Source organism: Rudaea sp., from assembly GCF_047601565.1.
Lineage (GTDB): Bacteria > Pseudomonadota > Gammaproteobacteria > Xanthomonadales > Rhodanobacteraceae > Rudaea.
In genome coordinates this window covers 1,261,913-1,492,598 of sequence record NZ_JASGIY010000001.1, presented here as the reverse complement: position 1 = coordinate 1,492,598, position 230,686 = coordinate 1,261,913, and the positions used below count along the sequence as shown (strand labels likewise).

Genomic DNA, 230,686 nt, shown 5'->3' with positions numbered 1-230,686 from the left:
CCGTGCATTCGTACAAGGACATGCCGATGGAGCTCGACGCCGGTTTCGCCGTCGGCGCCGTGCTTGAGCGTGCGGACGCGGCCGACGCCTTCGTCAGCGTCGACTTCGCACGCCTCGACGAACTGCCGCGCGCCGCGCGCGTCGGTACCTCGTCGCTGCGCAGGCAGGCGCAGCTGCGCGCGCTGCGCCCCGACCTCGAACTGCTCGACCTGCGCGGCAACGTCAACACGCGCCTGGCCAAGCTCGACGCGGGCGACTACGACGCGATCGTGCTCGCCTGCGCCGGCCTCGAACGGCTCGGCCTCGGCACGCGCATCCGCAGCCGCCTCGCTGCGCCCGACTGGTTGCCGGCCGCAGCGCAGGGCGCGATCGCGGTCGAACTGCGCACCGGCGACGAGCGCAGCGCCGCACTGCTCGCGCCGCTGCACGATGCGGCGACCGCGCGCTGCGCCGGCGCCGAACGCGCGCTGACGCGGCGCCTGCAAGGCAGCTGCGAAGTGCCGATCGCGGCGTACTGCATCGAGGTCGAACACGGCCTGCACCTGCACGGCCTCGTCGGCGACGCGGCGAGCGGAAAACTGATCCGCGCCGCGTCCACCGCCGCGTTCGACACGGAACCCGAGGCCCTGGGCCGTGCGGTCGCGGAGGAATTGCTCGCGCGCGGCGCGGGAGATTTGCTGAAACGCTGACCCGGCGCCAACCCGGCTTTTCTTCTCCCGCCCGAAGAAGGCAAGCGTTACGGCAATCGGATCCGCGCCACGACCGGCAGATGGTCCGACGGGAAGCGCGCTTCGACGCTGTCGGTCAGCGTCGCGTACTTGAGCACGTCAACGCCGCGGCTGACGAAGATGTAGTCGATGCGCTCGGGCAGCTTCGAGTCGAGCTTGAAGTCCTCGAAGGTGCCCTCGGGACCGTAGGGCGGTTCCGCACTCGCCTCGCGCGCATCGCGCAAGGCCGTCTTCATCGTGCGGATCTGCTCGGTATCCGGCGTGGAATTGAAATCGCCCGTGCAGATCACCGTGTCGCCGCCCGCGATCTCGCGGATCTTGCGCAGCATCAGTTTCGCCGATTCGCGCCGCGCCACGTCGCCCTCGTGGTCGAAATGCACGTTGAAGACGAAGAAATGCTTGCCGCTGACGCGGTCGCGCAGCTTCGCCCAGCTTGCGATGCGGTTGCAGCACTTCGCGTCCCATCCTTTCGAGGGCCGGTCCGGCGTTTCGCTGAGCCAGTAGTCGCCATGCTTTTCGAGATCGAAGCGTGTCGTGCGGTAATGGATCGCCGAGTGTTCGCCCGCATCCTTGCCGTCGTCGCGTCCGGCGCCGACGTGCGCGAAACCCGGCATCGCGTCGAGATCGGCGATCTGCCCGGGCAGGCCTTCCTGCGTGCCGACGATGTCGAATTCGTGGTAGCGAATCAGCGCCTTGACCGCCTCGACGCGGTGCGGCCACGAATTCGGCCCGTCCGAGGCCACGTTCAACCGCAGGTTGTACGTCGCCACGTTGAACTCGGCCGTCGGCGCCGCCGCGCCCGCGAACGAGGCGGCGCACAGGCCGAGCGCACCGAGCAGCACGCGCAACGTACGGTGCGCGGAACCCGGTTGACGCGGATTTTTTTCGCGGCAGGATAGATACCCGGACATCGCTTTCTCCTCTCCCGACATGACCGCGATCATAGCGCTGTGCGCCTGCCCTGACGAAGCCACTGCCGAGCGCATCGCCGCCGCGCTCGTCGAGGAACGTCTCGCCGCCTGCGTCAACCGCATCGCCAACGTGGTCTCGACCTACCGCTGGCAGGGCAGGCTCTGCCGCGCCGAGGAGCAGTTGCTGATCGTCAAGGCCACGCGCGAACGCTTCGACGCGCTGTGCGAGCGCATCGTCGCCCTGCATCCCTACGAATTGCCGGAAGTGGTCGCGCTCGACGTCACGGCGGCGCACGCGCCATATCTCGCCTGGATCGAGAACCCGGCCTGACGCCGGCGCAGCCGACGGGCCTTGCTGCTGCAGCGCGATGGAGCATCTGCTCTAGCCTCGACCATTAGCCTCGTGCGCATCGGCCGCGCGCGCGGCGCCAGGGATTTCGCATGAAGTACGACTGCATCATCATTGGCGCCGGATCGGCCGGCTGCGTGCTGGCCAACCGCCTGAGCGAAAATCCGAACCGGCGCGTGCTGCTGCTCGAAGCGGGCCCATCCGACTGGCATCCGTTCATCCACATGCCCGCCGGCATCGCCAAGCTGGTGAGCAACAAGCACATCAACTGGAATTACACCACCGAGCCCGAAGCACAACTCGGCCAGCGCCGCCTGTGGTGGCCGCGCGGGCGCGTGCTCGGCGGATCGAGTTCGATCAATGCGATGTGCTACGTGCGCGGCGCCGCAAGCGACTACGACGGCTGGGCGCGCGCGAGCGGTGACGAGCGCTGGGCCTGGCGCAACGTGCTGCCGGTGTTCAAGCGCTCGGAGGACAACGTGCGCGGTGCGGGCGAATGGCACGGCGTCGGCGGCCCGCTCGGCGTGTCGGACCTGTTCCACCACAACGAACTCTCGCAGGCGTTCATCGATGCGGCCATCGCCGCGGGCCATGCGCACAATGCCGATTTCAACGCCGGCGAACAGGCCGGCTTCGGCTACTACCAGGTGACGCAGAAGAACGGTGCGCGCGCCTCGACCGCACAGGCGTTCCTCAAGCCCGCGCGCGGACGCGCGAACCTGACCGTGTTGACGCACGCGGCGACCGAACGCATGCTGCTCTCGGGCACGCGCGCGGTCGGCGTCGACTACCGCCATCGCGGCCGACTCACGCGCGCGGAAGGCGGCGAAGTCATCCTCTGCGGCGGCGCGATCAACTCGCCGCAATTGCTGATGCTTTCGGGTATCGGGCCGGCCAATCACTTGCGCGCGCTCGGCATCGCGGTCGCGCACGATCTCCCCGGCGTCGGTGCCAACTTGCAGGACCATCTCGACGTCTGTACCCTGCAGCACAGCACGCGGCCGGTCACCTACGACCAGCTCAACGACGCGGCGGTGGCCTGGCAGTACCTGACGAAGCGCCGCGGTCCCGGCACTTCGAACGTCGCCGAAGCCGGCGGCTTCGTGCGCTCGCGCTTCGCGCCCGACGCGAACTGCGACGTGCAGTTCCACTTCGTGCCGGCGATGCTCGACGACCACGGCCGCCATCGCCTGCCCGGCCACGGCTACACCGTGCACGCCTGCTTCCTGCGCCCGCGCAGCCGCGGCGAAATCCGCCTGCGTTCGGCCGATCCGTCGAGGACGCCGCGGATCCATGCGAACTATCTTTCCGATGCCGAAGGCTTCGACCTGAAGATGATGATCGAAGCGACGAAACTGTCGCGCGAGATCTTCGCCCAGGCGCCGTTCGACAAATACCGTGGTGGCGAAATCTTTCCGGGCGCCGAGGCGAAAAGCGACGTCGACCTCGAAGCCTTCGTGCGGCGCAAGGCCGAGACGATCTACCACCCGGTCGGCACCTGCCGCATGGGCGCGGACGACGGCGCCGTGGTCGATGCCGAGCTGCATGTGCGCGGCATCGAGGCGCTGCGCGTGGTCGATGCCTCGATCATGCCGGCGCTGGTCGCCGGCAATACCAACGCGCCGACGATCATGATCGCCGAGCGCGCGGCGGAGCTGATCCAGGCCGCGTAGAGCGCGATCCGCCCCGACACTCCGCCCTTTCTCGCGCCAGCGGAAGAGGTGAAACGGCTCCGCGTTTGCCCGCCGTGCCGACTTCGGCCAGAATCCCTGCTCATCTCGCGCGCACGCCGCGCCTCTTCGGGGATTGGCATGGAACAACACAAGGCGATTCGCCGCGACGTGGGTGCGTTCGCGCTGATGCTGACCGGCCTCGGCTCGATCATCGGTTCGGGCTGGCTGTTCGGCGCCTGGCGCGCGGCGGGGCTTGCCGGGCCCGGCGCGGTCTGGGCCTGGGTGATCGGCGCGGTCGTGATCACGACGATCGCGCTGACCTACGCCGAACTCGGCGCGATGTTCCCCGAATCGGGCGGCATGGTGCGCATGAGCCAGTACTCGCACGGCTCTCTGGTCGGCTTCATCGGCGCTTGGGCGAACTGGATAGCCATCGTCTCGGTGATCCCGGTCGAGGCCGAAGCCTCGGTGCAGTACATGGCCTCGTGGCCGTGGCAGTGGGCGCAGGACCTGTACATGCATCTGCCCGACGGCCACGGCGAGCTGACGCCGCCCGGTATCGCGATCGCCGCCGTCCTCGTCATCGTCTACTTCCTGCTGAACTACTGGAGCGTGAAACTGTTCGCGCGCTCGAACAGCGCGATCACCGTCTTCAAGCTGGTCGTGCCGGCGCTGACCGGCATCGCCCTGATCGCGAGCGGCTTCCATGCGGAGAACTTCCACGTCGGCATCGACGGCAGCGGGCACACGATGGATTTCGCCGCGGTGCTGACCGCGGTCGCCACCGCCGGCATCGTGTTCAGCTTCAACGGCTTCCAGAGCCCGATCAACCTCGCCGGCGAGGCGCGCAATCCCGAGCGCAGCATTCCGCTCGCGATCTTCGGCGCGATAGCGCTGGCGACGGTGGTCTACCTGATCCTGCAGGTCGCCTACCTCGGTTCGGTGCCGCCGGACCTGCTCGCCAAGGCCGGCTGGAAAGGCGTCGATTTCCGCTCGCCGTTCGCCGAACTCGCGCTGCTCGTCAACCTCAACTGGCTGGCGATGCTGCTCTACGCCGACGCTTTCATCAGCCCGAGCGGCACCGGCATCACCTACACCGCGACGACCGCGCGCATGCTCTTCGGCATGCAGAGGAACGGCACGATGCCGGACGCGTTCGGCAAGGTGCATCCGGTCTGGGGCGTGCCGCGCGCGGCGATGTGGTTCAACCTCGGCGTGTCGTACCTGTTCCTGTTCTTCTTCCGCGGCTGGGGCACGCTCGCGGCGGTGATCTCGGTGGCGACGATCATCTCCTACCTGACCGGCCCGGTCAGCGCGATGACCCTGCGTCGCACCGCGTCGGAGCTGCGCCGGCCGCTGCATCTGCCGGCGCTGCCGGTGTTCGCCCTGCTCGCTTTCGTGTTCTCGACCGAGTTGCTCTACTGGGCGAAGTGGCCGCTGACCGGCGAGATCATCCTGTTGATCGTGGTCGCCTTGCCCTGGTATTTCTACTATCAGGTGAAAAACGGCTGGCACGATTTCCGCCGCCAACTGGCCGGAGCATGGTGGCTGATCTGCTACCTGCCCGTGATCGCGCTGGTCTCGTGGGGCGGCAGCACGCGCTTCGGCGGCCGTGGCTATCTGGCCTATGGCTGGGACCTCGTCGTCGTCGCGCTCGTCGGCGTCGCGTTCTACTTCTGGGGCGTCAAGTGCGGCTGGCGCACGCCCGACGTCGAACGGAACAGCGTCGAAGCGGCGCGTGACTGACTTCAATCGAAGGCGAGCGGGAATTTATTCCCGCCCCCATGACGCTACGGCCTGGCTGCGAACAGCAGATTTTCGCCGGGCCGCAGCGTGGCCAGCCTGCAGATGTCGAAATCGCGACGCACGACGCGATGCCCGTCGGCGAAGCCAATACGTAGGTCGCGGATGCAATCGCCCTCGGCCCGGCGTATCGAAACGGTGACGGTATCGCCGGCCCCCAAGATACTGATCGGCACCGAATGGAAACGATCGCTGCCTCGCGCGGCGACCTCGAATGAAATGATCCGGGCGCCGGTGCGAGCGAGGTCGACGTGATAGAGGACATCGGCGAACGCCGCGTTCGACAACACGGCCAGCAACATTGCCACAACGATTTTGCGCATGGGTTTTCTCCGAAGGATTGACTCGGGAATTTCGGCAAGCCGACACCCTCGGCATCCTGCGATGCCGTTTTTCACCGACGGGTGACTTCCGCAAGATCAGATGCAACGAACGTGAATTTGGTCGCCTGCGCGCTTTCGATTTTGGCGCTTGCAAAAGCGTCTTCTTCAATCGCTTGCCTCGTCCTACGAGGAGGCAAAAAACGACACTGTTCCCGCTACGCAAGGGAAGCGAAAAAAAGCACTGCGATGTGCGGACTCTTCCCCTGCGCGCGGCGCGGAGGAAGGTGCTCGAAGAGCAGAAGGGGACGCTCTTCGCATCCGGACTTGAAACGAAAAGCTCCCACTGGGTTTCAATGCAACGTTCGCGAGGGCGGTTCCTGCCGTATCCGGAACGGATACAGCGGAGGCAACGGCGACTCCGCTTCCGTCACCGTGCTTGCGTTGAATGCGGGACCGCCGCGAAATGCCGCAGCGATGCGCGCCCCGTCGAACGCACTCGCATCCGCGGCGTAGAGATGGCGCTCGAGATCGCGCAACGCGCTGCGCTGTGCATCTTCGCCCAGCGACGAGGAAAGTTCCCCGAGCGTGCGCGCCGTGCCGCCCTTGCTGCGCGCCCATGCCAGCAGAGCGCGCGCGATGGCCGAGGCATCGTTGCGCTTGCAGGCATCGACGAACACCTTGCGCGCCGCGCTCGCGTTTGCGTCGACCGGCCTCGCCGAGGCGGGAGCCGAAGATGCCGTATCCCTCTTGCGTCGCTGCGCCAGCATCCAGACGATCCATGCGATCGCGGTCAACAGCCACAGCGCGACGGCGGCGAATGCAATCGCGCGCCACGGCGTCGTCGCTCCGGCGTCGGATCCCGATTCGGACAAAGGCGACGGAGCGGTTGCCGGTGCGACATCCTGTGCGCCTGCGGCAGCGGTCGCATTCGCGGCGGTGGCAAGAGCAGTCGAACCGCCCGTTCCTGCGGCCACGTCAAGCTTCACGGCCGGGAGATCGGCGCTCGCGGCACGGTCGTTCTGCGTGTCCCACCAGCTCAGCGCCAGAGGTGGGATCGTCAGCGTACCGGTACGGTTCGGCACGATCGCGAACTTGCGCGTGCGCTCGCCGTACTGCCAGGCGCCGTCGTCGCGATTGACCTGCGCTTCCTTGTCGGGATAGACGTCGGCGCCGTCGATCCTGGGCAGCTTCAGTTCGGGCAACTGCTCGAACGCGAGGCCTTGCGCCTTCAGATGCAGCGTCAGCGTCAATGGCTCGCCGACCCGGGCCCGCGTGCTCGCGTCGACGCCGTCGGCGGTCAGGGTCAGCGATTGCGCGGGCAGCCACGCGTCGGTGCCCGAGCTTGCCGGGCGCGGACGCACGTCGAGCGTCGTGCCGGGCGCCTGCGCGCTCACGCTGCGCCCGCGCGTGAAGAAGCTGTTGATGTCGTTCGGATTGACCGCGTGGCCGCGGAACACGATCGGCGCGAGCGTCGCCGCGCCGCTTTTCTCGGCGGTGAGCGCGTAATGACGCTCGAGCACGCGATAGCGGCGCCCTTCCACCTCCGCCGTGTACTGCGCGTCCTGGCCGAGCTTGCGCGCGGCCAGACCGTCGCCGTGCGGGTCCTCGAGATTGCCGTCGGTCAGGTTGAGCGCATAGTAGAGCTTCACCGTGACGTGCACCTGCTGCTGCACGTAGGGCGACCGCGGCTCGACATCGAGGTCGAGAAAGATATCGTCGCCGGCCTTGCCCGACGCCGTGCCTGCGGGCGCGACGGTCAGCGTCAACGGCTGCGTCTGCATGCCGGCGACGGTGAGCGCGGGAATCGTCAGCGTGCCGGCGCGCTTAGGCTCGAGCCCGACCGCCCAGAGCAGCTTCGACGTCGCCGAGCCGTTGACGATGTTCATCGACGACGAACTCTGCGTGCCGAGCAGGTCGAAGTCCTGCCGCAGCACGTTGAAGTCGGGCTGCGCTGCGCGAGCGTCGTCGCTCACCTCGACGTTGAGCGTCACCGTTTCGCCGAGCTGCATGTCGTTGCGGTCGAGCCACGCGCGCACTTCGGCGGCGTGCGCATTGATGCAGGCGGACAGTGCGACCAGCACCACAGCGACTCGTGACGGAAAACCGTTCATTGCGAATCCTCCTGCGCCGCGCCCTGCCGGCGGCGCTGATGCTCCAGCAAAAACTTGCGCCGCAACAGGCCGCCTGGATCGTCCGGCACGCGTTGCAGCCATTGTTCGACGGCCTGGTCCTTTTCGCTGCGCGCCTCGCCCTCGCGCGCGCCGAGGCGCACGGGCTGCGGCTTCTTGCCGTCTGCGGTTTTCCCATCCAGCGCCTTGTCGATGCCCTGACGGAATTTTTCCTGCGATTCCTTGCCCGCCTCGCCGCCCTGCCCCGGCGGCTGTGCGGCGTTCTTCTCCGCGCCCGGCTTGTCCTGACTCCTGGCAGACTCGTTCTGCTTCTGCGAATCCTGCGGCTTGCCGTCCTGATCGCTGCCGCCGCTTTCGTCCTTGCCGCGGTCTTTCGATTCCTTTTTCTCGCCACCGCTGTCGCCTTGCTGGTCGCCCTTGCCGTCCTTCGAGTCCCGTGAATCCTGCGGCTGATCGTTGCCGGGCTGTTGCTGTTTGTTGCCCTGATGATCCTGCTGATCCTTCGGCTGCCGATCCTGCTGTTGTTTCTTCTTGAGGAAATCCTCGACGGCCTTTTTGTTCGCAATGGCATCGGCCATGCCGGGCGCGCGCCTGAGCGCGTCGTCGTAGGCCGCGATCGCCTCCTCGAACTTGCCTTGCTTCGCGAGCGCGTTGCCGCGGTTGTATTGCGCATCGGCCGACTCTTTTTGCGCAGCGGCCGCGGCGGCGAAGTCGTTCATCGCCGCGGCATAGTCGCCCGCGCGGTACGCCGCGGTGCCGCGCAACTCGGGATTCTTCGCCAGCGCCTGCGCCTCTTTCGGCTTGCCCGCATCGAGTTGGGCCTGCGCCTGCTGGTCGGCGCGTTGCCACAGGTCGGTCCACACGCTCGCCTCGGCGCGATGCGGCGAAGCGAGCAGCGCGAACGGCAGCAGCAACAGCCAACCGCGACGGAAGCCGAGCGCGGCGAGCGGCAGCAGCGCGAGCAGCAGCCACGGGCCGCGGTCGAGAAAACGCTCGCTCTGCACTTCGTTGCCGCTCGCGTCCTTCGCCGCCTCGCCGCCTTGCGCAAGTCTGTCGAGGATGGCCTCAAGATCGCCCGCGTCGCCGCGGTACTCCGCGTAACGCCCGCCACCCGCCTGCGCGAGCGCGGCCAATGCCGCACCGTCGAGCTTCGGCAACACGATGTTGCCGGACTTGTCCTTGAGGAAGCCGCCTTCGCCCAGCGCATCGCCTCCGACTGGAACAGGCGCACCCCGCGCGCTGCCGATGCCGAGCACCGACACGCGCACGCCCGCGCTGCGCGCGCGCGCAACGGCGGCATCCGCGTCCGCGCCGGCGCCGTCGGCGAGCAGGACGATCTCGCCCTCGCGCACGCCGGCCTGGCGGATCAGTTTCACGCCGAGGTCGATCGCCTTGCCGGTGTCGTTGCCCGGCGCGGGCATCACCGACGGATCGAGCGAATCGACCAAGCTGGCGACCGTGTTCGCATCGTCGGTCAACGGCGCGACGACGAAGGCGTCGCCCGCATAGGCGATCAGCGCGACCTGCGCATCGCCCGAGCGCTCGAGGATGTCGGCGATCTTGTAGCGCGCGCGCGCGTAGCGGCTCGGCTTCACGTCCTGCGCGAGCATCGTGTTCGACAGCTCCAGCGCGATCACGCGCGCGGCCTGATTCTTGTAGAGCGGCTGCGGCAGGCGCTCCCAGGCCGGCCCGGCCAGCGCCAGGCTCGCGAGCGCCAGCGCCGCCACGGCGAGCCATACCGGGCTGCGCGCCGGCGCCGCGGCATCGTTGCGCACGATCAGATGTTCGAGCAGGTGCGCATCGACCGCGCCGCGCCAGGCTTGCGCGTCGTTGCCGGCGGTCTTCAGCGCGCGCCAGAGCAGCGGCAGCGTAAGCAGCAGCAGGAGCCACGCCGGACGCAGGAAATTGAAGTTGGAGAAAAGTATACTCATGGAAAGCGCTCGCTTCCCTTCTCCGGCCGGGAGAAGGTGGCGCGAAGCGCCGGATGAGGGAAGAGCATTTCAACCAATGGATGGCGTCTCGTGATCTTCGACGCCGTTCCCTCATCCGCCCCGTCGGGGCACCTTCTCCCGGCGGGAGAAGGAAAAAATGGTGCAGCCGCACCGAAAAGCGCCAGAAGCACCGCCGCGGCGAGCGGCCAGAAGAACAGCTCGTCGACGGGGCGGAACTGCCGACCCTTGTCGACGCCCGGTTCGAGCCGGTCGATCTCGTGGTAGATCTGCGCCAGTTCCGCCGTGTCGCGCGCGCGGAAATAGCGTCCGCCGGTTTTCTGCGCCATCTCGGCGAGCATCTTCTCGTCGATGTCGGCCGACGGGTTGACGACGCGGCTGCCGAAGAAGCCGTCGCTGACGCGCATCGCCTCGGCGCCGATGCCGATGGTATAGATTTTTACTTTTTCCGCCACGGCGAGCTCGATCGCCTTGGCCGGATCGAGTTCGCCGGCATCGTTGACGCCGTCGGTCAACAGGATCGCAACGCGCTGGTCCTGCGGACGCACGCGCAGGCGCTTGACCGCGAGCCCGACCGCATCGCCGATCGCCGTCTCGCGGCCCGGCAGGCCGACCACCGATTCGCCGAGCTGCTTGCCGACCGTGTCGCGGTCGAAAGTCAGTGGCGTCAGCAGATAGGCCTGGCTGCCGAACACGATCAGGCCGAGGCGGTCGCCGACGCGACGGCGGATGAAGTCGCCCGCTATGGCCTTCACCGCGCCGTAGCGCGTGACCTCCTGGCCGCCGATGCGCATGTCGGGCGTATCCATGCTGCCCGAGGCGTCGACGAGCAGCATCAGGTCGCGGCCGCTGCGGGCGAGATCGATCGGTTCTCCGATCCATTGCGGTCGTGCCGCGGCGGCGACAAGGAGCGCCCATGCAAGCCACGCCAACCACCGTTTCCAGCGCTCGACCGGATTCGCGCCGCCGGCGAGATCGAAACCGCTCAATGCGATCGGCAGGCGCAGCGCGGCATTCGCTTGCGTTGCCGCGGGCTTGAGCGAGCGCGCGACCAACCACGGCAATGGCAACAGCACGAACAGCCAGGGCCAGGCGAATTCAAACATCCCGAGCCTCCTCGAAGCCCTCTCCCCCAACGAAGAAGCCGTTGGGGGAGAGGGCTTCGTCGGCCAGCTTGTGCACGGCACGCCGCGCCAACGCGATCAGCGCCGGCGCGTCGAATTCGGCCTGTGCGCGATACGGCGCTTCGACCAGCGCACGGCCCACGCCTCGGCAAAACTCCTCGCCGCCGAGCCGCGCATCGAGATGGCCGAGCCATGCCTCGCCCGACAGCGTGGACGCGGTGGGCGAGGCGCGCATCGCCAGGCGGCGCAGGAACGACGACAGGGCCGCGGCGAGCGCCGGCCCGTCGCCGCGTGCCGCGGCGACCGTGCGCTCGAACTCGGCGAGCAACGCGCGCCGGCGGCTCCGGATCCGCCATTTTTTATACAAATACAGAAAGAGAAAAAGGGAAAATGCGAGCGACAGCGCCGCGAGCAGCCACCAGCCCGGCGCGGGCGGCCACCACGACGGCGGCGGCGGCAGGTGGATGTCGCGCAGTTCGGGGCCTTGCGCAGCGGCGGCCTGGAGCATGTCAGCCCGCCTTCTTCGCACGACGCGAATCGAAACCAAGCAGCGCGCGCAGCGCGGCTTCGGGTTCGGCCGAGGTATCGAGCACGATGGAAGCGAGCGCGCGGCGCTTGAGCATCGCGAGGAGCGCGCCGCGCTGTTCCTCGAACCACGCCGGCCAGCGCGCGCGCGTGCGCGGCGCGGCGAAGTCGAGCAGCACGGAGCCGCCCTCGCCCTGCAGTGCGTAGCGCGCCGGCGGCGGCGCCGCGTGTTCGAGCGGATCGCCCAGGATCACGGCGGCGACGTCGCAGTGTCCCGCGAGCATCGTCAGTGCCGGTTCGGCGGCTTCGTCGCAGTCGAAACCGTCGGTGAGGAGGATGACCTGCGTGCCGGGCCGCGCCAGCCGCCGCGCGCGCTGCAAGGCCTGCGAAAGCGGGACGGACTCCTTCGAGCCGCGCGTGACTACGTCCCATTCGACGAACGCGCGCAGACAGCGCAGCGCGCCGCGCACCCCGCCGCCGGGTTTCACTTCGGCATTGAGGCCGGGGCCATAGCCGATCGCGCCGATACGGTCGCCCGACAGCGCGGTCGCCCACGCGAGCAGCGCCGCCGTGCGCGCGGCCTGCACCGACTTGAAGCGCACGCGCGTGCCGAAGCGCATCGAAGGGTTGCAGTCGAGCACGGCGAGCACGCTGCGCTCGCGCTCCTCGGTGAACAGTTTGGTGTGCGGCCGGCCGGTGCGCGCGGTGACGCGCCAATCCATCTGGCGAATGTCGTCGCCGGGCTGATAAGCGCGCGACTCGGCGTAATCGACGCCGCGGCCGCGGAAGCGCGAGGCATGCACGGCCGCATGGCTGCCCGCGACGCGCTGCGCGAGTTGCGCGAGCCGCGCCGCGCGCAGGCGCATGGCGAGCAGGTCGTCGAGTTGGACATGAATGGCGTTCATAGGCTTTTGCTTCCCTTCTCCCGCCGGGAGAAGGGAAAATCAGGGCAAGGGAACTCTGTCGAGCAGCGCCGAGATCACACGTTCGGGCGTCACGCCTTCGGCCTCGGCTTCGTAGCTCAGCAGCACGCGATGGCGCAGCACGTCGGTCGCGACCGCGTGCACGTCCTCGGGCGACACGAAATCGCGGCCGGCGAGCCACGCATGCGCGCGCGCGCAGCGGTCCAGCGCGATCGTGCCGCGCGGGCTGGCGCCGTAGGCGATCCAGCGCGCGAGATCGCTGCCGTAGGCCTTCGGCGTGCGCGTGCCGAGCACGAGTTGCACGAGGTATTCCTCGAGTGCCGGGGCGAGATGCAGGTTCAATACCTCGGCGCGCGCATCGAATATCTGCGCTTGCGTGAGCAGGCGGCGCGGCACGAGCGTTTCGCGCAGCGTCGCTCGCGCACGATCGCGCGCGAGCGTGAGGATCGCCGCTTCGGAGGCGCCGTCGGGATAGTCGATGCGTACGTGCATGAGGAAGCGATCGAGCTGCGCCTCCGGCAGCGGATACGTGCCCTCCTGCTCGATCGGGTTCTGCGTCGCCATGACCAGGAACAGCGGCGGCAGCGGATACGTCGTGCGGCCGACCGTGACCTGGCGCTCGCCCATCGCCTCGAGGAGTGCCGACTGCACCTTGGCCGGCGCGCGGTTGACTTCGTCGGCGAGCAATAGGTTATGGAAGATCGGCCCTTTCTGGAATTCGAAGCTCGCCGTCTGCGGACGATAGATCTCGGTGCCGGTCAGGTCGGCCGGCAGCAGGTCGGGCGTGAACTGGATGCGGTGGAAATCGCCCTCGATGCGCGCGGCGAGTTCCTTCACGGCGAGCGTCTTGGCGAGGCCGGGCGCGCCTTCGACGAGCAGATGGCCGTCGGCGAGCAGCGCGATCAGCAGGCGGTCGACGAGCGCGCTCTGGCCGATGATTTGGTGCGAGAGTTCGTCGCGCAGGGCGTGGAAGGCCGCGGTCAGGGCCGGGGCCGGGGAATGGTCGGGCATGTCCATGTCGGAATCGTGGGGAGCGGGAAATATATCGCGTCCTCGGACAGCGCGAGCATGCCAAAGGTTTCCGCGATCGTGCCGGCGATGTTCAGGCGGTCGGACGCCATCAACGAAAAGGGCCGCATCGCTGCGGCCCTTTTGCATGAATCCGCGACGGGATCAGGGTGAGGTGGTGATGAACGTGGCGGTACAGGTGATGGCGCCCGATATCGGAATCGTCGTCGTGGAAGCGTACACGCCGGCGGAGCTGCTGCAGTCGGTCTGCCATTGCGAGAACGTGTTACCGGTTCCGGCCGTGGCATGCAGGGCGACACTGGTGACGGTGGTGGGAACGGTCACTACGCAAGTGTTGGTCAAACCTGCGGTCACGGAACAGGTGGCGGTGCTGCTGTTGCTCGGAGAGAACAGGGCGCTACTGCCCAAGCTTGCGGTCACGAAATCGGTGATGCTGCTGTCGATGGTAGCTGCAGTGGCGTCTACGACGAGCGTCAACGCATTGCCGGTCGTGCTTCCGGAGCTGCTCGTGGTGCACAGGCTGTTGGTCGGGTCGCTCACGCACTGGTCCGCGCCCTTGAGGTTCACCGTCGCGGTCGGCGAACCCGATGCCGTCGTGAAGGTGCAGGTGCCCGAGCCCGCAGTACCGTAGCCGTTGAGGCTGGCACTGATCGTCGCGCTGGTCTGACCGCTCGTGCTCGTGGTGCCGGGGCCGGAATCCAGGCTCACCGTGTCGCCGGTGCAGGTGCCGGTCAACTGCACGCCGGGCACGGCGGTGCCGTTGCTCGTGAGCAGGGTCAGGTTGACCGTGCCGCCCGTGCCACCGAGCGCCGACGGCGAGGCGAGCAGGACGAGGTCGCCGCCCGCGGTGATCGGAATCGCGACGGACGCGCTGCTGCCCGCGGCGTAGCCCGGCGCGGTGAAGGTGAGCGTCGGCGTGCCGGACGAACTGCTACTCGAGCTGGCGATGCCGTTGGTGTAGACCGTGGCGTCGGCACAGCCGCTGCTGTCGGTCGGGGTTCCGGTCCAGCCGCTGGTGCTGGTGCCGTCGACCGTGCCCGAACCCGCGCCGAGGTTGCTGAAGGCGAAGTTGAACCGCAGGCCGGGAATCGGAATCTGCAGCGCGTCGGTCACGCAAACGGTGGCGGTTATCGTCACGTTGCCCGGAATCGGATTCGGGCTGGCACTGACTATGAGGTCCGCAACGCCGGGGTACGTGGTGACGATCGCATCGGTAACCAGGCGCGTGGTCGGGTTGCCGCTGGCGTCCTTGTACGCCGTGTCGGGCCCAGTGCCCTGCGCCCAGATGACGACGCTGCGGTTGAGCTTGGACACCGGATAGTTGAGCGTGGTCGTCGCCGTGCCGGTCGCGATCGCGTTGCCGGTGCTGTCGGTGGTCACCGGCGAGTTGATCGTGCCGATCGTCGCGCGGCCGATCACGTAGGGCAGCGCGCCGGGCAGCACCGAGGTGCCGGTGGTGTCGTTGCGGTTGAACGGATACAACGTGAACAGTTGCGTGTTGCTCACGATGCTGGTGATCGACAGCGCGCTTTCGAGGTCGTCGTTGCCGGCCGGCGCGCCGTGCCACTGCTTGCCGAAGACGACGAGCGTATCGCCCGGACCGGCGCCGCCGCCCGCAGTCTTGAACTTGCCGTCGGGCGCGCTGAAGTACACGGCGCCGGGCTGCGGACTGCCCTGCGTTCCGCAGATCTGGAATGCGCCGAGGCCGCTGCACGTGGCGGCGAAGTCGGCATCCTGCGGCCCGTCGATCAGGCCGAACTTGATCTCGGTGCCGGGCAGCACCGGATTGCCTTCGCGGTCGGTCGCGATCGCGCTGACGGTCAGGCTATAAGTGCCGTCGGGATACTGCGGAATGGTGACGCCGCCGTCCGTCGTGGTGCTGGTGCCGCTGCTCGCGGTGATGCCGTTGACCGCGATCGCGTTGACCACGGGCGAGGTGATCGTGAGGCTGTACAACTGGCCGTCGGAAACGGCCACGGTGGTCGTCGCCGTGATCGGGGTGGCGATGCCGTTGTCGACGTTGCCGTCGGCGGCGTCGACGGTCGCGCGGATCTGCACGAGGCCCTGCACGCTTCCGGCCAGGAGGTAGACGTACGCGCCGCCGGAACCGGCGGTCTTCACCGAGGAGCCGATCTGCGGAACGCCGGTGGCGCTGACGGCATACAGTTTCGCGTCGATGCCGCTCGGCCCGACGATATCGAACTGGATGTTGTCGATGCCCGTGTCGGCGATGACCGGCGCGTCATAGATATTGGTCACGGTTGCATAAACGAGCTTGCTTTGTGCCCCGTTCGAATTGTTGACGTAGAGGCCCCCGCTGGCCTGCGAAAGCGTGACCGCGGTGGGCAGGTCGGAGCCCGGCGGCACGGCGACGGTGATGGTCAATTGCGAGCTGATCGTCTTGTTCGTATCGGGGTCGGTGGCCGTCACCGTGAGCGTGGCGGTACCGGCCACGTTGCCGGCATGCACATAGATCGTACCGACGCCGGCGGTGACGTCGACCGTGCCGCTGCCCATCAGGGTCAGGAATTCGTTGCCGTCCACCGTCACCGGGCTCGCGGTTTCGCCGCTCCAGTCCGTAGTGGGATCGTCGAGCGTGGAATACGCGGCCACCGTGGTCGGCGCAATGGCGACGTTGACCGTGCCGTTCTCGAGTGCGCCGGTGATGAGCCCGCGCCACTGCACGGTGACCTCGGCGATGTACGGCGAGCCGAGGTAGTTGGTCGGGAAGCCGGAACTGCCGTCCTCCTGCGCACCGAGGCTGTAGGGATTGAGCGGCAGGGTCGGCGTGGCCGTGGTCAACTGCAGGCTGGGATTGATACCGTCGCCCTGGACGACGGTGATCTGCGTGCTCGCCGTGACCGTGGTCGGATGGCCGTTGACCGGCGGCAACGAGAACGTCACCGTCGCCGTGCCGAGCGTGCTGTTGGCGACGAAGACGAACGAAGCGACGCCGCCGACGAGCGAACTGGTGCTGCCGCTCGTGGTGCTGGTGCTGGTGCTGACGCCGGCGACCGTGCCGATCGTCGCCGGCGTGACCGTCGCGCTGAGGACCGTGCCGTCCGTTTCCGCCGAGCCGTTGGGTCGCGTGACGGTCACCGTCAATGTCGCCGTCGTGTTCGTGCCGATCGAATTGGACGAGACGGCGATCTTCACGGTGTCGGCCGCCGGTGCGCAGAACGCGCAGGCGAACGCGCGGCCGTGGCCGGCGACGAGGAGCAGCGAGCCGAACAGCATCGCGAGGAATCGAATCGGGGTTTTCATGGTGGACTCCGGTACAACTGATTTTGCAGGGTTGAAATGCAACGCAATGGCAAGCAGCAGGCAGGGTTGACGATGCAGCGGATCATTTCAGGTTTTCGTCGAGGATCTTGGGGGTGACGAAGATCAGCAGTTCCGCCTTCTGGTTCGACTTCTGGACGTTGCGGAAGAACGCGCCGATGCCAGGTAGATCGCCGAGGAACGGTACCTTGGTCACGCTGTCGTTCTTGTCGAATTCGTAGACGCCGCCGAGCACGACGGTCTGGCCGTTGTCGACCAGCACCGAAGTGGTCATCTCGCGCTTGTCGATGATCGGATACGAGCCGGTCGCGTTCGTGTAGTAGCTGTTGAGCGCGTCCTTCTTCACGTCGAGGTTGAGGAACACGCGGCCGTCGGCGGTGATCGTCGGCGTGACCTTGAGGCCGAGCACGGCATCCTTGAACGCCACGGTCGGCAACGCGTTGCCGCCGGTCGAGGTGATCGTCGAATACGGGATTTCCTGGCCCTGGGTGATGTTTGCTTCCTGCTGGTTTGCGGTGACGATGCGCGGGCTCGAGATCAATTCGCTGCGGCCTTCGGTCTGACCCGCGGACAGCTCGAGGTCGAGCAGGACATTGGCGCCGAGCACGGACAGGCCGATGCTGCCGGCGCTCGTCGTCGACGTGGGCAGGCTGACGTTGAGGCGATCGCCGAGGGCCGTGGTTCCCGACGTGCTGCTGCCGGTCACGCCGGGCGGCAATATCGTCGAACCCCCGCTCAGACGATTGGCGAGCACCTGGTCCACCATGTACTCCGAACCGGCGATGTTGCCGGCCGTGGTCACCGTGCTGTTGCCGACGTTGGCCACGCCGCTGATGCCGAACTTGGCGCCGAGCTCGCGTGAGAAGTTGTCGGTCGCGACGACGATGCGCGCTTCGATCAGCACCTGCTGCACGGGCTTGTCGAGCCGGGCGACGAGCTCGCGGAGGCTGCGCACTTTTTCGGGCGTGTCGACCACGAGCAGGGTGTTGGTGCGCTCGTCCGCGGACACGCGGCCGCGCTCGGAAAGAAAGCCGCTCGCGACCGCCGCCGTGGTGCCGCCACCGCCGCCCTGGTTGCCCTGCTTGGACTTCTGCGTGAGCAGGTCGGCGATGTCCTTGGCCTTGCCGTAGCTGATCGGGATGTATTCGGTGACCGTCTCGCTGACCTGTTCGAGCTTGAGCTTGGCGTCGGCGATCGCCTGTTCGCGGTCGGCGATCTCTTTCTGCGGCGCGACCCAGATGACGTTGCCGTTCCTGCGTTTGTCGAGGCCCTTGGCCTGCAACACGATGTCGAGCGCCTGGTCCCAGGGCACGTTGTTGAGGCGCAGGGTGACGTTGCCGGTGACGCTGTCGGCGACGACGATGTTGAGTTCGGACATCTGCGCGATCAGTTGCAGCACGGCGCGCGTGGGGATGTCCTGGAAGTCGAAGGTGACGCGGCTGCCCGAGTAGACCGGCGGCGCATTCGGGTCTTTCTTCTCTTTTTCCTTCGCCGGCGCGACTTCGACCACGTACTGGTTGCCGGTCTGGTAGGCGAGTTGCTCGAACGGCGGCTTGGCCGTGATTTCCATGTGCGCGCCGGAACCGTGGCTGCGCGTTTCGACGAACTGCACGGGCGTGGCGAAATCGAGCACGTCGAGGCGTTGCGCGAGCTGCGTCGGCAGGCGCGCGTTGGAGATGTCGAGCAGGATCCTGTCGCCTTGGCGCTTCAAGTCGGCGCTCGAGCCTTCGCCCGAGAAGCTGATGAGGACGCGGCCTTCGCCGTTCTTGCCGCGGTGGAAATCGATGTTCGAGATTTCCTGCGTCGTCGCGCCCACGCTCTTGGTCGGGTCGCCGGCCGCGATCGCTGCGGTGGTGGCGGCCGCGTTGCCGTTGTTGACGACGAGGATGAAATTGTTGCCGTCGGCGCGCGTCTCGTAGCTCGACGCGCGGTAGAGGTCGACGACCACACGCGTGCGCCCGGCCGCTTCGGCGATGTTGATGGCGCTGGTCGCGCCGCTGCCGACTTCGATGTGGCGGTCCTTCACCGCGGAACGCGTGTCGGGAATGTCGAGCGCGATGCGCGGCGGCGTTTCGGTCGTGAACGCCCGCGCGCCCGGTACCGGGGCCGCGAACTTGAGCGTGACCTGCACGCGGCCGCCGGCCAGCGGTGCGTAGCCCACGTCCTGCAGCACGTTTTCGGCATGCGCTGCCTGCGCGGTGACGAACGAGGCAAGCAGCACGCCGAGCGCCACGCCGAATCGTTGCGCGGCAGTTCGCCGGATTGCGCCCGCTATGGTCCACTTCATGGTCTTCCCCGATCCGATGTTCGTTTCGCCAAACACTCGCCGCGCTTGATCAGCCGGCGTCTTCATTTCGCACCGATTTCGATCGCGGCGGGCCGCTCCAGCCAGCCACCGTTGCCGTTGGTGACCAATTCGACCAGATCGATCCTGTCCTCGCTGATCGCCTTGATCTTGCCGTTGTTCTGGCCGAGATGGTCGCCGGGCTTGACGCGCGAGACCGTTCCTTCCGGATCGCGGATCAACCCGAGCATGCCCGGTCCGGCGCCGATCGTGCCGACCATCTTCAGGCTGTCGAGCGCGAACTCCTCGAGCTTTTCCTTCGGATGCGGATCGGGCAAAGCGGTCTGCTCCGCCTCCTCGGCCTTCTGCTCGGCCAGACTGGGCGCGAACGGATCGCGCTGGCCCTGGGCCTGGTATACGAATGTCTCGAACGTCTTCAGCACGGGCAGCGGCGGCAGCGGCCCGCCCGGCAGGCTTTTTTCGTCGGCCACCCACTTGCGCAGGTCGGCATCGCCTTTCATGCAGCCGCCGAGCAGGAGCAGGGCGACGACGAGAGCGCAACGCAGCGACACGGAATTCATGGTTTGCCCGCCTTTGCCGCGGGCGCGCCCGGCTTTTTCGGCGCGGCCGCTTCGGCTTCGTCCTCGTCGACGTAGCGGTAGGTCTTGACCGTGCCCTCGAGCGTGAGTTGCCCCGGCGCCGCGGCCGCGCCCTTGCCGGCGGCCTGTTGCGTGGTCGGCTTCAGCGACACGTCGTGCATGGTCAGGATCACCACGCGCGGCAGCGAGGCGACGTTGCTGATGAACGTGCCGAACTGGTGGTAGCTGCCGAGCATGCGCAACGCGATGGGTTTTTCCGCATAGAACCCTTCCTTGATCGTCTCCTGACCCGGTTCGAACAATTGCGTTTCCAGCCCCGCCGACAGCGCCGCCTGCGAGACGTCCACGAGCAGTTCCGGCATCTCCGTCTTGCCCGGCAACTGGCGCAGCAACTGGCGCAGGATCTCGCGCATGTCGTCGAGCTGGGCCTTGAGCTTCTCGAGGTTGACGACCTTGAGCTGCTTGTCGTGGAAATCCTTCTTGAGGTCGATTTCCTGTTTCTGCTTCTGTTGCAGCGTGCCCGACTGGTCGCTGATCGACCACCACCAGCCGACGAACAGCAGCAGTGCGAACAGCAGGCCGCAGGCCGTGTACTTGACGCCGTCGGGCCACGCGCCGGGATTGTTGCGGTCGAGGTTGCGCAAGTCCGAAAAATTCATGGCGCTTTCCCTGCGGCGGTGGCCGGCTTGGGCGCGGACGGCGGCGCGGCGGGTTTCGCCGGCGCGTTGCCTGGCGCAGCGTCGCCTTCGGGCTGGTCGGGCGAACGCAGCTTGACGGTGAGGGCGAATTCGTAGCGATTGCGCTTGTCGGTGCCCTTGATCTCGGTTTTCTGCAGGTCGGAGCGCTGCATCCACTTGGATGCGTCGAGGTTGCGCATGTAGCTCGCCACGTCGCCGTTGGCCTGCGCCACGCCCTGCAACGCGAGCTGGTTGCCGGTCTGCTTGACGGCATTCAGGCGCACGCCGTCGGGAACGGTCCGGACCAGTTCGTCGAACAGGTGCACCATCTGCGAACGGCTGGCCTGCAGCTGCTCGATGATCTGCTTGCGCGCGAGCAGCTTGGCCTTGGTGGTTTCCAGATCCTTGATCTCGGTGAGCTTGCCTTCGAGCTGCTTGATCTCGCCGCGCAGATAGGTGTTGCGGCTTTCCTGGTCGTTGATGCGCGCATCCATCCACCATCCCCAGGCGAGCCAGGCGAGCACGGCGGACACCGCCGCGGCCCCGAGCATCGCGTAGAAGTCCCGTTCACGCTGGCGCCGTCGCTCGGCGCGCCACGGCAGAAGGTTGATCGTGGCCATCAGTCGAAACTCCGCAGGGCCAGCCCGGCGGCGATCATCAGCGTCGGCGCATCCTGCCGCAACGCGCCGGCCTGCGCCTGCACGCGCGCCGACAGCGCCATGTTCGCAAGCGGATTGGCGATGATGCACGGTATGCCGAGCTGGTGCAGGATCTTCGCGCCGATGTCCGGCACCAGCGCGCAACCGCCGGCAAGCACGATCTGGTCGACGCGGCTGTAATCGCTGCCGGCATAGAAGAATTGCAGCAGGCGGCTGATCTGCTGCACGATCGCCTCCTTGAACGGCTCCAGCACTTCGACTTCGTACGACTCGGGCAGGCCGCCCTGGCGTTTGGCGATGCCGGCTTCGTCGTACGACAGACCGTAGCGGCGCATGATTTCCTCGGTGAGCTGCTTGCCGCCGAACACCTGTTCGCGCGAATAGATCGTGCGCTGGTTCTTCAGCACGATCAGCGTGGTCATCGTTGCGCCGATGTCGACGATGGCGACGATCGCATCGACCGGCACGGTGAACTGATCGGCGATCAGCCTGCACGCGTTCTCCATCGCGAAGGCCTCGACGTCGACGACCTTCGCGGTGAGTCCGGCGACTTCGAGCGCGGAGACGCGCAAGTCGACGTTTTCGGTGCGCGATGCGGCGATCAGCACGTTGACGTTGTCGGGCGCGTCCTTGGCCGGCCCGAGCACTTCGAAATCGAGGCTGACTTCCTCGATCGGATACGGAATGTATTGGTTCGCCTCGATCTGGATCTGTTCTTCGAGCGCATCTTCGCCGAGACCGGCCGGCATCGAGATGACCTTGGTGATGACCGAGGAACCGGCGACCGCGGAAGCGGCAAGCTTGGTCTTGGTTCCGGAACGCGCAAGCGCGCGTCGCAGCGCCTCGCCGACCGGTTCGACCGCGACGATGTTCTTCTCGACGACGGAGTTCGGCGGCAGCGGTTCGACTGCGTAGTGTTCGATGCGGTAACGCCCGCCGGACCGGCTCAGCTGCAGCAGTTTCACCGCAGACGAACTGATGTCCACACCGAGCAGCGCAGTCGACTTGGTTTGAAAAAAGTTCAACCCATACCCCCCAACGCAAAATCGTTTTGGAAACAATGCGTCCGCAGCGACCATTAAACCCGACTGTTAAATTTTTGGCAATGGGAGAATTTGCGGAACGAACAGACAGTTTTGGAAAATTTTTAGCGACCCGTTTGGCGTTTTTGCCCGAAAGCCGCCACGAACGGGACCCGAGCCTGCCGCGGCGCAGCCAGACTTTGCGCTATCGACCGCCCGGGTGCCCGCATATAATGGGTCTCGCTTCCGCCTGCGGGGCCACCCGGCAACCCATTCATGCGTTTTTTCCGTCGTCTGCTCCGCTACGCCCTGATCTTCGGCGTCGTCTGCATCGTGCTCGCGGGCATCGGCATCGGCGTGGTCTACTGGCTCGTCGTGCCGCGCCTGCCATCGGTCGAATCGTTGCGCGACGTGTCCTTGCAAGTGCCGCTGCGCATCTACAGCGCGGACAACAAGCTCATCGCCACCTATGGCGAAACGCGCCGCATCCCGATCAAAATCGAGCAGGTGCCCGCGCAAGTGAAGAACGCCTTCCTCGCCGCGGAGGACGCGAATTTCTACAACCATTCCGGCATCGACTGGCAAGGCACGATGCGCGCGATCGGGCTCGTGATCTCCCGCCGCAGCCTGCACGTGCCCGGCGGCAGCACGATCACGCAGCAGGTCGCGCGCGACTTTTTCCTTTCCTCCGACGTCAACCTCTCGCGCAAGGCGACCGAGATCCTGCTTTCGTTCAAGATCGAGAACACGCTGACCAAGGACCAGATCTTCGAGCTGTACCTCAACAAGATCTTCCTCGGCAACCGCGCCTACGGCGTCGCCGCGGCGGCCGAATTCTACTACGGCAAGACGCTGGACCAGCTCGACCTCGCCGAGTGCGGGATGCTCGCCTCGCTGCCGAAGTTTCCCTCGACCGGCAATCCGCTCAACAACCGCGCGCGCGCACTCGAACGCCGCCGCTACGTGCTCCAGCGCATGCTCGAGAACGGCTTCATCGACGAAGCCCAGCTCAAGCAGGCCGATGCCGAACCCGAGCGCGCCTTCGCCCACGAGCCGCCGATCGAAATCGAGGCGCCCTGGGTCGCCGAACTCGTGCGCCAGGAGGCGATCCAGCGCCTCGGCAACAACGCGCTGACCGATGCCTACACGATCCGCACGACGATCGACTCGCGCGAGCAGACCGCGGCCAACGAGGCCGTGCGCGCCGGCCTGATCGCCTACGACCATCGCCACGGCTGGCGCGGTCCCGAAGCGCACGTGGAACTCTCGAGCGATGCGAGCGACGCCGACCTGGACAAGAAGCTCGACGTGTTCCACACGACGTTCGGCCTCGTCCCCGCGATCGTCACGCAGAGTTCGGAGAAAGAAGCGCGCCTGCATCTCAACGACGGCCGGGCCGTCGTGCTCGGCCTCGACGACATCGCCTGGGCGCGCCGCTACCAGGACGAAACCAGCCGCGGTCCGACGCCGAAGCGCGTCGACGCGGCGCTGAAACCCGGCGACATCGTGCGCGTCGCGCAATATACCGATCCGAAGAAGGCCGGCCGCTGGCAACTCGCGCAGATTCCCGCCGTGCAGGGCGCGTTCGTCGCGCTCGATCCCGAGGATGGCGCCGTGCGCGCCGAGGTCGGCGGTTTCTCGTTCGCACGATCGAAGTTCAATCGCGCCGTGCAGTCCGCGCGCAATCCGGGCTCGAGCTTCAAGCCGCTGTTCTACGCGGCGGCGTTCGAGCACGGCTTCACGCCGGCCTCGATCGTCAACGACGCACCGGTCGTGTTCCCCGATCCGTCCAAGCCGAACGGCCAGTGGACGCCGAAGAACGACGACGACTCGTTCGCAGGCCCCATGCGTCTGCGCGAAGCGATGGCGCAGTCGAAGAACCTCGTCTCGGTGCGCCTGCTCGACGCGATCGGCGTGCGCTACGCGCGCGAGTTCGTCACCCGCTTCGGACTCACGCTGGAACAGGTGCCGCCGAACCTGTCGATGGCGCTGGGCACCGCTTCGGTGTCGCCGATGAACATGGCGCGCGCCTATGCGGTGATCGCCAACGGCGGCTATCTCGTCGATCCGTATTTCATCGACGCGATCTACGACCGCGACGGCAAGGAAGTCTTCAAGGCGCAGCCCGCGCAGGTCTGCGCGCAATGCCCCGGGCGCGCGCAGGACGACGGCGTGCGCAGCGCCGCGGCACCGGCCACGCGCACCGTGGTCGACAACAACGGCGTGACGACCGTGCCGCTTTCGCCGATAGACAATGCGCAGGCCGCAACGGAAACCGCCAACAAACTCGCCCCGCGCGTGCTCGACGCACGCACCGCTTACCTGATCGGCTCACTGCTGCGCGACGTGATCCGGCGCGGCACCGGCAGCGGCGCGATGGTGCTCAAGCGCAACGACCTGTTCGGCAAGACCGGCTCGACCAACGACCATCGCGACGGCTGGTTCATCGGCTACAACGCCGACCTCGTCGCCGCGGCCTGGATGGGCTTCGACGATTTCAGTTCGATGGGCCACATCGAATTCGGCGCGCAGACCGCACTGCCGATCTGGATCGACTTCATGCGCGCCGCACTCGACGGCGTGCCGGAGAAACCGTTCGACATGCCGCCCGGCATCAGTACCGCGCAAATCGATCCCGAATCGGGGCTGCTGGCGGCGCCCGGCGCGGAGCGCACGATCTCCGAGGTGTTCCGCACCGAGGACTTGACGCGCATCGCCAACAGCCCGAACCAGCCGACCGAAGCCGAGAAGAAGGTGCAGCAGGAAGCCTACGGGATTTTCTGATGGGCGCGCGCCGTACCGATCCGCTGCGCGCACGCATCGCGTTCGAGGCCGCGCGCCTGATCAGCGAGTCCGGCATGCGCGACTACGCGCAAGCCAAGCGCAAGGCCGCAGCGCAACTCGGCGTTGCCACGCAATCCGTACTGCCGGACAACGCCGAAATCGAAGACGCGCTGCGCGAATACCAGCGCCTGTTCCACGCCGGGGACCAGCCGCGGCGGCTGCGCGCGCTGCGCGAGGCCGCGTTCGAGGCGATGCGTTTCTTCGCCGCATTCGAACCGCGTCTGGTCGGCGCCGTACTCGACGGCACCGCCGACGCGCATTCGGCGGTCTGCCTGCACCTGTTCAGCGACGATCCCGACGCGCCCGCGCGCCATCTCGACGAACACGGCATCGACTACGAAAGCGCATCGCGACGCCTGCGTTTCGACAAGGACGCCGAGGCGGATTTTCCGGTGCTGCGATTCGCCGCGGACGATGTCGCGATCGACGCGACGGTCTTTCCCTACGATGGGTTGCGCCAGGCTCCGCTCGACCGCATCGACGGCAGGCCGATGCAGCGTGCCGCGGCAGCCGCGCTCGAGAAACTCTGCGGGGAAAGCCCGCTCACGTAAGGGCGCGGCGAGCCGCACCCCGCGTTCATCGGCAGCCTGCGGCTGCGCGAACGCCGAATCCCGCTCTCAACGCTTGTCGACGGGCACGAAATCGCGCGTCGTCGCACCGGTGTAGATTCTGGCGCGGACGGCCGATCTTGGTGTCCTTGTCGGTGTGCTGCTCGAGCCAGTGCGCGACCCAGCCCGCGGTGCGCGCGATCGCGAACATCACAGTGAACATCTCGGTCGGGATCTTCAGCGCCTTGTAGATGATGCCCGAGTAGAAATCGACGTTCGGATAGAGCTTGCGCTCGACGAAGTACGGATCCTTGAGCGCGACCTCCTCGAGCTTCATCGCCACGTCGAGCAGCGGATCGTCGACGCCGAGGTCGGCCAGCACCTTGTAGCACATCTCGCGGATGATCGTCGCGCGCGGGTCGAAGTTCTTGTAGACGCGGTGGCCGAAGCCCATCAAGCGGAAGCCGGAGTTCTTGTCCTTGGCCTTCTCGACCGCCTTCGAGACGTTGTCCGCAGTGCCGATCTCGCCGAGCATCTTGAGCACGGCCTCGTTCGCGCCGCCATGGGCCGGGCCCCACAGCGCGGCGATGCCGGCGGCGACGCAGGCGTACGGATTCGCGCCGGTCGAGCCGACCAGGCGCACGGTCGAGGTCGACGCGTTCTGCTCGTGGTCGGCGTGCAGGATGAACAGCAGGTCGAGCGCCTTGGCCGCGACCGGCGAGAGCTGCAGCGGCTCGCTCGGCACCTCGAACATCATGTGCAGGAAGCGGGTCACGTATTCGAGGTTGTTGCGCGGATAGCGCAGCGGCCAGTCGATCGAGAAGCGGTACGCGGCCGCGGCCAGCGTCGGCATCTTCGCGATCAGGCGGATCGCGGCGAGGCGGCGCTGCTCGGGATCGTTGATGTCGAGCGTGTCGTGGTAGAACGCCGACAGCGTCGCGACCGAGCCGCACAGCATCGCCATCGGATGCGCGTCGTAGCGGAAGCCGCTCAGGTAGTGGCGCAGCGACTCGTGCATCATCGTGTGATGCGTCACCTCGTCGTCGAACTCGACGAACTGCGCCGACGTCGGCAGTTCGCCGTTGATCAGGAGATACGCGACTTCGAGGAAGTTCGACTGCTTGGCGAGCTGCTCGATCGGATAGCCTCGGTACAGAAGTATCCCCTTGTCGCCGTCGATGAAGGTGATCGCGCTGCGCGTGGAGGCGGTCGAGACGAAGCCCGGGTCGAAAGTGAAATAGCCCGTGTCCTTGTTGAGCTTGGCGATGTCCAGCGCCGGATCGCCCAGAGTACCGGTGACGACCGGCAAGCTTGCGGTTTTGCTGGTTGCGGAATCGGTCAACTGCACGATGTGATCGGCCACGGAAAGGCTCCTGTCTTCGAATTGGAAGGCGGCCCGCACGGATCGCCGGGACGGGCATGCGTTGCGGGAGCGGGCCCGCCGTGCTGCACCGCACGATGAACAGAGAATATCACACGGGCGTTCGAATCCGGGCGACAAAAGACCCTGCCTGACGCGACCGCACGCATCGGACACGGGGATTGCGCCGACCGGCGCCGCGCATACGCAAAAAGCCGGCGCGAGGCCGGCTTCGTTCGAATCTGCGAGGTGGCGGGTTGCCCGGCGGGGCGGGTACCGCGCCGGAATCAGGCCTTCGCTGCGCCGTAGCGCTTGCGGAACTTGTCCACGCGGCCGCCGGAATCGACGATCTTGTGCTTGCCCGTATAGAACGGATGCGAGGCGCTGGAGATTTCGATCTTGACGACCGGGTATTCCTGGCCGTCTTCCCACTTGATCTTGTCCTTGCTCGTCATCGTCGACCGCGTGAGGATCGCGAAATTGGACGAGACATCCTGGAAGACCACGGGTTTGTATTCGGGATGGATGTCAGCTTTCATGATTCTGGCTCTGCGCAGATGGGGCCGCGACTGGAAAAGAGAGGAATTGTAGCCCGCATTCCGGTTGCGGTGCAATACCGGGTCGCTGCGGCCGTTCCGGTCCCGGCCGCGTCCGGGAACCGGCGATCGATGCGGAAGTCCCACCCACAGACGGCATAATGGCTCGTTACCGCCGCTGCCCCTGCGCCGTTCACCGCCTTCGACCGCCCTGCCCGATGCCTTGCCCATTCCGATCCCTCTTTTGTCGATTCGCCGCACTGCTCGTCGTTGCGCTCGTTCTACCGTTGCCTGCGGCGGCTGCGAACCCGAATTCCCGCAACGCGCCGGCCGCCGAATTGCCGCCCACGCTCGACGGCGCGATCGAAAAGGCGCTCGCCGCACTGCCGCGCTCGCGCGACCTCGATGCCGACCAGCGCAAGCGCGCCGAGGAACTGTTGCACGACGCGCAGGGTGACGACCAGGCGGCGAGCGATGCCGTCGCGCAGCGCCAGCGATTTCTCGACGAGGCGGCGAAAGCGACCCCCGCCGATACCGCGCCGCAGCTACCGGGCGGCGACGCCGGGCAAAGCTTCGCCGACTGGCGCGCGAAGCTGCCGAACGACGAGGATGGCGCCCAGCTCTCCAACCTGCTCGAAATCGAGCGCAGCCAGCTCGGCGCGGCGCAGGCGTCGTTGCGCGAACTCGAAGGCGTCCTCGAGAAGCAGACCCAGCGTCCCGACGCGCTGCGCGACGAACTCGCCGCCGCGCGCGCGGAGCCGCCGCCGAATCCACCCGCGGCCGACGCGCCGCGCACGCTCGCGGCGGCGATGCGCCTGCGCGCGCAGGCGGCCGACCGGCTGCAGCGCTGCCGTGTCGCGGCGCTCGAAACCGAGCAGCGCACGTATGAGGCGCGCGTGCGCAACCTGTTCGCGCAACGCAGCGCCGCGCGCCGCGACATCGACGAGCACGGCCAGCGCGTGCAATGGCTGGAGAACATGGTGCTCGACCGCTACACGAGCAAGGTCAGCGATCTCGTCACCCGGCTCGCAGCCGAACGCGACCGGTTCGCGGCCGAACCGTCGGCACCGGTGTTGCGCGAAGCGGCCGCCGGCAATCTCGCGCTCGGCCAGGATCTGGTCGCCACGATCAAACGCAATGCGAGCCTGCACGACCTGCAGCGCGCCTGGGCGAGCGAGCGCAACGACACCGAACAGGCGGCGAAGAACACCAAGGCGCGCCTGGATCTCGGCGGCGTCAGCGAGGAGGTGGCGGCACTGCTGCTTGCCGAACGGCGCCGGCTCAGGCCGGCGAGCGCGCTCGACCGCGACCTCAAGGACATCCGCAATGAACTCGTGCAGGGCAAGCTCGCGCTGATCGACCTGCGCGAACGCCAGGACGTTCTGGAAAACATGGACGGGGCGATCGCCGCGGAACTCGCGCACGCCGGCCAGCCGCCGGCCATCAGCGGCCCGCTGCACGACGGACTCGAACGCCTGCTCGCGACGCGCAGCGACCTGTACACGCGCCTCGCCGCGGCAAAAACTCGGCAGGTCTCGGTCGCCGAAGACGCCGAGCAGCAGCTCGGCGGCCTGATCGCGAGCACGAATGCGCTCAACGACATGCTCGATTCCAACCTGATCGCGATCCCGAGCGACACGCCGATCGACGCGGCCTGGTTCGGCGAACTGGCGCAGGCGCTGCGCGGCCTCGTCCATCCCAAACAGGCGGCGCAAATCGCCGGCGTCGCCGCGACCCTGCGCGCGAACCGCGCGCTGTCGGCGACCGCGCTGCTGATGCTCGCCGCCGCCGCCTACGCACGCCGGCGCGTGCCCGCGGAGTTCGAACGCATCGCCGCGCCGCTGCGGCGCATCCACACCGACCGCTTCCGCTATACGACCTGGGCACTCGCGCTGACCGCACTCGCCGCGGCGCCGGTCGCGCTGTTCTGGGCGATCCTCGCGCGCCTGTTCCTGCACGTCACCCACGGCGATCCGCTCGAAGGCTCGCTCGGCCTCGCCACGGGCAGCATCGCGCTGCCGTGGTTCGTGCTCGCCTTCCTGCACTGGCTCAACCGCGAGGATGGCCTCGCCCACGCGCATTTCCGCTGGCTGCGCGCGCGCCGCGTGTCGCTGCGCCGCGCGGTGCCGTGGATCGCGCTGGCCGTGCTCGTGCCGACCTTCATCCACAACGGGCTGCGCGAGATCAGCGGCGACGAGATCGACGCCACGATCGGCCGCGCGCTGTTCATCCTCGGCACGCTGGGACTGGCCGCGATCGCCTGGCGCCTGCTCGGCCCGGGACGCATCTGGAGCCAGCGCGCCGCCAAGCTCGACGACGAACCCGTGCGCCTGCGCCAGTTCGCGCGTTTCGGCTTCACGGCGGCCTTCGTCGCGCTCGCCGCACTCGCGGCGGCCGGCTACTTCTTCACCGCGCTGCTGCTCGCCGAGCACTTGCTGCTGTCGCTGATCGCGATTCTCGCCGTCGGCGTGATCCACGGCCTCGCCGTGCGCTGGCTCACGCTCGGCGAGCGCCGTCTCGCGCTCAAGCGCGCCGAGGACCGCCAGCGCGCGGAGCTCGACTCGGTCGGTCCGCCCGTGGAAGGCGAAGCCCTGCCCGACGTCGAAGCCGAGGAAATGGCGCTGACCGATCTCGGCGCGCAGACACGCACGGTGCTGCGCCTGGCCACGCTGCTGCTGCTCGCCGCAAGCCTGCTCGTGATCTGGTCGGACATCGCGCCGGCACTGAGCTTCCTCGACCGCATCACGGTGTGGAAATCCGGCGCGCTCGACGCCGCCGGCAAGCCGGTCGCCCTCAACGTCACCTTGCGCCACGTGCTCGAATCGGCACTGCTGCTCGCGACCACCTTCGTCGCCACGCGCAACCTGCCCGGCCTGCTCGAGATCGGCGTGCTGCGCCGGATCAACCTCGACGCGCCGACGCGCTACGCGATCGTCAGCATCGTGCGTTATCTCATCGTCATCGTCGGCGTGCTCGTCGGCCTGGGCCTGCTCGGCCTGCAATGGTCGAACCTGCAATGGCTCGCGGCCGGCCTCACCGTCGGCCTCGGCTTCGGCCTGCAGGAAATCTTCGCCAACTTCATCTCCGGCCTCATCGTGCTGTTCGAGCGGCCGGCGCGCATCGGCGACATCATCTCGATCGACGGCATCGAAGGCACCGTCATGCGCATCCGCACGCGCGCGACGACGATCCTCGACTGGGACAACAAGGAAGTCATCGTGCCGAACAAGGCCTTCATCACCGAGCGCCTGGTCAACTGGACCCTGAGCGACACGACCACGCGCATCGTCATCAAGGTCGGCGTCGCCTACCGCAACGATCCGCGCCTCGCGCAGAAGCTGCTGTTGCAGGTCGCGGGCGAACATGCGCTCGTGCTCAAGGACCCGGCGCCGTCCGCATGGATGACCGGCTTCGGCGATTCCACCCAGGATTTCGAGCTGCGCTTCTGCGTCGCCGAGATCGGCCAGCGCAACCTCGTGCGCAACGAATTGCAGATGCGCATCGCCGAGGCGTTCCGCGAACACGACGTCGAAATCGCCTACCCGACGCGCGATGTCTGGTTTCGCAATGCGCTCGAGACGAATGCCGCAGGTCAGGCCGCGCCGACGGCCGCGGCGAGCAGCGACTCGAAGCGCGACTGATCGACGTCGAGCACGATGTCGGCGTTGGCCGGCCGGCCAAGGCGATCCTGCCAGTCGACGACGGTGGCGCCGCGTGTGAGCGCGCCGCCGAGTTCGACGCCGACGTGATGCGCCTCGGCGCGCAGGACGATGTCGGGCTCGAGCGCGACCGCCATCGCCAGCGCGTCGGCGATCAACAGCTTCGGCCGGCCGCGTTCGCGCGACCAGGCGCGCGTCTTCGCGGTGATCGAATCGTAGAACTTCGCGCGCGCGTCGCCCTTCGCGAGCATCGCCTCGAAGCGGGCGAAATCGAGGCCGTGGCGCATCGTCGCTTCCCAGTCGACCAGGGTGAAGCGCGGCCAATGCGAGAACACGACGTGCGCGGCCTCGGGATCGAAGCCGACATTGAACTCCGCCGGCACCGTGCCGTAATTGCCGCGACCGTTCACCGCGCCGCCCATGACGACGAGCCGCGCCACGCGCAGCGGCAGGTCCGGATCGAGCTTGAGCGCCAGCGCGAGATTGGTCAGCGGCGCGAGCGCGACGAGGACGAGGCTGCCCGCGTGCGCGTGCGAGGCGCGCAGGATCGCGAGCGCCGCGTGCTCGTTCTCCGCCTCGCGCGCGCTCGGCGCGTAGCCGGTGTCGCCGAAGCCGTCGCTGCCGTGCACTTCGGCCGCGTCTTCGGCCGCATGCAGGAACGGCGTCGCGCAACCGGCGTACACCGGCGTCTGCGCGCCGATCACCTCGACGAGCTTGAGCGCATTGGCGACCGTGCGTTCCAGGCCGACATTGCCCGCCGCCACCGACAGCCCGACCACCTCGGCGCGGTCGTGCGCCATCAGGATCGCCATCGCGTCGTCGACGCCGGGGTCGGTGTCGATCAGCATCGTATACTTATCCATCTTAATACTTCCTCGACGATTGCCGCTCGGATGCGAATGAGACGGCTCATACCCATGATTACGCCAACTCGCGAGACCCGATTCTACTGGGTCTGCCGGCCTGTCGACGTACAGCGGTCAAACGGGGCAAAACCGAGCTCATGCACGACGCGCAGACGCTCCAAGGCCGCCTCCGCGCCGTCGTAATGCATGTGCTGAAGCAGAGACCGATCGAGGTTCGGCCAGGTCGCGCACAGAGTCGCAGCGTCGGCGCGCGCCTCGCCGGCCAGACGTTCGGCTCGCTTCGTCATCGACGCCGCATTGACCGATGCAAACAAGGCGATCGTCCCGAGTGCAAACCGCAGCGGCAACTTGCTTGTCGTATCCCGCGTCGTCGCGGCAAGAAGACCGACCCAACCCAACCAGAACGTCGAGGAGAAACTCACATAGCGGCTGACGAACGCCTGCGATGCGCCTTCATCCGTACGCCCGAGTGCCGTCAGCACGGCACTGAACAGGCCGAACAGCATCAAGCCGACCCACGGCCAAGTCGCACGCCGATGCCCCGCCGCGACGGCCATCACGACGCCGGCAACGATCGCAAGCATTGCCAGCCATGGCGCCCAACCGGTAGCAAAACGGGCGATGCCGGAGCCGAGATAATTGAGCGCGTAGTGCGCGATGTTCCATGCTTGCGCAAGCATGCCCACCGCGTCTGCGCTGCGATGGGCGAGCAAGCCGGCATCGCCGCGCGGCGCGCAGACCGCGGCCACCGTAGCCGCGCACCAGGGGATGACGAAACCAATGCGGGCGGTCACGCCCAATTCGCTGCGCACCGCGATCGCCAGCAACGCGATCGGGGTCAGTGCCAGGGCCGTGCTGAAGCTCAGCAGCGCAAGCGTTGCGCCCACGAGTGCAACGAGGTTGTCCTTCCACGTCAACGTCGCACGGGTAAGGCTGTAGATGACCACCGCCGCACCGGACAGACACAGGAACACCGCCACCTGCCAACCCCATTGCAGATTGGTAAGATGGCCGGGATACAGGGCGAGAAAAACGATCAGCACGGCCGCCGCGCGCGTTTGGCCGTCGTCGCCGTGCAGTGTATCGCGCAACATGGCGAACACGAGCAGCGCATACAGACACAACAGCATCCAGCTCGCCAGACAGTCGAGCCAGGTCTGTCCGTGCGAAACCCACGTCGTCACGAACAGGAGCGTATAGGCGGCGGTGTGAAGGTGGCCGCCGTGGATACGGAAGAATGCCGTTCGTGCGAGGGCGCCGCTCTGCCAGCCGGCGTAGAGCGGTGCGAAATCGAGGTGATCCCAGAGCATGAACGGAATGCGCCAGACAAGCGTCGCTACGAGCAAACCCGCCGCAAGTGCCACGCCGAACAGGCGCAGGGATGAAGAAGTTCCGACCGTCATGGCGGCGATTCTACGCACCCGCAAAGCGTGCGGCGTGGCCGATCCAGCGCGCGATCAGGCGCTCGGCGAGGTCGAGATGGTCGCGCAGCAGGACTTCGCCGACGCGCTGCACGGCCGGCAGCAAGTGCGCGTCGCGCGCCAGATCGGCGATGCGGAAGGCGGCCTCGCCGGTCTGGCGCGTGCCGAGCACTTCGCCGGGGCCGCGCAGTTCGAGATCCTTCTCGGCGATGCGGAAGCCGTCGTTGGTCTCGCGCATCACGTCGAGGCGCGCCCGCGCCATGCCGGACAACGGCGCCTGGTACAGAAGTACACAACTGGATTTTTCGCTGCCGCGGCCGACGCGGCCGCGCAACTGGTGCAGCTGGGCAAGGCCGAGGCGCTCGGCGTTCTCGATGACCATGAGGCTCGCGTTCGGCACGTCGACGCCGACCTCGATCACGGTGGTCGCCACGAGCAGCGAGAGATCGCCGGCCTTGAATGCCTCCATCGCCGCCTGCTTTTCCGCCGGTTTCATGCGGCCGTGGACGAGACCAACGCGCATGCCGGGCAACGCGGCGGTCAGTTCGGCATGCGCCACTTCGGCCGCCTGCGCTTCGAGGACTTCGGATTCCTCGATCACCGTGCAGACCCAATACGCCTGCCGCCCTTCCGCGCAGGCGGCGCGGATGCGCTCGACGACTTCGCTGCGCCGCGTGCCGTTGAGCACGACGGTCGCGACCAGCGTGCGGCCCGGCGGCAGTTCGTCGATGATCGAGACATCGAGGTCGGCATAGGCGGTCATCGCCAGCGTGCGCGGGATCGGCGTCGCGGTCAGCACGAGTTGATGCGGAATTTCGTCTCCCGACCGGCCTTTCTCGCGCAGCGAAAGGCGCTGGTCCACGCCGAAGCGGTGCTGCTCGTCGATGATGACGAGGCCGAGCCGGTCGAACTCGACGCCTTCCTGCATCAGCGCATGCGTGCCGATCGCGATCTGCGCAGAGCCGCGCAAGCTGTTTAGCGCGGCGGCGCGCGCCTTACCTTTGAGCTTGCCGGCAAGCCAGACGACTTCGACGCCGAGTGGAGAAATCCATTTGTGGAAATTGGCGAAATGCTGCTCGGCGAGCAGTTCGGTCGGCGCCATCAGCGCGACCTGCTTTCCGGCCTCGACCGCGGCGAGCGCGGCGAGCGCGGCGACGACGGTCTTGCCCGAGCCGACGTCGCCCTGGACGAGGCGCAGCATCGGCACGGCCTCGCCGAGATCGCGCGCGACCTCGGCGGCGACGCGCGTCTGCGCCTTCGTCGGCGCGAACGGCAACGCGGCAAGAAAGCACTTGCGCAATTCGCCGCCGCCGCGCAGCGCGGGCGCCGAGTGCGCACGCAGCCGGTTGCGCAGGCGCTTGAGCGAAAGATGCTGGGCCAGCAACTCCTCGAAAGCGAGGCGCTGCTGCGCCGGATGCGTGCCGAGGCCGAGCCGGGTCAGATTCGCATCGGGCGGCGGCCGGTGCACGTAGAGCAGCGCGTCGCGCAACGATGTCAGCCGGTTCGCTTCGCGCAGCGGCGGCGGCAGCAACTCGAGCGCCTCGTCCTGCGGCAATTGCGCCAGTGCACGCTGTATGAGGCCGCCGAGCCGCTTCTGGCCCAGACCTTCCGTCGTCGGATAGATCGGCGTCAGCCGCTCCTCGACCTCGCTGGCCGCATCCTCGGCCAGGCGCCGGTATTGCGGGTGCACCATCTCAAGACTGTGCTGGCCGCGGCGCACCTCGCCGTAGCAGCGCAGGCGCGTGCCGACGGCAAGCTGGTCGACCTGCGCATTGTTGAAATGAAAGAAGCGCAGCAGCAAGATCGATTGCGAATCGTCGGCAATCGCGATCTTCAGCTGCGGACGGAAACGAAACCCCTTTTCGATCGCCTCGATGCGCCCTTCGACCTGCGCCGTGTCGCCGATGCGCAGATCGCGGATCGCGCTGATCCGGGTCTTGTCCTCGTAGCGCAACGGCAGATGGAACCAGAGATCCTGCAGCGTGAGCAGACCGAGCCTCGCCAACGACGCGCGCAGCGCCGGGCCAACGCCGGGAAGCGACGTCAACGAAGCGGCAGGAGACGGCATGGCGAAGCTTATCTTCTCCCACCGGGAGAAGGTGGCGCGAAGCGCCGGATGAGGGAGATGCCTCTCACCTCCAAACGGCGCAACAGTCTGCACCGCTTTTCCCTCATCCGCCCCTGCGGGGCACCTTCTCCCGATGGGAGAAGGGAAGAAGAATCAATCCGCCACCGCGATCATGTCGACTTCGACCTGAGCGCCCCTCGGCAGGCCCTTGACCTCGATCGTCGAGCGCGCCGGATAGGGCTGCTGAAAATATTCGGCCATCACCGCGTTGACCGCGGCGAAATTGCCGAGATCGGTGAGATAGATGCCGACGCGCACGACTTTGTCGAAGCCGATGCCCGCCGCCGTCGCCACGGCCGTGAGGTTCTCGAACACGCGCCGCGCCTGCACGCCGATGTCGCCCTCGACGAGCGCGCCGGTGGCCGGATCGAGCGGCGTCTGTCCGGAGAAATAGATCGTGTCGCCGACGCGTACGGCCTGCGAATACGGGCCGATGGCCTTGGGGGCATGGTCGCTGTGAATGATGGTGCGGGGCATCGAGATCTCCTTCGGGATTTGGGACAAGCTTACACAGTGCCCGTCATTCCCGCGAAAGCGGGAATGACGGGCACAAGGCGTCAGACGGGATAGCGATAAACCCCGTGCACGACGTGCGCGCGGCGCACGCGGTTCATCACCTCGTCGAGATGGTGCAGGTCGCGCACTTCGATCGTGAACATCAGCGCGGAGGTGTTGAGGTCGCGGTCCTGGTATTCGACGTTCTCGATGTTGGAGTCGGCGCCGGCGATCGCGGCGGCGATGGTCGCGAGCACGCCGGGCTTGTTCTCGACGACGATGCGCAGGCGCACGCGGTAGTCGCCGGCGACGTCGCGGTCCCAGCCCATCGCGATCATGCGCTCGGGCGTCTTGCGGTATTCGGCCACGTTCGGGCAGTCGATGCGGTGGACGACGATGCCCTTGCCCTGCGAGAGATAGCCGAAGATCTCGTCGCCCGGCACCGGGTGGCAGCACTGACCGAAGCTGAGCACGCCGCGTTCGCTGCCGGTGATGAGCACTTTTTCCTGCGCGCGCCGTGCGGCCCGGGTCTTGCGCGCCGCGCCTTCGGCGAGCGCCGTCGCCACCTGGTCGGGCATGCGGTTGCCGAGCGCGATGTCGGCGAGCAGTTCTTCGAGGCGCTTGAGCTTGGCGTCGGCGAGATAGCGGTCCAGCGTCTTCAGCGGAATCGCATCGAGGGCCACGCCCTGCGCTTCGAGCGCGCGGTCGAGCATGCGGTGGCCGAGTTCGACCGCGTCCTCGTGCTGCAGATGCTTCAGGTTGTTGCGGATCGCGACGCGCGCGCGCGCGGAGACGACCCATTCGAGCCACTGCGGATTCGGCTGAGCCGACGGCGCGGTGATGACTTCGACCGTCTCGCCCGAGTTCAGCCGCGTGCGCAGCGGCACGAGCTTCTTGTCCACGCGCGCGGCGACGGCGTGGTTGCCGACGTCGGTGTGGACGAAGTAGGCGTAGTCGAGCGCGGTCGCGTTGCGCGGCAGCGAGAAGATCTTGCCCTTCGGCGAGAACAGGTAGACCTCGTCGGGGAACAGATCCACCTTGACGTTTTCGAGGAACTCGGCCGACGAGGTTTCGCGGGCCTGGGTGTCGATGATGCGCTCGACCCAGTCGCGCGCGCGCGACTGCGCGGAGTTCGCGGGCTCCGAGGTGGTCTTGTAGACCCAGTGCGCGGCAACGCCGCGTTCGGCGGCCTGGTCCATTTCCGCGGTGCGTATCTGGATCTCGATCGGTGCGCCGAACGGCCCGAACAACACGGTGTGCAGCGACTGGTAGCCGTTCGCCTTCGGGATCGCGATGAAGTCGCGGAAGCGGCCGTCGAGCGGTTTGAACAACGAATGGATCGCGCCGAGCGCGTGGTAGCACTGCATCGTGCTTTCGACGATGACGCGGAAGCCGTACACGTCCATGACCTGGGCGAAGGTCTTGTGCTCGGCGTGCATCTTCGAATAGGTCGAGTACGGCGTCTTGATCCGGCTCATGACCCGGCTCGGGACGTGTTCGGCGACGAGCTTGGCGGCCAGCGCGGCCTCGATCTTGCCCATCGCCTCGCGGCGGTTGCCGATCACGCCCTTGATGCGCTCGGAGATGATGCGGTAGCGGTCGGGATAGAGTGCGCGGAAGCCGAGGTCCTGCAGTTCCGAACGGAAGCGGTTCATGCCGAGACGCTGCGCGATCGGCGCGTAGATGTCGAGCGTCTCGCGCGCGATGCGCCGGCGCGAGGCGGGCGCCATGCTGCCGAGCGTGCGCATGTTGTGCAGGCGGTCGGCGAGCTTGATGAGGATGACGCGCAGGTCGCGCGCCATCGCCAGGAGCATCTTGCGGAAGCTCTCGGCCGCGGCGTCCTGCAGGCTGCGGAACTTGACTTTGTCAAGCTTGGTGACGCCGTCGACCAGCTCGGCTACGGTGGAACCGAACTTCGATTCGATCTCCGCGCGCGGCAATGGGGTGTCCTCGAGCGTGTCGTGCAGGATCGCGGCGATGATCGTTTCCGCGTCCATGCCGAGTTCGGCGAGGATGGTCGCGACCGCGACCGGATGCGTGATGTACGGTTCGCCGCTCTTGCGCGTCTGCCCGGCGTGCGCGTGCGCGCCGACCACGTAGGCCTCGCGCACGCGCGCGACCTGCTCGGCGGGAAGATAGGCGGAAAGGCGCTGTTCGAGCGCCAGCACGTCGGCAGGGACGGTTTCCTGCGCCGCCGTGCTCATGACCGCGGTCCTAGCGCGCTGCGCGGAGCGACGGAACGGCGGCGGCGCGCGGACGCCGTGTGGGCAACGCGCGCGCGAGCGGAAGGCGGCGGCTTACGCCATCGCTCACAGATCGTCGCCCTTGAGGTCGTCCTCGACTTCGGCGGCGGCCCATTCGAGCGCCTCGCGCTCGGCTTTCTCGCGCGCGGCCTTGTCGACCTCGTCGATCAGGTTCTGGTCGATCCTGCGGCCGGCGATCTCGCGCAGCGCGAGCACGGTCGGCTTGTCGTTGGCGGTATCGATCGTCGCCTCGGCGCCGTTGGCGAGCTGGCGCGCGCGCTTGGTCGCCATCAGCACGAGTTCGAAGCGGTTGTCGACCACTTCCAGGCAGTCTTCTACGGTAATGCGGGCCATAAATACCTCGGGGAAACAAACTGCGAAACCCAAGCCTCGCGCGACGCGACGAACCGGCGCGGAATTCTCGACTCGTCTCGAAGGCGCCGCTTCGGCGGCGCGGGCACGTGGCGGCAAGCTGACGTGCGACACCACGATCGATCGCACGAAACGCACGCGGACTCGGAAATGTATGATTCGTATTGTAGCTGCTGGCGCGCGCGACGCGCAAACCGGATCGGGGCGAACTGAACTGCACCTGTACTCGCGAGTCTTGAAAGTGGGCGGCAACGCCGCAATTGCGTACCCTTGCGCGTCAGACAGGGAAACGCGTCCCGCGCGTTGCGGAAAACCCACGGACAGCTCACCGATGCCGAAGATCTCGACACCTTTCTCACGTTTTGCCTCGATCGCCGCCGGCATGGCCGTCCTCGCCGGCTGCGCGACGATCCAGCCGCCGCGGCGGGACGATCCGTACGAGAAGTTCAACCGAAAGATGTACGCGTTCAACGATTTCGCCGACCGCGTCGCGATCCGGCCGGCCGCGGTCGGCTATCGCAAAGTCACCAATGAAACCTCGCGCCGTCTGATCAGCAACTTCTTCGCCAACATCGAATCGCCGATCACGATCGTCAACGACATTCTCCAGGGCAAGGTGAAGTACGCCTTCACCGCGACCGGCCGGCTGGCGATCAACTCGACGGTCGGCGTTCTCGGCCTGTTCGATCCGGCCAGCGAAATGGGCATTGACGCGCACACCACGGATTTCGGCGTGACGATGGCCAAATGGGGCGTGCCCGAAGGCCCGTATCTCGTACTGCCGCTGATCGGCTCGTCGAGCGGTCGCGACATGGTCGCGTTCCCGGTCGACTCGTATGCGCTCGATCCGCTGTCGTGGTACGCGCGCAACCACAGCTTCGATTGGAATGCGCAATACCTGCCGATCGTGGCGTATCTGGTGACGCTGCGGTCGAGCGCGATGGATGCGGAAGGCCTGCTCGAAGGCGTCTACGACCCCTACATTTTCTACCGCGACGCCTACCGCCAGCGCCGACTGTACAAGATCTACGACGGCAATCCGCCGATGGAGGCGATCCAGGCGCTGCAGGGCAACGACAACATCGACGTCGACAAGTTGCTCGAAGAACAGCAGCAATACGAGAAAAAGCAGAAGCAGCCGTAGCGCGCCCGGGCGCTTTCAGACCAGCACCACCTCGACGCCCGCATCCTGCAGCGCCTGCACGTATTCCGCGGGCGCCGCGCCGTCGCTGACGACCTTGTGCAGACCCGACAGCGGCGCGATCACCGACAGGCTGCGCTGGCCGAACTTGCTCGCATCGAACACGCCGATCACCTCGCGCGAAACGCGGATCATCAGCGCGTTGAGCGTCGCCTCCTGCGGGTCGGGCGTGGTCACGCCGACTTCCGGATCGATGCCGTCGACGCCGAGGAACAGGCGGTCGGCGGAAAGCTGCGCGAGCATCTGCTCCGCGCCCGGGCCGACCAGCGAATGCGAACTCGCGCGCAGCAAGCCGCCCAGCATCATCACGCGGATCGCCGGGATCGCGCCGAGTTCGAGCGCGATGTGCAGGCCGTTGGTGATCACGGTCAGTTCGCCCCACTTGCGCGCCCGCAGCGCGCGCGCGACCTCGATCGTGGTCGAACCCGAGTCGAGGATGATCGTATCGCCGTCCTCGACGAGCCTGGCCGCGGCCTGGCCGATGCGCCGTTTCTGCGCATGGCGGCGCGTTTCCTTGATGCTGAGCGGCGTGTCGATCTCGTGCGCCGGCGCGGGCAGCGCGCCGCCGTGCGAGCGCACGATCGCGGCGTTGCGCGCGAGCGCTTCGAGGTCGGCGCGGATCGTCACCGGCGAGACGCCGAAGCGCGCGGCGAGTTGCTCGACCGTCGCGCGACCGTCGCGCTCGACCTGCTCGACGATGAGGCGGCGGCGCTCTTCGACGAGCAGCCGCGAAGGCGGAGGCGGGCGGGTCATGCGGTCGGCGGCAATCCGAGGAGACGAGCGGCGTTGTCGTGGTAGATCTTGCGCAGTATCGCATCGGGCAGGCCGATGCCGTAAATCGACCAGCGGCCCTGCGGCGGAATCGCGGCCGGGGCATAGTCGAAATATTCGTCCTCGGTTTCGAGGAAACGATAGTAGATTTCGTAGAGCGCATCGCCGAGCAACTGCTGCGGCACCTCGTCGCCCCACGGCGGCGGCACCGCGTCGGTGCCGAACAGGATGCGGTCCTGCCAACGCTCGAAGAATTGCCGGCTCGCGCGCGGCTGACGGCCGAGTTCGCCGACCCGCGCGCTGATGTCGACATGCACGTTGGCGTGGCGATCCATGCACGCGGAAATCGCGGCGAGGTCCTCGGCCTGCGAACCGACATGCATCAAGACGAACGTCGTCTGCGGATGGCGCGCGATCACGCGGTCGCGCGCGGCGATCAGTTCGTCGTAGCCCGGGAATTCCGCGCCGTAGAACGACCAGTCCGGATGGTTGGCCAGTTCCTCGTAGCGTTCGTTGTGCGCGTCGGTCGGCAGGAAGAACGCGGCGGGGTCGGCGCTGTGGATGAACACGGGCAGGCCGACGTCCGCGCAGGTCGCCCACATCGAATCGAAGCGGCGATCGTCGATCGCGAGGCGCGCGCCTTCGTCGACGCGTTCGCGCAGGTAAAGCCCCAGCGTCTTGAGCAGCTTGAGGCCGCAGGCGCCGGCGCGCTTGGCGTGCGCGAGCGCATCGGCCTGGCGCTGCGGATAGTCGGGTTCGGCGATGTGCTCGAACGACGGCTCGGTCATGGTCAGGAAGCGGCGCGGCGCGGCGCGGTCGAAACGCTCGATCGCGGCTTCGAGTCCCCTGCCGACGCCTCCGGTCAAGTTGACCATCGCGCGGATGCCCTTGCGTTCCATCAGTGGAAGAATTCCTTCCGGCGAGGCGAACCAGGTCATCTCCTCGCCGACCGACACGCCGTTGCGCGTCGAACTCATCCACGACAAGTGCGTGTGCACGTCGATCACCGGGAAGCGCGGACGCTCGATGCGCGTCTCGCGCACGCGCAGCATGCTGCGCGGCTGGAAATCGCCGAGCCGCAGTCCGGCCTTTCCGGCGTCGCGCGCAGTCTGCAGCGGATTCTTGCCGACGCCGCCGCGCACGATAGACAGCGGCGGCGAGCAGCAGAAACAGCGCGCCCGTGGCGGCGGCGCAACGGCGACTCTGCGCTGTGGCGAGTTTTTCATCATTCCTCCCGAGCTTTCGTTTTACGCGATACGGAATTGACTTGAATCTTTCGTTTTCTTTCGTTTATACTAGAGATCATTCATCGAATACTTTCATTTTATATCTTTTTCCGATGCCAGTCTCCTCCGACACGCTTTCGCCTTCGACCGAGCTTGGCCGGCTTCTCTCCGCCACCGCGGAACAGCAAGGGCGGGCCGGTTATGCGGACACCCTGCGCGAGATCCTGCAGCAACCGCAGACCTGGCGCGATACCGCCGGCCTGCTCGCCGGATCGACCGTCGCCGCGCTGCTCTCGCAGGCGCTGATTCCGCGCCCCGAGCATATCGTGCTGACCGGCTCGGGCAGTTCGGTGCATGCGGGCGAGTGCCTCGCCGCGGTGCTGCAGGCCGCCCTGCGCATCCCCTGCCGCGCGATACCGGCCGGCGATTTGCTCACCCACGCGCGGGGTACGCTCGCCCCGGGCCGCGGCCTGATCGTGTCGATCGCGCGCTCGGGCGATTCCCCGGAGAGCGCCGCCGTGGTCGATTCGATCCTCGCTGCGGCGCCGGCGTGCACACACCTCGTCGTCACCTGCAATGCGAAGGGGCGGCTCGCGACGCGCTATCGCGACGAGCCGCGCGTACGCGTGCTGCTGCTCGACGCGCGCACGAACGACCGCAGCCTGGTGATGACGAGCAGTTTCACCAACCTGCTGCTTGCCGGAGGCGCGCTCGCGCCAGACGAAACGTACGCGACGCATTCCGCAGCGGCGGCCGATATCGCGCAGCGCGTGTTCGATCGCCATGCCGACGCGCTCGCGATGATCGCGCGCAGGGACTTCGCGGCCGCGGTGTATCTCGGCAGCGGTCCGGCGCTCGGCGCCGTACGCGAATCCGCGCTGAAGATGCTTGAGATGTCCGGCGGTGCGGTGACGACGATGGCCGAGACATTTCTCGGCCTGCGCCACGGTCCGATGTCGGCGCTCAATCGTCCGAGCCTCGTCGTCGCCTTCCTCTCGGCGCAGGCGAGCGTGCGCGACTACGAATACGATCTGTTGCGCGAGCTGGATCGCAAGCAGCTCGGCCTCGCGCGCGTCATCGTCGGCGAGAACATTCCGGCCGGCGTCGTCGCCGCCGGCGATCTGGCGATCGATCTGCCGGGTCTCGACGCGCTCGGCGAGACGCAGCGCCACATGATCGACATCGTCGTCGGCCAACTGCTCGCGTTCTTCCGCTGCCTGCATCTGGGCCAGAAGCCCGACGCGCCTTCCGCCGGCGTGCTGACGCGCGTGGTCGAGGAATTCGCCATCCACCCGGCCGGCGAGGCGCGATGAAGCGAGGGATCGTCATTGCAGGTGAAATCAACGTCGACCTGATCTTCGCGGGCGTGCCTGCGTTGCCGCAGTTCGGCCGCGAAACGCTCGCGGAAACCTATGCACAGTGCCCGGGTTCGTCGTCGATGATCCTCGCGATGGGCTTGGCGCGGCTCGGCGATCCGGTCCGCTTCGTCGGCCGCTGCGGCGACGATCCCTTCGGCCGGTTCTGCCTCGAAGCGCTGCGTGGGCGCGGCGTCGACACCGCGTCGATCGCGATCGGGGGCGGCGTGCGCACCGGCGTGACCGTGGCGATCTCCTCGCAAGCCGACCGCGCCCTGCTTACCTGGCCCGGCGCGATCGCCGCGCTCGGCGCGGACGACGTAAGCGATGCCGTGCTCGCCGGCGCGCGGCATCTGCACGTGTCGTCGTACTACCTGCAAACGACGCTGCGCCCCCGGCTCGGCGAATTGTTCGCGCGCGCGCGCGCGGCCGGGCTCTCGACCTCTCTCGATCCCGGTTCCGATCCCGAGCAACGCTGGGGACGCGAGCTGATCGAGGTGCTGCGCCACGTCGACGTGTTCCTGCCGAACCAGAGCGAGGCCTGCGCGATCAGCGGCGGCGACACGCCCGAGGAAGCGCTGCGCGTGCTCGACAACGGCGCCACGCGCACCGTCGTCAAGGCCGGCAGCCGCGGTGCGATGACGCTCGATGCGGGCAAGGTGCTTTCCGCATCCGCCTGCGCGACGAATGCCGTCGACACGACCGGTGCGGGCGATTCGTTCAACGCCGGTTTCCTGCACGCGTGGCTGCGCGACCTGCCGCTGCTCGACTGCCTGCGCTGGGGCAATGCCTGCGGCGCATTGTCGACGCGCGGGATCGGCGGCACCGCAACCCAGGCCACGGCCGACGAAGCGCTTGCGCTGGTCGGGTCGCGATGACGGACAACGGATCGGGACGAACGCCATGAAAGCACTGCTCGACATCGTCGCACGCCATCGTTCCGGCCAGCCGGTCGGCATCGCGTCGATCTGTTCGGCGCACCCCGTCGTGCTCGACGCTGCGCTGATCCACGCCCACGAGAACGGTCGCCCCGTGCTCATCGAGGCGACCTCGAACCAGGTCAACCAGTTCGGCGGCTACACCGGCATGCGGCCGGCGGATTTCCACGCGTTCGTGATGGACCGGGCGGATCGCGCGGGACTCGCGCGCGAACAGGTGCTGCTCGGCGGCGATCATCTCGGCCCGAACGCGTGGCAGGACGAAGCGGCGGCAGCGGCGATGGCGAAAGCCGACACGCTGATCGACGACTACGTCGCCGCGGGTTTCCGCAAGATCCATCTCGACTGCTCGATGGCGTGCGCGGACGATGCGCCGGTGCTGCGCGATACCGAAGTGGCGGCGCGCGCGGCACGCCTCGCCGCCGTCGCCGAGCGCGCATGGCGGCGCAGCGGCGGCGCGGCGCCGGTCTATATCGTCGGCACCGAAGTGCCCGTGCCGGGCGGTGCGAAAGAAGAGTTGGACGAGTTGCAGGTCACGCATCCCGAAGCGATGGCGGCGACGGTGGAGGCGCATCGCAGGGCGTTCGCGGCGCAGGGTCTCGACGAGGCATGGCAGCGCGTGATCGGCATCGTCGTCCAGCCCGGCGTCGAGTTCGACCATCACGACGTCGTCGATTTCAAGCCGGAAAAAGCGCGCGCGCTCAGCGCCGCGATCGAGCAATTTCCCGGTCTCGTCTACGAAGCGCATTCCACCGACTACCAGACGCCCGACGCGCTCGCCGCCCTGGTGCGCGGCCACTTCGCGATCCTCAAGGTCGGCCCCGGCGTCACCTACGCCTTGCGCGAAACCTTGTGGGCGTTGTCCGCCATCGAGGACGAAATGCTGCCGGCGTCGAAACGCTCCGGCCTGCGCGACGTCGTGCTCGGTGTCATGCGCGCGGAGCCGAAGTACTGGAACAAGTATTACACCGACGGGAGCCGCCTGACCCTCGACCTGCAGTACAGCCTGAGCGACCGCGTGCGCTACTACTGGGCGCATCCGCAGATCCAGGAAGCGTGCGCGGCGTTGCTGCGCAACCTCGACGCGATCTCGCCAACCGGCGCGCTGCCGCTGGCCTTGCTCGGCCAGTACCTGCCACGGCAGTACGAGGACGTCCGCGCCGGACGGTTGACCAACTCCGCGGCCAATCTTCTGCGCGCGGGCGTGACCCATGTCCTGCGCCAGTATGCGCAAGCCTGCGCGCAGACGCTTTGAGCGGGCGGCTTCGGCAACGAAAATGACGCGCCTGCCCTGCATGACGACTTCCAGCAACAGGAACAAATCCATGTCCTCATCCTCGAACTTTGTTTTCCCGCACCGCGCTTCGCGCCGCAAGGCCGCGCTTTGCGCCATCGCCTGCACACTGGCCGGCGCAACGGCGACCGTCGTCCACGCCGCGAGCGGCGATGACGTCCGCACCGAAAGGACGACGGCGACGGTCGACAAGGACGGTGCGCGCCTCGGCACCGCGACCATCGCGGCGACGTGGAAGTTGAGCGACGGCCACTTCGCCGACTTCCGCATCGGCGGCAGCGACGGCGCGCCCGCGATCAAGGTGGTCGAGCCGTTCGCGCTGGCATTCGCCGACGGCACGCGGATCAACGCCTCCGACCTGCACGCAACGGGCGCGGCGAGAACGGAAAAGCTCGCGGCCGCGGCAAAAGCCTCGCGCCTCGCCGAGCGAATTCCCGGCCGGGCGATCGCCATCGACTTCACCGACAAGGACGACCGCTTCCGTTTCGCCTGGCAGCTGCAGCAGCGCGAAGGGTCGGCCTATCTGCGCGAGCTGCTCACGATCACCGCACTCAAGCAGGACGAGGCGATCGCCGAAGTCGAGCTGCTCAAGCTCGACGACGTGATGGGCGCGCGCGTCGCCGGCGACGTCAACGGCTCGCCGATCGTGTTCGGCAACTACTACGTCGGTTTCGAGAATCCATTGTCGGAAAGCCAGGCGCGCTGGACGCACGCGCGCACCTGGATCAAGCGCAGCCTGCCGCTGCGCCGCGGCCAATCGATCGGCTATTCGGCCGTCGTCGGCGTCGCGCGCGACGGCCAGTTGCGCCGCGACTTCGCCGCCTACCTCGAACGCGAGCGCGCGCATCCGTACCGCCCGTTCCTGCACTACAACTCGTGGTACGACATCGGCTACTTCACGCCGTACACGCAGGAGCAGGCGCTCGATCGCATCCATGCGTTCGGCGAGGAGTTGAGCGTGAAGCGCCACGTCAAGCTCGACTCGTTCCTGTTCGACGACGGCTGGGACGACCGCAGCGGCAGTTGGCATTTCAGCAAGGATTTCCCGCAGGGATTCGTGCCGCTCAAGGACGCGGCGGCGAAATACGGCGCCGCGCCGGGCGTGTGGCTGTCGCCGTGGGGAGGCTACAGCAAGCCGAAGGAGGAGCGCGTCAGGAACGGCCGCGCCGCCGGCTACGAAATCATCGATAACGGCCTCGCGTTGTCCGGGCCGAAGTACTACCAGCGCTTCCACGACGCGGTGCTGGAACTGCTGACGAAGAACGGCATCAACCAGTTCAAGTTCGACGGCACCGGCAACGCCGACAAGGTGTTCCCCGGCAGCCGTTTCGACAGCGACTTCGCCGCCGCGATCGCGTTGATCGACGACATCCGCGCGGCCAAGCCGGACACCTTCGTCAACCTGACGACGGGCACGTATCCGTCGCCGTTCTGGCTGCGCTACGCCGATTCGATCTGGCGCGGCGGCGAGGACGACGATTTCGCCGGCGTCGGCACCCACCGCGAACGCTGGATCACCTACCGGGACGCCGACACCTACCGCAACATCGTCGAGAAAGGGCCGCTGTATCCGCTCAATTCGCTGATGCTCCACGGCATCATCTATGCGCAGATGCACAAGGCGCTCAATACCGATCCCGGACACGACTTCGCCAACGAAGTGCACTCGTACTTCGCCAGCGGCACGCAGTTGCAGGAGCTGTACATCACGCCCAAGCTGCTCTCGGATTCGGACTGGGATACGCTCGCCGAAGCCGCACGCTGGTCGCGCGACAACGCCATGGTGCTGCGCGACACGCACTGGATCGGCGGCGACCCGGGCCGTCTCGACGTCTACGGCTGGGCGGCGTGGACGCCGCAAAAGGCGTTTGTCACGCTGCGCAATCCCGATGCGAAGGCGCAGCTCGCCGTGATCGACTTGCAGCGCCAGCTCGAACTGCCGCCGGGCAGCGCGCGGCGCTACGCCGCGAAGCCGGTCTGGGGCGACGGCGAGGCGACGACGTTCGACGCCGACCACGCGGCGACATTGACGTTGGCGCCGTTCCAGGTGGTCACGTTCGAGCTGACCGCCGAATCTACGCGCTGAGAAGCGAAAAAGTATACGAACCGCGAAGGCGACCGGAACAAGGCCGCCGCCCGGCTCGGCGATCGCGCCCGCCGCAATCCGTCGGCAAAGGTGCGGTACCCTCCGGCTCGGGGACGCCCGCTCCGCGGCGGCGGTACGGGCGCCGCGATTGCCCCGGTTCCACCCCCGATTTAACAGCATTTTTCCTTGCTTCGCCCGGAGGCGCTTACTACACTGTCGCGCTTTTCCGCCAAGACGCGGCACCATGGCAAGCGGCAGCAGGTTGCATTAATGTTCAAGGGTTTACGCGGGCTTTTCTCCAACGATCTGTCGATCGATCTCGGCACGGCGAACACGCTGATCTACGTGCGCGGCCAGGGCATCGTGCTGAACGAGCCTTCGGTGGTCGCGATCCGCCAGGACCGAGGCCCCGGCGGCCCGCGTTCGGTCGCCGCGGTCGGCGCCGACGCCAAGCGCATGCTCGGGCGCACGCCGGGCAACATCGTCACGATCCGGCCGATGAAGGACGGCGTCATCGCCGACTTCACGATGACCGAGGAGATGCTCAAGCAGTTCATCAAGAAGGTGCACAAGGCGCGCATGTTCCGGCCGAGCCCGCGTGTGCTGGTCTGCGTGCCGTGCGGCTCGACCCAGGTCGAGCGCCGCGCGATCAAGGAGTCGGCCGAGTCGGCCGGCGCGCGCGACGTGTACCTGATCGAGGAGCCGATGGCCGCGGCGATCGGCGCCGGCATCCCGGTGCACGAGGCGCGCGGCTCGATGGTGCTCGACATCGGCGGCGGCACCTCCGAGGTCGCGGTCATTTCGCTCAACGGCATCGTCTATTCGCAGTCGGTTCGCATCGGCGGCGACCGTTTCGACGAGGCGATCATCAACTACGTGCGCCGCAACCACGGCACGCTGATCGGCGAATCGACCGCCGAGAAGATCAAGGTCGAGATCGGCTGCGCATTCAAGCAGGACGAGGCGCGCGAGATCGAAGTCTCGGGCCGCAACCTCGCCGAAGGCGTGCCGCGCATGATCCGCATCAGCTCCAACGAGGTGCTCGAAGCGCTGCACGAACCGCTGATGGGCATCGTCGCCGCGGTGCGCGTCGCGCTCGAACAGACGCCGCCCGAACTGTGTTCCGACGTCGCCGAGCGCGGCATCGTGCTGACCGGCGGCGGCGCGTTGCTCAAGGACCTCGATCGCCTGATCTCCGAGGAAACCGGCCTGCACGTGCACGTCGCCGACGATCCGCTGACCTGCGTCGCGCGCGGCGGCGGCCGCGCGCTCGAACTCGTCGACCAGCACGGCAGCGATTTCTTCGCCTCGGAGTAACGAAGGCCGTGATTCGTGATTTGTGATTCGTGATTCGTGGCGCCGGCTTTTGATTTCGCGAATCACCAATCACGAATCACCAATCACCTCACATGGCCATCCCCGCCAACAACACGGCCCCGCTGTTCGGCGAAGGCGCATCGGGCACGTTGCGCCTGGTGGCTTATCTCGTCGCCGCGATCGCGCTGATGATCGCCGACCGGCGCGGAGACTGGCTCGAACGCCTGCGCGCCGGCGCCAGCGTCGTCACCGAACCGGCCTGGCGGCTCGCCGCGGCGCCGTCGGAACTCGCGCGCGACGCGCGCGTCGCCCTCGCCGACCGGAGCGCACTGACCGAGCAGAACGCCGAACTGAGCCGCCAGCTGCTGCTCGCGCAGACGCGCCTGCGCCGCGTCGAGGCCGTGCAGGAGCAGAACCAGCGCCTGCAGGAACTGCTCTCGGTGCAGAAGACGCTCGGCCTTTCCGTGCAGCTCGCGAAGGTGATCGACGTCGACTTCGGCCCGTACCGGCGGCACACGATCCTGCTCGACCTCGGCAGCGACAACGGCATCCAGGTCGGCCAGCCGGTGATCGACGCGCGCGGCCTCGTCGGCCAGATCGTCGAAGTGCGCCCGCGCAGTTGCACGGTGCTGCTCATCAGCGACAAGTCGCACGCGGTGCCGGTGCGCATCGAACGCACCGGCCTGCGCACGATTGCGCGCGGCAGCGGCACGCTCGACACGCTGGAACTGCCGAACATCCCGACCAGCGCCGACGTGAAGCCGGGCGACAAGCTCGTCACGTCGGGTTTGGGCGGGCGTTTCCCCGCGGATTTTCCGGTCGGCGTGATCCGCTCGATCGGCAACGACGCCAGCGGCATGTTCGCCGCCGCGCAGGCCACGCCCGACGCGGCGCTCGACCGCAGCGCCGAGGTGCTGGTTTTGCACGAATTGGCCAATCCGGTCGGGCCGCCCGCGCCGGCCGAAGAAATCGGCCCGCCGGTGTCGCTCAAGGGCGGCGACGAACCCGCGCCGCCGTCCGTCGTCGTGCCCGCGCCCGATGCGGCGAAGCCGGGGGAAAACTGATGCGCCTGCGCGGCTTGAACTGGCTGTTCTGGGGCGGCATCGCCACGGCGTTCCTGTTCCAGCTCGCGCCGCTGCCGGCACCGCTGCTGCCGTTCAAGCCGTACTGGCTCGCGCTCGTGCTGATCTACTGGATGATCGAGCTGCCCGAGCGCGTGCCGCTCGGCCTGTGTTTCGCCCTCGGTCTCGTCGCCGATCTGCTCGGCGGCGAGATGCTCGGCGAGCAATCGATGCGGCTTTGTATACTTTGTTTCATCGTGCTGCGCTTCCGTTCGCGCCTGCGCTTCTTCCCGGTGTGGCAGCAGACGCTCGCGGTGTTCGCGCTGCTGCTCAACGATCGCGTCGTCTACCTGATGGTGCACGCGATCGCCGGCGATCCGCCGCCGCCGCTCGACTTCTGGTTCGCGCCGGCGGCCGGCATGCTCGCGTGGCCGTGGCTGTTCCTGCTGTTCGACGATCTGAGGGCGCGCCTGCGCGCAAGCGATTCATGAATCCGCCCGGCGCGCGCATGCAGGTGCGCAACGCCCGCGCCGACGCGGAAACGTTCCGCGCGCGCGCGATCGTCGGCTTCCTGCTCATCGCGGCCTGTTTGGGCATGCTGGCGTCGCGCTACCTGTTCCTGCAGGTCTACCGCGGCGCCGAGTTCGGCGAGACCTCGGACAAGCAACGCATCTCGGTGCGCAGCGTGGCGCCGAGCCGCGGCCTCATCTACGACCGTAACGGCGAGCTGCTCGCCGACAACGTCGCCGCGTTCCGGCTCGAGGTGGTGCCCGAAGCGGTCGAGGGCGGCCGCAAGGGCATGGACAGGATGCTCGCCGAGCTTGGCGACGTGATCGCGATCAGCGACGACGACATAGAGCGCTTCAAGAGCGCGCGAGTGAAGAAGAAGGCGTTCGAAAGCGTGCCGCTGCGGCTCAAGCTCAGCGAGGACGAGATCGCGCGCTTCTCGATCAACCGCTGGCGCTTTCCGGGCGTCGAGGTGGTGCCTTACCTGACGCGCGCCTATCCGCTCGGGCCGTTGTTCACGCACGTGGTCGGCTACGTCGGCCGCATCGACGCGAAGGAACTCGAACGCCTCGACGCGAACGACTACGCCGGCACCACGCACATCGGCAAGACCGGCGTCGAGCGCTGGTACGAGGACGAACTGCACGGCGCGCCGGGCAGCGAGACGGTCGAGGTCGACGTCGACGGCCGCGTGCGTCGGAAACTCGACAGCGTCGCGCCGACGCCGGGCAAGAACCTGTACCTGTCGATCGACGCGCGCCTGCAGCGCGCGGCCGAGGAGGCGCTCGGCCCGCGCCTCGGCGCCGCGGTCGCGATCGATCCGCGCAACGGCGAAGTGCTCGCGCTGGTCAGCGAGCCCGACTTCGACGGCAACCTGTTCGTCAACGGCATCGGCCAGGCCGACTACACGCAACTGATGCAGGATCCGCGCAAACCGCTGCTCAACCGCGCGATCGCCGGCGGCTTCATTCCCGGCTCGACGATCAAGCCCTACGCCGCCGCCGCTGGACTGGAACTGGGCCTGCGCACGCCCACGGACACGGTGGTCTCGACCGGCGAATACCACATTCCGGGGCAGGCGCGCGGCTACCGCGACGATTTCCCGGCCGGTCGCGTCGATCTCAAGCTCGCGCTGGCCTGGTCGGTCAACACCTATTTCTACTCGCTCGCCTACGACCTCGGCATCGACCGCTTCAGCGGCTTTCTGGCCAAGTTCGGCTTCGGCGCGAAGACCGGCATCGACGTCGCCGGCGAAGCGCCCGGCGTGCTGCCTTCCGCCGAATGGCTGCGCGCGACGCGCGGCCAGCCCTGGTATGCGGGCTACACCGTCAACGTCGGCTTCGGCCAGGGTTTCTGGGTGGTCACGCCGATCCAGCTCGCGCATGCGCTCACGATCGTCGCGGCCCAGGGCGCGAACCGGCCGCCGCACGTGCTGCGCGCAACGCAATCCGGCGTCGGCGCGCCGGTGCAGAACGCGCCGCTGCCGCTGCCGGGCCCGAACGTGGGCACGCATGCGAGCACATGGAAGGCGATCGAGGAAGGCATGTGGCTCGCGGTCAACGGCCCGCCGCCGAGCACGGTGAGCGGACTCGGCAAGGATTTCCCCTACGCGATCGCCGGCAAAACCGGCACCGCCGAGCGCTTTTCGCGCTACGACGAAACCTGGACGACGATCGCGACCTCCTCGGCCGACCGCCACCAGGTGCTGTTCGAATGCTTCGCGCCGGCCGAGGAGCCGCGCATCGCCGTCGTCGTCGCGCTCGAGTCGGGGCACAGCGGCGCGACCGACGCCGCGCCCGTCGCGCGCCAGATCCTCGACGCCTGGCTGAAGTACGACGACGACGCGCGATAATCGAAAACCCGGGTGCGAGACTGGGGCTTTTTGTTTGCGGTTATTTCTTCTGATCCATTTGCACCGGTGGGCCAATAGTCACATCGGGCCGTAAATCTTTTTGATATTGCGTGTCGACCCAGCTCCAATATTCTTTAGGATCCCAGTAGTGCGGAGAATAATATTCGGCAGAATCGACTGAGTACTCAGTAATATCGGTTGTCGGGCCCTTCAGATGTATCCTGACGGAGTTGCCTGCTCCGGCGGCCGCCCCCTTTAGACGGGTTCCAGTCGCAGGCATGACTTTCTTAAGTTCAGATTCCAATCTTGGTTTTGCTACAGTATCTCCGTAATTCTCGAATACTTCTTTACTCACTTGCAAGGCGGTATTACGTTCCTTTTCGTTCAAATTTTGCCAATAATATTTCTGCAGCACCACGAATTGGCGATATCCGCGTTCCGCCGCCAAGTCCATCCACGCATATGCTTCCGTACGATTTTGCCTTACGCCAATACCATCCCACAGCATCATGGCAATCGATGCCTGGGATAGTTTATCCGCATAACGCGCGGCTTTATGGAAATCCTCGAAAGCTTCAGCGAAATTCCTGGCTTTGTATCGCTTCAATCCGGAAATGCGATATCGCGAATCGGGGTGCGAGGACAAATAATCAATGCTATTGATAATAATGTTCTCCGAAGCATTTACCGTGCCGTGGAGAATCAAGATAAGAAATAAAAAAATATACTTCCTGGGCAAGGACTTCATCTTTGTGATATTGCAAAATGTAAAAGTGAATTTCCTCTCACTTATGAAAAAGTTATGGGGTGATACATACCGTAACATTCTCAAGAGTTGAGAAACAAACTTGGCCAAGGGGTCCGTAATCTACGACGGAGGGATACTCTGCATTATTATGATAAGGACGTGTAGGTGCAGGTTGCTGCGTCCCGGGGATAGGAGTCACTTCCGACGTATCAACATAGGCGCATTCAGAAGTAAAATCATCATATATAACGTCAAAATATGACCAAACTGGCAATGAGGATGTAGTATGGTAATATCGATATTTTGCAGCCATGGCGGTTAACGCAGTTATTCTGCTTTCAAGACTTGAACCAATCCACGCAAGATGCACTTCAGGGATTTGTGAGTATACGTAATCATATGTACTAATCATATGTACTAATCGTTGCGGCGGAGGCGGACCCTGTTGGACAGGTACCCCATGCCGCGACATTTATGAGAAGTAAAGAAAATAATGTTGCAATTCTCATACGCATAAGATCATCTCCAATTGATATAGTCCCCAATACCTCACGCCACGTTCAATTTCTCGGGAGTCAGAAATGATCTTATGCCCATGCATAGATGATTATGTGATACAAATCTCGCATTAACTATTTATTACATAAATTTTAATATCGAAATATTTGTTCTGCCCATATAGAAGAGTAGGCGAGATTGTTGTTTCTCCTCTTATGGAAGATTGTTGGTGATCGGCACCTGAAATTTATCGAATCCCAAGATGAATCTGCTGCTGGAAAATTTCGGTCAGCGTTGGCGCGCGTTCGCGCGCCGCTGGCTGCGCGCGCCGCAACTCGACTGGCCGCTGGCTTGCGCGCTGCTGCTGCTCGCCGGCGTCGGCCTCGTCAATCTCTACAGCGCGGGCGGCCCCGATGCGAAGTTCGCCTTCAACCAGGGCGCGCGCTTCGCGCTCGGCGCGGTGCTGATGGTGCTGCTGTCGCGCGTCTCGCCGCAGACCTTGCGCAAATGGACGCCGTGGCTCTACGCCGGCAGCGTGCTGCTGCTGCTCGTCGTCGCCGCGCTCGGCGAGGGTCGCGGCGCGAACCGCTGGCTGGATCTGAAAGTGTTCCGCTTCCAGCCGTCGGAATTGTCGAAACTGACGATGCCGATGATGGCGGCCTGGGTATTGAGCCGGCGCGAGCTGCCGCCGAAGTTCGTCTCGCTCGCGATCGTCGGCGTGTTGATCGCGATTCCGGCCGCGCTGATCGCCAAACAGCCCGACCTCGGCACCGCGCTGCTCGTCGTCGCCAGCGGCATGTTCGCGATCTTTCTCGCCGGCATGGCGTGGTGGCGCATCGGCCTCGTGCTCGCGGCCGCGGCCGCGGCGGCGCCGCTCGCCTGGCACTTCATGCACGACTACCAGAAGAAACGCCTGTTCACCTTCCTCGACCCGGCCGCCGACCGCCTCGGCGACGGCTGGCACATCATGCAGAGCGAGATCGCGGTCGGCTCGGGCGGCCTGTGGGGCAAGGGCTGGCAGCACGGCACGCAGTCGGCGCTCGAGTTCCTGCCCGAGCACACCACCGACTTCGCCTTCGCGGTGTTTTCCGAGGAATGGGGCTTCGTCGGCGTCGCCGTCGTGATCGCGCTCTACGTCTTCATCGTCGGCCGCGGCCTGATGATCGCGGCGAACGCGCGCGACACCTACTCGCGCCTGCTCGCCGGCTCGATCAGCATGTCGTTCTTCGTCTACGTCATGGTCAACGGCGGCATGATCGCCGGCGTCCTGCCCGTGGTCGGCGTGCCGATGCCGCTGATCAGCTACGGCGGCACTTCGATCGTCGCCCTGCTCGCGGGATTCGGCATGCTGATGGCCATCCACAACCACCGGCGCGCGCCGCGTTGAACCGGCGCGCGCATGGATTTAGGCTAGCGGCATGAGCAGAACGAACGTGAGTGCCGACGCCAAGCAGTGGATCCTCAACCGCATGCTCGCCGGCGCGGGCAGCGATCAAGTGGTCGCCGAACTGATGGCGGCCGGCTGGCAGCGCAAGGCCGCGACCGACGCGCTCGCCGTGGTGGTCGCCGAAAACCCGCGCGCGCGCGTGGCCGTGGCCGCCAACGACACGCCGGCCGAAGGCATGCCCGAGCCCGGCATCGCGCAGATGCCTCTGTCGCTCGATGCGGGCGACCGCGAGGTGCAGGTGCTCATCGAGATGAAGTCGCCGCGCGTGGTCGTGTTCGGCAACCTGCTCGGCGCCGACGAATGCGCTGCGCTGATCGAGGCGGCCAAGCCGCGCATGGCGCGCTCGGAGACGGTGAACCGGCAGACCGGCGAGTACCAGATCGACGTCGCGCGCACCAGCCGGGGCATGTTCTTCCAGCGCGGCGAGAGCGAGCTGCACCTGCGCATCGAAAACCGCATCGCAAAACTGCTGAACTGGCCCGCGGAAAACGGCGAAGGCCTGCAGGTACTCCACTACCAGCCCGGCGCCGAGTACGAGCCGCACTACGATTACTTCGATCCGGCCGACCCCGGTACGCCCGCGCTGACGCGCCGCGGCGGCCAGCGCGTGGCGAGCCTGATCATCTACCTCAACACGCCCTCGAACGGCGGCGCGACGACGTTTCCCGACGTCGGCCTGTCGGTGCTGCCGCAGTGTGGCAACGCGGTGTTCTTCAGCTACCCACAACCGCAGCCGTCGACGAAGACGCTGCACGCCGGCGCGCCCGTCGTGGCCGGCGAGAAATGGATCGCGACCAAATGGCTGCGCCAGCGCGTGTTCGCCTGACGCCGCCGCACCCCGAAAGAGAGACGCCAACCATGCTGCGCCGATTCCTTTCCCCGACCGACCGCATCCTGATCGAACTCGAGCGCGCCGTCGGCACGGCGTTCGGCACCGCCGCGGACGCGTCGCGCCGCTCGCCCGCCACGGGCATGGACGAGGGCGATCTCGACGACGACGAACGCCGCCATGCGGCCGGCCTCATGCGCGTGAACCACACCGGCGAGGTGTGCGCCCAGGCGCTGTACTCCGGCCAGGCCGCGGTCGCGCGCCGTGCCGACACGCGCGCGCGGTTGCTCGACGCCGCGGCCGAGGAAACCGACCACCTGGCCTGGTGCGCGCAGCGGCTCGACGCGTTGCACAGCCGGCCCAGCCTGTTCAATCCGCTCTGGTACGCGGGCAGCTTCGCGCTCGGCGCGGTGGCGGCGCTGGTCAGCGACGAAGTCAGCCTCGGCTTCGTCGTCGAAACCGAGCGCCAGGTCGAAGCCCATCTGGGCGAACATCTGCAGAAACTTCCGATCGCCGACGCGGCCAGCCGCGCCGTCGTCGCGCAGATGAAGGACGACGAGGCACGCCACGGCCGCCACGCGCGCGAGGCCGGCGGCATCGACCTGCCGCCGCCGATCCCGGCGCTGATGCGTCTTGCCAGCAACGTGATGAAGGCCGTGGCGTACCGTGTCTGAAGCCTGCGCCGCGCAGGCTACGCCGAAATCGCCAGCTTCTCGCCGCGATAGATGCGCGCGGTGACGAAGTACACGGCCAGCGCCGCGAGCGTGGTGCAGGCAAAGCAGAGCACGAGCGACTCGCCGCTCACGAATTCGCCGCGCAGGAAGCGCGTCAGCGCGATCTGCTGGCCCATCAGCGGCACCGCGTACATCCACAACTGCGGTTTGAACGGCAGGATCGTCAGCAGCATCGTCGGGATCGCCGGCACGAAGGTGAGCAGGCCCAGCCAGGTCTGCGCCTCGCGGTAGCTCTTGGCGAACGCGGCGACCATGGTCTGCAGGCCGGCGAGCAGGGCGGCGAGCGGCAGCATGACGAACAGGCCGCGAAGCACGAAATCCAAGCCAATGTGCAGGTCCATGCCGAGCCGGTCGGTCGGCAGGAAACGGCTCGCAACGGAAAACGCGAGCATCGACAGCAGCACGGTCGTCATCGCGAACGCGGTCGTCGCCGCAAGCTTGCCGGCGAGGATTCGCGCGCGCGGCACCGGGTTGGCGAGCAAGGGTTCGAGCGACTGGCGCTCGCGCTCGCCCGCGGTCGTGTCGATCGCGAGCGCCATGCCGCCGATCAGCGCGCCGAGGATGAAGAAGTACGGCAGGATGCCGAACATCTGCCCCGAGCGGCTTTGCGGCGTGGACTGGTCGCGCTCGGCGACGACGACCGGCTTCATCACGCTCGGCGACAGGCCGCGCGCGAGCAGGCGCAGCGCGCCGGTACGCTGGCCGTAGCCTTCGAGCGCGGCCTGCACGCGGCGCACCGCGCTTTGCGCGTCGCGCTGCGATTCGTCGTAGACCAGCTCGACCTGGGCCGGTTCGCCGCGGTTCCAGTTTTCCGCGAATTGCGGCGGGATGCGCAGCACGACGTCGGCATCCTGCTCGCGCACCGCGCGCTCGGCGTCGGCCGGTCCGTCCTGGATGTCGAAGCGCTGCTGCTTGAGCGCGTCGATCAGGTTCGGCGCGCGCTCGGCGCCGATCACCGGCAGCTTGAGCGGCTGCTCGGCCTTTTCGAGCTCGCGCGTGACCATCGTGTTGATGAGGAGCACGAAGAACAGCGACCCCATCAGCGGGCCGGTGACGAGCGTGTTGATCACGGTGCGCCTGTCGCGCAGGTTTTCGCGGACTTCTTTGAGGAAAACGATCAGTGTGGATTTCATGCTTTTGCTCCTTCCTTCTCCCCTCGGGAGAAGGTGGCGCGGCAGCGCCGGATGAGGGAAGAGCGGAACGATTTCCAGTGGAGATGGATGATGCGGAGCCTTTCCCTCATCCGCCCTTCGGGCACCTTCCCCCGGAGAGGGAGGGGAAGAAAAAGGGTTTTCATGCGGCGAGTCCCTCGTCGCTGCCGATCAGTTTGACGAACGCGTCTTCGAGGTTCGCCTCGCCGGTCTGCGTGCGCAGCGCGTCGGGCGATTCGTCGGCGACGACGCGGCCGCGCGCAATGACGACGATGCGGTCGCACAGCGCCGCGACCTCCTGCATGATGTGGCTGGAGAACAGCACGCAGCGCCCTTCGTTTTTCAGCTGCTTGAGAAACGTGCGCATCGCGCGCGTCGCCATCACGTCGAGGCCGTTGGTCGGTTCGTCGAGGATGACGTTCTTCGGATCGTGCACGAGTGCGCGCGCGATCGCGGCCTTCACGCGCTGGCCCTGCGAGAAGCCTTCGGTGCGGCGGTCAGCGATGTCCTCCATTTCGAGCGCGCGGATCGCGGCGTCGCTGCGCGAGCGGATCGTCGCCTCGTCGAGGCCGTGCAGGCGGCCGAAGTAGGCGATGTTTTCGCGCGCGGTCAGGCGCTTGTAGAGGCCGCGCGCGTCGGGCAGGACGCCGAGGCTGCGCCGCACGGACAGCGGATCGGCCGCGGCGTCGACGCCGTCGACGAGCACCTGGCCCGAGTCGGGTCGCATCAAAGTATACAAACAGCGCAGCGTGGTGGTCTTGCCGGCACCATTCGGCCCAAGCAGACCGGTGATCTCGCCGTCGCGCGCGGTGAAGCCGACGCCGTCGACGGCGACGACTTTCTTCGCGCCGGAGCCGAAGGTTTTGTGCAGGTTGCGTACTTCGATCATGACGCGGCTCCATTTCTTCCCTTCTCCCATCGGGAGAAGGTGGCGCGAAGCGCCGGATGAGGGAAGGGCGTTTCGTTATGGAGTCTCGTTGCATCGTGCAAGGCTCTTCCCTCATCCACCCTTCGGGCACCTTCTCCCGAGGGGAGAAGGGAAGCAAAAACAAGGATCATGGCGAGGCTCCGTTGAAATCGACGAGGGCGGGAACCGGTCCGAGTGCGTCGACGCATTTCGCATCGAGCATTTTCGGGTTCAGTTTTTCGACGAACTCGTCGACGAGTTTCGGGATGCAGCCGCGGCCGATCACGTTGTGGCCTTGGCCGCGGGCGACGATGAGCTTCGCGTTCGAAAGGCCTTGCATCACCTGCTCGCCGTAGCGCGGCGGCGTCACCGGATCGAGCTCGCCTTCGAGCACGAGGATGGGCTTGTCGGATTTGAGCGGCGCGTGGAAATCCGCGGGCGTCGCGCCGTGCGGCCAGACCGCGCACATGGCCGCGATCGCGTCGGTCAGGCTGCTGCTGTCGAGCAGCGTGTTCGCGTCGTTCGGATCGGGCTTGAGCAGGTCGGCGTCCTCGCTGCAAATCACCGAAGCCTGCATGCCGCCGTTCATCGCGCCGGACATGTCGTCCTGCAGAAGCTGCGTCTGTCCGGCCAGCGGCGCGTAGTTGCCTTTCAAGCCTTCCGCGATCGACAGCGGCAGCAGTGCCGCAGTCTCGGGCGAATAGGCGAACATGCGCACGAGCCCGGCGAAGCGGTTCGCGCTCAGGCGCAGTTCGTCCGGCTTGAACGTGACCGGATCGCGCAGCGTGACGTTCTGCGGCTGCGCGCGCAGCGCGTCGCGTAGCTTGCCGAGGCTGGCCCAGGAATCGCCGAACGCCTTCGCGCAGGCTGCGTTCTTGCTGCACAGCGCGAATTGCGCCTTCAGTGCGGAATCGAGGTTCTGCGCGAATTCCTGGCCGAAGACGAGTTCGTTCGGCGCGACGCTGTCGAGCACGACGCTGCGCACGCCGGCCGGGTGGCGCATCAGGTACTGCTGCGCCATGCGCGTGCCGTAGGAGACGCCGACGAGATCGAACTGCGGCGCGCCGAGCGCGACGCGCAGGTCTTCGAGGTCGCGCGTGGCCACCGTCGTCGTGTACTGGCGTGGGTCGGCCTTCTTCTCGATTTCGGCGAGGCACTTCGAAGTCGTTTCGCGCAGCTTGGCCGTGTCGATGCCGCTGTCGGTCTCGCCGGCCCGCGTACCGTTCTTTTCGTCGTCCTTCGCCGCCTCGCAATCGAGCGGATGCGACTGGCCGGTACCGCGCTGGTCGAGCAGCAGGATGTGGTGATGCCGGCGCAGCGGCGCGAGCGCGGCGGCGATCTGCGGATACGTTTCGACCGCAGCCTGGCCCGGCCCGCCGGCGAGGAAGACGACGATGTCGCTGTCCGCGCGCTCGGCGTCGCTCTTGATCAGCGCGAGATGGAGGTCGATGCGGCGGCTTGCCGGATCGTCAGGGTTCTCGGGTACCGAAAACGGCGCACAGAACGCGGCGGTCGTCGCGCCGGATTTCTTCTGCGGCAATTCGCAGGCCTTGAACGCGAGCGTGCCCAGCGTGAACTCGCGCGCGTTGGTCGGGATCGCCGCCGCCGCGGGCGCACCACGGGCGGCTGCCGGCGCGGCGGCGAAGCGTTTCCACGCGAACGCACCGGCCACGGCCAGCAGCAGCGCGAGGCGGAACAGGTTTCTTTTGTCCATGCGTCAATCCTTGCCCGGTTGGAAAATCGATTCGATCGGCAGGCGGAACAGCTTGGCGATGCGGAACGCGAGCGGCAGGCTCGGGTCGTACTTGCCCGTTTCGATCGCGTTGACCGTCTGCCGCGACACGTCGAGCTTGTCGGCGAGGTCGCCCTGCGACCAGCCGCGCTCGCCGCGCAGATCGCGCACCTTGTTGTTCATTCGTCTGGTTGCCCGGCGCGTCGCAGCCGGCGCCATGCGAAAATCGCGGCGACCGCGGCGAACGAAACGGCCAGCCCGCAGAACAGGCCGAACGCGAACTCGTCGGCGACGCGGAAATACGCCCACACGGCGACGGCGCCGAACAGCACGGCGAGCAGTCCGAAACTGATCGCCTTGGGCAGGCCGTCATCGTCATCGCAGAAACCCGCGCCGTATCGGCGCGAGGCCCACCTCTGCGCGAGGCCGTAGGTCAGCAGCATCAGCGGGAACACCCAGATCAGCAGCGTGCCGGTCAGGTCCGCCGGTATCGCCTTGCTCGCAGCGAGAAAGCCGCCGATCAGGCTGAACACGCCGGCGACCGCTGCCGCGGCGCCGAGGCCGATCAGATGCGTGCGCTGTTCGAGTTCGTCGCTCGACCAGATGCGCCGGCCGGTCAGCCAGACGATGTAGAGCATCGGCAACGTCGGCAACAGCGCGCAGACCACACGGGTCGCATTGTCGTCCGCGTGGCGTGCGTACGGCAGCAGGGCGATGACGAGAATCACGTACACCGCCGAGGTGGCGAACGTGCGCAGCTCGTATTGGGTTTTGGAGACGGGTTTCATGCGCCGGATTCGGTGGTGGGCGTGTGTCAAGCATGCTTGACATGCCCAGGTTAGATTGCATCGATCGATATGTCAAGCAAGCTTGACAGATGTGGATACCGGCTTGCGTGTGCAGCGCGTCGTGTTGTGACCGAGGTAGTCGCTTTTCGGTGTCGAAATACCGAAGAAAGTACTTAAAAATCAATAGTATGAAAATTGGCATGAATTCTGCTTTGCAGGTATCGCCTGCCGCGAAACGAACGCGTTTCGGTCGATGCGGACAAATCCATCCCACTGTAGATTTCCGGAGACTTGAAACATGAACAAGAAATTGCGCTACGCAGCCCTGGTCGCCGCCGTACTGGCGCTCGGCGGCTTTGCTTCGACCACGATGGCGGCGGCCACGGCCACGACCAGCTTCAACGTGACCCTTACGCTGGACGCCACCTGCGATACGACGACGCTGGCGGCCACGGCCTTGGGATTCGGCGAGCACACCTACCTGGACACCATCACGTCGACCTCGACCGTCAGCATCAAGTGCTCGACGGGAACGGCGTTCAATATCGGCCTCGATGCCGGCGCCAATCCCGGCACCAGCGGCGATATCACGACGCGTCGAATGAAAGGCGGCACGGGCAGCGATTACGTGTCGTACCAGTTGTATACCGACAGCGGATATGGCACCGCATGGGGCAACAACAGCAGCAACGGCTGGGTGGCCAAAACCGGCACCGGCAGCGCGGTGACCTATACCGTGTACGGCAAGGCTTCGCCGATCTCGACCTCGCCGGCGGGTTCCTACAGCGACACCGTCGGCGTGACGGTCACCTACTGATCGCCATACCCTGCGCGCATCGAGGCAAACCATGCGGATCATCCTGCTTGCGGCCCTGGGACTTGCATGCGGTTCGACGTTCGCGAGCGGGCTGCAAGTCGCGCCCGTCTCGCTGACCCTGGCTCCCGCGGACAAGGCGAGCGGGCTGTGGCTCACTAATACGGGCGACAACGTCATCCACGCGCAGGTGCGCCCGTACCATTGGATCCAGCGCGACGCCGCCGACCAACTCGAACCGTCGAACGGGCTGATCGTCAGCCCGCCGATGGTCGAGATCCAGCCGGGCCAGAAACAGTTGATCCGCGTGATCCGCATCGGCGCGCCGCCGGCAGGCACGAACGCGAGCGAGGACACCTGGCGCCTTGCGATCGACGAATTGCCGATCGACGTGCAGGGTAAAAAGGGCGTGCAGTTCGTGCTGCATTATTCGGTGCCGGTATTCGTGCAGCCGGCCGCGTCGGCCGCACCCGCCGCGCAGTTGCGCTGGGACTTGCTCCGCGACGGCGACAAGGCCGTGCTGCAAGTCGCCAACTCGGGCACGGGCCATGCGCAGCTCGCGGCGTTGACGTTCGTCGACCACGCCGGCAAGCGCGTCGAGATCAGCGGCGGCCTGCTCGGCTACGTGCTGCCTGGCGTGACGATGCGCTGGGCCTTGAAACCGCCCGCGCGGGATTTCGCCGGCGGCGGCAGCATCGAAGCGACGGTCAACGGCATGCAGGCCAAGCAAGATGTCGCGCTGGCCGATCCTGTTCGCTGAGGCATTGCTGCTGCTGCATTGCCGCTGCGCAACGGCCGCGGCCGCGACGACGGCAAGCGCCGGCGACGCCAACGCCGCCAACAGCAGCACCGCGCTGACGATCGATGCGGGCGATACCGCGCCCGTCGTCGACGGCAGCGACCTGTACCTCGCGACCACGCTCAACGGCGTCGACCGCGGCCTGGTCCACTTCGGCTATCGCGACGGGGCATTGTGGGCGACCGCGTCGACCCTGCGCCAGCTCGGGTTCGCGCTGCCTGCCGGCACGCCCGATCCGGTGCGGCTCGATGCCCTCGAGGGCGTGCATGCCGGTTACGACGAGGCGCACCAGAGCGCCGGCATCACCGCACCGGCCGGGCTGTTGCACTATGCGACCGAGGTCGTCGACACGCACGCCATGACTTCGCCCGAGGCCAGCGTCGCGCCGGGGCTGTTGCTCAACTACAACCTTTACGGCAGCGAGGCGCAGCACGGCGCGAGCAGCCTCAACGCCTACGCCGAATTGCGCGCGTTCAACCGCTACGGCGTGTTCAGCAACACCTCGCTCTCGCAGACGGCGAGCGGCGGCGGCGATTCGAACGACCGCACGGTGCGGCTGGACAGCACCTGGAGCCTGTCCTTTCCCGAGCAGATGCTGACGCTCAACGTCGGCGACGCGCTGACCGCGGCCACGTCGTGGTCGCGCGCCACGCGCATCGGCGGCGTGCAGTTCGGCACCGACTTCGCATTGCAGCCGTACCGCGTCACCACGCCGCTGGCGCAATTCTTCGGTTCCGCGACGCTGCCCTCGCAGGTCGATCTCTACGTCAACGGCATGAAGCAATACAGCGGCAACGTGCCGGTCGGGCCGTTCCAGATCAACACCGTGCCGGGCATCAACGGCGCGGGCAACGCGCAGGTCGTGCTGACCGACGCGCTCGGCCAGGTCACGACGCTGAATTTCGCGTTGTACAACACGCCGCAACTGCTGCAGATGGGGTTGAACGACTGGTCGGCCGAACTCGGCGCGGTGCGCGAGAACTACGGCATCGATTCGTTCGACTACGCGCACGAGGCCATGGGCAGCGCGACTTGGCTGCACGGTTTCAGCGACAATTTCACCGGCGAGGCGCACGCCGAAGCCACGCCCGGCCTGTGGAACGGCGGCGTCGGCGGCGTCTGGTCGCTGCCGGACCGGGCCGGCGTGCTGTCGGGTTCGATCGCGCGCAGCGATTGGCACGGCTCGAGCGGCTCGCAGTTCGGTTTCGGCTACAACTGGACCGACGGCCGTTTCAACGTCGCAGTCAACGGCACGCGCGCGAGCAGCGGCTACCGCGACGTCGCTTCGCTGTACGGCACGCCGCCGCCGCGCCTGTCCGGCAGCGCACAGGCCGGGTTCAACAGCGCCAGCCTCGGCAGCTTCGGCCTGGGCTACACGCACCTGGATTACCGGCAGCAGGTCAACCGTTACGCCAGCGCGTTCTGGTCGCGCTCGTTCGGCCGCTTGGGTTCGCTCAATTTCAACGCCAACCGCAACCTGGAGGACGCGCGCGACCGCAGCCTGTTCCTCACCTGGAGCGTATCGCTGGACGATCGCACCTACGCCAGCGCCAGCGTGCAGCACGGCCGCGACGGCGATTTGGCCGGCGCGAGCGCGGCGCGCTCGATTCCCGTCGAGGGCGGTTTCGGCTGGCGCGCACAGGCGCAGGCCGGCGGCGGGCTCCGGAACGGGTTGGCCGAACTCGATTACCTCGGCCGCTACGGCCAGGTGCAGGCCGGCGTCAGCGACGCGAACGGGGAGTATTCCGGCTACGCCAACGCGACCGGTTCGCTGGTGCTGATGGGCGGCGGCCTGTTCGCCGCGCGCACCGTGTACGACGGCTTCGCCGTGGTCTCCACCGACGGCGTTGCCGGCGTGCCGGTCAAGCTGCAGAACAACCTCTACGGCGTCACCGACAAGGACGGCCTGCTGCTGGTGACGCCGCTCAACGCCTACCAGAACAACCGCATCGACATCGACGCGATGAACCTGCCGGCCGACCTGCGCATCGACCGCGTCGAGGCGCAGGCCGTGCCCGAGCGGCGCGCCGGCACGCTGGTGCGTTTCGCCATCACCCCGATGCGCGCGGCCGTCGTCGTGCTCGTCGACGCGAGCGGCAAGCCGCTGCCGCTCGGCGCGGCGGTGCGCGTGCGCGGCGAGGAAGGCGAACCCGCGCTGGTCGGCTACGACGGCGAGGTGTATTTCGACACGCTCGCCGAACACGACGTGCTCGACGTCGATGCGCCCGCAGGCGCATGCAGCGTCGCGTTCGACTATCGCAAGCAGGACGACGGCGGCATTCCGCGCATCGGGCCGCTGACCTGCGCCAAGGGAGCCTCGCCATGACTTGCCCGATCCGCCGCCGGCGCATCGCCGGCCTGCTGCTCGCGCTGCTGGCGCTGTGGTGGCTGCCGGCGCACGACGCGCACGCCGGCATCTATTGCTCGATCACCAACACGCCGATGAGCCTCGCCTTCGGCAACGTCACGGTCAGCGGATCGAGCGGCGCGTCGAGCACCGTGCAGATCAACTACACCTGCACGAGCTACAGTCCTGCGGAAACCTTCACGCTGTGCGCGACCGGACCGACCGGCGACAACATCGGCCCCTACACCAGCCCGCAGATGAAGCTCTCCGGAGGGGCCTGGAACGCGCCGCTGATGCAGTACAACTACTACATCGACGGCGCGCACACCACGGCGTGGACCGCGACGCAATTCGTGACCAATACGAGTTCGACCAGCATGGCGGCCTCGGTGAATGGCGCGGCCGTCGTTGCCAGCGGCGTCATCACCGTCTACGCGTACATTCCCGGCAACCAGACGACGCTGACCGCGGGCAGCTACGCCGAGACCGTCTACAACATCAACCTCGGCTTCGTCAGCGGCACGCAGTGCCTGAACAGCACGGGCGATCTTACTTCCTACAAAGGCGCGTCGATCAGCGCGTCGGCCACGCTGGCCAACGCCTGCACGGTCAGCGCGAATTCCACGCTGAACTTCGGCAGCTTCGCCGCCGGCACCAGCGAGACGATCAGCGGCAGCAACGCCATCTACGTCAACTGCCCTTCGGGCACCGCCTATTACGTCGGCCTGTCGCCGCAGAACGTCGCCAGCACGACGGGGCTCGGCACGATGAAAGGCGCCACCTCGGGCAACGCCAGCACGATCGCCTACCAGCTCTATTCGAACTCCGGTCTGAGCACGGCCTGGGGCAATACCGCCACCTCGACCAGCGTCGGCAACGGCGTCGCAGGTACGGGCACCGGCTCGGCGCAGACGCTGACCGCCTACGCCAAGGTCACCGGCAGCACGAACGTCACGCCGGACGCGTATTCCGACGTGGTGCAGGTCATCGTCAACTATTGATCGCCGTCGCGCGGCGTCGGGATCAGCGCGAGGAAACGTACTTCTCGCGGCGGATGTGCGGAATCGGCAGCCCGGCTTCCTTGAGCAGGTTGAACGACTGATCGACCATGTCCGGATTGCCGCACAGGTAGGCGATGTCGCGCGCCGCATCCGGTCGGATTTCTTCGAGCGCGACCTGCACGCGGCCGTTGCGGTCGTGGGGTCGCGGAACCGCGCGAGGCGCGCGCGAGAAGCAGGCGTAGAAGCGGAATTGCGCGTTCTCGCGCGCGAACGCTTCGAACTCGTCGCCGTAGAGCAGTTCGGCCTCGTTGCGCGCGCCGTAGATCAGCGCGACTTCGATGTCGCGCTTGGCGAACAGCGCTTTCAGTTGCGGCAGCATCGCGCGGTACGGCGTTACGCCGGTGCCGGTGGCGACGAGCACGTAGCGCCCGTTCGCATCGTTGTCCATCAGGCAGAAGCGTCCGTACGGGCCGCTCGCCTCGACGGTTTCGCCCTCGCGCAGGTTGCCGAGCAGTTCGGTGGCTGCGCCGCCGTCGACATAGGATACGGCGATCTCGATTCGCTGCACGGGCATGGCATCGCCCGCACCCAGCGTCGCCACCGAGTAGCTGCGCTTGGTCGGCTTGCCGTCGGCATAGTGGAAATGGACTTGCAGGAACTGTCCGGGAACGAACGCGAACGGCGCGCCGTCGGCGCGTTCGAAGGCGAGATGGCGCACGCTGGACGCGAGCATGCGGCTGTCGGCGAGGCGCAGGGTGAAATGGTCGGCCACTTGGGAAATCGTGAGGCTGGAAAGGGCCGCTATACTAGCGGCTTCGATTTTTGCTTGCAGCCATGAATCCCGCCGATTCCGTTCCCGCCCTCGAGGTCGTCGACCTGCGCAAGACCTACGCCACCGGCGTCGAAGCGCTCAAAGGCATTTCCCTCAGCGTCCAGGCCGGCGATTTCTACGCGCTGCTCGGGCCGAACGGCGCCGGCAAATCCACCCTGATCGGTATCATCTCCTCGCTCGTCAACCCGAGCGCGGGCGATGTGCGCGTGTTCGGCCACTCGGTGCGCACGGATCGCGGCCGGGCCATGCAGATGATCGGCCTCGTGCCGCAGGAGATCAATTTCAACCTGTTCGAAACGCCGCTCGACATCTGCGTCAACCAGGCCGGTTTCTACGGCATCGACCGCATCACCGCGTTGCCGCGCGCGGAAAAGTACTTGAGGGAACTCGCGCTCTGGGACAAGGCACGCGCGGTCACGCGCACGCTATCCGGCGGCATGAAGCGGCGCCTGATGATCGCGCGCGCGATGATGAACGAGCCGAAGCTGCTGATCCTCGACGAGCCCACCGCGGGCGTCGACATCGAGATCCGCCGCTCGATGTGGAAGTTCATCGAAGGCATCAACGCGGCCGGCGTGACGGTGATCCTGACCACGCACTATCTCGAGGAAGCCGAACAGCTCTGCCGCAACATCACGATCATCGACCACGGCCGCGTGATCGAGAACACGTCGATGAAGAAGCTTCTGTCCAAGCTCGACGTCGAAACCTTCGTGTTCGACCTCGCCCATCCGATCGATGGCCTGCCGACGATCAGCGAGGTGAAACTCACGCGCATCGATGCGCAAACGGTCGAGGCGGAGATGTCGCGCGCGCACGACCTCAATTCCGTATTCGCGGCGTTGTCCGCGCGCGGCATCACGGTCAACTCGATGCGCAACAAGGCCAATCGCCTCGAAGAGCTGTTCGTGCGTTTGGTCGAGGGCAACCTTGGCGCGAAGGAGGCCGCATGAACGCGCAAGGCAACCTCGTCGCGCTCGGCACGATCGCGCGGCGCGAAGTCGTGCGCATCCTGCGCATCTGGGCGCAGACCCTGCTGCCGCCGGCGGTGACGATGACGCTGTATTTCATCATCTTCGGCAATCTCATCGGCAGCCGCATCGGCGCGGTCGCCACCGACAGCGCTGGCGCCGGCATTTCCTACGTCGAGTACATCGCGCCGGGTCTGATCATGATGGCGGTGATCCAGAACGCCTACGGCAACATCACCAGTTCGTTCTTCGGCGCCAAGTTCCAGCGCTTCGTCGAGGAAATGCTCGTCTCGCCGATGCCGAGCTGGACGATTCTCGCCGGCTACGTGTCCGGCGCCGTGCTGCGCGGCCTCATGGTCGGCGTGATCGTTTTGTTGATTTCTTTATTTTTCACCAAAATCCACTTGTACCATCCGCTGGTGACGTTGAGCACGTTCCTGCTCGCCGCGGTGATTTTCGCCCTGCTCGGCTTCGTCAACGCGATCTACGCGCGCAAGTTCGACGACATCGCGATCATCCCGACCTTCGTGCTCACGCCGCTGACCTATCTTGGCGGCGTGTTCTACAACGTCGCCCAGCTGCCGTCGCCGTGGAAGGAACTCTCGCATCTCAATCCGATCCTGTACATGGTCAACGCGTTCCGCTACGGTCTGCTCGGCATCAGCGACATCGACCTGACCTGGGCCTATCTCGTCATGCTCGCGTTCGTGGTCGGCCTCGGCGCGTTGTGCCTCAACCTGTTGCATCGCGGCGTCGGCTTGCGTTCCTGATTGCGTTCAATCGCACTTCGCGCCGGCGCCGTCGGGCTTGCACTGCGGCGGCCAGCCGTTGGCGTTCCAGTAGTCGACGAACTTCATGCGCTTGATGAAATCCTGGAACGCCGGATCGCGGCGCAGGGCGGCGAATTCGACCGTCCAGAGAATTTTGCCGAACGGTTCCTGATTGCCGGGTTCCAGCATGGCGAGCATTGCCGCGGCCCGGTGGAACTGCGGCAGCAGCAACTCGATCTGGGGCGGCTCGCCGATCTTGCTTTCCCGCTCCGCGACGGCGGTTTCGGCTTCGGGCCAGCGCGACGGATCGGTCAATGCCGCCGTCGCTGCCACGTAGGCTTTCTTCAGTCCATCCTTCTCGGGCATCTGCGTGGCAAAGCCGCGGGCAGAGGCGTAGTCGTGCCGCCAGATCGCGTTCCACCAGCGCGCGGTCGAGGTCGTGACGGATGTCTCGGGGTCCGTTTCGAGGCCGGGCAGCGCATCGAGATACGGCTTGGCCTCGTCGTGCCGGCCGAGCACGTCGAGTTCGCTGCCCAGGTTGTTGTTCGTCCAGTAGCCGAGCGGATCGGCGGCATGGGCCGTGCGGAAATACGCGAGCGCGCGTTCCCCGTAACCGAGCCGCGACAGCCACATGCCGGTGATCAGGTTCAGGATGACGTCGCCCGGTTGCGTGGCCAGTGCGGCATGCAGCTCACGGTCGGCCACGGCCCAGTCGTGCGTGCGGAATTCGATTTCCGCCATTGCCGCATGCGCATCGGCATTTCCAGGGTCGAGAGCGAGTGTGCGCTGGACTTCGCGCAATGCCTCGTCGCCCTTGTATTCGCCTTCGCCTTCGGCGGCGAGGTTCAGCGCGAGCAGGCCATGCGCTTCGGCGAAGTCCGGCGCGCGTTCGGCCAAGGCGCGCAAGTCTTCATTCGCGTGGTCATCGGGGCCTTCATCGCTGGCGCCGGAGAAGAGGTGGCGCAACTTCAGATACTCGCGATACGTCTGCGGATCGGGCGCTTTCGCGACGTCGCGGGCAAGGTTCATGCGCAGCGCGAGTGCCGCCGCCACGGCCTGCGTGATTTCCCGCTGCACCGCGAACACCTCGCCGGATTTGCGATCGAAGTCCTGCGCCCAGACGGTGCGCCCCGATGGCGTCTCGATCAGGCGCAGGTCGATGCGCAACTCGCCGCCGTCCTCGCGCAGGCTGCCTTCGAGCGCGTGGGTCGCGTGCAGGCGTTCGGCCAGTTGCGCGGCGTCGAAGCCGTCGTGCCGCGCGCGCGCGGCCGAGGTGCTCGATATCATGCACAAACCGTCGACGCGGGCCAGTCGCGTGGTCAACTCCTCGCTGAGGCCGTCGGCGAAGGCGGTTTCGCTTTTGTCGTCGCCGATCGCATGCAACGGCAGCACGACCAGCGTCGGCGATGCCGGAGCCGCTTCGCGATGTCGCGCCTGCCAAAGGAAAATGCCGGCCGCGATGACGGCAAATGCGGCGATGAGAAGCCGGCCCCCACGCCGCGAGGCAGATCGAATCGCGGCCGGGACGGCGGTTGAGGAGACTGCCGACGGCAGACTTGGAGCGACCGACTTGGGCGTCGAGGTTTCCGATGCCGCGGCGGTTGGCGAGGCTGCCGCGACCGGCGCAGGCGCGAGCGGATCGGCCGCCGGACGATGCGAGAAGAACCGCACCTCGCCGTCGAAGCGGTAGCCGACGCCGTGCAGCGTGTGCAGGCGATGCGCGCTCTCGCCGAGCGACTCGCGGATCAGCTTGATCACGCGATTGAGCACACTCGGCGTAACGTGGCGATGGCTCCACACCGCATCGAGGATATCGTCGCGCGCGAACGCCCGGCCCGGCGATTGCGCGAGCAGCACGAGCACGTCGAACGCCTTCGGTTCGAGTTCCTCCTGCACGCCGGCAACGGTCACGCGCCGGCCGACGAGGTCGATCTCGACGGCGTCGAACGCGATGTATCGGGGGGACGCTTCTATATCCATGCCGGCTCGTGAAACTGGACCCGGTCGGCAAATTCCCCTTCAAGCCGACCCGCAACGGCGGCGCGACATGCGCGCACGTCAGGATTCCCTCATCAATTCCCCACGATTCCCTCACCGCAATCTTATGCTTTTTCGACGCCTGCGGAGCAGAGTTTCGCCTCCCTTGACCGCATGGTGCGGCCACAAGGTTGCTCTGACCATGACCCGAAGGAGATGAACTCATGTACATCCGTCGTACCCAACTCGTCTTGGCCCCCACGGCCGGTTTGTGCCCCAGTGCAGGCACTCGCCCGCAAAATACGGTCACATCCGAGCTCGGAACGTCGATGCTGCTGGCCCTGCTCGCGGTGCTACTTGCCGCGACCGCACCCGCGTGGGCGGCCGATCACGCCGTCACCGTCGCGCCCGGCGGGGCACTCAGCTTTTCGCCCTCGTCCCTGACCATCAACCAGGGCGACACCGTAACCTTCACCTACGCAGGCGGGGACATGCCGCACAACGCGGTGTCGGATACGGCAGGCGTGTTCTCCAGCGGCAAGGCCATTAGCGGCGCCTGGAAATACACCACGCCGGCGTTCAACACGGCCGGCACCTTCGGCTACTCCTGCACGCCGCACAAGTCGCTGGGCATGACCGGCAGCATCGTCGTGCAGGGGGATTCCACGCCGACGTTCTCGATCGTGCCCGGCATCACCGGATCGTGGTACCTGCCGGCGCAATCCGGCCACGGCTTCAACGTCGAAGTGCTGCCCAACAACGGCATGCTCGCGTTCTGGTACGTCTACGACAACGCCGGCAACAATCTCTGGCTGGTCGGCCAGGGCACCTACTCGGGCGACACCGCGACGCTGACCATGCAATCGGGCAGCGGTGGCCTGTTCCCGCCCAATTTCGACAAGAGCAAGATCGTGCGCACCGACTGGGGCACGCTCACCTTGAAGTTCAGCGACTGCAACACCGCCACGGCGCAATGGAGTCCGATCATGCCGGGTTATACGAGCGGCTCGATGGACCTCGTCCGCCTGAGCGGCGTCAGTGGACTGGCTTGCCCGTGATCGGACACGCAAGGACCGCGCCCGCGGCGACCGCGATGCTCGCCGCGGCGATGTTGTCCGCCGCCGGCATCCGCCATGTGACCGGCATCGCAAACCGCGCCCGGACCGGGCGCGCCGATGCTGGCGCTGCTCGCGACGCTGCTGGGCGCATTCGCGTGGCGACGCTCGCGCGCAAAGTAGCGATGCGAATCATCGCGCACGCTTTTGCTCGCTTGGAGAAAGCCCGATGAAACGCCGCGCCCGAAGTCTGTTTGCCCTTTTTGCCCTCCTGAACCTGGCCGGCGTCGCGCAGGCAGCGATCCCGGCCACCGAACGGCAGGTATTGCTGGACCTCTACACCCAGACCAATGGTGCGCTTTGGAGCATCCAAACCGGATGGGATGGCATGCAGGGCACCGAGTGTACCTGGTTCGGCATCACCTGCGATGCCACTAACACACATGTGACCCGGATCTATCTGCCTCTGAACCAGCTTTCCGGAACGCTGCCCGCGCTGTCCCCCTTGACCGAGCTGGTCGTTTTCGACGTCGACCTCAACTACCAGATTACCGGCCCGATACCGTCGCTTTCGGGGTTGAGCAAACTCGTCGTATTCGACGTCTCTGGCAACCAGTTGACTGGCTCGATATCGTCGTTCTCGGATTTGAGCAGTCTGGAAAGGTTCAATGTCAGTTTGAACCAACTGACCGGTTCGATACCGTCGCTTTCGGGGTTGAGCAATCTGAGCGTGTTCATTGCACACGATAACCAACTGACTGGCTCGATACCGTCGCTTTCGGGACTGAGTAACCTGGGCCTATTCGATGTCGGCGCAAACCGGCTGAGCGGCTCGATCCCATCGCTTTCGGGGTTGAGCCTTTTGGGTAAATTCGACGTCGATGACAACTTGCTCACCGGCTCGATTCCGTCGCTCTCCGGGTTGAGTAATTTGGTGGAATTCCACGCCAATTCCAACCAACTCACTGGCCCGATCCCGTCGCTCACGGACGCGAAGGCGCAATTGACGACCTTTCTGGTCTACAACAACCAATTGAGCGGCTCGATCCCGTCGCTTTCAGGCTTCAGCTCTCTGACAAGGTTTGATGTCGGCCAAAACCGGCTGACCGGCTCGATACCCTCGCTATCGGATTTGAGCCGGCTCTCCTATATCAATCTCAATTCCAACCGGCTGACAGGCTCGATACCCTCGCTCTCGGGATTGAGCGAGCTGAGCGAATTCTATGTTTCCGACAACCAGTTGACCGGTTCGATACCGCCGATTGCGGGCCTGACCAAGCTGGCCTGGTTCGATGTCAGCGACAACCGATTGACTGGTCCCGCGCCACTGGTGGATCTTGGTCTTACGGCCAGCCTGGTGCGCCAGGGAAGTCGTTTGTGCCCCAATGCGCTCGATCCTGCGGCCAATCCGCCGAGCCAGAACGATTCGCGCTGGAATTACTTCACGGGTACCACGCCGTGGTCGTATCGATGCACCGCAGCCGTGGTCACCTACACCGTCACCGCCGTGGCCACCCCGGCCGGCACCGGCAGTCTCACCTGCGTCAGCCCGGTGAACGCCGGCGCAACCAGCACCTGCACCGCCACGCCGAACGCCGGCTATGTCACGCAAAGCATCGGTGGCTGCGGCGGCACGGCCACGGCCAGCGGCGTCAACAGCTACGCCAGCGGCGCGGTGGACGCCGACTGCACCGTGACGGCCAGCTTCGCCGAAACGCCGACGAAGCCCGTGCCGCTGCTGGCATGGCCCGCGCCCGCGCCGATTGTCTACGGCACCGCGCTCGGCGCGACGCAGTTGAACGCGACGGCAAGCTGGAACGGCAACCCCGTCGCCGGCACGTTCACCTACACGCCCCCGGCGGGCACGGTGCTCAACGTCGGCCCGAACCAGATCCTGTCGGCCACGTTCGTGCCGAGCGACACGGCGAGCTATGCCACGCCCGCCTCGCCGGTGACGACGACGATCACCGTCGACGCCGCGACGCTCACGCCCGTGACGATGACGCTGACCGCCTCGCCCGCGACGATCGCGCAGGGCCAGAGCGTGCTGTTGACGGCCACGGTGAACGGATCGGCGGCGGGTGCGACGGCCGTCGGAAGAATCGCAAGTCGCAGGTCGTCGCCGTCGCCGGCGGCGGTTGCGCCGACGGGCGGCGTGACGTTCCGGGACGGCGGCACGCCGATCGGCACGGTGGATCTGGACGGCAGCGGCATGGCCGCGCTGAGCGTCGCCACGTTCGCGGCGGGCACGCACGACGTGGTCGCGACGTACGCGGGCGACGGCACGTTCGCGCCAGCGACGGCGAGCGCCCGCGTGATCGTTACCGCCGCCGCCGCGCAAGCTCCGATGCCTGCGCCGATGCTCGATCCTCTCGCGCTGCTGTCGCTCGTGCTCGGGCTGTGCGCATGGGCATGGCGCGCGCGTGCCGGCGATCAGGCAAACGAGTGATGGTCGAATTTTCCGTCATTCCGGCAGGGACTGCCGGAATCCAGTGCCACGGATGGCAACGTACCGGTATCCGTGATGTTCACATCCCTGTGACTGGATTCCGGCAGTCCCTGCCGGAATGACATCTTTTTTTTCGCGCGCGCCCCGCGCGAAAGGAAATCGATTCGTTTTTTTTCGCCATCACGACCATCGGAGATTTCTCATGCCTGTGCACAACCGCAAGAAATATCGCGTTGCCTTCGCCTCGATGATGCTGACCGGTGCGGCGAGCACCGCCGTCGCCACCGACGTGACGATCCAGCCCGCCGCCGGCAGCGGCTTCGTGGTCACCGATGCGGGCGGCGCCGATGCGCGGCTGCGCGTCAACGAAGACGGCACGGTGTGGATTCCAGTGCTTGCGAGCGGCCCGCAGCAGACGACGCCGGTGTGCGCGGGTGCGGGCGGCGTGCTCGGGCCGTGTGCGCCGGCGAGCGGCGGCGGCAGTTACAGCGCGGGCACGGGGCTGGCGCTGGCCGGCACCACGTTTTCGATCGCGCCGACGTATCAGCTGCCGCAGACGTGTGCGGCCAACGAGGTTGCGCAATGGAGTGGCAGCGTGTGGGGCTGCGTTGCGTTGCCGTCGGGCGGGGCCCTGCCGGCCGGCACGGCCAACCAGACGCTGCGCTACGACGCGACGAATACGCCGGTCTCCAACAGCGAATTGCAAGTGTTCGCCGACGGCGGTGTGCTCGCCACCGATGCGACAGTCAATGCGGCACTTGCGAACTATCAAACACCGGCCGGCACGATTCCGGCCAGCGGCGCCGGCGCGCGCCTGATGTGGTATCCGGCCAAGGCGGCGTTCCGCGCGGGATATGTCGACGGCACGCAGTGGGACGATACCAATGTCGGCGGCGCTTCGACCGCGATGGGCTACGACACAACGGCGAGCGGCGTCTTTTCGACCGCGATGGGCCGTGAAACAACGGCGAGCGGCAACTATTCGACCGCGATGGGCAAATACGTCAGTACGGCCAATCATACCGGCTCGTTCATCTACGGCGACAACGACCATTCCGGAATCCAGACGAACACCGAAGACAACCAGTTCATGGTCATCGCCTCGAATGGTGCGAAGTTCGTGACGAAGGTCGATGGATCGGGCGTTCCGATCACCTGGGCAGACCTCGCGAGCGGGAGCGGCAGCTGGACCGCCATGTCCGACCGTAACGCCAAGACCGCCGTCGTGCCGGTGGACGCGCGCGCCGTGCTCGACAAGGTCGCGGCAATGCCGCTGAACACGTGGCAGTACAAGACGCAGGAGGCGAAGAATCGCCACATGGGCCCGATGGCGCAGGACTTCTACGCCGCCTTCAAACTCGGCGAAAGCGACAAGGGCATCGACACGGTCGATGCCGACGGCGTGGCGCTCGCGGCGATCCAGGGGTTGAATGCGAAGCTCGAGGAAAAAGTCGCGGCGAAAGACGCCGAGATCGCCGCGCTGCGCGTTCGCCTCGGCGCGCAGGAGCGGCAGGTGGCGCAACTGCAAACGCTGGCGGCCGAGGTGGCGACTTTGAAGGCGGCATTCGCGCAAGGGCGGCAGCCGTCGATGCAGAACGGTCGCGCTGACGGAGGCGCAGCCATGAGCGCGCACATTTCACCTCTCCCACCGGGTCGAAGCGGACGACAGTCCGCTGAGGGTGAGGCAGGATGCCGAGCGGGGTGTGTCGGCGCGCCCGGCGCGCCGGGTGAGGGTTCGCGAGCAGAACAACCTCTCTCCCATCCGCGTACCCTCATCCGGCCCTTCGGGCCACCTTCTCCCGGGGGGAGAAGGAACCGCGCGTTCCGTCTCACCGCATCGCTGCTCGCGCTGTGCGCTTCGCTGGCCCACGGCGCGGTGACGATCGGCGCGGGATCGAGCATCGACTTCGCCGACGCCGCGATCGATCTCGGCTGCTCTGACCTGACCGTCGCAGGCTCCGCGAGCGCGAGTTCGGCCACGCTGGACGGCATCGCCTCGCTGGCGCTGGGCGGCAGCTTCGCGCCCGGCGCGGCGCGCGTGTCCGTCGGCAAGGATTTCTCGAACGGCGGCACGTTCATTCCCGGCACGAGCCTCGTGAACTTCGTCGATGCCTGCGGCGACGGCACGAGCGCGATCACGGGCGCGACGGGTTTCTACGATCTCGTCGCGACGAGTTCGGCGGGGAAATCGCTGGTCTTTCCTGTCGGCGCGACCCAGAGCGTTGCGCACGCGCTGACCTTGCAGGGCATCGCCGGCAACCTGCTGAAGATCGTCAGCAGCGCCGCGGGCACGCAGGCGCAGCTGAACATGGCGAGCGGCGCGGCGCAGGCGATCGCCTACGTTTCCGCGCGCGACAACCAGGCGACCGGCGCGACGATCGCGCCGGGGCCGGCGGCGAACTACCAGTCGGTCGATGCGGGCAACCTCGTCAACTGGTTCGCCGCGGTCCTCACGCCGGGCGGCAGCGCGACCGTGCCGACGCCGATGCTCGATCCTCTCGTGCTGTCGGTGCTCGCGCTCGCGCTGTGCGCATGGGCGTGGCGGGCGCGTGCGCGCGATCCGGCAAACGAGTGATGATCGAGTTCTCCGTCATTCCGGCAGGGACTGCCGGAATCCAGTGCCACGGATGGCAACGTAGCGATATCCGTGAGGTTCACATCCTTGTGTCTGGAGTCCGGCAGTCCCTGCCGGAATGACGTCGCGTGATTCACGAAAGCCTCAATGGACGAGACGGAAGAACGCGCGCGCCGCCGCGCTCGAATTCGCGGCGGTGACGGCGACATCTTCGCCGCGGTCGCGCGCGACTTCGGCGCAGATGTGGGCGAGGTACATCGGCTCGTTGCGACGGTGCGAAGGCATCGGCCGCACCGTGCGCGGCAGCAGGTAGGGCGCGTCGGTTTCGAGCATCAGGCGGTCGGCGGGAATACTCTTCACGAGGTCGCGCAGGTGCGCGCCGCGGCGCTCGTCGCAGATCCAGCCGGTGATGCCGATGTGCAAATCGCGGTCGAGGTAGTCGAACAGCTCGCCCGATTTGCCGGTGAAGCAGTGGACGACGGCAGGGCCGATGCGGCCGCGCACGTTGTCCATGCAGGCGAGGAAATCCGCGTGCGCGTCGCGCTGGTGCAGGAACAGCGGCTTGCCGCACTCGACGGCGAGTTGCAATTGATGCTCGAAGGCGAACAGTTGCGCTTCGCGCGACGAGAAATTGCGGTGATAGTCGAGGCCGGTTTCGCCGACGGCGACGACCTCCGGCTGCGCGTGCAGTTGGCGCAGCAGCGCCTCGGTGTCGGCGTCGAAGTCGCGCGCGTGGTGCGGATGCACGCCCGCGGTCGCGTACAGCACACCCGGATGCGCGCGCGCCAGAGCGAGCGCATCGCGCATGCCCTGCGCGCTCGCGCCGGTGACGATGAGTTCGGCGACGCCGTGCGCCTGCGCGCGCGCGAGCACCGCGTCGAAATCGTGGCGGAAGGATTCGTGGGTGAGGTTGGCGCCGATGTCGACGAGTTGCATGGAAGTGCGTTTGCTCTTTAGATTGAGGCTTTCGTAAATGAGTGACGGTCGAATTTTCCGTCATTCCGGCAGGGACTGCTGGAATCCAGTGCCACGGACGGCAACGTCGCGGTGTGCGTGAGGTTCACATCCCTGTGACTGGATTCCGGCAATCCCTGCCGGAATGACGTCACTTGTTTACGAAAGTCTCAATAATTGCCGCGCATGCGTTCGCGCGCATTATCGCAAGCCGTGCGCACATTCACGAGAAGTTAACCGCCGCAAGCAGGGGTTGTGCCTACAATTCCCGTCGTCCGAATTTCGCAGGAGCAAGTCATGCCGTTCTTCCCGAAACGCGTTCCGGTCGTGACGACCGTGCTTGCCTGCGCGATGGCGATGCCGGCGTTCGCGGCCGATCGCGGCGCGGCGGCCGTCGCCGGCTCGCGTGCCGATTTCAGCGCCGTGCAGGCGCGCCGTTCCGCACTGCTCGCCGCGCCGCGCACCACTGCCGCGCCGGGCCGCGCCGTCACGGCTGCGGACGCATCGACGGGAGTGACGTCGAGCAGCTACCGTGCGTACCCGCCGAGTTGCTTTTCCGACACGTTGCCGACCTCGTCGAACCTGATCCAGCCGCTGCCGGTGACCACGAGCGGGCCGGTGTACAGCAAAACCGTCACCTTGTACGAGAAGGACGGCACTGCCGACAGCACGGAGGACGTGACCATCTCGATCTGGCGCGTCGCCTGCAGCAGCAGCGGCGACGCGGCCTACAATCCCGTCGGCGGCTACGTCGGTGCGACGCTGATGCGCATCCAGCGCCAAGCTCAGTACGATCGCGACTGGCAGATATATCCGTGGTTCCCGGATATCCGCATCGCCCAGGGCAACATCGTCTTCGATAATGCGGGCTATACCGACTATGTGCGCGTGGCGACTGAACCGAACACGATCTTCGCCGACACGACGGTCGATTCGGCGGTCATCAACAGCACGACCTACGTGCTTGAGAACTACGCCAGCCCGACACTTGGTTTCTTCTATTTCAACAATGCCTTCGCGATCCGCTTCGACAACGGCTACCAGAACGGCCAGACGACGATCAGTGTTCCGGACTACAACCCTACTCGGCAGACCTATCCTGCGGCGTACCAGCCGATAGCGATCAACGGCTATCTCAGCGGCTCTTGGTACGCAGGGTCTGGCAAGGGCGGAGAAGGGATGCTTACCCAAATATATGATGGGGATGGCGTCAACCGCACGTTCTTTGCGACCTGGTACACCTTTGATACACTGGGATTGCCGTTCTGGCTGGTCGCGCAGGCCAGCTTTCCAATTGGCAGTACAAAGCTGACCGCGGTGCCGGTGTTGTATGCAACCGGAGGCGGCTTTGCGGGCAATTACACCGCGATCATGCGTAATCAGTGGGGTACGATGGATGTGTCTTTCTCGGATTGCCAGCACATCACGGTGGACTACAACGGCACCAGCAGTGCAATACAGGGCGGTCCCAGTGGCAGCGGCACGCTGAATTGGGTGCGTTTGGGCAATATCAATAGCCTTAATTGTCAGTAATTCCGGCACCGGGCCGCTGCGATGATGTGCGGGAGGCGGTATGCGAGCGATCAGTCACACTGTCAGGTGAACGCCAACTGTGTAAGTAAGGAGACGCTGACACCCAATTCCGCAGCCAGCTTCGCTCGCTCATGCGCTATCCTTGGGGCACCTCGAAAAACCTACTGCGCTCGATAATTTGCGCGCCGGCGGTTGCTCGGAATCCTCACGTACTACTTATATGCTCCGGCTCCTGTGCTCCGGCGACGCGCAAATTCTCTTCGCTCGCTACGGTTTTTCGAGGTGCCCCTTGGTTGATCGCAACTCGCTTACTTAATACGGCTCTGGCGAGAAACAGAGGATAACTTTTTCTGGCTATGCAATCAGCCGATATCTGACATCTAATTACTTTCCGAGAACGATATTTCCGGCCAGTAATTGACGCCGAAAGCCTGACAAGTACCCAATACAAGATTGTTCATTTCTGCTGTTGTGGAGCCCCCTGCACAAGTTGGTGTGTCACGATCACCCACTCGACCGACGGCATCGCTTACGCGTATAGTAATTGAAATCATAGAATTATTATTGAAATATGCGGTTTGCCCGCCCGGGCCACCAAATATATTTATTTCGGTACTCCGCCATTGAGTCTGATTGCTAGTCAGGCTAAAGGGGTCATCCCCGTAGACGTAATAATCTACCATTGTGTTGATATTATTTCCGACAGACAACCAGCCATACTCATATGAACTGCCAGGCGTCGCAGTTATGCCAATAGCGGACAACGTATTAATTGTCGATCCAGTGAGGGGTGTGCTAACCGGTACGGCGTTCGTGCTATTTTTTACGCAATCCCCATAGCCGTCGGAGGACCAACCCGATGGGCATGAATTATTATAATCAAGTAACCAATATTGCATAAGAAGTACTGTTCCATATGATGGTGTGTTATTTGCAAAAACCGCCTGCTCCCAGCCATGACACGCTGAAGGATTGCTCGCGCCAGCGCATTGGGGAGAAGAAAGAGTCGGGTTTGTATTTACCTGTGCGCTAAATTCATTGGCGTTTGGGCCTGTAATACTTGTCACTCCCGAAATCGAAAAGTTCGCATAAACTGAAGTTGGCTCGTGATCCCATTGAAGTATATAATCGCCGTAAGAACCACCCACAGTCATCGGCTGGATCGATTGATTTTCACTTTCACCCTTTAGGGCAAGCTTGACGTCGTATGGAAGCTCCATAGGAACGACCGGCAGTGAAGGAACGCAAGCGATTTTTATCATCTGCGTGGATGGATAGACGGCTTTATAACAGCCCTTTTCTGGTCTTGGTGCCGTTTGGACGGCCTCATGCCATGTTCGCAGACTTGCTTGACTCATCCCCCCATCACTGTTGCTCACTTCTTGGCCAAGAATAATTCCGATGGGAATAAATAATACGACCATCGCCACGACCAACCGTGACCTATTTGGACGTTTTTCGCTGACGCTCATGCGAACCTCCGGGCGGTCTCAAGAATCAAGTGCAACAGAATTTGATCTAGTATACTTTTCAATTTCTCTCGCCAACACCTCTTCCGGCGTGTCCCAGTGCAGTGTTTCGCGCGGTCGCCCGTTGAGCGGCGATGTCGTTTCGTGGCCGACGTGCCGTGGACTCAGTTTCACTGCATGACGAGTAAAACTAGCATGACTGCATCGTCGGGTTTGTTATGCTGCGCACAGTTTCAATGCACCATCGATACGTGAACCTGATTAGGGATGCTTATATGGGCGCCTCCTGGATCGCAAGCGTTCTTGAACGAAAGACACAGGACAGGTAGCAGGACTGCGGTCTTATATTCGGCCTTGTTTGCAGGCTGATGCCTGCGGGCCCGGATGGTGATCGCTGACGTGTCTCCCATCTGAACATCGGACTCGGCGAAAGCCGGGGTCCAGTTCCTTCCTTACTCGGAGCCGGAGCAATGCTGGATTCCGGCCTCCGCTGAACGACGAAAAAAAAGCCTAGCAAATCGGACGCGGTCACTTCATCCTACGCCGCGATCGCGTCGATTTTCGCCAGCCAGCGACCTTTGGATGCGTCGTCGAGAAACGAGGCCTCGATCGAATTTCGCGCCAGCTGGGCCATGTCCGCGCGCGACAGGTTCAGGCCGCGCTGCACGGCGAGATAGTTGTCGAGCACGTAGCCGCCGAAATAGGACGGATCGTCCGAATTGACCGTCACTTTGACGCCGCGATCGAGCAGGCGCTTCAAGTTGTGGTCCTCGATGCGTTTGTACACGCAGAGTTTCACGTTCGACAGCGGACACACCGTCAGCGGCACTTGCTCGCGCACGAGGCGTTCGACGAGAGCGGGGTCTTCTTCGCAGCGCACGCCGTGGTCGATACGCGACACCTTGAGCAGGTCGAGCGCTTCGACGATGTACTCCGGCGGCCCTTCCTCGCCCGCATGCGCAACCGTGCGCAAGCCTTCCTTGCGCGCGCGCTCGAACACCGCCGCGAACTTCGACGGCGGATGGCCGCGCTCGGACGAATCGAGGCCGACCGCGGCGAAGTGCCGCTTGTACGGCAGCAGTTCTTCCAGCGCGCGCATCGCCTCGTCGGCGCTGAGGTGGCGCAGGAAGTTGGGAATCAGGCGCCAGCTGATGCCGAATTCGCGTTCGCCCTCGACCAGCGCACGGTGGATGCCGCCGAACACGGTCGCGAAGGGAATACCGCGCGCCGTGTGCGTCTGCGGGTCGAAGAAGATTTCCGCATGCACGACGCCGTCGTCGTGCGCGCGGCGCAGGTAGGCCGTCGTCAGCGCATGGAAATCGTCCTCGTCGCGCAGCACGTCGGCGCCGGCGTAGTAGAGATCGAGAAAGGATTGCAGGTCGGAAAAGTCGTAGGCCGCGCGCAGCGCCGCGACGTTCGGATACTTCAGGGTCACGCCGTGCTTCCTCGCCAGATCGAAGGTCAGCTCCGGTTCGAGCGAGCCTTCGATATGCAGGTGCAGCTCGGCTTTGGGCACGGCGCGAATGAAGTTTTCCATGGCGGTTCCGGCTGTTTTTTGCCGTCATTCCCGCGAAAGAGGGAATCCATTTGCTGTTTGACATCGAAAACGAGATCAAGATGGATTCCCGCTTTCGCGGGAATGACGAATGTAGAGGTCGATGAACACTTGCGCGCACTTTAATTGTTTTGTACACATGCGGACAGCGCAGCAGATACGGCGATCCGGCGGACGGCCGCCGGCTGAGGACATCATGGGCAGACTGACGACGCACGTGCTCGACACGGCACACGGCATTCCGGCACGCGGAATGCGCGTGGAGCTGCACGCCGCGGGTTCCGGCGAGCGCCTCGCCAGTCTGCGCACCAACGGCGACGGGCGTGCGGATGCGCCGCTGCTCGACGGCGATGCGCTGCGCGCCGGACGCTACACGCTGACCTTCTGCGTCGCCGACTATTTTCGCGCGCAAGGCGTCGCGCTGCCCGACCCGCCATTCCTCGACGTCGTGCGCATCGATTTCGGCGTGGCGGAGGCCGAAAAGCACTACCATGTGCCGCTGCTCGTGTCGCCGTGGAGCTACTCCACCTACCGCGGCAGTTGAGCATGGGCGACCGGGCCGCCAACGCAATTCGTTTCGTACTCGATGGCGAAGTCGTCGAAGTCGCCGACGTCGCGCCGACCACGACCGTGCTCGAATGGCTGCGCGAGCATCGCCGCCGCACGGGCACCAAGGAAGGCTGCGCCGAGGGCGACTGCGGCGCGTGCACGGTCGTGCTCGGCGAGCTGGAAGCCTCGGGCGGCGGCGCGCGCATGCGCTACCGCGCGATCAATTCGTGCATCCGCTTCCTGCCGACGATCGACGGCAGGGAACTCGTCACCGTGGAAAGCCTCGCCGACGGCGACAAGCTGCATCCGGTGCAGCAGGCGATGGTCGATCACCACGCCTCGCAATGCGGTTTCTGCACGCCGGGCTTCGTAATGAGTCTGTTCGCGCTCTACCAGCAGCGGGAAAGTGCGAGCCGCGAAGAAGTCGTCGACGCGCTGGCCGGCAATCTGTGCCGCTGCACGGGCTATCGGCCGATCGTCGATGCTGGTTGCGCGATGCACGGTTGCGAGGCTCCGCAACGCTGGTCGCGCGCGGCCGCGCAGGCGAAGGAGCGCATCGAAACTTTGCGCGGGCTGGATCGCGCGACGCCGCTCGTCTTGCCCGGATTCCGGGCGCCGCGCACGCTCGACGAACTCGCCGCCCTGCGCGAAGCCGATCCCGAGGCGCTGCTGCTCGCCGGCGGCACCGACATCGGCCTGTGGGTGACCAAGCATCTGCGCGAACTGCCGCGCATTATCTACCTCGGTGAAGTGACCGAATTGCAGCGTATCGAGAACAACAACGGCAAGTTGCGCATCGGCGCTGCCGTGCCGCTGACCGATGCGTGGGAAGCAATCGTCGCGAACGTGCCGGCATTGGCCGAACTCGCGCAACGTTTCGCCTCGCCGCCCGTGCGCAACTCGGGCACGCTGGTCGGCAATATCGCCAATGGCTCGCCGATCGGCGATGCGATGCCGGCGTTGATCGCGCTCGGCGCGAGCGTCGAACTGCGCCACGGCGACGCGACGCGCACGTTGGCGCTCGAGGCGCTGTATCTCGATTACATGAAGAAGGATCTCGCGCGCGGCGAATTCGTCGTCGCGGTGAACGTGCCGATGCCGGCCGCAGCGATTCGCGTGGCAAGCTACAAGCTGTCGAAGCGTATCGATCAGGACATCTCGGCCGTGTGCGCGGCATTCGCGGTCGAAGTGAAAGACGAACGCATCGTCGCCGCGCGCATCGCCTATGGTGGCATGGCCGCGATTCCGGCGCGCGCGAAACGCGCCGAAGCCGCACTGGTCGGAAAATCGTTCGATGAAGCCATGTTCGCCGCGGCGGCGAACGCGCTGGCCGAAGACTTCAAGCCGCTGAGCGACATGCGCGCGAGCGCCGCGTATCGCCTGCAAGGCGCGCAGAACCTGTTGCGGCGTTTTCATCTCGAGCACGCGGCGAAGCAGACGCTGCGCACGCATGAGGCCGAGGTGTCGGCATGAACGACCTGTCGACCCAGCTCGATGTCGGCGCGCTGATCGGCGAACCCGTGCGCCACGAAAGCGCGCACCTGCACGTATCGGGTCGCGCAGTCTACGCCGACGATCTCGAACTGCCGCCGTCGACCCTGCACGCCGCGTTCGGCATCAGCCGCATCGCGCACGGGCGCATCAAATCGATGGACTTGTCCGCCGTGATCGCCACGCCCGGCGTCGTCGCCGTGGCGACGGCGAACGATGTGCCCGGCGAGAACAACTACGGCGGCATCGTCCACGACGATCCGATCTTCGCCGACGACCTTGTTCAATATGCCGGTCAGCCGTTGTTCGCGGTCGCGGCGACATCGATGACGATCGCGCGCAAGGCCGCGCTCGAGGCGAAGATCGAATATGAGGAATTGCCGGCGATCCTGACCATTCGCGATGCGATCGCCGCGCACAGCTATGTGATCCCGAGCCAGATCCTCGCGCGCGGCCGGGCGCGCGAAGAACTGGCCAGGGCGCCGCATCGCCTGCAGGGCACGATGACGGTCGGCGGGCAGGATCATTTCTATCTCGAAGGGCAGATCGCCATTGCGCGGCCGGGCGAGGACGGTACGTTACAGGTGCATTCGTCCACGCAGCATCCGACCGAGGTGCAGAACGTGATCGCGCACGCGATGGCGCTGCCCGCGCATGCGGTCGTCGTGCAGTGCCGGCGCATGGGCGGCGGTTTCGGCGGCAAGGAATCGCAGCCGGCGCTGATCGCCGCGGCCGCGTGCGTGCTCGCGCGCAAGACGGGTCGCCCGGTGAAGCTGCGCATCGAGCGCGACGCCGACATGCTGATCACCGGCAAGCGCCACGGCTTCATCGCCGACTACGACATCGGCTTCGACGACGACGGCCGCATCACGGCGCTTGCGGTCATGCTCGCCTCGAACTGCGGCTATTCGGCCGACCTGTCCGGGCCGGTCAACGACCGCGCGATCTGCCACATCGACAACGCCTATTACCTCGAGAACATCGAAATTCTCTCGCACCGCTGCAAGACGCACACGGTGTCGAACACCGCGTTCCGCGGCTTCGGCGGGCCGCAGGGCATGCTCGCGATCGAGCAGGCGATCGACGATATCGCGCGCACCTTGAAACTCGATCCGCTCGACGTGCGCCGGCGCAACTACTACGGCGCCTCGCCGCGCGACGTGACGCCCTACGGGCAATACGTCGAGGACAACATCCTCGAGCGCCTCACCGACGAACTGGAAAAGACCAGCCGCTATCGCGAGCGCCGCGCGGATATCGCGCAATGGAACGCGGCAAACGCGATCGTCAAGCGCGGCATCGCGTTCACGCCGGTCAAGTTCGGCATCTCGTTCAACGCGACCGTGTTCAACCAGGCCGGCGCACTGGTACACATTTATACCGACGGCAGCGTGCTGCTCAACCACGGCGGCACCGAGATGGGGCAGGGGCTGTACACCAAGGTCGCGCAGGTCGTCGCGCACGAATTCGGCCTGCCGCTGGCGGCCGTGCGCACCTCGGCGACCGATACGAGCAAGGTGCCGAACACTTCGGCCACGGCCGCGTCGAGCGGCGCCGATCTCAACGGCAAGGCGGCGCAGGCGGCGTGCGCGACCTTGCGCACGCGCTTGGTCGAGCATGCGTGCAAGACGCACGGCGTCCAACCGGACCAAGTGCGCTTCGCCGGCGGCCACGTGCAGGTCGGTGGCGAGCGGATGACGTTCGCGCAGCTCGTGCAATCGGCTTATCAGGCGCGCATCTCGCTGTCGGCGACGGGTTTCTACGCGACGCCGAAGATCCACTGGGACCGCAGCCGCCTGAACGGCCGGCCGTTCTTCTACTTCGCCTACGGCGTCGCCGTGTCCGAAGTCGCGGTCGACACGCTGACCGGCGAGACGCAGCTGACGCGCGTCGATATCCTGCACGACGTCGGCCTCTCGCTGAATCCCGCGATCGACCGCGGGCAGATCGAAGGCGGCTTCCTGCAGGGCGTCGGCTGGCTGACGAACGAAGAGCTGTGGTGGAACGCCAAGGGCGAACTCAAGACGCACGCGCCGTCCACGTACAAGATTCCCTCGGTGCGCGACTGGCCGCAGCATGCCGACGTGCGCATCCTCGACCATGCGCCGAATCCCGAGGACACGATCCACCGCTCCAAGGCCGTCGGCGAGCCACCGCTGATGCTGGCGATCTCGGCGCTGCATGCGATCCGCGACGCGGTCGCGGCCTGCGGCGATGGCGATGCCTTGCCCGATCTCGCCGCGCCGGCAACGCCCGAATCGGTGCTGCGTGCAATTTCTTCCCTTCTCCCATCGGGAGAAGGTGCCCGAAGGGCGGATGAGGGAAAGGCCTGACCCGTGAGAAACTCCACACCCATGTGCAACGCTCTTCCCTCACCCCAACCCCTCTCCCGGTGGGAGAGGGGCTAAAGCATGATCGACTATCTCTACGAATGGGCCAGCCTGCTCGGCCGCTGGCTGCATCTGATCACCGGCATCGCCTGGATCGGCGCGTCGTTCTATTTCGTCTGGCTCGACGATTCGCTGTTGCCGCCCAAGCGCAAGGAACTGATCGACGCAGGCGTCGGCGGAGAGGTCTGGGCCGTGCACGGCGGCGGTTTCTACAATGCGCAAAAGTATAAAATCGCGCCGGCCGAGTTGCCCGAGCCGCTGCACTGGTTCTACTGGGAAGCCTATACGACTTGGTTGTCGGGTTTTTTCCTGCTTTGCCTCTTGTATTTCGGCCAGGCGGAAATCTATCTGATCGATCCGTCCGTGATGCTGCTGTCGAAGCCGGTCGCGATCGGCATCGCGCTCGCATTCCTCGCCGGCGGCTGGCTGATCTACGACGCACTGTGCCGGGTCTTCTTCCGGCGCAGCGAGCGTGCGCTCGGGCTGCTCGTCGCCACGATGCTGGCCGTCGTCGCGTGGGCGTTGTGCCACCTCTACGGCGGCCGTGGCGCGTACATCCTTTACGGCGCCGTGATCGGCACGATCATGGTCGCCAACGTGTTCTTCGTCATCATCCCCGGCCAGCGCGAAATGGTGCGTGCGAAGGCGCAAGGCCGACCGCTCGATCCCGTCCACGGCCTGCGCGGCAAGCAACGCTCGGTGCACAACACGTATTTCACGCTGCCCGTGCTGTTCGTGATGATCTCGAACCACTACGCGCTGACCTATGGCGCAAAGTGGAATTGGCTCGTGCTGATCGCGATGAGCCTCGCCGGCGCGGCGATCCGCACATGGTTCGTCATGCGCCACAAGGCGCACGAGCGCGGCGGCAGGACCTCGCGCGTGCCGCTCGCGCTTGGGGTCGTCGTGCTGGCCGGCGTGATCGCCGCGCTGGCACCGCGCAGCGGTACGTCCACGCAAAACACCGCGCACGATTCCACCACCGCCGCGCAGCGCTTCGCCGCCGTGCAGGCCATCGTCAACCAGCGTTGCGTGACCTGCCACGCGCCGACCCCGAGCTTCGCCGGCTTTGCCGCGCCGCCCAAGGGCGTGCTGCTCGACACGCCCGAGCACCTGCTCGCGCATGCCGCCGCGATGCGGACCCAACTCGCCACGCGCATGATGCCGATCGGCAACATCACCCAAATGACCGATGCGGAACGCGAAACGGTACTGGCGTGGCTGCGCGACGGTGCGCCAAGGTAGCCGCGAAAACGCGGCAAGCCGCCAGGCCGCGGTGTTGACGGATCGCGACGGCCGAAGGTTCGTCCAGCAAGCCCCCGGTAACGCAAAGGAAAAAGCGGTTAAATACCGGGTCGTATCGGCTGTCAGTCAGGCAGCCCGGACATAAACGGACAGTGCAAGTACATGACCTCGACGACGAACTCGAGCGGCATCTCGTTCCACCACCCGATCGCGTTCTGGATCGGTTGCCTGCTCGTCGCCGCGGGCGTGCTCTCGCCGGGCCGATGCTGGCGATAGGCGCGCGCATGCACTACCGCCTCGCCGGCATGCCGATGGACACGACGATGCTCGTCGGCATGGTGCTGATTCCGCTCGGACTCGCCCTCTCCATCTACGGCCTGATGCCGCGTCTGGCGCAGATGCGCGCCACGCTGCAGAACCCGCATGCGCATCTCACCTTTCACCTCGCCGACCGCGAGCCGCTCAACCGCGCGCACTGGACGCTGGTGATCGTGCTAATCATCGCGCTCGCGATCGACGTGATGAAGCCGGCCACGCTCGGCTTCGTCATCCCGGGCATGACGGTCGAATACGACATCAGCAAGCAGACCGCGGCGAAGCTCGCCTTCTGGGCGCTGCTCGGCACGACCGTCGGCCCGATCCTCTGAGGCCGCCTCGGCGACCTGTTCGGCCGCCGCGCCGCGATCCTGCTGTCGGCGCTGATGTTCATGGCCACGGCGATCTGTGGCGCGATGCCCTCGTTCGAGTGGAACCTCGCGATGTGCTTCCTCATGGGCGCCTCGGCCGGCGGCCTGCTGCCGATCGCGTTCGCGCTGATGGCCGAGGCGATTCCGGCCGCGCATCGCGGCTGGCTGCTCGTCGCGCTCGGCGGCGCGGCACCTCGGCGGGTTATCTCGCTGCTGCCGTCGCGGCGGCACTGCTGGAACCCGTTTTCAGCTGGCGCTCGCTGTGGCTGCTCAACCTGCCGACCGGCGCGATCATCCTGCTGCTCAACCGCCGGATTCCCGAATCGCCGCGCTTCCTCGCCAGCCAGGGCCTGGAGAACGAGGCACGCGCGGTGCTGCTCAAGTTTTCCGGTGCGCACACGGGCAGCGAAGTGCGCGCTGCGATCGAACGCAACGCCGACAGCGCGCCCGGTGCGCCGGAGATCGACGCGGGCGGTCTGCGCGCCCTGTTGCGCGGACGCCTCGCCGGCATCAACTGGGGCCTGATCGTCTGCGGCTTCGGCTGGGGACTGGCGAATTTCGGTTTCGTGCTCTGGCTGCCGGTCAATCTGGTCAAGCTCGCCATCGACGCGAATGCGACCAGCGCGCTGCTCGCCTGGTCGGCGGTTGGCGCTGCCCGGCATCGGCGCCGTCGTCTGGCTCTATCATCGCTGGAGCGCGATCGGGACGCTGGTGCTGTTCATCGCCCTCTCCGCCTTCTCGCTGCTCGCGTTCTGCGCGCTGGCCGCGTTCCAATGGCATTCGCCCGCAGCGGTGGACGACGGCGACCGTCGCGCTGCTGATCAGCACGAGCGGCGTGATCGCGATGCTGATTACGTATGCCGCGGAAATCTATCCCGTGCACTACCGCGGCACGGGAGCGGGCTTGATCGCAGCGAGCTCCAAGTTCGGCGGCATCGTCAGCGCCGGCCTCGGCGTCGCCGGCTTCTTCGAGCATTCATGCTTTCGGCCGTACTGATCGCGGTGCCGCTCGCGCTGTCGGGCGCGCTGCTGCTGCGCCTGGGCATCGAGACGCGCGGGCATCGGCTCGATGAGATCCAAGCCGCACTCGCGCGCGAAGGCGCACGGGCGCAAGCATCGGACCGACCGCCATGCGTCACGCCGCGGACGATTCAACCGAACGGGTCCATGCCGCTATGCCCACAGCGATCCGAGTTCGAGTGCGATGGCATCGAACGGCGCGACGCGCACGGCTTCCTGATCGGCGAAGCCGCCGAGCAATAGCCAGGTCGCGCCTTCGCGGCGATACGCTTCGAGCGTACGCAGGTCGGGATCGACGAACCAGAGGAATTCGACGCCGGTCTCGGCGTAGATCGGCATTTTTTGCACGCGATCGAGCCGCGCCGTGCTCGGCGAGAGAATTTCGCAAATCCAATCCGGCGCCAGTTCGAACCAGGCCACGTCGGGAAACTCCGGCATGCGCTCGCGCCGCCAGCCGGCCAAATCGGGCACCAGCACGTTGCCATCCAGATGCAGTTCGGGCTCGTCGATGATCCACCAGCCACCCGGACCGCCGCGTCCGCGTTGGAACGGCGGCAACAATTCACTGCCCAGCACCGAACTGGAAATCGCGTGTTTCGATGCCGGCCGCGGATGGCTGTAGAGCGCGCCATGCACGATCTCGCCTACGCGATCCATCGGCAGCGCAAGCAAATCTTCGTAAGTGGCGGTTTTTGACGCGGGAACGGACATGCGGACATGCTAACGCAGCGCGGCTTCCGGGCAAAATTGACGCCGTCCATCGGCCCATGACAGGCGACAAGGCCGAAGAACCGGACAGACGATATTGACCGCCGTGGGCGACATGCGGCGTAACGCTCGCCGCTACTGCCAGCAAGCATCGTTGCCGGCATTGTCCGGATTCGCCGATTTCGCGCCGCTGCTTTTCAAGACCAGCTGGCCGCACCATGTGTCCGGATCCTGCGGAGCCAGGGGCGTCGCAGTCATCGTGTAGCTCTGCGTGTGTCCACGCTGTAGCCGTTGGCGATCGCCACCGACCGCCGCCCAGATCACAATACTTCATGTCGCATCGAGGCATTTTTGCGTTCGCTTCGATCCGTTGCCTTTGAATTGAAATCCGCTTCTTGAACGGCCGGTGAGCAATCCGGCTCCCATGAGACAAATCGCCATGAAGAATAACCCGAACTCCGACAAGGGCGGGGCTGCAACCGTGGCTGACCCTTGATCCTGCGTCGAGGTTACTTGAATCGACCGGGTTGCCTGCGAGGCATTCGCGTAGTTCGCATTTCCCGATTGATTGGCGGTGACAATGCAAGTTCCTGCGGCCACTCCGGTGACCGTGCCGCCGCTGACCGAACAGATGGAAGGCGTCGCCGAGCCAAGGACGACAGGGTTGCCGGAAGCCCCGCCCGAAGCCGTCACGCTGGCTGTGCCTCCCACGGCGATGCTTGCCGGCACCGAGCCGAAAACGATCGTTTGTCCAGCTTGGTTCACGACGATGGTTTGCGTTACCTGCGGCGCTGCCGAGTAGTTGGCATTACCCGCCTGGTTCGCGGCAACGATGCAACTGCCAGCCGAAACGATGGACACCGAGCTGCCAGACACCGTGCAGACCGACGGCGTCTGCGACCCGAACGTAACAGCGAGGCCCGACGACGCAGTAGCGGAAACGGCGAACATCACGCCAGAGCCGTAGGTGATTGGCCCGGGGATTCGCACCGAAAGTGATTGTCTGCGCCGCAGGGCCCGAGGCCTGGGGTGCCAGCATCGCGCTGCCGGAAATGTTGCGCGTGGGAAGAGTGTCGCCGCTCGTATCGTCGACCCAGCAAACCTGGGTGTTGGCGTTGAACGCAGCAGCGGTGGTGAATGCGATCGTCGCCAATTGCCCACTGGTCGGCGTCGGCCAAGCGTCGCCTATGTCGACCCAATTCAGAGCGATATACGTGTCTGCGCCGGAACAATCGGCAAGCGTACCCGCTGTCGGCCCCGAGTTGGGTTGCGAAGAGCCTGGTGGACTTGAATAAGAACTTATCCGTAAATAATATTAATTGAAAGTCTGCACTTGCGAAACGCGATGGTAGCCGCAGCCAAATGATTGAGCGCCAGGAAACTACGGTGCAGCTTTTCGTAGCGCACGAGCAGTTTTCGGAAACGATTGAACCAACTGTGGCATACCTCCACCACCCAGCGACGCGCTTTCTTCCTCGGATCACGTCGCTTCGCTTCCGTTTCTTTCGCGCGATCAACCACGTGCGCAATGTAACCGTGCCGCTCCATCGTATCCAACGCCGTTTGTCCACGGTAGCCGGCGTCGGCGCACAGATGCGCGCTGCGTCGATGGTGCGGCAGCGTGCGCTTGAGCATTCGGGCCGCCAGCACCGTGTCGATTTCCTTCACGTCATGCACGTTCGCTCCGGTCACGACGATCGACAACGGGACGCCACGGCCGCCCACCAGCAGATGCCTCTTGCTGCCTTTTTTTCCGCGATCCGTCGGGTTTTTCCCGACGCACTCTTGTGCCAAAGGGGCTTTGAACATGGCCCCATCGACGCTCTGCCATCGCCAGGCAATCCCTTCGAGATCATCGTACTCGGCCAAGCCGGATCGCCACAGCGATTCGAATACCCCCGCCGCTTCCCATTCCAGGAACCGCCGATGGATCGCACTGGCGCTGCCGAAGCGTTCCTTGGGCAAGGCCTTCCATTGGCAGCCGGTACGCAAGACATACACAATGGCCTCGAAGATCAATCGTGCCGGTTTGGCTGGCCTGCCACCTCCGGGTTTACGCAAATACCTCTTGTCCGCAGGCCGTGCACGCACCGGGATCAAGGGTTCGACCCGAGCCCAGAAGTCATCGGTGACGACCCATGAATCCACTCGTTTTCGCGTCATGCATTCGCTCCGATATCGCCGATGGGCGATTCGAAACGACAGTATACATTATTTGCGGATAAGTTCTTATTCCCGCGCCACGCGGCGAGAAGCTGTTCGCGCCGCAACGCCGCCTTGACGAAGTCCGCCTCCTTGATGTGGCCGTAGCCGCGGATCTGTTCGGGGATCGAGGCGATTTCGACGGCGAGTTTCAAATTGTCGAGATCGAGCTTCGACAGCAGTTCGTCGACTGTCGCGAAGTAATCGACGATGAGCCGGCGCTCCGTCTTGCGCTCGGCGGTCTTGCCGAAGATGTCGAGCGCGCCGCCGCGCAGGCCCTTGAATTTTGCCAGCAGCTTGAACGCGCGGAACATCCACGGTCCGAACTCGCGCTTGATCAGATGGCCGTCGGCATCCTTTTTCGCGAACGTCGGTGGGGCGAGATTGAAATGGATCCTGTAGTCGCCTTCGAACGTCGCCTTGATCTGTTTCTCGAACTCGCCGCTGGTGTACAGGCGCGCGACTTCGTATTCGTCCTTGTAGGCCATCAGTTTGAACGCGTAGCGGGCGACGGCCTCGGTCAGCGCGGTTTGTCCCGGAACTTTTGTCTGTTCGGTGTTGCGCACTTTGTCGATGAGATTTTTATACTTTGTGGCGTAGGCGGCGTTCTGGTAGTCGGTGAGGAAGGCGGTGCGGCGGGTGATTTGTTGGTCGAGGTTGGGGCTGATTACTGCATCGGCTAGCGGTGAGGCTTTTCCCTCATCAGGCGCTGCCGCGCCAGCTTCTCCCGGGGGGAGAAGCGAAGCAGACGTCACTGCGGCTTGCCGGACTTGATTCATGTCGACCGCGGCGAGGCGGCCCCAGTGGAAGGCGCTTTTGTTCATTTCGATCGCGGCGCCGTTGAGTTCGATCGCGCGCATCAGCGCGGCTTCGGTGATCGGCACCCAGCCTTTTTGCCAGGCGTAGCCGAGCATGAACAGGTTGCTCGCGATCGAGTCGCCGAGCAGCCGGGTGGCGAGATCGGTTGCGTCGACGAGTTCGGGGCGATCGCCGTCGAGCGCGGTGCCGACCGCGTTGACGATCTGCAGCGCGGGGAACTGCAGGTCGGGCTTGGTCGTGAACGTGCCCGGCATCGCCTCGTAGGTGTTGAGCACGACGTGCGAGCGCTTGGCGCGGATCTTCGACAGCGCCCAGTAGTCGTTGACGACGACCATGTCGCACCCGAGCACGAGGTCCGCTTCGCCCGCGGCGATGCGCACGGCGTGGATGTCGGCCGGCGTCTTCGCGATGCGCAGGTGGCAGGTCACCGCGCCGCCCTTCTGCGCGAGGCCGGTCTGGTCGAGCACGGTCGCGCCTTTCGATTCGAGGTGCGCGGCCATGCCGATCAGCGCGCCGATCGTGACCACGCCGGTGCCGCCGATGCCGGTGACGAGGATGTTCCACGGCTGCGCCAGGTCGCTCGCGAACGCCGGCTGCGGCAAAGTGGAAAAATCCGCCTGGCCGGCGCCCGGCTTGCGCTTGCGCAAGCCGCCACCGCGTATCGTGACGAAGCTCGGGCAAAAGCCCTTCACGCAGGAAAAATCTTTATTGCAGTTCGACTGGTCGATCTCGCGCTTGCGGCCGTACTCGGTTTCCTTCGGCAGCACCGAGACGCAGAACGACTTCTCGCCGCAATCGCCGCAGCCTTCGCAGACCAGCGAGTTGATGAACACGCGCTTCTTCGGGTCCTCGAGCTTGCCGCGCTTGCGCCGGCGGCGCTTCTCGGTCGCGCAGGTCTGGTCGTAGATCAGCACCGACACGCCGGGCACCTCGCGCAGGCGCTTCTGCACGTCGTCGAGTTCGGCGCGGTCGACGAATTCCACGTCCTTCGGGAACAGCTCGCGCTTCGACCACTTCTCGATCTCGTCGCTCATCACGACGATCGTGTGCACGCCCTCGGCGCGCATCTGGTTGGCGATGTCGGGCACGCTGAGCTTGCCGTCCACCGGCTGGCCGCCGGTCATCGCGACCGCGTCGTTGTACAAAATCTTGTAGGTGATGTTGACCTTGGCCGCGATCGCCTGGCGCACCGCAAGCGAGCCGGAATGGAAATAGGTGCCGTCGCCGAGGTTCTGGAACACGTGCTGCGTCTCGGTGAACGGCGCCTGGCCGCACCAGGTCGCGCCTTCGCCGCCCATCTGCGTGAACGTGTCGGTGCGCCGGTCCATCCAGGTGACCATGTAGTGGCAGCCGATGCCGGCGAGGCCGCGCGAGCCTTCCGGCACCGCGGTCGAGGTGTTGTGCGGACAGCCCGAACAATAGTGCGCGGCGCGCGGGAAGTTCGCGCGCGGCAGCGTGAGTTCCTTCTCCTTCGCCTCGATCCAGGCGACGCGCGCCTTGATCGTGTCGTTCGAGAAAAAACGCGACAGGCGCTTGGCGATCACGAGCGCGATCATCGCGGGCGTCAGTTCCGAGGTGGACGGCAGGATCCAGTTGCCGTCCTCGTCGTACTTGCCGACGACCGAAGGCCGCGCCGGCCAGTTGTACATGTATTCCTTGATCTGCGATTCGAGGAAGGAGCGTTTTTCCTCGGCGACGATGATGTCCTCGAGGCCGTTCGCGAATTCGCGGATGCCGACCGGTTCGAGCGGCCAGGTCATGCCGACCTTGTAGACGCGGATGCCGACGTCGGCCGCCATCTTCTCGTCGATGCCGAGGTATTCGAGCGCCTGCAGCACGTCGAGATAGCTCTTGCCCGTGGTGACGATGCCGAGGCGCGCCTTGGGCGAGTCGACGACGATGCGGTCGATGCGGTTCGCGCGCGCGAACGCCTGGGATGCCTGCACGGCGTACTGGTGCAGACGCATTTCCTGGTTGAGCGGCGGATCGGGCCAGCGGATGTTGAGCCCGTCGGCCGGCATCACGAAGTCGGTCGGCACGACGATGTCGAGCTGGTGCGGATCGACGTTGACGCTGGCCGACGATTCGACCGTCTCGGCGATCGTCTTGAAGCCGACCCAGCGTCCGGTGAAGCGCGACATCGCCCAGCCCACGAGCCCCAAGTCGAGGATGTCCTGCACGCCGGCCGGGTTGAGGATCGGCATCATCGCGCTGACGAATTCGAGTTCCGAACCGTGCGGCAAGGTCGACGAGCGGCAGGCATGGTCGTCCGCCGCGAGCGCAAGCACGCCGCCGTGCTTCGACGTGCCCGCGGCGTTGCCGTGCTTGAACACATCGCCCGAGCGGTCGACGCCCGGACCCTTGCCGTACCACATCGCGAACACGCCGTCGACCTTCGCGCCGGGGAACAGGTTGGCCTGCTGCGTGCCCCAGACCATCGTCGCGCCGAGGTCTTCGTTGAGGCCGGGCTGGAATTCGATGTCGGATGCCTTGAGGTGCCTCGATGCCTTCCACAATTCCAGATCGAAACCGCCGAGCGGCGAGCCGCGATAACCGGAAATGAAACCGGCGGTGTGGAGGCCGGCGGCGCGGTCGCGCATCTGCTGCATCAGCGGCAGGCGCACCAGCGCCTGCACGCCGGAGAGATAGATGCGGCCCTGGGTGCGCGTGTACTTGTCCTCGAGCGTATAGCCGAGGTCGAGCTGAGTGGCTGGGACGGACATGTGGCCTTGCTCGCAGCGAGTCTTGAACGCGCAAGTTTAGCACCGCCCGCAAGCGCGGCCGGGCGGGCGCCGCCCCGCGCGGTTACTGCGTCTGCGTGATCAGCCCGGCGAGCGAATAGGGCGCCAGACGCTCGCCGCGGATCTGCGCCGGATAGTCCGAATCGGGCTCGAAGCGCACCGTCGCGGCGATCGTGCGCAGCTCGTCGGTGCAGGTCTTCGCCGTCTTCGCATCGACGCCGGTGATGCTGATCTCGAGTACGCCTCGACGCGCGAGGCGCAGGGCGTGGCAGTCGTGGACGCGGGTGCTCGAACCATCGGGTTGGCGCTCTTCGCTCCAGACCAACGTGGAGGCCTCGCGTACCGGCGCGACATCGTAGCCCAGCAGCGTGCCGCCGCTGCTTGCCAGCCGCGGCATGTTCGTCTTCGTGTGCACGAGGTCGAGGAGCGCCGTTGGATCCAGCGCTGCCGCATCGCCCGCGACGAGGCCGTCGTGGCGCCAGCGCAGGCGCACGATGCGCAGGTTCGCGTCGGTCACGGTCTTGTCCGCTGGCACGATCCAGCCGATCAGGTAGGGATCGCTTTCGCCGCGCAACGCGGTGTCCGCAAGACGCGCGTCGCTGCCGGTGAGCAGGTGCTGGCCGCGCGGAACGTCCAGGCTCATGCCGATCGCCTCGCGCACGAAGCGGCCGCGCTGGAAACCCAGCTTTTCCGCGAGCCGGCGCAGTTCCGCGGGCGTGGCGCGGCGCGGCGGAGAGTCGGCCTCGGCCGATGACCCGGGAGCCGCAACGGTGGCGGGGGGCGGCATCTGTGCGGCGGCGTGCACGCTCCACGCCAGCACGTTCGCGACGACGATCCGCGCGAACCGCGGCCAGCGAATGCCGCCATCCGGATCGTTCCGGCGTTTGCCCGGCATGCAGAACACGCAGCCGGAAACGAAGCAAACCAGATAAAGAACCATCAACCCCTGCAGCATCGAACGAACTTCCCCGACAAACGCACGCGACGAACGACCCACCCGATGCGGTCAAGTGTAGACGAATGCGCGGCGCAATGCCGTGCGGTCCGCTCAGTGCCGCTGTCGGTGCAGGTCCGGCAGGAACGCGGTCAACAGGCCGATCGCGGGCAGCCACGCGCAGAGCTGGTACACGTATTCGATGCCGTCGCGGTCGGCCAGCTTGCCGAGTACCGCCGCGGCGATGCCGCCCATGCCGAAGGCGAAGCCGAAGAACATGCCGGCGACCATGCCGACGTTGCCGGGCAACAGTTCCGTCGCGTAGACGAGGATCGCCGAGAACGCGCTCGACAGAATCAGGCCGATCACGACGGTGAGGATGCTGGTCCAGAACAGGTCCACGTGCGGCAGCAGCAGCGAGAACGGCAGCACGCCGAGGATCGACACCCAGATCACCCACTTGCGCCCGACCTTGTCGCCGATCGGGCCGCCGACGAGCGTGCCGAGCGCGACCGCGCCCAGGAAGTAGAACAAGTGGATTTGTGCGCTTTGTGTACTCACTCCGAACTTTTCGATCAGGTAGAACGTGTAGTAGTTCGACAGGCTGATCAGGTAGAAATACTTCGAAAAGATCAGCGCAAGCAGCACGCAGACGGCGACGACCACCCGGCGTTTCGGCAACGTGCTCGCCGACGCGGCGATCTTCGCCGCCTTCGGCTTCGCGCGCGGCGCGTACCACAGGCCGACGCGCGTCAGCAGCACGATGCCCGCGACAGCGAGAAGCCCTACCCAGGCCAGCGCGCCCTGCCCGTGCGGCAGGATCACGAATGCGGCGAGCAGCGGTCCCAGTGCCGAGCCCGCGTTGCCGCCGACCTGGAAGAACGACTGCGCGAAGCCGTGGCGCCCGCCCGAAGCAATGCGCGCGATGCGCGAGGATTCGGGGTGGAAGATCGACGAACCCGTGCCGACCAGCGCGGCGGCGAGCAGCAGCATCGGAAACGAGCCGGCCTGCGAAAGCAGCAGCAGGCCGCACAGCGTGAAGCCCATGCCGGCCGGCAGCGAATACGGCAGCGGCTTGCGATCGGTGTATGCGCCGACCAGCGGTTGCAACAGCGAAGCGGTGATCTGGTAGGTGAACGTGAGCAGGCCGATCTGGCCGAAGTCCAGCGCGTAGTTGCTTTTCAGGATCGGATAGATCGACGGCAGCAGTGACTGGATCAGGTCGTTGAGGAAATGCGAGGCGCTGACCGTGGCGAGCACGCCGAGCGCGGTGCCGGAAGCGGCCGGCGTTGCGGGTGGGGCGTCTTCGGAGATGACGGCGGAATTTGCACTCACGGTTTTTTGCCTGGGACTGCGAATTTGAGACATGCAGGATAGAATCGCACGAATTCGCCCGCTGCCGCAGGCAGGTCATTGATCTACTGGGTTGGGCCAATGCGTTTTTTGCTCGTCATCCCGGCGAAAGCCGGGATGACGAGCGTAGGAAACCCATGCGCAACGCCAACGTCGACGACTACGAATCCGTGCCGCGGCCGATCATCTCGGTCGGCAACGACTACGCCCCCGGCGTCGCGCGCGGCTCGCACCAGCATCGGCGCAACCAGTTGCTCTACGGCGCGACCGGGCTGATGATCGTGACCGCGCCGCAGGGCCGCTGGGTGGTACCGCCGCAGCGCGCGCTGTGGATTCCGGCCGGGGTCTACCACGACGTCTACGCGGTCGGCCCGGTCACCACGCGCAGCATCTTCCTCGAACCGGCGGTCAGCCGGAAATTGCCGGTCGAATGCCGGGTGCTCGGCATCACGCCGCTCGCGCGCGCGCTGCTGCTCGAAGCGGTGGACCTGCCGGCGAAGTACGACGTGCACGCGCGCGCCGGCCTGATCATGCGCCTCTTGATCGCCGAGATCGAAACCCTGCCGACGCTGCCGCTCAACATCGGCCTGCCGACCTCGCCGAGGCTGGCCGCGCGCTGCCGCGCGTTTCTCGACAAGCCCACGCCGCACGAAACCATCGACGACTGGAGCGCGGCGCTGAACCTGAGCCGGCGCTCGTTCACGCGCCTGTTCCGCGAGCAGACCGGCACGAGCTTCGCGGCCTGGTGCCGGCAGGCGTGCGTGATCGCGGCGCTGCCGAGGCTCGCGGCCGGCGAGTCGGTGACCGCGATCGCGCTCGACTTCGGCTACGCCAATCCGTCCGCGTTCACGCAGATGTTCCGCGCCCAGACCGGCCTGGCGCCGAGCGCGTATGCGGGGGCCACCGCCGCGGTCTGAAGAACCGGCTTCAATGCTGCGGGATGTTGCCCAGTTTCGCCGCGCTGTCCACGTCCGCCGGACGCGCGATCAGGCCGCCGAGCGGGCTCAGCGTCACGGCGTAGCGCGCGCCGTCGACCATCGGCAGGTATGCGCTGCTGCCGTATTCGACGTCGATCCAGGGCAGGCGCCGGGAAAAGCGCTGCTGGATGCGCCACAGGTCGAACGGCGAATCGCTGCCGAGATCGAGCACGCTCGGCGGCAGCGCTTGCGCCTGCGCCGCGTCGCGATAGCGTCCGGTCAGACGATCGACGTGGAACAACGGCGGCGCGTGCAGCATGACGGCCGCGGTCGTCCACTTGACCACGTGCACGTCGAGTTGCCAGTCGTCGCCGCGCAGCGTGGCCGTTCGGCGCCAGCCATCGGGAAATTCGACGCCGACCTCGAACTGCTGCGGTGCCGTCTGCCGCGCGCGAATCCATGCCACGAGGGTTTCCTGCGTCAGCAGCCGATAGCCGCGCAGGACCACGCTCGTACCGCCGGCGGCCAGGGCGAGCAGGGCGAACAGAAGCAGCCAGAGACCGCGGTAAAAAAAGGCGAACGGTTTGCGTGCCTGCGCGTGGCGCAGGCACGCGCGCAGTTGCGCGAGGGCGAGCGCCAGCGCGAAAAGGCCGGCGACGAGCAGCGTGGCCGGAAGAAAATCGTCGCCAAGGAGCGCCAGAATGCGGTTGGCCATGCGCTGCGGAGGAAATGCCGGGTCGAAAAGCCACTCTACCGGAGAACGCGACCGTCCGGCGGGTTTTGCACGCTATACTCCGCGCAGCGCAACAAACAGCGACGTTTCCATGCCCTGCTTCCGCCGACCGATGTTCCTGACGGCGCTTCTGCTGCCCGTGCTGCTGTGCGCCTGCGGCAACAAGGGCCCGCTCGTGCTGCCGGACAAGCCGGCCGCGCAGCGGGACAAGGACGAAAAAGCCCCACCCGCAAGCGGCGCGCAACCGGCGCAGAAGACGGCGACGGACGGCGCGGCGACCCAGCGCTGAAATGCGGCGCCGGCGATGAGTCTGCATTTCACCAAGATGCACGGCATCGGCAACGACTTCGTCGTGCTCGATTGCCGCACGCAGCCGTTCGCGCGCGATCCGGCGCGGATCGCGCGCATCGCCGATCGCCACACGGGCGTCGGCTTCGACCAGTTGCTGACGATCGAGCCCGCGCGCGATCCGTCCTGCCTGTTTTACTACGGCATCTACAACGCCGACGGCTCGAGCAGCGGGCAGTGCGGCAACGGCGTGCGCTGCGTCGCCGCGTGGCTGCGTCGCGCGGGCGTGCTCGGCGCGGGCGCGACGCGGCTGGAAAGTCCCTCGGGGCCGGTCGCGGTGGAACTGCTCGAAGACGGCCGCGTGCGCGTCGACATGGGCGAGCCGCGCTTCGCGCCCGACGAGGTTCCGCTGGCGTTGCCGGCCGCCGATCCCTACGTTCTGGCGACCGAAGGCGGGCGGATCGAATTCGGCGCCGTGTCGATGGGCAACCCGCACGCCGTGGTCGAGGTCGCCGACGTCGCCGCCGCGCCGCTGGCGCGGATCGGTGCGGCATTGTCCACAAGTGCGCATTTTCCACAAAGCTGCAACGTCGGCGTGGCGCAGGTCGTCGATCGCGCGCACGTGCGCCTGCGCGTGCGCGAGCGCGGCGTCGGCGAGACGCTGGCCTGCGGCACCGGCGCCTGCGCCGCGGTCGCCGTGCTGCGGCGGCGTGCGCGCGTCGACGCCGCGGTCGCGGCCGACCTGCCGGGCGGAAGGCTCGACATCCGCTGGGACGGCCCGGGCCACACGCTGTGGATGAGCGGCCCCGCCGCATTCGTCTATGAGGGAGACTGGAATGAATGACACCCCGATCAAGGACTCGGTCACGCCGGCCGAGGTGGCGAGCTACCTGCGCCGCCATCCGGCCTTCCTGCACGACTATCCCGATCTCGCGCTGACGCTGCTGCCGCCGCGCGAGGAAGGCAAGACGACGTCGCTCGCGAGCTACCAGCTCGACGTGCTGCGCGACAAGAACCGCGAACTCGGCCGGCGCCTGACCGAGCTGGTCAACATCGCCAACGAGAACGAGCAGCTCGTGCGGCGCGTGCACGCGCTCAACCTCTCGCTGATGCGCGAGGCGACGCTGGCCGGCAGCGTGCGCCGCGTCGTCGCCGGCTTGCGCGAGGATTTCTCGACCGAGTTCGTGCGCCTGGCGCTGCTGCGCGCCGATCCGGAACTGCCGGCCGCGGACTGGCTGATCGTGCAGCCGCAGGGCGCGTCGGCGCTGCCCGAGTTCGCCGAGTTCCTCGCCGGCGGTGAAGCGTTGTGCGGACGCTTGCAGCCGGAGAAGCTGGACTTTCTGTTCGGCCAGCACGCGCACGAAGTGCGCTCGTCCGCGCTGCTCGCGCTCGGCGCGCGCGAGGCGCCGCTCGGCCTGCTCGCGATCGGCAGCGTGGACGCGAACCGCTTCCATCCGGGCATGGGCACGACGTTCCTCACGCTGATCGCGGAAACCGTGGCGGCCGCGATCGCGAGATTTCCGGCACGTCGATGAGCGGGACTTTGGCCGCGACGGTCGAGCGGTTCCTCGACTATCTCAAGGTCGAGAGGAACTACTCGCCGCAGACGTTGATCCGCTATCGCCATGACCTGACGCGGCTCGTCGAATACGCGAACGCGCGCGATATCGCCGAGTGGTCCGCGCTGCGCAGCGATGCCGTGCGCAGCTTCATCGCCGGCGAGCATCGCGCCGGCATCGCGCCGAAGACGTTGCAGGCGCGCCTTTCCGCCTGCCGCAGCCTGTTCAAGTTCCTGCTGCGTTCGGGCGAACTCAAACACGATCCCGCCGCCGGCGTTCGTGCGCCGAAGGCGCCGCGCAAACTGCCGCAAGTGCTCGACGTCGACCAGATGCAGAAGCTCGTCGAGATTCCCACCGACGGCGCCGCGGCCACGCGCGACCGCGCGATTCTCGAGCTGCTCTATTCGAGCGGACTGCGCATTTCCGAATTGACCGGCCTGAAATGGCGCGACCTCGACCTCGCCGACGCGAGCGTGCGCGTCACCGGCAAGGGCCGCAAGACGCGCGTCGTGCCGGTCGGTTCGAAGGCGCTCGACGCCCTGCGCGCGCTGCGCAACCTCGAACGGGTGACGAGCGAGGACGAGCCCGTGTTCCGCGGCCGCAACGGCGCGCCGATCGCGGCGGCGAGCGTGCGTGCGCGCATGCAGGCATGGGCGTGCGCGCAGGGCATCGAACGCCGCGTCTACCCGCACCTGTTGCGCCACTCGTTCGCCAGCCACCTGCTCGAATCCTCGGGCGACCTGCGCGCCGTGCAGGAACTGCTCGGCCATGCCGACATCGCCACGACGCAGATCTACACGCACCTCGATTTCCAGCATCTGGCGCGCGTCTACGACGCCGCACATCCGCGTGCGCGGCGGCGCGCGAAGGCGCAGTGAGCGCCGGAAATCAAAGCCGGTGCCGCGCCAATGCGGCCTCGGCCGCGACGATCATGTCGCGCGTGCCCGCCGACGCGGCGATGTGCACGCGGGCGAATCCCGCCGCGCGCGCGGCGTGAGCGAGGCGCGGGCTGCTCGCGACGCACTCGCCTTCGACGAGCCGTGCGAACAGTCGCGGCGGCAGGCCGCGTTCGAGACGGGAAAGCACGTCGGCGCTCGACAGCAGCGTCAGCAGCGGCGGTGCCGCATTTTCGAGCGCGGCGAAGTGGCGACGGTCCCAGCGCGGCGCCGCGCGCCGGTATACATGGATACTTTGCAGCATCGCTCCGCGCGCGCGCAGCGCGGCCGGCAACAGCTCGCGGCCGCCCGGCGCGCCGATCAGCGCGACGCGGCGGCGGCGCAGGTCCGCGAGCGCGGGCAGCGCGAGCAGGCCTTCGCTGTCCTGCCGCTGCGCCGGCGCGATCGCGTTGCGCACGCCGTGCCGCGCCAGGGCGCGCGCGGTCGCATGGCCGACCGCGCAGACCTGCGTGGCGCGCGCGAAGCGCAGAGCGGGCAGCAGCGCGAACGCATGGCGCACGGCATTGGGGCTGACGAAGATCGCGAGGTCCGCATCGCGCGCCGTGCGCAGCGCGCCGCGCGCCGCGGCGGCGTCTTCGATCGCGCGGATGCCGACGCCCGGCAGCCCGAGCGGCGCGCCGCCGCGCGCGGCGATGCGCCGCTTGAGCGCGCCGGCCGACGCCGCCGGCCGCGTGACGACCACCGCGGCGCCGGCCAACGAAAGACGGTTCCTGTTCGACATGCCGCATACTTTAACCCGCATTTCTCACAGTCCTCCGTCGCGAGGGCGCCGAGACGCCGCCCTGACGCGCGATGCGCACTGAAGACGGACGAAGGCGTACTCGACAGTACGTCGAGTCCGGCTGAGGGAGCAGCGCGCGTCAGGACGGATGGATCGGCGGCCGCAGCAGGAGGGCTGTGAGAAATGCGGGTTGACCCGCGCTTGATCGCGGCAGTCGGGCTGCGCACACTACGCGCCTCGTTCCATGATGTCCGCGATGAAACCCGCACTCGACCCCGCTTTCGCGCACGCGCGGCTCGATTCGCTGCTCGACGCGATCCCGCTGACGCGCGCGATGCAGATCGCGCTGCGCGGCTACGACGGCGACACGCTGACGCTGGCCGCGCCGCTGGCGCCGAACGTCAACGACAAGGGCTGCGCATTCGGCGGCAGCCTCGCCGGCCTGGCCACGCTCGCCGGCTGGGGACTGGTCGCGCTGAAACTCGCCTCGCGGAACATCGCCTGCGACATCTACGTGCAGGATTCGACGATCCGCTATCTCGCCCCAGTGTGGGGCGAACTGTCCGCGCTGGCGCGCCTGGCCGAGGGCGAATCGTGGGACGCGTTCCTCGCCGCGCTGGCGGAACGCGGCCGCGCGCGCCTGCGCGTGGACTGCCGCGTGCCGCTCGCCGACGGCAAGGACGCCTGCACGCTCGACTCGCGCTTCGTGGCGATCCGCGGCGCGAAATGAGTCTGCCGCCGCGGCCCGCGCCCGCGTATACAATGGCCGCCGACGCTTCCGGAATCCCGCCCATGCCGCGCCTCGCCGCCCTGCTGATTTCGCTGAGTCTCCTCGCCGGCTGCGCCACGCCGAACACGAAGGGCGACGCGCTCGACGCGACCCTGGAAAGCTATGCGGCGACGATCCGCTGGGGCAATCCGGAAGATGCGGTCGCCTTCGTCGATCCGGAAACGCTCAGGCAGCATCCGCTGACGGATCTGGACCGGCAGCGCTTCCGGCAGGTGCGCATCAGCGGCTACACCGCGCAACCGCCGCGCTCGCTCGGCGACGACGAGGTCGCGCTGGTGGCCGAGATCGTGGTGACCAACAACAACACGCAGTCCGTGCGCAGCGTGCTCGACCGCCAACGCTGGCGCTACGACGGCAAGAACAAGCGCTGGTGGTTGGTCACCGGCCTGCCCGACCTCACCCAGCGCTGAATCGCCCCGGCTTTGCGTGCGGGCGCGCTCTGGCGGATAATCCGCGCCCGCTCGCATCCGCCGGCGCAGGCCGCGCCCGAACCCCATGTCCGAAATCCTCCATCGCCTGCCGGAATTCGCCGGCCATCATCTCGTCCTCGCGATGCTGTTCGCGGTCGTGCTCGTCAGCCTGATCGGCAACGAGTTCTCGCGCCTGTTTCGCGGCTACCGCGAGCTGACGCCCGCGGCGCTGACCCAGCTCATCAACCGCGAAAGCCCGCTGCTCGTGGACCTGTCGGCGCCGGCGGATTTCGAGAAGGCGCACATCCCCGGCGCGCGCAACGTGCAGCTGAGCCAGTTCGATCCCGAGAACAAGGATCTGGCGCCGGTGAAGGAGCGCCCCGTCGCGGTCTACTGCCGCGCCGGCACCACCTCGGCACAGGCGGCGGCCAGGTTGGTCAAGGCCGGCTTCAAGCAGGTGTTCTGGCTCGGCGGCGGCCTCGCCGCGTGGCGCGAGGCGAATCTGCCGGTGGCGAAGGGGCGTTGATCCGGTGTCCGTGCGCGCGCGGCGCGCGCATGGGATAATTTATGGGTTTGTCTTTGGTTTTCATTCGGAGTGTTCAAGATGGCAGAAGAAATTTCCAGCAACGGCGCGGGCCAGGCCGGCGCGCAACTGCAATTGCAGAAGGTCTACGTCAAGGACGCCTCGTTCGAGGTGCCGAACGCGCCGCAGATCTTCCAGGAGCAAGGCCAACCGCAGGTGCAGCTCAACCTCGAGCACAAGGTGGGCACGCTGGCGCAGGACGTCTACGAAGTCGTGCTCACGGTCACCGTGACCTGCAAGCTCGAAGAGAGGACCGCCTACCTCGCCGAAGTGCAGCAGGCCGGCGTGTTCAGCGTGCTCGGCTTCGACGCGCCCTCGCGCGACGCGGTGCTCGCCACCTATTGCCCGAACGTGTTGTTCCCGTACGCGCGCCAGGTCATCTCCGACCTGATCCAGAACGGCGGCTTTCCTCCGTTCCTCTTGCAGCCGATCAACTTCGACGCGCTCTACGCCGAGCAGCAGCGCCGCCAGGCCGAAGGGCAGGGCCTGTCGGGCAACGCGTGATCTTTGCGCTCGTCCCTGATCGCGACAGTCAAAAAGCGGCCATCCGTGGCCGCGCTTTTTTAAGTGAGCGATAACAAACCTGCCGTTGCGGTACTCGGCGCGGGATCGTGGGGCACGGCGCTTGCCGCCGTGCTCGCGCGCAACGGCGCGCCGACCACGCTGTGGGGCCGCGACGCGCAGGCGCTCGCGGCGATGCGCGCGACGCGGCGCAACGCGCGCTACCTGCCGGAAATGGAATTGCCGGCATCGCTGGAATGCGAAGCCGACCTTGCCGCCGCCGTGCGCGGCGCGCAGGTGCTGCTGGTCGTCACGCCGAGCCATGCGTTCGCGGAATTGATCGAACGCATCACCGCCGACGTCGCGCCCGGTGCGGGCGTGGCCTGGGCCACCAAGGGCTTCGATCCGGTCTCGGGCCGCTTCCTGCACGAGATCGTCGCCGAGCGCCTGCCCGGCGTGCCCGCGGCGATCGTCACCGGCCCCTCGTTCGCGCGCGAGGTCGCGCAGGGCCTGCCGACCGCGGTGACCGTGCATTCGGCCAGCAACGCCTTCGCGCATACCGTCGCGCAGTTGCTGCACGCGACGAATTTCCGCGCCTATACCGGCAACGACGTGGTCGGCACCGAACTCGGCGGCGCGATGAAGAACGTGCTCGCCGTCGCCACCGGCGTGGCCGACGGCATGCAGCTCGGCCTCAACGCGCGCGCCGGCATGATCACGCGCGGCCTCAACGAGATGCTGCGCCTCGGCGCCGCGATCGGCGCGCGCCCGGAAACGCTGATGGGCCTCGCCGGCCTCGGCGACCTCGTGCTGACCTGCACCGGCGATCTCTCGCGCAACCGCCGCCTCGGCCTCGCGCTCGGCCGCGGCACGAGTTTGAAGGACGCCGTCGCGCAGATCGGCCAGGTCGTCGAGAGCATCGAGACCGTCGACACGGTGATGCGCCTCGCCAACGAACACGGCATCGAACTGCCGATCTCGCGCGGCGTGCAGCGCGTGCTGCACGAAGAGATCACGCCGGCCGAAGGCTTGCGCGAACTGCTCGCGCGCGAGCGTAAGCCCGAGTATCCGTCGTGATCGAACGCGGAAGAACTTCTTGCCTTTGCGACTACGCGCCGCCGGCAAAGCCCTGCTGGCGCCAGGCTTCGTAGACGACCACGGCGACCGCGTTCGACAGGTTCAGACTGCGGTTGTCCGGACGCATCGGCAGGCGCAAGGTACGCTCCGCCGGCAGCGAATCGAGCAAGGCCTGCGGCAGGCCGCGCGTCTCGGGGCCGAACACGACGGCATCGCCTGCGCCGAATTGCGCATCCGTATACAAAGTGCGGCCGCGCGTCGACAGCGCGAACGACCTCGCCGGTTTCACGTTCGCGACGAAGGCATCGAAGTCCTCGTGCACGGCGAGCGCTGCGAACTCGTGGTAGTCGAGGCCGGCGCGGCGAAGCCTGGCGTCGTCGAGCTCGAAGCCGAGCGGGCGAATCAGGTGCAGGCGCGCACCCGAATTCGCGCAGAGGCGGATCACGTTGCCGGTGTTGGGCGGGATCTCGGGCTGATAGAGGACGACGTGCAGCATGTAGCGATTATTTCGCGGTGCTGCGGGCCGCGACAAGCCTCGCTTTCCTTCTCCCGGCGGGAGAAGGAAAAGCTTCAACGCATCGCGAGCTGCGGCGACGCTTCCTTCGGGCCGATCGTGATCGGTTCGCCGACCGTCACGCGCGCTTTGCCTTGCACCTCGGTGTAGACGACGCGGTCGTCGCTGTCGCCGTGCGCGGCGGTGACGGTGACCGTGCCGAGCCTCTGCATCTCCTGCGGCGCGCCGACGGTGACGGTCGGATGCGGGGCGGCAACGGCATAGGCGCTCACGGCCGCGCACAGTGCGATGGCGACGAGGCCGCGGTGGATGTGGGTGGAAAGATTCATGGTGTGCTCCTTCGTATACTTTGGTATTTGTGCAAAAAGCAAACCCTGTGCCAACGATGGCGGATTCGCGTTTTGTTTGACGATTTCGATGCGTTATCGAGGCTTCGGGTTGCACGAAGTTCCGCGATCGTGACTTCCGGCATGGCTGCGCTCGCTCGGCGCGACGCGCGCGCATGACTTGTGGCAGGGTGCGCTAATGTCCGCGGACGAACGCTGTCCGTCCGTTCGCCGCGGTCGACGCTTTGAAAATCCCACGACGCGGAAACGAATCGGCGAGCACGGGGCTCGCCGAACGTTGCGAACGAATGGTCTGCGCCGATCACTTGGCGCCGCGCATCAGCGCGAAGCGCGTTCGATGTCCGCGGCAGTCGGGTTCGCATCGACCGCGATCGGGTTGCCGACGTGCACGCGGGCCGTCGCGGCGCTGTCGGCATCGATCGATGTCGCAGCGCTGATTTCGATGCGCGTGTGCACGACGTCGGCCGCCGCCGGCCTGGCCACCGTTTCGGCGCGCGTGAGGGCGGCACAGCCGACCGCGGCGAACAGCGCGAGTGCGGCGATGGTGCATTTGATCTGGGTGCTGAAGTCCATGTTTTTCTCCTTGCTTGTTTCTTTTCTGTAGGGGCATTGGCGGGTTTCGTTCGTCGGCGACGACGGGAATGCCCGGCCATTGCGAAGTCGGCCGCATTCGGGTTCCGGGTGGGGAATCTGTGCGGCCGGTAGCGGCCTCGAAGATCGGGCTCTGGAGGGACCCGGTCCTGTCGCGCAATGGCGTTCGGGCGGGTATGCAGGCGGATCGAGCTGACGAACGATTTGTTGCGGCGCATCATACGAGGGCGTCCCTGAACCAATACCTAACTCGTTGGTATAGTAATTATTCAGGAAATTTGCCGAGTAGATTCAACGAATTATGCGATTCGTGCGCGGAAGACGCGCAGCACGGCAGGGCTGCTGGCCCTGACTTTCGGCCGTTGCTCCGGTCGCTCGCCCTCGGTTAGGCTCGCTCGCTTTTCGCCCGCTGGAGGAAATGATGGCCCCCGCAACGTCGCGCTCTACCCACGCCCCGATCCGCTTGTTCCGGACCGGCTTGTTCAAATCGACCGCGTTGGCGCTGGCGATCGTCGCGACCGGTTGCGTCACCGCCGCCACGACGCACGACGCGAAACCCGCGAACACCACGCAGACGGCAGCTCCCATGATCGACATCCCGTTCACCAAGTTCCAACTCGACAACGGTCTCACCGTGGTCGTGCATGAAGACCACAAGGCGCCCGTCGTCGCCGTGTCGATCTGGTACCACGTCGGCTCGGCCGACGAGCCGGCCGGCAAGACCGGCTTCGCGCATCTGTTCGAACACCTGATGTTCTCCGGTTCGGAAAACCACAAGGGCACCTATTTCGGCCCGTTCGAGAAAGCCGGCGCGACCGGCATGAACGGCACGACTTGGTTCGACCGCACCAATTATTTCGAGACCGTGCCGACGACGGCGCTCGACATGGCGCTGTGGATGGAGTCCGACCGCATGGGCCATCTGCTCTCGGCGATCGGCAAGCCCGAACTCGACACCCAGCGCGGCGTCGTCCAGAACGAAAAGCGCCAGGGCGAGAACCGTCCGTACGGACGCACCGACCAGAACATTCTTTCGAACGCGTTTCCGGCCAACCATCCGTACCAGCACGACACGATCGGCTCGATGGCCGACCTCGACGCCGCGTCGCTCGACGACGTCAAGCAATGGTTCCGCGACTATTACGGCGCGGCCAACACCACGGTCGTGCTCGCCGGCGACATCACGCCGGCCGTGGCGAAGGAAAAGGTGCAGAAGTATTTCGGCGACATTCCTGCCGGCCCGCCGGTGCCGCGCCAGCAACCGTGGGTCGCGCAGCGCGACACGTCCACGCGCGATACGCAATCCGACCACGTCGCGCAGGTGCGCCTCTATCGCGAATGGAACGTGCCGCAGCTCGGCGCGCCCGACAATCCGCTGCTCGATCTCGCTGCCTGGGTGCTCGGCGGCGGCAAGACCTCACGCCTGTACCAGCGCCTGGTTTATCGGGACAAGCTCGTCGATGACGTTTCCGTCGACCTGCAGACCTTCGCACTGGCCAGCCAGTTCGTGCTGACCGCGGACGTGAAGAAGGGCGTCGATCCGGCCAAGGTCGAGGCGGCGATCGCCGACGAGTGGGCGAAGTTCCTCAAGGACGGCCCGAGCGCCGACGAACTCGCGCGCGCGCAGACCTCGGTGCGCGCCGGCTTCATCCGCGGCCTCGAAGAAGTGGGCGGCTTCCGCGGCAAGGCGGTGATCCTCGCGCAGAGCCAGGTCTATCTCGGCGATCCGGCCGCGTACAAGACCGATCTCGAGCGCGCCGCGGCGGCCACGCCGGCTTCGGTGCTCGAGGCCGCGCGCAAATGGATCGCCAAGGGCGACTACACGCTGACCGTGGTGCCGGCCAAGCCGGGCGCCGACCTTGCCGCCGAGGACAAGGCGGTGAAGGGCCTGCCCGCGCGCGACGGCAAGCCGGCCTCGGTGACGCCGCCGGCGAAGAACTACACGACCGCGAAAAGCGACGTGGATCGCGCGAAAGGCGTGCCCGACGTCAGCCAGTTCCCCGAGCTGAGCTTCCCGGCCGTGCAGCGCGGCAAGCTCAAGAACGGCATCGAAGTCGTGCTCGCCGAGCGCCACACGATCCCGGTCACCCAGATCCAGATGCAGTTCAACGCCGGCTACGCGGCCGACCACGGCCACAAGCTCGGCACGGCGAGCTTCGTCAGCGCGATGCTCGACGAGGGTACGAAGTCGCTGGACTCGGTGCAGATCGCGATTCGCCGCGACAGCCTCGGCGCAATCATCCATTCCGGCACCGGCCTCGACACCTCGAACGTCAGCCTCAACGCGCTCAATGCGAGCCTCGCGCCGTCGATCGGCCTGTTCGCCGACGTCGTGCGCAATCCCGCGTTTCGCGACGCCGACATCGAGCGCATCCGCGCGCAATGGCTCGCCGGCATCGAGCAGGAAAAGACCGAGCCGCAGGGCATGGCGCTGCGCACGCTGCCGCCGCTGCTGTATGGCGCGAACCACGCCTACGGCATTCCGTTCACCGGCTCGGGCACGGAAAGCGCGATCAAGTCGCTGAAGGCCGGCGATCTCGCCGCGTTTCACCAGGCCTGGTATCGCCCGGACAACGTGAAGATACTCGTCGCCGGCGATACCACGCTCGCGACCATCGTGCCGCTGCTCGACAAGGCGTTCGGCGACTGGGCCGCGCCGGCGACGCCGTTGCCGGCGAAGAACATCGCCCACGTCGATGCGCAGTCGAAGCCGCGCGTGTTCCTGATCGACCGCAAGGATTCGCCGCAGTCGCTGATCTTCGCCGGCAGCCTCGCCGATCCGACCACCTCGCCCGACTATCTGCCGGAGCAGACCGCGAACTCCGTGTTCGGCGGCATGTTCACCTCGCGCCTCAACATGAACCTGCGCGAGGACAAGCGCTGGTCCTACGGCGCGCGCTCCTCGTTGCAGGATGCGCTCGGCCAGCGCCCGCTGATCGTGCAGGCGCCCGTGCAGACCGACAAGATCGCCGAGTCCGTCACTGAGGTGCTCAAGGAACTGCACAGCATCGCCGGTGCCAACCCGCCGACCGATGCCGAGATCGCCAAGATCAAGGCGCAGCGCGTGCGTGCCTTGCCGGGCAGCTACGAGACCACCGGCGCCGTGCTCGGCGCGCTCGCCTCGAACCAGCTCTACGGCCGCCCGGACGACTACGTGCCGACGCTGAAGCATAAGATCGAGGCGCAGACGCAAGGCCAGGTCGACGCCGCGGCGAAGACGCTGTTCGTGCCCGACTCGCTGACCTGGGTCATCGTCGGCGACCTGGCGAAGATCGAAAAGCCGGTGCGCGACCTCAAGATCGGCGGAACCAGGGTGATCGACGCCGATGGCAACGTAGTAAAGTAAGGCGCGTCATCGTCATATTTGCGAACGGTGGCCGGCTCATGCCGGCCATCTTTTTCAGCAATGGACCAGCCTGACCGTTTGCGTTGAGCGTGGCTCGCGCAGCGAGCGGAATCGAAACGTCGTGTACCCTTCGACTTCGCGCCTTCGGCGCTACGCTCAGGGCGAACGGGCTCAAATGGGCCGACATCTCGGAGCATCATGAAAAACGCTGCGTTTTCCATTTCTATACTTTCCCTCGGTTTGCTCCAGGCGGCCTGCACCTGGGTCGAGCCGACCGTCGGCGGCAACGCCGTGCGCGTCGCCTACGACGGCAACGTCGCCGGCTGCCGCGATGCCGGCACGGTCGCGGTCACCGTGGCCGACAAGATCGGCCCGTATCACCGCAACGAGTACAAGATCGCCGACGAACTCGAAACGATGGCGCGCAACGAGGCGGCCGACCTGCCCGCCGACACCATCGTTCCACGCACCGAGGCGAAAGACGGCTCGCAGCGCTTCCAGGCGTACGTCTGCGGCAAAACCCGGTTGCGCCAGCGCGGCGTCGTTTCCCAGCCGGCCGAAACGCAGGACGGCGTTCAGACGTTTCCGGCCAAGGAGCACTGAAGCGTCCTGCCGGCGTCGGTGGAGGTGATTGACGGCGCCGCTCGTTCCCGCAATGATGCAGTGCAGCGAGCGCATCCCGCTCGCACACGAGGAATCGCATTGCGATGCCGCTGTCCGAGCCCGCGCTCGTCCCCGTCGCCGCGCACCAGCGCGTGGACGGCAGGGCGCGGATCGAGTTTTCCGCCGGCGGCGGCAGAACGCGCCTCGCCGATCTCTACCAGCGCGCGCCGTGCCGCGCGCTGTTTCCCGATGTCGATGCCGGCGAACCCGTCCAGGCCGTGCTGCTGACCACGAGCGGTGGCCTGACCGGCGGCGACCGCCTGCAAGCGGAATTCGCCGTCGGCGCGCAGGCCCGCGCGACGCTGACCACGCAGGCCGCGGAAAAGATCTACCGCGCGTTGGTGGATGCCGAGCCCGCGCGCATCGACGCGCAGGTCGCGGTCGGCGCGGGCGGCTATGCCGAATATCTCGCCCAGGAGACGATCCTGTTCGACGGTGCGCGCCTGCGCCGCCGCTTCGACGCCGACCTCGCGCCGGGAGCGCGCCTGCTCGCGCTCGAAAGCCTCGTGTTCGGCCGCGCGGCGATGGGCGAGCGTTACGCGCACGGCTTCGTCCACGACGCCTGGCGCATCCGGCGCGGCGGGCGCCTGATCTTCGCCGACGCGCTGCATCTCGACGGCCTGCATCTAGACGGCGATATCGCCGCCGTGCGCGCGGCGCCGTTCGGCTTCGGCGACGCGACGGCCTGCGCCACGCTGATCTACGCGGCCGATGATGCGCCGGCCTTGCTCGAACCGGTTCGCGCCCGACTGACCGCGAACGAAGCGGATGCGATCGCGCACGCGACGACGCGCGAATGCCTGCTGATCGTGCGCCTGCTCGCCGCCGACGCCGCGCATTTGCGCCGCACGGTGATCCATGCCGCAGAAACGGTGCGCTCGCTCGCGATGGGATTCCCTCCCCGCCTTCCGCAAGTCTGGTATTGCTGAACTCCTTCCATGAACCTGACGCCACGCGAAAAAGACAAGCTCCTGGTCGCCATGGCCGCCATCGTTGCGCGCCGGCGGCTCGAACGCGGCGTGAAGTTGAATCATCCCGAGGCGGTCGCGCTGATCACCGACGCTGTCGTCGAAGGCGCGCGCGACGGGCGCAGCGTGGCCGAACTGATGCAGGCCGGCGCCAAGGTGCTCAACCGCGCGCAGGTGATGGACGGCGTCGCCGAGATGATCCACGAGATCCAGGTCGAGGCGACGTTTCCCGACGGCACGAAACTGGTGACGGTGCATGAGCCGATACGTTGAATTGTGCTGGTCATTCCAGCTTTCGCTGGAATGACGGAGGAAGAAAATGATCCCCGGCGAAATCCTCACTCTCGAAGGCGACATCGAACTCAACGCGGGTCGTGAAGCGATCGCGTTGACCGTGGCCAACAGCGGCGACCGGCCGATCCAGGTCGGCAGCCACTACCACTTCTTCGAGACCAATCCGGCTCTGCAATTCGATCGCGCCCGGGCGCGCGGAATGCGCCTCGACATTCCCGCCGGCACCGCGATCCGCTTCGAGCCGGGGCAGAGCCGCGAGGTGAGGCTGGTGCCCTATGCGGGCTCGCGCGTGGCCGTCGGCTTTCGCGGCGAAGTCATGGGCGCGCTCGATGCGCGGGGCAAAACGCCATGAGCATGACGATCTCGCGCCGCGCCTATGCCGGCATGTACGGCCCGACCACGGGCGACCGCATCCGCCTCGCCGACACGGAGCTTTTCATCCGCATCGAAAAGGACTTCACCGTCTACGGCGAGGAAGTGAAGTTCGGCGGCGGCAAGGTGATCCGCGACGGCATGGGCCAGTCGCAGGCCGCGCGCGCGGACGGCGCGATGGACACGGTCGTCACCAACGCGGTGATCCTCGATCACGGCGGAATCGTCAAGGCCGACATCGGCCTGCGCGACGGCCGCATCGCGAAGATCGGCAAGGCCGGCAATCCCGACGTGCAGCCGGGCGTCGACATCGTCATCGGTCCCGGCACCGAGATCATCGCGGGCGAAGGCAAGATCGTCACCGCGGGCGGCATCGACGCGCACATCCACTTTATCTGCCCTCAACAAATCGACGAAGCGCTGTACGCGGGCGTGACGACGATGCTCGGCGGCGGCACCGGCCCCACGCACGGCACGCTCGCGACGACCTGTACGCCGGGGCCGTGGCATCTCGCGCGCATGCTGCAGGCCGCGGAAAGTTTCCCGATGAACCTCGGCTTTTTCGGCAAGGGCAATGCGAGCGAGCCGAAAGCGCTGGAGGAAATGGTGCTGGCCGGCGCCTGCGGCTTGAAGCTGCACGAGGACTGGGGCACCACGCCCGCGGCGATCGACTGCTGCCTGTCCGTCTGCGACGCGCTCGACGTGCAGGCGACGCTGCACACCGACACGCTCAACGAATCGGGCTTCGTCGAATCGACGATCGCCGCGTTCAAGGGCCGCACGATCCACGCGTTCCACACCGAGGGCGCGGGCGGCGGCCACGCGCCCGACATCATCAAGGTCGCCGGCTTGCCGAACGTGCTGCCGTCGAGCACAAACCCGACGCGGCCGTACACGGTCAACACGCTCGACGAGCATCTCGACATGCTCATGGTCTGCCACCACCTCGATCCGAAGATCGCCGAGGACGTGGCCTTCGCCGAGAGCCGCATCCGCAAAGAGACGATCGCTGCCGAGGACATCCTGCACGACCTCGGCGCGTTCTCGATGATGAGTTCGGATTCGCAGGCGATGGGCCGCGTCGGCGAAACGATCATTCGCTGCTGGCAGACCGCGGACAAGATGAAGCGCCAGCGCGGCGCGCTCGGCGGCGACGACGCGCGCAGCGACAACTTCCGGGCGCGCCGCTACATCGCCAAGTACACGATCAATCCCGCGATCGCGCACGGCATCGCCGAGCACGTCGGCTCGGTCGAGGCCGGCAAGCTCGCCGACCTCGTGATCTGGTCGCCCGCGTTCTTCGGCGTCAAGCCCGACTACGTGTTGAAGGCGGGCACGATCGCCGCCGCGCCGATGGGCGATCCGAACGCGAGCATCCCGACGCCGCAGCCCGTGCACTACCGGCCGATGTTCGGTGCGTTCGGCCGCGCGCGCATCGAATCCTCGCTGCTGTTCGTCAGCGGGGCATTCGCCGCGAGCGATCAGGCGAAAAAGCTCGGCCTCACGCGCCCGCTCGCCGCGGTGAAGAACACGCGCGGCGGCATCGGCAAGCGCAGCATGATGCTCAACGACGCGATGCCGCACATCGAGGTCGATCCCGAAACCTACGAAGTGCGCGCCGACGGCGAACTCCTGACTTGCGAGCCGGCAAAGGTGTTGCCGATGGCGCAACGTTATTTTCTGTTCTGAGCACGATCTTGCCTGGAATCCGATGACCGATTCGTTTGCACGCGACATTCTTCCGGCCGGTTCATGGGATACCGCGAACGCGGCCGACCGCATCACGCTCGACTACGAGGGGCGCCATCGCCGCCGCTATCGTTATCGTGCCGATAATGAATTGGAATTCGTGCTGGATCTCGCGCAAACCACGCTGCTGCACGATGGCGATGGTCTCAAGCTCGACGACGGCCGCATCGTGCTCGTGCGCGCGGTGCCCGAAGCGCTCGTCGCCGTCACCGCGAACAACACCGATGCGCTGATCAAGCTCGCATGGCATATCGGCAACCGCCATCTGCCCGCGCAGCTTTCGGCCGAACGCATCCTGATCCGCGACGACGCGGTCATCGTCGAGATGCTGCGCGGCCTCGGCGCGCACGTCGAAAAGATCGTCGCGCCGTTCACGCCCGAGCGCGGTGCCTACGCGCATGCGCACGACGATCACCAAACCGCCGCGCATCCGTTCGTGTTCACGGCGGAGCACGCGCATGACCATTGAGCGCGCCCAGTACAAAGCCCTCTCCCCTGCGCCTGCGCGGGGGAGAGGGTTGGGTGAGGGGGGCTCTTCTGCGCGAAACACGGCGCAAGATCAAAAGCCCCCCTCACCCCAGCCCTCTCCCCCAAACGATGAAACCGTTTGGGGGAGAGGGAGTCTCCAGCATCTGCTCGTCTGGACCTCGCCAAGCTATCCCACCGGCGCCTTCAGCTACAGCCATGGCCTCGAATGGGCGGTCGAGGAGGGCAGCGTGCGCGACGCCGATACCCTGGTCGACTATGTCGACGCCGTGCTCGCGCGCGGCGGCGGCTGGATCGACGCGGTGCTGTTCGCGCGCGCATACGAGCAGGCGCACGATGCCGCTGCGTTCGACGAAATCGCCGACCTCGCCGCCGCCTTCCGCGGCAGCGCCGAGACCGCGCTCGAAAGCCACCAGCAGGGCGCAGCGTTTCTAGCTGTCACACGCAAAGCATGGCCGCACCCACAGCTCGATGCATTCGCCGAACGCCGCGGCGACCTTCCCGTCGCGCACAGCATCGCGATGGCCCTCGCCTGCGCCGCGCACGGCGTGCCGCTCGCAGCGGCGCTGTCGGCGTGGCTGCACGCGACCGCGGCCAATCTCGTCTCCGCCGGCGTGCGCCTGATTCCGCTCGGCCAGACCGACGGCCAGATTGCCACCGCGCGGCTCGCGCCGCGCATCGCCGTCATCGTGGCCGATGCTCTGGAAACGTCGCTCGACGAACTCGGCACCGCCGCGCCGCTGCTCGAGCTGTGTTCGATCCGCCACGAAACCCAGTACACGCGGCTGTTTCGCAGTTAGGCGTATCGTTGAACGGCGCGCTCGCCGAGCCGTTGCCAGCCCCACGAACCGAGCGCGAGCGTCGCCAGCGCGCACAGCAGCCACAGCGGATGCGATGCGGTCGTGGCGATCCACGCATCGAACGGGTTCGGCCAGTCGAACGCGCGCTGTCCAATCCAGGCCAGTGCGGCGATGCCGGCGACGATGGCGCCTGCGCTGCGCACGAACCGATAGGCCGGCGTGCGCGCGATCAGCAGCAGCCACGGCAGCGCCGCCGCGACCACGAGCAACTGCATCGTTTCGATGCCGAGGTTGAAACCGAGCAGTGCCGTGGCCAGCGTCGTGCCGCTCAGCCCCAGTTCGCTCAGCGTGGACGCGAATGCGAGGCCGTGCACGAGGCCGAAGCCGGCAGCGACGAACGCCTCGCGTCCCGGGAACAGCGGGCGCAGCGCATGGATCGCCGAAACGAAGATCGACAGCGCGATCACCGTTTCGATGAGACGGCTCGGCAGATGCACCCAGCCCATCGCGCCGAGGAACAAGGTCAGCGAATGGCCGATCGTGAACGCGCTGACGATCTTGACCAGAGCGACGAGCCCGTGCCGCGCGCCCGCGTAGCCGGCCCAGCGGCGCCGCGCGGCGAACAACGGCGCAGGCAGCAGCAGCGTGAACAGGAACAGCAGATGATCGGTACCTTCGGCGATGTGCTCCATGCCGAGCGCGAACACGCCGCCGAAGCCGCGCCACATGCTGCCGGTGCTGCGATCGATCAGCACCGACTTGTCGAGGTAATGGATGATGCCCAGCAGTTGCGGATGGCTGGCGAACACGCCATTGGCGAAATCGCTGCGCACCGACACCATCGCGTAATGGCTGGCCACTTCGTGCGTGATCACATCGTAGTTCAGGTCGAAGCGCCGCAGCGGCGCGCCCGGCGGCGGCCGCATGCGCGCGTGCACGACGAGATCGAGCGGCTGCTGGTCGAGATCGACGGCCATGTCGTCCTGCACTTCGACGCTCCAGGCGCGGCCGTCCGGCGCGACGGGCCGCGTGTGCTGCGCGACATAGTCGGACAACTCGTGCCGGTAACGGGCGACGAGCGCGTCAGGTGCGGGATGCAGCGGTTTGCCGAAGCCGAGTTCCAGTTCGATCAGCGGCAGGCGCAGATCGGCGGCGACGGCGTCCGCCTGAAAATCCAGCATCACCTCCGAACTGGGCGAAGCGTGTGCCGACGCGTTCCGCACCAGGCACAGTGCGAAGAGTACGAACAGAACGCAAAGCGTGCGCGAGACCATGACGTGCTCAGAACTCGGCGCCGTAATCGGCCGTCTTGTCGCGCCAGACGGTGTGGTAGTGCACGTTGCTCGTGTACGCCACGCCCTGCTGCACAACAAACTCGATCCACACGCGCGGGCCGTCGATGCGCAGGTACGAATGCTGGCTGGTGAGGCCGGACGGATCGGAACTGAAATCCGCGGTGCCGCTCTCGCCGACGCCATAGCCGACGTAGGTCGAGGCCAGCGCCGTATCGGATTCGTAGTCGGCAAGGAGACTCGTGGCGATGTCGCCGGCCTGGGTGTTGACCCAGGCTTCGATGACTGCCTTGACCTCGGCCTGCTCGGTGCTGCTCAGCGACGAATAGAGGACGCCACGGCCGCTCGTGCCGCTCGGATAGGTGAATGGATAGTTGGTATCGCCGTTGGAAGTGGCGCCCATCACGACGTCGGAGAAGGTACTGCTGAGCTTGGCAGCACTGGCGACGTTGCTGTCGGCCTGGATGGCGCTGGCCAAGGTCTGCACCACGGCGCGTTGCGCTTCAAGCGGCGCGTGCGCGGTGCCCGACGAATCGGTCCAGTTCGGCGGCTCGACGCCGTCGAACATCGGCGTGGCGCTGACGTAGTTGCCGTTGTAGGTGATGTTGTAGGCGAGGTGGTGGCCGCTGATCTGCAGCATCCACGGCGAGGTCGTCGACGGTGTGCCGATGAAGGCGAGGTAGTACAGATCGTAGCCCCAGGCCATGCCGGTATTGGTCAGATGGATCACCTGATCACCCTCGCGGATTTCCTCCATCAGCGTCTGGCCGGTGGTGCTGATTGCGGCATCGACCACGGCATAGGCTGCGGCGAGCTGGGTCGTACTCAGGCTGCCCAGTTCGACGCCGTTGCGCGATGAAACCGGCAGGTTGGTCCACTTGGTGGCATTCGCCGACGAATAGGTCAATTGCGCGGTCGACTGCTGGCTGGTGGACAAGGTGGCGAGGAAGGCGTTCGCCGCGGTGACCACGGCGGACTCGGAACTGGTCGAACCGCTCGAATCGAGCGAGCAGCCTGGCGGCGCCGCGCCGAGGCGAGTCAATGCGATGCTGCCGCTCTGCCCGCTCGCCGAACCGCCGGTGAAATCGTAGGCCAGCGTCAATGCACTGCAACTCGTATACGTCAGCGTCGCGGTGCCAACCGTGTTGCTCGTTACCGCGTCGGAAGCGTCGAAGACGCCGCCCGTGACTTCGTAGAGATCGACGCTGATCGAACTTGCGCCGCTGGTGTAAGCGCCCTGGCCGGTGAACCAGCGTTGTCCCGCCGCACCGAGGCTCGACGAAGCGTCTGGCGCGAACGTGAACCAGCCGAAGAACGCCTGCGCCGAATTCGGGTTGACGTCGATGAGCAGCCCCTGACCTGAAGTCGCCGGCGTGTAGAAACTTCCGGACAGGCCGAAACTGCTGTTCGTGGCCGTGCTGTCGTCGGTCGTGCAGGTCACATTGGCCGTGAGCCGGGTCAACGGGATCGTGCCGGTGCGGCCGTCGTCGAACGTGTAGACGAGCGAGCCGCTCGTGCACGACGAAAACGTCAGCGTTGCCGAACCGACCGTCGTCGCGCTCGTGATCCCCTTCGTGACGAAGCTTCCGCCGAGGCCCTGGAGTATGGCCAGGCTGGTCGAGGACGCGTCCTGGTACACCGAGCCCTGCAATGTGTACCAGCGCTCCGAGTCGGTGCCGCCGGCCGTCGTGTCGAACGTGTACCAGGCGGCGAAGAACGTGCCTTGCCCGGTCGCCACGTAGTCGGGCATCACGTCGAAGACGAAGCCCTGGCCGCTGGTCTCGGGGTTGTACCACGTGCCGGTCAGGCCCGCTTGGTTCGGATTGACCGCGGCGTGCGCGGCGGGCACGCTTGCGGAAAGCCAAATCAGCAGCAGCGCGAGAACTCTCGCGGCCACGGTCCACCCGTTGAAGCGGTGGAGGAAAACCTGCCGGACGATATTGCTTGACGAATTGTCGGATTGGGGGTGCATAAGCGTTTCCTGCGAAATTGCCGATATCGGAATCGGATCGCGTTCCTCCCCCGCGCAATCGATCTGGGTCCATGCTATATCTGCAATTCATCGGAATTGGGGAAACAAAATGGATTTTCGGCCCCTTGTCTCTTCTCGCTAACGGGAATTTTATTTTTGCGGCGGACGCGCCGTCAAATGGCGTCGTCATGTCTTCTTTGTTTTCGGATTCGCAATGTTCGATCGAATGATAATTTCACTTCATGGCGGAAGCTTCGCACCACACCGGCGAATGATCCGGCACACGTCGTCACGGGAATCTTGCGCATGACTTTCCAATCAGCGAATGGCCCGCTCCGCGTCGGCATCGGTGGTCCGGTCGGCTCCGGCAAGACTGCGTTGACCGAGAGGCTGTGCAAACTTTTGCGCAATGTATACAACGTCGCCGCGATCACCAACGACATCTACACGAAGGAGGACGCCGAATTCCTCACGCGTGCCGGCGCGCTCGCGCCCGAGCGCATCGCGGGCGTGGAGACCGGCGGCTGCCCGCACACGGCGATCCGCGAGGACGCGAGCGTCAACCTCGCCGCGGTGGCCGAGATGAACAGGAAATTCCCCGGCCTAGAAATCGTCTTCATCGAATCGGGCGGCGACAACCTCGCGGCGACGTTCTCGCCGGAACTGGCCGACTTGACGATCTACGTGATCGACGTTTCCGCGGGCGACAAGATCCCGCGCAAGGGCGGGCCGGGCATCACGCGCTCGGATCTGCTCGTGATCAACAAGATCGATCTGGCGCCGCTCGTCGGCGCCTCGCTCGACGTGATGGACCGCGACGCGCGCAAGATGCGCGGGGCGCGGCCGTTCGTGTTCACCAACCTCAAGGTCAATCACGGTCTCGGCGCGGTCGCGCGCTTCATCGTCGAGACCGGCGGCCTGCCTTCCCGCCCCCTGCCGGAGCTGCACGATGAGAAAAAGTAAGCCCTCCATGCCGCCGTCGTCGACGGCGAAGATCAAGAAGCGGCCGCGCTTGGCCGCGCTTCTTGCCGCGCTCGCATTGGCCGCGGTCAGCGTGCCGGCGTTCGCCCATCCGGGCCATGCCGCGCACGGCGGCCTGCTCGCGGGATTCGCGCATCCGCTGTTGGGCGCGGATCATCTGCTCGCGATGTTCGCGGTCGGCGTCTGGGCTGCGCAGCTCGGCGGGCGCGCGCTATGGGCCGTGCCGCCCGCGTTCGTGTCGGTGATGGCGCTCGGCGCGGCGGCCGCGATAAGCGGGCACGCCGGTTTCGCTTCCACCACGATCGAATCGGGCATCGCCGCCTCGCTGCTCGCGCTCGGGCTGCTCGTGCTGTGCGCGCAGCGCCTGCCGCTGGCGGCGGCGATCGCGCTCGTCGGCGCGTTCGCCTGGTTCCACGGCGCCGCGCACGGCGGCGAGCTGCCCGACACCGCCGATCCGCTGCGCTACGCGATCGGCTTTCTCGCCGCGACCGCGCTGCTGCATGGCGCGGGCATCGTCTTCGGCACGCTCGCGCAGCGCCATGCGCCGCGGCTCGGCCGTGCCGGCGGCGCCGCTACGGCGATCGCGGGCGTGGCCGTGTTGACCGGCGCGATCTAGCGGCGAATCAGGGAGTGCAGGCCGCGATACCCGCCGGCGTGGTCAGGCGACGCAAAGCGAACGAGAGCACATTGCCCGGCGCGAGCGTGATCGAGGCGGTGCCGCTGCTGCAGGCGAGGCGCATGCTCAGCGGATAGGCCGTCGACTTGTCGATCTTGGTCTTGTCGAACGCGCTGCCGAATTGCGTGCCGCTCGGTTCGATCAGCTGCGTCGAGTAGCCGCCGTTGCCGTCGGCGGTGGCCGTTCCGATCATCCACGACTGCGTGCCGTCGGTGTTCTGCTGGAAGTACAGCACCTGCAGATGGCTCGCGTCCGATTGTTCGACGAGGAAGCCGTTGCCGCTCGTCGCCGGGTCGTACCAGGCGCCGCTGGCCTGCGCGGCGGCGGCGGCCGAGCCGCAGTCGAGGCCGTCGAGCTGCGAGAGCTTGATCAGCGGCACCTCCATCGAACCCCAGCCGCTCGGGCCGTCCCAGCGCATGCCGCCGCTGCCGCAGGCGTCGAAGGTCAGCGCGATGCGGCCCCAGTGCTGCGAGACGACCCTGCCCTGCGCGTCGCGCGTGGGCAGCAGCGCGTCGGCGAATTCGATGCCGTTGCCGACGATGTCGCCCATGCCGACCAGCCAGGTCTGCTTGCCGGCGTTGCCGGCCGGCGGATAGGTGAAAAAGTATACCAGCGCCGTGCTGTCCGAGAGGATTTCCAGTTCGATGCCCTCGCCGCTGCGCGCCGGGTCGTACCACAGGCCGCTGTAGCTGGCATCGACGTTCGGCGCGGTCGACGTGGGGCGCGGCGCGACCTGGCTGTCGAAGCTCGGCGGCTCCAGGCTCGCATCGAAGCGGCACGGACCTTTGACGCCGCCGGCGACGGCGCTCTGGCAACCCGTCTGCAGGTCGGCGACGCCCGGCTGCTTCGCGCCAGCGATCCACCCGCGCAGCGCCTCCCACGCGGCCACGCCTTCGGCGGTGTTGAAGCCGCAATGCGTCGGGCTGGCTTCGTCGACGAGCGCGCTGGTCAGCTGCGCCGCCGGCAGGGTCGCGCGCAGCACCGACTCGTGCGCGGGAATCACGAGTTCGTCGCGGCTCGTGTGCATGGAGATCACCTTCGTCGCCGCATCGATGCGGCCGCGGAAGTCCGAGGCCCAGCGCAGGTACAACTGCGCGAACGGATCGGCATCGATGCGCGCGATGCCGGCTTCGATCGCCGGATCGGAATAGACGACGCCGGTCGTGGTAAACGGATTGATGCCGCCGAGCTTGTCCGGCGCGCGCACGAGGTCGGACAGGCCGTAGGTCGCATAGGCCATGTCGGTCAGGAAGAATTTGTCGGTCGTGATGTGGCCGAAATCCTCCATCTGGTCGAGCCGACGCACCATCGCATCGTTGCGCAATGCGGATGGCAGGTTGACGCCGGTGCAGACGTTCACCGGCAGCAAGGTCTGCGCGAGCCGCGCCTCGTTTTCCAGATCGTCGAGGTTGTCCGGAATGTCGTCGAGGTCGTAGGCCCAGGTCAGCGGCGCCTTGCCTTTCGGCAGTTGTCCTGCGCTGTTGACGTCCTTGCACACGACGTCGTAGGCGAGGCGCGCGTCGATGCCGAAGTCCCAGGTGCGCGAACCGGCTGCGGGCGGACACAGCGAGAGCACGCCGGGCACCGGCGCGAAGCGCGCATCCTCGGCGAGCTTGAGAGAGATCAGGCCGCCGAGCGAGCCGCCCCACGGGATGATCGCGCCGGGCGCGCCGACCTGCTGTTTGAACGCATCGAGCAGTTGCGCGTTGTCGTCGGGCGCGTTGAACAGCGCCCATGCGCGCTGGCTGTAGCTCGATGCGGCGACCGCGTAGCCTTCCTGCAACTGCAGATCGGCGAGCGGACCGAGGCTCGGATTCGGCGCGGGAGGATCGAACGACAGGCCGTGCTGGAACAGCACGAGCGTATCGCCGGCCTTCCAGCCGTCGGGCACCTGGATCCGGTAGTACGCGCCCGAGGCGGTCTGGCCGCTGTAGGTTTGCGTCGCTTGTGCGGCGTTTGCGCAGGCGAGCGCGGCCGCGATTCCGGCCAGCGAATTCAGCAAGCGGTGGCGCATGGGTTCCGCCCTCCCTCCTGTTCCAGGCGATCACGATCATCTTCCCCGCTGGCTGAAACGCGCGTTAATCCGCCGCGTTGACCGGTTCGATGCGATCGACGATGACTGTCGCGCTGCGGGCCGCCGCAGGCCTCGTTCGCGCGACCGGTCATCCCTTCGCCTGCGCTCGTCATCGAGCTGGCCGCAACGCCGCTGCTCCGGGCTACAATTCCGTTCCAGCCTTGCCTCGTTCCGTGATGCCCGATCCGCGCCAGCCCAATCCGATCCTGCAACGCCTCGGCGGCACGCTCGAGATCGTGCTCAATCGCGTGCTCGCGCTCGACACGGAAACGCAGGCGCGCCTGTCCGCGCTCGAAGGCAAGCGCATCGGCGTCGATCTGCGCGGCACGCGGCTCGCGCTCGCGATCTCGGTCGCGGACGGCAAGCTCCGGGTCGGCCCGCACTGGGAAAAAAGCGGCGACCTCGATCTGCGCGCGGCGCCCGCGAGCCTGCTCGCCTTCGCCCTGCGCCGCGGCGACGACGACGCGGCCGCGCCCGGCAAGGTCGAGATTTCCGGCGATGCCGATCTCGCCCGGCGCATGGAAAAAATGCTGCGCGGTTATGGCCCCGACATTGAGGAAGCATTCGCGAAAACCTTCGGCGACATCGTCGGCGTGCCGCTCGCGCATGCACTGCAGCACGCCTTCGCATATGCGCGCGATTCCGCGCACGCCGCCGCGCAGAACACCGCGGAGTTCCTGCGCGAGGAAAGCCGCGACCTCGTCGCGCCGGCCGAGATGGAGTCGTTCCTCGACGACGTCGACGCGCTGCGCGAGCGCGCCGAGCGGCTCGAAGCGCGCGTGAAGCATCTCGCCGCGCGCCGCGGCAGGGATGCGGCATGACGACGCTCGGACAACTGCCGCGCCTGGCCGGCATCGTCGCGACGATCGCGCGCTATCGGCTCGACGAGGTCGTCGACGGATTCGAGCCGCCGCGTGCGCTGCGCCTGCTGCGCGCCGTGCTGCCGAAACCGTCGGCCGACATCGCGAACCTGCCGCGCGGTGCGCGCCTGCGCGCGGCGCTGATCGATGCCGGCCCGATCTTCGTCAAGTTCGGCCAGATCCTCTCCACGCGCCGCGACCTGCTGCCCGCCGACGTGGCCGACGAGCTCGCGCAGCTGCAGGATCGCGTGCCGCCGTTTCCCGGCGAACAGGCGCGGGCCGCGGTCGAGGCCGCGCTCGGTACGCCCATTTCGTCCGCGTATGCGAACTTCGACCCCACGCCGCTCGCCTCGGCCTCGATCGCGCAGGTGCATGCCGCGCGTCTGCTCACGGGCGAGGAAGTCGTCGTCAAGGTGCTGCGCCCCGGCATCCACGCACGCATCCGCGCCGACGTCGCGCTGCTGCGCGCGCTCGGCGAACTCGCCCAGCGCTGGCATCCGGCCGCGGACAAGATTCGCCCGCGCGACATCGTCGCCGAGATCGAAACCACGCTCGAAAACGAACTCGACCTGCAGCGCGAAGCGGCGAACGCCTCCTTGCTCAAGCGCAATTTCGCCGCGGGCGACGACGTCTACATTCCAAAAGTATACTGGGACCAGACCAAGGAGTCGGTGCTCACGCTCGAACGCGTGCACGGCATCGCCGTCGATGATCTCAAAGCGCTCGACGCAGCCGGCATCGACCGCGTCGCGCTTGCCGAGAAGGGCGTGCGCCTGTTCTACACGCAGGTGTTCCGCGACAACTTCTTCCACGCCGATGCGCATCCGGGCAACATCTGGGTCGATCCCGCGCGCCGCGAGAATCCGCGCTTCATCGCGCTCGATTTCGGTATCGTCGGCTCGCTGCCCGATCGCGACCAGTTCTGGCTCGCCGAGAATTTCATGGCGTTGTTCGACCGCGACTACCGCCGCATCGCCGAACTGCACGTCGCTGCCGGCTGGATTCCGCAGAGCGCGCGCATCGACGAACTCGAAGCCGCCGTGCGTACCGTTTGCGAGCCGTACTTCACGCGCCCACTCAGTGAGATTTCGCTCGGCGAAGTCGTCGCCAAACTTTTTTCGGTCGCGCGCCGCTATCAGCTCACCGTGCAACCGCAATTGATCCTGCTGCAGAAAACCTTGCTCAACATCGAAGGCGTCGGCCGCCTGCTGCATCCGCAGATCGACATCTGGGCCGTCGCGCGGCCCGTGCTCGCCGACATTCTGCGCAAGCGCTACGGTGTGCGCCATGCCTTGCGCCAGGTGCGCAAGCGCCTGCCCGAATGGATCGCCGCCGTGCCCGACCTGCCCGGACTGGTGCATTCCACGCTGCAACGCGCCGCCGCCGGCGAACTGACGCTGCAAGCGCAAGCCGCCGCGCTCGAACAGAACGAACGCCTCGCGCGCGCGCAACGCCGCCAGCTTGCCGTGCTGCCGCTGGCCGCGGCGTCGCTGGTCAGTGCGGCATTGCTCTATGCGTTCGATACGCGCGGTGCGCTATGGGCACACGTGCCGGTGTCGGCATGGATCGCGCTGGTCGTCAGCGCGACCGCGTTCGGCATCGCCTGGCGGCGTGCACGTTGAGCGACGCGATCGAGGTCGTTCACGCAAGCCGAGAGTCGTCGTCATTCCGGTGAAAGTGGGAATGACGGTGTTGCCTTTCCGTTGTGGTTTCTCGCGAACTTCGATTGACAAGCCCCCCCCCCTTTCTTGATAAGTTCTTTGACGACAGGGGCAAAAAAACCAAGGAGATTTCAATGATGAAGTCGATGAAAGGAACGGTGATCGCAGTACTGCTGAGTGCTGCCGCCATGGAAGCTCATGCAGTAACGCCTTTGATTTGGTGCGACGGCTGCACGCGAGCACAGAAAATTGCCAAAGCCAAAACCTACGGAACGGGCGATATCTATATCGGCGACCTGACCGCCCGAACCTTCCAGGGTTTTACGATATTCGAAGTCGCATCCGGCGACGCAACGCAGTTCGATCCGCCTCCCTCGGATCTTGCGGCGGGCCAACAGTTGATCAGCTATTACTATGCGTCGCCCCAGGGCTGGTCGAAAGGTTTCCAGATGGACTTGGCGGGGCATGTAAGCTCGAATGGCAGTCACGTAACCAATGTCAATGGTTACCCTAACCCGAACACCACGGCATGGGACGTTGCCTTTCCCGGCCCGCAGCAGAATAATTTCACCGATTGGGCCGCGCAGACATATGGAGCAATATTCAATTACTACGGGAGCTTATTGGGCGATCTCGCGTCGATATTTCACCTTCTCGACACGTCGCATGTGCCCTCAGTGACAACCGAAATCACGTTCAATGACGGCAGTCGCATCACGTTGAAGCAGGACACCACAACAAACGGCAAAATCGTCGTCAAAGTCGTGCAGGATTCCGCCAGAGATTCCAACAACAACACCATACCCACCAACCGGAATGCCGTTACGGGCGGCGCTGGGGGACGAGCGTACTATCAGTTCTCGGGAAGTAATTCGTCGGATTTTCAACACTGGGCGCAAGCGCTATCAGATTGGGGTATTCCGATCAGTGGCAGTGGCGGCGGAACATACACATGCACTTCCAGTGTCGATGATGCGGGTGTTCACGTTTCCTGCTTCAAAGCGAGCAATTGAGTATCCGGTTCGCGTCAACTTTCGGTTGGCGTTTCGGCAAAGAATGGCTTTGGCTCGTCATTCCCGCGCTTCTGGCGGGAATGACGGGCAAAGTCAGTAAGTATCCCCCGGCAAAGCCGGGGGCTTTATTGATGTGAGCCGCTCAAAGCGGCTTGTGCGGGGACGCTAACGCGGCCCCGCGTTCTTTGGCACCTGTCGGTGCCAACTCAGCGCCACAGATTCAACCGATCCATGCGCTTGTCCTCGTGCTCCTGATTTTGAATGTAGGCTCGTATCTGCGTTTCATCCCGACCTACCGTCGAAACGAAATACCCTCTCGCCCAAAAGTGCTGGCCCTGAAAATTCCGCTTCCGCTCTGCGTACGTACGCGCCAGATGAATCGCGCTCTTGCCCTTGATGTATCCCACCACTTCCGACACCGCGTACTTCGGCGGTATCGCCAAAAGCATGTGGACGTGATCCGACATCAGATGGCCTTCTTCTATCCGGCTCTCTCTTTGCCTCGCCAACTGCCGGAACACCTCTCCAAGATGCTTGCGTAGCTCCGCGTACAAACTCTTTCTTCGACACTTCGGGATGAATACCACGTGGTATTTGCACTCCCATTTTGTGTGGCTCAAACTCTCATACCCGTCCATCGGGACTCTCCGTTTCGTGTGCTTGGCGGCTCACGCCCGGAGTGTTTCCGATGGACTCCCGTAAATGTCAAACTGTTACTGCCACCCCGGCAAAGCCGGGGGAACTCCTATAGTTGTTTAGCGTTGCGCCGCCGGCCGCCCCGGCAGCGGCATCGCGGTCGGCAGGCGCGCGGTCAGTTCTGCGGCGACGTCGATGAAGCCGAGCAGGTGAGCGACGTCGCAGGGCGTGCGGCCCATCGCATCAACGGCTTGCGGGTCGGCGCGCGCGGCGAGCAGGGCGCGCGCGGGCAGAATCAAACCGTGGATCGCGCAGGCGTGCAGCGGCGAGACGCCGCGGTCGTCCTGGCCGTCGACGTCGGCGCGGCCGACGAGGAACAGCGACAACAGCGATTGCAAATGCTGCTGGTCGCCGACGCTGCGCGGTTCGGCGCGTGCGCCGAGCAGCACGTGCAGCGCGCTGTCGCCGCGCTGGTCGCGCGCGTCGAGGTCGGCGCCCTTGCCGATCAGCAGTTCCAGCGTCTGCCGCGCGCGCGCGGTGTCGCGGCTGGCGAAGGCGTACTGCGCGGCGGCGTGCAGCGCGCGCGTGCCGCGCTCGTCCTGTGCGTTCGCGTCGGCGCCGCGCGCGAGCAGCGTGGCGACGATGTCGGGGTAGCCGAGCGCCGCGGCGACCATCAGCACGGTGCCGCCGCCGGGCATGCGCGCATCGACCGCGACGCCGCGGTCGAGCAGCGCTTCGACGACGTTCTGCCGCCGCGCCGTGACCGCCGCGGACAGCGGCGTCGCGCCGTTCGCCGTGGTCTGGGCGAGGTCGGCGCCGCGTTCGAGCAGCAGCGCGACGAGATCGACGCGGCCCGCGCCGACCGCGCGCATCAGCGCGCTCGCGCCTTTTTCGTCGAGCGCGTCGACCGGCAGGCCGAGATCGATCAGCTTCGCCGCGGCTTCCGCGTCGCCCGCTTGCGCCGCGGCCGGCAGGTCGGCGGCGCGCAGCGCGCGCTTGGGCAGTTTCCACGGCGTCCAGTCGAGCCAGCGGCGCAGGTTCGTTTGCGCGGAGGCGAGCGCGAGGCCGAGCGGCGTTTCGCCGTTGGCCGCAGCGAGCTCGGGATCGGCGCCGGCGCGCACGAGCGCGCGCGCGACCGCATCGGCCGTTTCCGGCGGCAGGGCGAACGCGGCGAACAGCGGCGTGCGGCCGTGGCGGTCGCGCGGGTTCGGGTCGACGCCGCGCGCGAGCAACGCCTGCGTCAACGCCGCACTGCCGCAGGCGACGGCGCGCGTTAGTGCCGTCTGCGCGTTCGCGTCGACGGCGAAGATGTCCGCGCCGCGCTCGACCATCGCGAGCGCCGCGGCCTCGAGTTCCGCGCGCCGCTCGGGATGGCGCACGAGCGCGTCGAACACCGGGCCGAGCAGGCCGCTGCCAGACGTCTGCGCGCCGGCGGCCAGCACCTCGCGCAGTGCGGCGAGGCTGCCCGGCAGCTGCGCGAGCAGGGCGCCGACGAGCGGCGTGCCGTGGGCGAGCGCGGCGTTGGCATCGAGGCCGTGATCGAGCAGCCACGCGCGTGCGGCCGGATCGCGGTGTTCGGCAAGGTCGAGATAGAGCTGCGCGCGCCGCGCCATCGGCCAGGCGCGCTGCAACTCGACGAAATGGTCGGCGATCTGCCAGTGGCCGAAGCGCAGCGCGTCGAGCAGATGCGCCGGCGAATCCTCGCGCGCGACCGTGGCGGGCGCGGCGCCCGCGTCGACGCTGGCCGGCAGCGCGTAGGCGGGGTCGAGCAGCTTGACCACGCTCCAGCGCCCGGCCGTGGCGGCGAAATCGACCGCGCGCCTGCCGTCGGCGGTCGCCGTGTCGACGGAGGCGCCGAGTTCGAGCAGGCGCGCGACGAAGCCGTCGTCGGCGTACATCGATTCGGCGGCGAACATCAGCGCGGTGCGGCCGCTGTGGTCGACTTGTTCGAGCGTTGGCGCGTGCGCGCCGAGCACGTCGAGCGCATCCGCGGCGCCCGCGAGCGCGGCCTCCATGAGCGCGCTGACGCCGAGTGCGTCGGTCGCGTCGATCGCCGCGCCGGACTTGAGCAGCAATGCGGCGATGTGCGAGTTGTCGTGCTGCGCGGCGATTGCGAGCGCGGCGCGGCCGTGATTGTCCGTCGCATCGACGCGCGCGCCGCGCTTGAGCAGGAGCTTCACCACGTCGGCGTTGTCGTCGGGCGAGGCCGCGGCCGCGATCAACGCGGGCACGGCGCCGTCCGCTTCGACCGCCGCGCGGCGCTCGAGCAGGAAACGCACGAGGTCGGTGCGGCCCAGCGCGCAGGCGATCGCGAGCGGCGTGTGGCCCTCGCGGTTGACCGCATCGATCGGCGCGGAGGCATCGCACAGCAGCGCGGCCACGGTCGGCTCGGCCGCGCGCACGGCGAAGTGCAGCGGCGTGTTGCCCTCGGCGTCGGCGCAGTGCGGATCGGCGCCATTGGTCAGCAGGGTGACGACGACGTCGGGGCGGCCCTGGTAGCTGTCGCGCGTCGCCGCGATTAGCGGCGTCAGGCCCGCGTGCAGGCGATTGATGTCGGCGCCCTTGGCGATCAACGCGCGCAATAGCGCAAGGTCCTGGGCGACGCAGGCGAGCACGACGACCAGGCGCTGGTCGCGGTCGCCGGCCGCGGGCACGACATTCGCATCGGCGCCTTGCGCGAGCGCGGCGCACGCGGCCGCGCTCTCGCCCGCGCGTGCGTGGCGCAGCAGGCGTGCATCGAGTTCGGCCTGATCGATCGCGGCCGCTGCGACGACGGCGGCCGCGCCCGGCTCCGCCGTGGCGGATATCGCCGGCGGCGCCGTCAGCGCGGGTTCGGTGCGTACCGGCTTATGTGCGGGCTGCGCGTCGCGGCGGCCGCGATCGCCGCGCAGCAGGTCGCGCTGATCGAGCAGCGCACGCAGGCTCGCGCGCGCGATCAGCCAGTGCGCGAGCGGCGCGAGCGCGAGCGCATAGACGCCGAGCGCAGCCAGCCGCGTCGGCTCGGGCAGGGCGACGCCGATGTCGGCAATCACGAAGGCGCCGAGGGTCAGCGCGAACAGCGCGAGCGAGACGATGAGGCCGTGCGGGAAATACAGATCCTCGCGCGCGGTCAGGCGATGGGCGGCGTCGACGCTGCGTTCGAGCGCCGCGCCGACGCCAGGCCGCCCGAACAGGCCGCCCGACAACGGCGCCAGCCCGAACGCGGGCCACGCGCGCCACGGCGCGAGCAGCAGCACGAACACCGCGGCCGACAGCAGCAGCGCCGCGGCCAGCGAGGCTTCGCCGAGGATCAGGCGCGAGGGAAAGAAGGCGACGAGCGCGAATACCGCGGCGTACGCGGCGAGGAGGAGGCAATACGCGCCAGCGCCGACGACCGCGCCTCGGTGCGTGCGCAGCGCCTGCGCGACGGCGACCATCGTCAGCGCGTCGCCGACGAGCAGGGCGGCGAGGACCGCGGGGTGACGCACGAACGCAGCGAGCGAGAACACGGCCAGTGCCGGCACGAACCAGGCGAGAAAGAGCAGCGGGGTTTGCGGGCGCTGGGGCCTCCGGTTCGACATTACCGTTGCGGTCTGCGGTGAAAGAAGTCGGCGCGAGTATACCGAGAAACCGTACTCATTCCGTTAGCGCCGCGTAACGAAAACTCACGCGCGGTTCGGCTCGGATCGGCGCAGAATATCCCTCCCTTCCGCGACCGGGCTCCGACCCGGCCCCGTCTGCACGGAGCGACCATGATCCGACCCGCCTGCCTCCTGATCCTCGCCGCAACGATGTCCGGCGTCGCCCCGCTGTCGGCGCAGCCGCCGTCGGCCACGGGCAAGTTCGATGCGCCCGCGCCGACGCCGCCGTTCACCGACTTCCGTTACGAGTCGCCCGGCACCACGCGCAAGATCACCCCGGCCGACCTGCCCGCGCCGTACGCGACCAAGGGCGTCGGCAACGGTCCGCACATGGTGCCGCGGCCGGCCGATGCGTGGCCGAAGGCGCCGCCGGGATTCAAGGTCGAATTGTTCGCGAGCGAGATGAAGAATCCGCGCCAGATCCGCCGCGCGCCGAACGGCGACATCTTCGTCGCGGAAACGGAGGCCGGGCGCATCCGTGTGTTTCGCGGCATCGGCGCCGACGGCAAGCCGCAGCAGGTCGAGGTGTTCGCGGGCGGACTCGACGCGCCGTTCGGACTCGCGTTCTATCCGCCCGGCGCCGAGCCGCAATGGCTCTACGTAGGCAACACCGGCGCGGTCGTGCGCCTGCCGTACCGCAACGGCGATCTCAAGGCGCGCGGCAAGTCCGAGAAGCTTGTCGACCTGCCGACCGGAGGGCACAGCACGCGCGATGTCATCTTCTCGGCCGACGGCAAGCGCCTGTTCGTCGCGGTCGGCTCGCGCTCGAACGTCGACGATCCCGACACGACGCCGGCGGAGCGATTCCGCGCGAATATACTTGTATACAATCCCGACGGCGGCGAGCGCAAGGTGTTCGCCGCCGGCATCCGCAACCCGGTCGGCCTCGCGATCGATCCGAAGTCGGGCGAGCTGTGGACCAGCATCAACGAGCGCGACATGCTCGGCGACAACCTTGTGCCCGACTACATCACCCACGTGCAGGAGGGCGGCTTCTACGGTTGGCCATGGTGGTACATCGGCGCCAACCAGGACCCGCGCCACGCCGGCAAGCATCCCGAGCTCAAGGACAAGATCATCGTGCCCGATGTGCTGATCCAGCCGCACAGCGCCTCGCTCGGCCTCGTCTTCTACGACGGCAAGCAGTTTCCGCCCGAATACGCGGGCGACATCTTCGCCGCCGAGCACGGTTCGTGGAACAAAGCCGCGCGCGCCGGCTACGAAGTGATCCGCGTGCCGCGCCACGGCACCGCGCGCGCCAGCGGCGAGTACCAGGATTTCCTCACCGGCTTCGTCCTCGATAACGGCGATGTCTGGGGCCGCCCGGTCGGCGTCGCCGTCGCCAGCGACGGCTCGCTGCTCGTCACCGACGACGGCTCGGGTTCGATCTGGCGCGTGAGTTACGCGAAGCCCTAGCTTCGCTCGAAACGCCACATCGTGATTTAATACGGCGCCCATTCCTCTCGTGCCAGCGAGGGGAAATTCCGCCGGTCGTCCCGCACGACCGGCGGCAAGCGAAGCGCGGGCCTGTAGCACAACGGTTAGTGCAGGAGACTCATAATCTCTTGGTTCCAGGTTCGAATCCTGGCGGGCCCACCATTTCCTGCTTTCAATCCATCGCATCAGACGGAACTGCTCAAACCTGATATCTCTGCTTTCCTGGCGTACAATAAAAGTGCCCCCTTCCGCCCTTTCGGGGGCACCTTCCCCCGCGCCTTGCGGGGGAAGGATAAATACGGTCCGCGCCTCGCGGGAGAAGGAAAATCAATATCCCTGAAAAAGCCGTCATTCCCGCGAAAGCGGGAATCCATCTTGATCTTGAGGCTTTGAACGCAAAGCTAAAATGGATTCCCGCTTTCGCGGGAATGACGTCAAGAGCAGGTTAATCAGAGGTTCCCCGAATGGCGGCCTCTCTCCTGCCTTTCCTCGCCGCGGCTTCGACCTCGCCCGCCAGCCGGAGAAGCGCTACCGACCCGGATGGTATTCGCGCTCGACGTGGCCCTGCCATTGCTCCGGCCGGAAATATACCGTGCGCAGGTTGCCGCTGGCGTAGCGTTCGGCCTGGTCGGCGAAATGTTTCGAATGCGGATCGCCGCTTTCGCCACCCGCGCTGACCGCGCGCGCGCTGACCTGCGGCCCGAATTCGACCGCGGCGAGAAAGCTGTTGCCGCTGCTGCCGTAATAGCGCTTGGTGCCGGGCCAGCGATGCGCGCCGAACGAGGCCAGCGAGCCCCAGCGCGCGGAGACGAACGGCACCGGCATGCTCGGCTGCGCATCGTCGAAGTGCGGGGCGATCGCGTCGTCGAGCCGCTGGAAGCGGTTGATCTCGCCCCACGACGTGCCCCAACTCCCGAAGTCTGTTTGCAGGCGATCGACCGCTTTCGCCAAGGCATCGAGGCGCGAGTGCGAATCCATTTTCTCGACGATGTAGTCGAACGGGCGCTGGTTCGACGCCTGCGGATCGAGCCCGCTCGCCTGGGCCCTGTCGAAGATGTCGTTCCACACTGCATCGCCCCAGAACACCGCGAGCGAGGTCGCCATCGAGGCGCTGCCCCAGCGGTAGTCCCAGCCGCGCAGCAGCGCGATCGGCCCGGCCAGCCTGACTTTCAGCGGATCGTTCGCGGGCAATGCGTCATAGTCCTTGAGCAGAACCGGCAGCAGGCGCGCGAAGGCTGGCTGGTACGAATCGAACGCCGCCGCGATGAGGCTTTCCTTGGTGAAATCCTTCGCGCCCGCGAGCACGCGCGTCGCATGCGCGCCGCGCGGATTCTCGCCGAAGGTGTCCATGTACTTCGGGAAATCCTTCGGCTTCGGACTGTATTCGCCGGCGGCGGAATACGGCCAGTCGTTGGTGTTCATCACCCAGCCGTTCGGCGGATCGACGACGTTCGGCATGTCCTTGAGCAGCGTCAGGCCCTGCCAGTCCGTGGCCGGATCGCTGCCGTCGACCGGATGCGTGTAGTCGAAACGGTCGTCGCGCTTCGGCACGAACTGCGGCATCAGGAACGCGATCTCGCCTTTGTCGTCGGCGAACAGCGTGTTGTTCGACGAGTTGGCTTTCAGTTCCGCCACCTTCATGTAGCTGGCGAGGTCGTGCGTCTTGGTGCGCAGCCAGCTTTGTTCGAGCGCCGGGATCGGCGTATTCATCAATGCTTCGGCGATCCATTTGCCGTTGTCGCTGCGCACGATCGGGCCGTGATGGGTGAAGTACGCGGTGAACGAGCGCTCGGCCATCGAACCGTCGTCCTTGCGGTAGCGAATCGCGATTTCGCGCGACGCAACCGGCCGCAATTCCTGGTCGTAGCGATAGAACAATTTGCCGTCGCGCTTGACGATGGTCTCCGCGAATTCGTCCACCGCGTCCACTCCGGTCGAGGTGTGCATCCAGCCGACGTGCGGATTGAAGCCTTGATAGATGAAGAACTGGCCCCAGGTCGATGCGCCGTAGACGTCCAGGCCTTCATCGCTCGTCATCTGCAATTCGGATCTGAAATAGAAAGAAGTGTGCGGATTGATCCATAGCAAAGCGTGGCCGCCGGCCGTGAGCTTGGGCGCGATGGCGATGCCGTTGGAGCCCGTAGGCTCGGCCCAACTGGGCGGATCGTTTTGAGCAAGAGCAAGCGTCGTCGCCGGATCGGCGCCATAGAACTTCGCGAGATCGGCCGACTCCACGCGCTCGATGTCGCCGCCGATGCTGCCTTCGGTGAACGACAGCGCCATCCACGGCTCGAAGTGCGCCATGACTTTCGGACGCACGTCGGGATGCGTCGCCAGGTACCAGTTGAGCCCATCGGCCCAGGCAGTCATCAACTTCTGCAGCCACTTTGGCGACTGTGAATACAATTTCTTCAATTGGGCCGGATCGATCCACAGCTGCTGGCGCAGGTCCTGCCAGATGCCGGACTGGCCTTCCGCCTGCGCCGTCCAGCCGAGAGAAGTCAGGTAATTGCTTTCGATGCGGTTGAAGTCGTCCTCGGCCTGCGCGTAGATCGCGCCGAACACGGCATCCGCATCGGTCTTGCCGTGCACGTGCGCGATGCCCCAGTCGTCGCGCGTGATCGTGATGGCCTGCGCTTCGCGCTCCCAGCGCGCGCGTTCGGCGGTGGCGGGCGTCTGTGCGCTGACGATGAAGGAAAACAATCCGAGAATCGGCAGGGCGATGCGAGTGGTGTTGTTCATGGCCGCATCTTAGCTTTCCTTCTCCCCTCGGGAGAAGGTGCCAGAAGGGCGAATGAGGGAAAAGCACTTCACGATCCGATTTCGGGAGAAATTGTAGCGCTCTTCCCTCATCCGGCGCTGTCGCGCCACCTTCTCCCGGAGGGAGAAGGGGAGCAAGGATCAACCTTTCAACTTCTCGCGCAGCAGCGCGTTGAGCTGCTGCGGATTGGCCTGCCCCTTGGTGCGTTTCATCGCCTGGCCGACGAAGAATTGCAGCATCTTCTCGTTGCCGGCGCGGTAGTCGGCGACCTGCTTCGGGAATTCGGCGAGCACCGCATCGACCGTGGCGGCGAGCGCGCCCGAATCGGAGATCTGCTTCAGGCCGCGTTTCTCGATCACCTCGTCGGCGCCGCCTTCGCCGGCCCACATCGCGGCGAACACGTCCTTGGCGATCTTGCCGGAGATGACGCCCTCGCGCACGCGTGCGAGCAGTTGCGCGAGCGCCGGTGCGGAGACGTGCGAGGCTTCGATCGACAGTGCGGCTTCGTTGAGAGCGGCGGAGACTTCGCCGAGCGTCCAGTTCGCGGCGAGTTTCGCCTCGCCGGGCAGCGCGGCGAACACCGTCTCGAAATAATCCGCCGTCGCGCGGTCCGCGCACAGCTGCGCCGCGTCGATCTCGGGCAGGCCGAGCGCCTCGACGTAGCGCGCGCGCCGCGCTTCGGGCAATTCGGGCATCGTCGCCTTCACCGCGGCGATGTCGTCGGCCGTCACCGCGAGCGGCGGCAGGTCGGGATCGGGGAAATAGCGGTAGTCGTTGGCGTCTTCCTTGCCGCGCATCGGCCGCGTCTGGTGGCGCGCGGGGTCGTAGAGGCGCGTTTCCTGCACGATGGTTTCGCCATTTTCGAGCGCGCGGATCTGGCGCTCGATCTCGTATTCGATCGCCTTCTCGACGAAACGAAACGAGTTCACGTTCTTGATCTCGGTGCGCGTGCCGAGTTTTTCGGAGTTCGCCGGGCGCACCGACACGTTCGCATCGCAGCGGAACGAGCCTTCCTGCATGTTGCCGTCGCAGACGCCGAGCCAGCGCACGAGCGTGTGCACGGTTCGCATGTAGGCCACCGCTTCGGCGGCCGAATAGAGCACGGGCTTGGAGACGATTTCGATCAGCGGCGTGCCGGCGCGGTTGAGGTCGATGCCGGTCGCGCCGTGGAATTCCTCGTGCAGCGACTTGCCCGCGTCTTCCTCCAGATGCGCGCGTTCGATCGCCACCTCGATCGAGCGGCCGTCGTCGAGACGCACGGCCAACTTGCCCTCGGCGACCACGGGCAGTTCGTACTGGCTGATCTGATAGCCCTTGGGTAGGTCGGGGTAGAAATAGTTCTTGCGCGCGAACACGCTGTGCGCCGCGATGCGCGCATCGATGGCGAGGCCGAAGCGGATCGCCTTGTCGAGCGCGGCGCGGTTCGGCACCGGCAGCGTGCCGGGCAGGGCGACGTCGACGAGGCCGGTGTGCGTGTTCGGCTCGGCACCGTAGGCGGTCGATGCGCCGGAGAACAGCTTCGATTGCGTCGAGAGCTGGGCGTGGATTTCCAGGCCGATGACTGGCTGCCAATTTCCGTAGGCGCTCATGCCGCGCCCTCCGGCGTCCGCGCATGCCAGTCGGTAGCGAGCTGGAATTGGTGCGCGGCGTTGAGCAGGTGCGCTTCCTCGAAGGCGGGCGCGATCAGTTGCAGGCCGACGGGCATGCCTGCGCTGAAACCGGCGGGCAGCGAGATCGCGGGCAAGCCGGCGAGGTTGACCGCGACCGTGTTGACGTCTTCGGCGTACATCGCGAGCGGGTCGGCATTCTTTTCGCCGAGCTTGAACGCGACCGTCGGCGTCGTCGGTCCCGCGATCACGTCGACGGTCTTGAATGCTTCGCCGAAATCGTTCGCGATCAATCGGCGCACGCGCTGCGCGCGCAGGTAGTAGGCGTCGTAGTAGCCGGCCGACAGCGCATAGGTGCCGACCAGGATGCGCCGCTTCACTTCGGCGCCGAAGCCTTCGGCGCGCGTGCGCGTATACAAATCCTCGAGCGACTTCGGATCGGCGCAGCGATGGCCGTAGCGCACGCCGTCGTAGCGTGCGAGATTGCTCGACGCCTCCGCGGGCGCGATCACGTAGTAGGCCGGAATCGCGAGCGCCGCGTTCGGCAGCGAAATGTCGACCAGCGTCGCGCCGAGTTTTTCGTATTGCTTGAGCGAGTCCTGCACGGCCGCGCCGACGCCTGCGTCGATACCCGCGCCGAAGTATTCGCGTGCGATGCCGATGCGCAGGCCCTGCAGCGATTTCGACAGTGCGCCGACATAATCGTCGACCGCGCGGTTCGCGCTCGTCGCGTCGCGCACGTCATGCCCGGCCATCGCGGCGAGCACGTGCGCGCAGTCCTCGGCGCCGCGCGCGAGCATGCCGCCGCAATCGAGGCTCGACGCGAACGCGATCATGCCGAAGCGCGACACGCGGCCGTAGGTCGGCTTGAGTCCGGTCACGCCGCAGAACGCGGCCGGCTGGCGGATCGAGCCGCCCGTGTCGGTGCCGGTCGCGAACGGCACGACGCCGGCGGCGACGAGCGCGGCCGAGCCGCCCGACGAGCCGCCCGGCACGCGCGCCGTGTCCCACGGATTCTTCACCGGGCCGTGGAACGAGTTCTCGTTCGACGAGCCCATCGCGAACTCGTCCATGTTCGCCTTGCCGATCGATACCGCGTGCGCGCCGGCAAGTTTCTCGACCACGGTCGCATCGTACGGCGGCACGAAATGGTTGAGCATGCGCGAAGCGCAGGTCGTGCGTAGGCCGTTGGTGCAGAAAATGTCCTTGTGCGCGAACGGAATGCCGGCCAGCGCGGAGGCGCCGTCGCGCGCCAGTACCGCGTCCGCGCGTCCGGCCGCGGCGAGCGCGCCGGTTTCGTCCAGCGTGATCAGCGCATTCAAACCGGCGCGGTTTTTCGCTGCGGCGATCGCCTGTCCGGTCAATTCGGTTGCCGACGTTTTTCGCTCGCGCAAGGCCTGCGCGAGTTGTGCGATCGAGGAACTCATTGCCGCTTATTCGAGAACTTTGGGAACCAGGTACAACCCGCCGCGCGCCTCGGGCGCGAGCGCGAGAAACGCCTCGGCGCGGTCCGGCTCGGTCACCGCGTCGGCGCGCCAGGTGAGCGTCTGGTCGTGCGGATGCGCGAGCGGGGCGATGCCGTCGACCTTCGCCGCGCCGAGCTGATCGGCGAGATCGAGCACGCGGCTCAACTCGCCCGCGATCGGCGCCAATTCGTCCTCGCCGACGGCAAGCCGGGCAAGGCGGGCTATATGGCGCACGGTGGCGGCGTCGATGGACATGCGGGAAGCGCGAAGGGAAACTGGAACGATACCACACCTCGCCTCATTCCCCGTTGCGCGAACGGCATTCCGTAAAGTGCGGGGCTGCTGCGAACGACGTGCACCGCGCTGTGATGCGGCGGACGACTCGACGATTCAAAACCTCGCGCCGGAGGCCGAGGCTTTACTGAGAACGGCGTCGAGAAAATCGAGCAGCGAAGAGCGCTGCCGCTGGGTCATGCGTTCGAAAGCCGTCAGCAAACGGTATTGTTGCGGCGACAGGTTCCCGTACTCGACGGCGTCTTCCCTCGCCATCGTCGCAATCGGGTCCCCCTGAATCTTCGTGTCGCGACCGGTCGCCAGGTATTCGAAGGCCATGCCGGTGCGCCGGGCCAGGGCGGCGAGGTTTCCACGCTCGGCGCGGTTCCGCCTTCCTCTCCCATTGACCGACCGCGCTGCGCGTCACGTCGAGGTCCATCGCCAGTTGCTCCTGGGAAAGCGCGACCCGTTATCTCGCTTCACGCACCCGTTGATACAGCTTGGACATCGCCTTTGCGACCATTTTGCGGAAGGCAAGACAGATAGTCCTTCGGGCGCAAAGCGATCATTAGTATCATTTGTAAATTAATTTTTTGTTAGTGATATTGTCAGTGTCGTGCGACCTCGTTTGCGACGGCCTGCAGCGCGAATTCCGCGTTTCTCGCAGAAGCACATGCGAACGGCAGGGTTTTGCAGGTGCTAGCAGGGAACATCAGGGGCTGGAAATGCAGGGATCATTCGTCGACCGCATGCGTTCAGCGGTTCGATGCGGGCATGCGTGCGGCAGGCTCGCGAAAGCACCTACATTCTTCATCCAAATGAATGATGCGCGCGCGTCCAACATTCGCGTAGCGTACCTGTGCGCGCATCGAGGACATTGAAGCGATCCATTCCACGCAGATTCCGCGAAGTTGTCGATAGTGCATGATGGCGACAGGGGCCAGTGACGTGCTGGAACAGGGCGGTGACGAGTCCGTGATGGCCGATGCCGGCTTCGTCGGCGCCGGTGCCCGCGGGATGCCGCAGTGAGCTATGGCATCACCGACATAGGCGTTTACGTACCCGAGCATCGCATTTCGACCATGGCGCGCGCGCCCGCGCTCGGCGTTGCGGCGCGGACCCTGCAGCAGCGCATCGGTTTTCAGACACTCGCGCGCAAGTCCGATGGCGAAGATACGTCCGATCTGGCGCTGCGTGCCGTGCAGGATTTGCTGTGCCGCCAATCCATCGATCCCGCGGACATCGGTTGTCTCGTCGTCGTCACGCAGAACCCGGACGGCACCGGCATCCCGCAAGTTTCCGGGCTGCTGCACGGCAGGCTCGGCTGGCCGACCACGATACCCGCCTTCGACCTGTCGCTGGGCCGCCCGGGCTACGTCTACGGCTTGGCGGTGGTATCGAGCTTTCTGGCGATGCAGAACGCCAAGGCCGGCATTCTCGTCACGGCCGATCCGTACAGCAAGATCATCGATCCCGACGACCGCGGCACGGCGCTGCTGTTCGGCGACGGCGCCAGCGCCACGCTGATCGGGCGCAACGGCGCATGGCGGCTCGGCCGACAGGTGTGGCTGGAACGCGCCGAACGCATCCGCAGCCAACAGCCGAAGGACGAGTACAAGCTCTATGCCCTGCATGCACCGGAGGCGGAGTGCATCGGCAAGGGCAAGGCGCGCAAGCGGTACGAGTTCGGGGTCAAGGTGAGCATTGCGGTCACGGCCCGGAAGGGCCTGGTGGTGGATGCCCGCAGCTTCCCCGGCAATCCGTAGGATGGCGACACGCTGGAAGAGCAACTCGAACAGGTCAGGGTCGTCAGCGGCACGCAACCGAAGATGGCGATCGTGGACCTGGGCTATCGCGGGCGGGAGGTCGAGGGCGTCACGGTGCTGCACCGTGGCAAGCCGAAGTCGTTGACACGAAGGCAATGGGCGTGGGTGAAGCGACGGCAGGCGGTCGAGCCGGTGATCGGGCACCTGAAGGATGACTGTCGGTTGGGGCGTTGCCATCTGAAGGGGGCCGAAGGCGATGCTCTGCATGTGATCGCCTGCGAGGCGGGCTACAACATCCGCTGGCTGATGCGGTGGAACGCGTTTTTATGCGTCTGGATCCGGGAGCGCCTGCTGCCGCGCCTCGCTCGCCAATCAGTCGCACCTATCGTGCTCGCCTGCCGACACGGATACTTCAGGGGCGACTACTGAGCACTATCGCGCTCACCCTTGGGTCTTGGCGCGTCTCTCGGCGGTCACACCGGCTCAACTCAAAGCTAATCTTGCCAATGCCTGGCAGCAGTCTGCACCAAGGTCGCTCCTCAAGGCCGTAATGTCTGGCGACGGGAATGCCGCCTGACTCGTTGACCCGAGCCCTCTCCCCGCGACAAGCCAGCGGGCTAACCCGCCTCGCGCAGCGGCAGGCGCAGACGCGCGACGCAGCCGCTCGCGTCGCGGCGGTTTTCGAGCGCGAGCGAGCCGCCGTGCGCTTCGGCGATCTGCCGCGCGAGGACGAGGCCGATGCCCGAGCCGCCCGGCTTGGTCGTGAAGAACGGCACGAACAGGTTTTCGCTCGGCGGCAGGCCGGGGCCGTCGTCGACGATGTCGATGCGCCACGCGCCGTCGTCGCGTCGCCAGCGCAGCGCGACGTGGCCGCCGCCGGCGAGCGCGGCGTCGGTCGCGTTGCGCACGAGGTTGATGAGAGCCTGCTCGATCTGCTCGGGATCGGCGAAGGCCGGCGCCGGCAAGTCGCCGTCGGCCTGCACGGCGATGCGCTGTTCGAGCAGCGCCGCGCGCCGCGCCAGCGCAGCGAGATCGAATTCGCGCGGACTCGGCGGCGGCAGGCGCGCGAGTTGCGTGTAGCGCGCCATGAAGCGCGCGAGCGCCTCGGCGCGGTCGCCGATGACCTGCAGTCCGCCCTGCGCGTCGTCGCGCCAGTCGTGCGGCAGCGGTTCCTCGCCGACCAGCCTGGCCAGCGTGCCCGCCATGGAGCGGATCGGCGCGAGCGAGTTGTTGAGTTCGTGGCCGAGCACGCGCAGCAGGCGTTGCCAGGCGAGGCGTTCCTCTTCGCGCAGCGCGCGGGAAAGGTCGCTGATGACGAGCAGGTCGTGCGGACGGCCGTTCTCGCGGAAGCGCGCGTGGCGCACTTCCCAGCGTCCGCTGCCACCGGGGAAGTCGCGTTCGAGCAGTTTCACCCCGGCGATCGACAGACAGTCGGCGAGCGCGAGCGTTTGCGCGGTCTGACCGACCAGTTGCGCGGACGCAGCGCCGAGCAGGCGCTCCGCCGCCGGGTTGGCGAGTCGCAGTGTCGTCTCGTCGTCGAAGGCGATGACCGCGCTGTCGAGCGTCGCGACGACTTTCGCGAGCAGCGCGCCGCGTTCCTCGAACGACAGGCGCTGCTCGCGCAGGCGTTGCGAGAGCGCATTGATTTCGTGCACGACCTCGCCGACCGCATCGCCGCGCTGCGCGCGCGCGCCGCGCAGGCTGTAGTCGCCTTCGCGCAGCGCTTCGAGCAGGTTCGACAGCGTGTACAGCGGATACACGGCCTTGCGGCGCAGAAACAGCGCAAGCACGAACGTCACCGCGACCGCCGCGCCCCACAGTTCAAAAGCGCGCGCATCGTCGGGCAGGAAAGCGATGAGAGCGACGAGCAGCGCGAGCAGACCGGGCGCGGCGATCAGCAGCGCGCCGGCGAGCAGGCGCGTCTCGAAGGTCCAGCGCGGGCGGCGCGCGTTCACTCGATGGCGTACTTTTCCATGCGCCGGTACAGCGACGGCCGCGACAGGCCGAGCAGGGCGGCCGCGCGCTGGACGTTGCCGCCGGTGCGCTCGAGCGCCTCGCGCACGAGCTTCTCCTCGGCCGCATCGACGCTCATCGACTCGCTCGCGGCAAGCGCCGCCGCGCCGGCCAGCGCGTGCGTCGCCTCCGGGCGCAGGTTGAGCGCGGCTTCGTCGATGACCTCGCCGTCGAGCATGAGCACGGCGCGTTCGATCACGTGCGACAGCTCGCGCACGTTGCCGGGCCACGAGTACGCATCGAGCACACGCAGCGCCGCCGGCTCGAAGCGCGGCGCCTCGCGCTGGTAGCGCTGCGCGAAACGCGCGGCGAACGCCTGCGCGAGCAGGCCGATGTCCTGCTTGCGCTCGCGCAGCGGCGGCAGGCGCAGTTCGACCGTGTTGAGGCGGAACAACAAGTCCTTGCGGAACGCGCCGCGCGCGACGTCGACGGCGAGATTGGCATTGGTCGCCGAAATCAGGCGCACGTCCACCTTCAGCGTGCGCGACGAACCGACGCGCTCGAGTTCGCCGTCCTCGAGCACGCGCAGGAGCTTGGGCTGCTGCGCGGGCGGGATGTTGGCGATTTCGTCGAGGAACAGCGTGCCGCCGTCGGCGAGCTCGAAGCGGCCGATGCGGTCGCTCTTGGCGTCGGTGAACGCGCCCTTGACGTGGCCGAACATCTCGGCCTCGAACACCGAATCGGGAATGCCGCCCATGTTGACCTTGACCAGCGGCTTGTCCGCGCGCGCCGAACGCGCATGCAGCAGGCGCGCGACGACGCCCTTGCCGGTGCCGTTCTCGCCGAGGATGAGCACGTTGGCGTCGGTCGGCGCGACGCGCTCGACCTGCGCGAGCAGCTGCCGCATCGGTGCCGATTCGGCGATGAAGCCTTCGTCCTCGGCCGCACGCAGGATCTCGTTCTCGCGCTTGAGCCGCGCCGTTTCGCCGCGCGAGGCGGCGAGCGCGAGCTGGTTGCGCAATACGGTCAACAGACGCTGGTTGTCCCAGGGCTTCTCGATGAAATCGCCGGCGCCCAGGCGCATCGCCTCGACGGCGAGGTCGATCGAGCCCCACGCGGTCATGACGATGACCGGCAGTTCCGCGTCGGCCTTCTTGAGCGCGCGCAGCAGTTCGAGACCTTCCGTGCCCGAGGTCGTGTCGCGCGTGTAGTTGAGGTCGATCAGTGCCGCATCGAAGCGTTGCCTGTCGAACGCCTCGAGCGCCGCGCGCGGGCCGTCGACGCACGTGGCGTCGATGCGCTCGGCCTTGAACAGCAGGCGCAGCGCCTCGCGGATGTCGCGCTGGTCGTCGGCGATGAGCAGGGTGGGATGGGTCATTGCCACGGGTTGACGATATCGAGATCGAAGCGGGAGAAGTCGGCGACGTTGCGTGTCACGAAGGACAATCCGTGTTCGATCGCGGTCGCAGCGAGCAGCGCATCCATCAGCGGTCGCGGCTGGCCCACGCGCTTGCCCTCGCCGAGCAGACGCCCCCAACGAGCGGCAACGGCAGGATCGACATCGAGGATTCGGCCATCGAAATCCGGCAGGACTTCGTCGCGCAGCCATGCGCTCAATTTCCTCGCCTTGCCGGCATCGTCGAGGGCGGCGATACCTTGTTCGATCTCGGCCAACGTGGCGACCCCGAGAAACAGGCTTTCCGGCGCCGTCGCTCGAATCCATGCGCGAACTTTTGTCGAAGCGCGCGGGCGAGTCGCTTCGGAAATCACGCAGGTATCGAGCAGGTAGCCGCGAATCATCGGAGGTCCACGTCGCGGCCGGTCTCGCGCGATCGCTCGATGGCCAGATCGACCTTGGGCGCGCTTTCCCACCAACTCTTGCCGAAGGGTTTTCCGGCGCGCCGCATGCGGCGCAAATCCTCCAGCGAAATCATCGCGACCTCCGCCTTTCCGCGCACCGTGATGATTTGCATCCCTTGGGTCTTGGCCGCCTTCACCACTTCGCTCAAGCGATTCTTGGCTGTCTGCAATTGCCAGTTCATTGTATTTCCTCGATCTAGCCAGTCTGGCCAGATGATACACCCGCAGCCGTCTTGTCGATCCAACCGTCGGCCAGCCGCACCACGCGCTGCGCCTCCTTGCCGAACGCCTCGTTGTGCGTGACCTGCACGATGGTCATGCCTTCGCCGTGCAGTTCGTGCAGCAGGTCCATGATGCTGCGCGCCTGCGTGGAGTGCAGCGCGCCGGTCGGCTCGTCGGCGAGCAGCAGGCGCGGCCGGGTGATGACCGCGCGCGCCACCGCGACGAGTTGTTGCTGGCCGCCGGAAAGCTGCGAGGGAAACAAGTCCTTCTTGCCGACGATCTGGAAACGGTCGAGCAGGTCGCCGACACGCGCGGCGCGCTCTTTCGCCGGCACATCGCGATACTGCAACGGCAGGTCGAGGTTCTCCCACACCTTGAGATCGTCGATCAGGTGGTAGTGCTGGAAGATGAAACCGACCTTCTCGCGCTGCAACGCCTGACGCTTCTTCGCATCGAGTTTTTCGACCGCGACGCCGTCGAACGTGTAGCTGCCCTGCCAGTCGTGATCCATCAGCCCGAGCACGTTGAGCAGCGAGCTTTTGCCCGCGCCCGACGGCCCCATGACGCTGACGAATTCGCCCTCGCCGATGTCGAGGCCGATATTGCGCAGCACCCAGCTGCGGCCGCTGGCGAGGGGGAAGGATTTTTCGATCTGTCTCAACTGGATCATGTTCGATTCCGTGTTGCGCGGGAAGACGTGGAGAGTATGATGGAAACCATGTGTATTACGTCGTAGTGAGGTATTACATGTCCGTTTCGAGCATGACCAGCAAGGGCCAGGTCACCGTACCGGCGACGCTGCGGCGCGAATGGGGGCTTTGCGCCGGCGATCGCGTGCGCTTCGTGCGCAAGGGCAAACAGGTGGTGATCGAGCCGGTCGTGGAGCCGCCGATCGACTCGCTCTTTGGCATCGTCAAAGCGCCGCGCAGACGCGGCGTGGCCGATGTCGACGCGGCGCTCTCGCACGGCTTCGCGAAGCGCAAAGAGCGCTCCGTGAAGTGATCGCGCTCGACACCAACGTCCTCGTGCGCATTCTCGTGGACGACGCGGACGCGCCGCACCAGGTCGCCGCGACACGCGCGCGCATCGCCGCCGAGGACGCCGTCGTTGTCAGCCAGAGCGTGTTCCTCGAAACGATGTGGGTGCTCGAACGCAGCTACGGCATCGCGCGGCGCAGCGTGTGCGAGATCGCGCAAGCCTTGCTCGATCATCCGAAATACCGCATCGCCGACCACGCGCTGCTCGCGGACGCGCTCGCGATCCTGCGCGGCGCGCCGATCGGCTTCGGCGACGCGCTCGCGCTGGCGCATGCGCGCGCGAACGGCGCGACGCTGCTCAGCTTCGATCGCAAACTGACCCGGCTCGACGGCGTGGCGACGGTCTGATTTCATCGTGATCATTCGTCGCGCAACGCGACCACGGGATCGACGCGCGAGGCGCGCAGCGCCGGCAGCCAGCACGCGGCGACGCCGATCGCGGCGAGCACCACGGCGACCGCGGCAAGCGTCGGCAGGTCGAACGCGCCGACGTGATACAGCCGCGTCGAGAGCAGTCGCGCGAAGGCCCAGGCCAGCGGCACGCCGAGCGCAACGCCGACGACGATCAGACGCAAGCCCTGCGCGAGCACTTCGCGCAGCACGTTCGCGGCGCGCGCGCCGAGCGCCATGCGCACGCCGAATTCGGGCACGCGCTGGCGCACCGCGTAGGCGAGCACGGCGTAGAGGCCGACCGCGGCGAGCAGCAGCGCAATGCCGCCGAGCAGGCCGAGCAGGGAGTTCAGGCGCGCGCGATCCTTCAGCGTATCGGCAATGCGCTCGTTCAGCGCGACGATGGGACCGAGCGATTCCTTCGGCGCGATTTGCGCACCGAGCGCCTTCAGCGGCGCGACGAGCGCGGCCGGATCGGGCGTGGTGCGCACGACGAGCGCGGCATACGGCGGCGCCGGATCGGGCTGGTAGATCGACGGACGGTCCGGCGCCTCGTCGAGCGCGCGCTGCTTGAGCGTCGGCACCACGCCGACGATGGTGAGTTCGCGGTCGGGTTGGTCGCCGGCCACACCGATCTTGAAACGCTTGCCAAGCGGATCGGCGGTGCCGAAATGACGCTTGACGAACAACTCATCGACGATCGCGAGCGGTGCGCGGTTGCGCACTTCGTCCGCGTCGAACGCGCGGCCACGCAGGATGGGCACGGCGAGCGCCTTGAGATAGCCGGCGTCGATCTTCTGGTCGTAGGCAATGGGTTTGTCCTTGGCGTCTTCCTGGCCCGGCGGCGTGTAGTTGCTCGTGGCGATGCTCCTGCCGAACGGCACCATGCTGCCGAGTCCCGCCGCGGCGACGCCGGGCAGCGCACGCGCGCGTTCGACGAGTTCGCCGAGCCGCGCGCTGCGCAGTTCCGCGGTCGCGTCGGCGGGAACGAGGTCGTCGAGCGCGGCGTAGAGCAGATGGTCGCGCTGGAAGCCGACGTCCTCGGCGATCAGGTTTTGCGAACTGCGCAGCAGCACGCCGATGCCGAACAGCAGCGCGACGGTGAGCGCGACCTGTGCGACGACGAGCGTCTTGCGCGCGGCCTGCGCGGCGCCGCCCGCGGTCTGCCGCGAGCCGCCGTGGCGGATCATGTCGTTGAGGTTGCCGCGCTGCACGGACACGGCGACGAGCGCGAGCACGCCGCACAGCGCCAGCGCGAGCAACGCGGTCAGCGCCAGCGTCGGCGCGTCGATGCCGATCGCCTGTGGCGTGCCGGTCGGCAGCAGGTCGAAACGACGCAACAGCGCGAGGCCGGCCGGCAGCAGCGCGCAGCCGAGCAGCAGCGCGCCCGCGCAGAGCAGCGCCGCCTCGATCAGCGCCATGCGCGCGCGCCGCCACGGCGCGGCGCCGAGCGCGGCGGTCAACGCCGACTCGTGCCGTCGCGCCAGCGCGCGCGCGAGGAACAGGTTGGCGACGTTCGCCGCCGTCACCAGCCACACCATCGACACCGCGAGCAACATCAAGAGCAGCGCCCCGCGTCGTTCGCCGACCCACAGCGAGCGCAGCGGTTCGACGCGGATGCTGAAATTGCCGCCGAAGGCGCCATCGAGTTCCGCGATCGACTTGGCGATGCCCATCGCTTCACCGGCCGCTGCGCCCGCATCGGCGCCGGCGCGCAGTCGGCCGATGACCGACAAACCGTCGAAGTCGCCCGCGTGCGAACGCATGCGCTGTTCGGCGGTGAAATGCAGCGGTAGCCACAGCGCCGTCTTGCTCGACGGAAACACGAAGCCTTCGGGCATGATGCCGACGATGCGATAGTCCTCGTTCGCCACACGCATGCGCCGGCCGATCGCGTCGGCCGCACCGGCGAAGCGGCGCTGCCACTCGTCCCAGGAGAGGATCGCATTGCGCGCCGCGCCCGCGGCGGCGTCCTCGTCCGTGAACAGGCGGCCGAGCGCGGGCTGCGAGCCGAGCATACCGAACAGCGCGGGTTCCACGCTCGCCGTATGCAACGAACCGCTGCGGCGGCCGTCGTCGTCGCGCAGCGTCAGTTCACCGGTGCGATAGGCCGCGACGCCGTCGAGCGTGCGTGCGCCGTGTGCGATCTCCTCGCGCAGCGGCACCGACAGGCCGACGTCGAACGGAATGCCGAGGATGCGCGACTCGATCGTCACGAGGCGGTCGGACTGCGCGAACGGCAGCGGCTTGTAGAGCAGGCCGTAGACGACGCCGAACACGCAGGCGAACGCGCCGAAAGCGAGGCCGAGCAGCAGCAGCGAGGTCGCGCTGAAAGCCGGCGTGCGCCACAGGCGGCGCGACGCGGCGCGAAGATCGAAAAGGGTCATGTGGCCTCCGGGAAGACGGAATTGCGATGACGATGGACGGCCGGTGATGTGATAACATCAAATCCATGTTTTGATGCAAAGGCGATTTCCATGCGTACCACGCTTTCCATTGCGCAAGACGCGCTGCTCGTGGCGCGCCGGCTGGCCGAACGCGATCGCATCAGCCTCGGCGATGCCGTTTCCGAGCTCGTGCGCAGCGGCGCGCGCGCGCGCATCGCCGAGCCGGCGCAGAAACAGAAGCTGCGCGGACGTTTCGCGCTGCTGCCCGCACGCGACGAGGTCATCACGATCGAACACGTGCGCGAACTGATGGAGCGCGAAGGCATCTGATGCGTTGCCTGCTCGACGTCAACGTCTGGGTCGCGCTGTTCGATGACGCGCACATCGCCGCCGATCGCGCCAACGAATTCATCGTCACGCCGCGCCTGCGCATCGCAACCTGCCCGCTGGTCGAGAACGGCGTCATCCGCGTGCTGAACCTGCCGATGTACGGCCGCCGCGGCGCGGTCGGGCTCGACCGCGTGCGCCGCCAGCTTGCACGCGCCTGCGCCGAACTCGATCATGAGTTCTGGGCGGACGACGTCAGTCTGCGCGACGATCGCGTCGCTGACTTCTCGCGCGTACACGGCCACAACCAGATCACCGATCTCTATCTGCTCGCGCTCGCCGTCAAGCACGGCGGCACGCTGGTCACGTTCGACCAGGGCATCTCGCTCGATGCCGTGCGCGGCGCGAAGCCGAAGCATCTGCGCATTCTGTAACGCCGCGGATCGCGCCGAATCATTCACGCCGCAGCGCCTCGACCGGATCGGTTGCCGCCGCCCGTCGTGCCGGCAGCCAGCAGGCGAACAATGCGATCGCGGCGACCAGCGCCAGCGCCGCGCCCCAACTCGCCGGGTCGTCGTAGCCGATGCCGAACAGCTTGTCGGCGAGCAGCCGCGCGAGCGCGATGCCGAGCGCCGCGCCGAGTGCGAGTCCGGCGACGATGAGCGCGCCGCCCTGGCGCAGCACGAGGTTGCGCACGCGCGCCGGCGTGGCGCCGAGCGCCATGCGCACGCCGAGTTCGGCGGTGCGGCGGCGGATCGCGAAGCCGAGCACGGCGGCAAGGCCGACCGCGGCGAGCGCGAGCGTGATCGCGGCGAACGCGCCGATGGTCTCGACCAGTCCGCGGCGCGCGGCGAAGCTGGCCTCGACGCGCTGCGCGAGCGGCTGGTCGAACGCGATGGCCGCATCGGGCGCGACTTCGTGGACCAGCCGACGCAGCGGTTCGACCAGACTCGCGGCATCGACGTCCGCGCGCACGAGCAGCACGAACACCGGGAACGGGAAACTCTCCACGCGGTAGATCGTCGGCATGTCGGTCGCTTCGTCGAGCGCGTTGTTCTTGACGCTGCGCACGACGCCGACGATCGGCACCGTGACCGGTTTGCTGCCGCCCGTCTCGATGTTGGCACGCAGCGGATCGCGCCCGGCGAGGTAGCGACGCACGTAAAGTTCGTCGACGACGACCGCGCTCGTGCCGCCGTCGTCGCGCACGTCCGCCGCGGCCAGCGTGCGGCCGCTGCGCAGCGCGATGCCGAGCGTGGCGAAGTAGTCCGGCGAAACGGTCCGCTCGCGCAACTGCTGCGGCTCGCTTTGCCCCGGCACATGCGCCGTGATGAACGAATCGCCGCCGCTGAACGGCGCGATCCCTGTCGTCGCCGCATGGCTTACGCCGGGCAGCGCTTTCGCGCGCGCCAGCAGTCGGGCCACGGCGGATTTCAGTTCGGTGTCGTTGCGCGGGTCGTAATCCGGCTGCTGCCGCGCCGGCGAAGCGAAGGTGAAGTCGATGCCTGCCATCACCACGCCGCGTTCGTCGAAGCCGCGATCGACTTCCAGCACGTTGACCGCGCTGCGCAACAGCAGCATCGCGCTGCCGAGCAGGGCGGTGGTCAGCATCACCTGCGCGACCAGCAACGCCGGCCGCAATTTGCCAAGTCCGCCGGCCGTACCGTGCGCGGACAGTTCGGCGCGGCCGCGCAGTGCGCGCGCGGCGAGCAGCGCGGTCAGCATCGCCAGCGCGACGATGACGGTGCCGCCGGCGAGCGTCGTCGCATCGAAACCGGCCTCCACCGGCATGCCCTCCGGCAACAGGCGTCGCGCCGCGAGCAGGCGCAGGCCGGGGCCGACCAGCGCGAGGCCCGCGGCGACGCCGGCCAGCGTCGGCGGCAACAGGTCGCGCAGCGCTTGCGCCGCGATCGCGCCTTCGCCCGCGCCGAGCGCGCGGCGGATGTCGAACTCGCTGCGACGGCCGAGCAGGCGATCGAGCTGCAGGTTGACGAGGTTCGCGCCGACCGCGAGCAGCAGGATCAGCGCCGCGAATTGCAGCATCGCCAGTGCCTGCGCGTGCCGCGCGAAGAAATGCTCGCGCCACGGTTCCGCCTGCGGCTGCGGCTCCAGGCTGGCGAACGTCGCGGCGAAATCGCCGAGGCTCTTGCCGCCGTCGTAGACGCGATCGACCGCGGCGCGCGCCTGCGCGAGCGTCGCGCCGTCGGCGAGGCGCGCGACCACGTCGAGTTCGCCGACGCCATCGACCGCCGGCTTTTGCGCCGGCGGCACGAACGGCCGCCACGCATCGGTCTGCGTGTCGGGAAACGCGAAGCCGCGCGGCATCACGCCGACGATCGTGTCGGTGCGCTCGCCGAAACGCACTTTGCGGCCGACGATGTTCGGGTCGGCGTTGAAGCGGCGTCGCCACGCCGCATCGGAAATCACCAGCACGCGATCGGCGCCGTCGTGCGCGTCGTCGGCTTCGATGCCGCGACCGAGCGCGGGAGAAACGCCGAGCACGGCATCGAGCTGCGGCGTCGCCTGCGCGATGCGCCACGACCGACCTTCGTCGTCGCTGCGCGTGCGGTTGGCATCGACGTAGCCGGCGACGCCGCGAAACGTCGCCGTGTCGCGCGCGAGTTCGGCGCGATACAGTTCGCTGAGATTGCTCTCGCTGTCGATTTTCGTCAGCTTCAATTGCAGACGCACGAGGCTGTCGTCGGCCGCGTACGGCAGCGACTTCCAGCGCAGCGTATCGATCGCGCCGAACACCGTCGCGTTGATCGCGGTCACCGCGGCGACGAGCGCGAACACGGTCAGCGCGAACGCGGGCGAGCGCAGTTGGCGGCGCAGCATCTCGTGGAAGTTCATCGTCGATTCTCCAATCGTTCAATCGTGCCGCAACGCAACCATCGGATCGACGCGCAGCGCGCGACGCGCGGGGACGAGCGCGGCGAGCGACGCGGCGATGCCGAGCACGAGCAGCGCGGCGAGCACGGCCGGCAGGCTGCCGGGTTCGATCGTGCGCAGCGACGCGCCGAGCGTGTGCGCGAACGGCACGCCGACGGCAACGCCGAGGGCGAGGCCGAGCGCGAGTTGGACGAAGGTACGCGCGAACAGGCTGCGCAGCACGCCGCGTCGCGAGGCGCCGAGCGCGCGGCGCACGCCGATCTCGCGCGTGCGCTGGCCGACCGCGAACGCCATCACGCCGTAGAGGCCGGCGGCGGCGAGCAGCAGCGCGATCGCGCCGAACGCGGTAAAGCTGCGCGCGACGCTGCGCTCGCCGAAGCTCATCGCGCGCGCGATCGCGGCCGGGTCGCGAATCCAGTACAGCGGCGTGTCGGCGTCGACGTCCTTCATCACGGCGGCGAGGCGCGGCGCGAACGCCATCGCATCGCCGCGCGTGCGCACGGCGATGCTGGCGATCTTGAACGGCGATTGACGCAGCGGCACCAGCAGCGCCGGCGGCGGCGCGTTGCCGGGCGCGTCGAGCGCGATGGAGCCGATCACGCCGACGACGGTCACCGTGGCGCCGGCCGGATCGCGCGGGTCGATGCGGAAGCGCTTGCCGAGCACGTCCGCACCGCCGCCGTAGCGTTCGACGAAACGGCGATCGACGACCGCGACGCGCGTGCCGTCGGCGCCGTCGCGGCCGTCGAAAAAGCGGCCTTCCTGCAAGGCCACGCCCCAGGTGCCGGGGAAACGGTCGTCGACCGCCGCGTAGGCGGTCTGCGGCAGCGCACCGTCGGCGGCCACCGCGCCGTCGGGCAGTACGTCGCGCATCTCGTTGTAGTACGTGCCGGGCAGGGCGGTGCCGACGCTGGCGTCGACGGCGTCGGCCTCGCCGCGCAGGCGCTCGCCGAGGCGTTCGTACAGGCGCGCCTGGTCGGCCGCGCGCGGATACGTGCTCGCGGGCAGCAGCACGCGCGCGGTGAGCAGGTGCGCGGCGTCGATGCCGAGGTCGGCGTGTTCCAGCGCGGCGATGCCGCGCGCGAGCGTGCCGACGCAGATCACCAGCGCGCACGACAGCGCCACTTCGGCGACGACGAGCACGCGGCTCACGCGCGCGAAGCCGGCATTGCCCGCGCCGCGCGCGCCGCCCTCGGCCAGGGCCGGCGCCAGCGCCGTGCGGCCGGCCTGCAGCGCGGGCACGATGCCGCTCGCGAACGCGGTCGCGAGCGCGGCCGCCAGCGCCAGCGCGAGCACCGCGCCGCCGATGCGGAAATGCAGCCAGAGCAGGGTGAATTCCGATTCGCGCAGGCTCGCTTCCTGCCACGCCAGCGCCGCGCGCGCGACGAGCAGCGCGACGGCGAGCGCGGCGAGGGCGAGGATGAGGCCTTGCGCGAACACGTTCGCGACGAGCCGCGCGCGGCCCGCGCCGAGCGCCACGCGCAGGGCGAGTTCGCCGCGTCGCGCCAGCGTGCGCGTCAGCAGCAGGTTCGCCGCGTTGGCGCAGGCGATCAGCAGCACCATGAACACCGCGGCGAGCATCAGGCCGAGCATGGCGCGCGTGGTGCGGTCCATCACCATCGTCGCGAGCGGTTCGACCTGCGGATGCAGGTCGCGAAAGCGCGCCGGGTCCGCGCGCGCGGCGTCGGCGAACCATGCCTCGAACGCGGCGCGCACCTGCGCGTCGCGGATGCCGGCATGCCGGCGCAGCACGACCCACCAGGCGTATTCGTCGCGCGTCGCCGCCGGCGCCAGCGTCGCCGCCTGCCAGATTCTGCTCGCGGCGCGGATACGAAAAATCCTTCGGCATCACGCCGACGACGACGGCGGGTTTCGCGTCGAGCCGGACCGTGCGGCCGACGACGCCGGGGTCGCCGCCGTAACGGCTTTGCCAGACTTCGTACGACAGCATCGCCACGGCCGGCGCACCCGGCTTTTCGTCGGCATCGGAAAACTCGCGGCCGACGAGCGGCGCCACGCCGAGCACGCGGAACAGATTCGCGCTGACGTGCGCGCCGTTGTAGCGCTGCGGCAGGTCGAGGTCGGAGAGGTTCATCGTCGAGCGCGCCGCGACGGCGACATCGGCCACGTCCGCGAGACTGCGCCGGATGCCGAGCACATCCTGATCGGACACCGGGAACACGTCGCCGAGCCCGCCGTCGCCGAAGAATCCGGCCTGATACAGCTCGTCCGGCGCGGCGAACGGCAGCGGTCGCAGCGCGAAACCGTCGAGCAGCGCGAGCATGAACACCACGCAGGCGAGCCCGGCCGCGAGCACGCCGACGACGAGCGCGGAAAACGCGGGCCGCGCGAGGATGCCGCGCAGCGCGTAGCGGCATTCGGTGAGGGCGATTTGCAGCATGGGCGTTCTCCCGTCAATCGTGGCGCAAGGCGACGGCCGGATCGATGCGCACCGCGGCGCGCGCGGGCACGTAGCAGGCCGGCAGCGCGACGAGGCCGAGCACGAGACCCGCCGCGGCGAACGCGAGCACGTCGCCGGGTTGCGCGCCGAACAGCAGGCCGGAAACGAGCACGGCGAGGCCGACGCCGATCGCTTCGCCGGCGACGAGGCCGATGCCGACCAGCCGGCCGCCGCGCCAGAGCACGTCGCGCAGCACGCGCCTGGGCGCGGCGCCGAGCGACAGGCGGATGCCGATCTCGCGCGTGCGGCTGGCGACGTGGAACGCGATCAGTCCGTACAGGCCGATCGCGGCGAGCAGCAGGCCCAATGCGCCCAGCGCGCCGGCGACGAGGCCGGCGATGCGCTGCGGCAGCAGCGACAGCGCCAGCGTGTCCGCGAGCGGATGCGTCTGCGCGACCGGCAGCGAGCGATCGACTTCGCGCACCGCGTCGGCGAGCGCACGCGCGAGCGCGGGCGAATCCTGCGCGCTGCGCACGAGCAGGCTTGCCATTGCCGACGGCGACTGCGCCAGCGGCAGGAACAGGAACGGCTGTTTGTCCTCGCCGAGCGACGAATACTTGCCGTCGGGCACGACGCCGACGATGGTCAGCGTACGCGCGTCCTTGTCCTCGCCGTAGGCGAAGCTGCGCCCGAGCGCGTCGCCGTCGGGCGCGAGGCGCTTGGCCAGCGTTTCGTTGACGACGGCCACGTTGGTTCCGCCGGCGACGTCGTGCGTGTCGAAACCGCGTCCGCGCAGCGACATGCCGAGCGTGGCGAAGAAGCCGTCACTGACGAGGTTGACGTCGGGGCACAACTCGTCCTTGCCGAAACCCGCGCCATGCACGCAGCCGATGCTCATGCGGTTGAAACTCAGCGGCAGGATCGACGCGAGTGCGGCCTGTTCGACGCCGCCGATCGTGCGCACGCGCTCGAGCAGCGCGGTTTGCAGGCGCGCGCGATGGGCTTCGTCGTAGCCGCTCGGCTCGAGGTCGAAATCCATGCTGACGACATGGTTCGCGTCGAAGCCGATGTCGATGGCCGCCGCGCGTTCGAGCGCGCGCACGAACAGGCCCGAACCGATCAGCAGTACCAGCGTCAACGCGATCTGCACGACGACCAGGCCTTCGCGCAGGCGCGAACCACGGCTGCTCGTGCGGTCGGCGACGAGCGCGCCGCCGGTCGCCGGCGCCTGCTTGGATGCGCGCAGCGTCGGCAACGCGCCGAACAGAAGCGCGGTCGCCGCGGTCAGCAGCAACGCGAAGGCGAACACGGAACCGTCGAACGGAATGCGCGGGCTGACCGGGAACGGCGTCGGCACGTCCACGCGCAGCAGCAGATCGCGCCACCACGTCGCGAGCAGGATGCCGAGCGTGCCCGCGCCGAGCGCAAGCCAAAGGTTTTCGGCGAACAACTGGAAGAACACGCGGCCGCGGCTCGCGCCGAGCGCGAAGCGCACCGCGATTTCCTGCCGGCGCGTCTCGCCGCGCGCGATGAGCAAGCCGGCGACGTTGACGCAGGCGACGAGCAAAATCATGCCGACCATCGCGAACAGCAATCCGGAAAATGCGCCGAGCGGGCCGCGCACTTCCGTCGGCACGCCGCGCAGCGGCGCGACGCCGATGCCGGATTTCTTGTCGTCGCTGCCGTACTCCGCGTCGAGGCGCTGCTTGATCGTCGCCAGTTCCGCCTGCGCCTGCGCGACATCGACGCCATCGTGCAAACGTGCGCCGGTCATCAGCCACAGCGACTTCCTCGACGAGAGGAGATCCTTCGAGCCTTCGCGCAGCAGCGTGCGGTTGTGCAGCGGCAGATAGAACTCGGGCGCGAGCACGGCGATCTGCCCGTTGAACGTGTGCGCGGCGACGCCGATCAGCGTGAACACGTGGCCGTTGATCGATACCGTCTTGCCGACCGCGGCCGGGTCCGCGTTGAAATACTTCTGCCACGCCGCGTAACTCGCCACCGCGACCGGCGGCGCGGCGTCGGTGTCGTCGATCGCGGAAAGCACGCGGCCCAATTCGGGCGGCACGCGCAGCGTCGAAAAATACGAACCGCTGACGAGCAGGCCGAGCGCGCGGTGCGGATCGCCGCTACTGGTCACGTTGAGCGCCTCGGGCGAGTACGCATACGTGCCGTCGAGCGACTTCGCGGCGGAGTAGTCGAGGAAATCCGGATACGAAATCGTGTCCATGCCCTCGCCGTTGTGCGTGCGGCCGATTTCGACGAGCCGATCCGGCGCGCCGATGCCTTGCACCGGCGACAGCAGCAGCGCATGCACGACGCCGAACAGCGTCGTGTGCGCGCCGATGGCAAGGCCGAGCGTGAGGATCGTGACGAAGGCGAAGCCGGGCCGTGCGAGCAGCGTGCGCAGACCGTAACTCAAATCCTGCATCGTGTGGTTGAACATCATGGGTTCCTCGGTTGATGCAATGGAATCTGGGAATCGAAAACGCCATCAACCCAACGCCTCGCGCGGCGCGACCGCGCACGCGCGCCGCGCGGGCGCGAGGCAGGCGGCGACGACGGTGCCGAGCAGTACGGCGGCGACGGCGGCGAAGGTGAGCGGATCGCCCGCGCCGACGCCGTAGAGCTGCCCGCCGAGCACGCGCGTGCCGGCGAGCGCAAGCGCGAGGCCGGCGGCGATGCCGATGCCGCCGATGGCGAGTCCCGCGCGCAGCACGAGGCTCGCGATGCGCGTGCGCGTCGCGCCGAGCGCCTGGCGCAGCGCGAATTCGTGTTCGCGCTGGCCGACGGCGAAGGCCATGAGTCCGTACAGTCCGCCGACGGCGAGCGTGAACGCGACGACGGCGAACGCGCCGAGCAAAATCAAACTGAAGCGGCGGTCGGCGAGCGCGGCGGCGCGCAGTTCCGACAGCGGCGCGAGCGCGTGCGGGATGTCGGCCGCGTCGCGGTCGAGCGTTGCTTGCAGCGTCGGCGCGAGCGCGGCGAGCGGCAGCGTGGAGCGCACGACGAGGTTGAACTGCGCGGCGGAAACCGGGCGCTGCGCCAGGTTCACGTAGACCGCGCCGGTCGGCGCGCGGTCGAGGCGGTTTTCGCGCACGTCGCCGACCACGCCGACGATGGTGAGCGGATGCGTGTCGCCGTCCATGTTGCCGTACTGGATGCGCTTGCCGATCGGATCATCGTTGCCCCAGGTCGCGCGTGCGGCGGCGGCGCTGATGAGGGCGACTTGCGCGCCGTCGTCGCGATCGCGCGCGTCGAAGCCGCGGCCGGACAAAATCTTGATGCCGACGGCCTTGAAATAATCTTCGCTGGCGACGCGGAACTCGGCGTGGCCGATGGGTTTGGGGCCGCGCAGAAAATCGCTGACGCTGCCGTCCCAGAACGATCCGTCCGCGCCGCCTTTGCCGAGTGGCAGCGCGTTGACGCCGCCGACGGCGCTGACGCCGGGCACGGCGCGCAGCGTGTCGATCAGCGCCTGATAGCGTCGCGCGGTGTCGGCGGCGCCGTTCGCATCGCGCGCGGACGGTTGCGACAGCGACACGCCGATGGCGCTCATCGCATCGAAGCCGGGATCGACCGCGAGCAGCGCGACGAAGCTGCGCCCGAGCAAACCCGCGCCGATCAGCAGCGCGGTGGTCAACGCCGTCTGGCCGATCAGCAGCGACGCGCGCAGGCGCAGATGCGTGCGGCTCGCGGATTGGCCACGCCCGCTTTCGCGCAACGCCGCGTTCGTCTGGCGATGACGTTGGCCGAGCAGCACGGCGGCGCCGGTGACGCAGGCGATGGCGAAGGCGGCGAACACGGCGAGCGCAAGCGCGCTGCCGTCGAGACCGACTTCCGCCGCGCGCGGCAAATGCGCGCCGCCGCCGTGGACGAGCAGCTTGATCGCCGCCCACGCCAACGCGATGGCGAATACGCAAGCCGCGCTCGCGATCAGCGCGCCTTCGGCGAACACCTGGCACGCGAGTCGCGCGCGGCTCGCGCCAAGCGCGGCGCGCACGGCGAGTTCGCGCGCTCGCGCACCGTTCAACGCCAGCAGCAGATTGGCGACGTTGGTCACCGCGATCAAAAGCAGAAACAGTGTGCCGGCACCGAGCAGCAGCAGCGCGCTGCGCACGGGCGCGGCGATCGCATCGGCGAGCGGCGTCACGCCGAAACCGCGCAGGTCGATCTTCTCGCCGTATTCACCGGCGAGCCGCGTCGCCAGCGTACCCGCCGCGAGTTGCGTCTGCGCGAGCGTGGCGTCGTCGCGCAAGCGCGCGATCGCCGACCAGTTGTGCGCGCTGCGCGAACTGCCGGGGTCGTCGGTGAATGGCGTCCACACCGCCGCGCCGACGGGGAAATCGAAACCGGCCGGCATCACGCCGACCACGCTGGACGCATCGCCGTCCACGTCGAGCGGCTGGCCGATCACGTCGGCGCGGCCGCGAAACAGGCTTTGCCAGAGCGCGTGCGAAATCACCGCGACGTGCCCGCGTTCGCGCGCATCGAAAACGCGCCCGAGCGCCGGTGCTGCGGCCAGCACGCGGAAGAAATCGCCGCCGACCAGCGCGATGTCGGCGCTGCGCGACGCGCTGCCGCTGGCGATGGTGGCATCGCCGCCGCCGTAGTACGCGCTCGCGGTGAACGGCTCGCTGGCGACGAGATCGGCGTAATTCGGATACGCCAGCGGCATCGAATGCCCATCGGCGGCGAGCTCGCGCAAGCTGACGATGCGCTCGGCGTGCGGATAGGCAAGATCGCGCAGCAGGACCGCGTCGATCACGGCGTAAATCGCCAGCGCCGCGCCGAGGCCGAGCGCGAGCGTGGCGATGGCGAATGCCGTGGTGCCGAGATGCGCGCGCAGGCTGCGCGCGGCGAACTTCAAATCCTGCAGCCAGTTCATGTGTGGCCCTCCGCAACAAGATGGTCATTCATCGCGCAGCGCCTCCATCGGCGCCACGCGCGCGGCGCGCAGCGCGGGCAGCAGGGCGGCGAGCGTCGCGGCCAGCGCCATCGCCGCGATGCCGCATGCGAGCACGGGCGGCAGCGCGACGTCGCCGACGACGCGCGTCGGATCGAACCGCCACAGCGCCGCCGCGGCGACGACGAGTCCGGCGCCGATGCCGGCGGCGCTGATTCGCACGCTGTCGCGCAGCACCGCCAGCGCGAGCCGGCGCGGCGTCGCGCCGATCGCCAGGCGCAGGCCGAACTCGCCGACGCGGCGGCGCTGCTGCAGCGAGGCGACCGCGTAGACGCCGACCACGGCGAGCACGAGCGCGGCGAGCGCGAAGCAGCCGACCACGTTGGCGAAGAAGTACGCCGGCCGCAGCTCGCCGTCGACGCCGTCGCTCAGCGCGAACTGGCGCGTGATGCTTTGGCGCGGATCGACGCGCCACAGCGCGTCGGCCATCTGCGCGTCGACGCCGGCGAGCGCGGGCGCGGCGCGCAGCAGGAACGTCATCGCCACGCGCGGATGCTGCGCGAACGCGACCAGCACCTCGGGCTCGGGCGGCGCGCGCAGGCCGGCGTTATGGATGTCGTCGACCACGCCGACGATGCGGCAGCGCGAGCTGCCGCTGCCGCCGCGCGCGAGCGGCACGTCGATCGTGCGGTCGAGCGGCGAGGCGTCGCCGAACAGGCGCCGCGCGAGCGTGCGGTTGACGATCGCGACGTCTTCGGCGCCGGCGCGGTCGTCGGCGCCGAAATCGCGGCCGGCCAGCAGCGGGATGCCGAGCAGCGCGCGGTAGCCGGGCGAGACGCGGCGCACGCCGGCGAGCACCGGCGCATCGTCGGCGCGGCCGGGCGCGTGGACGTCCGCGGCGGCCGAGCCGATCCCCGCGAGCGGCGCGGCGCTGGTCAGCGCGGCGCCCTCGGCGCCGGGCAGCGCCGCCAGATGCTCGAGCACGTCGTCGGCGAAGCGCAGCCAGCTCGGCGGCCCGGCGGCGCCGCTGTCGGCGCCCATCGACTCGCGGAACATCACCAGCGCGTGCACGCCGCCGGCGCGGAAGCCCGGATCGACGCGCTGCAGGCGCCACAGGCCGATGCCGAACGCGAGCGCGGCGATCAGGCTGATCGTCGACAGCGCCATCGCCAGGGCCGGCAGCGCGCGCTGGCGCCCGCCGTCGCCGACGAGGCCCTTGCCGCCGCCGCGCAGGATCGCCTGCATCGAGCCGCCGCCGCGCTCGCGCAGCCGCCCGGCGGCGAGCGCGACCAGCGGCGTAGCCAAGCCGAGCAGCGCGGCGAGCGCGAGCACGCGCGCGTCCAGCACGATGCCGTCGACGCGCGGCACGCTGCCTTCGGCGAGTCCGCGCAGCGCGACGATGCCCGCTTGCGCCAGCGCGATGCCGGCGCCGACGCCGAGCGCGGCGAGCAGCGTGACCTCGAGCACGATGCCGCGGCGCAGGCGGCGCGAATTCGCGCCGAGCGCCGCCATCAGCGCGAGCTCGCGGCGGCGCGCGACGGCGCGCGCGTCGACCAGCAGCGCGACGTTCGCGCAGGCGATCAGCAGCACGCACAGCGCCAACGCCAGCGCGCCCCACAGCGCCGCGCGCGCGTCGCCGACGATCAGGTCGAGCAGTGGCCAGGCATGCGCCTGCCAGTTCGCGGCGGCGGCGTCGAGACCGTGCGCCGCGCGCAACGCCGCGGCCTGCGCGTTCAACGCGGCGTCGGCCTGGGCGAGCGGGACGCCGGGACGCAGGCGTCCGACCATCTGCAAGAGGCGCTGATCGAGCCGGCGCGCGCCGTCCTGCGGCAGGATGCGTTCCAGCAGCGGACTCCACAGGCCGGTCTCGGCCGCGAACGTCTGCATCGACGGCGGCATCACGCCGACGATCTCGAGCGGATCGTCGCCGATCGGATCGATGCGCCGCCCGAGCACCTGCGGGTCGCCGCCGAAGCCGTTCTGCCATTCCTGGTACGACAGCACCGCGACCGGCCGCTGCTGGCGGATGTCGTCGGCGTCGAGCGCGCGCCCGAGCACGGGCGTCGGCGCGAGCGCTTCGAAATAGCCGGCGCTTACCTGCTGCGACGGAATCTCGCGCGGCCGGCCGCGGCCGTCGAGCACGGTCACGCCGCTCCAGAGGAAATAGCCGAGCGACTCGAAGCCGTCGACGCCGTGCGCGAACTGCTCGGCCTCGGCGACGGTCAGCGGCGAGCGCAGCGCGTTCTGCGCCGGGTTGTCCATGCGCACGAGGACGAGACGCTCGCCGTGCGCGAACGGCAGGCCGCGCAGCAGCACGCCGCCGACCACGCCGATCATCGCCGCGGTGAGGCCGATGCCGAGCGCGAGCATGAACACGGCGGCGATGGCGAATCCCGGCGCATTGCGCAGCCGGCGCAGGGCGAGATGCAGATCGGCGAGCATGGTGCCTCCTATTCGTAACGCAGCGCTTCGAGCGGCGCGACGCGCGACGCGCGGCGCGCCGGCAGCCAGCATGCGGCGAACGCGGTCGCGGCGAGCACGAGCGCGACGGCGGCGAGGCTCGGCGGATCGACGCTGCCGACGCCGAACAACTGGCTGCGCAACAAAAAGCCGAGTGCGACCGCGCCGGCAACGCCGAGCGCGAGGCCGAGCGCGATCAGCTTCGCGCCGCCGCCGAGCACGAGGCGGCGGATGCGCGCGGCGTCGGCGCCGACCGCCATGCGCACGCCGAACTCGCCGCTGCGTTGCGCGACGGCGAACGCGAGCACGCCGTAGATGCCGACCGCGGCGAGCAGCAGCGCGAGCGTGGCGAACGCGCCGATCAACTGCATCGGCACGCGGCGGCCGGTCAGCGACTGCTCGACGCGCGCGTCGAGCGTCATCACGTCGAACAGCGGCTGCTCGGGGTCGATGCTGCGGATCGCCGCGCGCAGCGGCTGCGCGAGCGCGGCCGGGCTGCCGTTCGCGCGCAGCAGCAGCACGAGGCTGGACGAGGGCGACTGGCCGTAGTCGAGGTAGAAGGTTTCCTGCGTGACGTCCTCGCCGAGGTCGCCGTTCTTGATCGTGCCGACCACGCCGACGATCGTGTATTGCGCCTTGCCGGTTTCGGGGTGCTCGATTTCGATCTGCTGGCCGACCGCATCGCCGTTCGGGAAACGCTTGCGCGCGAACAGCTCGTCGATGACGGTAACCTTGTTGGCGCTATTCCAGTCGCTGCGCTCGAACGTGCGCCCCTGACGCAGCGGAATGTCCAGCGCCTTGAAGTAGTCCTCGTCGACGCTGCGCACGAATGCGTGCGGGCGTGCGCCGTTCGACGCCTGGCCGGAGATCGCGTAGCTCGTGCCGTTGATCGCGTCGGACAGCGGGCGCACGTCGACCAGGCCGGCGGCGCTGACGCCGGGCAGCCCGCGCGCGGCCTCGAGCAGGCGAGCCGCCGCCTTCGCGCGCGCGTCGGCGTCGGCGTATTTCGTTTTCGGCAGGGTCAGCGCGGCGCTGAGCACGCCGCTGCTGTCGAAGCCGGGGCTCTGCGCGGCGACGTTGGCGAAGCTGCGCACGAGCAGGCCCGCGCTGGCGAGCAAGGCGACGGCGAGTGCGAGTTGGACGACGACGAGGCCGTCGCGCAAGGCGAGCGCGCCGCGACTCACGCCGCTGCGGCCCGCTTCGCGCAGCACGCGCTGCGGCGAGGCCGTCGCCGCCGACAGCGCCGGCGCGAGGCCGAACAGCAGCGCGGCGGCGATCGCCAGCGCGCCGGTGAAGCCGAGCACGCGCGCGTCGAGCATCGGCGCGGCCCAGTCCGGCAACAACCCGGACGCGGCGACGATGCGTTGGCCGAGCAGCGCGAGCGCGACGCCGAGCGCGGCGCCGATGCCGGAAAGCAGCGCGGCTTCGACCAGCAGTTGCCGCGCGATGCGCGCGCGCCCGGCGCCGAGCGCAACGCGCACGGACAGTTCCTTCTGCCGCGCCGAGAGGCGCGTCAGCAGCAGGTTGGCGATGTTCGCGCAGGCGACCAGCAGCACCAAGCCGACCGCGAGCTGCAACAGCAGCAGCATCTGCGCGCGCTCGCCGGCGAGCAGCGTGCGCAGCGGCTGCACGTGGACGGTGAAGCCGGCGTCGCGCACGAACTGCGCGAAGCGCGCACCATCCCCGCCGACGTTGCCGAGGCGCTCGATGTTGCGGCGGATGACGAGGTCGCTCTGCGTCCTGACGTCGGCCAGCGTCGCGCCCGGCGCGAGGCGGCCGATGGCCGTGGAGAATTCGAAGCCGCGCTGCGTGTCGGCCTTCTGCTCCGGCGTGAACGCGAACGGGAAATAGAGCTGCGTCTCGCGGTCCGGGAACATGAAGCCGCGCGGCATGACGCCGACGATGCGGTAGGTTTCGCCGTTGGCGTGCAGGTCGCGGCCGATTGCCGCGGGATCGGCGCCGAAGCGGTTGCGCCAGATCGCGTCCGACAGCACCACGACCTTGTCTGCGCCGGGCCGCGCCTCGTCGTCGTTGAACGTGCGCCCGAGCGCGGAGCCGACGCCGAGCGTCGTGAACAGCGACGGCGTCGCGCGCACGCCATGCACGCGCTCGGGCGCGTCGGCGAGCGCGAGGTTGTAGTTGTCGCCCGTGTACAAGGCGCTGTCGGCGAGCGCGGGCACTTCGCTGCGGCGGTCGAGATAGTCCGGGATCGACGCGCCGGTCGCGGCGAGGCCCATGCGCGGATAGGCGTTCTCGACGTCGACGAGCCGCGCGTCGTCCTGGTACGGCAGCGGCGCGAGGTAGAGCGCATCGACGAGGCTGAACACGAGCGTGTTGGCGCCGATCGCGAGCGCGAGCGTGACCAGCGCCGCGGCGGCGAAGCCGGGTTTTGCGATGAGCGTGCGCGCGGCGTAGCGGACGTCCTGGAGCAGCGTGGCGAACATCGGCGGACCTCCTCGAAGCGAAAGACGGTGCGAAGGATCAGGCGAGGCTGCGCGCCGGGCGCGTGAGGCGCTGGTCTTCCTCGTGGCGCAGCCGGTGCATCGTTTCCTCGTCGACGATGCGGCCGTCGAACATGAAGATCTTGCGGTCGGCGAAATCGGCGTAGCGCGGATCGTGCGTGACCATGCAGATGGTCGAGCCGGCTTTGTGCAGTTCGTCGAGGAGCCGCATGACCGCCTCGCCGTTCTTCGAGTCGAGGTTGCCGGTCGGCTCGTCGGCGAGCAGGATCGAGGGCTGGCCGACCAGCGCGCGCGCGACCGCGACGCGCTGCTGCTGGCCGCCGGAAAGCTGCGCCGGATAATGCTTCACGCGATGCGCCATGCCGACGCGTTCGAGCGCATGCACGGCGCGGTCGCGGCGTTCGGCCTTGGCTACGCCGTCGCGGTAGGTCAGCGGCAACTCGACGTTCTCGAACACGCTGAGGTCGCCGATCAGGTTGAACGCCTGGAAGACGAAGCCGATTTCCTTGTTGCGGATGTGCGCGCGTTCGCTCGCGCCGATGTCGGCGACCTCGCGGCCGTTGAGGCGATAGGCGCCGCCGCTGGGCGTGTCGAGCAGACCGAGGATCGCCAGCAGCGTCGACTTTCCGCAGCCGGACGGGCCGGTGATCGACACGTATTCTCCCTGCGCGATGTCGAAGTGCACGTCGGCGAGCGCGTGGGTCTCCACCTCGTCGGTGAGGAACACTTTCTTGATCGCGTCGAGATGGATCAGCGCGTTGTTGGCGGTGGTCATGGGCTTGGGGTTCCTGCTGCGGCGTGGCTTGTCGGGTTTGGATGCGGGAAATCGCGTCGGTGTTGCGTCACTTGAGGCGGATGCGGTCGTACTGATCGTAGGCGCTGGTGTCGGACAGCACCACGCGGTCGCCCACGGCGAGGCCCTGCACGATTTCGATCCGGTTGACCGAGCTTTTGCCGAGCCGCACCGGTACGCGCACGGCGACGCCATCGTCGCCGACGCGGAACAGGCGCACCTCGGAATCGGGCTGGCCGAACGCGGGGCGGCCGACGTGGAGCACGTCGGGCAGGCGTTCGATTTCGATCGTGCCGTCCACGGAAAGATCGGGCCGCGCGCCGGCCGGCAGCGCACCGACGAGTTCGACGTCGACCTGCACGGAGCCGTTCTGCACAGCCGGATCGACGCGCAGCACCTTGCCGTCGACGAGACCGTTGCGCGTGTCCACCTTGACCGGCTGGCCGAGCGCGACGTCCTTGGCCTGCGTCTCGGCGATGCGCAGTTCGGCCATCAGTTCGCCGGGCTTGGCCACGCGCGCGAGGTTGGCGCCGGCGGCGACCTGCTGGCCTTCTTCGACCGGCACCTGTTGCAGGATGCCTTCGATGCCGGCGCGCACGTGCAGCGCGTCGGCCTGGCGCTGGCGCAACTCGCGCGTGGCGACGAGCTGGTCGAGGCGCGCGCGCTCGGCGGCGAGCTGGGCTGCGATGTTGCGCTTGAACTCCTCGACGCGCTGCTCCTCGATCGAAACGCGGTTCTTGAGCTGTTCGAGCGTGACCAGGCTTTTCTTGTACTGCACCGCGGGGATGATGCCCTTCTCAGCGACGATCTTCTCGGCCTCGGCCTGCATGCGCGTATTCTCGAAATCGGTCTTTGCCGCCGCATACGCGGACTGCTCGTCGAGCAGGCGCGAATCCAGATCGGTGCGCTTGGCGGCGAGGTCGGACTGTGCGGCGGTGACGGCGGTCTTCGCCGCCAGCAGTTGATCGTCGACCTCGGGGTTGGCGAGTTCGAGGATGACCGTGTCGGGCCGCACCGCCGCGCCGGGTTTGACCACGATGCGCTCGACGTGCGCGGCGGTCTCGGCGGCGATCCAGCGGATCTCCTTGGGCACGAGCGTGCCGGGCCCGCGCACTTCGCGCAACAGTTCGCCGCGCTTGACGACGTCGACGAGCACGCTGCCGCGTTCGACCGAGGGCAGCGCCGGGCCGAGCCTGGCGAGGCCGATGCCGGCGGCCGCGAGCAGGGCGACCGTGACGGCAGCGATGACGATCCGGCGGCGGCGCTTGCGTGCCTTGAGTTCGGGGCGGGCGATATCCATGCACGAGTCTCAGCACGGCCCGTGCCAAGCGTTGCAGGTGCGCCAAAACGGCTTTTTTCGCGCTATCGGTGCGCGCACTGTCCGAAAACGGACGGCGCGGTGAACGCCGACGGACGCGAACGGACGCGGGCGAAGGCGAACGGTTGAGAATTCAACGGGACCGCACCGATCGCGTCTGCGACTGGACGCCGCCACGGTCCGACGTCAGACTTTCCGTTTTGCCCGCAGACAATCCGCCCGAATGGACGAGATCGAGTTCCGCGAACTGCTGTCGGACCTGATCGACGACGCGCTCGACGCGCGCACTCAGGCCAAGGGCGCGGATTACCTGCGCCGCGGCCTCGTGCGCAGCCTGCGCTATGGCGACATGGGGCCGGAGTCGGGCCGCCTCAAAGGCGAGGTGCAGGGCAGCGAGCCGCGTCCGTACACGGCCGGAATACAGATCGAGGGCATCCTCGCCGATGCGGACATCGACACGCATTGCACCTGCCCGCTCGGCGGCGACTGCAAGCACGTCGCCGCGATCGCGCTGAAACTGCTCGGCATTCGCGGTGCGCAACCGATCGTGCCGGCTGAACCGCGACCGCCGGACCTCGGCGCGTGGACGCCCTGGCTGCAAACGCTGGCGCAAACGCAGGCCGCGCCGGTCACGGCGGCGCGGCCGGAAGATCGCGTCTTCGGCGTGCTGCTGCGCCTGGGCGAAGGCGTGCTGCCGCGCGTGCAAGCGCAGCCTGTCTGGCTGCGGCGCGGCAAACGCGGCGGCTACGTCTCGCCGCAGATGATCGGCAGCCATCACTACGGACCGGACGACCCCTGGCGCGGCCTGAGCGCCGCGCAGTTCGAGCAGGTCGCGCGCCTGCGCATGCGCGTGGATTTCAACGGCATGGCCGTGCCGGTCAGCGCGGACGACGAAGCGCTGCTCGAAACTCTGATCGCGCAGCATCCCTGCTTCATGGACAAGACCAGCGGCGCGGCGATCCGCATCGGCCCTTCGCAGCGCCTGCAATGGCAATGGCAGACGCTGGCGGACGGCAGCCAGAAATTGCAGCCGCGCCTCGCCGGCGCGCCGGCGGCGCGGCTCGTGCGCATGCACGGCCTGTGGTGCTGGGACGGCGATGCGCACGCGCTGAGCCGCGTCGAAGGCGACGTCGCCCTCGCCGAAGCGGCCCTGCGCGCGCCCGTGCTTTTCCCCGAGCAGGCGGCGGCGCTGCGCGAGCGCTGGCCGGCGACGCCGCGCCTCGCCGACCTGCCGCTGCCGGCGCAGCCGCCCGCCGCGCAGGAACACCGCGCAGCGCCCACGCCGGTGGCGACGCTGCGCAGAGTGCCGATTCGCGGGCCGTTCGGGCATTACGACGCCGGCGTGCTGCGCCTGTCGTTCGATTACGCCGGCCCGCGCCTGTCGTTCGCGCCGATGCAAACGCGCGAACGGCGCATGCACGAAGGCCGCCTGTTCGAAGTCGTGCGCGATCGCGCGGCCGAGCTCGCCGCCTGCGAGCGGTTGGAAAATCTCGGCTTCGTCGATGCCGAGCTGCTGCGTCACGTTGCCGGTCTGCCGAGGGACGCGCTCGGCGACGGCGATTTCGTGATCGAGACGCGGCGCAACCAGCTCGCCGCGAGCGAGCAGGCGTTCGCGCTCGCGCAGCGTTTGCGCGACCTCGGTTTCCGGCTCGAGTCGGCGGACGGCTTCCCGTTCGAGTGGATCGACGGCGCCGCCGAGTGGATCGTCGAAGTTGACGACGACGAACCGGGCAACCCGTGGTTCGACCTGCGCCTGGGGATAGACATCGGCGGCGAACGCGTGGACCTGCTGCCGATCCTGCGCCGCCTGCTCGCGGACCCGGCGTTTCCGCTCGCCGCGCGCAAGGGCGAAGCGCCGAACGCGACCTGGCTGGTGCCGCTCGACGAGCGCCGCCGCGCCACGCTGCCACTGGTGCGCCTGCGCCAGTTGATCGCGCCGTTGCTCGAATGGCTGCAGGGGCCGACCGGCGGCGAAGGAACCTTGCGCCTGCGCCGCGCGCAGGCCGGCGTGCTCGACGAACTCGCCGTGCCGTGGCGAGGCGGCGAGGCGCTGCGCGGCCTGATCGGGCAGCTCACCGGCGCGCGCGAACCGGCGCGCGAACCGCCCGGATTCGGCGCGACCTTGCGCGCCTACCAGCGCGATGGCCTCGCCTGGCTCGGCTTTCTCGCCGACGCGGGCCTCGGCGGCGTGCTCGCCGACGACATGGGCCTGGGCAAAACCGTGCAGGTGCTCGCCCATCTGCTCGCCGAAAAACAGCGCGGAAGGCTTGAGAAACCGGCGCTGATCCTCGCGCCGACCAGCCTCGTCGCCAACTGGCGCGACGAAGCGGCGCGCTTCGCGCCGGCGCTGTCCGCACTCGTGCTGCACGGCCCGGCGCGCGCGGGCCTGCATGACGAAATTGCGCGGCACGATCTCGTGATCACGACCTATCCCCTGCTCGTGCGCGATCGCGAACGGCTCCTCGCGCACGAATACTCGCTGCTCGTGCTCGACGAGGCGCAGGCGATCAAGAACGCAAGGACGCAGTGGGCACGGATCGTCCGCGAGCTGCGCGCGCGGCGGCGCCTGGCGATGAGCGGCACGCCGCTGGAGAATCATCTTGGCGAACTGTGGGCCCAGTTCGACGCGGTCGAACCGGGCCTGCTCGGCAGCGAGAAAAATTTCACGCGCTTCTTCCGCACGCCGATCGAAAAACACGCCGACGCCGAACGGCGCGAGCGCCTGCAGCGCCGCATCGCGCCGCTGCTGTTGCGCCGGCGCAAGCAGGACGTGCTCGCCGACCTGCCGCCGAAGACCGAAATCGCGCGCGCGATCGAACTCGAAGGCGACCAGCGCGAGCTTTACGAAACCCTGCGCCTGGCGCAGCACGAGCGCGTGCTCGCCGAGGTGAAGAAACGCGGCCTCGCGCAGAGCGGCATCGTCGTGCTCGACGCGCTGCTCAAGCTGCGCCAGGCCTGCTGCGATCCGCGCCTGGTCAAGCTCGACGCGGCGCGCGGGGTCAAGGCGTCCGCCAAGCTCGACCTGCTGCTCGAACTCCTCGACGGCCTCGTCGACGAAGGCCGCCGCATCCTGCTGTTCAGCCAGTTCACCGAAATGCTCGCGCTGATCGAAACCGCGCTGGCGAAACGCGCGATCGGGCATCTGACCCTGACCGGGCAGACGCCCGGCACGCAGCGCGCGGCGCTGGTCAAGCGCTTCCAGTCCGGCGACGTGCCGCTGTTCCTGATCAGCCTCAAGGCCGGCGGCGTCGGCCTCAACCTGACGGCCGCCGATACGGTGATCCACTACGATCCGTGGTGGAACCCGGCCGTGGAGAACCAGGCCACCGACCGCGCCCATCGCATCGGCCAGGACAAGCCGGTGTTCGTCTACAAGCTGATCTGTGCGGGTACGGTCGAGGAAAAAATCCAGGCGCTGCAGCAGCGCAAGGCCGAACTCGCACGCGCCGTGCTCGAGGGCGGCGACGCGCAGAACCTGCGTTTCGACGAGGCCGACCTCGCGGAGTTGTTCGCGCCGGTCTAGCCGCCGTCAGACGGTGCCGCGATTGCGGCCCACGAACGGCATGTAGTATTCGCGGATGCGCGCCGTGTCGGCGTCGAGGTCGTCGCTCAGTTCGATCAGCGGCCCGAGGCCGATCGTCTTCTCGGGATAATGGAAATACAGCAGCAGCACCGGCACGTTCGCCGCGCGCGCGATGTGCCAGAATCCACTTTTCCACTTTTTCACTTTCTTGCGCGTGCCCTCGGGCGTGATGCCGAGCCAGAGCCTGTCGCGCCTGGCGAACTGCTGGCGCATCTGCGACACCACGTCGTGCGCCGCCTTGCGGTCTATGCCGATGCCGCCGAGGTCGCGCACGACCGGGCCGAGCGCGCCGCGCGTATAGTCGTTCTTGATGATGAAGCGGACGTCCAGGCGCAGCGCGACCTTGAACGCGAGCGCCCAGACGGCGTCCCAGTTCGAGGAATGCGGCGCGCCGATGATCACGAGCTTGGGCACGTCGGGCAGCGTGCCGGCGACGCGCCAGCCGGTCAGGCGCAGGAACGCGCGGCACAGCCAGCCGAAGAACGACGGTGGAAACTGCGGCGCCTGCGACGGCACCGGCGGGAAAACGGTTTCGCTCGCCGCGTCGTTCAATCGTCGCTCCAGTTGCGTTTCGACCGCTGCTGCTTGTGCGCGCCGCGTTGGCGCTTGGCGTCGAGGCGGCGCTGCTTGGAGGCGCGCGTCGGCTTCGTGGCGACGCGCTTCTTCGGCACGTAGGCGGCGGCCTGCAGGATTTCGGCGAGGCGTACGCGCGCGTCTTCGCGGTTCTTCGCCTGGTCGCGGAAACGATTGGCCTGGATCACGAGCACGCCGTCGGCGGTCAGGCGCCGATCGCGCCTCGCCAACACGCGCGCGCGCAAGGCTTCGGACAACGACGGCGAATTCTTCACGTCGAAACGCAGCTCGACCGCCGAGGCGACCTTGTTGACGTTCTGCCCGCCCGGCCCCGAGGCGCGCACGAAGGTTTCGGTCAATTCGTTGTCGGGGATGGGTGGAACAAGAATCACAACGGATTAGCTCCCCATGCTCGTCATTTGTCCGCAATCTCGTACTTCGGCAGCTTCTTTTTCAGCAGCACGCGCTTCAGGCGCACGTATTTCGGCAGACCCGTCGTCGCATCGTAGGGCGGCGCCGCCTCGCCGCGGATCAGCGGCTCGAAGTAGGTGCGCGCGGCGGCGGTGATGTGGAAGCCGTCCTTCGTGATGAAATTCGCCGGCAGTTTTTTCTCGATGTTCGCGATCTTCGTGATCGGCGCGGCTTCGATCTTCCATTTGAACGGCTTCGACGATACGCGCTTGATCACCGGCATCACCGCGTTCTTGCCGGCCAGCGCGTATTCGACCGCGGCCTTGCCGACCGCATAGGCTTGGTCGAGATCAACCTTGGAAGCGATGTGCCGCGCGGAGCGCTGCAGGTAGTCCGGCACCGCCCAATGGATCTTGTAGCCGAGCTTGTCCTTGACCAGGCCCGCGACGATCGGCGCCGCGCCGCCGCCGAGCTGCGCGTGGCCGAACGCGTCGACCACGCCCGAGTCGGTGAGGAATTTGCCGTCCGGCGTCTTCACGCCTTCGGAAACGATGACCGAGCAATAGCCGACTTTCGCGACGACCTCTTTCACGCGCGCGAGGAATTGGTCCTGCTCGAACGGCACCTCGGGAAACAGGATCACGTGCGGCGGCGCATCCTTGCCCTCCGCGGCGAGGCCCGCCGCGGCGGCGATCCAACCCGCATGGCGGCCCATCACTTCCATCACGAACACCTTGGTCGACGACTCGCTCATCGACTCGACGTCGAGGCTGGCCTCGGCGATCGACACGGCCGTGTATTTCGCGACCGAGCCGAAACCGGGGCACGAGTCCGTCGCCGGCAGGTCGTTGTCGACCGTCTTCGGCACGCCGACGACTTTCAGGTCGTAGCCGAGTTCGGCGCTGAGCTTGGAAATCTTCAGCGAGGTGTCGGCCGAATCGTTGCCGCCGTTGTAGAGGAAGTAGCGGATGTCGTGCGCGCGGCAGACCTCGATCAGGCGCTCGTAGCGCGCGCGGTCGGCTTCGATCGACTTGAGCTTGAACCGGCACGAGCCGAACGCGCCGCCCGGCGTGTGGCGCAATGCCGCAATCGCGGCGCGGTCTTCCTTCGACACGTCGATCAACTCCTCGCGCAGCGCGCCGAGGATGCCGTTGCGGCCGGCATAGACCTGGATGCCGTGTCTGCGACAGGTTTCGATGACGCCGCAGGCGCTGGCGTTGATCACCGCGGTCACGCCGCCCGACTGCGCGTAGAACAGCGCGCCCTTGCCCGACTTATTGCTCATAGGGTCCTCGACCGACGAAGGTTTCATTGACTGGATGCCGCACTGCCGCTAGGTTAGCCTGACACGGTTTGTATTGCATCCACCACCATCGCGGCGGAAGGTCAGATATGCGCATCGTTTTCTTCGGCCCGAACGGATCGGGCAAGGGCACCCAGGCGACCCTGCTCAAGACCGAACTCGGCATCGCGCATATTTCGACCGGCGACCTGCTGCGCGCGGCGGTCAAGGCCGGCACGCCGCTCGGCCTCAAGGCCAAGGCGGTGATGGACGCGGGCCACCTCGTCTCCGACGACATCGTGCTCGGCATGCTCGAAGAGCGCATCGGCCAATCCGATGCGAAGAACGGCTTCATCCTCGACGGCTATCCGCGCAACCTCGCCCAGTGCGCCGCGCTCGAAGACCTGCTCGCGCGCATCGGCCAGCCGCTCGACGTGGCGATCAAGCTCGACGTGCCCGACAGCGCCATCCTCGCGCGCTGCGAGATCCGCTTCGCCGCCGAACACCGCGCCGACGACGATCCCGCCGTGGTGCGCAAGCGCCTGGAGGTCTATCGCGCGCAAACCGCGCCGGTCGCCGATCACTTCGGCCAGATCGGCAAGCTCAAGACCGTCGACGGCGTCGGCGAAGTGCAGGAAGTGTTCCAGCGGATTCTGGCGGTGTTGCCGCGTTGAAATCGAGACGACTTCCGCCGCGATGCGGCGGCCTGTCGCCTGTCTTGCTCGCGAAATGACGCGCGCGGCGAACTGATACACTGGCGAGCCACGCCTCGACCCGCCCGTATCGTCGAATGTCCCCCGTCGTAGAAACCTTCCGCGACATCCTGCGTCTGCGCCGCGGCCCGCAGGATTTGCCGTATTCGACGCAACTGCTCGCCACCGTCGCCGCGATCGGCGTGGCCGTGCAATTGCCGGTCGCGTGGCTGCGCGATCTCGGCGCGGGCGCGGTGCTGCTTTCGGCGGCGCTGTGGCTCGCATTCACGCTCGGCCTGCTGCGCCTGCTGCTGACGCTGCGCGACAAGGGCAACCGTTTCGTGCAGGCGGCGACGGCATTCCTCGGCTGCAATGCCGCGTTCAACGCGATCGGCATTCCGATCGCGCTGCTCGTCGGCGAGCCGCCGCAAACGCCCGAACAGATGACCGGCGCGCAGATTCTCGCCGGCCTGGTCTCGCTGCCGCTTCTGGTATGGAAGGTCGCCGTCGACGCGCACGTGTTCCGCCACAGCTTCGACATCTCGTTCGGCGGCGGCGTGGCCGTGGCGCTGATGTGGATCGTGGCGGCGTTCGCGCTGGCCAGCCTGTCCGGCGCCGGATGATGCGGATACACATTCTCGGCATCGCGGGCACGTTCATGGGCGGCGTCGCCGCGCTCGCGCGCGAACTCGGGCACGAGGTGGAAGGCTCGGACGCGAACATCTATCCGCCGATGAGCGACCAGCTCGCCGCGCTCGGCATCGCGCTCAAACAGGGTTATCGCGCGGAGCATCTGCAGCCGCATCCCGACCTCGTCATCGTCGGCAACGCGCTGTCGCGCGGCAATCCGGCCGTGGAATACCTGTTGAACGCGCGCCTGCCCTATGTCTCCGGCCCGCAGTGGATCGGCGACAACCTGCTGCGCGCACGCCGCGTGTTCGCCGTCGCCGGCACGCACGGCAAGACGACGACGACGGCGATGCTCGCGTGGATCCTCGACGCCAGCGGCCGCGCGCCGGGCTTTCTCGTCGGCGGCGTACCGGAGAATTTCGGCGTGTCGGCAAGACTCGGCGTGGGCGCGGATTTCGTCATCGAAGCCGACGAATACGACACGGCCTTCTTCGACAAGCGCTCGAAGTTCGTCCATTACCACGCACAGATCGCGATCCTCAACAACCTCGAGTTCGACCACGCCGACATCTTCCCCGACGTGGCCGCGATCGAGCGCCAGTTCCATCATCTCGTGCGCACGGTGCCGGGCAACGGGCGCCTGATCGTCAACGCCGAGGACGGACGCCTTGCCGAAGTGCTGGCGATGGGCGCGTGGTCGCCGGTCACGACGTTCGGCATCGGCCAAGGCGATTGGCGTGCGCGCCTGATCGCCGCCGACGGCAGCGAGTTCGCCGTGCTGCGCGATGGCGAAGAACTCGGCGTTGTGCGCTGGCCGCTGATCGGCCGGCACAACGTGACGAACGCGCTCGCCGCGCTCGCGGCAGCGGATGCGGGCGGCGCGGATATCGCCGGGGCGATCGCCGCGCTTGCGGATTTCCGCAGCGCGAAGCGGCGCTTGGAACTCATCGGCGCGGCGAATGGTATAAAAGTATACGACGACTTCGCCCACCACCCGACCGCGATCGCGACCACGCTTGCCGGCCTGCGCGCGAAAGTCGGCGGCGCGCGCATCCTCGTCGGCACGGAGCCGCGCTCGAACTCGATGCGCCTCGGCTCGCACGCCGACGAACTCGCGCCCAGCCTCGCCGACGCCGATGCGGTCGTGTTCCTGCAGCGCGCCGAACTGCCGTGGGATGCGCACAGAGTCACCCGCGCGCTCGGCGGCCGCGGTCGCACCGCGGCGACGGTCGATGCGCTGATCGCCGCGCTGCGCGAACAGGCGCAGCCGGGCGATCACGTCGTCTTCATGTCCAACGGCGGCTTCGAGAACGCGCCGCGGCGATTCGTCGCGGCACTCACGGGCAAAGAATAGGTCCCTCATTCCAGCCGCAGACATGCGGAAATGACGGCAAAGAACGACGTGCCTGCCATGCCGACGATCGACATCCCGCTGTTCCCGCTCGACGCCGTGCTGTTTCCGGGCGGCGAGATCGCGCTGCGCATCTTCGAGCCGCGTTATCTCGACATGGTGCGCGACTGCGCGCGCGACGACTCGCCGTTCGGCGTCTGCCTGATCCTCGACGGCACCGAAGTCGGCGCGCCGGCGACGCCCGCGGCGGTCGGCACGCTCGCCCGCATCGTCGATTTCTCGACCACGCCCGACGGCCTGCTCGGCATCCGCGCGCAAGGCACGCAGCGCTTCCGCCTCGCCCGCTCGCGCGTGCGCGACAACGGCCTTGCCCACGGCGAGGTCGAAACGTGGGCGGACGAGGCGCGCGTCGAGATGCCGGTCGAATTCCACCTGCTCGCGACCATTCTCGAACGCTTGCTCGAAAAGACCGGCAGCGTGCACGCAAAAGCGTCACGCGAGCGGTTCGACGACGCCGGTTGGGTCGGCTTCCGCCTCGCCGAATTGCTGCCGCTCGACAACCGCGAGCGACAGAAGCTGTTGCAGACGACCGATCCCCTCGAAAGACTCGCGCAATTGATGCACACTCTGCCGCGATTCCAATCGGGTTGACACGAAGAGACGAACGCATGAGCACTCTGCAAGGCAAGACTCTGTTCATCACCGGCGCATCACGCGGCATCGGCCTGGCGATCGCGCTGCGCGCCGCGCGCGACGGCGCCAACGTCGCCATCGCAGCGAAGTCCGACGTGCCGAATCCGAAACTTCCGGGCACGATCCACGGTGCGGCGGCGGCGGTCGACGCGGCCGGCGGCAAGGGCCTGGCGATCAAGTGCGACATCCGCGAGGAGAACGAAGTACATGCCGCGGTCGAGGCCACTGTCGTCCGCTTCGGCGGCATCGACATCCTCGTCAACAACGCCAGCGCGATCTGGCTGCGCGGCGCGCTCGACACGCCGATGAAGCGCTTCGACCTGATGGCGCAGGTCAATTCGCGCGGCACGTTCCTGTGCGCGCAGGCCTGCCTGCCGCATCTGCTCAAGGCCACGAATCCACATATCCTCACGCTCGCGCCGCCGCCCTCGCTCGATCCGAAATGGTGGGCGCCGCACACCGGCTACACGCTGGCCAAGATGGGCATGAGTTTCGTCACTCTCGGCTTGGCCGCCGAATTCGCCGACAAGGGCGTTGCGATCAACGCGCTGTGGCCGCGCACGCTGATCGCGACCGACGCGCTCAACATGATCCCCGGCGTCGACGCCGGCAACGGTCGCAAGCCCGCGATCATGGCCGATGCCGCGCATGCGATCCTCACACGCCCGGTGCGCGAGGCGACCGGCCGGTTCTTCATCGACGACGACGTGCTGCGCGCGGCAGGCGTTGCCGATTTCTCCGGCTACGCGGTCGATCCGTCGAAGCCGCTCCTGCCCGACCTGTTCCTCGACTAAAGCTTCCCTTCTCCCCTCGGGAGAAGATGCCCGAAGGGCGGATGAGGGAAAGGCTTTGTAAATTGGAAATGCAGCGCAAATCTGCAATGCTCTTCCCTCATCCGGCGCTGCCGCGCCACCTTCTCCCGGCGGGAGAAGGGAAGCAGAGGCCCCGCCATGAAATATCTGCACACGATGATCCGCGTCCGTGATCTCGACGCCTCGCTCAAATTCTTCTGCGAAGGCCTCGGTCTCGTCGAAACGCGGCGCAAGGAGAACGAGAAGGGGCGCTTCACCCTCGTCTTCCTCGCCGCCAGGGAATCGCCCGAGGCCGAGATCGAGCTGACCTGGAACTGGCCCACCGCCGACGGCAAGACCGAGGACTACGGCTCGGCGCGCAACTTCGGCCATCTCGCCTTCCGCGTCGACGACATCTACGCCACCTGCGCGCATCTGCAAGCGATGGGTGTGACGATCAACCGCCCGCCGCGCGACGGCCACATGGCCTTCGTGCGCTCGCCCGACCTGATCTCGATCGAACTGCTGCAGGACGGCCAGCTGCCGCCGCGGGAGCCGTGGGCATCGATGCCAAATGTCGGTACGTGGTAGCCTCGCGCACCCCGCCGTTCCCGTCGACGACATTCGAGTTTCGCATGCCCGCCACCGCCGATCTGCTCGCCGCCGGCAAGCGCTACTACGTGCCGATCTACAAGCCACGCGAGACGATCCTCGAGCGCGGCGCAGGCTCGCGCGTCTGGGATCGCGACGGCAAGGAATACGTCGACTTCGGCGCCGGCATCGCCGTGTGCGGACTCGGCCATTGCGACCCGGACCTCGTCGCCGCGCTGACCGAACAGGCGCACAGGCTCTGGCACACGAGTAACGTGTTCTATTCCGAACCGCCGCTGCGACTCGCGCAGGAGCTGGTCGAAGCCTCGCGCTTCGCCGAACGCGTGTTCCTGTGCAACTCGGGCGCTGAGGCGAACGAGGCGGCGATCAAGCTCGTGCGCAAGTGGGCGGCGGCGCAGGGGCGCCCGCCGGAGCGCCGCGTCATCGTCACGTTCCGCGGCAGCTTCCACGGCCGCACGCTCGCTGCGGTCACGGCGACCGCGCAGCCGAAATACCAGGAAGGCTACGAGCCATTGCCCGGTGGTTTCCGTTACGTCGATTTCAACGACCTGGCGCAAGTCGAAGCCGAGTTCGCGAAAGGCGACGTCGCTGCGGTGATGGCCGAACCGATCCAGGGCGAAGGCGGCGTGATGCCGGCCGCACCGGGCTTCCTGCGCAGCCTGCGCGCGCTCTGCGACAAGCACGATGCGCTGCTCGTGCTCGACGAGATCCAGTGCGGTATGGGCCGCACCGGCCAGTTGTTCGCGCACTGGCACGACGACATCAAGCCCGACATCGTGACGCTGGCGAAGGCGCTCGGCGGCGGCTTCCCGATCGGCGCGATGCTGGCCGGCCCGAAAGTCGCCGAAGCGATGCAGTTCGGCGCGCACGGCACCACGTTCGGCGGCAATCCGCTCGCCGCGGCGGTCGCGCGCGTCGCGCTGCGCAAGCTGGCATCGAAAGAAATCGCAGCGAACGTCGAACGCCAGTCGGCTGCGCTGACCGCGGGCCTGCAATCGATCAATGCGGAGCTGAGCCTGTTTGCCGAAATACGCGGCCGCGGCCTGATGCTCGGCGCCGTGCTCGCCGATGCGCACAAGGGCAGGGCCGGCGCGATTCTCGACCACGCCGCGCGCGAAGGTTTGCTGCTGCTGCAAGCCGGCCCCGACGTGCTGCGCTTCGTGCCGGCGCTGAATATCGGCGATCGGGATGTCAGCGAAGGATTGACCCGGCTCGCGCTCGCGCTGCGCGCGTTTCTCGCTTAGCTTCCCTTCTCCCACCGGGAGAAGGTGGCGCGAAGCGCCGGATGAGGGGAGAGCAATTCAGCAATTGAAATGTCTTGGCAAGTTGCTGTGCCCTTCCCTCATCCGCCCTTCGGGCACCTTCTCCCGTGGGGAGAAGGGAAGCGATCATTTCGTTCGCTTGAGCCGGATCACTGCCGAAACGTCCTCGTCGCCGTGACCCTGCGCCATCAGTTCGGCGTAGTCCGCGAGCGACTTGGCGAGCACCTCGTGGCCGACGCCGGCCGAGGCCGCGAGATCGCGCGCGATGCCGAGGTCCTTGTGCATCAGCGCGAGCTTGAAGCCGACGTCGAACTCGTTGCGCATCGCCGAGGCGCCGCGCTTGTCGAGATACCAGGACTGCGCCGCGCCGCCCGACAGCGTCGGCAGTAGCACCGCCGGATCGAGTCCCAGCGCTTCGGCCAGCGCGAGGCCTTCGCCGATGCCCTGCATGATGCCCGCGATCACGGTCTGGTTGACCGCCTTGGTGTTCTGCCCCGCGCCGATGCCGCCCATGCGCGTGACGCGCGCGCCGTAGGCGCCCAGCATCGGCTTGACGCGCGCAAGCGTGGCTTCGTCGCCGCCGACCATGACCGAAAGCTTGCCGTTTTTCGCGCCTTCGACGCCGCCCGAGACGGGCGCATCGAGGAAATCGCCGCCCGCTGTGCGCATGATCTTCTGGGCCTCGACCGCGGTCTTCGAGGACACGGTCGAATGATCGATGACGATCGTGCCCGGCTGCGCATGCGCGGCAATCGCGCGCGTCACGTCGAGCACGTCGGCATCGGCCGACACGCACAGCGCAATCACGTTGCAATGCCTGGCGAGTTCGCCCGGATCGGACGCGCCGAGCACGCCGTACTCCTGCGCGAATGCCTGCGCCTTCACGATGCTGCGATTGGCAACGCCGGCCAGCACGCCGACGCGCTTCAAATGTCCGGCCATCGCCCAACCCATGGCGCCGAGGCCGACAAAACCTGCTTTGATTTCTGCCATGTTCTTCTCGATCAGCCTTCCGCTAGGTACGTGTAACCGGTCAGTCCCGCTTCGAGCGCGGCGCGCAGCCGTTCGGCTTCCCCGCCCGCAATGCCCGCATGCTCGATCTTGTTCGAGTATTCGGTGCGCAACGCCTTCAAATCGTAGCCGACGTAGTCGAGCATGAGGTCGGTCGTGTCGCCGCGGCGCAGGTGCGAGAACTCGAAGCCGCCGTCGGCGGCGAGGCGCACGTTGACCGCGTCGGTGTCGCCGAACAAATTGTGGATATCGCCCAAGGCTTCTTGATAGGCGCCGACCAGGAAGATGCCGAGGCGATAGGTTTCACCTTCGGCCGGCGCGTGCACGGGCAGGCTGACGTCGACGCCATCGGCGTCGACGTAGTCGTCGATGCGGCCGTCGGAATCGCAGGTCAGGTCGGCGATCACGGCGCGGCGATCGGGCGCGCGGTCGAGGCCGGCGATCGGCACGATCGGGAAGATCTGGTCGATCGCCCACGAGTCGGGAATCGATTCGAAGATGGAGAAATTGACGAAGTATTTGTCGACGAGCTTTTCGTTCAATTCATCGAGCGCCTGCCGGTGCGCACGTTCCTCGGGCTTGAGGCGCACGCGCAACGCGTTGACGATCGCGTAGTACAAGTCGTCGGAGCGCGCACGCTCGCGCAGCGTGAGCTGGCCGAGCGCGAACAGGGCATGCGCTTCGCTCCATTGATGCTGGGCTTCGTGGTACAGCTCGATCACCGAGCGTTCGCCGATTTCGCCGTGGATCTCGCGCAGGCGGCGCAGCGCCACCGGCTCGTCCGCGTCGCTTGGCGGAATGCGGCCCTCGGGTGCGCGCTCGATGTCGCTGACGTTGGTCACGAGCACGGCGTGGTGCGCGGTCATCGCGCGGCCGGTTTCGCTGATCACGTGCGGCGGCGCGAAGCCGTGCTCGGCGCAGGCCTGGGCGAGCGGCTCGACGATCGTCGAGGCGTACTGGTCGAGGCCGTAGTTGATCGAGCAGGCCGAGCGCGAACGCGTGCCCTCGTAGTCGACACCGAGGCCGCCGCCGACGTCGACGTAGCGGATCGGGATGTCCAGTTTGCACAGCTCGACGAAATAGCGCGCCGCCTCGCGCATGCCGCTGGCGATATCGCGCACGTTGGAAATCTGCGAGCCCATGAACACGTGCAGCAACTGCAGCGAGCCGGTGAGGTCCGTCGCCTTGAGTTCGTCGATCAGCGTGAGCAGCTGGCGCGGCGTCAGGCCGAACTTGGATTTCTCGCCGCCCGTGTTCTGCCACTTGCCCGCGCCGAGGCTGGTCAGGCGCATGCGCACGCCGAACAGCGGCTCGACGCCGAGCGCCTTGGCTTCTTCGAGCGCCGGCTTCAGTTCCGACGGCTTCTCGATCACGATGAAGACGCGCAGCCCGAGCTTGCGCCCGATCAGCGCGAGGCGCAGGTATTCGCGGTCCTTGTAGCCGTTGCAGATGACGATGCTGCCTGGCGCAGCCAGCGCGAGCACGGCCATCAGCTCGGGCTTCGAGCCGGCCTCGAGGCCGAAGCCTTCGCCGCCGGCTTGCGCCAGCTCGCCGGCGACGCCCTTCTGCTGGTTGACCTTGACCGGATAGACCGCGCTGTAGCCGCCGGCGTAGTCCCATTCCCTCATCGCCTTGGCGAACGCGCCCTGCAGGCGCGACAGGCGATGGCGCAGGATGTCGGCGAAACGCACGAGCAGCGGCAGGCGCGAGCCCTTGGCGCGCGCCGCCTCGACGATCGCGGGCAGCGCAAATGCCGGACCGTCGGCGCCGCGCGGGCGCACGACGAGGTCGCCGCTTGCCGCAACGTCGAAATAGCCCTCGCCCCAGTGCGCGATGGCGTATTGCGCACGGGCGTCGTCGGTGGTCCAGCTCACTGGGCGTTGCTCCGGCAAGATGCGAAAGGGCGCTTATTGTAGCGATGTGGGCAGGTCAAATTCGCTACGGCCGGCCGCAAATACGCCATCGCCGAAAAACGGTCCGGGCGGCCGACTGAAGTAGAATTCGTCGTTTTCGCACCATGGCGGCCCTCAGTCCGTGAAACTGCAATTCCCGTTCATCCAGTTGCCGATCCGGTTCGACGCAGCGGCGCTGGCCGCCGAGGTCGCGAGCGTCGACGAGGCGGAGTGGATCGCGCATCCACAGGGGTTTCACGGCAATTCGGCGCTGCCGTTGATCGCGCTCAACGGCGATGCGGACAACGAAGGCCTCGAAGGACCGATGCGGCCGACGCCGCTGCTCGAACGCTTGCCATATATGCGCCAGGCGCTGGCCGCGCTCGGCGCCGTGCTGGGGCGCACGCGCCTGATGCGCCTGTCCGGGCATGCCGAGGTATCGCCGCACGTCGATCAGGCCTATTACTGGGTCGAACGCCTGCGCGTGCACGTGCCGATCGCGACCCGGCCGACGGTGAGGTTCCATTGCGGCGACGCCGTCGTGCACATGGCTGCGGGCGAGTGCTGGATCTTCGACACCTGGCGCATGCACAAGGTCGTCAACGGCGCCGAGGATTCGCGCATCCACCTGGTCGTCGATACGGTCGGCGGCGACGGGTTCTGGGAGATGGTCGCGCGCGGCCGTCCGCACGACGCGCGCGCCGAGGGCTGGAACGCGCCGCTGCTGCCGCCCGATGCGTCGGCGCAGCCTGTGCTTGCCTGCGAGTCGTTCAACTTGCCCGGCGTGATGAGCCCGTGGGAGGCGCGCACGCACATCGCCTTCCTGCTCGCCGAGGCGAAACCGCATCCGAACCTGACGCTGATGCAGCAGGCCTCGATGCACTTCCTGCACCGTTGGCAGGCGCTGTGGGCGCAGCATGGCGACGCCGCATCGGCGCGAACGCTGTACGAACCCGTGCTTGCCGAATACCGCGGCGCGATCCGGCGTTACGCGCAGGATATCCCGCTGCACAACTCGCTCAGCCTGGCGGCGCCGCTGGAGACCATCGTGGTGCGCGCAGGGCTGTCGAACGGCGTGGCGTCGATGCGTCCGGTCACGCGGACGCGATCGCGTGCGGAGCAGCCCGGTTCCGACAAGGAATTCCGCCGGCCGGTGTTCATCGTCTCCGCGCCGCGTTCCGGCTCCACGCTGCTGTTCGAGACGCTCGCGCGCGCCGCCAACGTGTTCACGATCGGCGACGAAAGCCATCGCCTGATCGAGGGCATCGATGCGCTCAATCCGGCGCTGACGGGATTCGCTTCCAACCGGCTCGACGCTGCGACGGCGACGCCTGCCGTGAGCACAGCTCTGCGTGCACGTTTCCGTGCCGAACTGGTCGATCGCGACGGCGGTCCCCCGTATGGCCTGCCGCTGCGCCTGCTCGAAAAGACGCCGAAGAACGCGCTGCGCATTGCGTTTCTGGCGCGCGTGTTTCCGGAAAGCGAATTCGTCTTCCTGTACCGCAACGTGCGCGAGACGCTGGCGAGCATGATCGAGGCCTGGCAATCCGGCCGCTTCCGCACCTATCCGCAATTGCCCGGCTGGCCGGGCCCGCCATGGTCGCTACTGCTCGTGCCGGGCTGGCGCGATCTGGCCGGCAGGTCCTTGCCCGAGATCGTCGCTGCGCAGTGGGATGCGACCCTGCGTTGCATGCTCGACGATCTCGCCGCACTTCCGCCGGCGCGCGTGCACGTGGCGCGTTACGACGCGCTGCTCGCCGATCCGTCCGGCGAGATCGCGCGCCTGTGCGTGGCGCTCGATTTCGTCTGGGATCGCCCGCTCGACGCCGGCCTGCCGCTGTCGCGCTACACGCTCTCAAAGCCGCAGGCGGACAAGTGGCGCAAGCACGAGGCGGCCATCCAGTCGGTGCTGCCGGGACTGGCCGGGACGATCGCGCGCATCGACGCGGCGCTGATCGGTCGTTCGTAGGGACTTGATTCATCGCGCCCGCTTTGGCTTTTCGCAACGACGAGAGCCGGGCTCGATGAATCGAGCTCCTACGCGACGACTTTCAGGATCGTGAGCAGGTTCTAAACCTCGTAGCCGAGCCGTTCCAGCATCGGCTTCAGGATCGGCAGCACCGCATCGAAGGCCTCGCGGTAGGCCTGCCAACGATCGACCGACCTGCGGTTGATGCCCTGGGTGACCTGCGCATAGCTCGGCGTGCTGATGTAGCCTTTGTTCCTGGCGTGTTCGGCATAGTGCTTCAGCGGCTCGGTGTCCGCGATGCCGAGAAAGTGCCCGAGGCGCAGCACGTGCTCGTCGAAACGCTCGACCACCGACTCGTAGCGCCATTCCAGCACGCGCGGCGCGAACACCTCGGCGTGCGCGAACCACTGCTCGAAGGCCGCCACGTAGCCGCGCGCCAAGCGCGGCAGCGAGGAACACAGCGCCGCGAACGGCGGCGAGCGGAACGGCAGCAGGTAGCAGGAGAGGATCACGTCGCAGGGATGGCGCAGGCACAGGACGATGCGCGCCTCGGGATACAGGCGCAGGATCATCGGCAGGGCGAGCATGTTGAGCGGATTCTTGTCCACGAGCCGCCGCGCACCGAGATCGGGCACCGCCTGCGCGACCTCGCCGTCGTAGATTTCGCGCAGCATACGCGCTTCCTCGTCCGTGATGGCGGCCAGCCCGGCGGGATAGGGCTGCCCGGCCTGTTCCATGCGCTCGATCAGGTCGTAGACGAAGGCGCGCTCGTCCATCGAGCGGAAATCGGGATGGGCGTCGATCATCTGCTCGAGCAGCGTGGTGCCCGAGCGCGGAAAGCCGACGACGAAGACCGGGCTTTGTTCGGTGCGCGGCGGCGGCAGCGTGCTCCAGGCATCGTGTTCGCGGTGGCTGACGCGCTGCGCGGCCATCGGCAGCGAGCGGCCCTCGTCCTCGATCACCCGTGGCGCGATATGGCGCAGGGTTTCGAGCTGCGCGGCGTGGGCCACGCGAATCGCCGCCAAGGCTTCGCCGGGGCGCTGGAGCTTGTCGAGCGCGGCGGCGAGGCCGAACGCGGCGCCGGCGCGCGCGGATGGCGTCTGCGCGCGGTCGAGCATCGTTTGCCACAAGCCGGCCGCGCCGGCATGGTCGCCCTGGCGCACCAGCAACTGGGCTCGCGCCCGCATGATTTCGTTGGCCACGCCAGCATCCGCGCCCGGCAACGCGTCGAGCGGAATCGTTGCCAATTCGGCCTGCGCTTCGACCAGCCGGTTGCTGCGCTCGAACAGCCGGCTGCGCTGTGCGGCGAAGCGCTGCGCCATGCGCGCTGCGCCCTCGGCGTCCGGCGGCAGGACGGCCTGGTCGAGCACGTCGAGCGCCGTGGCCGTCTCGCCGCGCTCGGTCAGGATGTCGGCCAACATCAGCGCCTGTTCCGCAGGCTGTGGCGGCCACTGCGCGACGCCTTGCAGCATCGCATCCTCCCCGGGCACGTCGCCGCAGGTATGGCAGGCCAGCGCGCCTTGCAGGCGCGCCTCGACGAAGCCCGGCGCCAGGCGCACCGCTTCGAACTGGCTGGTGCGCGCATCCGGCCAGCGTTGTTGCTGCGCGTACAGAAGGCCCAGGTTGTGGTGGAATTGCGCATCGTGCGGCGCCAGCTCGATGGCGCGGCGGCAGGCTTGCTCGGCTTCGTCGAAGGCGCCGGCCTCGCGCGCCACAACGCCGAGGTTGTTCCAGTATTCGGGCACGCCAGGCCTGACCTGCACCAAGCGGCGCAGCGTGGCAGCGGCTTCGCCGTTGCGCTGCAAGGCGTGCAGGGCCAGAGCGTGCAAGAGCAGGACGGTTTCGTTGCGCTCGCGCGCCGTCGCGGCCAGCGCGACGACCTGCACCATGTCGCCTGCGTGGAAGGCCGCGGCGATGCGCGCCGTGGCCGGGTCCGGCGCAGCGCGCGGTTGCTGTGTTCGGGAATCCATCGTTGCATCATGCAACAAAAATCGTCTGGAACGATTTTTGACATCGCGTCAGCGATGGCCCACAGGGTTCGTTGGATACAAAAAAGCGGGGACGTGCCCCGCTTCTTCGTCCGCATTCCGGCGGCGCTTCCTAGAACTTCACCGTCGCACGCGCCCAGACGTAGCGGCCCATCGCGTCGTAGGTCGCCGTATCGATGTTGTAGTTCCCACCGTTGTAGATCGGCGGCGGTGCGCGATCGAACACGTTGTCGATGCCCACGTCCAGCGAGGTATGCCACGCCGGGATGGCATAGCCCACCTTGACCGCGTTGTAGGTGATCGACGGTTTCGGATCGGTGCCGGTGCCGGTATCGATATAGGCGCCGAGCACGGTCACGTTGTTGATGTAGCGTGTCTGCCACTGCGCCGACCAGTTGTCGTATTTCCAGTTCAGCGTCAGCGTGGCGCGCAGGCGCGAGAGGTTGCCGAACTGCGCGGTGTAGGTGCCCGCGTAGTCCGCGCTCGAGGCGCCGGGGATGTTGACGTTGTAGCTATTCGTGTAGGTGCTTTCGAACCCCACCTTGAAGCGGCCCGGCACGGCGAATTCGGGCAGCACGTAGCTCACGTTGAAGTCGACGCCGCTGGTGCTGAGATTGCCGAGGTTGACTTCCGAGGTAGCGACGTAATAAATGCCGCCCACGTCGGCGCCACTCGAGTTGCGATGGATCAGCCCGCAGTAGGCACTGGAATCGTTCTGTTCGCACGCAGTGAACACCGTCGACGCATCCAACGGCGTGAGCAGGTCGTCGAGCGTGATGCGCCAGAAATCGACCGTGGTGGACAGCCCTTCCGCCCAGCTCGGCGAGTAGACAAAACCCAGGTCGAACGACTTGCCGTGCTCGGGCTTGAGCTTCAGGCCCGCCACTGCGCCGCCTTCGTACAGCGCGGCGATCTGGCCGCCGCCGCCGGCCGGCGAATAGTCCACCGGCACGTATTGGCAGCCGTTCGGATGCGCGGCGAGGAAGGCTGCCGTCTGGTTCTGGCAGAAATCGGTGTTGCTCGGGTTGGTGAGCGTCGGGCCGTCGAACAGCTCGTCCACGTTGGGCGAACGGAACACCTGGGTGATGGTGCCGCGCACGAGCAGGTCCTCGACCGGCTTGTATTCGAGCGCGACCTTCCAGTTGGTGGTGGAACCGGTGATGTCGTAATCGGAATAGCGCACGCCGACGTCGAGGTTCAGCGACTTGGCGAACGGCGAGTCGGCGAGCAGCGGGAACAACACTTCGCCGAACAGTTCCTTCACGTCGAAATCGCCGCTGCCCGGCGAGCCGCAGGCTTCGGCGGAGATCGCGCAACTCATGGTCGTCGTGTCGAGGATCGCATCGCTGCTCACCCGGTAGTCCATCGACTGCTTGCGGTACAGCACGCCGGCAGACATCTGCGCCGGCCCTGCGGTCATCTGGAACAGGTCGCCGGAGACGTTGAACGAAGCCTCTTTGGTACTCAGCGTCTTGTCGTATTCCGGATTATCCGTGACCGAGATCGGCAGGGTGGTCTGATCGAACGGGTTGCCGCCGTCGTCGATGGCCTTCTGGAAAGCGGCGATGTTGGGTTCGTGGAAGTCTGTCTGGTTGCGCGTGGAATGGCCGTAGTTGATGTCGAAGTCCCACGTCCATCCCGTGCTGCCGATGTCGCCCTTGATGCCGGTGATCAGCGTGAGGTTGGTGGAGCCGAAAGTGTGCAGGCGCGTGCCCGCGCCGGTCAGGCGCATGGACAGTGCGTAGGTGGTGACGTCGGTCGGGCAGTTCGGAAACACGGTGGAGCAGAACGCCACGCCGAACGGATTGAACGCGTTGTCGGCGGGCACCATCCAGCCGTCGCCCGTGCTGGTCAGCGGCGGGCCGTCCTGGCCGGCCGACGAGGTGTGGTTGTAGAAGAAATCGGCGTAATAGGTCAGCGAGTCGGTGATCTTGTAATTGCCGAGCAGGAACGCATTCGTGCGCTCCTGTTCGGTCTGGATGTAATTGTAGGCGGCGTAGTTGAACTTGTCGCTGTTGACCAGGCAACGGTAGTCGCTGATCGAAGTGCCGTCGCCCGAGCCGCGCGTCAGCGCCGTGCAGCCGAACTGGGCGTACAGCGGATCGGTCTTGGGGATGGTGACCTTGCCGGTCGGGATGTTGGACGAACCGACCGGTCCCTGCAGGCCCGAGCTGTACAGGTAGTACTGGAACGCCGACAACTTGCGCGCCGGGGCGAGCACCGGGGTGTACTTGTTGTAGTTGAGGCCGCCGACGACATTGCCCTGGTCGCCCGTGGCGCCGACCGTCAGTTCGATGCCGCGGCGCGCGCCGTTGCCGTCGGGCGGATAGGCGATGCCGTAGTGGTCCTTGATGAATTGCTTTCCTTCCTTCGACTGCGACCAGTCCTCATCCGGCGAATAGCCGCCGTTGACGCTGACTTCAATGCCGCTGAAATCCTTGCGCAGGATGAAATTGGCCACGCCGCCGATCGCGTCGGAGCCGTAGGCCGTGGTCGCGCCCGAGGCGAGCACGTCGACCTGCTGGATCATGTTCGCGGGCAGCATGTTGATGTCGGCGTTGGCCAGGCGATGGCCGTCGACCAGCATCAAGGTGCGTTGCTCGCCCAGTCCGCGCAGCGAGATGCGCGAGGCGCCGTCGCCGCCTTCCAGCGTCGGGCTGGCGACGCCGCCGCCGTTGCTGTTGTTCTGCGGGTTGGTGGCGAAGCCGCCGAAGCTCGGCAGGGCCTGCAGCACGTTGCCGAGGGTCGGATTGCCGTTGTCGGTCAGTGCCTCGCGATTCAGCGTCACCACGGGGCTGGCGGTTTCGGTATCGACGCGACGGATCAGCGAGCCCGTCACTTCGATGGCCTGGAGGGTTTTGGTTTCTTTCGGCGGCGGGGTTTGGTCGTCCGGTTTCGCGTCCTGCGCATGGACGACGGCCGCGCTCGACGCCAGCGAGATGGACAGTGCCAGCCGCACGGCTCGTGACAAGGAATTTGGTTTCGTATGCATGATCACTCCCAAAGAAAGTAGTGGCGCAACAGCAACGGGCGGCTCCAGCGGGGAAACCGCAAATGAAATTTCGTCGTTCTTGTGTTCCCGACCCCTTAACAGATTCTTAGCAGGAAATCGTCCGCAACGCCAGAGCCGTGATTCGCAACCCTGCGCAGACATGGCGCTGCCGGTTCCGTGCCGGCGGGGCGATGGCTACAATCGCGCGCCATTTCACGATTCGCGGATACCCGAGCCATGCCGAACGAAAAAACCTTCTGGTTCAACGAGGAGCACGATTATTCCGGTTCGTCGATCGGCTTTCGCGTGACGAAAAAGCTGCGCGAGGAGAAGACGCCGTTCCAGACGATCGCGATCTACGACACGACCGATTGGGGCAAGCTGATGACGATCGACGGCTGCATGATGGTCACCACGCGCGACAACTTCTTCTATCACGAGATGATGTCGCACCCGGCGCTGTACACGCACGCGAATCCGAAGGACGTCGTCATCATCGGTGGCGGCGACTGCGGCACGCTGCGCGAAGTGCTCAAACACGCATCGGTTGGACGTGCGATCCAGGTCGAGATCGACGAGCGCGTGACGCGCCTGGCCGAGCGGTATTTCCCCGAACTGTGCGAGTCGAACGACGACCCGCGCGCGCAACTGCTGTTCATCGACGGCATCCGGTGGATGCGCGATGCGAAACCCGAGTCGCTCGACGTCGTCGTCATCGACTCGACCGACCCGATCGGCCCGGCCGAAGGCCTGTTCAACGCGGCGTTCTACGCGACCTGCCTCCAGGCGCTGCGCCCCGACGGCATCCTCGTGCAGCAGAGCGAATCGCCGCTCGCCCACCTGCCGCTGCTCACCGACATCCGCAACGCGCTGACCACGGCCGGCTTCGAGTCGCTCAAGACGATCTGCTTTCCGCAGCCGTGCTATCCGTCCGGCTGGTGGAGCGGCACGCTGGCGCGCAAGCGCGGCACGCTTGACGCGTTCCGCGCGGCCGACGTCGCCGCGAAGCCGTTCGCGACGCAGTACTACAATCTCGACATCCACAGGGCCGCGCTGGCGCAGCCGGAGTTTTTGAAGCGCGCGTTTGGGCGAAATTAACACCGGGGCCGCTACCGTCCGCGAATACGGATCGATGCAGGAAGCGCATGCGCAAGCGTCTGCTCGTTTTGTCTTCGTTGATCGCGGCCTGGCTTGCCGCGCCTTCGTTCGCCGCAAGCGACGATGCTTCTGCCGCTGCGGCGGAAGCGGATCGCGCCAACGTCGCGCGGCTCGGCGAAATCGACAAAGCGCATCAAACCGAGCTTGTGAAAGGGTTGAGCGAAAGCGCGTCGCCACGCGATTGGGCGATTGCTTCCTTGATCGATCCCGATCACCCTGCAGCTTCAATCGATTCGGCAAATTCCGCCAGCACGGACCACGCCGCAACGCTGATCGCGCGCGCCGCCACTGCGGCGCCGAACGATGTCCTGGTGCAATGGATTGCGCTGCGGCAATCCGAGCGCACGACGCCGCCCGGCGAACTCATGGAACCAGCATTCGGTCGCTTGCAGAAGCTTGAGCCGGACAATGCGAGTGTCTGGACGCACGGCTTGATGCGCGCTTCGCAACAACACGGTGCGGCTGCCATCGAAGCCGCCATTCAGCACATGGCGGCGAGCACGCGCGTCGACGAGCATGTCGCCGACATCATGAAAGCCTTGATCGCGGCGAATCGGCGATACCCGCTGCCGGAGGAATATTTCCGTCTTGCCTCGGCGAATTCATCCATGGCCATAGTGACGCCGCAGTCCGTGCCATACGTCCTCGCGGCCACGGTCGCCATAGCAACGGCATTGCCCGCCTACCAAACCCTGATCGCGGCGTGCAAGCCGACGGCGGATTTCCAGCCCGCGGCCGCCCGTCTCGACGATTGCGCAAGGATCGGCCGCCTCATGGCCGCGAACGGCGATACCCTGATCGCCAACCGTATCGGCTTCGCGGTGCTGCGCGTCACGCGCCGTTATTGCGATGACGACGTGAAGCTTGCCCGCGCACAGGATTGGCTTATGGAGGAATATGGCCGCCTTGCTTCTGGCGACTACGTTGCGTCATCCACCCAATTGGTCGCACAAGTGGACGATCGAGTCGCCACCGGCAGCGAACTCGAAGCGATGCGTCGCGCGGTCGCGCGCGCCAATCTGCCGAGCGAGCCTCCTGCGGACTGGATCGACCCGCGCTCGCCGTTTTCGGCGGAGCGACTGCGGCAGGATCGACAAGCGCCCGCGCCTGCGGCGCGCTGACGCCGATTGGCGAGAAACAACCGGATCAGCCGCGCGAGCGGGCCGAGGAACAAGGAAAGGACGAACCACAGCAGACCGCTGTGCCCCTTGCCCTGGGCGACGCCGGCGACGAGCAGGGCGAGCGTGCCCCAGCCGACGAAAAACTGCTGATTGAATGAATGTCCGAACACGGTCGCTTGCATGGGTTGTGCTCCGTTCGATTTCGACCGGCACGACGCGTTTCCACCGGCGGGAATCGCTATCGCGCCCGACGCGCCGCCTCGCGCCGGCGCCGCCAGCGCTGGTAGCGCACGTTCGTGCAGAAGTCGACGCGATCGAGCAGCCGCGCGACGGTCAGCGATTCGCCCGCGATCAGCGCCGCGCCGATCGCGATGACGAGCAGGCCCGGCCCCGGCAGGACGAGCATCGCGATGCCGGCGAGGATCAGCAGCAGGCCGCCGGCGACGGCGAGGAGCGTGCGCACGGGATGCGGCCGCGCCTGCCGCCGCCGATGCTGGCGGCGGAAACGCGTGCCGCTTCGCAAGGCGAGAAACGCACGCCAACGCGTGCGCAGCCGATCGAACATGCTTGATCCGTTTGCCGATGTCTGCGTAGTGATCCGCCGCCGCGGAAAAAGTTCAGGCGCGCGAAGCCATGGCGGACTCGCGGATTACCGCGCGTACAGCCCGCAGCGGTTACACTGGCACCCGTTTTGTTCGAAGAGGACGGCCATGTCTCGCATTTCGATCCTGATTTTCGCCGCCTGCGCCGTGGCCGGCGCGGGATTCGCTCCGATCGCATCGGCGCAGGACGCAGGCGCTTCGCCCAAGCCTGCCGCAACGCCGGCGAAGAAAGCCGCCGCGCCCGCGGCCAAGGCCAAGGCCGCCGACAAGGCGCCCGCGGCCGCCGCGCCGGCCGAAGATCCGGCCTTCAAGCTGTTCCGCCACGACCTGATCAACCTGCTTGCGCTGAGCGGCGACGCGCGCAAACAGATCGCCGCCGCGCAGATCGCCGCGCCGGACATGGGCGACGTCTCGCGCTCGGCGCTGAAGAAGACGCCCGCGCTGCTCAAGCGCGCCTTGGAACTCGCACCGCAGGACCCGCTCGTGCTCTGGATCGCGGCCTCGAACGCCTGCCTGACCCAGCCCGGTTGCGCCGATCCCGCGGCGCTGAAGACGCTGCAGACGGTGGACGCGGACAACGCCGCGGTCTGGCTGCTCGGATTCCAGGGCGACGACGCCGACAAGCAGCACGCCGGCGTCGCGCGCATGGCGCAGGCGCAGCGCTACGACGACTATTGGGGCGCCGACGTGGTCGCGCTCTACCGCGCGCTCGAAGTGCTGCCGGTGCCCAAGGAAATCATCGCGCTCGGCTTCAGTTCGGAAAGCGCGCGGATCAATTTCGCGACCTCGATCGCCAGCGCGTTCCTGCCCGTGTCGCTGCAGCGGCTGCACGTGTTCTGCACCACGCTCGATACGGCCAAGGAGGCGACGGCGGCGGCGGACTGCATCGCGGTCGCGCGCAGGCTCGAAAGCGGCGGCGCCTTCGTCGCCCAGGGCATCGGTTTCGCGATCGAGGAAGCCCTGCTCGCGCCCGGCGTGGACAAGGACGTGATGGCCGCGCGCCGGCGCTCGGCCGCGTGGCAGAAGGAGAGATTCATGGAACTGTCGTCGCGCTTCGCGCACGAACCGGCGCTGGCCCAGGCCTACATCGATGCGCTGGAAAAGGGGCCGGACGAGCCGGCGGCCGTGATCGCCCTGCTGCGCGGCCAGAATCTGCGCACCGACCCGCCCGCAGAGTGGCAGCCCGCATCGCTGACGTCGCCGCAGACATTGCCGCCGTCTCCCGTGCCGCAGCAGTGATTCCCTGCCCGATTCGTGTACGCTTGGCCTGCGTGTCTCAAAGAAACTCTGAACAAAGTCAGAGCATCCCAAATCTCCTCCCGTTCACTGGAGAGTCTCGATGCTGAAGATTCTGGTGGCCAATTCGAAGGGCGGTTGCGGCAAGTCGACAATCGCCACCAACCTCGCCGCGCATTTCGCGCAGGACGGCAAGAACACGGTGCTGGTCGACGCCGACCGCCAAGGTTCCAGCCACAGCTGGTGCGAGAAGCGCGCCGGCCACACCACCCCGGTGTTGCCGCTGGCCGGCACGCGGTCGGACTGGCGCTCGCACGTGCCGCAAGGCGCGCAGCGCATCGTCGTCGATGCACCTGCGGCGATCCGCCCGGTCGACGTCGACGCCTTTCTCGACGACATCGACGCGCTGCTGATCCCGGTGCTGCCCTCGCGCATCGACCTCGAAGCCAGCCGGCATTTCATCGACGGCATCGCCACGCTGCTGCGGATCAAGCGCGGCAAGGTCGCGGTCGGCATCGTCGCCAACCGCCTCAAGCCGTGGACCACGGCCTCGCAGCTCACCATCGAGGAGATGAAATCGTTTCCGTTTCCGCTCGTCGCCCAGATTCGCGACTCGCAGGCCTACGTACTCATGGCCGGCCTCGGCAAGAGCATCTTCGACTACTCGTCGGAAACCGTGCGCTCGCACCAGGACGACTGGAACAAACTCCTGCGCTGGCTGAAGAAGCTTTGAGAGCCGGGATTTCGGGATCGGCCATTCGAAAAAGCCGCGCTCTCCACGAATCCCCCATCCCGAATCTCCGATCCCGGATCTTAGCCATGACTCGCGAACTGATCCTGCTGCGCCATGCGCATGCCGAAAGCGCCGCACCCGGCGAGGATGACGCACAACGCCCGCTCAGCGCGCGGGGTATCGCCGAAGCCGAGGCCGCCGGGCGTTGGTTGCGCGAGCGCCGCGCATCGCCCGCGCGCGTGCTGTGCTCGCCCGCGCGGCGCACGCGGCAGACGCTGGAGCGCGCGCTCGGTGACGTCGACGCCATCGTCGAACCACGCATCTATGCGGCGACCGCAGGCGAGCTGATCGCGCTGATCGACGAGCACGCCGACGCGGCGCGCCTGCTGCTGGTCGGCCACAATCCCGGCTTCGAAACGGTGGTCGCACTGCTGACCACGGGCCAGTCGGGCGATTTCCGCGGCATGCCGCCGGCCGGTATCGCCTGGATCGAGATCGAAAGCGACGCCGAGCCCGGCGCGAGCCGGCTCAAGGCGTTCCGGGCGCCGTAGAGCGCCGCCGGAGCGATGGCGACGCAACGGACAACGCGGTCGGTCGCGGCCGCCGTCTTGCTCGCCGTCCTGCTGCCCTGCCTCGGACCGGAGTCGGCACGTGCCGCGGAGCGCTTTCAGTATCTCGCGCTCGACGGCACGCGCTCCCACGTCGACTTCGAGGTGAAGGTACTCTGGCTCGTCGGCGTGCACGGCCGCTTCGACAGCGTGCACGGCACGATCGCGATCGACCACTTCCGCAACGCGGCGACGGTCGAAGCGCAGATCGACGCCAACGTCGTGACGATGCGCAGCAGGAGCCACGAGGAATGGGTCAAGTCGCCCGAATTCTTCGACGCGCAGCATTATCCGCAGATCGTCTTCGTCTCCGAAGCGATTCCGCTGCAACGCTTGCAGGACGGCGGCGAGATCGAAGGCCGGCTCACCCTGCGCGGCGTCGAGAAGAACGTGCGCTTCAATCTCGTCAAACCCGACTGCCCCGCCGTGCGCGGCGAGAATTGTCCGGTCGAGGCCGAAGGCAGCATCCGGCGCAGCGATTTCGGCATGAGCTCGCACCGCGGCACGCTTGCCGACAAGGTCGAGCTGAGCTTCTCGATCGCGACGCGGCCCGCGACGGGTCGTGCGTCGCCCTGAAGCCTCGGACCGGACGCATTTGCCGTGATCGAATTCCCTGCTCCCGTGCCGTCGATCTCTCGCCGCGCCGCGTCGTTCGTGCTCGTCGCCGTGCTCGCGGCACTGGCCAGCTGCGCGCTCGACCCGATCCACGCGCGGCGCGCGGCGGCGACCGCAAGCGCGGCGCAGGATCGAGCGCTCGATTGCGCGCCCGAGCGTGCGGATGCCTGTGCGATCGCTTCGCCCTACCCCGCGCTTGCCGCCGGCGCGCTCGCGCAATCGACGCCCGCGGCGCCGGTGCACTACGTCAACCTGCTCGAACGCGGCGAGGATGCGCTGCTGCTGCGCGTGCACCTGATCCGCAGCGCGCGCCGCAGCATCGACATCCAGACCTTCATCTTCAGCGACGACACCGCCGGCACGCTCGTACTCGACGAACTGGTCAAGGCCGCACGCCGCGGCGTCAAGGTGCGCGTGATCGCCGACCAGCTGTTCTCGCTCGACAGCGCCCCGCTCTACGCGGCCCTCGCGCACGCGCACGCGAACTTCGAGTTCCGAGTCTACAACCCGACCTTCCACAAGGCGTCCACGCCGCCGCTCGAATTCGCCGCCGGCGTGCTCTGCTGTTTCTGGCGCTTCAACCAGCGCATGCACGACAAGATGCTGCTCGTCGACGATGCGATCGGCATCGTCGGTGGCCGCAACTACGAGAACCGCTACTACGACTGGGACGGCGAATTCGACTACCGCGATCGCGATCTGCTCGCCGCCGGTCCCGTCGGCGCGGTGATGCGCGCCTCGTTCGACGCGTTCTGGAATTCCGCCTACACGGTGCCGCTGAGCCGCCTGCGCGACGTCGCCGAACGCATTCTCGACGCCGGCGTCGCCGCGCCGCGCTATGCCGCGCACGCCTATCACGACGCGGCGCGCGTGGCCGCACTGTCGCGGCGCGCGAACGACGCGGACTACATCCGCACGCACTTCGCGGACGACGCGTTGCGCGTCGGCCGCGTCGACTATTTCTACGACATTCCCGGCAAACCCGCGCCCGACACAGCGAAACTCGAGTCCACGCGCCCGCTCGTCGCGCTGCTGCGCGCGGCAAAGTCCGAGATCGTGCTCGAGACGCCGTACCTCGTGCTCAGCTCCACGGCAAGGGGCATCTTCCGCGACCTGCACCGGCGTGCGTCGCCGCCGCGCGTGATCGTCGCCACCAATTCGCTTGCGGCGACCGATGCGTTCTACGTCTACGCGCTGTCGTACAAGTACAAGAAACGCTACCTCAAGCTCGGCTTCGAGATCCACGAGTTCAAGCCGTTCCCCGCGGAAGCCGCGGACCTGATCGTGAACTACGCAGGGCTCGGCGAGGCGCCGATGCAGCCGGCCGATCGCGCGCGTGGCCGAGTACGCGGCAAGTACCGCAACGCGCCGCTCAAGCAGGACGGCGTGCGCACGGGCCTGCACGCGAAGTCGATGGTGATCGACGGCGGGATCGCCGTGATCGGCTCGCACAATTTCGATCCGCGCTCGGAGCGCTACAACACCGAATCCGGCTTCATCGTCCACGACGCCGCGTTCGCCGCGCGCCTGCGCGCCTCGATCCTGCGCGACGCGGGGCCGTCCAATGCCTGGACGATCGCCAGGCGTCCGCGCGTGCGCATCCTCGGCGGCCTCAACAATGCGATCGCGAACATTTCCGCAGCGCTGCCGATCTTCGACCTGTGGCCGTTCCGTTATGCGACGAGCTTCGAGTTCGACCCGGCCGGCAAGAACGGCACCTGTAGGCCCGTCGCGCCCGATACGCCGGATTTCCATGCCTGCTACGTCGACGTCGGCGACTTCCCCGAGATCGACCTGCCGCTCAAGACGATCTACACGCGCATCGTGACCGCGTTCGGCGCGGGACTGGTGTCGATCATGTAAGGCACGGCGGAGAACGCGCGCCTTTCGCTCCTTTCCTTGACGCCGCCGGCCCCGCTGGCTACGCTCACAGTCCTTCGGGGACTCACGGACCAGCGCCATGTCATTGCAGATCACGATCGACCTCAACGAAGCCGACCTCCAGTTCTTCATCGAAGCGGCTAGGCGCGCGCAAGCCAAGGCCGGCGACCTGACCCCGAAACAGATCACCGACGCGGCCGGCAAGCTGCTCGTCGAGTCGAAGAACGTGCGCGTGCCCGAATTCATCGCCTCGCGCCTGACCAAGCTCGACGCGATGATCAACATGGTCAACGACAACGGCTGGGACCTGTCCGACGCCGACAAGAAGCGCGTGCTCTCGGCCCTGACCTATTTCGCCGACCCGGACGACGTGATCCCTGACAACGTGCCCGTGCTCGGCTTCCTCGACGACGCGATCATGATCGAGCTGTGCCAGCGCGAGCTCAAACACGAGATCGATGCCTACGAGGAATTCGTCGCGCATCGCGCCGCCGAGGCCAAGCATCGCGGGGTCGACGTGGCGACCCTCAAGATGCAGCGCGTGGACTGGCTGGAAGACCGCCGCGCCGAATTGCAGGCGCGCATGACCTCGCGCCGGCGTGATTCCTACGTGCCGACGAGCTTCTCGCAGGCGCTTTTCCGCGTGAGCTGACCATCCACAAACGGGGGCAAACTCGCAGGGGCGCGAACGACGTGCCCGCGCGAGCCGGTCACCAGCCGAACACCTTGTATTGCACCGCGCCGGGCTTGCCGTGCATGCCGGCGTCGAGGTCGGGCGGCATCGGGCCCTTGTAGGCGGGATCGACGTACCATTTCTCCGCGCCGGTGTCCCTCGACTTGAAATATTGGGCGAAGATCTTGCCGCGCTTGCGGTATTCCGTAATCGTCTCGTTGCCTTCCTGGCGCACGGTGACGACCGGCAGTTCGGTCGCCTCGGCGGCCTTCTGCACTTCGGGCGGCAGGCCCGGGCTGTCGAATTTCTTTTCGGGTTCGGGCGGCAGCGCCGGCACCGGCTGCGCGGCGCGGCGCTTGGCTTCCTCGGCGGCGGCCTTGGCTTCGGCCTCGGAATTCGCGATCGGTACCGTCTTCGCGCCGTTCGCCGCGGGCTTGGCCGGTGTCGTCGCGGCGTCGGATCCGTCCATCGCCGGCGGCGGTTGCACGGGCGGCAAGCCGTCGTCGGTGTTCTTCTGCGACTGGGCGTGGGCCTGCACGGCAACGAGTCCGCAGGCGAGCATGACGAAAAGCGATGTACGCATGATTCCACTCCCTCGTGATTTCTCGTTCCGAGCATAGCAAAGCGTGCGTGAAAGCGGCATGAAACGGCGCACGACGGCTGCCGTTCACGATTGCAAATCGCGCATGACTGGCCCAAGCTCGTTGCCCCGCAGGAGATTCGCCGCCCATGCCCGCCAAGACCCTGACCCTGATCGACGGCTCCGGCTATCTGTTCCGCGCGTTCCACGCGCTGCCGCCGCTGAGCAACCGCAAGGGCGAGCCGACCGGCGCGCTGTTCGGCGTGTTCAACATGCTGCGCGCGACGCTGAAGGCAAAACCCGATTACGTCGCCTTCGTCGTCGACACCTCGGGACCCACGTTCCGCGACGAGCTTTGTGTGGTGCGCAGGATCTGGCAACCCTCGCCGGAGTACCCGGTCCGGGTTCCTGGCTGCCATTGGAATTTGAGCTTTCCGTCCGTCTGATAGCGCCAATTCGCGAACCCCGTCTGATGCGAAAGGCATAAACGCGGCGTCAGCAATTTACTCCAGGGCTCGTCCTTCAGGTCGGGATCGATCCAGTAGGCCGACATCGGCTCGTCCAGCGACAATTTCCCCGCCGACGCCAACCGCAGGATGACTTCGGCCGATACGGGTTTGGTGAGCGATGCGACGTTGTACAGGGTTTGTCCGGTGGCGGGCACGCCGGGACTCTGCTCGCCATAGACCGAAGTCCATGCCACCTTGCCGTTCCCGATGTACGCCACCGCGACGCTCGGCACGTCGTACTGATTCAACCTGAGCGGAATGCTACGGGTCAGTTGCGTATGCAGCGCGGACGCCGGCAACGCCTCGGGAATCCGCAGCGACTGCGCGGAAACCTGCCCCCCGAAAGTTGCGGCTGCCAGAAGCCCTATCGCGTGCAGCGGAGCGGAGAACGTCGCCATGGCGTGCCTGCTATGAAGGGACATCGAGTGAACGAGATCGCGTTTGCCATTCAGTTGCTGGTGGAATCGGCAAACCGCTCCGAAAACAGCAAGAGCAATGAGCAAGAGCTGGATTCCCGCCTGCGCGGGAATGACGAAGGCAGATTCAAGTTTGAAGTGCAACACCAGCGGGCGTAAGGAAGGTCGGGTGAGATAGCCTGAGCAACCACACCGCCAAGTGGAGTTGTATTGAACTACCAACACCTGACCTGTGAAGAACGGTATGCCCGCTTCATTGCCCAAGGCGACGCGCCAGCCATCGCCGACGCGCATCCGGCCGGCGATATGACTTCTGTCGGGGTCGCGGACGATCCCGCGTTCTGGCATTGGCTGCGGCAGGTGGAGTCGGGACGCCCGTCTCTTGAGCAAATCATCGAGGCCGTGTGCCGGCGCCTGGGTCTGGTGCCCCAGGACCTGCAGTCGTCCCAGCGTCCGGCGCTGCCCCTGGCCCGAGCACTGATTGCCTGGTAGTCGTTGATCGCAAGGTCGCCGTATGCCGAACCGAACACGTTCGGCAGCGCCGCCGGCGCGTGGCCGGCCATCGCGCAAGCCTGCTCGGCCACGGCCAGCGCGAGCAACACCGAATCGGGCGCGCGCCGGCGCTCGTTCGGCGACAGCAGCGCGGGCGCCGGCCGCACGAGCGCCTCGCCTGCCCAGCTCTCGTCGCCGCGCAGGCGCGGCAGCGCCGCGTCCCACGCCGGCAGGCCCGGCGCGCAAACGGCAACGCCCGCGATGGCGACATCGAGGCCGTTCATGCCGCCCGCCCACCGGCGAATGCCAGGCAGCAATTGTTGCCGCCGAAGCCGAACGAATTCGACAGCACGATGCGGCGCGTGCCGTCGTCGGCCAGGCGCGCGTTGTCGATCGCGAACTGAGGTCCGCAGGCGAGATCGAGCACGTTCGCGTTGAGGCAGCCCGGCACGAGGCCGTCTTCGAGCACGAGTAAGTATCCCCCGGCAAAGCCGGGGGCTTTATTGATGTGAGCCGCTCAAAGCGGCTTGTGCGGGGACGCTAACGCGGCCCCGCGTTCTTTGGCACCTGTCGGTGCCAACTCAGCGCCACAGATTCAACCGATCCATGCGCTTGTCCTCGTGCTCCTGATTTTGAATGTAGGCTCGTATCTGCGTTTCATCCCGACCTACCGTCGAAACGAAATACCCTCTCGCCCAAAAGTGCTGGCCCTGAAAATTCCGCTTCCGCTCTGCGTACGTACGCGCCAGATGAATCGCGCTCTTGCCCTTGATGTATCCCACCACTTCCGACACCGCGTACTTCGGCGGTATCGCCAAAAGCATGTGGACGTGATCCGACATCAGATGGCCTTCTTCTATCCGGCTCTCTCTTTGCCTCGCCAACTGCCGGAACACCTCTCCAAGATGCTTGCGTAGCTCCGCGTACAAACTCTTTCTTCGACACTTCGGGATGAATACCACGTGGTATTTGCACTCCCATTTTGTGTGGCTCAAACTCTCATACCCGTCCATCGGGACTCTCCGTTTCGTGTGCTTGGCGGCTCACGCTCGGAGTGTTTCCGATGGACTCCCGTAAATGTCAAACTGTTACTGCCACCCCGGCAAAGCCGGGGGAACTCCTATAGTTGTTTAGGCTGATCACGGCCTCGAGAATGCCGGCCGCGCCGAGCGGGTGCCCGGTCCAGGCCTTGGTCGAACTGGCCGCGACGACGGCGGCTTCGACCTCGTCGTTCGCGCGGCTCGCCGTGCCGTGGCAGTTGATGTAGTCGACATCGCCGGCAGCGAGGCCGGCGCGCGCGAGGGCGTCGTCGATCGCGCGTTCGGCGCCGAGTCCCTGCGGATGCGGCGACGACATGTGGTGGGCGTCGCTCGCTTCGCCGTAACCGAGCAGCTGCGGGGCGGCGGTGTTGGCGGCGGTCGCACGCTCGAGCAGCGCGAAGCCGGCCGCTTCGCCTATCGACAGGCCGCTGCGCTCGCGAACGAGACGCGCGGTGTCGGCGGCCTGTTCTTCGACGATCTCAACCGCGACGGTTTCGAGCGCAGCTTCGCGTTCCAGCGCGCGGTCGGCGACGGTTTTCTCGATGCCTATCTGCCTATCGTCGCCAGACGCAGGACGACACCGTTCGGCGAGCGCGAACGCGAGTTCCAGCTCTATCGACGCGGTCGCTACGTCGAGTTCAACCTCGTCTACGATCGCGGCACGCTGTTCGGCCTGCAGTCGGGCGGCCGCACGGAATCGATATTGATGTCGTTGCCGCCGCGCGTGCGCTTCGAATACGGATACGCACCGCAGGCGCGGTCGGCGGAAGCGAGGCTGGCGGATTACCTCGTTCCGCGCGCTTGGCTCTGAGCGCCAAACCGGGGCCCACAGCGCGACCGCAACGACCACCGTTCGGTCGGTCGCCTGCGCTCAACGCCCCGGTTTGCATGTACGTGCGCGCGCCTGCGAACGCCGTGCGCTGGCTGCGCCGGCGGCGAGCGACAGCGCGAGCAGCCACACCGACCAAGGGGACAGCGTCGGCGCAGACACGGGCGGCAGCGCGGGTGGTGCGACCACGGCATTGACGACCTGGGTCAACACAAGCGAGACACTTCCCGCATACGTCGCGTCGCCGCTGTAAGTTGCCGTGATCGCATGCGAACCCACGGCCAATGACGAAGTGGTCAGCGTCGCCATGCCGCCCGCCAATGCCATCGGTCCGCCCAGATTCGTCGCACCATCCTTGAACTGCACCGTTCCGGAAATCGCAGCGGGGGTGACGGCGGTGCCGTGCGTCCGCCGATCGAATGCATCCGGCAATGCGCCGCCGACCGTGGCCGAGAACGTGACCGCGTGGCCTGGCGTCGACGGATTCAGCGACGAGGCGAGGGTGGTTTGCGTCGGCGTCAGCGCGGTCGAGTTGACGATCTGCTCGACGACGGCGGACGTGCTGCCGGTATTGCCGCCGTCGCCGCTGTAGACCGCGCTGATCGGATGCGTGCCTGCGGCCAGGCTGTTCGTCACCAGCGTTGCCGATGCCCCGGCGAGTGCGACTGCTGCACCGAGATTGATGCCGCCATCCTTGAACTGCACAGTGCCCGTTGGCGCGTTGCCCGCGACCGTCGCCGTAAAGGTCACCGACTGGCCCACGACGGAAGGATTGAGCGACGAGATCAGGGTGGTCGAACTCGCGCCTGCGGCGGCAGCCGGGCATTTTGAGAATTCGGAAGTATTGCCGGCAGCATCCGTGGCGGTCGCCGTGATGACGGTCAGTGCGCCGGGCACGGTCAGCGAAAGCCCGCCGAAGGTCGCGTTGCCGCTGCCATCTGTGGTGACGTCGGTCGAGCCGATGAATGCCTGGCCTTGCCCGTAACCCGCGTCGCTGCAGGCGCTGTTTGCGAAGAATTCCAGATGCAGCGCAGCGCTGGCGCTGCTGTTGATCGTTCCCGAGATGGTCGCCGTGCCGCCGGCTATCGAAGCGCTGACCACCGGAAAGTTCTGCAAGGCGTTCGCGCCGGAGTCCGCGTCGCCGGTGTCGTTCGATGTCACGCCATCGAGACCCAAGTCGATGCCCAGCGCGGCATTGCCGAAGATGGCATTCCGCGAAATGGGATTGCCGTTGCCGGCGGTGATGCCCACGCCTATTCCGGAGTTGGCGGTACCGTTTGTCTTGGTAAAGGCGATGATGTTGGACGCACCCGCATCGCTGCCGCCGATCGTCGCCATCGCGTTGCCGCCTACCTGCACGCCAATGCCGGCGTTGCCCAAATCGACCGAACCGCTGATGTCGGTGCCGATGAAATTGCCGACCACACGATTGCTGCCGCCCGTTGCGACGCCCAATGCATCGACTTCGATGCCGCCCCCCGGAAAACCGGCAATCACGTTGCGTCCGCCCGGCGTGGTGGCGCCGATGAACGAAGATTGCGCATTGGTCATCCAGATGCCGATGCTGTGGCTCGACGCATGCGCGATGACGTGCGTTCCGGCGACATCGGTGCCGATCAGGTTGCCCTGCACCAGGTCGCCAATACCGCCGCTTATGAATACGCCAGCGCTCGGTGCGCCGGCGGCACCGCTATCGTTCCAGATCAGGTTGCCGGCGCCCGCGGCAGTGCCGCCGACGATCGCCGCGACGCCGACCGGATTCAGATTGAGCGTGTTTCCGGAACTCGTCAGCGAAGCGGTACCCGACGCATCGGTGCCGAGCAGGTTGCCCTGGATGGTGGGGGCCATGGCCGAATAGCTGAACACGGCCTGTTCATTGCCGGACAGCAGATTGCGCGCCGCGGCCGTCGTGCCTCCGATCATGACCGAACCCGCGCTGCCTGCGCGGATGTCTATCGCGGTTTGCGCAGATCCGGCAACGACCGCCGTGCCGGCCACGTTCGTGCCGATGTAGTTGCCGGCGATCGTGGCCGTACCGCCGGCGATCGCGACGTCGATGCCGAACGAACTGAAACCGTTGATCACCAACCCCTTCACCGTGACATCGGTCGCGTCGATGGCAATGCAGGTGCCGGCCATGGCGCAATCCAGTTCGATCTTGAGCGCACCGTTCAAGCCCTGCCGCGATTCGACGGTGTTCGTGTTCGCTTGCGCGCCGGGCTGGGTGTAGCCGTCGAGGACCACGCCCTGCGTTATCGCCGGCAGGTCGAAGGCCGGCTTGATCGTGCAAACGCCGCTGGCGGCCCCGCAACCCGCATCGGTGGCTGCGGGGATCGCGAAGACGATCGTGCCGCCGGCGCCGCCGGCATTGGCGTCGACAATCGCCTGGCGCAGCGACCCTGCGCCGCTGTCGCCGGTATTCGATACGGTGTAGGTGGCGGCCTGCACGGCGGGCGAGGTCGCGATCAGCAGCGTGACGCAAGCCGCACGCAAGGCAAACGAATGTTTTCGCATGAGCATTTCCCCGTTGCCGTGATTCGTGTTCGGTGCCGCACGACGGCAGCCTTGGAAGTCTTGGTCGCGCACGGTCGGCTCGGTATCGCATGAACATGCGATGCCGTCTCTTGCGCGAGCGAGCGGTATGATTCGGGCATTTCCCAGCATCGCGGACGAGTTCGATGGGCCATTCGATCGGGGTGCTGCAAGCGCTGCGGTTTGGTCTGGCGGCGCTTCTGGTCGCGACCGCATCGTGCGCCGCCGCGCAGGGCAGTTACCTGCGCACGTACGAACAAGCCGCGCATCTCGACGGTGGCGTCACGGCCATCGCCCAGGACGCCGAGGGGTTCATCTGGCTCGGTACGCTGCGCGGCCTGCATCGGTTCGACGGCCACAACCTCGTCGCCTGGGGCCGCGGCGCGCTCGACGAACAGGTGAACAAGCTGATCGCCGGGCCGCACGACGAAGTGCTGCTGCGCACTGCGCGCGGAACCGTCTGGCGGCGCACGGCGATCGGCGTCGAGCCCTTCGCCGGCCCGGACGGTACGCAGCTTTCCGATCTTGACGCGTTCGACTTCGATTCGGCGGGGGTGTTGTGGGCCGTTGTCGGCGGGGAGCTGTGGCGCTGCGACGGGATGCGGCATTGGCGGCGCGTCGAAGGCATCGCGGCCGACGAGTCGCCGCACATCGTTTCCGCAGTAGGCGATGCGGTCGTCGTGCTCACCGACAAGGCGGCGTGGCGATTGCGCGGCGGTGAGCCGGCGCAAATGCTGCTGCGCGTGCCAGGCCTTCGCTTCGTCGCCGGCGACGGCGGTCCGACGCTCTGGTTGTACGCCGCTACGGGGCGGCATTTGTGGCGCGTCGATTCGGGCCAGGCGCACGAGGTGTCGCTGGGCGATGAGTCCGGCGGCGTGTACGACATGCGCATGCGCGGATCGACGCTGTGGTTGGCGCAGACGACGCCGCGGCTCGTCGGGATCGAGCCCGACGGGAGCCATCGTTCGATTTCGCGCAACCTGGCCAGTGCCGGGCCGCTGCTCGTCGATCACGAGAACAGCCTCTGGATCGGCGGCGCGGTGTTGACCCAGGCGCCGGAGCCCGACACGAAGTGGTGGGGCTTCGACGAGGCGCTGCAGGGATCGCCCTACGCGCTCGGCGAGGCGCAGGGCCTGCTGTGGATCGCGATGTGGGGGCCTTCGCTTGCGCGCCTCGATCCGCAGACCGGCACGGTCGAGGCGGAGCGAAACGCGGTCAGGGACACGTTCTGCGTCATCGACGGCAACGAGGTCTGGGCCATCGACGAACAGCACTTGCTCACGTGGCGCAACCGCCGGCTCGAACGCGTCGCCGATCTGCCGGGCGCGACGAAAGCGCTCGACAGTTGCGCCAAAGATCGCGAAGGGCGGCGCTGGTTCGCGACATCGCGCTACTTGCTGCGCCTGGACGGCGACAGGGATGGCGCCGACGCGACGCGCGTCGAACAGGCCGAGGCGCCGCATCTGGTCTGGATCGACGAACACGACGGCAAGTTGATGATCGCCGGCAAGCGCGGCGTTTGCCGGCTGGCCCTGCAGGCAGGCGCGGCCGCGACGCCCGCGGATTGCGTCGCCGCCGACGGCTCGTTGACGTGGCTGTCGCGCGCGCGCGTCGCGCCGAGGCGCGACTGGCTCAGCACGTATGGCGGGGTGTTCGAGTTCGACGGTGAACGTCTGCGGTTCCTGCCCGGCAACCATCTGCTGGAAAACGGCCTCATCACGCATCTGACGCCCGCGGTCAACGGCGATTGGTGGGCCACCGGACCGGGCGCAGCCTTGCGACTGCGTGCCTGCGCAGGCTGCGCGGCTGGATGGACGATCACCGAAACGCTGGGCGCACAGCAGGGTCTGCCCGCGCGCACGCAGATCGATCAGCTGATCGAAAGGCGCAACGGCGATTTGTGGACGGCCGGCATCAATGGCATCGCCCACGTGCCGAGCCAGGTTCGCGGTGCCGCGCAAGCGCCGCCGCGCGTGGTGCCGGTGCGCGTCGCGATCGATGGCGTCGCGCAAGATCCCCCGGCTGCGCTGGCGCTGGAACCGGGCAACCACCGCATCGAGCTGGAATTCGCCGCGCTGAGTTTCAAGGATCGTTCCGCATTGCGTTTTCGCTCGCGTACCGAAGACGATGGCGAGTGGTCGGCGCCGTCCCGCGAGGGGTCGGTGCAGTTTGCGGGGCTGGATCCGGGCAGCTACCGCATCGAGATGAGCGCAAGCCTCGACGGTCGTCAGTGGTCCGATGCGGCCGCGTTGGCATTCAGCGTCTTGCCGGCGTGGCATCAGACCTGGCCGGCGCGGCTTGCCTTCGCGCTCGCGGTGCTCGCGCTGCTGGCGTGGCTCTATCGGCTGCGTGTGGCGGCGTTGCTGCGCCTCGAGGCCGAGCGCACGCGCATCGCAATGGATTTGCACGACGATCTGGGCGCGGGGCTTGGCGCGATCGGCATCCTTGCCTCGATCGGCGCGCGCGAAGGTGCAGGCGCGGAGGAGCGTCAGCGCATCGCTGCGCAGATCGCCGAGGCGACCGGCCTGCTTGGCGGCGGCCTGCGTTCGCTGGTCTGGTCCATGAAAAGCGGGCGCGCCGGTCTCGACGACTTGGCCACGCAGCTCGCCGACCACGCGCGTCGCATGCTGCCCGATGCGCCGCCGAACTTGAGCGTCGAGTTGCCGGGCGCATGCCCACCCGGAGCGTTGCGAGCGGATGTGCGCAAGCACGTGTTGCTGATTGCGTTGGAGTCGCTGCACAACATCTCGCGTCACGCCCGCGCACGCAATGCATGCGTCAAGCTGGTCGTCGCCGGCGACAATGCGTGCCTGCTGCAGATCGATGACGATGGCTGCGGTTTCGATCCCGCTGCGGTTCACGCCGGCAGCGGGCTGGAAAGCATGCTTCGGCGTGCGCGGCTGATCGGCGCCGAGCTCGAGTTTTCGTCGTCGCCCGGAACGGGCACCCGGATGCGCTTGCGGTTCAGGCCTTTCGCTGCGCGTTCCTCCCATCGCATGTTCATGCGGTGGCTGGCTCGAAACTTTGCCGTCAGTGTGCGCCGGTGAACGAATTTTCGGCTGCCAAAGATTCCGACACGCCCGATTTGCGTGTAGCACTGGTCGAGGACGAGCCGCGCTATCGCGCGAGCATATCGACCCTCATCCGGCACACGCCGGGATTCGCGCTGGCCTGGGCGTATCCCGAGGCCGCTCCGGTCCTCGAACTGGTACGCAAGGCGCGCGATCTGGGGCTGGAGTTGCCGTGGGACATGGTGCTCACCGACATCGGGCTTGGCGGCATGGATGGCATCGAACTGACGCGTTCGCTCAAGTCCCTGCGGCCGGCACTGCCGGTGGTCGTGCTGAGCGTGTTCGAAGAGCCGGCGACGGTGTTCGCGGCGATCTGTGCGGGCGCCGATGGTTACCTGCTCAAGAGCGCGGCGCCGGGTGATCTGGTCAAGCAGTTGCAGCTCATCGCACACGGCGGCGCGCCGCTCAGCGCGACGCTCGCCGGCACGTTGATGCGTCTGGTACGCATGAGCGGAAGCAACGGCTTCGCACAGCCCGTGCCGCACGATCTGGGCCTGACGCCGCGCCAGCTGCAGGTGCTGCGCTGCCTGGTCGACGGCAATTCGTATCGCGAGATCGCCCACTGCCTGGACATTTCGCTCGATACGGTGCGCAGTCACATCCGGCAGATCTACTCTGCGCTGCAGGTCAACAGCGTCGCCGAGGCGGTCAGCTCGGCGTTGCGTCGCGGTTTGGCGTGAGCGCTTCGCGCCGCGCCAAACGCTGTGTGAACCACGCCTTGCCGCTCCGGTGGCCGCCGCAGCGCCCGCAGGTTTGCACGTCCATGTTGAACACGCGCTTGAGGCGTTGCGCCCACGTCATGGAACGACGGCGTTCTTCCAGGGTGCGATCATCGGCACGGGCGTCGGCTTGCGCCGCTGCGGCGCCCGCGTTCGCCGCGCCCTTGTCCCGTCCCGCCGTCGTGAGTTGCGCGCGCAGGTTCGCGTTCGGCGCGAACACGCCGGGGAAGCGCGTCAGGTGCGCGCATGGCGGCGGCACCCGCGCGGCCAGACGCGCGAGGAATTCCACTGGCTCGAAGACGACATGCGGGGTGCCGTCGCGCCACGGCGTCTTGAGCGCGTAGCGCACCGGGCCTTGCGTGGTGAGTGCGATGCGTTTCTCCGCAATCGCCGGACGCGTGATGTAGCGGCACAGGCGTTCGAGCTTGCCGCTTTCGTGATCGCTGGCCGATACGCCCGCGTGCAGCGAGAAGCCTCTGCCGATGCTGCCTTGCTGAACGCGCGCGCATTGCAAAAGCCGCGCGAGTAGACCACAGTCAGCGTCCCTCATCGCATTCGCACCGGCCGCGCGCGACGCCCATGTCCGCCAAGACCCTGACCCTGATCGACGGCTCCGGCTACCTGTTCCGCGCGTTCCACGCGCTGCCGCCGCTGAGCAACCGCAAGGGCGAGCCGACCGGCGCGCTGTTCGGCGTGTTCAACATGCTGCGCGCGACGCTGAAGGCAAAACCCGACTACGTCGCCTTCGTCGTCGACGCCTCGGGACCGACGTTCCGCGACGAGCTTTACTCCGACTACAAGGCGCACCGGCCGCCGATGCCGGACGACCTGCGCGCGCAGATCGAGCCGATGCTGCGGCTCGTCGCCGCGCTCGGCATTCCGATCCTGCGCGAACAGGGCGTCGAGGCCGACGACGTGATCGGCACGCTGGCGACGCAGGCGGCGAAGCAGGGCATCGACGTCACCGTCTCGACCGGCGACAAGGACATGGCCCAGCTCGTCGACGCGCACGTCAAGCTGGTCAACACGATGACCAACACGACGCTCGAGGAGGCCGGCGTCGTCGACAAGTTCGGCGTGCGCCCCGACCAGATCGCCGACTACCTCGCGCTGATGGGCGATGCGGTCGACAACGTGCCCGGCGTGGAGAAATGCGGACCGAAGACGGCGGCGAAATGGCTGGCCGAGTACGGCACGCTGGACGGCGTGATCGCGAACGCCGACAAGGTCGGCGGCAAAATCGGCGAGAACTTGCGCCGGGCACTCCCGCAGTTGCCGCTGTCACGCACGCTGACGGTCATCAAGACCGATGTCGCGCTGGCGGAAAAGCCGGCCGATCTTGTGATGCGCGACGCCGATACGGAAACGCTGCGCGAGCTGTACACGCGCTACGAGTTCAATGCGGCGCTGAAGGAACTGGAGGCTGCCGCGCCAGCCGCGGATGCGGTGAGTCGATCCAGTTCTTCGGGCATGGATGAAAACCGCTCCGAAAACAGCAAGAGCAATGAGCAAGAGCTGGATTTCCGCCTGCGCGGGAATGACGAGCAAAGGCAAGAGCGGGACGAGCAGAAACAGTTCGATCTTGTGCTGACGCAATCCGATTTCGACGCCTGGCTGCGACGCCTCGAAGCCGCCGAACTGATCTGTATCGATACCGAAACGACGAGCCTCGACCCGATGCGCGCCGAAATCGTCGGCGTCTCGTTTTCGGTCGAGCCGGGCCGGGCTGCCTATGTACCGCTTGCGCACGACTATCCGGGAGCGCCCGCGCAGCTCGACCGCGGCGCGGTGCTCGAAGCACTGGGTCCGCTTCTGGAAAATGCGAAAAAGTATAAATTGGGCCAGCACGCCAAGTACGACATGAACGTGCTGTCGAACTACGGCATCGCCATGCAGGGCGTGCGCTACGACTCTATGCTCGAATCCTACGTGTGGAATTCCTCGGGCAACCGCCACGACATGGACACGCTGGCGAAGAAATACCTCGGCGTCGACACGATCCACTACGAGGACGTGGCCGGCAAGGGCGCCAAGCAGATTCCGTTCTCGCAGGTCGACGTGCGCCGCGCCGCCGACTATGCGGCCGAGGACGCCAACATCACGCTGCGCCTGCACGAGGCGCTGTGGGCCAAGCTCGAGACCGTGCCGACGCTGCAAAAGGTGTTCGACGAAATCGAAATGCCGCTCGTGCCCGTGCTCGCGCGCATGGAGCAGACCGGCGTGCTGATCGACGTCGGCAAGCTGAAGAAGCAGAGCGCGGACCTGAGCAAGCGCCTGCTCGAACTGCAGCAGCGCGCCTACGACGTCGCCGGCCGCCACTTCAGCCTCGACTCGCCCAAGCAGTTGCAGGCGTTGCTCTACGACGAATTGAAATTGCCCGTGTCGATCAAGACGCCGACCGGCCAGCCGTCGACCAACGAGGAAGCGCTCGAAGCGCTCGCGCACCAGCACGAACTGCCGCGCCTGATCCTCGACTATCGCACCTTGGCCAAACTGCGTTCGACCTACACCGACAAACTGCCGGAGGCGGTCAATCCGCGCGACGGGCGCGTGCACACGAGCTACCACCAGGCCGTCGCCGCGACCGGCCGCCTGTCGTCGAACGATCCCAACCTGCAGAACATTCCGATCCGCACCGACGAAGGCCGACGCATCCGCCAGGCGTTCGTCGCGCCGGAAGGTTTCAGGATTCTCGCCGCCGACTATTCGCAGATCGAACTGCGCATCATGGCGCATCTGTCGGGCGATCCGGGCCTGCTCGCCGCGTTCCACGGCAACCAGGACGTGCACCGCGCGACCGCCGCCGAGGTGTTCGGCGTGCCGCCCGAACAGGTCGACGCGAACCAGCGCCGCGCGGCGAAGGCGATCAACTTCGGCCTGATGTACGGCATGAGCGCGTGGGGCCTCGCGCGCCAGCTCGGCATCGAACGCAGCCAGGCGAACGAGTACGTCAAACGCTATTTCGAGCGCTATCCGGGCGTGCGCGAGTTCATGGAGCGCACGCGCGAACAGGCGCATCGCGACGGCTATGTCGAGACGCTGTTCGGTCGGCGTCTCTATCTCGTCGAGATCCATTCGCGCAACCAGGGCCTGCGCGCGGGCGCCGAGCGCGCGGCGATCAATGCGCCGATGCAGGGCACCGCGGCCGACATCATCAAGCGCGCGATGATCGCGGTCGACGCGTGGCTGCAATCGCGCAAGGGCGAGGCGCGCATGATCATGCAGGTGCACGACGAACTCGTGTTCGAAGTGCGCGAGGGCGCGGCATCGAGGATTTCCGACGGCGTGCGCGAGCGCATGATGCACGCGGCGCAACTCGCGGTGCCGCTGACCGTCGACATCGGCGTCGGCGACAACTGGGACGAAGCGCATTGAAAGACGGAATGGAATGCGTTCCTCCCATGCCGTCATTCCCGCGAATGTTCGCGCAGCGAACGACCGCGCCGGGATGGTGCGAACCAAGCGGGAACGACGAGCGAAGAACCGCAGTCCTTTAACGCAATCTTCGCGATGTCGAAGATGGTCAAGGTCCGCTCCTGGGCAAGCTGTGGCGCGGTCGGTGACAACGCTGCGAGCTGGGCCAGACTCGTCATTCCGGCGAAAGCCGGAATCCAGTGACTTTAAGCTTTCTGGAACGCACTGAACAAGCGAAAGACAGTGGATTCCGGCTTTCGCCGGAAATGGACGAACAAAAGTAGGTGGTGACTCAGTTTGAATTCCCTTCGTGTTGAGCGTAGGCCCGTAAGGGCGAAGTCGAAACGCAGCATGCGCGGCACTTCGATTTCAATCGCTCCGAGAGTTACGCTCAGTGCGAACGGATTACCAAAATTTCAAACTGAGTCACTACTGAACCGCCCCGGGAACGTCGGAGGCTGGTTGGTGTGAGTCAAGCCGCCATCGGCATCTCACGGTGTTGCTGTTGCTGATGATATATCGCTTCGGCTTCCGCCGGCGGTCGGTGTCCGATCGAGGAGAGTAGGCGGTGGTGGTTGAACCAGTTCACCCACGCCAGCGTCGCCATTTCCACGGCTTCCAGGTTCGGCCAGGATCGGCGGTGGATGACCTCGGCCTTGTACAGCCCGTTGATCGTCTCGGCCAGCGCGTTGTCGTAGGAGTCGCCCACGCGGCCGACCGACGGTTCGATGCCGGCCAGCGCCAGCCGCTCGGTGTAGCGGATCGACACGTACTGCACGCCGCGGTCGGAGTGGTGGATCAGGGCTTGCTGCACCGGTCGTCGATCGTGCAGCGCCTGCTCCAGCGCGTCGAGCACGAAGTCCGTGCGCGCCGATCGCGACACCTTCCAGCCGACGATGCGGCGCGCGAACACGTCGATCACGAAGGCCACGTAGACGAAGCCCGCCCACGTCGACACGTAGGTGAAGTCGCTGACCCACAGCGCGTTCGGACGGTCGGCGTGGAACTGCCGGTTGACGCGATCCAGCGGGCACGGCGTGGCCTTGTCGCTGACTGTGGTCTTCACCGGCTTGCCGCGGATCACGCCTTGCAGGCCCAGCCTGCGCATCAGCCGCTCGACCGTGCAGCGCGCCACGCGCACGCCCTCACGCAGTAATTGCCGCCATACCTTGCGCGCGCCGTACACCTGCAGGTTCTCGGCGTAGACGCGCCGGATCGCCTGACACAGGTCGTCGTCACGACGCGCCCGCGCCGAACGTCGATCCGGATGGCGACGTTCCCGCGCGTGGCGGCGGTACGTCGACGGAGCGATCGGCAGCACGCGGCAGATCGGCTCGACTCCATGGATGGCTCGGTGATCGTCGATGAACGCGATCATGGCTTGAACCGGCGGTCGAGCTCCGCCTGGGCAAAATACGCCGACGCCTTGCGCAAGATCTCGTTCGCTTGGCGCAGTTCGCGAATCTCTCGCTCCTGCGCCTTGAGCCGATCACGCTCGGACGTACTCAACCCCTCGCGCCGGCCTTCATCGACCTGCGCCTGCCGCACCCAGCGCCGCAACGTCTCCGACGTGCAGCCCAGCTTGCCGGCCACCGAGGCGATCGTCGCCCATTCCGAGCCGTATTCGGCTTGGTGCTCGCGCACCATCCGCACCGCTCGCTCTCTCACTTCCGCAGAATACTTCGTGTTTGTCATTGCTCCATCCTCTCAAGAGTGGGAGCCTCCGACATACCCGGGGCGGTTCAGATACTACCGGGACTATCCGTGGTTATCACGAAGTAGTCGCAATTGGGTACGATGACACTGGCTTATTGATTCAAAACCAATGGGGTACTAACTGGGGCACTGGCGGATATGGCTATCTGTCTTGGGCAGTAGTACAGCAAGATGTTGTTGAGGCAGATGTTTTTGATAGTGCCTTCGGATATCCCGGACCAACGAATTGGGCTGCTTCTAGTACAGGTGCAACTGCCAGCGCGTCGTCCACCGTCAACTCTTCGTATCCGGTTAGCTCCGTAATTGATGGCGATCGCAAAGGCGCCACGTGGGGTAATGGTGGGGGATGGAATGACGGTACGATAAACGTCTTTCCGGATTGGGTGCAGATAAATTTTGCCGCAATTCACAATATCGCCCAAGTTGTGGTCTATACACTTCAAGATAATTTCCCAAACCCAAGTGATCCCACGGACACGATGACATTTAGTGTATATGGCCTGACTGCGTTTGACGTGCAAATATGGGATGGTTCGTCATGGATTACAGAAGCTTCAGTCGCTGGAAATACACTAGTTAAACGTACCGTAACATTTCCTTCCGTAGCTACCAGTGCCATCCGCATTGTTTGCAATGGTGGGCTGAAAAACTATAGCCGCATAGTCGAAATTGAAGCATACGATGATGGTAATGTCGCTCTTGCAACGCTTGGTGCAACAGTAAGCGCGTCATCAACGCAAAGTAGCGCTTATCCCGCCGGCTCAATCATAAATGGGGATCGTAAAGGAGCCGCTTGGAGCAATGGCGGCGGATGGAACGATGCAACCATGTCGCTTTTCCCGGATTGGATACAGGTAAACTTCAATGGCTCCCAGACGATCAACAACGTTGTGGTTTACACGTTGCAGGATGCGATACACAACCCTATCGAACCCACAGATAGTACAACGTTTACTTTATATGGTTTGACCGCATTTGACGTGCAGACGTGGGATGGTTCGACATGGGTGACGCAAGGCTCAGTCACAGGCAACAATCTAGTGAAACGTCGCGTGGTATTTCCTGCAGTGACTACTACGGCCATTCGAATACTTTGCAATAATGGACTTGCGGGCTACAGTCGTATCGTGGAAGTAGAGGCAACATTGATCAATGGCGCCGTTGCAACAGCGTCATCGAGTTATAGCTCGGCGTATCCGGTTTCTTCCATCATAAATGGTGATCGGAAAGGTATTGCATGGGGCAATGGAGGAGGCTGGAATAGCGCAACATCTGGATCATTCCCTGATTGGGTGCAGATAAATTACAATAGTACAAGAGCCATTGGCAATGTTAGCGTCTACACGCTGCAAGACAACTACTCCAATCCGATAGAACCTACGGATAGCACTACTTTCAGTTTGTTCGGTCTGACCGCATTCGATGTTCAGACCTGGAACGGCACAGCGTGGGTAACCCAAGGTTCCGTTGTCAACAACAATTTGGTCAAGCGCACGGTGTCATTTTCTCCCGTTAGCACCAACGCAATCCGCATCATATGCAATAACGGCCTCAATGGTTATAGTCGTATTGTCGAAGTGGAAGCTTATTGACTTCGTTTTTCCGCACGCAAATAATTGGAGATAAATCATGGCGAAGATTGCCGGACTCATCCTCTTCATCCTGTCCTGCGTTGCGTCGGCACAGGCCGTGGGGCAAATCACTTTCACTCCAGCCAACCCGACATCGAACGATGTCATCGTCGCGACCCTGCCGCCGCAATCCAACGGCTGTCAGTATCCGGTGACCGTTTCCGGGTTCAGTATTTCGATTACGGCGAACTATTGCGGGGGGGCCGGGGCCATACCCATCAGTTCTCCGACCACAACGATCGGCAAACTGCCTGCGGGTACGTACTCGGTCGTTTGGACCACCTCGAGCGGAACCTCCAGTGCGACGTTGACGGTCGCTTACGTCGCTTACCTGGATCCGCGGGCTCCCGCTCTTTCCCTCACGGGAATATTGCTGCTCGTCGGCACGGTCTTGTTGGGTGGATGGGTCATGTTCGACGTCAATAGATATCGAGCGAACGGATAAGTCCGGCAAGACGCAATACCCCGGACCCGAACCCTATCCCCCAATCCCGAGCAATTTTTCGAGCCATGCCGTCCACTCGGCGGCGCGCATCGCGTGCAGCGCATCGACGAGCATCGCCGCATATTGCCCGACGAGGTCGCGGGCATGCGCAGGCATGTCGAGGTAGCGCCCGAACGATGCCGCGGTTTCGGGAAGCGCGCCCAAACGCGTGGTCAGGATGGCGCAACCGCAGCGCATCGCTTCAAGGACGCTGATGCAGGACGTTTCCGGGTAGATCGAAGGATAGGCGAGCGCCGCTGCCGTGCGTATCTCGGTCGCGAGGCGGCTTTGGCCGACCGGACCTGCGCATTCCACGCCGGCCATGGCTGGGCCTGTCGATAGATGCCGGCGAAAGCGGTATCCTGCTCTGCCGCCTGATACGTGGCCATGCCGGGAAAGAGGCGAAGACGCGCCTCGGGAATGGCCGCCCGAATGCGCGCAAAAGCGTGCAGCAGCACGGCCAGCCCGCGAAACGGCGTGCTCGTGTAAACCAGCACGGGCGAATCGCCGGTCTCGAACCAGGGCGGGCAGGGCTCGATCGCCTCGAAACTCGGGGCGGCAGCGTTGCGCAACACCGTCGTGTTCGACGGATCGATCGCGAAGCGATGCAGATAGCCTTTTCGCTGCCGAGTATAGGAAATTCAACTGACCGTCGACATCGGCGTCGGCGACAACTGGGACGAAGCGCATTGAAAGACGGAATGGAATGCGTTCCTCCCATGCCGTCATTCCCGCGAATGTTCGCGCAGCGAACGACCGCGCCGGGATGGTGCGAACCAAGCGGGAACGACGAGCGAAGAACCGCAGTCCTTTAACGCAATCTTCGCGATGTCGAAAATAAAGTAATTTTCATGTCGCTGCCGGCGCGCGGAACGGCCCGCGCAACTGCCTGATTTTCCAGCCGATGAATAAAAACTAAACCGAAAAGGTTAATTTTTCGGTTTGGCTTGAACTTCCCTCCCTCCAACCATAACTAAATCGACGGTGCACGCAACGGCACCACGGCTGGCCCACCTCCCTGGGTTCAGCCCTCGAAGGCCGATCCCTCCCCAGATCCGCCTTCGGACCCGGCCCCGAGAGTTCCCCCTAAACTCTCGGGGCTTTTTTTCGCCCGCAAAATCACGTCGCACCCCGGCGCAAAGGATGCAGGGCTTCGATCTTGACGGCGATCGAAGCGGCCACATCGCCGGATGCACGACTCATCTGCGCCAGGGCCCGGCAGGATTCGGCGGTACGCGAATCGTCAAGCAACAGGCGCAAGGTGCGCGTCCACGCAGACGGATGCGCCGTCGGCGCGATGCACGCGGCGACGCCAAGTCCGCACGCCCGCGCCGCGTTGTCGTGCTGGTCGTGCGCGAACGGCGTGATCAGCTGCGACACGCCGGCATGCAGGCATTGCGCAACCGCCATGATGCACGAAGCCGCACAGTCTCGGCAGCAGCAGGTCGAACGGCACGTAGCGCGCGTGGTGGGCGAAATCCGGCAATGTCGCTGGCAACTGGTCGCGGTAAGGCGTGACCAGCACGGCCCGCAGGCCGAGCGTTTCGCAAGCTGCCAGTGCGCGCTCGAACAGCGGCCGTCCGTGCGCCATCGCCGAGCCCGGCGTGAGACCGAGTGGCGACGGGCCGGCCTGCAAGAAGGTTTCGAGCGCGGGATCGAGCCTCGTGCCGTCGTTCGCATTCCAACGCGGAAAGCCGGTCGTGACGCTGTGCGCGGGCCAGTCCGCCTGCGGTGCGGCGAACCAGTCGGGAAACGCACCGATCACGAGATCGGGCGAATTTTCCCAGTCGCTCACGACGCGGCGCACCGGCGGCAGGCCGATCTGCGCGCGAAACGCGTTGAGGCCGGGCAGGATGGGCGGGTCGATCCCGTATTTCTCGACGAAGCGCTGTGCGGCGCGCACACACCAGGCCGGCATATGGCGGAACCACGCCATGCCCGGCCAGCGTGGCGGATCGATGGCGGAGAACATCAAGCTCGGCGCAAGGTGCACGGTCGCACCGGGCGTGCCGGTCTTTTCCTGCACGCAACGGCTGCTCCAGGCCAGCGTGCTGCCAATCAGGACGGTGTCGGGCGCGAGGCGTTCGAGTATCCGCTCGTAGCCTTCGCGCAGGCGACGCAGGACCAGATTCATCGCTACCGCGAAACCGCGCCGCGGATGCCACAGGTCGGGATTCGCGGCGCCTTCCTCGTAATCCGCGTCCGTGCCGATCGGCACGAAATCGAGGCCGGCTGCAACGACGCGCGGGCGGAAATACGGCGAGGTCAGCAACTCGACACGATGGCCACGCGCTTGCAAGGCGCGACCAATGGCGAGAAACGGATGGACATCGCCGGCGCTGCCGACACAGGTGATGAGTGCGTGCATCGCTTCAACCCGACATGGACGGCTTTTTATCCGTTCTCCCCGAGTCCTTCGACAAGCTCGGGACAGGCCGCGCGCCGAAGATGCGGGGCCTGGACTTGAAAAGCGCCTCGACTCCGCTTGCGAGGCACGCTTCGCCCGGCGCGAACGGACGCTGCTACAGATGCCTGATGAGTTCGTCGCCGAACTGCGAGCACTTCACTTCGGTGGCGCCATCCATCAGGCGCGCGAAGTCGTAGGTGACCTTCTTCGCCGCGATCGCCTTGTCCATCGCCGAAATGATCGCGTCGGCCGCCTCGGTCCAACCCAGGTAACGCAGCATCATCTCGCCCGAGAGGATGACCGAACCCGGGTTAACCTTGTCGAGGTTGGCGTATTTCGGCGCGGTGCCGTGCGTTGCCTCGAACACGGCGTGACCGGTGAGGTAGTTGATGTTGCCGCCCGGCGCAATGCCGATGCCGCCGACCTGCGCGGCGAGCGCATCGCTCAAGTAATCGCCGTTGAGGTTGAGCGTGGCGATGACGTCGAACTCGTCCGGGCGCGTCAGCACCTGCTGCAGGGTGATATCGGCGATCGCGTCCTTGATCAGCACCTTGCCCGCGGCGAGCGCGGCCTTCTGCTCGGCGTTCGCGGCGGCTTCGCCCTGCGCGGCCTTGGTCTTTTCCCAGGTTTCCCAGGTGTAGGTCTGGTTCGGGAAGAACTTCTCGGCGACCTCGTAGCCCCAGTTGCGAAACGCGCCCTCGGTGAACTTCATGATGTTGCCTTTGTGCACGATCGTCACCGACTTGCGCTTGTTCTTGACCGCATAGGCGATCGCGCTGTGGACGAGGCGCTCGGTGCCGAGCTTGCTCACCGGTTTGATGCCGATGCCGACCTCGACACCGACTTCGCGCGGCGGCGCACCGACCGCTTCGAGCTGCTTCTGCCACGCCTGCGACTTGGTCAGCGTGCCGAAGCGGATCTTGTCGAACGCCTTCGGGTCGTTCTGCGCGATGAAATCGAGGATCTTCTGCGCGCCTTCGCTGCCTGCGGCGTATTCGATGCCGGCGTAGATGTCCTCGGTGTTCTCGCGGAAGATCACCATGTCGACCTTCTCGGGCGTCTTCACCGGCGAGGGCACGCCCTTGAACCAGCGCACCGGGCGCAGGCAGACGTAGAGGTCGAGCATCTGGCGCAGGGCGACGTTGAGCGAGCGGATGCCGCCGCCGACCGGCGTGGTCAGCGGACCCTTGATCGAGACGAGATAGTCGCGGCAGGCGTCGACGGTCGAGTTCGGCAACCAGGTGCCGAACTGGTTGTTCGACTTCTCGCCGGCGAACACTTCGAGCCAGTGGATTTTCTTCTTGCCGCCGTAGGCTTTGGCCACCGCCGCGTCGAGCACGCGCACCGAGGCGCGCCAGATGTCGGCGCCGGTGCCGTCGCCTTCGATGAACGGGATGATCGGATTGTCCGGGACGTTGAGCCTGCCGTCCTGGATCGAAATCTTGGCGCCGCCGGCGGGTGCGGTATAGGTGGGTTCGGCCATGGGCTGCTCGCGTTTTCGGGTGGACGAGAAAGGCGTGCAAGCGTATCAGGAACACACACCGGTCCGCTGCGCTCCCGATGTCGGAAGCGCAGGATCAATCGACGCGCCGCATGCCCGGCGCGCTCCTTCACGCTCAGCCGGCGAGCGTCGCCAGCGCCGCGTTGAAGGTCGCGCTCGGCCGCATCACCGCATGGGTCTTGTCCGCGTCGGGCAGGTAGTAGCCGCCGATGTCGGCCGGCTTGCCTTGCACGGCCGCGAGTTCGTCCACGATTTTCGTTTCGCCGGCGGCCAGGGCATCGGCCAACGGTTTGAAACGGGAGGCGAGTTCGCCGTCCTCGGTCTGCGCGGCCAGCGCCTGGGCCCAGTACAGCGCCAGGTAGAAATGGCTGCCGCGGTTGTCGAGCTGTCCGGTCTTGGGGCTGGGCCCCTTGTTGTTGTCCAGCAGCTTGCCGGTGGCGGCGTCCAGCGCCCGGGCCAGCACCTTGGCCTTGGCGTTGTTGTTCTTGATGCCGAGTTCCTCCAGGCTCACCGCCAGCGCCAGGAACTCGCCCAGCGAATCCCAGCGCAGATGGTTCTCTTCCACCAGCTGCTGCACGTGCTTGGGAGCGGAGCCGCCGGCGCCCGTCTCGTACATGCCGCCGCCGGCCATCAAGGGCACGATGGAGAGCATCTTGGCCGAGGTGCCCAGCTCCATGATCGGGAACAGGTCGGTCAGGTAGTCGCGCAGGATGTTGCCGGTGGCGCTGATCGTGTCCAGCCCGCGGATCACGCGCTCCAGCGTGTAACGCATCGCGCGCACCTGGCTCATGATCTGGATGTCGAGCCCGGCGGTGTTGTGCTCGTGCAGGTACATCTTCACCTTGGTGATCAGCTGGGCTTCGTGCGGACGGTAGGCGTCCAGCCAGAAAACCACCGGCATGCCCGAATTGCGCGCGCGCGTGACGGCGAGCTTGACCCAGTCGCGGATCGCCGCGTCCTTGACCTGGCACATGCGCCAGATGTCGCCCTGCTCGACGTTCTGGCTCATCAGCACCTCGCCCGTGGCGAGATCGGTGATGTTGGCGACGCCGTCCTCCGGAATCTCGAAGGTCTTGTCGTGCGAGCCGTATTCCTCGGCCTGCTGCGCCATCAGGCCGACGTTGGGCACGGTGCCCATCGTGCGCGGGTCGAAGGCGCCATGCCATTTGCAGAAGTTGATCATCTCCTGGTAGATGCGGGCGAAGGTCGATTCGGGCATCACCGCCTTGACGTCCTTGAGGCGGCCGTCGGCGCCGTACATCTTGCCGCCGCTGCGGATCATCGCGGGCATGGAGGCGTCCACGATGACGTCGTTGGGTGAGTGGAAATTGGTGATGCCCTTGGCGGAGTCGACCATCGCCAGCTCGGGGCGGTGTTCGTGGCAGGCGTGCAGGTCGCGCTTGATCTCGTCCTGCTGGCTCTGCGGCAACGCGGCGATCTTGTTGTAGAGATCGACCATGCCGTTGTTGACGTTCACGCCCAGTTCCTCGAACAGCTTGGCGTGCTTCTCGAAGGCCTCCTTGTAGAAGATCTTCACGCAGTGGCCAAACACGATGGGGTGCGAGACCTTCATCATCGTGGCCTTCACGTGCAGCGAGAACATCACGCCCGTCTTGCGCGCGTCCTCGATCTGCGCCTCGTAGAAGTCCAGCAGCGCCTTCTTGCTCATGAACATCGAGTCGATCACCTCGCGGTCCAGCAGCGAGACCTTGGGCTTGAGCACGAGGGTCTTGCCGCTCCGGGTGATCAGCTCCATCTTCACGTCGCGCGCGCGGTCCAGCGTCATCGATTTCTCGCCGTGGTAGAAGTCGCCGTGGTGCATGTGCGAGACGTGCGAGCGCGAGGCCTGGCTCCACTCGGCCATGCTGTGCGGGTGCTTGCGCGCGTATTCCTTGACGGCCTTGGGCGCGCGGCGGTCGGAGTTGCCCTCGCGCAGCACCGGATTCACCGCGCTGCCGATGCACCTGTTGTAGCGCGCGCTGATGTCCTTTTCCTCCGGGGTCTGCGGATTCTCGGGGAAGTCGGGGACTTTGTAGCCCTTGTCCTGCAGTTCCTTGATCGCGGCCTTGAGCTGCGCGACCGAGGCGCTGATGTTGGGCAGCTTGATGATGTTGGCCTCGGGCTTGAACGTCAGCTTGCCCAGTTCCGCCAGGTTGTCGGGCACGCGCTGCGCTTCGCTCAGCGCCTCGGGAAACTGGCCCAGAATGCGGCTGGCCACCGAAATGTCGCTGGTCGCCACTTCGATCCCCGCCGGCTTCGCGAAGGCCTGGATGATCGGCAACAGCGAGGCCGTGGCCAGACGCGGTGCTTCGTCGGTGAGGGTGTAGACGATCTTGGAGTTTGTGGCGGTCATGGCGGTTCTCTTGCGGGCTGTTTCGGGTGGCTGAACCGACGCACGCAAGGACGCTGCCCACTGAACGTGCCCCGGCACCAGCGGCTGGGCGTCAGTGTATCAAGTTGCTGCCGGCCCGCGGCACGACAACGCCGGCATCATTGGACCGGAGCGGCGCCGAACCAGTGGTTGGATACGGCCAGCGCGGCCACGTCGCCGACGATGAGCAGCGCCGGCGGGCGCACCTCGAACGCACGCGCGCACTCGACCAGTTCGGCAAGCAGGCCGACGAGCACGCGCTGCTGCGGTCGCGTGCCGTTCTCGACGATCGCGAACGGCGTCGCCGGCGACCAGCCGTCGGCGTAGAGGCTGTCGCGCAACATCGCCGCTTCGGCCACGCCCATGTAGATCGCCAGCGTTTCGCCGACCGACGTCAGGTCGTCCGGTTCGCCTTCGCTGCGCTTGCGGTGCGCGGTGACGAAACGCACGCTTTGCGCATGGTCGCGATGGGTGAGCGGAATGCCGGCATAGGCCGCGCAGGCGATGGCGGCCGTGATGCCCGGCACGATCGTGTAGGCGATGCCGTGCGCACGCAGGAATTCGATCTCCTCGCCGCCGCGGCCGAAGATGAAGGCATCGCCGCCTTTCACGCGCACGACGCGGCGGCCGCGGCGCGCTTCGGCGAGCATGCGTTCGTTGATCTGCGCCTGCGGCGTGTGATGCTTGCCGACGATCTTGCCGACGTCGATGCGTTCGGCGTCGCGGCGCGCGAGGTCGAGCACTTCGGCGCTGACCAGGCGGTCGTGCAGGATCACGTCGGCTTCGTTCAAGGCGCGCAGTGCGTTGAGCGTGATCAGGCCCGGATCGCCGGGTCCGGCGCCGACGAGCGTGACGGAGCCGGAATTCGTGATTCGTGATTCGTGATTCGTTGGCGGCGGCGTCTCTGACAGCGCGCGATCCAGTGCCGCTTCGGCGTCGGCGTCGCGCTGCTGCCGGAGCAATTGCGCCACGTCTCCGCGCAATACGCGTTCGTAGAAGCGACGGCGATCCTCCACGCGAGCGAAGCGTGCACGGATGCGCGCGCGCGTCCGCGCGAGCAATGCGCCCAGTGCGCCCCACGAGGCGTCGAACAGCGTCTCGATGCGTTCGCGCGCGAACCGCGCGAGCATCGGCGCGGCGCCACCCGTGGAAATCGCGATCGTCAACGGCGAACGGTCCACGATCGACGGCACCTGGAACGTGCACAGCAGCGGATCGTCGACGACGTTGACGAAGACGCGGCGCGCGGTCGCCGCGGCGGCGACGCGCGCGTTCAGGACGCGGTCGTCCGTCGCGGCAATCGCGAGCCAGCAGCCGTCGAGCTGCGTTTCGTCGAACGCCGCGGCGCAATGGCGCACGTTTCCGGCTTCGATCCACTTGCCGAACAGCGCCGTCACCGCGACCGCGGCGACGTCGATCCGCGCGCCCGCAGCGAGCAGCAGCGCGGCCTTGCGTTCGGCCACCGTACCGCCACCGACGATCAGAACGCGGCGATCCTTGAGATCGGCGAACAGAGGAAACAGATGCATCGGAAAATCGCGGTCCGGCTTGCGTTCGAGGTCGAATATCTTACCCCGGAGCGGAACGCGGATTTTTCACATCTTCCGTCTGCGCCGCGGCGCCGGCCTATGCGTGGCCGCCGTTCTGCTCCGCCTGCGCCAGCGCCGCCTCGGTCTGCTCACGCGACTCGAGCTTGTCGCCGAGCAGGCGACGCACGACGATGTAGAAGATCGGGATGAACAGCACGCCGAAGAACGTGGCGAACAGCATGCCGCCGATGACGCCGGTGCCGATCGCATGGCGCGCGTTGGCGCCGGCGCCGGTCGAGATCGCGAGCGGCAGCACGCCGAGGATGAAGCAGAAGCTGGTCATCAGGATCGGCCGCAGGCGCAGGCGCGCGGCGTCGACCACGGCCGCGCCGAGCGGGCGGCCGCGGCGCTGTTCGTCGACGCAGAACTCGACGATCAGGATGGCGTTCTTCGCGGCGAGCGCGATGATCGTGAGCATGCCGACCTTGAAGTACACGTCGTTGGCGAGGCCGCGCAGCATCGTCGCCGCAAGCATGCCGGTGAGGCCGAGCGGCACGACCAGCATCACCGCCACCGGGATCGACCAGCTTTCGTACAGCGCGGCCAGGCACAGGAACACGATGAAGGCCGACAGCGCGATCAGGATCGGCGCCTGATTGCCCGAGATGATTTCCTGCAGGGACTGGCCGGTCCACGAATAGCCGAAGCCCTGCGGCAGCTCGGCGGCGATGATGTTCTGCATCGCCGTCATCGCCTCGCCCGAACTCTTGCCCGGCGCGGGCGAGCCGTTGACCTCGATCGCCGAATTGCCGTTGTAGCGCACCAGGCTTGGCGAGCCCATCGACCATTTCGTGCGCACGACGTTGGAAATCGGGATCATCTGCGTCGAGCCGCTGCTGCTGGCGCCGGAACCCGGCACGTAGAAATGGTCTAGCGCGTCGGGATTCATGCGGTACGGCGCGTCGGCCTGCATGTTCACGCGCAGCACGCGGCCCTGATAGAAGAAGTCGTTGACGTAGACCGGCGCGAGCATGAGCTGGATGGCCGTATAGACGTCCGTAAGGCTCAGGCCCATCGACTGCGCCTGCACGCGGTCGACGTTCATCTCGAGCTGCGGCGTGTCGGGCAGGCCGTTGGGGCGCACCTGGGTCAGCTTGTCGGATTCCTGCGCGGCCTTCTGCAGCAGCACGCCGAGCGCGCCGGTCAACGCCGCGTGGCCGGCGCCGGTGCGGTCTTCGAGATACATGTCGAAGCCGCCGAACTGGCCCAGGCCCTGGATCGTCGGCAGGTTGATGACGAACACCTGCGCGTCCTTGATGCCCATGTAGAAGGCGCCGTTCAGCTGCTTGATCAGCGTCGCCGCGACGTCCTTGCGCTCGTCCCACGGCTTGAAGCGGATGAAGCCCATGCCGACGTTCTCGGCCTGACCGAGAAAGCTGAAGCCGGCCACGGTGATGATGCCGTCCACGGCCGGATTCTTGCGCGCGATGGTCTGCACCTGGTCCATCACCTCGTTGGTGCGGTCGATCGAGGTACCCGGCGGCAATTGCACGATGGTCATGGCATAGCCCTGGTCCTCCTCGGGCAGGAAGCTGCCCGGAATGCGCCAGAACAGGAAACCGCAGACCAGCAGCACGACCGCGAACACGCCCATCCACAACGGTACGTGGCGGATCGCGCCGCGGATATGGCCGGTGTAGGTGTTCTGCGTCCAGTCGAAGGTCTTGTTGAACCAGCGGAACAGCGCATTCTTGTTCGTCGCGTGCGCGGGCCGCAGCAGGCTCGCGCACAGCGCCGGCGTGAAGGCGAGCGCGAGGAAGGCCGAGAACAGCACCGACAAGGCGATCGTCAGCGCGAACTGGCGGTATATCGCGCCGACCGAGCCCGATTGCATCGCGCTCGGGATGAATACGGCGGCGAGCACCACGGCGATCGCGACGACGGCGCCGGAGATCTGGCTCATCGCCTTGCGCGTCGCCTCTTTCGGCTCGAGGCCTTCCTCGGCCATGATGCGCTCGACGTTCTCGATCACCACGATCGCGTCGTCGACGACGATGCCGATCGCCAACACCATGCCGAACAGCGAGAGCTGGTTGATCGTGAAGCCGACCATCCACATGCCGAGGAAGCCGCCGAGCAGGGCGACCGGGATCACCAGCATCGCGATCATCGTCATGCGCAGGTTCTGCAGGAACACGAGCATCACGATGAACACGAGGATGATGGCCTCGATCAGCGTCTCGACGACCTCCTTCACCGAGATGGCGATGAAATCGGTGGTGTCGTAGGGCGCGAACCACGACACGCCGCGCGGGAAGCTGGTGGAAAGCTCGTCCAGGCGCGCCTTCACGGACTTGGAGACCTCGAGCGCGTTGGCGCCGGTCTGCAATTGCACGGCGAAACCGGCGACCGGCTGGCCGTTGTAATGCACGTTGTGACCATAGCTGAACGGACCGAGCTCGACGCGCGCGACATCCTTCAGGCGCACCGCCGTGCCATCGCTGTTGGCACGCAAGATGATGTTCTGGAATTGCTCGGGCGTCGAGAAGCGGCCTTCGGCGATCACGGTCGCGTTGAAACTGTTGCCGGGCACCGCGGGCTCCGCGCCGAGCGAGCCGGCCGCGATCTGCACGTTCTGGCCCTGCACGGCGGCGAGCGCCTGCGCGGCCGACAGGTTGTAGCCGTGCAGCTTGTCGGCATCGAGCCAGATGCGCATCGCGTATTCGGAACCGAACTGCATCACCTGGCCGACGCCGACGACGCGCTGGATCGGATCGAGCACGCGCGAGGCGAGCAGGTTGTTGAGCGCGTAGGAATCCAGCGAGCCGTCCTCGGACTTCAGCATACCGACCATCAGGAAGCCGGAGTTGGCCTTGGCGACGACGATGCCCTGTTGCACCACCTCGCTCGGCAGGCGCGGCTGCGCGAGTGAGACCTTGTTCTGCGTCTGCACCTGGGCGATGTCGGCATTGGTGCCGGGCTGGAAGGTCAGCGTGATCGTCGCGCCGCCGGTCGCGCTCGAGGTCGAGCTGAAATACATCAAATTGTCGATGCCGGTGAGCTGCTGCTCGATGATCTGGGTGACGGTCTTTTCCACCGTATCCGCGTTGGCGCCCTGGTAACTCGCGCCGATCACCACCTGCGGCGGCGCGATGCTCGGATACGACTCGATGCCGAGCGAGCGGATCGCGATGACGCCGCCGAGCGAGATCAGGATCGCGATCACCCAGGCGAAGATCGGACGGTCGATGAAGAAATTGGGCATGGCGTGGAATTCCGCGTCTTGGCCGGGGGATGTCGATCAGTGCGCGACGACCGGTGCGGCGGCGCCCGGTGCCTGCGGCTGCCACGGCGACGCCTTGACCGGCGCACCGGGTTTCACCTTGATCACGCCGGACACGACGATCTGGTCGCCGTCGGCGAGACCGTCGGTGACGATCCAGTTCGCGCCGAGCAGGCGGTCCGCCGTGATACGTTTTTCCTCGGCCTTGCCGTCGGCGCCGACGACGAACACGTACGGGCCGTTCGCGTCGCGCTGCACCGCGATCTGCGGGACAAGCCATGCGTGCACGAGTTCGCCCATCGACAGGCGCACGTTGACGTACTGGCCCGGCAGCAGGCGGTGATCGGCGTTCGCCACCGTGGCGCGCAGGGTCACCGCACCGGTCGCCGGATCGACGGCGGTGTCGGAAAAATCGAGCGTCCCGGCCATGCCGTTCGGGCTGCCGTTCGCGTCGAGCAGTTCGACCTTGGCCTTGTCCTGCTCGGCGAGCCTGACGCTGCCCTTGGCCGCCGCCTGGCGCAGCGCGTCGATCTGGCCCACCGCCTGGCTGAAATTCACGTAGATCGGATCGATCTGTTCCACCGTGGTCAACAAGGTCGCGTCGGACTGGCCGACCAGCGCGCCTTCGGTCACCTGCTGCTGGCCCGAGCGGCCGGAGATCGGCGCGGTCACGTTGGCGTAGCCGAGATTGATCCGCGCCGTCTCGACGCTCGCCTGCGCCTGCTGCACGGCCGCGGCCGAGGTGCGCTCGGCGGCGATCGCGTTGTCGACGTCGCTTTTCGACAGCAGGCCCTTGGCGCCGACCGCACGCGCGCGCTCGGCGGCAACGTGGTTGTTCGTGTAGGTCGCCTGCGCGGCGGCGAGGTTGGCCAGTTGCACGTTGAGCGCGGCGCGCAGCGGCGCCGGATCGATCTGGAACATCGGCTGGCCGACCGATACGTCACTGCCCTCGGTGTAGACGCGCTTGAGCAGCACCCCGGCGACGCGCGCGCGCACGTCCGCGCTGCGCGTGGCGGACAGGCGCCCGACCAGGTCCTGCGTCAACGGCACGTTTTCCGACTTGGCCGCGACGACGCCGACTTCGGGCGGCGGCGGCATCTGCTGCTGCGGTTGGGAGGAGTTGCCGCAGCCGGCAGCGAGCGCGATGGCTGCCGCGAGAAACAGGGGGCGCACGGAGATCGGGGGCATGGAAGCCTCGTAACGGGTTGAACAACAAGGGGCAAACCACGAAGCTTGCGCAAATTCGGCGCAAAGGCAAGCCTGTCGGCGACTATTATTGTACTGTCTAGTATACAAGAAACGCCGCGCAACCGTATCGGTCGAAAGTCACGCCGCCGCGGCCGCGTCCCTGCACGGTTTCAGTGGCGGTGCCCTGCGGCCAGATATTCGCGGCTCTGCATCTCGATCAACCGGCTTTCGGTGCGCGCGAATTCGAACTTCAGGCGTCTGCCGCGGTACAAATCGGGAATCGGCACGGCGGCCGAGAGCACGAGGTTGACGCCGCGGTCGTAGAACTCGTCGACGAGGTTGACGAAGCGGCGTGCCGCGTCTTCGCTCGCCGAATGGTCGACGAATTGCGGCACGCCGGAAACGAGCACGGTATGGAAACTCTTGCCGATCTCGATGTAGTCGGCCACCGCGCGCGGACCTTCGCACAGCGATGCGAAGTCGAACCAGATCGCGCCGTCGGCCTGTCGTTTCACCGGGATCGCGCGGTCGTTGATTTCGATGGATGCCGGGGTTGGGGATTCGGGATCCTGCGTTCGCGAAACGTCGGCGAACACGTGCGCAAGCCGTGCTTCGGCCGCCGCGCTGAGCGGCGCGAAGTAGACGCCGGCCTGGGTCAGCGTGCGCAGGCGGTAGTCCTGCTGTGCGTCGAGGTTGACGATCTCGCAGTTCTTTTCGAGCAGGTCGATCGCGGGCAGGAAGCGCTCGCGCTGCAGGCCGTCCTTGTACAACTCCTTCGGCGCGATGTTCGAAGTCGCGACCAGGGTAACGCCGCGCGCGAACAGGTGCCTGAGCAGGTTGCCGAGGATCATCGCATCGCCGATGTCGCTGACGAAGAACTCGTCGAGGCAGAACGCGCGCGCCTCGGCGGCGAAATGCGCGGCGACCGCGACAAGCGGATCCTCATGCCCTTTGAGCCGATTCAGCTCGACATGCACTTCCTGCATGAAGCGATGGAAGTGACGGCGCAGCTTGGCCTCGAACGGCAGCGATTCGAAGAACAGGTCGACGAGAAACGTCTTGCCGCGCCCGACCGAACCGTAGAGATACAGCCCGCGCACGGGCGGCGTCGCGCGCAGGCGCTGCCACCATTTGGTCTTTTCCGCCGCGATCAGCTCGGCCGCGATGCAGTCGAGAGGCCCGAGCACGGCGCGCTGCGCGGGATCGTCCTCCCAGCGTCCCTCGGCGACGCCTTGGGTATAAAGCGCGCTGGGCGTTTTTCCCTTCTCCCCCCGGGAGAAGGTGCCGCGAAGCGGCGGATGAGGGTCCGGTCTCGAAGAAACGTCGTTAGCCACCCGAACCCTCACCCCAACCCCTCTCCCGGTGGGAGAGGGGCTCTATCAATGGCGGCAGGTTCGCACGCACGTGCTCCTGCACGAGCGTGCGCAGCTCGATCAGGCGGCCGTGGAAAAAATGGCCCGTATCCGCCACCTTGACCAGATCGGGCGGCGGCACGATCTGCGCGGCGAAGGCGTACACCTCCCGCGGCGGCACCACGTCGTCGGCCTCGCCCTGCACGATCAGCCACGGGCAGGCCGGCGCCGCCGGTCCGCCTGTGTGGAAGCGCTTGACCGCAGGCGCAATCGTGATGAGCTGCGCCGTCTCGCGCAGTGCCTCCACGCGCATCGCCACGTAGCCGCCGAACGAGAAGCCGGCCATCCACAACGCCGCCTGCGGACGCACGCGCCGCACCCAGTCGGCGACCGCCAGCGCGTCGTCGACTTCGCCGCGCGCATGGTCGTACTCGCCAGCCGACTTGCCGACGCCGCGGAAATTGAAGCGCACGGTGGCCAGGCCGAGTTGGCGCAGCGCGCGTTCCAGCGTGGTCACGACCTTGTTCGTCATCGTGCCGCCCTGGACCGGATTCGGATGGCAGATGACCGCGGTGCCCGCGCGCGCCGCAGCGGCCGACGGCGCATCGGTCGCGACTTCGAGCGCGCCGGCGGGGCCGGGAAGCACGAAAGTCGCCGCCGTCTCGGGAAAATGTTCGGGTGCGTTCATGGGGTTGCGAATGATACCGGATGCCCGCATCGTGCCGGGATGAACCATCTCGCGCACGTTCTGCTCGCCGGGTCCAACATCGACATGCAACTCGGCGGTCTGCTCGCGGATTTTTGGCGCGGCGCGCCCGATCCCGCGTGGCGCGAGCGCGTACGCGCGGGCTTGGCGCTGCATCGCAAGATCGACGCCTACACGGACAACCATCCCGCCGTGGCGCGACTGCGCAAGCGATTCGAGCCGCCGTTCCGGCGCTATGCGGGCATCCTGCTCGACATTTATTTCGACCATGCGCTCGCGCGGCGTTGGAACGACTACGCGAGCGAGCCTCTCGACGCCGTATCGGAGCGCGCGCTGCGCCTGGTCGATGAAAACCGCGACTGGTTGCCGCCGGACCTGTTGCGCTTCGCGCGCTACATGCACGCCAACAGCCTGTTCGCTGCCTATGCGGAGCGTGCGATGATCGAGCAGGTACTGATCGGCGTCAGTCAACGGCTGCGCCATGCGAATCCACTGGCCGAGGCAGGGCCGGTGCTATGGAAAAACGCGGCTGCGCTCGATGCGGGATTCGCGGAATTCTTCTCGCAGTTGCAGGCGGAGGCTCTGCGCTTGAGGCTGACGCTGCTGCCGCCATCCCTGGAACCTGGACTCCGGCAATCCATGCCGGGGTGAAATAATCGCGCGGTCTTTGGATCAAGAGCTGGATCCCGGATCAGCGTACATCCCTGTGCTGTCCGGGATGAAGGCATCCTGCCTTCACTTCACTTGCGTCAGGATCCACTCCACCGTGGCTTTGACCTGCGCGTCGGTCAGCGACGGATTGCCGCCGCGCGCCGGCATCACGCCCTTCTTGCCCGTGAAGCCTTCGATCGCGTGCTTGATCAGCGTGTCCTCGCCCTCGGCGACGCGGTCCTTCCATGCCGTCTTGTCGGTGATCAGCGGGGCGCCGGTCGCGGCATTGGTGTGGCAGGTCTGGCAGAGGTTGCCGAAGATCGTCTTGCCGTCGGTCGTGCCGCCGTAGGCCACCTGCGAGGCCGCGGCCTTGGCCGCCGCTTCCTGCGCCGCCGCGAGCGCGGCCTTGCCGGTGTCGCCCGCATAAACGCCGCCCACGGGCGCGATGCGCTGCTGCACTTCCTCGACGCGCGAGGGATTGATCGGCGGCGGATGCCCGGAGTACAGGTACAGCGCCAGACCGATCAGCGCGAACATGACCACTACGAGAAGGCCGATCAGCATCGAGAAATGCTTGAGGAAGGTCCGGTCGGCATCGGTTACGGGATTGGTCACGGGTCAGCACCTGTAGCTTCAATGAGGCCGAAGCGGCCGGAAGAGTCGATGCGCGGCGAAAAAAAGCCCGCGCGAGGCGGCAAAGTATAGCGGCGAGTCCCCGCGCACGGAAGGCAGACTCAGGTCATTCCCCCATTGACCCCGATCACCTGCCCGTTGACGTAACCGGCCGCGTCCGAGCACAGGAATGCGATCAGCGCGGCGACTTCCCCGGGCGTGCCCGCACGCCTCGCGGGCACGATCTGCCGGATCTGCGCCTCCTCGAACGCCGCATCGCTGAGCCTGCCCGCGATCACGCCGGGCGCGACCACGTTGACCGTCACCCCGCGCGAGGCCATCTCGCGCGCCAGCGATTTCGCCGCGCCGTGCAACGCCGACTTCGCCGCCGCGTAGTTCGCCTGACCGCGATTGCCGAGCTGCGCAGCGACCGACGACACCGCGACGATGCGCCCGAACCTGGCGCGCGCCATCGGCAACAGCAACGGCTGTGCCACGTGGAAAAAGCCGTGCAGCGACACGTCGATCACACGATGCCACTGCGCATCGCCCATGCCCGCCAGTGGCGCGTCGTCGTGGATGCCGGCATTGTGCACGAGCACCTCGATAGTCCCCGATTCGAGCAGTTCCGCGAGCGCCGCGCGCGTCGCTTGCGCATCCGCGATATCGAACGCGACGACCTCGCCCGCATCGCCGCGCGCGCGGATGCCGTCGACCACCGCTTGCGCGCGCTCGCGATTCGCATGTGCGTGCGCGTAGACGAAGCAACCCGCGTCCGCGAGCGCCGCGCAGATCGCCGCGCCGATGTCGCCGCTGGCGCCGGTGACGAGGGCACGGCGCGGTCGGGCATTCGTTTCGTTGTTCGACATGCAGACATTCTTGCACAGGCCGACATCGGCCAATTAGGCTGCGCGCGAAGAACTTCATGCCCGGAAATGCCCCATGTCCATCCCGATGTACTCCGTCCCGCTCGCGCATCGGCGC

At 66.9% G+C, this 230,686-nt stretch carries 187 protein-coding genes, 1 tRNA gene, 9 pseudogenes and 1 other annotated feature (2 of these 198 cut by a window edge); of the genes and pseudogenes, 95 read left to right on the top strand and 102 right to left on the bottom strand.

The window, feature by feature from the left end:
• Positions 1–689: the 3' portion of a hydroxymethylbilane synthase gene (hemC, locus tag QM741_RS06385; protein WP_415206889.1), read on the top strand. The gene continues 226 nt to the left of window position 1, outside the view; the window shows 689 of its 915 coding nt (coding positions 227–915); its start codon lies off the left edge, out of view; its stop codon occupies positions 687–689.
• Positions 690–736: 47 nt separating this feature from the next.
• On the opposite strand, the gene QM741_RS06380 is transcribed toward hemC, so the two are convergent.
• Positions 737–1,639, bottom strand: coding sequence for an endonuclease/exonuclease/phosphatase family protein (locus tag QM741_RS06380; protein ID WP_415206888.1), 903 nt, complete (start codon positions 1,637–1,639; stop codon positions 737–739).
• Positions 1,640–1,658: 19 nt separating this feature from the next.
• Between QM741_RS06380 and cutA the strand changes: the two genes are divergently transcribed.
• The 3 genes from cutA to QM741_RS06365 all read left to right on the top strand — a co-directional run bounded on the left by cutA (position 1,659) and on the right by QM741_RS06365 (position 5,407).
• Positions 1,659–1,970 (top strand): divalent-cation tolerance protein CutA, encoded by a 312-nt coding sequence (gene cutA, locus QM741_RS06375; RefSeq protein WP_415206887.1) that lies wholly within the window; start codon positions 1,659–1,661, stop codon positions 1,968–1,970.
• Between the two features lie 110 nt (positions 1,971–2,080).
• Positions 2,081–3,661 carry a GMC family oxidoreductase gene (locus QM741_RS06370; RefSeq protein ID WP_415206886.1) on the top strand — a complete coding sequence of 527 codons (1,581 nt, stop codon included), beginning with the start codon at positions 2,081–2,083 and terminating at the stop codon, positions 3,659–3,661.
• Between the two features lie 138 nt (positions 3,662–3,799).
• Positions 3,800–5,407, top strand: coding sequence for an APC family permease (locus QM741_RS06365; RefSeq protein ID WP_415206885.1), 1,608 nt, complete (start codon positions 3,800–3,802; stop codon positions 5,405–5,407).
• Positions 5,408–5,451: 44 nt separating this feature from the next.
• On the opposite strand, the gene QM741_RS06360 is transcribed toward QM741_RS06365, so the two are convergent.
• From QM741_RS06360 to QM741_RS06300, 13 genes are all read right to left on the bottom strand, one after another.
• The gene (locus QM741_RS06360) at positions 5,452–5,787 is read right to left on the bottom strand and encodes a hypothetical protein (protein WP_415206884.1); all 336 of its coding nucleotides are present in this window, start codon (positions 5,785–5,787) and stop codon (positions 5,452–5,454) included.
• 350 nt (positions 5,788–6,137) lie between these two features.
• Positions 6,138–7,898, bottom strand: coding sequence for a BatD family protein (locus QM741_RS06355; RefSeq protein WP_415206883.1), 1,761 nt, complete (start codon positions 7,896–7,898; stop codon positions 6,138–6,140).
• Positions 7,895–9,847, bottom strand: coding sequence for a VWA domain-containing protein (locus QM741_RS06350; protein WP_415206882.1), 1,953 nt, complete (start codon positions 9,845–9,847; stop codon positions 7,895–7,897). The genes QM741_RS06355 and QM741_RS06350 overlap by 4 nt, the downstream gene beginning before the upstream one ends.
• Positions 9,844–10,971 carry a vWA domain-containing protein gene (locus QM741_RS06345; RefSeq protein WP_415206881.1) on the bottom strand — a complete coding sequence of 376 codons (1,128 nt, stop codon included), beginning with the start codon at positions 10,969–10,971 and terminating at the stop codon, positions 9,844–9,846. Before QM741_RS06345 ends, QM741_RS06350 begins: the two co-directional genes overlap by 4 nt.
• The gene (locus QM741_RS06340; protein ID WP_415206880.1) at positions 10,964–11,497 is read right to left on the bottom strand and encodes a DUF4381 domain-containing protein; all 534 of its coding nucleotides are present in this window, start codon (positions 11,495–11,497) and stop codon (positions 10,964–10,966) included. The genes QM741_RS06345 and QM741_RS06340 overlap by 8 nt, the downstream gene beginning before the upstream one ends.
• A 1-nt stretch (position 11,498) precedes the next feature.
• Complete coding sequence (locus tag QM741_RS06335; RefSeq protein ID WP_415206879.1) at positions 11,499–12,419, bottom strand: DUF58 domain-containing protein; 921 nt, start codon at positions 12,417–12,419, stop codon at positions 11,499–11,501.
• A 39-nt stretch (positions 12,420–12,458) separates the two neighbouring features.
• Positions 12,459–13,454: an AAA family ATPase gene (locus tag QM741_RS06330; protein WP_415206878.1), complete on the bottom strand. Its 996-nt coding sequence runs from the start codon at positions 13,452–13,454 to the stop codon at positions 12,459–12,461.
• Between the two features lie 156 nt (positions 13,455–13,610).
• Positions 13,611–16,730, bottom strand: a complete 3,120-nt coding sequence (locus tag QM741_RS06325) for a beta strand repeat-containing protein (protein ID WP_415206877.1) — start codon at positions 16,728–16,730, stop codon at positions 13,611–13,613.
• 82 nt (positions 16,731–16,812) lie between these two features.
• Positions 16,813–19,035 carry a type IV pilus secretin PilQ gene (gene pilQ, locus QM741_RS06320; protein ID WP_415206876.1) on the bottom strand — a complete coding sequence of 741 codons (2,223 nt, stop codon included), beginning with the start codon at positions 19,033–19,035 and terminating at the stop codon, positions 16,813–16,815.
• 62 nt (positions 19,036–19,097) lie between these two features.
• On the bottom strand, positions 19,098–19,613 hold the full coding sequence (locus QM741_RS06315; protein WP_415206875.1) for a pilus assembly protein PilP: 516 nt from the start codon (positions 19,611–19,613) through the stop codon (positions 19,098–19,100).
• Positions 19,610–20,290, bottom strand: coding sequence for a type 4a pilus biogenesis protein PilO (locus QM741_RS06310; protein WP_415206874.1), 681 nt, complete (start codon positions 20,288–20,290; stop codon positions 19,610–19,612). The genes QM741_RS06315 and QM741_RS06310 overlap by 4 nt, the downstream gene beginning before the upstream one ends.
• On the bottom strand, positions 20,287–20,928 hold the full coding sequence (locus QM741_RS06305; RefSeq protein ID WP_415206873.1) for a PilN domain-containing protein: 642 nt from the start codon (positions 20,926–20,928) through the stop codon (positions 20,287–20,289). Before QM741_RS06305 ends, QM741_RS06310 begins: the two co-directional genes overlap by 4 nt.
• On the bottom strand, positions 20,928–21,992 hold the full coding sequence (locus tag QM741_RS06300) for a pilus assembly protein PilM (protein WP_415206872.1): 1,065 nt from the start codon (positions 21,990–21,992) through the stop codon (positions 20,928–20,930). The genes QM741_RS06305 and QM741_RS06300 overlap by 1 nt, the downstream gene beginning before the upstream one ends.
• A 273-nt stretch (positions 21,993–22,265) precedes the next feature.
• Between QM741_RS06300 and QM741_RS06295 the strand changes: the two genes are divergently transcribed.
• Positions 22,266–24,773 (top strand): penicillin-binding protein 1A, encoded by a 2,508-nt coding sequence (locus tag QM741_RS06295; RefSeq protein WP_415206871.1) that lies wholly within the window; start codon positions 22,266–22,268, stop codon positions 24,771–24,773.
• Positions 24,773–25,384 (top strand): hypothetical protein, encoded by a 612-nt coding sequence (locus QM741_RS06290; RefSeq protein WP_415206870.1) that lies wholly within the window; start codon positions 24,773–24,775, stop codon positions 25,382–25,384. Before QM741_RS06295 ends, QM741_RS06290 begins: the two co-directional genes overlap by 1 nt.
• A gap of 66 nt (positions 25,385–25,450) precedes the next feature.
• On the opposite strand, the pseudogene QM741_RS06285 reads toward QM741_RS06290, so the two are convergent.
• Positions 25,451–26,732 (bottom strand): annotated as a pseudogene (locus tag QM741_RS06285) (citrate synthase).
• A gap of 296 nt (positions 26,733–27,028) precedes the next feature.
• Positions 27,029–27,280 (bottom strand): type B 50S ribosomal protein L31, encoded by a 252-nt coding sequence (locus QM741_RS06280; RefSeq protein WP_415206869.1) that lies wholly within the window; start codon positions 27,278–27,280, stop codon positions 27,029–27,031.
• A gap of 284 nt (positions 27,281–27,564) precedes the next feature.
• Between QM741_RS06280 and QM741_RS06275 the strand changes: the two genes are divergently transcribed.
• On the top strand, positions 27,565–30,918 hold the full coding sequence (locus QM741_RS06275; protein ID WP_415206868.1) for a mechanosensitive ion channel domain-containing protein: 3,354 nt from the start codon (positions 27,565–27,567) through the stop codon (positions 30,916–30,918).
• Here the strand turns inward: QM741_RS06275 and QM741_RS06270 are convergent.
• From QM741_RS06270 to rpoZ, 6 genes are all read right to left on the bottom strand, one after another.
• Positions 30,870–31,799, bottom strand: a complete 930-nt coding sequence (locus QM741_RS06270; protein WP_415206867.1) for a nucleoside hydrolase — start codon at positions 31,797–31,799, stop codon at positions 30,870–30,872. The genes QM741_RS06275 and QM741_RS06270 overlap by 49 nt on opposite strands.
• Positions 31,800–31,882: 83 nt before the next feature.
• The gene (locus tag QM741_RS06265; protein WP_415206866.1) at positions 31,883–33,166 is read right to left on the bottom strand and encodes a hypothetical protein; all 1,284 of its coding nucleotides are present in this window, start codon (positions 33,164–33,166) and stop codon (positions 31,883–31,885) included.
• Between the two features lie 49 nt (positions 33,167–33,215).
• Positions 33,216–35,291 (bottom strand): ATP-dependent DNA helicase RecG, encoded by a 2,076-nt coding sequence (gene recG, locus QM741_RS06260; RefSeq protein WP_415206865.1) that lies wholly within the window; start codon positions 35,289–35,291, stop codon positions 33,216–33,218.
• 153 nt (positions 35,292–35,444) lie between these two features.
• A complete protein-coding gene (locus QM741_RS06255; RefSeq protein WP_415206864.1) occupies positions 35,445–35,828 on the bottom strand; it encodes a RidA family protein in 384 nt (127 codons plus the stop codon).
• 80 nt (positions 35,829–35,908) lie between these two features.
• Positions 35,909–38,050 carry a RelA/SpoT family protein gene (locus QM741_RS06250; protein WP_415206863.1) on the bottom strand — a complete coding sequence of 714 codons (2,142 nt, stop codon included), beginning with the start codon at positions 38,048–38,050 and terminating at the stop codon, positions 35,909–35,911.
• A 105-nt stretch (positions 38,051–38,155) separates the two neighbouring features.
• Positions 38,156–38,443, bottom strand: a complete 288-nt coding sequence (gene rpoZ, locus QM741_RS06245) for a DNA-directed RNA polymerase subunit omega (RefSeq protein ID WP_415206862.1) — start codon at positions 38,441–38,443, stop codon at positions 38,156–38,158.
• 349 nt (positions 38,444–38,792) lie between these two features.
• On the opposite strand from rpoZ, the gene QM741_RS06240 reads away from it, so the two are divergent.
• The gene (locus QM741_RS06240; protein ID WP_415206861.1) at positions 38,793–39,605 is read left to right on the top strand and encodes a VacJ family lipoprotein; all 813 of its coding nucleotides are present in this window, start codon (positions 38,793–38,795) and stop codon (positions 39,603–39,605) included.
• Between the two features lie 15 nt (positions 39,606–39,620).
• On the opposite strand, the gene agaR is transcribed toward QM741_RS06240, so the two are convergent.
• Positions 39,621–40,415, bottom strand: coding sequence for a transcriptional repressor AgaR (agaR, locus tag QM741_RS06235; RefSeq protein WP_415206860.1), 795 nt, complete (start codon positions 40,413–40,415; stop codon positions 39,621–39,623).
• Positions 40,412–41,659 (bottom strand): amidohydrolase family protein, encoded by a 1,248-nt coding sequence (locus QM741_RS06230; protein WP_415206859.1) that lies wholly within the window; start codon positions 41,657–41,659, stop codon positions 40,412–40,414. Before QM741_RS06230 ends, agaR begins: the two co-directional genes overlap by 4 nt.
• A 113-nt stretch (positions 41,660–41,772) precedes the next feature.
• Between QM741_RS06230 and QM741_RS06225 the strand changes: the two genes are divergently transcribed.
• From QM741_RS06225 to mrdA, 8 genes are all read left to right on the top strand, one after another.
• The gene (locus QM741_RS06225) at positions 41,773–42,972 is read left to right on the top strand and encodes an SIS domain-containing protein (RefSeq protein WP_415206858.1); all 1,200 of its coding nucleotides are present in this window, start codon (positions 41,773–41,775) and stop codon (positions 42,970–42,972) included.
• Positions 42,969–43,892 carry a carbohydrate kinase family protein gene (locus tag QM741_RS06220; protein WP_415206857.1) on the top strand — a complete coding sequence of 308 codons (924 nt, stop codon included), beginning with the start codon at positions 42,969–42,971 and terminating at the stop codon, positions 43,890–43,892. Before QM741_RS06225 ends, QM741_RS06220 begins: the two co-directional genes overlap by 4 nt.
• Before the next feature lie 25 nt (positions 43,893–43,917).
• Entirely contained in the window at positions 43,918–45,207 is a 1,290-nt protein-coding gene (locus QM741_RS06215; RefSeq protein ID WP_415206856.1) for a D-tagatose-bisphosphate aldolase, class II, non-catalytic subunit, read from the top strand.
• A gap of 70 nt (positions 45,208–45,277) precedes the next feature.
• Positions 45,278–47,332 carry an enterotoxin gene (locus QM741_RS06210; RefSeq protein ID WP_415206855.1) on the top strand — a complete coding sequence of 685 codons (2,055 nt, stop codon included), beginning with the start codon at positions 45,278–45,280 and terminating at the stop codon, positions 47,330–47,332.
• A 270-nt stretch (positions 47,333–47,602) separates the two neighbouring features.
• Positions 47,603–48,649: a rod shape-determining protein gene (locus tag QM741_RS06205; RefSeq protein WP_415206854.1), complete on the top strand. Its 1,047-nt coding sequence runs from the start codon at positions 47,603–47,605 to the stop codon at positions 48,647–48,649.
• A 92-nt stretch (positions 48,650–48,741) separates the two neighbouring features.
• Positions 48,742–49,713, top strand: coding sequence for a rod shape-determining protein MreC (mreC, locus tag QM741_RS06200; protein WP_415206853.1), 972 nt, complete (start codon positions 48,742–48,744; stop codon positions 49,711–49,713).
• The gene (mreD, locus tag QM741_RS06195; protein WP_415209083.1) at positions 49,710–50,201 is read left to right on the top strand and encodes a rod shape-determining protein MreD; all 492 of its coding nucleotides are present in this window, start codon (positions 49,710–49,712) and stop codon (positions 50,199–50,201) included. Before mreC ends, mreD begins: the two co-directional genes overlap by 4 nt.
• Positions 50,198–52,069 (top strand): penicillin-binding protein 2, encoded by a 1,872-nt coding sequence (gene mrdA, locus QM741_RS06190; RefSeq protein WP_415206852.1) that lies wholly within the window; start codon positions 50,198–50,200, stop codon positions 52,067–52,069. Before mreD ends, mrdA begins: the two co-directional genes overlap by 4 nt.
• A 40-nt stretch (positions 52,070–52,109) precedes the next feature.
• On the opposite strand, the gene QM741_RS06185 is transcribed toward mrdA, so the two are convergent.
• Complete coding sequence (locus tag QM741_RS06185; RefSeq protein WP_415206851.1) at positions 52,110–52,808, bottom strand: tetratricopeptide repeat protein; 699 nt, start codon at positions 52,806–52,808, stop codon at positions 52,110–52,112.
• 769 nt (positions 52,809–53,577) lie between these two features.
• On the opposite strand from QM741_RS06185, the gene rodA reads away from it, so the two are divergent.
• Genes rodA through coq7 form a run of 3 tightly spaced genes read left to right on the top strand, consistent with a single transcriptional unit; the run spans position 53,578 to position 56,265 of the window.
• Positions 53,578–54,702, top strand: coding sequence for a rod shape-determining protein RodA (gene rodA, locus QM741_RS06180; RefSeq protein WP_415206850.1), 1,125 nt, complete (start codon positions 53,578–53,580; stop codon positions 54,700–54,702).
• A 31-nt stretch (positions 54,703–54,733) separates the two neighbouring features.
• A complete protein-coding gene (locus QM741_RS06175; protein ID WP_415206849.1) occupies positions 54,734–55,588 on the top strand; it encodes a 2OG-Fe(II) oxygenase in 855 nt (284 codons plus the stop codon).
• Between the two features lie 32 nt (positions 55,589–55,620).
• On the top strand, positions 55,621–56,265 hold the full coding sequence (gene coq7 / locus QM741_RS06170; protein ID WP_415206848.1) for a 2-polyprenyl-3-methyl-6-methoxy-1,4-benzoquinone monooxygenase: 645 nt from the start codon (positions 55,621–55,623) through the stop codon (positions 56,263–56,265).
• A gap of 17 nt (positions 56,266–56,282) precedes the next feature.
• On the opposite strand, the gene QM741_RS06165 is transcribed toward coq7, so the two are convergent.
• The 5 genes from QM741_RS06165 to QM741_RS06145 form a co-directional block, all read right to left on the bottom strand.
• Positions 56,283–57,458, bottom strand: a complete 1,176-nt coding sequence (locus QM741_RS06165) for an ABC transporter permease (protein WP_415206847.1) — start codon at positions 57,456–57,458, stop codon at positions 56,283–56,285.
• A 160-nt stretch (positions 57,459–57,618) separates the two neighbouring features.
• On the bottom strand, positions 57,619–58,365 hold the full coding sequence (locus QM741_RS06160; RefSeq protein ID WP_415206846.1) for an ATP-binding cassette domain-containing protein: 747 nt from the start codon (positions 58,363–58,365) through the stop codon (positions 57,619–57,621).
• 166 nt (positions 58,366–58,531) lie between these two features.
• Entirely contained in the window at positions 58,532–60,097 is a 1,566-nt protein-coding gene (locus QM741_RS06155; protein ID WP_415206845.1) for an alpha/beta hydrolase, read from the bottom strand.
• Between the two features lie 3 nt (positions 60,098–60,100).
• A complete protein-coding gene (locus tag QM741_RS06150; RefSeq protein ID WP_415206844.1) occupies positions 60,101–60,298 on the bottom strand; it encodes a helix-turn-helix transcriptional regulator in 198 nt (65 codons plus the stop codon).
• Positions 60,295–60,903 carry a hypothetical protein gene (locus tag QM741_RS06145; protein ID WP_415206843.1) on the bottom strand — a complete coding sequence of 203 codons (609 nt, stop codon included), beginning with the start codon at positions 60,901–60,903 and terminating at the stop codon, positions 60,295–60,297. The genes QM741_RS06150 and QM741_RS06145 overlap by 4 nt, the downstream gene beginning before the upstream one ends.
• Before the next feature lie 298 nt (positions 60,904–61,201).
• Between QM741_RS06145 and QM741_RS06140 the strand changes: the two genes are divergently transcribed.
• The 4 genes from QM741_RS06140 to QM741_RS06125 are packed head-to-tail and all read left to right on the top strand — an operon-like array spanning position 61,202 to position 65,864.
• Positions 61,202–61,720: a spore coat U domain-containing protein gene (locus QM741_RS06140; RefSeq protein ID WP_415206842.1), complete on the top strand. Its 519-nt coding sequence runs from the start codon at positions 61,202–61,204 to the stop codon at positions 61,718–61,720.
• A gap of 31 nt (positions 61,721–61,751) precedes the next feature.
• Positions 61,752–62,477 (top strand): molecular chaperone, encoded by a 726-nt coding sequence (locus QM741_RS06135; protein WP_415206841.1) that lies wholly within the window; start codon positions 61,752–61,754, stop codon positions 62,475–62,477.
• The gene (locus QM741_RS06130; protein WP_415206840.1) at positions 62,449–64,842 is read left to right on the top strand and encodes a fimbria/pilus outer membrane usher protein; all 2,394 of its coding nucleotides are present in this window, start codon (positions 62,449–62,451) and stop codon (positions 64,840–64,842) included. Before QM741_RS06135 ends, QM741_RS06130 begins: the two co-directional genes overlap by 29 nt.
• Positions 64,839–65,864, top strand: coding sequence for a spore coat U domain-containing protein (locus tag QM741_RS06125; protein ID WP_415206839.1), 1,026 nt, complete (start codon positions 64,839–64,841; stop codon positions 65,862–65,864). The genes QM741_RS06130 and QM741_RS06125 overlap by 4 nt, the downstream gene beginning before the upstream one ends.
• Before the next feature lie 22 nt (positions 65,865–65,886).
• Here the strand turns inward: QM741_RS06125 and QM741_RS06120 are convergent, their stop codons facing one another.
• Entirely contained in the window at positions 65,887–66,636 is a 750-nt protein-coding gene (locus tag QM741_RS06120) for an FAD-binding oxidoreductase (RefSeq protein WP_415206838.1), read from the bottom strand.
• Positions 66,637–66,698: 62 nt separating this feature from the next.
• Here QM741_RS06120 and QM741_RS06115 point away from each other — a divergent pair, with 62 nt between their 5' ends.
• Together QM741_RS06115 and QM741_RS06110 are read left to right on the top strand one after the other, a co-directional pair.
• Positions 66,699–67,649, top strand: coding sequence for an ABC transporter ATP-binding protein (locus tag QM741_RS06115; RefSeq protein WP_415206837.1), 951 nt, complete (start codon positions 66,699–66,701; stop codon positions 67,647–67,649).
• Positions 67,646–68,437 carry an ABC transporter permease gene (locus tag QM741_RS06110; RefSeq protein ID WP_415206836.1) on the top strand — a complete coding sequence of 264 codons (792 nt, stop codon included), beginning with the start codon at positions 67,646–67,648 and terminating at the stop codon, positions 68,435–68,437. The genes QM741_RS06115 and QM741_RS06110 overlap by 4 nt, the downstream gene beginning before the upstream one ends.
• 6 nt (positions 68,438–68,443) lie before the next feature.
• On the opposite strand, the gene QM741_RS06105 is transcribed toward QM741_RS06110, so the two are convergent.
• The gene (locus QM741_RS06105) at positions 68,444–70,417 is read right to left on the bottom strand and encodes a winged helix-turn-helix domain-containing tetratricopeptide repeat protein (RefSeq protein ID WP_415206835.1); all 1,974 of its coding nucleotides are present in this window, start codon (positions 70,415–70,417) and stop codon (positions 68,444–68,446) included.
• A gap of 326 nt (positions 70,418–70,743) precedes the next feature.
• Between QM741_RS06105 and QM741_RS06100 the strand changes: the two genes are divergently transcribed.
• From QM741_RS06100 to QM741_RS06085, 4 genes are all read left to right on the top strand, one after another.
• A complete protein-coding gene (locus QM741_RS06100; protein WP_415206834.1) occupies positions 70,744–71,472 on the top strand; it encodes a plastocyanin/azurin family copper-binding protein in 729 nt (242 codons plus the stop codon).
• A gap of 117 nt (positions 71,473–71,589) precedes the next feature.
• Complete coding sequence (locus QM741_RS06095; protein ID WP_415209082.1) at positions 71,590–71,652, top strand: IPTL-CTERM sorting domain-containing protein; 63 nt, start codon at positions 71,590–71,592, stop codon at positions 71,650–71,652.
• 46 nt (positions 71,653–71,698) lie between these two features.
• Positions 71,699–73,918: an Ig-like domain repeat protein gene (locus QM741_RS06090; RefSeq protein WP_415206833.1), complete on the top strand. Its 2,220-nt coding sequence runs from the start codon at positions 71,699–71,701 to the stop codon at positions 73,916–73,918.
• A gap of 202 nt (positions 73,919–74,120) precedes the next feature.
• Positions 74,121–76,493 carry a tail fiber domain-containing protein gene (locus QM741_RS06085; RefSeq protein ID WP_415206832.1) on the top strand — a complete coding sequence of 791 codons (2,373 nt, stop codon included), beginning with the start codon at positions 74,121–74,123 and terminating at the stop codon, positions 76,491–76,493.
• Between the two features lie 144 nt (positions 76,494–76,637).
• Here the strand turns inward: QM741_RS06085 and QM741_RS06080 are convergent, their stop codons facing one another.
• Positions 76,638–77,429 (bottom strand): TatD family hydrolase, encoded by a 792-nt coding sequence (locus QM741_RS06080; protein WP_415206831.1) that lies wholly within the window; start codon positions 77,427–77,429, stop codon positions 76,638–76,640.
• A gap of 315 nt (positions 77,430–77,744) precedes the next feature.
• Here QM741_RS06080 and QM741_RS06075 point away from each other — a divergent pair, with 315 nt between their 5' ends.
• Positions 77,745–78,980: a hypothetical protein gene (locus tag QM741_RS06075; RefSeq protein ID WP_415206830.1), complete on the top strand. Its 1,236-nt coding sequence runs from the start codon at positions 77,745–77,747 to the stop codon at positions 78,978–78,980.
• 380 nt (positions 78,981–79,360) lie between these two features.
• On the opposite strand, the gene QM741_RS06070 is transcribed toward QM741_RS06075, so the two are convergent.
• Both QM741_RS06070 and QM741_RS06065 read right to left on the bottom strand, forming a co-directional pair.
• Positions 79,361–80,452 carry a hypothetical protein gene (locus QM741_RS06070; protein WP_415206829.1) on the bottom strand — a complete coding sequence of 364 codons (1,092 nt, stop codon included), beginning with the start codon at positions 80,450–80,452 and terminating at the stop codon, positions 79,361–79,363.
• Between the two features lie 535 nt (positions 80,453–80,987).
• Entirely contained in the window at positions 80,988–81,986 is a 999-nt protein-coding gene (locus QM741_RS06065; protein ID WP_415206828.1) for an adenosine deaminase, read from the bottom strand.
• A gap of 214 nt (positions 81,987–82,200) precedes the next feature.
• Here QM741_RS06065 and uraH point away from each other — a divergent pair, with 214 nt between their 5' ends.
• The 7 genes from uraH to QM741_RS06030 all read left to right on the top strand — a co-directional run bounded on the left by uraH (position 82,201) and on the right by QM741_RS06030 (position 89,628).
• Entirely contained in the window at positions 82,201–82,548 is a 348-nt protein-coding gene (gene uraH, locus QM741_RS06060; RefSeq protein WP_415206827.1) for a hydroxyisourate hydrolase, read from the top strand.
• Positions 82,549–82,550: 2 nt separating this feature from the next.
• On the top strand, positions 82,551–84,026 hold the full coding sequence (gene xdhA, locus QM741_RS06055) for a xanthine dehydrogenase small subunit (protein WP_415206826.1): 1,476 nt from the start codon (positions 82,551–82,553) through the stop codon (positions 84,024–84,026).
• Complete coding sequence (gene xdhB, locus QM741_RS06050) at positions 84,023–86,377, top strand: xanthine dehydrogenase molybdopterin binding subunit (protein WP_415206825.1); 2,355 nt, start codon at positions 84,023–84,025, stop codon at positions 86,375–86,377. Before xdhA ends, xdhB begins: the two co-directional genes overlap by 4 nt.
• Before the next feature lie 78 nt (positions 86,378–86,455).
• On the top strand, positions 86,456–87,679 hold the full coding sequence (locus tag QM741_RS06045; protein ID WP_415206824.1) for a urate hydroxylase PuuD: 1,224 nt from the start codon (positions 86,456–86,458) through the stop codon (positions 87,677–87,679).
• Positions 87,680–87,942: 263 nt separating this feature from the next.
• Complete coding sequence (locus tag QM741_RS06040) at positions 87,943–88,326, top strand: hypothetical protein (protein ID WP_415206823.1); 384 nt, start codon at positions 87,943–87,945, stop codon at positions 88,324–88,326.
• A 54-nt stretch (positions 88,327–88,380) separates the two neighbouring features.
• Positions 88,381–88,890 carry a hypothetical protein gene (locus tag QM741_RS06035; protein WP_415206822.1) on the top strand — a complete coding sequence of 170 codons (510 nt, stop codon included), beginning with the start codon at positions 88,381–88,383 and terminating at the stop codon, positions 88,888–88,890.
• Between the two features lie 120 nt (positions 88,891–89,010).
• On the top strand, positions 89,011–89,628 hold the full coding sequence (locus tag QM741_RS06030; protein ID WP_415206821.1) for a hypothetical protein: 618 nt from the start codon (positions 89,011–89,013) through the stop codon (positions 89,626–89,628).
• Here the strand turns inward: QM741_RS06030 and QM741_RS06025 are convergent.
• The 7 genes from QM741_RS06025 to QM741_RS05995 all read right to left on the bottom strand — a co-directional run bounded on the left by QM741_RS06025 (position 89,539) and on the right by QM741_RS05995 (position 98,124).
• The gene (locus QM741_RS06025) at positions 89,539–90,096 is read right to left on the bottom strand and encodes a Uma2 family endonuclease (protein WP_415206820.1); all 558 of its coding nucleotides are present in this window, start codon (positions 90,094–90,096) and stop codon (positions 89,539–89,541) included. The two genes, QM741_RS06030 and QM741_RS06025, sit on opposite strands and share 90 nt — an antisense overlap.
• A 132-nt stretch (positions 90,097–90,228) precedes the next feature.
• Positions 90,229–90,351 carry a hypothetical protein gene (locus QM741_RS06020; protein WP_415206819.1) on the bottom strand — a complete coding sequence of 41 codons (123 nt, stop codon included), beginning with the start codon at positions 90,349–90,351 and terminating at the stop codon, positions 90,229–90,231.
• Between the two features lie 72 nt (positions 90,352–90,423).
• Positions 90,424–91,044, bottom strand: a complete 621-nt coding sequence (locus tag QM741_RS06015; RefSeq protein ID WP_415206818.1) for a hypothetical protein — start codon at positions 91,042–91,044, stop codon at positions 90,424–90,426.
• A 348-nt stretch (positions 91,045–91,392) separates the two neighbouring features.
• Positions 91,393–92,256, bottom strand: a complete 864-nt coding sequence (locus tag QM741_RS06010) for an IS5 family transposase (protein ID WP_415206817.1) — start codon at positions 92,254–92,256, stop codon at positions 91,393–91,395.
• Positions 92,253–95,837, bottom strand: a complete 3,585-nt coding sequence (locus tag QM741_RS06005; protein ID WP_415206816.1) for an indolepyruvate ferredoxin oxidoreductase family protein — start codon at positions 95,835–95,837, stop codon at positions 92,253–92,255. Before QM741_RS06005 ends, QM741_RS06010 begins: the two co-directional genes overlap by 4 nt.
• Before the next feature lie 82 nt (positions 95,838–95,919).
• Positions 95,920–96,750 (bottom strand): DUF2167 domain-containing protein, encoded by an 831-nt coding sequence (locus QM741_RS06000; protein ID WP_415206815.1) that lies wholly within the window; start codon positions 96,748–96,750, stop codon positions 95,920–95,922.
• Between the two features lie 153 nt (positions 96,751–96,903).
• Positions 96,904–98,124 carry an MFS transporter gene (locus QM741_RS05995; protein WP_415206814.1) on the bottom strand — a complete coding sequence of 407 codons (1,221 nt, stop codon included), beginning with the start codon at positions 98,122–98,124 and terminating at the stop codon, positions 96,904–96,906.
• 155 nt (positions 98,125–98,279) lie between these two features.
• Between QM741_RS05995 and QM741_RS05990 the strand changes: the two genes are divergently transcribed.
• Positions 98,280–99,059: an AraC family transcriptional regulator gene (locus QM741_RS05990; RefSeq protein WP_415206813.1), complete on the top strand. Its 780-nt coding sequence runs from the start codon at positions 98,280–98,282 to the stop codon at positions 99,057–99,059.
• Positions 99,060–99,069: 10 nt separating this feature from the next.
• Here the strand turns inward: QM741_RS05990 and QM741_RS05985 are convergent, their stop codons facing one another.
• Complete coding sequence (locus tag QM741_RS05985; RefSeq protein WP_415206812.1) at positions 99,070–99,774, bottom strand: hypothetical protein; 705 nt, start codon at positions 99,772–99,774, stop codon at positions 99,070–99,072.
• Here QM741_RS05985 and lptM point away from each other — a divergent pair.
• Genes lptM through xerC form a run of 4 tightly spaced genes read left to right on the top strand, consistent with a single transcriptional unit; the run spans position 99,761 to position 102,517 of the window.
• A complete protein-coding gene (lptM, locus tag QM741_RS05980; protein WP_415206811.1) occupies positions 99,761–100,081 on the top strand; it encodes an LPS translocon maturation chaperone LptM in 321 nt (106 codons plus the stop codon). The genes QM741_RS05985 and lptM overlap by 14 nt on opposite strands.
• 15 nt (positions 100,082–100,096) lie before the next feature.
• Positions 100,097–100,924: a diaminopimelate epimerase gene (dapF, locus tag QM741_RS05975; RefSeq protein ID WP_415206810.1), complete on the top strand. Its 828-nt coding sequence runs from the start codon at positions 100,097–100,099 to the stop codon at positions 100,922–100,924.
• Positions 100,917–101,615 carry a DUF484 family protein gene (locus QM741_RS05970; RefSeq protein WP_415206809.1) on the top strand — a complete coding sequence of 233 codons (699 nt, stop codon included), beginning with the start codon at positions 100,917–100,919 and terminating at the stop codon, positions 101,613–101,615. Before dapF ends, QM741_RS05970 begins: the two co-directional genes overlap by 8 nt.
• Complete coding sequence (gene xerC, locus QM741_RS05965; RefSeq protein WP_415206808.1) at positions 101,612–102,517, top strand: tyrosine recombinase XerC; 906 nt, start codon at positions 101,612–101,614, stop codon at positions 102,515–102,517. Before QM741_RS05970 ends, xerC begins: the two co-directional genes overlap by 4 nt.
• Before the next feature lie 10 nt (positions 102,518–102,527).
• Here xerC and QM741_RS05960 read toward each other — a convergent pair whose 3' ends face one another.
• Complete coding sequence (locus tag QM741_RS05960; protein WP_415206807.1) at positions 102,528–103,316, bottom strand: uroporphyrinogen-III synthase; 789 nt, start codon at positions 103,314–103,316, stop codon at positions 102,528–102,530.
• Between the two features lie 256 nt (positions 103,317–103,572).
• On the opposite strand from QM741_RS05960, the gene QM741_RS05955 reads away from it, so the two are divergent.
• The 5 genes from QM741_RS05955 to QM741_RS05935 all read left to right on the top strand — a co-directional run bounded on the left by QM741_RS05955 (position 103,573) and on the right by QM741_RS05935 (position 106,677).
• Entirely contained in the window at positions 103,573–104,046 is a 474-nt protein-coding gene (locus QM741_RS05955) for a YiiD C-terminal domain-containing protein (RefSeq protein ID WP_415206806.1), read from the top strand.
• 62 nt (positions 104,047–104,108) lie between these two features.
• Positions 104,109–104,516, top strand: coding sequence for a hypothetical protein (locus tag QM741_RS05950; RefSeq protein ID WP_415206805.1), 408 nt, complete (start codon positions 104,109–104,111; stop codon positions 104,514–104,516).
• 85 nt (positions 104,517–104,601) lie between these two features.
• The gene (locus tag QM741_RS05945; protein ID WP_415206804.1) at positions 104,602–105,042 is read left to right on the top strand and encodes a rhodanese-like domain-containing protein; all 441 of its coding nucleotides are present in this window, start codon (positions 104,602–104,604) and stop codon (positions 105,040–105,042) included.
• Between the two features lie 78 nt (positions 105,043–105,120).
• Positions 105,121–105,603 (top strand): protein-export chaperone SecB, encoded by a 483-nt coding sequence (gene secB, locus QM741_RS05940; protein ID WP_415206803.1) that lies wholly within the window; start codon positions 105,121–105,123, stop codon positions 105,601–105,603.
• A 63-nt stretch (positions 105,604–105,666) separates the two neighbouring features.
• Positions 105,667–106,677 (top strand): NAD(P)H-dependent glycerol-3-phosphate dehydrogenase, encoded by a 1,011-nt coding sequence (locus QM741_RS05935; RefSeq protein ID WP_415206802.1) that lies wholly within the window; start codon positions 105,667–105,669, stop codon positions 106,675–106,677.
• Between the two features lie 31 nt (positions 106,678–106,708).
• On the opposite strand, the gene trmL is transcribed toward QM741_RS05935, so the two are convergent.
• The 3 genes from trmL to QM741_RS05920 form a co-directional block, all read right to left on the bottom strand.
• On the bottom strand, positions 106,709–107,173 hold the full coding sequence (gene trmL, locus QM741_RS05930) for a tRNA (uridine(34)/cytosine(34)/5-carboxymethylaminomethyluridine(34)-2'-O)-methyltransferase TrmL (RefSeq protein ID WP_415206801.1): 465 nt from the start codon (positions 107,171–107,173) through the stop codon (positions 106,709–106,711).
• A 74-nt stretch (positions 107,174–107,247) separates the two neighbouring features.
• Complete coding sequence (locus QM741_RS05925; protein ID WP_415206800.1) at positions 107,248–107,520, bottom strand: hypothetical protein; 273 nt, start codon at positions 107,518–107,520, stop codon at positions 107,248–107,250.
• 336 nt (positions 107,521–107,856) lie between these two features.
• Positions 107,857–108,111 carry a hypothetical protein gene (locus tag QM741_RS05920; RefSeq protein WP_415206799.1) on the bottom strand — a complete coding sequence of 85 codons (255 nt, stop codon included), beginning with the start codon at positions 108,109–108,111 and terminating at the stop codon, positions 107,857–107,859.
• 436 nt (positions 108,112–108,547) lie between these two features.
• Between QM741_RS05920 and QM741_RS05915 the strand changes: the two genes are divergently transcribed.
• The 8 genes from QM741_RS05915 to QM741_RS05880 all read left to right on the top strand — a co-directional run bounded on the left by QM741_RS05915 (position 108,548) and on the right by QM741_RS05880 (position 116,807).
• Positions 108,548–111,475, top strand: coding sequence for a M16 family metallopeptidase (locus QM741_RS05915; protein WP_415206798.1), 2,928 nt, complete (start codon positions 108,548–108,550; stop codon positions 111,473–111,475).
• A 198-nt stretch (positions 111,476–111,673) separates the two neighbouring features.
• Positions 111,674–112,078: a DUF4156 domain-containing protein gene (locus QM741_RS05910; protein WP_415206797.1), complete on the top strand. Its 405-nt coding sequence runs from the start codon at positions 111,674–111,676 to the stop codon at positions 112,076–112,078.
• A 104-nt stretch (positions 112,079–112,182) separates the two neighbouring features.
• Complete coding sequence (locus tag QM741_RS05905) at positions 112,183–113,067, top strand: urease accessory protein UreD (protein WP_415206796.1); 885 nt, start codon at positions 112,183–112,185, stop codon at positions 113,065–113,067.
• 9 nt (positions 113,068–113,076) lie between these two features.
• A complete protein-coding gene (locus QM741_RS05900) occupies positions 113,077–113,379 on the top strand; it encodes an urease subunit gamma (protein ID WP_415206795.1) in 303 nt (100 codons plus the stop codon).
• A gap of 46 nt (positions 113,380–113,425) precedes the next feature.
• On the top strand, positions 113,426–113,752 hold the full coding sequence (locus QM741_RS05895; protein WP_415206794.1) for an urease subunit beta: 327 nt from the start codon (positions 113,426–113,428) through the stop codon (positions 113,750–113,752).
• Complete coding sequence (gene ureC / locus QM741_RS05890) at positions 113,749–115,461, top strand: urease subunit alpha (RefSeq protein WP_415206793.1); 1,713 nt, start codon at positions 113,749–113,751, stop codon at positions 115,459–115,461. The genes QM741_RS05895 and ureC overlap by 4 nt, the downstream gene beginning before the upstream one ends.
• A gap of 22 nt (positions 115,462–115,483) precedes the next feature.
• Positions 115,484–115,990: an urease accessory protein UreE gene (locus QM741_RS05885; RefSeq protein ID WP_415206792.1), complete on the top strand. Its 507-nt coding sequence runs from the start codon at positions 115,484–115,486 to the stop codon at positions 115,988–115,990.
• A 247-nt stretch (positions 115,991–116,237) separates the two neighbouring features.
• Positions 116,238–116,807 (top strand): urease accessory protein UreF, encoded by a 570-nt coding sequence (locus QM741_RS05880; RefSeq protein ID WP_415206791.1) that lies wholly within the window; start codon positions 116,238–116,240, stop codon positions 116,805–116,807.
• Here the strand turns inward: QM741_RS05880 and QM741_RS05875 are convergent.
• Both QM741_RS05875 and QM741_RS05870 read right to left on the bottom strand, forming a co-directional pair.
• Positions 116,804–117,988 carry a HupE/UreJ family protein gene (locus QM741_RS05875; RefSeq protein ID WP_415209081.1) on the bottom strand — a complete coding sequence of 395 codons (1,185 nt, stop codon included), beginning with the start codon at positions 117,986–117,988 and terminating at the stop codon, positions 116,804–116,806. The genes QM741_RS05880 and QM741_RS05875 overlap by 4 nt on opposite strands.
• A gap of 100 nt (positions 117,989–118,088) precedes the next feature.
• Complete coding sequence (locus QM741_RS05870; protein WP_415206790.1) at positions 118,089–119,996, bottom strand: DUF3500 domain-containing protein; 1,908 nt, start codon at positions 119,994–119,996, stop codon at positions 118,089–118,091.
• A 381-nt stretch (positions 119,997–120,377) separates the two neighbouring features.
• On the opposite strand from QM741_RS05870, the gene ureG reads away from it, so the two are divergent.
• Together ureG and QM741_RS05860 are read left to right on the top strand one after the other, a co-directional pair.
• Positions 120,378–121,034, top strand: coding sequence for an urease accessory protein UreG (gene ureG / locus QM741_RS05865; protein WP_415206789.1), 657 nt, complete (start codon positions 120,378–120,380; stop codon positions 121,032–121,034).
• A complete protein-coding gene (locus QM741_RS05860; RefSeq protein ID WP_415206788.1) occupies positions 121,021–121,668 on the top strand; it encodes a HupE/UreJ family protein in 648 nt (215 codons plus the stop codon). Before ureG ends, QM741_RS05860 begins: the two co-directional genes overlap by 14 nt.
• Positions 121,669–121,675: 7 nt before the next feature.
• On the opposite strand, the gene QM741_RS05855 is transcribed toward QM741_RS05860, so the two are convergent.
• Positions 121,676–123,742: a hypothetical protein gene (locus QM741_RS05855; protein ID WP_415206787.1), complete on the bottom strand. Its 2,067-nt coding sequence runs from the start codon at positions 123,740–123,742 to the stop codon at positions 121,676–121,678.
• 221 nt (positions 123,743–123,963) lie between these two features.
• Between QM741_RS05855 and QM741_RS05850 the strand changes: the two genes are divergently transcribed.
• The 3 genes from QM741_RS05850 to QM741_RS05840 all read left to right on the top strand — a co-directional run bounded on the left by QM741_RS05850 (position 123,964) and on the right by QM741_RS05840 (position 127,336).
• Entirely contained in the window at positions 123,964–124,623 is a 660-nt protein-coding gene (locus QM741_RS05850; protein ID WP_415206786.1) for an SCP2 domain-containing protein, read from the top strand.
• The gene (gene ubiB / locus QM741_RS05845) at positions 124,620–126,284 is read left to right on the top strand and encodes a ubiquinone biosynthesis regulatory protein kinase UbiB (protein WP_415206785.1); all 1,665 of its coding nucleotides are present in this window, start codon (positions 124,620–124,622) and stop codon (positions 126,282–126,284) included. The genes QM741_RS05850 and ubiB overlap by 4 nt, the downstream gene beginning before the upstream one ends.
• A gap of 176 nt (positions 126,285–126,460) precedes the next feature.
• A complete protein-coding gene (locus QM741_RS05840) occupies positions 126,461–127,336 on the top strand; it encodes a hypothetical protein (RefSeq protein WP_415206784.1) in 876 nt (291 codons plus the stop codon).
• A 206-nt stretch (positions 127,337–127,542) separates the two neighbouring features.
• Here QM741_RS05840 and tnpA (QM741_RS05835) read toward each other — a convergent pair whose 3' ends face one another.
• Complete coding sequence (tnpA, locus tag QM741_RS05835; protein ID WP_415205856.1) at positions 127,543–127,974, bottom strand: IS200/IS605 family transposase; 432 nt, start codon at positions 127,972–127,974, stop codon at positions 127,543–127,545.
• Positions 127,975–128,091: 117 nt separating this feature from the next.
• Positions 128,092–131,532 carry an ankyrin repeat domain-containing protein gene (locus QM741_RS05830; protein WP_415206783.1) on the bottom strand — a complete coding sequence of 1,147 codons (3,441 nt, stop codon included), beginning with the start codon at positions 131,530–131,532 and terminating at the stop codon, positions 128,092–128,094.
• A 171-nt stretch (positions 131,533–131,703) separates the two neighbouring features.
• On the opposite strand from QM741_RS05830, the gene QM741_RS05825 reads away from it, so the two are divergent.
• Entirely contained in the window at positions 131,704–133,008 is a 1,305-nt protein-coding gene (locus QM741_RS05825) for a PQQ-dependent sugar dehydrogenase (RefSeq protein ID WP_415206782.1), read from the top strand.
• 107 nt (positions 133,009–133,115) lie between these two features.
• Positions 133,116–133,191: transfer RNA gene (locus QM741_RS05820), tRNA-Ile, on the top strand.
• Between the two features lie 366 nt (positions 133,192–133,557).
• Here QM741_RS05820 and QM741_RS05815 read toward each other — a convergent pair.
• From QM741_RS05815 to QM741_RS05795, 5 genes and pseudogenes are all read right to left on the bottom strand, one after another.
• Entirely contained in the window at positions 133,558–135,771 is a 2,214-nt protein-coding gene (locus QM741_RS05815) for a penicillin acylase family protein (RefSeq protein ID WP_415206781.1), read from the bottom strand.
• Positions 135,772–135,930: 159 nt separating this feature from the next.
• Positions 135,931–137,379: an Asp-tRNA(Asn)/Glu-tRNA(Gln) amidotransferase subunit GatB gene (gene gatB / locus QM741_RS05810; protein WP_415206780.1), complete on the bottom strand. Its 1,449-nt coding sequence runs from the start codon at positions 137,377–137,379 to the stop codon at positions 135,931–135,933.
• Entirely contained in the window at positions 137,376–138,824 is a 1,449-nt protein-coding gene (gene gatA / locus QM741_RS05805; RefSeq protein ID WP_415206779.1) for an Asp-tRNA(Asn)/Glu-tRNA(Gln) amidotransferase subunit GatA, read from the bottom strand. The genes gatB and gatA overlap by 4 nt, the downstream gene beginning before the upstream one ends.
• A gap of 6 nt (positions 138,825–138,830) precedes the next feature.
• Complete coding sequence (gene gatC / locus QM741_RS05800) at positions 138,831–139,118, bottom strand: Asp-tRNA(Asn)/Glu-tRNA(Gln) amidotransferase subunit GatC (protein WP_415206778.1); 288 nt, start codon at positions 139,116–139,118, stop codon at positions 138,831–138,833.
• A gap of 180 nt (positions 139,119–139,298) precedes the next feature.
• Positions 139,299–139,644 (bottom strand): annotated as a pseudogene (locus tag QM741_RS05795) (helix-turn-helix transcriptional regulator); the annotation flags it as partial.
• 574 nt (positions 139,645–140,218) lie between these two features.
• On the opposite strand from QM741_RS05795, the pseudogene QM741_RS05790 reads away from it, so the two are divergent.
• Together QM741_RS05790 and QM741_RS05785 are read left to right on the top strand one after the other, a co-directional pair.
• Positions 140,219–140,614 (top strand): annotated as a pseudogene (locus QM741_RS05790) (hypothetical protein); the annotation flags it as partial.
• An 84-nt stretch (positions 140,615–140,698) separates the two neighbouring features.
• Positions 140,699–141,244 (top strand): annotated as a pseudogene (locus tag QM741_RS05785) (transposase); the annotation flags it as partial.
• A gap of 275 nt (positions 141,245–141,519) precedes the next feature.
• Here QM741_RS05785 and QM741_RS05780 read toward each other — a convergent pair.
• Genes QM741_RS05780 through QM741_RS05760 form a run of 5 tightly spaced genes read right to left on the bottom strand, consistent with a single transcriptional unit; the run spans position 141,520 to position 145,607 of the window.
• Positions 141,520–142,857 carry a sensor histidine kinase gene (locus tag QM741_RS05780; protein WP_415206777.1) on the bottom strand — a complete coding sequence of 446 codons (1,338 nt, stop codon included), beginning with the start codon at positions 142,855–142,857 and terminating at the stop codon, positions 141,520–141,522.
• Entirely contained in the window at positions 142,854–144,233 is a 1,380-nt protein-coding gene (locus tag QM741_RS05775) for a sigma-54-dependent transcriptional regulator (protein ID WP_415206776.1), read from the bottom strand. Before QM741_RS05775 ends, QM741_RS05780 begins: the two co-directional genes overlap by 4 nt.
• Complete coding sequence (locus QM741_RS05770; RefSeq protein WP_415206775.1) at positions 144,230–144,655, bottom strand: type II toxin-antitoxin system VapC family toxin; 426 nt, start codon at positions 144,653–144,655, stop codon at positions 144,230–144,232. The genes QM741_RS05775 and QM741_RS05770 overlap by 4 nt, the downstream gene beginning before the upstream one ends.
• Positions 144,652–144,897 (bottom strand): type II toxin-antitoxin system prevent-host-death family antitoxin, encoded by a 246-nt coding sequence (locus QM741_RS05765; protein WP_415206774.1) that lies wholly within the window; start codon positions 144,895–144,897, stop codon positions 144,652–144,654. Before QM741_RS05765 ends, QM741_RS05770 begins: the two co-directional genes overlap by 4 nt.
• 14 nt (positions 144,898–144,911) lie before the next feature.
• Positions 144,912–145,607 carry an ABC transporter ATP-binding protein gene (locus QM741_RS05760; RefSeq protein WP_415206773.1) on the bottom strand — a complete coding sequence of 232 codons (696 nt, stop codon included), beginning with the start codon at positions 145,605–145,607 and terminating at the stop codon, positions 144,912–144,914.
• Positions 145,608–145,699: 92 nt separating this feature from the next.
• Between QM741_RS05760 and QM741_RS05755 the strand changes: the two genes are divergently transcribed.
• Together QM741_RS05755 and QM741_RS05750 are read left to right on the top strand one after the other, a co-directional pair.
• Positions 145,700–145,939, top strand: coding sequence for an AbrB/MazE/SpoVT family DNA-binding domain-containing protein (locus QM741_RS05755; RefSeq protein ID WP_415206772.1), 240 nt, complete (start codon positions 145,700–145,702; stop codon positions 145,937–145,939).
• On the top strand, positions 145,936–146,322 hold the full coding sequence (locus tag QM741_RS05750; RefSeq protein ID WP_415206771.1) for a PIN domain-containing protein: 387 nt from the start codon (positions 145,936–145,938) through the stop codon (positions 146,320–146,322). Before QM741_RS05755 ends, QM741_RS05750 begins: the two co-directional genes overlap by 4 nt.
• 11 nt (positions 146,323–146,333) lie before the next feature.
• On the opposite strand, the gene QM741_RS05745 is transcribed toward QM741_RS05750, so the two are convergent.
• A complete protein-coding gene (locus QM741_RS05745; protein WP_415206770.1) occupies positions 146,334–148,751 on the bottom strand; it encodes an ADOP family duplicated permease in 2,418 nt (805 codons plus the stop codon).
• 90 nt (positions 148,752–148,841) lie between these two features.
• Here QM741_RS05745 and QM741_RS05740 point away from each other — a divergent pair, with 90 nt between their 5' ends.
• Both QM741_RS05740 and QM741_RS05735 read left to right on the top strand, forming a co-directional pair.
• Positions 148,842–149,081 carry a hypothetical protein gene (locus QM741_RS05740; protein ID WP_415206769.1) on the top strand — a complete coding sequence of 80 codons (240 nt, stop codon included), beginning with the start codon at positions 148,842–148,844 and terminating at the stop codon, positions 149,079–149,081.
• Positions 149,081–149,512 carry a TA system VapC family ribonuclease toxin gene (locus tag QM741_RS05735; RefSeq protein WP_415206768.1) on the top strand — a complete coding sequence of 144 codons (432 nt, stop codon included), beginning with the start codon at positions 149,081–149,083 and terminating at the stop codon, positions 149,510–149,512. The genes QM741_RS05740 and QM741_RS05735 overlap by 1 nt, the downstream gene beginning before the upstream one ends.
• A gap of 19 nt (positions 149,513–149,531) precedes the next feature.
• Here QM741_RS05735 and QM741_RS05730 read toward each other — a convergent pair whose 3' ends face one another.
• From QM741_RS05730 to QM741_RS05690, 9 genes and pseudogenes are all read right to left on the bottom strand, one after another.
• Positions 149,532–151,931, bottom strand: coding sequence for an FtsX-like permease family protein (locus QM741_RS05730; protein WP_415206767.1), 2,400 nt, complete (start codon positions 151,929–151,931; stop codon positions 149,532–149,534).
• Between the two features lie 18 nt (positions 151,932–151,949).
• Positions 151,950–153,722, bottom strand: a complete 1,773-nt coding sequence (locus tag QM741_RS05725; RefSeq protein WP_415206766.1) for an FtsX-like permease family protein — start codon at positions 153,720–153,722, stop codon at positions 151,950–151,952.
• Between the two features lie 142 nt (positions 153,723–153,864).
• Positions 153,865–154,254: pseudogene (locus QM741_RS05720) on the bottom strand (ABC transporter permease); the annotation flags it as partial.
• Between the two features lie 130 nt (positions 154,255–154,384).
• Positions 154,385–156,817: an ABC transporter permease gene (locus tag QM741_RS05715; protein WP_415206765.1), complete on the bottom strand. Its 2,433-nt coding sequence runs from the start codon at positions 156,815–156,817 to the stop codon at positions 154,385–154,387.
• 48 nt (positions 156,818–156,865) lie between these two features.
• A complete protein-coding gene (locus QM741_RS05710; RefSeq protein WP_415206764.1) occupies positions 156,866–159,259 on the bottom strand; it encodes an ADOP family duplicated permease in 2,394 nt (797 codons plus the stop codon).
• 24 nt (positions 159,260–159,283) lie between these two features.
• Complete coding sequence (locus QM741_RS05705; RefSeq protein WP_415206763.1) at positions 159,284–161,719, bottom strand: ABC transporter permease; 2,436 nt, start codon at positions 161,717–161,719, stop codon at positions 159,284–159,286.
• A gap of 8 nt (positions 161,720–161,727) precedes the next feature.
• Entirely contained in the window at positions 161,728–164,181 is a 2,454-nt protein-coding gene (locus tag QM741_RS05700; protein ID WP_415206762.1) for an ADOP family duplicated permease, read from the bottom strand.
• 37 nt (positions 164,182–164,218) lie between these two features.
• On the bottom strand, positions 164,219–164,974 hold the full coding sequence (locus tag QM741_RS05695) for an ABC transporter ATP-binding protein (protein ID WP_415206761.1): 756 nt from the start codon (positions 164,972–164,974) through the stop codon (positions 164,219–164,221).
• A 67-nt stretch (positions 164,975–165,041) separates the two neighbouring features.
• Positions 165,042–166,292, bottom strand: coding sequence for an efflux RND transporter periplasmic adaptor subunit (locus tag QM741_RS05690; protein WP_415206760.1), 1,251 nt, complete (start codon positions 166,290–166,292; stop codon positions 165,042–165,044).
• Positions 166,293–166,533: 241 nt separating this feature from the next.
• Between QM741_RS05690 and QM741_RS05685 the strand changes: the two genes are divergently transcribed.
• On the top strand, positions 166,534–169,833 hold the full coding sequence (locus tag QM741_RS05685; protein WP_415206759.1) for an SNF2-related protein: 3,300 nt from the start codon (positions 166,534–166,536) through the stop codon (positions 169,831–169,833).
• 6 nt (positions 169,834–169,839) lie between these two features.
• Here QM741_RS05685 and QM741_RS05680 read toward each other — a convergent pair whose 3' ends face one another.
• Genes QM741_RS05680 through QM741_RS05670 form a run of 3 tightly spaced genes read right to left on the bottom strand, consistent with a single transcriptional unit; the run spans position 169,840 to position 172,162 of the window.
• Positions 169,840–170,445 carry a lysophospholipid acyltransferase family protein gene (locus QM741_RS05680; RefSeq protein ID WP_415206758.1) on the bottom strand — a complete coding sequence of 202 codons (606 nt, stop codon included), beginning with the start codon at positions 170,443–170,445 and terminating at the stop codon, positions 169,840–169,842.
• Positions 170,442–170,858 (bottom strand): alternative ribosome rescue aminoacyl-tRNA hydrolase ArfB, encoded by a 417-nt coding sequence (gene arfB / locus QM741_RS05675; protein ID WP_415206757.1) that lies wholly within the window; start codon positions 170,856–170,858, stop codon positions 170,442–170,444. Before arfB ends, QM741_RS05680 begins: the two co-directional genes overlap by 4 nt.
• Before the next feature lie 23 nt (positions 170,859–170,881).
• Positions 170,882–172,162, bottom strand: coding sequence for a 6-phosphofructokinase (locus QM741_RS05670; RefSeq protein WP_415206756.1), 1,281 nt, complete (start codon positions 172,160–172,162; stop codon positions 170,882–170,884).
• A gap of 107 nt (positions 172,163–172,269) precedes the next feature.
• Here QM741_RS05670 and QM741_RS05665 point away from each other — a divergent pair, with 107 nt between their 5' ends.
• The 7 genes from QM741_RS05665 (at position 172,270) to QM741_RS05635 (ending at position 178,172) form a co-directional block, all read left to right on the top strand.
• Complete coding sequence (locus QM741_RS05665) at positions 172,270–172,833, top strand: adenylate kinase (protein ID WP_415206755.1); 564 nt, start codon at positions 172,270–172,272, stop codon at positions 172,831–172,833.
• Positions 172,834–172,949: 116 nt separating this feature from the next.
• Complete coding sequence (locus QM741_RS05660) at positions 172,950–173,474, top strand: hypothetical protein (RefSeq protein ID WP_415206754.1); 525 nt, start codon at positions 172,950–172,952, stop codon at positions 173,472–173,474.
• The gene (gene mpl, locus QM741_RS05655) at positions 173,474–174,835 is read left to right on the top strand and encodes a UDP-N-acetylmuramate:L-alanyl-gamma-D-glutamyl-meso-diaminopimelate ligase (protein ID WP_415206753.1); all 1,362 of its coding nucleotides are present in this window, start codon (positions 173,474–173,476) and stop codon (positions 174,833–174,835) included. Before QM741_RS05660 ends, mpl begins: the two co-directional genes overlap by 1 nt.
• Positions 174,836–174,865: 30 nt before the next feature.
• Positions 174,866–175,483: an LON peptidase substrate-binding domain-containing protein gene (locus QM741_RS05650; RefSeq protein WP_415206752.1), complete on the top strand. Its 618-nt coding sequence runs from the start codon at positions 174,866–174,868 to the stop codon at positions 175,481–175,483.
• A gap of 17 nt (positions 175,484–175,500) precedes the next feature.
• Complete coding sequence (locus QM741_RS05645; RefSeq protein WP_415206751.1) at positions 175,501–176,319, top strand: SDR family oxidoreductase; 819 nt, start codon at positions 175,501–175,503, stop codon at positions 176,317–176,319.
• 156 nt (positions 176,320–176,475) lie between these two features.
• Complete coding sequence (locus QM741_RS05640; RefSeq protein ID WP_415206750.1) at positions 176,476–176,907, top strand: VOC family protein; 432 nt, start codon at positions 176,476–176,478, stop codon at positions 176,905–176,907.
• 44 nt (positions 176,908–176,951) lie between these two features.
• Positions 176,952–178,172 carry an acetylornithine transaminase gene (locus tag QM741_RS05635; protein WP_415206749.1) on the top strand — a complete coding sequence of 407 codons (1,221 nt, stop codon included), beginning with the start codon at positions 176,952–176,954 and terminating at the stop codon, positions 178,170–178,172.
• Between the two features lie 144 nt (positions 178,173–178,316).
• Here the strand turns inward: QM741_RS05635 and QM741_RS05630 are convergent, their stop codons facing one another.
• Positions 178,317–179,183: an NAD(P)-dependent oxidoreductase gene (locus tag QM741_RS05630; protein ID WP_415206748.1), complete on the bottom strand. Its 867-nt coding sequence runs from the start codon at positions 179,181–179,183 to the stop codon at positions 178,317–178,319.
• 11 nt (positions 179,184–179,194) lie between these two features.
• Positions 179,195–181,075, bottom strand: a complete 1,881-nt coding sequence (speA, locus tag QM741_RS05625; protein ID WP_415206747.1) for a biosynthetic arginine decarboxylase — start codon at positions 181,073–181,075, stop codon at positions 179,195–179,197.
• 160 nt (positions 181,076–181,235) lie between these two features.
• On the opposite strand from speA, the gene QM741_RS05620 reads away from it, so the two are divergent.
• Positions 181,236–183,062: a sulfotransferase gene (locus QM741_RS05620; protein WP_415206746.1), complete on the top strand. Its 1,827-nt coding sequence runs from the start codon at positions 181,236–181,238 to the stop codon at positions 183,060–183,062.
• Positions 183,063–183,163: 101 nt separating this feature from the next.
• On the opposite strand, the gene QM741_RS05615 is transcribed toward QM741_RS05620, so the two are convergent.
• Complete coding sequence (locus QM741_RS05615; RefSeq protein WP_415206745.1) at positions 183,164–185,032, bottom strand: sulfotransferase; 1,869 nt, start codon at positions 185,030–185,032, stop codon at positions 183,164–183,166.
• 130 nt (positions 185,033–185,162) lie between these two features.
• On the bottom strand, positions 185,163–188,042 hold the full coding sequence (locus QM741_RS05610) for a TonB-dependent receptor domain-containing protein (protein WP_415206744.1): 2,880 nt from the start codon (positions 188,040–188,042) through the stop codon (positions 185,163–185,165).
• Between the two features lie 237 nt (positions 188,043–188,279).
• Here QM741_RS05610 and speE point away from each other — a divergent pair, with 237 nt between their 5' ends.
• On the top strand, positions 188,280–189,140 hold the full coding sequence (gene speE, locus QM741_RS05605) for a polyamine aminopropyltransferase (protein WP_415206743.1): 861 nt from the start codon (positions 188,280–188,282) through the stop codon (positions 189,138–189,140).
• A gap of 11 nt (positions 189,141–189,151) precedes the next feature.
• Here the strand turns inward: speE and QM741_RS05600 are convergent, their stop codons facing one another.
• A complete protein-coding gene (locus QM741_RS05600) occupies positions 189,152–189,415 on the bottom strand; it encodes a hypothetical protein (RefSeq protein WP_415206742.1) in 264 nt (87 codons plus the stop codon).
• Here QM741_RS05600 and QM741_RS05595 point away from each other — a divergent pair.
• The gene (locus tag QM741_RS05595; RefSeq protein WP_415206741.1) at positions 189,398–190,321 is read left to right on the top strand and encodes a hypothetical protein; all 924 of its coding nucleotides are present in this window, start codon (positions 189,398–189,400) and stop codon (positions 190,319–190,321) included. The genes QM741_RS05600 and QM741_RS05595 overlap by 18 nt on opposite strands.
• Positions 190,322–190,559: 238 nt before the next feature.
• Here the strand turns inward: QM741_RS05595 and QM741_RS05590 are convergent, their stop codons facing one another.
• Positions 190,560–190,886, bottom strand: a complete 327-nt coding sequence (locus tag QM741_RS05590) for a PGPGW domain-containing protein (protein ID WP_415206740.1) — start codon at positions 190,884–190,886, stop codon at positions 190,560–190,562.
• 145 nt (positions 190,887–191,031) lie between these two features.
• Here QM741_RS05590 and QM741_RS05585 point away from each other — a divergent pair, with 145 nt between their 5' ends.
• The 6 genes from QM741_RS05585 (at position 191,032) to QM741_RS05560 (ending at position 196,648) form a co-directional block, all read left to right on the top strand.
• Entirely contained in the window at positions 191,032–192,162 is a 1,131-nt protein-coding gene (locus tag QM741_RS05585) for a hypothetical protein (protein ID WP_415206739.1), read from the top strand.
• Positions 192,163–192,262: 100 nt separating this feature from the next.
• A complete protein-coding gene (locus tag QM741_RS05580) occupies positions 192,263–192,892 on the top strand; it encodes an AAA family ATPase (protein WP_415206738.1) in 630 nt (209 codons plus the stop codon).
• An 86-nt stretch (positions 192,893–192,978) separates the two neighbouring features.
• Positions 192,979–193,443, top strand: coding sequence for a SixA phosphatase family protein (locus QM741_RS05575; RefSeq protein WP_415206737.1), 465 nt, complete (start codon positions 192,979–192,981; stop codon positions 193,441–193,443).
• A 57-nt stretch (positions 193,444–193,500) separates the two neighbouring features.
• Positions 193,501–194,076 (top strand): YceI family protein, encoded by a 576-nt coding sequence (locus QM741_RS05570; RefSeq protein WP_415206736.1) that lies wholly within the window; start codon positions 193,501–193,503, stop codon positions 194,074–194,076.
• A gap of 24 nt (positions 194,077–194,100) precedes the next feature.
• Positions 194,101–195,978: a phospholipase D-like domain-containing protein gene (locus tag QM741_RS05565; RefSeq protein ID WP_415206735.1), complete on the top strand. Its 1,878-nt coding sequence runs from the start codon at positions 194,101–194,103 to the stop codon at positions 195,976–195,978.
• Positions 195,979–196,075: 97 nt separating this feature from the next.
• Entirely contained in the window at positions 196,076–196,648 is a 573-nt protein-coding gene (locus QM741_RS05560; RefSeq protein ID WP_415206734.1) for a YkvA family protein, read from the top strand.
• 58 nt (positions 196,649–196,706) lie between these two features.
• Here the strand turns inward: QM741_RS05560 and QM741_RS05555 are convergent, their stop codons facing one another.
• The gene (locus QM741_RS05555; RefSeq protein ID WP_415206733.1) at positions 196,707–197,252 is read right to left on the bottom strand and encodes a hypothetical protein; all 546 of its coding nucleotides are present in this window, start codon (positions 197,250–197,252) and stop codon (positions 196,707–196,709) included.
• A 146-nt stretch (positions 197,253–197,398) separates the two neighbouring features.
• Between QM741_RS05555 and QM741_RS05550 the strand changes: the two are divergent.
• Positions 197,399–197,605 (top strand): annotated as a pseudogene (locus QM741_RS05550) (hypothetical protein); the annotation flags it as partial.
• Here the strand turns inward: QM741_RS05550 and QM741_RS05545 are convergent.
• Entirely contained in the window at positions 197,554–198,156 is a 603-nt protein-coding gene (locus QM741_RS05545) for a serine hydrolase domain-containing protein (protein ID WP_415206732.1), read from the bottom strand. The pseudogene QM741_RS05550 and the gene QM741_RS05545 sit on opposite strands and share 52 nt — an antisense overlap.
• Positions 198,157–198,183: 27 nt before the next feature.
• On the opposite strand from QM741_RS05545, the gene QM741_RS05540 reads away from it, so the two are divergent.
• Positions 198,184–198,333 (top strand): hypothetical protein, encoded by a 150-nt coding sequence (locus tag QM741_RS05540; RefSeq protein ID WP_415206731.1) that lies wholly within the window; start codon positions 198,184–198,186, stop codon positions 198,331–198,333.
• Positions 198,334–198,389: 56 nt separating this feature from the next.
• Here QM741_RS05540 and QM741_RS05535 read toward each other — a convergent pair whose 3' ends face one another.
• The 4 genes from QM741_RS05535 to QM741_RS05520 form a co-directional block, all read right to left on the bottom strand.
• On the bottom strand, positions 198,390–198,950 hold the full coding sequence (locus QM741_RS05535) for a hypothetical protein (protein ID WP_415206730.1): 561 nt from the start codon (positions 198,948–198,950) through the stop codon (positions 198,390–198,392).
• Positions 198,947–199,135 (bottom strand): hypothetical protein, encoded by a 189-nt coding sequence (locus QM741_RS05530; RefSeq protein WP_415206729.1) that lies wholly within the window; start codon positions 199,133–199,135, stop codon positions 198,947–198,949. Before QM741_RS05530 ends, QM741_RS05535 begins: the two co-directional genes overlap by 4 nt.
• Before the next feature lie 112 nt (positions 199,136–199,247).
• Positions 199,248–199,679: an IS200/IS605 family transposase gene (gene tnpA / locus QM741_RS05525; protein WP_415205856.1), complete on the bottom strand. Its 432-nt coding sequence runs from the start codon at positions 199,677–199,679 to the stop codon at positions 199,248–199,250.
• Positions 199,680–199,746: 67 nt separating this feature from the next.
• A complete protein-coding gene (locus QM741_RS05520; protein ID WP_415206728.1) occupies positions 199,747–200,022 on the bottom strand; it encodes a hypothetical protein in 276 nt (91 codons plus the stop codon).
• Between the two features lie 123 nt (positions 200,023–200,145).
• Here QM741_RS05520 and QM741_RS05515 point away from each other — a divergent pair.
• A pseudogene (locus QM741_RS05515) lies at positions 200,146–200,517 on the top strand (coproporphyrinogen III oxidase); the annotation flags it as partial.
• Between the two features lie 60 nt (positions 200,518–200,577).
• On the opposite strand, the gene QM741_RS05510 reads toward QM741_RS05515, so the two are convergent.
• Positions 200,578–203,049 carry a beta strand repeat-containing protein gene (locus tag QM741_RS05510; protein ID WP_415206727.1) on the bottom strand — a complete coding sequence of 824 codons (2,472 nt, stop codon included), beginning with the start codon at positions 203,047–203,049 and terminating at the stop codon, positions 200,578–200,580.
• A 164-nt stretch (positions 203,050–203,213) separates the two neighbouring features.
• Between QM741_RS05510 and QM741_RS05505 the strand changes: the two genes are divergently transcribed.
• Both QM741_RS05505 and QM741_RS05500 read left to right on the top strand, forming a co-directional pair.
• Positions 203,214–206,114: a histidine kinase gene (locus QM741_RS05505; protein ID WP_415206726.1), complete on the top strand. Its 2,901-nt coding sequence runs from the start codon at positions 203,214–203,216 to the stop codon at positions 206,112–206,114.
• Positions 206,111–206,818 carry a response regulator gene (locus QM741_RS05500; protein ID WP_415206725.1) on the top strand — a complete coding sequence of 236 codons (708 nt, stop codon included), beginning with the start codon at positions 206,111–206,113 and terminating at the stop codon, positions 206,816–206,818. Before QM741_RS05505 ends, QM741_RS05500 begins: the two co-directional genes overlap by 4 nt.
• Positions 206,819–206,870: 52 nt before the next feature.
• Here QM741_RS05500 and QM741_RS05495 read toward each other — a convergent pair.
• Positions 206,871–207,332: pseudogene (locus QM741_RS05495) on the bottom strand (transposase); the annotation flags it as partial.
• 104 nt (positions 207,333–207,436) lie between these two features.
• Between QM741_RS05495 and polA the strand changes: the two are divergent.
• A complete protein-coding gene (gene polA / locus QM741_RS05490) occupies positions 207,437–210,232 on the top strand; it encodes a DNA polymerase I (RefSeq protein ID WP_415206724.1) in 2,796 nt (931 codons plus the stop codon).
• Between the two features lie 511 nt (positions 210,233–210,743).
• On the opposite strand, the gene QM741_RS05485 is transcribed toward polA, so the two are convergent.
• Positions 210,744–211,966 (bottom strand): IS3 family transposase gene (locus QM741_RS05485; protein ID WP_415206723.1). Its coding sequence is split into 2 segments (ribosomal slippage): positions 210,744–211,684 and positions 211,684–211,966, totalling 1,224 coding nucleotides; the frame shifts between segments, so codons are not numbered across the junction.
• Positions 211,575–211,691: a sequence feature (AL1L pseudoknot), on the bottom strand. It overlaps the preceding gene by 117 nt.
• Before the next feature lie 116 nt (positions 211,967–212,082).
• Between QM741_RS05485 and QM741_RS05480 the strand changes: the two genes are divergently transcribed.
• Together QM741_RS05480 and QM741_RS05475 are read left to right on the top strand one after the other, a co-directional pair.
• Complete coding sequence (locus tag QM741_RS05480; protein WP_415206722.1) at positions 212,083–213,579, top strand: discoidin domain-containing protein; 1,497 nt, start codon at positions 212,083–212,085, stop codon at positions 213,577–213,579.
• A gap of 37 nt (positions 213,580–213,616) precedes the next feature.
• Positions 213,617–214,063 (top strand): hypothetical protein, encoded by a 447-nt coding sequence (locus QM741_RS05475; RefSeq protein WP_415206721.1) that lies wholly within the window; start codon positions 213,617–213,619, stop codon positions 214,061–214,063.
• A 33-nt stretch (positions 214,064–214,096) separates the two neighbouring features.
• Here QM741_RS05475 and QM741_RS05470 read toward each other — a convergent pair whose 3' ends face one another.
• The 10 genes and pseudogenes from QM741_RS05470 to QM741_RS05425 form a co-directional block, all read right to left on the bottom strand.
• Positions 214,097–214,882 (bottom strand): glycosyltransferase, encoded by a 786-nt coding sequence (locus tag QM741_RS05470; RefSeq protein WP_415206720.1) that lies wholly within the window; start codon positions 214,880–214,882, stop codon positions 214,097–214,099.
• A gap of 339 nt (positions 214,883–215,221) precedes the next feature.
• Complete coding sequence (locus QM741_RS05465) at positions 215,222–215,362, bottom strand: hypothetical protein (protein ID WP_415206719.1); 141 nt, start codon at positions 215,360–215,362, stop codon at positions 215,222–215,224.
• On the bottom strand, positions 215,346–216,470 hold the full coding sequence (locus tag QM741_RS05460) for a glycosyltransferase (protein ID WP_415206718.1): 1,125 nt from the start codon (positions 216,468–216,470) through the stop codon (positions 215,346–215,348). Before QM741_RS05460 ends, QM741_RS05465 begins: the two co-directional genes overlap by 17 nt.
• A gap of 154 nt (positions 216,471–216,624) precedes the next feature.
• On the bottom strand, positions 216,625–217,992 hold the full coding sequence (icd, locus tag QM741_RS05455) for an isocitrate dehydrogenase (NADP(+)) (RefSeq protein ID WP_415206717.1): 1,368 nt from the start codon (positions 217,990–217,992) through the stop codon (positions 216,625–216,627).
• 133 nt (positions 217,993–218,125) lie between these two features.
• Positions 218,126–220,363, bottom strand: coding sequence for an NADP-dependent isocitrate dehydrogenase (locus QM741_RS05450; protein WP_415206716.1), 2,238 nt, complete (start codon positions 220,361–220,363; stop codon positions 218,126–218,128).
• A 137-nt stretch (positions 220,364–220,500) separates the two neighbouring features.
• Positions 220,501–221,910, bottom strand: a complete 1,410-nt coding sequence (gene cysG / locus QM741_RS05445) for a siroheme synthase CysG (RefSeq protein WP_415206715.1) — start codon at positions 221,908–221,910, stop codon at positions 220,501–220,503.
• Between the two features lie 97 nt (positions 221,911–222,007).
• Positions 222,008–225,175, bottom strand: coding sequence for an efflux RND transporter permease subunit (locus QM741_RS05440; protein ID WP_415206714.1), 3,168 nt, complete (start codon positions 225,173–225,175; stop codon positions 222,008–222,010).
• A 36-nt stretch (positions 225,176–225,211) separates the two neighbouring features.
• Entirely contained in the window at positions 225,212–226,381 is a 1,170-nt protein-coding gene (locus QM741_RS05435) for an efflux RND transporter periplasmic adaptor subunit (RefSeq protein WP_415206713.1), read from the bottom strand.
• A 170-nt stretch (positions 226,382–226,551) separates the two neighbouring features.
• Positions 226,552–227,640: pseudogene (zapE, locus tag QM741_RS05430) on the bottom strand (cell division protein ZapE); the annotation flags it as partial.
• Between the two features lie 67 nt (positions 227,641–227,707).
• Positions 227,708–228,421 (bottom strand): alpha/beta hydrolase, encoded by a 714-nt coding sequence (locus tag QM741_RS05425; RefSeq protein WP_415206712.1) that lies wholly within the window; start codon positions 228,419–228,421, stop codon positions 227,708–227,710.
• Positions 228,422–228,460: 39 nt separating this feature from the next.
• Between QM741_RS05425 and QM741_RS05420 the strand changes: the two genes are divergently transcribed.
• Positions 228,461–229,090: an ACP phosphodiesterase gene (locus QM741_RS05420; RefSeq protein WP_415206711.1), complete on the top strand. Its 630-nt coding sequence runs from the start codon at positions 228,461–228,463 to the stop codon at positions 229,088–229,090.
• Between the two features lie 84 nt (positions 229,091–229,174).
• Here the strand turns inward: QM741_RS05420 and QM741_RS05415 are convergent, their stop codons facing one another.
• Positions 229,175–229,654, bottom strand: coding sequence for a c-type cytochrome (locus QM741_RS05415; protein ID WP_415209080.1), 480 nt, complete (start codon positions 229,652–229,654; stop codon positions 229,175–229,177).
• Positions 229,655–229,824: 170 nt separating this feature from the next.
• Positions 229,825–230,571 carry a 3-oxoacyl-ACP reductase FabG gene (fabG, locus tag QM741_RS05410; RefSeq protein ID WP_415206710.1) on the bottom strand — a complete coding sequence of 249 codons (747 nt, stop codon included), beginning with the start codon at positions 230,569–230,571 and terminating at the stop codon, positions 229,825–229,827.
• A gap of 73 nt (positions 230,572–230,644) precedes the next feature.
• Here fabG and QM741_RS05405 point away from each other — a divergent pair, with 73 nt between their 5' ends.
• A protein-coding gene (locus QM741_RS05405) for a hypothetical protein (protein ID WP_415206709.1) crosses the window boundary here: on the top strand, positions 230,645–230,686 show its 5' end (the start). The gene runs 360 nt beyond the window's last position; the window shows 42 of its 402 coding nt (coding positions 1–42); its start codon is at positions 230,645–230,647; its stop codon lies beyond the right edge, outside the window.

Coding starts and splice junctions, on each gene's coding strand:
- QM741_RS06035 (WP_415206822.1), top strand. CDS start 88,381: ATGTTCATGGCCACGGCGATCTGTGGCGCGATGCCCTCGTTCGAGTGG.
- QM741_RS05900 (WP_415206795.1), top strand. CDS start 113,077: ATGAACCTGACGCCACGCGAAAAAGACAAGCTCCTGGTCGCCATGGCC.
- QM741_RS05505 (WP_415206726.1), top strand. CDS start 203,214: ATGGGCCATTCGATCGGGGTGCTGCAAGCGCTGCGGTTTGGTCTGGCG.
- QM741_RS06345 (WP_415206881.1), bottom strand. CDS start 10,971: ATGTTTGAATTCGCCTGGCCCTGGCTGTTCGTGCTGTTGCCATTGCCG.
- QM741_RS06225 (WP_415206858.1), top strand. CDS start 41,773: ATGCCAGTCTCCTCCGACACGCTTTCGCCTTCGACCGAGCTTGGCCGG.
- QM741_RS05415 (WP_415209080.1), bottom strand. CDS start 229,654: ATGCTGATCGGCCTTCTCGTAGTGGTCATGTTCGCGCTGATCGGTCTG.
- xdhA (WP_415206826.1), top strand. CDS start 82,551: ATGGGCGACCGGGCCGCCAACGCAATTCGTTTCGTACTCGATGGCGAA.
- QM741_RS05685 (WP_415206759.1), top strand. CDS start 166,534: ATGGACGAGATCGAGTTCCGCGAACTGCTGTCGGACCTGATCGACGAC.
- QM741_RS05715 (WP_415206765.1), bottom strand. CDS start 156,817: ATGTTCAACCACACGATGCAGGATTTGAGTTACGGTCTGCGCACGCTG.
- mrdA (WP_415206852.1), top strand. CDS start 50,198: ATGAATCCGCCCGGCGCGCGCATGCAGGTGCGCAACGCCCGCGCCGAC.
- icd (WP_415206717.1), bottom strand. CDS start 217,992: ATGGCCGAACCCACCTATACCGCACCCGCCGGCGGCGCCAAGATTTCG.
- QM741_RS06080 (WP_415206831.1), bottom strand. CDS start 77,429: ATGCAACTCGTCGACATCGGCGCCAACCTCACCCACGAATCCTTCCGC.
- fabG (WP_415206710.1), bottom strand. CDS start 230,571: ATGTCGAACAACGAAACGAATGCCCGACCGCGCCGTGCCCTCGTCACC.
- QM741_RS06350 (WP_415206882.1), bottom strand. CDS start 9,847: ATGAGTATACTTTTCTCCAACTTCAATTTCCTGCGTCCGGCGTGGCTC.
- pilQ (WP_415206876.1), bottom strand. CDS start 19,035: ATGAAGTGGACCATAGCGGGCGCAATCCGGCGAACTGCCGCGCAACGA.
- mpl (WP_415206753.1), top strand. CDS start 173,474: ATGCGGATACACATTCTCGGCATCGCGGGCACGTTCATGGGCGGCGTC.
- QM741_RS05575 (WP_415206737.1), top strand. CDS start 192,979: ATGACTCGCGAACTGATCCTGCTGCGCCATGCGCATGCCGAAAGCGCC.
- QM741_RS06075 (WP_415206830.1), top strand. CDS start 77,745: ATGCCGTTCTTCCCGAAACGCGTTCCGGTCGTGACGACCGTGCTTGCC.
- QM741_RS05985 (WP_415206812.1), bottom strand. CDS start 99,774: ATGGCCAACCGCATTCTGGCGCTCCTTGGCGACGATTTTCTTCCGGCC.
- QM741_RS06270 (WP_415206867.1), bottom strand. CDS start 31,799: ATGGATAAGTATACGATGCTGATCGACACCGACCCCGGCGTCGACGAC.
- QM741_RS05765 (WP_415206774.1), bottom strand. CDS start 144,897: ATGAACTGGCAATTGCAGACAGCCAAGAATCGCTTGAGCGAAGTGGTG.
- dapF (WP_415206810.1), top strand. CDS start 100,097: ATGAGTCTGCATTTCACCAAGATGCACGGCATCGGCAACGACTTCGTC.
- QM741_RS06280 (WP_415206869.1), bottom strand. CDS start 27,280: ATGAAAGCTGACATCCATCCCGAATACAAACCCGTGGTCTTCCAGGAT.
- QM741_RS06000 (WP_415206815.1), bottom strand. CDS start 96,750: ATGCCGGGCAAACGCCGGAACGATCCGGATGGCGGCATTCGCTGGCCG.
- QM741_RS05745 (WP_415206770.1), bottom strand. CDS start 148,751: ATGACCCTTTTCGATCTTCGCGCCGCGTCGCGCCGCCTGTGGCGCACG.
- QM741_RS06330 (WP_415206878.1), bottom strand. CDS start 13,454: ATGGACATGCCCGACCATTCCCCGGCCCCGGCCCTGACCGCGGCCTTC.
- QM741_RS06065 (WP_415206828.1), bottom strand. CDS start 81,986: ATGGAAAACTTCATTCGCGCCGTGCCCAAAGCCGAGCTGCACCTGCAT.
- QM741_RS06315 (WP_415206875.1), bottom strand. CDS start 19,613: ATGAATTCCGTGTCGCTGCGTTGCGCTCTCGTCGTCGCCCTGCTCCTG.
- QM741_RS06140 (WP_415206842.1), top strand. CDS start 61,202: ATGAACAAGAAATTGCGCTACGCAGCCCTGGTCGCCGCCGTACTGGCG.
- QM741_RS06205 (WP_415206854.1), top strand. CDS start 47,603: ATGTTCAAGGGTTTACGCGGGCTTTTCTCCAACGATCTGTCGATCGAT.
- QM741_RS05990 (WP_415206813.1), top strand. CDS start 98,280: ATGCGCAACGCCAACGTCGACGACTACGAATCCGTGCCGCGGCCGATC.
- QM741_RS05920 (WP_415206799.1), bottom strand. CDS start 108,111: ATGGACTTCAGCACCCAGATCAAATGCACCATCGCCGCACTCGCGCTG.
- QM741_RS06130 (WP_415206840.1), top strand. CDS start 62,449: ATGTCGCGCTGGCCGATCCTGTTCGCTGAGGCATTGCTGCTGCTGCAT.
- QM741_RS05560 (WP_415206734.1), top strand. CDS start 196,076: ATGTCATTGCAGATCACGATCGACCTCAACGAAGCCGACCTCCAGTTC.
- QM741_RS05615 (WP_415206745.1), bottom strand. CDS start 185,032: ATGGATTCCCGAACACAGCAACCGCGCGCTGCGCCGGACCCGGCCACG.
- QM741_RS06370 (WP_415206886.1), top strand. CDS start 2,081: ATGAAGTACGACTGCATCATCATTGGCGCCGGATCGGCCGGCTGCGTG.
- QM741_RS06365 (WP_415206885.1), top strand. CDS start 3,800: ATGGAACAACACAAGGCGATTCGCCGCGACGTGGGTGCGTTCGCGCTG.
- QM741_RS06210 (WP_415206855.1), top strand. CDS start 45,278: ATGTCCTCATCCTCGAACTTTGTTTTCCCGCACCGCGCTTCGCGCCGC.
- QM741_RS06305 (WP_415206873.1), bottom strand. CDS start 20,928: ATGGCCACGATCAACCTTCTGCCGTGGCGCGCCGAGCGACGGCGCCAG.
- QM741_RS05730 (WP_415206767.1), bottom strand. CDS start 151,931: ATGAACTTCCACGAGATGCTGCGCCGCCAACTGCGCTCGCCCGCGTTC.
- QM741_RS06090 (WP_415206833.1), top strand. CDS start 71,699: ATGAAACGCCGCGCCCGAAGTCTGTTTGCCCTTTTTGCCCTCCTGAAC.
- QM741_RS05860 (WP_415206788.1), top strand. CDS start 121,021: ATGAGAAAAAGTAAGCCCTCCATGCCGCCGTCGTCGACGGCGAAGATC.
- QM741_RS05665 (WP_415206755.1), top strand. CDS start 172,270: ATGCGCATCGTTTTCTTCGGCCCGAACGGATCGGGCAAGGGCACCCAG.
- QM741_RS05630 (WP_415206748.1), bottom strand. CDS start 179,183: ATGGCAGAAATCAAAGCAGGTTTTGTCGGCCTCGGCGCCATGGGTTGG.
- QM741_RS05635 (WP_415206749.1), top strand. CDS start 176,952: ATGCCCGCCACCGCCGATCTGCTCGCCGCCGGCAAGCGCTACTACGTG.
- QM741_RS05670 (WP_415206756.1), bottom strand. CDS start 172,162: ATGAGCAATAAGTCGGGCAAGGGCGCGCTGTTCTACGCGCAGTCGGGC.
- agaR (WP_415206860.1), bottom strand. CDS start 40,415: ATGACCCGCCCGCCTCCGCCTTCGCGGCTGCTCGTCGAAGAGCGCCGC.
- QM741_RS05545 (WP_415206732.1), bottom strand. CDS start 198,156: ATGGCGACGTTCTCCGCTCCGCTGCACGCGATAGGGCTTCTGGCAGCC.
- QM741_RS05520 (WP_415206728.1), bottom strand. CDS start 200,022: ATGTCGTCGCCGCATCCGCAGGGACTCGGCGCCGAACGCGCGATCGAC.
- gatB (WP_415206780.1), bottom strand. CDS start 137,379: ATGAGCGCCTACGGAAATTGGCAGCCAGTCATCGGCCTGGAAATCCAC.
- QM741_RS05420 (WP_415206711.1), top strand. CDS start 228,461: ATGAACCATCTCGCGCACGTTCTGCTCGCCGGGTCCAACATCGACATG.
- QM741_RS06355 (WP_415206883.1), bottom strand. CDS start 7,898: ATGAACGGTTTTCCGTCACGAGTCGCTGTGGTGCTGGTCGCACTGTCC.
- QM741_RS06340 (WP_415206880.1), bottom strand. CDS start 11,497: ATGCTCCAGGCCGCCGCTGCGCAAGGCCCCGAACTGCGCGACATCCAC.
- QM741_RS05760 (WP_415206773.1), bottom strand. CDS start 145,607: ATGATCCAGTTGAGACAGATCGAAAAATCCTTCCCCCTCGCCAGCGGC.
- QM741_RS05650 (WP_415206752.1), top strand. CDS start 174,866: ATGACGGCAAAGAACGACGTGCCTGCCATGCCGACGATCGACATCCCG.
- QM741_RS05855 (WP_415206787.1), bottom strand. CDS start 123,742: ATGCGCCACCGCTTGCTGAATTCGCTGGCCGGAATCGCGGCCGCGCTC.
- QM741_RS05830 (WP_415206783.1), bottom strand. CDS start 131,532: ATGTCGAACCGGAGGCCCCAGCGCCCGCAAACCCCGCTGCTCTTTCTC.
- QM741_RS06290 (WP_415206870.1), top strand. CDS start 24,773: ATGGGCGCGCGCCGTACCGATCCGCTGCGCGCACGCATCGCGTTCGAG.
- QM741_RS06040 (WP_415206823.1), top strand. CDS start 87,943: ATGCTGGCGATAGGCGCGCGCATGCACTACCGCCTCGCCGGCATGCCG.
- ubiB (WP_415206785.1), top strand. CDS start 124,620: ATGACGACGCTCGGACAACTGCCGCGCCTGGCCGGCATCGTCGCGACG.
- QM741_RS06160 (WP_415206846.1), bottom strand. CDS start 58,365: ATGATCGAAGTACGCAACCTGCACAAAACCTTCGGCTCCGGCGCGAAG.
- QM741_RS05955 (WP_415206806.1), top strand. CDS start 103,573: ATGAAACCCGCACTCGACCCCGCTTTCGCGCACGCGCGGCTCGATTCG.
- xdhB (WP_415206825.1), top strand. CDS start 84,023: ATGAACGACCTGTCGACCCAGCTCGATGTCGGCGCGCTGATCGGCGAA.
- secB (WP_415206803.1), top strand. CDS start 105,121: ATGGCAGAAGAAATTTCCAGCAACGGCGCGGGCCAGGCCGGCGCGCAA.
- rpoZ (WP_415206862.1), bottom strand. CDS start 38,443: ATGGCCCGCATTACCGTAGAAGACTGCCTGGAAGTGGTCGACAACCGC.
- QM741_RS06250 (WP_415206863.1), bottom strand. CDS start 38,050: ATGAGCACGGCGGCGCAGGAAACCGTCCCTGCCGACGTGCTGGCGCTC.
- QM741_RS05695 (WP_415206761.1), bottom strand. CDS start 164,974: ATGACCACCGCCAACAACGCGCTGATCCATCTCGACGCGATCAAGAAA.
- QM741_RS06335 (WP_415206879.1), bottom strand. CDS start 12,419: ATGAACGCCATTCATGTCCAACTCGACGACCTGCTCGCCATGCGCCTG.
- QM741_RS06085 (WP_415206832.1), top strand. CDS start 74,121: ATGCCTGTGCACAACCGCAAGAAATATCGCGTTGCCTTCGCCTCGATG.
- QM741_RS06310 (WP_415206874.1), bottom strand. CDS start 20,290: ATGAATTTTTCGGACTTGCGCAACCTCGACCGCAACAATCCCGGCGCG.
- QM741_RS06295 (WP_415206871.1), top strand. CDS start 22,266: ATGCGTTTTTTCCGTCGTCTGCTCCGCTACGCCCTGATCTTCGGCGTC.
- coq7 (WP_415206848.1), top strand. CDS start 55,621: ATGCTGCGCCGATTCCTTTCCCCGACCGACCGCATCCTGATCGAACTC.
- cysG (WP_415206715.1), bottom strand. CDS start 221,910: ATGCATCTGTTTCCTCTGTTCGCCGATCTCAAGGATCGCCGCGTTCTG.
- QM741_RS06215 (WP_415206856.1), top strand. CDS start 43,918: ATGAAAGCACTGCTCGACATCGTCGCACGCCATCGTTCCGGCCAGCCG.
- QM741_RS05475 (WP_415206721.1), top strand. CDS start 213,617: ATGGCGAAGATTGCCGGACTCATCCTCTTCATCCTGTCCTGCGTTGCG.
- mreC (WP_415206853.1), top strand. CDS start 48,742: ATGGCCATCCCCGCCAACAACACGGCCCCGCTGTTCGGCGAAGGCGCA.
- QM741_RS06070 (WP_415206829.1), bottom strand. CDS start 80,452: ATGAGCGTCAGCGAAAAACGTCCAAATAGGTCACGGTTGGTCGTGGCG.
- QM741_RS05970 (WP_415206809.1), top strand. CDS start 100,917: ATGAATGACACCCCGATCAAGGACTCGGTCACGCCGGCCGAGGTGGCG.
- QM741_RS05705 (WP_415206763.1), bottom strand. CDS start 161,719: ATGCTCGCCGATCTGCATCTCGCCCTGCGCCGGCTGCGCAATGCGCCG.
- ureC (WP_415206793.1), top strand. CDS start 113,749: ATGAGCATGACGATCTCGCGCCGCGCCTATGCCGGCATGTACGGCCCG.
- QM741_RS06255 (WP_415206864.1), bottom strand. CDS start 35,828: ATGCCCCGCACCATCATTCACAGCGACCATGCCCCCAAGGCCATCGGC.
- QM741_RS05915 (WP_415206798.1), top strand. CDS start 108,548: ATGATGGCCCCCGCAACGTCGCGCTCTACCCACGCCCCGATCCGCTTG.
- QM741_RS05700 (WP_415206762.1), bottom strand. CDS start 164,181: ATGTTCGCCACGCTGCTCCAGGACGTCCGCTACGCCGCGCGCACGCTC.
- QM741_RS05710 (WP_415206764.1), bottom strand. CDS start 159,259: ATGAACTGGCTGCAGGATTTGAAGTTCGCCGCGCGCAGCCTGCGCGCG.
- QM741_RS06220 (WP_415206857.1), top strand. CDS start 42,969: ATGAAGCGAGGGATCGTCATTGCAGGTGAAATCAACGTCGACCTGATC.
- QM741_RS05950 (WP_415206805.1), top strand. CDS start 104,109: ATGCCGCGCCTCGCCGCCCTGCTGATTTCGCTGAGTCTCCTCGCCGGC.
- QM741_RS05945 (WP_415206804.1), top strand. CDS start 104,602: ATGTCCGAAATCCTCCATCGCCTGCCGGAATTCGCCGGCCATCATCTC.
- QM741_RS05535 (WP_415206730.1), bottom strand. CDS start 198,950: ATGAACGGCCTCGATGTCGCCATCGCGGGCGTTGCCGTTTGCGCGCCG.
- QM741_RS06010 (WP_415206817.1), bottom strand. CDS start 92,256: ATGACGCGAAAACGAGTGGATTCATGGGTCGTCACCGATGACTTCTGG.
- QM741_RS06115 (WP_415206837.1), top strand. CDS start 66,699: ATGAATCCCGCCGATTCCGTTCCCGCCCTCGAGGTCGTCGACCTGCGC.
- QM741_RS05960 (WP_415206807.1), bottom strand. CDS start 103,316: ATGTCGAACAGGAACCGTCTTTCGTTGGCCGGCGCCGCGGTGGTCGTC.
- QM741_RS06020 (WP_415206819.1), bottom strand. CDS start 90,351: ATGACTGCGACGCCCCTGGCTCCGCAGGATCCGGACACATGGTGCGGC.
- QM741_RS06325 (WP_415206877.1), bottom strand. CDS start 16,730: ATGAAAACCCCGATTCGATTCCTCGCGATGCTGTTCGGCTCGCTGCTC.
- QM741_RS06135 (WP_415206841.1), top strand. CDS start 61,752: ATGCGGATCATCCTGCTTGCGGCCCTGGGACTTGCATGCGGTTCGACG.
- QM741_RS05555 (WP_415206733.1), bottom strand. CDS start 197,252: ATGCGTACATCGCTTTTCGTCATGCTCGCCTGCGGACTCGTTGCCGTG.
- QM741_RS06360 (WP_415206884.1), bottom strand. CDS start 5,787: ATGCGCAAAATCGTTGTGGCAATGTTGCTGGCCGTGTTGTCGAACGCG.
- QM741_RS06145 (WP_415206843.1), bottom strand. CDS start 60,903: ATGAAACCCGTCTCCAAAACCCAATACGAGCTGCGCACGTTCGCCACC.
- QM741_RS05590 (WP_415206740.1), bottom strand. CDS start 190,886: ATGTTCGATCGGCTGCGCACGCGTTGGCGTGCGTTTCTCGCCTTGCGA.
- QM741_RS05510 (WP_415206727.1), bottom strand. CDS start 203,049: ATGCGAAAACATTCGTTTGCCTTGCGTGCGGCTTGCGTCACGCTGCTG.
- speE (WP_415206743.1), top strand. CDS start 188,280: ATGCCGAACGAAAAAACCTTCTGGTTCAACGAGGAGCACGATTATTCC.
- QM741_RS06105 (WP_415206835.1), bottom strand. CDS start 70,417: ATGGATATAGAAGCGTCCCCCCGATACATCGCGTTCGACGCCGTCGAG.
- QM741_RS05885 (WP_415206792.1), top strand. CDS start 115,484: ATGACCGATTCGTTTGCACGCGACATTCTTCCGGCCGGTTCATGGGAT.
- gatC (WP_415206778.1), bottom strand. CDS start 139,118: ATGTCCATCGACGCCGCCACCGTGCGCCATATAGCCCGCCTTGCCCGG.
- QM741_RS05610 (WP_415206744.1), bottom strand. CDS start 188,042: ATGCATACGAAACCAAATTCCTTGTCACGAGCCGTGCGGCTGGCACTG.
- QM741_RS06110 (WP_415206836.1), top strand. CDS start 67,646: ATGAACGCGCAAGGCAACCTCGTCGCGCTCGGCACGATCGCGCGGCGC.
- QM741_RS06175 (WP_415206849.1), top strand. CDS start 54,734: ATGAGCAGAACGAACGTGAGTGCCGACGCCAAGCAGTGGATCCTCAAC.
- QM741_RS05925 (WP_415206800.1), bottom strand. CDS start 107,520: ATGAATCTTTCCACCCACATCCACCGCGGCCTCGTCGCCATCGCACTG.
- gatA (WP_415206779.1), bottom strand. CDS start 138,824: ATGAGTTCCTCGATCGCACAACTCGCGCAGGCCTTGCGCGAGCGAAAA.
- QM741_RS05895 (WP_415206794.1), top strand. CDS start 113,426: ATGATCCCCGGCGAAATCCTCACTCTCGAAGGCGACATCGAACTCAAC.
- QM741_RS06150 (WP_415206844.1), bottom strand. CDS start 60,298: ATGAACAACAAGGTGCGCGATCTGCGCGGCGAGCGCGGCTGGTCGCAG.
- QM741_RS05770 (WP_415206775.1), bottom strand. CDS start 144,655: ATGATTCGCGGCTACCTGCTCGATACCTGCGTGATTTCCGAAGCGACT.
- QM741_RS05875 (WP_415209081.1), bottom strand. CDS start 117,988: ATGCTGGATTTTCAGGCGGACGCCGTCGCCGCCGATCTGCGCCTGCCG.
- QM741_RS06380 (WP_415206888.1), bottom strand. CDS start 1,639: ATGTCCGGGTATCTATCCTGCCGCGAAAAAAATCCGCGTCAACCGGGT.
- QM741_RS05910 (WP_415206797.1), top strand. CDS start 111,674: ATGAAAAACGCTGCGTTTTCCATTTCTATACTTTCCCTCGGTTTGCTC.
- QM741_RS05735 (WP_415206768.1), top strand. CDS start 149,081: ATGCGTTGCCTGCTCGACGTCAACGTCTGGGTCGCGCTGTTCGATGAC.
- ureG (WP_415206789.1), top strand. CDS start 120,378: ATGACTTTCCAATCAGCGAATGGCCCGCTCCGCGTCGGCATCGGTGGT.
- QM741_RS05450 (WP_415206716.1), bottom strand. CDS start 220,363: ATGACCGCCACAAACTCCAAGATCGTCTACACCCTCACCGACGAAGCA.
- rodA (WP_415206850.1), top strand. CDS start 53,578: ATGAATCTGCTGCTGGAAAATTTCGGTCAGCGTTGGCGCGCGTTCGCG.
- QM741_RS05755 (WP_415206772.1), top strand. CDS start 145,700: ATGACCAGCAAGGGCCAGGTCACCGTACCGGCGACGCTGCGGCGCGAA.
- QM741_RS06165 (WP_415206847.1), bottom strand. CDS start 57,458: ATGAAATCCACACTGATCGTTTTCCTCAAAGAAGTCCGCGAAAACCTG.
- QM741_RS06045 (WP_415206824.1), top strand. CDS start 86,456: ATGATCGACTATCTCTACGAATGGGCCAGCCTGCTCGGCCGCTGGCTG.
- QM741_RS05740 (WP_415206769.1), top strand. CDS start 148,842: ATGCGTACCACGCTTTCCATTGCGCAAGACGCGCTGCTCGTGGCGCGC.
- trmL (WP_415206801.1), bottom strand. CDS start 107,173: ATGCTGCACGTCGTCCTCTATCAGCCCGAGATCCCGCCCAACACCGGC.
- QM741_RS05815 (WP_415206781.1), bottom strand. CDS start 135,771: ATGAACAACACCACTCGCATCGCCCTGCCGATTCTCGGATTGTTTTCC.
- QM741_RS06230 (WP_415206859.1), bottom strand. CDS start 41,659: ATGAAAAACTCGCCACAGCGCAGAGTCGCCGTTGCGCCGCCGCCACGG.
- QM741_RS06005 (WP_415206816.1), bottom strand. CDS start 95,837: ATGTCCGTCCCAGCCACTCAGCTCGACCTCGGCTATACGCTCGAGGAC.
- QM741_RS06025 (WP_415206820.1), bottom strand. CDS start 90,096: ATGTCCGTTCCCGCGTCAAAAACCGCCACTTACGAAGATTTGCTTGCG.
- QM741_RS06015 (WP_415206818.1), bottom strand. CDS start 91,044: ATGTTCGCCGTTTCCGCTACTGCGTCGTCGGGCCTCGCTGTTACGTTC.
- QM741_RS06100 (WP_415206834.1), top strand. CDS start 70,744: ATGCTGCTGGCCCTGCTCGCGGTGCTACTTGCCGCGACCGCACCCGCG.
- QM741_RS05440 (WP_415206714.1), bottom strand. CDS start 225,175: ATGCCCAATTTCTTCATCGACCGTCCGATCTTCGCCTGGGTGATCGCG.
- QM741_RS05460 (WP_415206718.1), bottom strand. CDS start 216,470: ATGCACGCACTCATCACCTGTGTCGGCAGCGCCGGCGATGTCCATCCG.
- QM741_RS05690 (WP_415206760.1), bottom strand. CDS start 166,292: ATGGATATCGCCCGCCCCGAACTCAAGGCACGCAAGCGCCGCCGCCGG.
- QM741_RS05825 (WP_415206782.1), top strand. CDS start 131,704: ATGATCCGACCCGCCTGCCTCCTGATCCTCGCCGCAACGATGTCCGGC.
- uraH (WP_415206827.1), top strand. CDS start 82,201: ATGGGCAGACTGACGACGCACGTGCTCGACACGGCACACGGCATTCCG.
- QM741_RS05775 (WP_415206776.1), bottom strand. CDS start 144,233: ATGACCCATCCCACCCTGCTCATCGCCGACGACCAGCGCGACATCCGC.
- QM741_RS05425 (WP_415206712.1), bottom strand. CDS start 228,421: ATGAACGCACCCGAACATTTTCCCGAGACGGCGGCGACTTTCGTGCTT.
- QM741_RS06125 (WP_415206839.1), top strand. CDS start 64,839: ATGACTTGCCCGATCCGCCGCCGGCGCATCGCCGGCCTGCTGCTCGCG.
- QM741_RS05580 (WP_415206738.1), top strand. CDS start 192,263: ATGCTGAAGATTCTGGTGGCCAATTCGAAGGGCGGTTGCGGCAAGTCG.
- xerC (WP_415206808.1), top strand. CDS start 101,612: ATGAGCGGGACTTTGGCCGCGACGGTCGAGCGGTTCCTCGACTATCTC.
- QM741_RS05640 (WP_415206750.1), top strand. CDS start 176,476: ATGAAATATCTGCACACGATGATCCGCGTCCGTGATCTCGACGCCTCG.
- QM741_RS05645 (WP_415206751.1), top strand. CDS start 175,501: ATGAGCACTCTGCAAGGCAAGACTCTGTTCATCACCGGCGCATCACGC.
- recG (WP_415206865.1), bottom strand. CDS start 35,291: ATGCCGTCTCCTGCCGCTTCGTTGACGTCGCTTCCCGGCGTTGGCCCG.
- QM741_RS05585 (WP_415206739.1), top strand. CDS start 191,032: ATGTCTCGCATTTCGATCCTGATTTTCGCCGCCTGCGCCGTGGCCGGC.
- polA (WP_415206724.1), top strand. CDS start 207,437: ATGTCCGCCAAGACCCTGACCCTGATCGACGGCTCCGGCTACCTGTTC.
- QM741_RS05660 (WP_415206754.1), top strand. CDS start 172,950: ATGTCCCCCGTCGTAGAAACCTTCCGCGACATCCTGCGTCTGCGCCGC.
- QM741_RS06155 (WP_415206845.1), bottom strand. CDS start 60,097: ATGGACAAAAGAAACCTGTTCCGCCTCGCGCTGCTGCTGGCCGTGGCC.
- QM741_RS05840 (WP_415206784.1), top strand. CDS start 126,461: ATGAAGTCGATGAAAGGAACGGTGATCGCAGTACTGCTGAGTGCTGCC.
- QM741_RS05905 (WP_415206796.1), top strand. CDS start 112,183: ATGCCGCTGTCCGAGCCCGCGCTCGTCCCCGTCGCCGCGCACCAGCGC.
- cutA (WP_415206887.1), top strand. CDS start 1,659: ATGACCGCGATCATAGCGCTGTGCGCCTGCCCTGACGAAGCCACTGCC.
- tnpA (WP_415205856.1), bottom strand. CDS start 127,974: ATGGACGGGTATGAGAGTTTGAGCCACACAAAATGGGAGTGCAAATAC.
- lptM (WP_415206811.1), top strand. CDS start 99,761: ATGCGGTTGGCCATGCGCTGCGGAGGAAATGCCGGGTCGAAAAGCCAC.
- tnpA (WP_415205856.1), bottom strand. CDS start 199,679: ATGGACGGGTATGAGAGTTTGAGCCACACAAAATGGGAGTGCAAATAC.
- QM741_RS06240 (WP_415206861.1), top strand. CDS start 38,793: ATGCCGAAGATCTCGACACCTTTCTCACGTTTTGCCTCGATCGCCGCC.
- QM741_RS05435 (WP_415206713.1), bottom strand. CDS start 226,381: ATGCCCCCGATCTCCGTGCGCCCCCTGTTTCTCGCGGCAGCCATCGCG.